The organism is Pseudomonas sp. GW823-FHT02E01, from assembly GCF_058797535.1.
Genome location: NZ_JBXAJS010000006.1, coordinates 113,008 through 343,693 on the forward strand (window position 1 = coordinate 113,008; position 230,686 = coordinate 343,693).

193 protein-coding genes and 1 pseudogene (1 of these 194 cut by a window edge) are annotated in these 230,686 nt (G+C 60.3%); 115 read left to right on the plus strand and 79 right to left on the minus strand.

The window, feature by feature from the left end; genetic code table 11:
• Nucleotides 1-78 precede the first annotated feature (78 nt).
• The 3 genes from der to AC1RDQ_RS16170 all read left to right on the plus strand — a co-directional run bounded on the left by der (nt 79) and on the right by AC1RDQ_RS16170 (nt 3,767).
• Nucleotides 79-1,548, plus strand: coding sequence for a ribosome biogenesis GTPase Der (der, locus tag AC1RDQ_RS16160; RefSeq protein WP_057716294.1), 1,470 nt, complete (start codon nt 79-81; stop codon nt 1,546-1,548).
• A gap of 291 nt (nt 1,549-1,839) precedes the next feature.
• Nucleotides 1,840-2,988, plus strand: a complete 1,149-nt coding sequence (locus AC1RDQ_RS16165; protein ID WP_429520731.1) for a pyridoxal phosphate-dependent aminotransferase — start codon at nt 1,840-1,842, stop codon at nt 2,986-2,988.
• Nucleotides 2,976-3,767 carry an amidohydrolase gene (locus AC1RDQ_RS16170; protein WP_090453243.1) on the plus strand — a complete coding sequence of 264 codons (792 nt, stop codon included), beginning with the start codon at nt 2,976-2,978 and terminating at the stop codon, nt 3,765-3,767. The genes AC1RDQ_RS16165 and AC1RDQ_RS16170 overlap by 13 nt, the downstream gene beginning before the upstream one ends.
• 186 nt (nt 3,768-3,953) lie before the next feature.
• Here AC1RDQ_RS16170 and leuA read toward each other — a convergent pair whose 3' ends face one another.
• Nucleotides 3,954-5,633, minus strand: a complete 1,680-nt coding sequence (leuA, locus tag AC1RDQ_RS16175) for a 2-isopropylmalate synthase (protein WP_057716291.1) — start codon at nt 5,631-5,633, stop codon at nt 3,954-3,956.
• A 166-nt stretch (nt 5,634-5,799) separates the two neighbouring features.
• On the opposite strand from leuA, the gene AC1RDQ_RS16180 reads away from it, so the two are divergent.
• Nucleotides 5,800-5,961: a hypothetical protein gene (locus AC1RDQ_RS16180; RefSeq protein WP_167362849.1), complete on the plus strand. Its 162-nt coding sequence runs from the start codon at nt 5,800-5,802 to the stop codon at nt 5,959-5,961.
• Between the two features lie 124 nt (nt 5,962-6,085).
• Here AC1RDQ_RS16180 and AC1RDQ_RS16185 read toward each other — a convergent pair whose 3' ends face one another.
• Both AC1RDQ_RS16185 and xseA read right to left on the minus strand, forming a co-directional pair.
• A complete protein-coding gene (locus AC1RDQ_RS16185; protein WP_492587716.1) occupies nt 6,086-6,907 on the minus strand; it encodes a peptidoglycan DD-metalloendopeptidase family protein in 822 nt (273 codons plus the stop codon).
• Between the two features lie 3 nt (nt 6,908-6,910).
• Entirely contained in the window at nt 6,911-8,290 is a 1,380-nt protein-coding gene (xseA, locus tag AC1RDQ_RS16190; RefSeq protein WP_090453246.1) for an exodeoxyribonuclease VII large subunit, read from the minus strand.
• A 196-nt stretch (nt 8,291-8,486) separates the two neighbouring features.
• Between xseA and AC1RDQ_RS16195 the strand changes: the two genes are divergently transcribed.
• Entirely contained in the window at nt 8,487-9,254 is a 768-nt protein-coding gene (locus AC1RDQ_RS16195) for a sulfite exporter TauE/SafE family protein (protein ID WP_492587717.1), read from the plus strand.
• Between the two features lie 141 nt (nt 9,255-9,395).
• Here the strand turns inward: AC1RDQ_RS16195 and AC1RDQ_RS16200 are convergent, their stop codons facing one another.
• The 3 genes from AC1RDQ_RS16200 to AC1RDQ_RS16210 are packed head-to-tail and all read right to left on the minus strand — an operon-like array spanning nt 9,396 to nt 11,791.
• Nucleotides 9,396-9,803 (minus strand): hypothetical protein, encoded by a 408-nt coding sequence (locus AC1RDQ_RS16200; RefSeq protein WP_057716287.1) that lies wholly within the window; start codon nt 9,801-9,803, stop codon nt 9,396-9,398.
• Nucleotides 9,804-9,811: 8 nt separating this feature from the next.
• The gene (locus AC1RDQ_RS16205) at nt 9,812-10,240 is read right to left on the minus strand and encodes a DNA polymerase III subunit chi (protein WP_057716286.1); all 429 of its coding nucleotides are present in this window, start codon (nt 10,238-10,240) and stop codon (nt 9,812-9,814) included.
• A gap of 60 nt (nt 10,241-10,300) precedes the next feature.
• Entirely contained in the window at nt 10,301-11,791 is a 1,491-nt protein-coding gene (locus tag AC1RDQ_RS16210) for a leucyl aminopeptidase (protein ID WP_090457748.1), read from the minus strand.
• Between the two features lie 395 nt (nt 11,792-12,186).
• Between AC1RDQ_RS16210 and lptF (AC1RDQ_RS16215) the strand changes: the two genes are divergently transcribed.
• The 8 genes from lptF (AC1RDQ_RS16215) to pdxJ all read left to right on the plus strand — a co-directional run bounded on the left by lptF (AC1RDQ_RS16215) (nt 12,187) and on the right by pdxJ (nt 20,608).
• Nucleotides 12,187-13,305: an LPS export ABC transporter permease LptF gene (gene lptF, locus AC1RDQ_RS16215; protein WP_102670179.1), complete on the plus strand. Its 1,119-nt coding sequence runs from the start codon at nt 12,187-12,189 to the stop codon at nt 13,303-13,305.
• Nucleotides 13,298-14,359 (plus strand): LPS export ABC transporter permease LptG, encoded by a 1,062-nt coding sequence (lptG, locus tag AC1RDQ_RS16220; RefSeq protein WP_057716284.1) that lies wholly within the window; start codon nt 13,298-13,300, stop codon nt 14,357-14,359. The genes lptF (AC1RDQ_RS16215) and lptG overlap by 8 nt, the downstream gene beginning before the upstream one ends.
• A gap of 171 nt (nt 14,360-14,530) precedes the next feature.
• Nucleotides 14,531-16,330: a translation elongation factor 4 gene (lepA, locus tag AC1RDQ_RS16225; RefSeq protein WP_008053223.1), complete on the plus strand. Its 1,800-nt coding sequence runs from the start codon at nt 14,531-14,533 to the stop codon at nt 16,328-16,330.
• A 5-nt stretch (nt 16,331-16,335) separates the two neighbouring features.
• Complete coding sequence (lepB, locus tag AC1RDQ_RS16230) at nt 16,336-17,190, plus strand: signal peptidase I (RefSeq protein ID WP_057716283.1); 855 nt, start codon at nt 16,336-16,338, stop codon at nt 17,188-17,190.
• 184 nt (nt 17,191-17,374) lie between these two features.
• Nucleotides 17,375-18,064 carry a ribonuclease III gene (gene rnc, locus AC1RDQ_RS16235; RefSeq protein WP_008053221.1) on the plus strand — a complete coding sequence of 230 codons (690 nt, stop codon included), beginning with the start codon at nt 17,375-17,377 and terminating at the stop codon, nt 18,062-18,064.
• Complete coding sequence (era, locus tag AC1RDQ_RS16240; protein ID WP_007973959.1) at nt 18,057-18,959, plus strand: GTPase Era; 903 nt, start codon at nt 18,057-18,059, stop codon at nt 18,957-18,959. The genes rnc and era overlap by 8 nt, the downstream gene beginning before the upstream one ends.
• A gap of 172 nt (nt 18,960-19,131) precedes the next feature.
• Nucleotides 19,132-19,815, plus strand: coding sequence for a DNA repair protein RecO (recO, locus tag AC1RDQ_RS16245; protein WP_057716281.1), 684 nt, complete (start codon nt 19,132-19,134; stop codon nt 19,813-19,815).
• Nucleotides 19,816-19,864: 49 nt separating this feature from the next.
• Nucleotides 19,865-20,608, plus strand: a complete 744-nt coding sequence (pdxJ, locus tag AC1RDQ_RS16250; RefSeq protein ID WP_340315358.1) for a pyridoxine 5'-phosphate synthase — start codon at nt 19,865-19,867, stop codon at nt 20,606-20,608.
• 123 nt (nt 20,609-20,731) lie between these two features.
• Here pdxJ and mltF read toward each other — a convergent pair whose 3' ends face one another.
• Nucleotides 20,732-22,192, minus strand: a complete 1,461-nt coding sequence (mltF, locus tag AC1RDQ_RS16255; RefSeq protein WP_079246808.1) for a membrane-bound lytic murein transglycosylase MltF — start codon at nt 22,190-22,192, stop codon at nt 20,732-20,734.
• Between the two features lie 285 nt (nt 22,193-22,477).
• On the opposite strand from mltF, the gene purL reads away from it, so the two are divergent.
• Both purL and AC1RDQ_RS16265 read left to right on the plus strand, forming a co-directional pair.
• The gene (purL, locus tag AC1RDQ_RS16260) at nt 22,478-26,374 is read left to right on the plus strand and encodes a phosphoribosylformylglycinamidine synthase (RefSeq protein ID WP_057716279.1); all 3,897 of its coding nucleotides are present in this window, start codon (nt 22,478-22,480) and stop codon (nt 26,372-26,374) included.
• Between the two features lie 5 nt (nt 26,375-26,379).
• Nucleotides 26,380-26,691 (plus strand): YqfO family protein, encoded by a 312-nt coding sequence (locus AC1RDQ_RS16265; RefSeq protein WP_057716278.1) that lies wholly within the window; start codon nt 26,380-26,382, stop codon nt 26,689-26,691.
• 184 nt (nt 26,692-26,875) lie between these two features.
• On the opposite strand, the gene nagE is transcribed toward AC1RDQ_RS16265, so the two are convergent.
• The 7 genes from nagE to AC1RDQ_RS16300 form a co-directional block, all read right to left on the minus strand.
• Nucleotides 26,876-28,591, minus strand: a complete 1,716-nt coding sequence (gene nagE / locus AC1RDQ_RS16270) for an N-acetylglucosamine-specific PTS transporter subunit IIBC (RefSeq protein WP_407514248.1) — start codon at nt 28,589-28,591, stop codon at nt 26,876-26,878.
• A 29-nt stretch (nt 28,592-28,620) separates the two neighbouring features.
• Nucleotides 28,621-31,137, minus strand: a complete 2,517-nt coding sequence (gene ptsP, locus AC1RDQ_RS16275; protein WP_492587718.1) for a phosphoenolpyruvate--protein phosphotransferase — start codon at nt 31,135-31,137, stop codon at nt 28,621-28,623.
• Between the two features lie 150 nt (nt 31,138-31,287).
• On the minus strand, nt 31,288-32,310 hold the full coding sequence (locus tag AC1RDQ_RS16280) for an SIS domain-containing protein (protein ID WP_150813636.1): 1,023 nt from the start codon (nt 32,308-32,310) through the stop codon (nt 31,288-31,290).
• A complete protein-coding gene (nagA, locus tag AC1RDQ_RS16285; RefSeq protein WP_407514244.1) occupies nt 32,291-33,397 on the minus strand; it encodes an N-acetylglucosamine-6-phosphate deacetylase in 1,107 nt (368 codons plus the stop codon). Before nagA ends, AC1RDQ_RS16280 begins: the two co-directional genes overlap by 20 nt.
• A gap of 39 nt (nt 33,398-33,436) precedes the next feature.
• A complete protein-coding gene (locus AC1RDQ_RS16290) occupies nt 33,437-34,168 on the minus strand; it encodes a GntR family transcriptional regulator (RefSeq protein WP_057716273.1) in 732 nt (243 codons plus the stop codon).
• A gap of 295 nt (nt 34,169-34,463) precedes the next feature.
• The gene (locus AC1RDQ_RS16295; protein ID WP_007982819.1) at nt 34,464-34,967 is read right to left on the minus strand and encodes a L,D-transpeptidase family protein; all 504 of its coding nucleotides are present in this window, start codon (nt 34,965-34,967) and stop codon (nt 34,464-34,466) included.
• A 121-nt stretch (nt 34,968-35,088) separates the two neighbouring features.
• A complete protein-coding gene (locus AC1RDQ_RS16300) occupies nt 35,089-35,640 on the minus strand; it encodes an NUDIX hydrolase (protein WP_057716272.1) in 552 nt (183 codons plus the stop codon).
• 147 nt (nt 35,641-35,787) lie between these two features.
• On the opposite strand from AC1RDQ_RS16300, the gene AC1RDQ_RS16305 reads away from it, so the two are divergent.
• The 8 genes from AC1RDQ_RS16305 to guaA all read left to right on the plus strand — a co-directional run bounded on the left by AC1RDQ_RS16305 (nt 35,788) and on the right by guaA (nt 43,364).
• Complete coding sequence (locus tag AC1RDQ_RS16305) at nt 35,788-36,387, plus strand: CoA pyrophosphatase (protein WP_057716271.1); 600 nt, start codon at nt 35,788-35,790, stop codon at nt 36,385-36,387.
• A 71-nt stretch (nt 36,388-36,458) separates the two neighbouring features.
• Nucleotides 36,459-36,983, plus strand: a complete 525-nt coding sequence (locus AC1RDQ_RS16310; protein ID WP_057716270.1) for a gamma carbonic anhydrase family protein — start codon at nt 36,459-36,461, stop codon at nt 36,981-36,983.
• Entirely contained in the window at nt 36,980-37,195 is a 216-nt protein-coding gene (locus AC1RDQ_RS16315) for a DUF1289 domain-containing protein (protein WP_492587719.1), read from the plus strand. The genes AC1RDQ_RS16310 and AC1RDQ_RS16315 overlap by 4 nt, the downstream gene beginning before the upstream one ends.
• Nucleotides 37,196-37,517: 322 nt before the next feature.
• Nucleotides 37,518-37,985: a preQ0 transporter gene (locus tag AC1RDQ_RS16320; protein WP_492587720.1), complete on the plus strand. Its 468-nt coding sequence runs from the start codon at nt 37,518-37,520 to the stop codon at nt 37,983-37,985.
• A 77-nt stretch (nt 37,986-38,062) separates the two neighbouring features.
• A complete protein-coding gene (gene purT, locus AC1RDQ_RS16325) occupies nt 38,063-39,244 on the plus strand; it encodes a formate-dependent phosphoribosylglycinamide formyltransferase (protein WP_046040988.1) in 1,182 nt (393 codons plus the stop codon).
• Nucleotides 39,245-39,439: 195 nt separating this feature from the next.
• The gene (locus AC1RDQ_RS16330; RefSeq protein ID WP_057716265.1) at nt 39,440-39,988 is read left to right on the plus strand and encodes a hypothetical protein; all 549 of its coding nucleotides are present in this window, start codon (nt 39,440-39,442) and stop codon (nt 39,986-39,988) included.
• Nucleotides 39,989-40,217: 229 nt separating this feature from the next.
• Nucleotides 40,218-41,687 carry an IMP dehydrogenase gene (guaB, locus tag AC1RDQ_RS16335; protein ID WP_008053208.1) on the plus strand — a complete coding sequence of 490 codons (1,470 nt, stop codon included), beginning with the start codon at nt 40,218-40,220 and terminating at the stop codon, nt 41,685-41,687.
• 99 nt (nt 41,688-41,786) lie between these two features.
• Entirely contained in the window at nt 41,787-43,364 is a 1,578-nt protein-coding gene (gene guaA / locus AC1RDQ_RS16340) for a glutamine-hydrolyzing GMP synthase (RefSeq protein WP_008053207.1), read from the plus strand.
• Between the two features lie 190 nt (nt 43,365-43,554).
• Here the strand turns inward: guaA and AC1RDQ_RS16345 are convergent, their stop codons facing one another.
• Nucleotides 43,555-48,246 (minus strand): membrane-targeted effector domain-containing toxin, encoded by a 4,692-nt coding sequence (locus tag AC1RDQ_RS16345; protein ID WP_492587721.1) that lies wholly within the window; start codon nt 48,244-48,246, stop codon nt 43,555-43,557.
• Nucleotides 48,247-48,436: 190 nt separating this feature from the next.
• Here AC1RDQ_RS16345 and AC1RDQ_RS16350 point away from each other — a divergent pair, with 190 nt between their 5' ends.
• Entirely contained in the window at nt 48,437-49,813 is a 1,377-nt protein-coding gene (locus tag AC1RDQ_RS16350; RefSeq protein ID WP_492587722.1) for a multicopper oxidase family protein, read from the plus strand.
• Nucleotides 49,813-50,310, plus strand: a complete 498-nt coding sequence (gene tadA, locus AC1RDQ_RS16355) for a tRNA adenosine(34) deaminase TadA (RefSeq protein ID WP_057716262.1) — start codon at nt 49,813-49,815, stop codon at nt 50,308-50,310. Before AC1RDQ_RS16350 ends, tadA begins: the two co-directional genes overlap by 1 nt.
• 105 nt (nt 50,311-50,415) lie before the next feature.
• Here tadA and cmoB read toward each other — a convergent pair whose 3' ends face one another.
• The 8 genes from cmoB to AC1RDQ_RS16395 all read right to left on the minus strand — a co-directional run bounded on the left by cmoB (nt 50,416) and on the right by AC1RDQ_RS16395 (nt 60,988).
• Nucleotides 50,416-51,372, minus strand: coding sequence for a tRNA 5-methoxyuridine(34)/uridine 5-oxyacetic acid(34) synthase CmoB (gene cmoB / locus AC1RDQ_RS16360; RefSeq protein WP_154861709.1), 957 nt, complete (start codon nt 51,370-51,372; stop codon nt 50,416-50,418).
• Nucleotides 51,369-52,112 carry a carboxy-S-adenosyl-L-methionine synthase CmoA gene (gene cmoA / locus AC1RDQ_RS16365; RefSeq protein WP_008053199.1) on the minus strand — a complete coding sequence of 248 codons (744 nt, stop codon included), beginning with the start codon at nt 52,110-52,112 and terminating at the stop codon, nt 51,369-51,371. Before cmoA ends, cmoB begins: the two co-directional genes overlap by 4 nt.
• A gap of 252 nt (nt 52,113-52,364) precedes the next feature.
• Nucleotides 52,365-53,000, minus strand: a complete 636-nt coding sequence (locus tag AC1RDQ_RS16370; protein ID WP_057716259.1) for a lysoplasmalogenase — start codon at nt 52,998-53,000, stop codon at nt 52,365-52,367.
• A 2-nt stretch (nt 53,001-53,002) separates the two neighbouring features.
• Nucleotides 53,003-53,395 (minus strand): protease inhibitor I42 family protein, encoded by a 393-nt coding sequence (locus AC1RDQ_RS16375; protein WP_150813643.1) that lies wholly within the window; start codon nt 53,393-53,395, stop codon nt 53,003-53,005.
• A 191-nt stretch (nt 53,396-53,586) separates the two neighbouring features.
• Complete coding sequence (locus AC1RDQ_RS16380; RefSeq protein ID WP_492587723.1) at nt 53,587-54,045, minus strand: hypothetical protein; 459 nt, start codon at nt 54,043-54,045, stop codon at nt 53,587-53,589.
• A gap of 186 nt (nt 54,046-54,231) precedes the next feature.
• Complete coding sequence (gene lon, locus AC1RDQ_RS16385) at nt 54,232-56,649, minus strand: endopeptidase La (RefSeq protein WP_340315385.1); 2,418 nt, start codon at nt 56,647-56,649, stop codon at nt 54,232-54,234.
• A gap of 329 nt (nt 56,650-56,978) precedes the next feature.
• Nucleotides 56,979-59,390: a glucose/quinate/shikimate family membrane-bound PQQ-dependent dehydrogenase gene (locus tag AC1RDQ_RS16390; protein ID WP_492587724.1), complete on the minus strand. Its 2,412-nt coding sequence runs from the start codon at nt 59,388-59,390 to the stop codon at nt 56,979-56,981.
• A 215-nt stretch (nt 59,391-59,605) separates the two neighbouring features.
• A complete protein-coding gene (locus AC1RDQ_RS16395) occupies nt 59,606-60,988 on the minus strand; it encodes a carbohydrate porin (RefSeq protein ID WP_492587725.1) in 1,383 nt (460 codons plus the stop codon).
• A 357-nt stretch (nt 60,989-61,345) separates the two neighbouring features.
• On the opposite strand from AC1RDQ_RS16395, the gene AC1RDQ_RS16400 reads away from it, so the two are divergent.
• Both AC1RDQ_RS16400 and AC1RDQ_RS16405 read left to right on the plus strand, forming a co-directional pair.
• Nucleotides 61,346-61,576, plus strand: coding sequence for a VF530 family protein (locus tag AC1RDQ_RS16400; RefSeq protein WP_150813649.1), 231 nt, complete (start codon nt 61,346-61,348; stop codon nt 61,574-61,576).
• 2 nt (nt 61,577-61,578) lie between these two features.
• Nucleotides 61,579-62,223: a Pr6Pr family membrane protein gene (locus AC1RDQ_RS16405; protein WP_150813650.1), complete on the plus strand. Its 645-nt coding sequence runs from the start codon at nt 61,579-61,581 to the stop codon at nt 62,221-62,223.
• 171 nt (nt 62,224-62,394) lie between these two features.
• On the opposite strand, the gene AC1RDQ_RS16410 is transcribed toward AC1RDQ_RS16405, so the two are convergent.
• Together AC1RDQ_RS16410 and AC1RDQ_RS16415 are read right to left on the minus strand one after the other, a co-directional pair.
• Nucleotides 62,395-63,180, minus strand: a complete 786-nt coding sequence (locus tag AC1RDQ_RS16410) for a siderophore-interacting protein (protein ID WP_154861717.1) — start codon at nt 63,178-63,180, stop codon at nt 62,395-62,397.
• Nucleotides 63,177-63,752: a PadR family transcriptional regulator gene (locus AC1RDQ_RS16415; protein ID WP_340315396.1), complete on the minus strand. Its 576-nt coding sequence runs from the start codon at nt 63,750-63,752 to the stop codon at nt 63,177-63,179. The genes AC1RDQ_RS16410 and AC1RDQ_RS16415 overlap by 4 nt, the downstream gene beginning before the upstream one ends.
• Nucleotides 63,753-64,253: 501 nt before the next feature.
• Here AC1RDQ_RS16415 and AC1RDQ_RS16420 point away from each other — a divergent pair.
• The 6 genes from AC1RDQ_RS16420 (at nt 64,254) to AC1RDQ_RS16445 (ending at nt 71,392) form a co-directional block, all read left to right on the plus strand.
• Nucleotides 64,254-64,742 (plus strand): CS1 type fimbrial major subunit, encoded by a 489-nt coding sequence (locus AC1RDQ_RS16420; protein WP_057716250.1) that lies wholly within the window; start codon nt 64,254-64,256, stop codon nt 64,740-64,742.
• Between the two features lie 108 nt (nt 64,743-64,850).
• On the plus strand, nt 64,851-67,373 hold the full coding sequence (locus AC1RDQ_RS16425; RefSeq protein ID WP_492587726.1) for a CS1-pili formation C-terminal domain-containing protein: 2,523 nt from the start codon (nt 64,851-64,853) through the stop codon (nt 67,371-67,373).
• Nucleotides 67,374-67,474: 101 nt separating this feature from the next.
• Nucleotides 67,475-68,665 (plus strand): hypothetical protein, encoded by a 1,191-nt coding sequence (locus AC1RDQ_RS16430; RefSeq protein ID WP_492587727.1) that lies wholly within the window; start codon nt 67,475-67,477, stop codon nt 68,663-68,665.
• Nucleotides 68,666-68,724: 59 nt separating this feature from the next.
• Nucleotides 68,725-69,468: a molecular chaperone gene (locus AC1RDQ_RS16435; protein ID WP_407514222.1), complete on the plus strand. Its 744-nt coding sequence runs from the start codon at nt 68,725-68,727 to the stop codon at nt 69,466-69,468.
• A 63-nt stretch (nt 69,469-69,531) separates the two neighbouring features.
• A complete protein-coding gene (locus tag AC1RDQ_RS16440; RefSeq protein ID WP_407514220.1) occupies nt 69,532-70,020 on the plus strand; it encodes a CS1 type fimbrial major subunit in 489 nt (162 codons plus the stop codon).
• Between the two features lie 169 nt (nt 70,021-70,189).
• Entirely contained in the window at nt 70,190-71,392 is a 1,203-nt protein-coding gene (locus AC1RDQ_RS16445; RefSeq protein WP_492587728.1) for a hypothetical protein, read from the plus strand.
• Nucleotides 71,393-71,537: 145 nt separating this feature from the next.
• Here AC1RDQ_RS16445 and AC1RDQ_RS16450 read toward each other — a convergent pair whose 3' ends face one another.
• The 3 genes from AC1RDQ_RS16450 to AC1RDQ_RS16460 form a co-directional block, all read right to left on the minus strand.
• Complete coding sequence (locus AC1RDQ_RS16450; protein WP_492587729.1) at nt 71,538-76,211, minus strand: NEL-type E3 ubiquitin ligase domain-containing protein; 4,674 nt, start codon at nt 76,209-76,211, stop codon at nt 71,538-71,540.
• A 171-nt stretch (nt 76,212-76,382) separates the two neighbouring features.
• On the minus strand, nt 76,383-79,496 hold the full coding sequence (locus AC1RDQ_RS16455) for a transglycosylase domain-containing protein (protein WP_492587730.1): 3,114 nt from the start codon (nt 79,494-79,496) through the stop codon (nt 76,383-76,385).
• 291 nt (nt 79,497-79,787) lie between these two features.
• Nucleotides 79,788-80,246 (minus strand): REP-associated tyrosine transposase, encoded by a 459-nt coding sequence (locus AC1RDQ_RS16460; protein WP_492587808.1) that lies wholly within the window; start codon nt 80,244-80,246, stop codon nt 79,788-79,790.
• A 530-nt stretch (nt 80,247-80,776) separates the two neighbouring features.
• Here AC1RDQ_RS16460 and AC1RDQ_RS16465 point away from each other — a divergent pair.
• A complete protein-coding gene (locus AC1RDQ_RS16465; RefSeq protein WP_057716242.1) occupies nt 80,777-82,198 on the plus strand; it encodes an amino acid permease in 1,422 nt (473 codons plus the stop codon).
• 240 nt (nt 82,199-82,438) lie between these two features.
• On the opposite strand, the gene AC1RDQ_RS16470 is transcribed toward AC1RDQ_RS16465, so the two are convergent.
• A complete protein-coding gene (locus AC1RDQ_RS16470) occupies nt 82,439-83,563 on the minus strand; it encodes an OpgC family protein (protein WP_492587731.1) in 1,125 nt (374 codons plus the stop codon).
• 244 nt (nt 83,564-83,807) lie between these two features.
• Between AC1RDQ_RS16470 and AC1RDQ_RS16475 the strand changes: the two genes are divergently transcribed.
• Genes AC1RDQ_RS16475 through AC1RDQ_RS16485 form a run of 3 tightly spaced genes read left to right on the plus strand, consistent with a single transcriptional unit; the run spans nt 83,808 to nt 86,630 of the window.
• On the plus strand, nt 83,808-84,182 hold the full coding sequence (locus AC1RDQ_RS16475) for a GtrA family protein (protein WP_057716240.1): 375 nt from the start codon (nt 83,808-83,810) through the stop codon (nt 84,180-84,182).
• Nucleotides 84,179-85,120, plus strand: a complete 942-nt coding sequence (locus tag AC1RDQ_RS16480; RefSeq protein WP_057716239.1) for a glycosyltransferase family 2 protein — start codon at nt 84,179-84,181, stop codon at nt 85,118-85,120. The genes AC1RDQ_RS16475 and AC1RDQ_RS16480 overlap by 4 nt, the downstream gene beginning before the upstream one ends.
• A 1-nt stretch (nt 85,121) precedes the next feature.
• Nucleotides 85,122-86,630 carry a glucosyltransferase domain-containing protein gene (locus AC1RDQ_RS16485; protein ID WP_492587732.1) on the plus strand — a complete coding sequence of 503 codons (1,509 nt, stop codon included), beginning with the start codon at nt 85,122-85,124 and terminating at the stop codon, nt 86,628-86,630.
• A gap of 27 nt (nt 86,631-86,657) precedes the next feature.
• Here AC1RDQ_RS16485 and AC1RDQ_RS16490 read toward each other — a convergent pair whose 3' ends face one another.
• Nucleotides 86,658-88,277 carry an FMN-binding glutamate synthase family protein gene (locus AC1RDQ_RS16490; protein WP_090453300.1) on the minus strand — a complete coding sequence of 540 codons (1,620 nt, stop codon included), beginning with the start codon at nt 88,275-88,277 and terminating at the stop codon, nt 86,658-86,660.
• Nucleotides 88,278-88,441: 164 nt separating this feature from the next.
• Complete coding sequence (locus AC1RDQ_RS16495) at nt 88,442-89,242, minus strand: helix-turn-helix transcriptional regulator (protein ID WP_057716236.1); 801 nt, start codon at nt 89,240-89,242, stop codon at nt 88,442-88,444.
• 124 nt (nt 89,243-89,366) lie between these two features.
• On the opposite strand from AC1RDQ_RS16495, the gene AC1RDQ_RS16500 reads away from it, so the two are divergent.
• From AC1RDQ_RS16500 to AC1RDQ_RS16520, 5 genes are all read left to right on the plus strand, one after another.
• Nucleotides 89,367-90,188: a carbon-nitrogen hydrolase family protein gene (locus AC1RDQ_RS16500; RefSeq protein WP_492587733.1), complete on the plus strand. Its 822-nt coding sequence runs from the start codon at nt 89,367-89,369 to the stop codon at nt 90,186-90,188.
• 242 nt (nt 90,189-90,430) lie between these two features.
• Entirely contained in the window at nt 90,431-91,756 is a 1,326-nt protein-coding gene (locus AC1RDQ_RS16505; protein ID WP_489339867.1) for an APC family permease, read from the plus strand.
• A 155-nt stretch (nt 91,757-91,911) separates the two neighbouring features.
• The gene (locus AC1RDQ_RS16510; RefSeq protein WP_492587734.1) at nt 91,912-92,346 is read left to right on the plus strand and encodes an NUDIX hydrolase; all 435 of its coding nucleotides are present in this window, start codon (nt 91,912-91,914) and stop codon (nt 92,344-92,346) included.
• Between the two features lie 23 nt (nt 92,347-92,369).
• Nucleotides 92,370-93,008 (plus strand): LysE family translocator, encoded by a 639-nt coding sequence (locus AC1RDQ_RS16515; RefSeq protein WP_057716232.1) that lies wholly within the window; start codon nt 92,370-92,372, stop codon nt 93,006-93,008.
• 2 nt (nt 93,009-93,010) lie between these two features.
• A complete protein-coding gene (locus AC1RDQ_RS16520) occupies nt 93,011-93,508 on the plus strand; it encodes a GNAT family N-acetyltransferase (RefSeq protein WP_090453308.1) in 498 nt (165 codons plus the stop codon).
• Nucleotides 93,509-93,685: 177 nt separating this feature from the next.
• Here the strand turns inward: AC1RDQ_RS16520 and metR are convergent, their stop codons facing one another.
• A complete protein-coding gene (gene metR / locus AC1RDQ_RS16525; protein WP_007985733.1) occupies nt 93,686-94,603 on the minus strand; it encodes a transcriptional regulator MetR in 918 nt (305 codons plus the stop codon).
• Nucleotides 94,604-94,720: 117 nt separating this feature from the next.
• Nucleotides 94,721-99,937, minus strand: a complete 5,217-nt coding sequence (locus AC1RDQ_RS16530; RefSeq protein WP_492587735.1) for a dermonecrotic toxin domain-containing protein — start codon at nt 99,935-99,937, stop codon at nt 94,721-94,723.
• A 206-nt stretch (nt 99,938-100,143) separates the two neighbouring features.
• Between AC1RDQ_RS16530 and AC1RDQ_RS16535 the strand changes: the two genes are divergently transcribed.
• Nucleotides 100,144-101,175 carry an alpha/beta fold hydrolase gene (locus AC1RDQ_RS16535; protein WP_492587736.1) on the plus strand — a complete coding sequence of 344 codons (1,032 nt, stop codon included), beginning with the start codon at nt 100,144-100,146 and terminating at the stop codon, nt 101,173-101,175.
• Between the two features lie 130 nt (nt 101,176-101,305).
• On the opposite strand, the gene aauR is transcribed toward AC1RDQ_RS16535, so the two are convergent.
• The 7 genes from aauR to AC1RDQ_RS16570 form a co-directional block, all read right to left on the minus strand.
• A complete protein-coding gene (aauR, locus tag AC1RDQ_RS16540; protein ID WP_150815089.1) occupies nt 101,306-102,634 on the minus strand; it encodes a two-component response regulator AauR in 1,329 nt (442 codons plus the stop codon).
• Nucleotides 102,631-104,532 (minus strand): two-component sensor histidine kinase AauS, encoded by a 1,902-nt coding sequence (gene aauS, locus AC1RDQ_RS16545; protein ID WP_492587737.1) that lies wholly within the window; start codon nt 104,530-104,532, stop codon nt 102,631-102,633. Before aauS ends, aauR begins: the two co-directional genes overlap by 4 nt.
• Nucleotides 104,533-104,755: 223 nt before the next feature.
• Complete coding sequence (locus AC1RDQ_RS16550) at nt 104,756-105,490, minus strand: amino acid ABC transporter ATP-binding protein (RefSeq protein ID WP_057716227.1); 735 nt, start codon at nt 105,488-105,490, stop codon at nt 104,756-104,758.
• Entirely contained in the window at nt 105,487-106,158 is a 672-nt protein-coding gene (locus tag AC1RDQ_RS16555) for an amino acid ABC transporter permease (RefSeq protein WP_057716226.1), read from the minus strand. Before AC1RDQ_RS16555 ends, AC1RDQ_RS16550 begins: the two co-directional genes overlap by 4 nt.
• On the minus strand, nt 106,158-106,904 hold the full coding sequence (locus tag AC1RDQ_RS16560) for an amino acid ABC transporter permease (RefSeq protein WP_057716225.1): 747 nt from the start codon (nt 106,902-106,904) through the stop codon (nt 106,158-106,160). The genes AC1RDQ_RS16555 and AC1RDQ_RS16560 overlap by 1 nt, the downstream gene beginning before the upstream one ends.
• A 194-nt stretch (nt 106,905-107,098) precedes the next feature.
• Entirely contained in the window at nt 107,099-108,013 is a 915-nt protein-coding gene (locus tag AC1RDQ_RS16565; protein ID WP_154909574.1) for a glutamate/aspartate ABC transporter substrate-binding protein, read from the minus strand.
• A gap of 277 nt (nt 108,014-108,290) precedes the next feature.
• Nucleotides 108,291-109,919, minus strand: coding sequence for a glucan biosynthesis protein D (locus AC1RDQ_RS16570; RefSeq protein WP_057716224.1), 1,629 nt, complete (start codon nt 109,917-109,919; stop codon nt 108,291-108,293).
• 416 nt (nt 109,920-110,335) lie between these two features.
• Between AC1RDQ_RS16570 and AC1RDQ_RS16575 the strand changes: the two genes are divergently transcribed.
• On the plus strand, nt 110,336-110,521 hold the full coding sequence (locus AC1RDQ_RS16575; protein WP_046041279.1) for a hypothetical protein: 186 nt from the start codon (nt 110,336-110,338) through the stop codon (nt 110,519-110,521).
• A gap of 150 nt (nt 110,522-110,671) precedes the next feature.
• Here the strand turns inward: AC1RDQ_RS16575 and AC1RDQ_RS16580 are convergent, their stop codons facing one another.
• The 8 genes from AC1RDQ_RS16580 to AC1RDQ_RS16615 all read right to left on the minus strand — a co-directional run bounded on the left by AC1RDQ_RS16580 (nt 110,672) and on the right by AC1RDQ_RS16615 (nt 120,010).
• A complete protein-coding gene (locus AC1RDQ_RS16580) occupies nt 110,672-111,184 on the minus strand; it encodes a BRO-N domain-containing protein (RefSeq protein WP_492587738.1) in 513 nt (170 codons plus the stop codon).
• A gap of 439 nt (nt 111,185-111,623) precedes the next feature.
• Complete coding sequence (locus AC1RDQ_RS16585; RefSeq protein WP_150815320.1) at nt 111,624-113,048, minus strand: gamma-aminobutyraldehyde dehydrogenase; 1,425 nt, start codon at nt 113,046-113,048, stop codon at nt 111,624-111,626.
• Nucleotides 113,049-113,213: 165 nt separating this feature from the next.
• Nucleotides 113,214-114,023, minus strand: coding sequence for an ABC transporter permease (locus AC1RDQ_RS16590; RefSeq protein ID WP_492587739.1), 810 nt, complete (start codon nt 114,021-114,023; stop codon nt 113,214-113,216).
• Complete coding sequence (locus AC1RDQ_RS16595) at nt 114,013-114,960, minus strand: ABC transporter permease (RefSeq protein ID WP_154909578.1); 948 nt, start codon at nt 114,958-114,960, stop codon at nt 114,013-114,015. The genes AC1RDQ_RS16590 and AC1RDQ_RS16595 overlap by 11 nt, the downstream gene beginning before the upstream one ends.
• Nucleotide 114,961: 1 nt before the next feature.
• Nucleotides 114,962-115,999, minus strand: a complete 1,038-nt coding sequence (locus AC1RDQ_RS16600; RefSeq protein WP_057716219.1) for an ABC transporter ATP-binding protein — start codon at nt 115,997-115,999, stop codon at nt 114,962-114,964.
• Nucleotides 116,000-116,255: 256 nt separating this feature from the next.
• On the minus strand, nt 116,256-117,407 hold the full coding sequence (ydcS, locus tag AC1RDQ_RS16605) for a putative ABC transporter substrate-binding protein YdcS (protein ID WP_492587740.1): 1,152 nt from the start codon (nt 117,405-117,407) through the stop codon (nt 116,256-116,258).
• A gap of 83 nt (nt 117,408-117,490) precedes the next feature.
• Entirely contained in the window at nt 117,491-118,948 is a 1,458-nt protein-coding gene (locus AC1RDQ_RS16610) for a gamma-aminobutyraldehyde dehydrogenase (protein WP_492587741.1), read from the minus strand.
• Between the two features lie 147 nt (nt 118,949-119,095).
• Complete coding sequence (locus AC1RDQ_RS16615) at nt 119,096-120,010, minus strand: LysR family transcriptional regulator (RefSeq protein WP_057716216.1); 915 nt, start codon at nt 120,008-120,010, stop codon at nt 119,096-119,098.
• A 195-nt stretch (nt 120,011-120,205) separates the two neighbouring features.
• Between AC1RDQ_RS16615 and AC1RDQ_RS16620 the strand changes: the two genes are divergently transcribed.
• The 15 genes and pseudogenes from AC1RDQ_RS16620 to AC1RDQ_RS16690 all read left to right on the plus strand — a co-directional run bounded on the left by AC1RDQ_RS16620 (nt 120,206) and on the right by AC1RDQ_RS16690 (nt 136,737).
• Entirely contained in the window at nt 120,206-120,898 is a 693-nt protein-coding gene (locus AC1RDQ_RS16620; RefSeq protein ID WP_057716215.1) for a tellurite resistance TerB family protein, read from the plus strand.
• A gap of 177 nt (nt 120,899-121,075) precedes the next feature.
• Nucleotides 121,076-122,698: a methyl-accepting chemotaxis protein gene (locus AC1RDQ_RS16625; RefSeq protein ID WP_492587742.1), complete on the plus strand. Its 1,623-nt coding sequence runs from the start codon at nt 121,076-121,078 to the stop codon at nt 122,696-122,698.
• Nucleotides 122,698-123,234 carry a chemotaxis protein CheW gene (locus AC1RDQ_RS16630; protein ID WP_090453329.1) on the plus strand — a complete coding sequence of 179 codons (537 nt, stop codon included), beginning with the start codon at nt 122,698-122,700 and terminating at the stop codon, nt 123,232-123,234. The genes AC1RDQ_RS16625 and AC1RDQ_RS16630 overlap by 1 nt, the downstream gene beginning before the upstream one ends.
• Nucleotides 123,231-124,508, plus strand: a complete 1,278-nt coding sequence (locus tag AC1RDQ_RS16635) for a CheR family methyltransferase (protein ID WP_154947632.1) — start codon at nt 123,231-123,233, stop codon at nt 124,506-124,508. Before AC1RDQ_RS16630 ends, AC1RDQ_RS16635 begins: the two co-directional genes overlap by 4 nt.
• Nucleotides 124,505-125,185: a chemotaxis protein CheW gene (locus tag AC1RDQ_RS16640; RefSeq protein ID WP_090453333.1), complete on the plus strand. Its 681-nt coding sequence runs from the start codon at nt 124,505-124,507 to the stop codon at nt 125,183-125,185. Before AC1RDQ_RS16635 ends, AC1RDQ_RS16640 begins: the two co-directional genes overlap by 4 nt.
• A complete protein-coding gene (locus AC1RDQ_RS16645; protein ID WP_492587743.1) occupies nt 125,182-127,461 on the plus strand; it encodes a hybrid sensor histidine kinase/response regulator in 2,280 nt (759 codons plus the stop codon). Before AC1RDQ_RS16640 ends, AC1RDQ_RS16645 begins: the two co-directional genes overlap by 4 nt.
• Nucleotides 127,458-128,468, plus strand: coding sequence for a chemotaxis response regulator protein-glutamate methylesterase (locus tag AC1RDQ_RS16650; protein ID WP_057716209.1), 1,011 nt, complete (start codon nt 127,458-127,460; stop codon nt 128,466-128,468). The genes AC1RDQ_RS16645 and AC1RDQ_RS16650 overlap by 4 nt, the downstream gene beginning before the upstream one ends.
• 48 nt (nt 128,469-128,516) lie before the next feature.
• A pseudogene (locus AC1RDQ_RS16655) lies at nt 128,517-129,600 on the plus strand (diguanylate cyclase domain-containing protein).
• A gap of 125 nt (nt 129,601-129,725) precedes the next feature.
• Nucleotides 129,726-130,821, plus strand: a protein-coding gene (gene prfB / locus AC1RDQ_RS16660; RefSeq protein WP_109790603.1) for a peptide chain release factor 2 whose coding sequence is annotated in 2 segments (ribosomal slippage) — nt 129,726-129,797 and nt 129,799-130,821 — 1,095 coding nt in all. Because the reading frame shifts where the segments join, the coding sequence is not laid out codon by codon here.
• A 114-nt stretch (nt 130,822-130,935) separates the two neighbouring features.
• Entirely contained in the window at nt 130,936-132,438 is a 1,503-nt protein-coding gene (gene lysS / locus AC1RDQ_RS16665) for a lysine--tRNA ligase (RefSeq protein ID WP_057716207.1), read from the plus strand.
• Between the two features lie 98 nt (nt 132,439-132,536).
• On the plus strand, nt 132,537-133,253 hold the full coding sequence (locus AC1RDQ_RS16670; protein ID WP_057716206.1) for a TetR/AcrR family transcriptional regulator: 717 nt from the start codon (nt 132,537-132,539) through the stop codon (nt 133,251-133,253).
• A gap of 232 nt (nt 133,254-133,485) precedes the next feature.
• Nucleotides 133,486-134,040: a hypothetical protein gene (locus AC1RDQ_RS16675; RefSeq protein WP_090453338.1), complete on the plus strand. Its 555-nt coding sequence runs from the start codon at nt 133,486-133,488 to the stop codon at nt 134,038-134,040.
• 32 nt (nt 134,041-134,072) lie between these two features.
• Entirely contained in the window at nt 134,073-135,350 is a 1,278-nt protein-coding gene (locus AC1RDQ_RS16680; RefSeq protein WP_057716204.1) for a flavohemoglobin expression-modulating QEGLA motif protein, read from the plus strand.
• A 146-nt stretch (nt 135,351-135,496) separates the two neighbouring features.
• A complete protein-coding gene (locus AC1RDQ_RS16685; RefSeq protein WP_492587744.1) occupies nt 135,497-136,411 on the plus strand; it encodes an alpha/beta hydrolase in 915 nt (304 codons plus the stop codon).
• Nucleotides 136,408-136,737: a PA3694 family proteiin gene (locus AC1RDQ_RS16690; RefSeq protein ID WP_057716202.1), complete on the plus strand. Its 330-nt coding sequence runs from the start codon at nt 136,408-136,410 to the stop codon at nt 136,735-136,737. The genes AC1RDQ_RS16685 and AC1RDQ_RS16690 overlap by 4 nt, the downstream gene beginning before the upstream one ends.
• Before the next feature lie 138 nt (nt 136,738-136,875).
• Here the strand turns inward: AC1RDQ_RS16690 and lptF (AC1RDQ_RS16695) are convergent, their stop codons facing one another.
• The 3 genes from lptF (AC1RDQ_RS16695) to AC1RDQ_RS16705 form a co-directional block, all read right to left on the minus strand.
• A complete protein-coding gene (gene lptF, locus AC1RDQ_RS16695; protein WP_492587745.1) occupies nt 136,876-137,673 on the minus strand; it encodes a lipotoxin F family OmpA-related lipoprotein LptF in 798 nt (265 codons plus the stop codon).
• Nucleotides 137,674-137,718: 45 nt separating this feature from the next.
• The gene (locus AC1RDQ_RS16700) at nt 137,719-138,132 is read right to left on the minus strand and encodes a DUF4398 domain-containing protein (RefSeq protein WP_407514187.1); all 414 of its coding nucleotides are present in this window, start codon (nt 138,130-138,132) and stop codon (nt 137,719-137,721) included.
• Nucleotides 138,133-138,448: 316 nt separating this feature from the next.
• On the minus strand, nt 138,449-138,793 hold the full coding sequence (locus AC1RDQ_RS16705) for a hypothetical protein (protein ID WP_008051389.1): 345 nt from the start codon (nt 138,791-138,793) through the stop codon (nt 138,449-138,451).
• A gap of 202 nt (nt 138,794-138,995) precedes the next feature.
• On the opposite strand from AC1RDQ_RS16705, the gene ppc reads away from it, so the two are divergent.
• The 6 genes from ppc (at nt 138,996) to AC1RDQ_RS16735 (ending at nt 145,655) form a co-directional block, all read left to right on the plus strand.
• Nucleotides 138,996-141,626, plus strand: coding sequence for a phosphoenolpyruvate carboxylase (gene ppc, locus AC1RDQ_RS16710; RefSeq protein WP_492587746.1), 2,631 nt, complete (start codon nt 138,996-138,998; stop codon nt 141,624-141,626).
• 288 nt (nt 141,627-141,914) lie between these two features.
• Nucleotides 141,915-142,562, plus strand: a complete 648-nt coding sequence (adk, locus tag AC1RDQ_RS16715) for an adenylate kinase (protein WP_057716198.1) — start codon at nt 141,915-141,917, stop codon at nt 142,560-142,562.
• 94 nt (nt 142,563-142,656) lie between these two features.
• Nucleotides 142,657-143,331: a tRNA (adenosine(37)-N6)-threonylcarbamoyltransferase complex dimerization subunit type 1 TsaB gene (gene tsaB / locus AC1RDQ_RS16720; RefSeq protein WP_057716197.1), complete on the plus strand. Its 675-nt coding sequence runs from the start codon at nt 142,657-142,659 to the stop codon at nt 143,329-143,331.
• A gap of 284 nt (nt 143,332-143,615) precedes the next feature.
• Nucleotides 143,616-143,921 (plus strand): hypothetical protein, encoded by a 306-nt coding sequence (locus AC1RDQ_RS16725; RefSeq protein ID WP_057716196.1) that lies wholly within the window; start codon nt 143,616-143,618, stop codon nt 143,919-143,921.
• Nucleotides 143,921-144,799, plus strand: a complete 879-nt coding sequence (locus tag AC1RDQ_RS16730; protein WP_492587747.1) for a DUF72 domain-containing protein — start codon at nt 143,921-143,923, stop codon at nt 144,797-144,799. Before AC1RDQ_RS16725 ends, AC1RDQ_RS16730 begins: the two co-directional genes overlap by 1 nt.
• A 34-nt stretch (nt 144,800-144,833) precedes the next feature.
• Nucleotides 144,834-145,655: an isocitrate lyase/PEP mutase family protein gene (locus AC1RDQ_RS16735; protein WP_429520669.1), complete on the plus strand. Its 822-nt coding sequence runs from the start codon at nt 144,834-144,836 to the stop codon at nt 145,653-145,655.
• A 22-nt stretch (nt 145,656-145,677) separates the two neighbouring features.
• Here AC1RDQ_RS16735 and AC1RDQ_RS16740 read toward each other — a convergent pair whose 3' ends face one another.
• Nucleotides 145,678-146,298 (minus strand): energy transducer TonB, encoded by a 621-nt coding sequence (locus AC1RDQ_RS16740; protein WP_349733518.1) that lies wholly within the window; start codon nt 146,296-146,298, stop codon nt 145,678-145,680.
• Nucleotides 146,299-146,391: 93 nt separating this feature from the next.
• Between AC1RDQ_RS16740 and AC1RDQ_RS16745 the strand changes: the two genes are divergently transcribed.
• Nucleotides 146,392-147,174, plus strand: coding sequence for a class I SAM-dependent methyltransferase (locus AC1RDQ_RS16745; protein WP_057716192.1), 783 nt, complete (start codon nt 146,392-146,394; stop codon nt 147,172-147,174).
• 112 nt (nt 147,175-147,286) lie between these two features.
• Here the strand turns inward: AC1RDQ_RS16745 and AC1RDQ_RS16750 are convergent, their stop codons facing one another.
• Entirely contained in the window at nt 147,287-147,925 is a 639-nt protein-coding gene (locus AC1RDQ_RS16750; RefSeq protein ID WP_340315477.1) for a TetR/AcrR family transcriptional regulator, read from the minus strand.
• 93 nt (nt 147,926-148,018) lie between these two features.
• On the opposite strand from AC1RDQ_RS16750, the gene AC1RDQ_RS16755 reads away from it, so the two are divergent.
• The 4 genes from AC1RDQ_RS16755 (at nt 148,019) to AC1RDQ_RS16770 (ending at nt 154,983) form a co-directional block, all read left to right on the plus strand.
• On the plus strand, nt 148,019-149,119 hold the full coding sequence (locus AC1RDQ_RS16755) for an efflux RND transporter periplasmic adaptor subunit (RefSeq protein WP_223504703.1): 1,101 nt from the start codon (nt 148,019-148,021) through the stop codon (nt 149,117-149,119).
• Nucleotides 149,120-149,125: 6 nt separating this feature from the next.
• Complete coding sequence (locus AC1RDQ_RS16760) at nt 149,126-152,191, plus strand: efflux RND transporter permease subunit (protein WP_492587748.1); 3,066 nt, start codon at nt 149,126-149,128, stop codon at nt 152,189-152,191.
• Nucleotides 152,192-153,217: 1,026 nt separating this feature from the next.
• The gene (locus tag AC1RDQ_RS16765) at nt 153,218-153,493 is read left to right on the plus strand and encodes a DUF6124 family protein (protein ID WP_492587749.1); all 276 of its coding nucleotides are present in this window, start codon (nt 153,218-153,220) and stop codon (nt 153,491-153,493) included.
• Between the two features lie 143 nt (nt 153,494-153,636).
• The gene (locus AC1RDQ_RS16770) at nt 153,637-154,983 is read left to right on the plus strand and encodes a Fic family protein (protein ID WP_492587750.1); all 1,347 of its coding nucleotides are present in this window, start codon (nt 153,637-153,639) and stop codon (nt 154,981-154,983) included.
• A gap of 45 nt (nt 154,984-155,028) precedes the next feature.
• Here the strand turns inward: AC1RDQ_RS16770 and AC1RDQ_RS16775 are convergent, their stop codons facing one another.
• From AC1RDQ_RS16775 to plsB, 3 genes are read right to left on the minus strand one after another with little or no spacing between them, the layout of a single operon-like run.
• Nucleotides 155,029-155,718: a DUF4197 domain-containing protein gene (locus AC1RDQ_RS16775; protein ID WP_057716186.1), complete on the minus strand. Its 690-nt coding sequence runs from the start codon at nt 155,716-155,718 to the stop codon at nt 155,029-155,031.
• 27 nt (nt 155,719-155,745) lie between these two features.
• Nucleotides 155,746-156,144 (minus strand): YbaY family lipoprotein, encoded by a 399-nt coding sequence (locus AC1RDQ_RS16780; protein ID WP_057716185.1) that lies wholly within the window; start codon nt 156,142-156,144, stop codon nt 155,746-155,748.
• Nucleotides 156,145-156,204: 60 nt separating this feature from the next.
• Nucleotides 156,205-158,697 carry a glycerol-3-phosphate 1-O-acyltransferase PlsB gene (plsB, locus tag AC1RDQ_RS16785; protein ID WP_492587751.1) on the minus strand — a complete coding sequence of 831 codons (2,493 nt, stop codon included), beginning with the start codon at nt 158,695-158,697 and terminating at the stop codon, nt 156,205-156,207.
• Between the two features lie 503 nt (nt 158,698-159,200).
• Between plsB and AC1RDQ_RS16790 the strand changes: the two genes are divergently transcribed.
• Nucleotides 159,201-159,410, plus strand: coding sequence for a cold shock domain-containing protein (locus AC1RDQ_RS16790; RefSeq protein WP_007954750.1), 210 nt, complete (start codon nt 159,201-159,203; stop codon nt 159,408-159,410).
• A 136-nt stretch (nt 159,411-159,546) separates the two neighbouring features.
• On the opposite strand, the gene AC1RDQ_RS16795 is transcribed toward AC1RDQ_RS16790, so the two are convergent.
• The 4 genes from AC1RDQ_RS16795 to AC1RDQ_RS16810 form a co-directional block, all read right to left on the minus strand.
• Complete coding sequence (locus AC1RDQ_RS16795) at nt 159,547-159,924, minus strand: hypothetical protein (RefSeq protein WP_057716183.1); 378 nt, start codon at nt 159,922-159,924, stop codon at nt 159,547-159,549.
• A gap of 81 nt (nt 159,925-160,005) precedes the next feature.
• A complete protein-coding gene (locus AC1RDQ_RS16800; RefSeq protein WP_492587752.1) occupies nt 160,006-160,815 on the minus strand; it encodes a putative RNA methyltransferase in 810 nt (269 codons plus the stop codon).
• The gene (gene dapE / locus AC1RDQ_RS16805) at nt 160,815-161,966 is read right to left on the minus strand and encodes a succinyl-diaminopimelate desuccinylase (RefSeq protein ID WP_102669819.1); all 1,152 of its coding nucleotides are present in this window, start codon (nt 161,964-161,966) and stop codon (nt 160,815-160,817) included. Before dapE ends, AC1RDQ_RS16800 begins: the two co-directional genes overlap by 1 nt.
• A gap of 237 nt (nt 161,967-162,203) precedes the next feature.
• Entirely contained in the window at nt 162,204-164,795 is a 2,592-nt protein-coding gene (locus tag AC1RDQ_RS16810; RefSeq protein ID WP_057716180.1) for a glycosyltransferase, read from the minus strand.
• A gap of 264 nt (nt 164,796-165,059) precedes the next feature.
• Here AC1RDQ_RS16810 and tcdA point away from each other — a divergent pair, with 264 nt between their 5' ends.
• Complete coding sequence (tcdA, locus tag AC1RDQ_RS16815; RefSeq protein ID WP_154861817.1) at nt 165,060-165,878, plus strand: tRNA cyclic N6-threonylcarbamoyladenosine(37) synthase TcdA; 819 nt, start codon at nt 165,060-165,062, stop codon at nt 165,876-165,878.
• A gap of 117 nt (nt 165,879-165,995) precedes the next feature.
• On the opposite strand, the gene AC1RDQ_RS16820 is transcribed toward tcdA, so the two are convergent.
• From AC1RDQ_RS16820 to AC1RDQ_RS16835, 4 genes are all read right to left on the minus strand, one after another.
• Nucleotides 165,996-166,400 carry a SufE family protein gene (locus AC1RDQ_RS16820; protein ID WP_492587753.1) on the minus strand — a complete coding sequence of 135 codons (405 nt, stop codon included), beginning with the start codon at nt 166,398-166,400 and terminating at the stop codon, nt 165,996-165,998.
• Nucleotides 166,397-167,602 (minus strand): aminotransferase class V-fold PLP-dependent enzyme, encoded by a 1,206-nt coding sequence (locus AC1RDQ_RS16825; RefSeq protein ID WP_057716178.1) that lies wholly within the window; start codon nt 167,600-167,602, stop codon nt 166,397-166,399. Before AC1RDQ_RS16825 ends, AC1RDQ_RS16820 begins: the two co-directional genes overlap by 4 nt.
• Before the next feature lie 147 nt (nt 167,603-167,749).
• Nucleotides 167,750-168,784 (minus strand): 2,3,4,5-tetrahydropyridine-2,6-dicarboxylate N-succinyltransferase, encoded by a 1,035-nt coding sequence (gene dapD / locus AC1RDQ_RS16830; protein ID WP_008019559.1) that lies wholly within the window; start codon nt 168,782-168,784, stop codon nt 167,750-167,752.
• Between the two features lie 32 nt (nt 168,785-168,816).
• Nucleotides 168,817-169,179 (minus strand): ArsC family reductase, encoded by a 363-nt coding sequence (locus tag AC1RDQ_RS16835; RefSeq protein WP_057716177.1) that lies wholly within the window; start codon nt 169,177-169,179, stop codon nt 168,817-168,819.
• A gap of 317 nt (nt 169,180-169,496) precedes the next feature.
• On the opposite strand from AC1RDQ_RS16835, the gene AC1RDQ_RS16840 reads away from it, so the two are divergent.
• The gene (locus tag AC1RDQ_RS16840) at nt 169,497-171,128 is read left to right on the plus strand and encodes a Na+/H+ antiporter (RefSeq protein WP_492587754.1); all 1,632 of its coding nucleotides are present in this window, start codon (nt 169,497-169,499) and stop codon (nt 171,126-171,128) included.
• 21 nt (nt 171,129-171,149) lie between these two features.
• Here AC1RDQ_RS16840 and dapC read toward each other — a convergent pair whose 3' ends face one another.
• The 3 genes from dapC to map all read right to left on the minus strand — a co-directional run bounded on the left by dapC (nt 171,150) and on the right by map (nt 176,034).
• Nucleotides 171,150-172,349 carry a succinyldiaminopimelate transaminase gene (dapC, locus tag AC1RDQ_RS16845; protein WP_223502392.1) on the minus strand — a complete coding sequence of 400 codons (1,200 nt, stop codon included), beginning with the start codon at nt 172,347-172,349 and terminating at the stop codon, nt 171,150-171,152.
• A gap of 158 nt (nt 172,350-172,507) precedes the next feature.
• On the minus strand, nt 172,508-175,210 hold the full coding sequence (locus AC1RDQ_RS16850; RefSeq protein ID WP_057716175.1) for a [protein-PII] uridylyltransferase: 2,703 nt from the start codon (nt 175,208-175,210) through the stop codon (nt 172,508-172,510).
• Between the two features lie 41 nt (nt 175,211-175,251).
• Nucleotides 175,252-176,034: a type I methionyl aminopeptidase gene (map, locus tag AC1RDQ_RS16855; RefSeq protein ID WP_349733422.1), complete on the minus strand. Its 783-nt coding sequence runs from the start codon at nt 176,032-176,034 to the stop codon at nt 175,252-175,254.
• A gap of 371 nt (nt 176,035-176,405) precedes the next feature.
• On the opposite strand from map, the gene rpsB reads away from it, so the two are divergent.
• The 23 genes from rpsB to ispD all read left to right on the plus strand — a co-directional run bounded on the left by rpsB (nt 176,406) and on the right by ispD (nt 202,530).
• Complete coding sequence (gene rpsB / locus AC1RDQ_RS16860; protein ID WP_007978390.1) at nt 176,406-177,143, plus strand: 30S ribosomal protein S2; 738 nt, start codon at nt 176,406-176,408, stop codon at nt 177,141-177,143.
• A gap of 189 nt (nt 177,144-177,332) precedes the next feature.
• The gene (tsf, locus tag AC1RDQ_RS16865) at nt 177,333-178,196 is read left to right on the plus strand and encodes a translation elongation factor Ts (protein ID WP_008052779.1); all 864 of its coding nucleotides are present in this window, start codon (nt 177,333-177,335) and stop codon (nt 178,194-178,196) included.
• Nucleotides 178,197-178,411: 215 nt separating this feature from the next.
• Nucleotides 178,412-179,155: a UMP kinase gene (gene pyrH / locus AC1RDQ_RS16870; RefSeq protein WP_056720982.1), complete on the plus strand. Its 744-nt coding sequence runs from the start codon at nt 178,412-178,414 to the stop codon at nt 179,153-179,155.
• A complete protein-coding gene (gene frr / locus AC1RDQ_RS16875) occupies nt 179,152-179,709 on the plus strand; it encodes a ribosome recycling factor (protein WP_008000041.1) in 558 nt (185 codons plus the stop codon). The genes pyrH and frr overlap by 4 nt, the downstream gene beginning before the upstream one ends.
• 13 nt (nt 179,710-179,722) lie before the next feature.
• Complete coding sequence (gene uppS / locus AC1RDQ_RS16880) at nt 179,723-180,478, plus strand: polyprenyl diphosphate synthase (protein ID WP_057716173.1); 756 nt, start codon at nt 179,723-179,725, stop codon at nt 180,476-180,478.
• A complete protein-coding gene (locus AC1RDQ_RS16885) occupies nt 180,478-181,284 on the plus strand; it encodes a phosphatidate cytidylyltransferase (RefSeq protein WP_057716172.1) in 807 nt (268 codons plus the stop codon). The genes uppS and AC1RDQ_RS16885 overlap by 1 nt, the downstream gene beginning before the upstream one ends.
• Nucleotides 181,281-182,471: a 1-deoxy-D-xylulose-5-phosphate reductoisomerase gene (ispC, locus tag AC1RDQ_RS16890; RefSeq protein WP_492587755.1), complete on the plus strand. Its 1,191-nt coding sequence runs from the start codon at nt 181,281-181,283 to the stop codon at nt 182,469-182,471. Before AC1RDQ_RS16885 ends, ispC begins: the two co-directional genes overlap by 4 nt.
• A 53-nt stretch (nt 182,472-182,524) precedes the next feature.
• Nucleotides 182,525-183,877 carry a sigma E protease regulator RseP gene (gene rseP / locus AC1RDQ_RS16895; RefSeq protein WP_407514168.1) on the plus strand — a complete coding sequence of 451 codons (1,353 nt, stop codon included), beginning with the start codon at nt 182,525-182,527 and terminating at the stop codon, nt 183,875-183,877.
• A gap of 74 nt (nt 183,878-183,951) precedes the next feature.
• Nucleotides 183,952-186,327, plus strand: a complete 2,376-nt coding sequence (gene bamA / locus AC1RDQ_RS16900) for an outer membrane protein assembly factor BamA (protein ID WP_150812907.1) — start codon at nt 183,952-183,954, stop codon at nt 186,325-186,327.
• A gap of 45 nt (nt 186,328-186,372) precedes the next feature.
• On the plus strand, nt 186,373-186,876 hold the full coding sequence (locus AC1RDQ_RS16905) for an OmpH/Skp family outer membrane protein (RefSeq protein ID WP_007990260.1): 504 nt from the start codon (nt 186,373-186,375) through the stop codon (nt 186,874-186,876).
• Nucleotides 186,877-186,878: 2 nt separating this feature from the next.
• On the plus strand, nt 186,879-187,934 hold the full coding sequence (gene lpxD, locus AC1RDQ_RS16910; RefSeq protein ID WP_090453388.1) for a UDP-3-O-(3-hydroxymyristoyl)glucosamine N-acyltransferase: 1,056 nt from the start codon (nt 186,879-186,881) through the stop codon (nt 187,932-187,934).
• Nucleotides 187,935-188,042: 108 nt separating this feature from the next.
• Entirely contained in the window at nt 188,043-188,483 is a 441-nt protein-coding gene (gene fabZ, locus AC1RDQ_RS16915) for a 3-hydroxyacyl-ACP dehydratase FabZ (protein ID WP_007978374.1), read from the plus strand.
• Nucleotides 188,480-189,256 carry an acyl-ACP--UDP-N-acetylglucosamine O-acyltransferase gene (gene lpxA, locus AC1RDQ_RS16920; protein WP_057716167.1) on the plus strand — a complete coding sequence of 259 codons (777 nt, stop codon included), beginning with the start codon at nt 188,480-188,482 and terminating at the stop codon, nt 189,254-189,256. The genes fabZ and lpxA overlap by 4 nt, the downstream gene beginning before the upstream one ends.
• Before the next feature lie 2 nt (nt 189,257-189,258).
• Nucleotides 189,259-190,389 (plus strand): lipid-A-disaccharide synthase, encoded by a 1,131-nt coding sequence (lpxB, locus tag AC1RDQ_RS16925; RefSeq protein WP_492587756.1) that lies wholly within the window; start codon nt 189,259-189,261, stop codon nt 190,387-190,389.
• A gap of 11 nt (nt 190,390-190,400) precedes the next feature.
• The gene (gene rnhB / locus AC1RDQ_RS16930; RefSeq protein WP_150812975.1) at nt 190,401-191,027 is read left to right on the plus strand and encodes a ribonuclease HII; all 627 of its coding nucleotides are present in this window, start codon (nt 190,401-190,403) and stop codon (nt 191,025-191,027) included.
• A 77-nt stretch (nt 191,028-191,104) separates the two neighbouring features.
• Complete coding sequence (dnaE, locus tag AC1RDQ_RS16935) at nt 191,105-194,626, plus strand: DNA polymerase III subunit alpha (protein ID WP_492587757.1); 3,522 nt, start codon at nt 191,105-191,107, stop codon at nt 194,624-194,626.
• Between the two features lie 139 nt (nt 194,627-194,765).
• Nucleotides 194,766-195,713 carry an acetyl-CoA carboxylase carboxyltransferase subunit alpha gene (locus AC1RDQ_RS16940; protein WP_057716163.1) on the plus strand — a complete coding sequence of 316 codons (948 nt, stop codon included), beginning with the start codon at nt 194,766-194,768 and terminating at the stop codon, nt 195,711-195,713.
• Nucleotides 195,714-195,846: 133 nt separating this feature from the next.
• Entirely contained in the window at nt 195,847-197,175 is a 1,329-nt protein-coding gene (gene tilS / locus AC1RDQ_RS16945; RefSeq protein WP_492587758.1) for a tRNA lysidine(34) synthetase TilS, read from the plus strand.
• 274 nt (nt 197,176-197,449) lie between these two features.
• The gene (gene pyrG, locus AC1RDQ_RS16950; RefSeq protein ID WP_057716161.1) at nt 197,450-199,081 is read left to right on the plus strand and encodes a CTP synthase; all 1,632 of its coding nucleotides are present in this window, start codon (nt 197,450-197,452) and stop codon (nt 199,079-199,081) included.
• 5 nt (nt 199,082-199,086) lie between these two features.
• Nucleotides 199,087-199,932, plus strand: a complete 846-nt coding sequence (gene kdsA / locus AC1RDQ_RS16955) for a 3-deoxy-8-phosphooctulonate synthase (RefSeq protein WP_015093773.1) — start codon at nt 199,087-199,089, stop codon at nt 199,930-199,932.
• A gap of 156 nt (nt 199,933-200,088) precedes the next feature.
• Entirely contained in the window at nt 200,089-201,378 is a 1,290-nt protein-coding gene (gene eno, locus AC1RDQ_RS16960; RefSeq protein WP_008019783.1) for a phosphopyruvate hydratase, read from the plus strand.
• 169 nt (nt 201,379-201,547) lie between these two features.
• Nucleotides 201,548-201,826 (plus strand): cell division protein FtsB, encoded by a 279-nt coding sequence (gene ftsB, locus AC1RDQ_RS16965; RefSeq protein ID WP_007970710.1) that lies wholly within the window; start codon nt 201,548-201,550, stop codon nt 201,824-201,826.
• Nucleotides 201,823-202,530, plus strand: coding sequence for a 2-C-methyl-D-erythritol 4-phosphate cytidylyltransferase (ispD, locus tag AC1RDQ_RS16970; protein ID WP_492587759.1), 708 nt, complete (start codon nt 201,823-201,825; stop codon nt 202,528-202,530). The genes ftsB and ispD overlap by 4 nt, the downstream gene beginning before the upstream one ends.
• A gap of 155 nt (nt 202,531-202,685) precedes the next feature.
• Here ispD and AC1RDQ_RS16975 read toward each other — a convergent pair whose 3' ends face one another.
• Complete coding sequence (locus AC1RDQ_RS16975) at nt 202,686-203,582, minus strand: LysR substrate-binding domain-containing protein (RefSeq protein ID WP_057716159.1); 897 nt, start codon at nt 203,580-203,582, stop codon at nt 202,686-202,688.
• 107 nt (nt 203,583-203,689) lie between these two features.
• Here AC1RDQ_RS16975 and AC1RDQ_RS16980 point away from each other — a divergent pair, with 107 nt between their 5' ends.
• The 8 genes from AC1RDQ_RS16980 (at nt 203,690) to rpoS (ending at nt 210,823) form a co-directional block, all read left to right on the plus strand.
• Entirely contained in the window at nt 203,690-204,802 is a 1,113-nt protein-coding gene (locus tag AC1RDQ_RS16980; RefSeq protein ID WP_015093777.1) for an S-(hydroxymethyl)glutathione dehydrogenase/class III alcohol dehydrogenase, read from the plus strand.
• 8 nt (nt 204,803-204,810) lie between these two features.
• Complete coding sequence (gene fghA / locus AC1RDQ_RS16985) at nt 204,811-205,656, plus strand: S-formylglutathione hydrolase (RefSeq protein WP_492587760.1); 846 nt, start codon at nt 204,811-204,813, stop codon at nt 205,654-205,656.
• A 43-nt stretch (nt 205,657-205,699) separates the two neighbouring features.
• Entirely contained in the window at nt 205,700-206,173 is a 474-nt protein-coding gene (gene ispF / locus AC1RDQ_RS16990; protein ID WP_007970721.1) for a 2-C-methyl-D-erythritol 2,4-cyclodiphosphate synthase, read from the plus strand.
• On the plus strand, nt 206,170-207,228 hold the full coding sequence (truD, locus tag AC1RDQ_RS16995; RefSeq protein WP_492587761.1) for a tRNA pseudouridine(13) synthase TruD: 1,059 nt from the start codon (nt 206,170-206,172) through the stop codon (nt 207,226-207,228). Before ispF ends, truD begins: the two co-directional genes overlap by 4 nt.
• Nucleotides 207,216-207,965 carry a 5'/3'-nucleotidase SurE gene (surE, locus tag AC1RDQ_RS17000; RefSeq protein WP_057716156.1) on the plus strand — a complete coding sequence of 250 codons (750 nt, stop codon included), beginning with the start codon at nt 207,216-207,218 and terminating at the stop codon, nt 207,963-207,965. The genes truD and surE overlap by 13 nt, the downstream gene beginning before the upstream one ends.
• Nucleotides 207,966-208,006: 41 nt before the next feature.
• On the plus strand, nt 208,007-208,642 hold the full coding sequence (locus AC1RDQ_RS17005) for a protein-L-isoaspartate(D-aspartate) O-methyltransferase (RefSeq protein WP_492587809.1): 636 nt from the start codon (nt 208,007-208,009) through the stop codon (nt 208,640-208,642).
• A 211-nt stretch (nt 208,643-208,853) separates the two neighbouring features.
• Nucleotides 208,854-209,711, plus strand: a complete 858-nt coding sequence (locus tag AC1RDQ_RS17010; RefSeq protein WP_090453404.1) for a peptidoglycan DD-metalloendopeptidase family protein — start codon at nt 208,854-208,856, stop codon at nt 209,709-209,711.
• Nucleotides 209,712-209,815: 104 nt separating this feature from the next.
• Nucleotides 209,816-210,823 carry an RNA polymerase sigma factor RpoS gene (gene rpoS / locus AC1RDQ_RS17015; RefSeq protein WP_007990225.1) on the plus strand — a complete coding sequence of 336 codons (1,008 nt, stop codon included), beginning with the start codon at nt 209,816-209,818 and terminating at the stop codon, nt 210,821-210,823.
• Between the two features lie 471 nt (nt 210,824-211,294).
• On the opposite strand, the gene fdxA is transcribed toward rpoS, so the two are convergent.
• Both fdxA and mutS read right to left on the minus strand, forming a co-directional pair.
• The gene (gene fdxA, locus AC1RDQ_RS17020; protein ID WP_007970729.1) at nt 211,295-211,618 is read right to left on the minus strand and encodes a ferredoxin FdxA; all 324 of its coding nucleotides are present in this window, start codon (nt 211,616-211,618) and stop codon (nt 211,295-211,297) included.
• 142 nt (nt 211,619-211,760) lie between these two features.
• Nucleotides 211,761-214,340: a DNA mismatch repair protein MutS gene (gene mutS, locus AC1RDQ_RS17025; protein ID WP_057716154.1), complete on the minus strand. Its 2,580-nt coding sequence runs from the start codon at nt 214,338-214,340 to the stop codon at nt 211,761-211,763.
• A 209-nt stretch (nt 214,341-214,549) separates the two neighbouring features.
• Between mutS and AC1RDQ_RS17030 the strand changes: the two genes are divergently transcribed.
• The 5 genes from AC1RDQ_RS17030 to recX all read left to right on the plus strand — a co-directional run bounded on the left by AC1RDQ_RS17030 (nt 214,550) and on the right by recX (nt 218,037).
• On the plus strand, nt 214,550-215,284 hold the full coding sequence (locus AC1RDQ_RS17030; RefSeq protein ID WP_057716660.1) for a LexA family transcriptional regulator: 735 nt from the start codon (nt 214,550-214,552) through the stop codon (nt 215,282-215,284).
• A 174-nt stretch (nt 215,285-215,458) separates the two neighbouring features.
• Complete coding sequence (locus AC1RDQ_RS17035; protein ID WP_492587762.1) at nt 215,459-215,800, plus strand: phage holin family protein; 342 nt, start codon at nt 215,459-215,461, stop codon at nt 215,798-215,800.
• Between the two features lie 118 nt (nt 215,801-215,918).
• A complete protein-coding gene (locus tag AC1RDQ_RS17040; RefSeq protein ID WP_057716659.1) occupies nt 215,919-216,419 on the plus strand; it encodes a CinA family protein in 501 nt (166 codons plus the stop codon).
• An 83-nt stretch (nt 216,420-216,502) separates the two neighbouring features.
• The gene (gene recA, locus AC1RDQ_RS17045) at nt 216,503-217,561 is read left to right on the plus strand and encodes a recombinase RecA (protein WP_007996915.1); all 1,059 of its coding nucleotides are present in this window, start codon (nt 216,503-216,505) and stop codon (nt 217,559-217,561) included.
• An 8-nt stretch (nt 217,562-217,569) separates the two neighbouring features.
• Nucleotides 217,570-218,037 carry a recombination regulator RecX gene (recX, locus tag AC1RDQ_RS17050; protein ID WP_492587763.1) on the plus strand — a complete coding sequence of 156 codons (468 nt, stop codon included), beginning with the start codon at nt 217,570-217,572 and terminating at the stop codon, nt 218,035-218,037.
• Nucleotides 218,038-218,081: 44 nt separating this feature from the next.
• On the opposite strand, the gene AC1RDQ_RS17055 is transcribed toward recX, so the two are convergent.
• Nucleotides 218,082-219,200 (minus strand): LOG family protein, encoded by a 1,119-nt coding sequence (locus tag AC1RDQ_RS17055; protein WP_057716152.1) that lies wholly within the window; start codon nt 219,198-219,200, stop codon nt 218,082-218,084.
• A 480-nt stretch (nt 219,201-219,680) separates the two neighbouring features.
• Here AC1RDQ_RS17055 and AC1RDQ_RS17060 point away from each other — a divergent pair, with 480 nt between their 5' ends.
• On the plus strand, nt 219,681-219,875 hold the full coding sequence (locus AC1RDQ_RS17060) for a hypothetical protein (protein WP_057716151.1): 195 nt from the start codon (nt 219,681-219,683) through the stop codon (nt 219,873-219,875).
• Here AC1RDQ_RS17060 and AC1RDQ_RS17065 read toward each other — a convergent pair whose 3' ends face one another.
• Complete coding sequence (locus tag AC1RDQ_RS17065) at nt 219,876-220,298, minus strand: PA3611 family quorum-sensing-regulated virulence factor (protein ID WP_057716150.1); 423 nt, start codon at nt 220,296-220,298, stop codon at nt 219,876-219,878.
• A gap of 189 nt (nt 220,299-220,487) precedes the next feature.
• On the opposite strand from AC1RDQ_RS17065, the gene AC1RDQ_RS17070 reads away from it, so the two are divergent.
• The 3 genes from AC1RDQ_RS17070 (at nt 220,488) to AC1RDQ_RS17080 (ending at nt 222,554) form a co-directional block, all read left to right on the plus strand.
• Nucleotides 220,488-221,246 carry a tRNA-uridine aminocarboxypropyltransferase gene (locus AC1RDQ_RS17070; RefSeq protein WP_492587764.1) on the plus strand — a complete coding sequence of 253 codons (759 nt, stop codon included), beginning with the start codon at nt 220,488-220,490 and terminating at the stop codon, nt 221,244-221,246.
• A gap of 219 nt (nt 221,247-221,465) precedes the next feature.
• Complete coding sequence (gene erdR, locus AC1RDQ_RS17075; RefSeq protein ID WP_090453499.1) at nt 221,466-222,116, plus strand: response regulator transcription factor ErdR; 651 nt, start codon at nt 221,466-221,468, stop codon at nt 222,114-222,116.
• Nucleotides 222,117-222,191: 75 nt separating this feature from the next.
• Nucleotides 222,192-222,554, plus strand: coding sequence for a diacylglycerol kinase (locus AC1RDQ_RS17080; protein ID WP_057716147.1), 363 nt, complete (start codon nt 222,192-222,194; stop codon nt 222,552-222,554).
• Here AC1RDQ_RS17080 and AC1RDQ_RS17085 read toward each other — a convergent pair.
• Nucleotides 222,551-223,477: a LysR family transcriptional regulator gene (locus tag AC1RDQ_RS17085; protein ID WP_043302480.1), complete on the minus strand. Its 927-nt coding sequence runs from the start codon at nt 223,475-223,477 to the stop codon at nt 222,551-222,553. The two genes, AC1RDQ_RS17080 and AC1RDQ_RS17085, sit on opposite strands and share 4 nt — an antisense overlap.
• Before the next feature lie 148 nt (nt 223,478-223,625).
• On the opposite strand from AC1RDQ_RS17085, the gene fpr reads away from it, so the two are divergent.
• Entirely contained in the window at nt 223,626-224,405 is a 780-nt protein-coding gene (gene fpr / locus AC1RDQ_RS17090; RefSeq protein WP_008054100.1) for a ferredoxin-NADP reductase, read from the plus strand.
• A gap of 182 nt (nt 224,406-224,587) precedes the next feature.
• Here the strand turns inward: fpr and tsaA are convergent, their stop codons facing one another.
• From tsaA to rimO, 6 genes are all read right to left on the minus strand, one after another.
• Nucleotides 224,588-225,286: a tRNA (N6-threonylcarbamoyladenosine(37)-N6)-methyltransferase TrmO gene (tsaA, locus tag AC1RDQ_RS17095; RefSeq protein WP_057716146.1), complete on the minus strand. Its 699-nt coding sequence runs from the start codon at nt 225,284-225,286 to the stop codon at nt 224,588-224,590.
• A 186-nt stretch (nt 225,287-225,472) separates the two neighbouring features.
• Entirely contained in the window at nt 225,473-226,243 is a 771-nt protein-coding gene (locus tag AC1RDQ_RS17100) for an SDR family oxidoreductase (RefSeq protein ID WP_057716145.1), read from the minus strand.
• Between the two features lie 215 nt (nt 226,244-226,458).
• The gene (locus AC1RDQ_RS17105; RefSeq protein ID WP_046041186.1) at nt 226,459-226,929 is read right to left on the minus strand and encodes a YehS family protein; all 471 of its coding nucleotides are present in this window, start codon (nt 226,927-226,929) and stop codon (nt 226,459-226,461) included.
• 75 nt (nt 226,930-227,004) lie between these two features.
• Complete coding sequence (locus AC1RDQ_RS17110) at nt 227,005-227,715, minus strand: rRNA pseudouridine synthase (protein ID WP_154861802.1); 711 nt, start codon at nt 227,713-227,715, stop codon at nt 227,005-227,007.
• Between the two features lie 212 nt (nt 227,716-227,927).
• On the minus strand, nt 227,928-228,401 hold the full coding sequence (locus tag AC1RDQ_RS17115) for a GNAT family N-acetyltransferase (protein ID WP_057716143.1): 474 nt from the start codon (nt 228,399-228,401) through the stop codon (nt 227,928-227,930).
• 112 nt (nt 228,402-228,513) lie between these two features.
• Nucleotides 228,514-229,851: a 30S ribosomal protein S12 methylthiotransferase RimO gene (rimO, locus tag AC1RDQ_RS17120; protein WP_057716142.1), complete on the minus strand. Its 1,338-nt coding sequence runs from the start codon at nt 229,849-229,851 to the stop codon at nt 228,514-228,516.
• A 293-nt stretch (nt 229,852-230,144) separates the two neighbouring features.
• Here rimO and AC1RDQ_RS17125 point away from each other — a divergent pair, with 293 nt between their 5' ends.
• On the plus strand, nt 230,145-230,686 hold the 5' portion of the coding sequence (locus tag AC1RDQ_RS17125; protein WP_090453505.1) for a potassium transporter Kup. The gene runs 1,360 nt beyond the window's last position; 542 of the gene's 1,902 nt are visible here — the first part of the coding sequence; the start codon lies at nt 230,145-230,147; the stop codon falls past the right edge of the window.

Genomic DNA, 230,686 nt, shown 5'->3' on the forward strand with positions numbered 1-230,686 from the left:
CACGGTGATTGCCCCGAGCACCAGCCGCTGCCTCGCAGCGGCTTTTGTATTTTCTGAAATAACGAAGTGGAGAGCCGCATGGTTCCCGTAATCGCCCTGGTGGGCCGACCGAACGTCGGCAAGTCCACCTTGTTCAACCGCCTGACCAGGACTCGTGACGCCATCGTCGGCGACTTGTCCGGTCTGACCCGTGATCGCCAGTACGGTGAGGCCAAGTGGCAAGGGCGTTCCTACATTCTGATCGACACCGGCGGTATCTCCGGTGACGAGCACGGTATGGACGAAAAAATGGCCGAGCAGTCGCTGCTGGCCATTGAAGAAGCGGATGTCGTTCTGTTCCTGGTAGATGCCAAGGCCGGCTTCACCGCCGCCGACCAGATGATCGCCGAGCATTTGCGCAAACGTAACAAGCGTTCCCACGTCGTGGCCAACAAGGTCGACAACATCGACCCGGAAATGGCCCGCGCCGAATTCGCCCCGTTGGGCATGGGCCACGCGATCCCGATCGCCGGTGCCCACGGCCGTGGTATCACCCAGTTGCTGGAAATCGCACTGAGTGACTTCCCGAAAGACGAAGACGAGCTGGAAGAAGGCGAGGAAGAAGATGTAGCCGAAGGCGAGGAAGCCAAGCGCATTCCTGGCCCAAGCGAAAAAGACGGGATCAAGATCGCCATCATCGGCCGTCCGAACGTTGGCAAGTCGACCCTGGTCAACCGCATGCTCGGGGAAGACCGGGTAATCGTCTATGACCAACCCGGCACCACCCGCGACAGTATCTACATCCCGTTCGAGCGTAACGACGAGAAGTACACGCTGATCGACACCGCCGGTGTGCGCAAGCGCGGCAAGATCCACGAAGAAGTCGAAAAGTTCTCCGTGGTCAAAACCCTGCAAGCGATCAAAGACGCCAACGTGGTGATCTTCGTGATGGACGCACGCGAAGGCGTGGTGGATCACGACCTCAACCTGCTGGGCTTTGCCCTTGAGGCCGGTCGTGCATTGGTCATCGCGATCAACAAGTGGGACGGCATGACGCCGAGCGAGCGCGACTTCGTCAAGATCGAGTTGCAGCGTCGTCTGTTTTTCGTCGAGTTTGCCGATATTCACTTTATCTCGGCACTGCACGGCACCGGCGTGGGCAACCTCTACGCGTCGGTACAGAACTCGTTCAAGTCCGCGGTTACCCGTTGGCCGACCAGTCGCCTGACCCAGATCCTGGAAGACGCGGTCAGCGAGCACCAGCCGCCGATGGTCAACAGCCGCCGGATCAAGCTGCGTTATGCCCACCTCGGTGGCGCGAACCCGCCGATCATCGTGATCCACGGCAACCAGATCGAGAAGGTGCCGAAGTCCTACGTGCGTTACCTGGAAAACACCTACCGCCGTGTGCTGAAGCTGGTCGGTACGCCGATCCGCATCGAGTTCAAGGGTGGCGAGAACCCGTACGAAGGCAACAAGAACACGCTCACCGACCGTCAGGTCAACAAGAAGCGTCGTTTGATGTCGCACCACAAGAAGGCCGACAAGAAGCGTCGCGACAAGCGCTGATTCAGCGCTTGCTCACTCTTTTGGGGTGGGCTTGTTGTGGCGAGGGGGCTTGCCCCCGTTGGGTGGCGTAGCCGCCCTGGAACCATCCACTGCGGTCTCTCGAACAAACCGCGGTGCAGGTTTTACGACTGCTTCGCAGCCGAACGGGGGCAAGCCCCCTCACCACAGGGTAATGCGGTGAATGTTCAAGAAGGGCGCTCTGTGTGGCGCCCTTTTTCATGCTTGCCGTTTGGGCTATCCTCGGACTCCCCCGCGCCGCCGTAGAGCCGGGTGTAGAGCAGGGAACCACCGATGATCACCAGCAAGCTGCCGAATGTCGGCATCACTATCTTCACTCAGATGTCTCAGCTCGCGGCTCAGACCGGCGCGCTCAATCTGTCCCAGGGCTTTCCCGATTTCGCGGCCCCGCAGGCCCTGTGCGATGCGGTCGGTCGGCATATCGCCAACGGCCATAACCAGTATTCGCCAATGACCGGGCTGCCGGTGTTGCGTCAGCAGATCGCGGCGAAGATCGCCCGCAGTTATGGCGCGCAGGTGGATGTGGATACTGAAGTGACGGTCACCCCCGGCGCGACCGAGGCGATTTTCTGTGCCATTCAGGCGGTTATCCACAGCGGTGACGAAGTCATTGTGTTTGACCCGGCATACGACAGCTACGAACCTTCGGTGGAGCTGGCAGGCGGCCGTTGCGTGCATGTGCAACTGGGCCTGAACGATTTCAGTATCGACTTCGAAAAGCTTGCTCAGGCACTGAGCCCGCGCACGCGGATGATCATTCTCAACACCCCGCACAACCCTAGCGGTGCGTTGATCAGCCGTGACGAACTCGACCAGTTGGCGACGTTAATCCGTGATCGCGATATCTATGTGATCAGCGACGAAGTCTACGAGCACCTGGTGTATGACGGCGTGCCTCACGTCAGCGTGCTGGCCCATGAAGAGCTGTATCAGCGTGCATTCGTCGTCAGTTCGTTCGGCAAGACCTACCACGTCACCGGCTGGAAAACCGGTTATGTGATCGCACCGCCGGCCCTGACGGCGGAATTGCGCAAGGTGCACCAGTACGTCAATTTCTGTGGTGTGACGCCGCTGCAATATGCCTTGGCCGATTTTATGGCCGAGCATCCCGAGCACGTCGAAGAGCTGCCTGCTTTCTATCAGGCCAAGCGTGATCTGTTCTGCGATCTGCTGGCACCGTCGCGTTTCAGCTTCACCCGGGTGACCGGCACCTATTTCCAGTTGGTCGATTACTCGCAGATCCGCCCGGACCTCAATGACGTCGAGATGGCCCTGTGGATGACTCGCGAGCACGGCGTGGCCAGTATCCCGATCTCGGTGTTCTACCAGACGCCACCGGTTGGCCAACGCCTGGTGCGGCTGTGCTTTGCCAAGCGTGAGGAGACCCTGCGTGAAGCAGCGGAAAAACTATGCGTGATCTGAGTGCATTGCCGAAACTGACCGTTGCGCTGATCCAGACGTCCCTGGCCTGGCACGACCGCCAGGCCAACCTCGAGCATTTCGAACCGTTGCTGGAGCAGGCTCGCGGCGCCGACCTGATCATTCTGCCGGAGATGTTCACCACCGGTTTCTCCATGGAGTCCGAGACCCTCGCCGAAGCGGAAAACGGCCCCACCAGCAAATGGCTGCGGGCTCAGGCTTTGAGGCTTGATGCGGTGATCACCGGTAGCGTGATCGTCCAGGCCGCCGACGGCAGTCATCGCAATCGCCTGTTGTGGGCACGCCCGGATGGCGAGGTGTGGCATTACGACAAGCGTCACCTGTTCCGCATGGCCGGTGAGCATAACCACTACACCCCCGGCGAGCGCCAGGTGCAGTTCGAGCTCAAGGGCTGGCGAGTACGGCCGCTGATTTGCTACGACCTGCGCTTCCCGGTGTGGAGCCGTGACGCCCAGGACACCGACCTGCTGCTGTACACCGCCAACTGGCCTGGTGCGCGGCGCCAGCACTGGAACCGTTTGCTGCCGGCGCGGGCGATCGAGAACCTGTGCTATGTGGCGGCGGTGAACCGTATTGGCACGGATGGCAAAGGTTTTGCGTATACCGGTGACAGCCAGGTCCTGGATTTCCAGGGCGAGACGCTGCTCAGTGCCGGAGAGGCTGATGGGGTGTTCAAGGTGGTGCTGGATGCTGCGGAACTGGCGGCGTATCGCACGCGGTTTCCGGCGAATCTGGATGCCGATACCTTCGAGTTCACCTGAAATCTTTACTGTCTGACAGGGCCTCATCGCGAGCAAGCTCGCTCCCACAGTGACCGCGTTCACACCGATCAAATGTGGGAGCGAGCTTGCTCGCGATGGGGCCGGGACAAGCAACACAAAATCAGGCAGGCAAACAAAAAGGCCCCAAGGTTCGCACCTTGAGGCCTTTTGCATTTCAGCGATGGGTTACGCCGCTTTCGCTTCCGGCTGGCTCAGCGAACGGTTCAGTGCGCTGAACAGGGCCTTGAAGCTGGCGGTGGTGATGTTTTCGTCGATGCCGACGCCATGCACCGCGCGTTCGCCGTTCACTCGCAGTTCAATGTAGGCCGCAGCCTTGGCATTGGTGCCAGCGCCGATGGCGTGCTCGTTGTAATCCATGATTTCCACCGGTACCGGCAAGCCGGCCACCAGCGCCTCCAGGGCGCCGTTGCCCTTGCCGCGCCAGTGCAGGTTAGTCTCGCCCTGGCCTTGGCTGGCCACTTCCACTTCGACGGCGCTATGACCGTTTTCTTCCTGCAGGCGATGGCTGACCAGCGCGTACGGGGTGTTGGCCTGCAAGTACTCGCTGTGCAGCAATGCGTGGATCTGCTGGGCGGTCATTTCCAGGCCCAGGCGGTCGGTTTCACGCTGCACGACCTGGCTGAACTCGATCTGCATGCGACGCGGCAGGCTGATGCCGTATTCCTGTTCCAGCAGGTAGGCGATACCGCCCTTGCCCGACTGGCTGTTGACGCGGATGACCGCCTCGTAGCTGCGGCCGATGTCGGCCGGGTCGATCGGCAGGTACGGTACTTCCCACAGCGCGTCCGGTTTCTGCTGGGCAAAGCCCTTGCGGATCGCATCCTGGTGCGAGCCGGAGAACGCGGTATGCACCAGGTCGCCGACGTACGGGTGACGCGGGTGCACCTGGATCTGGTTGCACTCTTCGACGACTTTGCGCACGCCGTCGATGTCGGAGAAGTCCAACTCAGGGTTCACGCCCTGGGTGTAGAGGTTCAACGCCACGGTCACGAGGTCGACGTTACCGGTACGCTCGCCGTTGCCGAACAGGCAGCCTTCGACACGGTCGGCGCCAGCCATCAGGCCCAGTTCGGTGGCGGCAACGCCGGTGCCACGGTCGTTGTGGGTGTGCAGGCTGATGATCACGCTGTCACGACGGTTGATGTGACGGCCAAACCATTCGATCTGGTCGGCATAGATGTTCGGCGTCGCGCATTCCACCGTGGCCGGCAGGTTGAGGATCATCTTGTGCTCGGGCGTCGGGTTCCAGACTTCGATCACCGCGTCGCAGACTTCCTTGGCGAACTCCATTTCGGTGGCGCTGAAGGTTTCCGGCGAGTATTCGAAGGTCCACTCGGTGTCCGGCTGCATGGCCGCGTATTTGACGAACAGCTTGGCGGCGTTTACGGCGATGGCCTTGACCCCGTCCTTGTCCTGGTTGAAGACAATGCGGCGGAAGGAAGGGGAGGTCGCGTTGTACAGGTGAACGATGGCTTTCTTCGCGCCGCGCAGGGATTCGAAGGTGCGCTCGATCAGGTCTTCACGGCCCTGGGTCAGCACCTGGATGGTGGTGTCGTCCGGGATGTGGTTGCCTTCGATCAGGGTGCGGACGAAGTCGAAGTCGGTTTGCGAGGCGGCCGGGAACGACGCTTCGATTTCCTTCACACCGACCTGCACCAGGGTTTTCCAGAAACGCAGCTTCTTGACGGCGTCCATCGGTTCGATCAGCGACTGGTTGCCGTCGCGCAGGTCGGAGCTGCACCAGATCGGCGCGGCGGTGATGGTTTTCGACGGCCAGGTGCGGTCCGGAATGTCGATGGTCGGGAACGCGCGGTATTTCGAAGACGGGTCTTTGAGCATGCTCATCAGGAAATCCTTATTGTGTTGGCCGAAAAAAGGCGGCCTACCGGTGGATCAAAAGTTCTTGGACTAACGCTTGGGACGAGGCACCACGATTCAGCCCGGCAGTCGTGCACTGACAAGGCACAGACTGCGGTGCTGGCGGAGCTGAATGAGGGTGTGAGAGGTTTTCATGCCTTCAACCCTAACCTTGGGGGGGAAAGATGGCAAGCAGTCGAAAAAAATTGAGAGGAATACTCGTGAACGGGTATTTATCGAGATTTTATTGCTGCGATTGGCAGTGATTGTTTTGTTGTTTGCGCGAGGTTTGAGTGGTGCGCAATTGATGATGTGACACTGCCGGACTGCTTTCGGTGTCTGTGATATTGCCATCGCGAGCAAGCCCGCTCCCACAGGTACAGCGCAATCCCTGTGGGAGCGAGCTTGCTCGCGATGAGGCCATCAGCCTCAACAAAAAGCTAGGGCTGAAACGCACCAATGAAGATAGCCGGATCGACCCGCGCATCGTTCAGGCTGATGTTCCAGTGCATGTGCGGTCCGGTCGCGCGGCCGGTCGCGCCGACTTTACCGACCACGTCACCACGGGCCAGTGGCTGCCCCACCTTCACGTCGACTTTCGACATGTGGCAGAACATGCTGATAAAGCCCTGGCCATGGTCGACGAACACTGTGTTGCCATTGAAGAAGTAGTTGCCGATCAGGATCACTTTGCCGGCGGCCGGGGTCTTGATTGGCGTACCGCCGGGTACGGCGAAGTCCAGGCCTGAGTGGGGGTTGCGCTCTTCACCGTTGAAAAAGCGCCGCACGCCGAACTTGCTCGACAGCGGCCCGTTCACTGGTTTGTCCAGCAGCAGGTTGCTTGGGGTGTTGGGGCTGAACGTGCGGTAGGCAGTAATCTGCTCAGCCAGTTCACGCTCGATGCGCTTGAGATTTTCCGGGTCCGGATTGACCTGTTGGGTGTTCTTCAGGGTGATGCGCTGTTCCGGGTATTTCTTGTTACCAACCGTAAAATTCAGATTACGGCCGCCGCTGCTGACCGATTGAACCCCCGGCTTGACCGTCAGCGGCAGGCCGACAATGGCCAGCCAGTTGTTCTGTTCCTTCACTACCAGCACCGGTTTGCCTTGATAAGTGGCTTTTGGTGCCTGGGCGGACGTGCCCAGGTCCACCACCGCAACGCCTCCCGGCACCGGTTTGTTCAACTGGCGAGTAATGTAGCTGTCGGCATGGGCGTTGAAGGTCAGGAGCAGCAACAGCAACGGAGCAAAGAAACGCGGCATGGATCAATCCAGTAAAGAAAGGGTGACGGGCGTCAGGTGATTGTCTTCGACCCGCACTTGCAGTTCGCCTTCGCCTAGTTTGGCCTTGAGGCGCTGGCCGGTATGGGTTTGCGCGGCGTTGCGGATCGCGTTGCCGCGCTCGTCCAGCAAGATGCTGTAGCCACGGCCGAGGGTCGCCAACGGGCTGACCACATGCAGTGTCTGCATCTGGCTGTGCAACTGCAGGCGACGGCTCTTCAGCCCTTCGCGGATCGCGCGCGGCAGGCGTTCGGCCAGGCTGTCGAGGCGCTGGCGAAGCATTGCCAGTTGCCGGCCCGGATGTTGTGCAGCCAGACGGGTTTCCAGGCGGATCAAGCGTTCGCGGCGGGTGTTGAGGCTGCGCTCGAACGCGCGGCGCATGCGCATGTCCAGGTCATCCAGGCGTTGCGCTTGCTGGCGCAGGCGCTCGCCGGGATGGCGCAGGCGTCGGGAAACGCCTTCCAGGCGCAGGCGGTCGCGCATCAAGCGGTCCCGCATGCGCATCACCAGCCGTCGGTGCAGGCTTTCGACCCGACGTACCAGGTCGCTGGAATCCGGTGCCAGCAATTCGGCGGCAGCGGAGGGGGTGGGCGCGCGTACGTCGGCCACGAAGTCGCTGATCGATACGTCGGTTTCATGGCCGACCGCGCTGACAATCGGCGTCACGCAAGCGTCTACGGCGCGGGCCACGGCTTCTTCGTTGAAGCACCAGAGATCTTCCAGCGAGCCACCGCCCCGGGCCAGGATCAGTGCGTCGAAACCGCGGGCATCGGCCAGTTTCAGGGCGCGGACAATCTGCGCTGTGGCTTCGCGGCCCTGTACGGCGGTAGGGATCAGGGTCAATTGCACCTGCGGTGCACGACGGCGGAACACGCTGATGATGTCGCGGATCACCGCCCCAGTGGGCGAACTGATGATGCCGATGCGTTGCGGATGCGCCGGCAACGGCACCTTGCGCTCGGCACTGAACAGGCCTTCGGCGCTGAGCTTTTCCTTGAGTGCATCGAACGCCAGACGCAAGGCGCCGTCGCCGGCCGGCTCCACGGTGTCGAGGATCAGCTGATAATCACCGCGCCCCTCGAACAGCGAGACCTTGCCACGCACCTTGACCGCTAGGCCGTCTTTCAAGGCCTGGCGAACCCGTGCCGCGTTCTGCCGGAACAACGCGCAACGCACTTGGGCGCCGCTGTCCTTGAGGGTGAAATAGACGTGGCCGGAAGCCGGGCGGGCGAGGTTGGAGATTTCGCCTTCGACCCAGATGTTGCTGAACACGTCTTCAAGCAACACCCGCGCGCGGCCGTTGAGCTGGCTGACGGTCAGGACTTCGCGGTCCAGGCCGAGTCTTGCAAAGGGATCTTTAATCATGGGGCGCAGTTTAAAGGCATTTGCCTGGCAATCTCCACGACTGCTCACAAATCCATTGAGGGCATTTATGTGGGAGCGAGCTTGCTCGCGATGGGGCCAGCAAATTCAGCATTGATGTGCCAGACAGATCGCCATCGCGAGCAAGCTCGCTCCCACAGAGGTAAAGTCACCTCATGTGATCAAGGAAGATGTTCGGATGAATGTGTTTGAACTGTTGAACCAATGGCCATTCGGCCTGCTGGACTGGCTGGTAATCGGTGCGGGCATCGCCCTGGCCTACATCGTGTTCGGCATCGCCGGTTTCGGTACCGCATTGGTCGCCGGGCCGATTCTGATTCTGTTCATGCCACTGTCGAAGATCGTGCCGTTGCTGGTGTTGCTCGATTTTGTCGCGGCATTCGGCAATCTGCTGCCGTCACGGCGAGATGTGGCGAGGCCGGAGCTGTTGCGGTTGCTGCCGTGCATGGCGGTGGGCTGCACACTTGGCGTGATATTCCTGCTGAACCTGAAATCCGACCTGTTGCTGCTGCTGATGGGGCTGTTTATCAGCGCCTATGCAATTTACAGCCTGTGGATAAAGGTCCGTCCGGCGCAGTTGTCCGCCGCGTGGGCGCTGCCGATGGGGACGGTGGGCGGAATGTTTGGCGCGTTGTTTGGCAGCGGCGGCTTTCTCTATGCGATCTATTTGAACAGCCGGTTGCCCAAGGAGGCGGCCCGGGCCACCCAGAGTGCGCTGATCAGTTGCAGTACGGTGGTGCGTTTGAGCCTGTTTGCAATCGCCGGTGTGTATGCCGATTTGCCGTTGCTGGTGCTGGCGGTTTGTCTGTTGCCGGCGATGGTGCTGGGGCTGTGGGTTGGCCGGAGGTTGACCATGCGCTTGTCCCGCGAGGCGTTTGTGCGCCTGGTGACGTGGCTGGTGCTGGCCAGTGGGATCGCGTTGATCGGACGCTATCTCAGTACCTGAAGATTCAACTTGTGGCGAGACGCTTTGTGTGGGAGCGAGCTTGCTCGCGATGGGGTCAGCAAATTCAGCATTGATGTGCCAGACAGATCGTCATCGCGAGCAAGCTCGCTCCCACAGAAGAGCCCCCCCACTGCAAGTTGTTTAGTCGTTGTACTGGTTCAACAAACGCTCCAGTCGCGCACTGAGGCGACGTTTGATTTCGGTCTCGATGTGCGGGGCGAAATCGTCGATCACGTCTTGCATGATCAATTGCGCGGCGGCGCGCAATTCGCTGTCCAGGTGCAGCAAGTCATCCGGGTTCTTGCTGGGGGCGGGCGCCGACGTTGCCGCGGTGACGGGTTCAACGATCGGGGCAGGCGTTGTCGGTACGACGGGTGGCGAAGGTTCGCTCACGGCGTCGAACAACATGGGAATCTGTTCCTGATCACCTTCCTCGACCGTGTCGGTCAGCAGAGGCGGTTGCAGGTTGTCATCGCCGAGCAATTGGCGGATCGACTCAAGGTCGTCCAGCAGGTGCGCGGACTGTTGCAGCGGTTTTGGAGTGTCCATTGGAAGGCTCAGAGTCGCTGTAAACGGTGATCTTGCAGAGGATAGCCCTGTTCGCGGTAGAAACGGAAACTCTCCCGCGCGGCCGCTCTGATCGTCGGATCCTCCACCACCACTTCCGCCACCCGGGCGAACCTGTTGGCGAAGGCCGGGACTTTCAGGTCGAGATTGACCAGCAAATCCTGATGTTGACCGCAGTCATCGCCCAACCCCAGGACAATCAAACCCTCAGGCTCGCTGTCGGCAGGGCCGTGGGGCACGAAGCTTTCGCCCTTGAACGTCCACAGCCGCGCATCGAGATCGTCACGCTGGGCCGCGTCGCTGCAATGCAGGTAGATGCGGTGGCCCATGCGCCAGGCTTTCTCGGTGAGCTTGCAGGCAAAGTCCAGGCGTGCCGAAGGATCGGCGCTGGGCAGGATATAGAAGTCGACTTTGGTCATTGCGGTTCCAGAGCGGCAAGCGGCGCCACCGAAAAGTGACGCCGCGGCCCATCAACGGTTTCAGGCTTTGGCGCGGTCCAGCAGGTATTGGGTCAGCAGGGGAACCGGACGGCCAGTGGCGCCCTTGTCCTTGCCGCCGCTGGTCCAGGCCGTGCCGGCGATGTCCAGGTGCGCCCAGTTCAGGTTCTTGGTGAAGCGCGACAGGAAGCAGGCCGCAGTGATGGTGCCGGCTTTCGGGCCGCCAATGTTGGCGATGTCGGCGAACGGGCTGTCCAGCTGTTCCTGGTACTCATCGAACAGCGGCAGTTGCCAGGCGCGGTCGTCGGCAGCCTTGCCGGCGCTCAGCAGTTGGCCGATCAGTTCGTCATTGTTGCCCAGCAGGCCCGAGGTGTGCGAACCCAGGGCAACCACGCAGGCGCCGGTCAGGGTCGCGATGTCGATGACCGCTTGCGGCTTGAAGCGCTCGGAGTAGGTCAGGGCGTCGCACAGCACCAGACGGCCTTCGGCGTCGGTGTTGAGGATTTCCACGGTCTGGCCGCTCATGGTGGTGACGATGTCGCCCGGGCGCGAAGCGTTGCCGCTCGGCATGTTTTCGGCGCAGGCCAGGATGCACACCAGGTTGATCGGCAGCTTCAGCTCGAGCACGGCACGCAGGGTACCGAACACGCTGGCGGCGCCGCCCATGTCGTACTTCATTTCATCCATGCCGGCACCCGGCTTGAGGCTGATGCCGCCGGTGTCGAAGGTGATGCCTTTGCCGACCAGCGCGTACGGCTTCTCGGATTTCTTGCCACCGTTGTATTGCATGACGATCAGGCGCGGAGGCTGGGCGCTGCCCTGGCCGACGGCGTAGAACGAGCCCATGCCCAGGGCCTTGATCTTCTTCTCGTCGAGGACTTCGACTTTCAGGTCCTTGAATTCTTTGCCCAGGTCTTTGGCCTGCTCACCGAGGAAGGTCGGGTGACAGATGTTCGGCGGCAGGTTACCCAGGTTGCGGGTGAAGGCCATGCCGTTGGCGATGGCGGTGGCGTGGGTCACGGCGCGTTGCACTTCAGCCTGAGCGGCCTTGATGGTCAGCAGGGTGATTTTCTTCAGCGCGCGGGGTTCGGCCTTCTGGCTCTTGAACTGGTCGAAGCTGTACTCGCCGTCCACCAGGGTTTCGGCCAGCAGGCGGGTCTTGCCATAACTGTCGCGGCCTTTGACGACCACTTCATCCAGGGCCAGCACCGCATCGCTGCCGCCCAGGCTTTTGAGGGTATTGAGGATGCCGGCGATGATCTTGCGGAACGGGCGGTCACCCAGTTCGTCGTCCTTGCCAACGCCCACCAGCAGCACACGCTCGGCCTTGAGGTTCGGCAGGCTGTGCAGCAGCAGGCTCTGGCCGACCTTGCCGGCCAGGTCGCCGCGCTTGAGCACAGTGCTGATCGCGCCGCCGCTCAGTTCGTCGAGTTGTCTGGCAACACCGCCGAGCTTGCGGCCTTCGCCGACGGAGACCACGAGAGTGGCGGTCTTCAACGTTTCGGGGTTGACGCTTTTTACAACCAGTTCCATGTCCGGGTCCCTGAATTGATGGTTATCACGCATGCGCCCGACACCTTATGTGCGTCGATTGCTTATAAACAGAAAGGCGCCAGGATCGACCGGCGACAAAGGCCGCAGTTTGAACCTCGCCAGCTGCGCCTGACAACCCTCGGCCGCACGAATGTAGGAGCGAGCCTGCTCGCGAAGAACCCAAGAGTGACGCAGGGTGTCAGGCTCCCCGCGTTATCGTTGACGACCATCGCGAGCAGGCTCGCTCCTACAAGGGGGGGGGATGCATTGCGCAGTGACAGGCGCACCCAATCACAGGATAATGCGCCATCTTTTTTCGGCGGCTCTGCCTTGCGGGCTGTCCGATACGTTTGCTTGTTCGGCCGCCTTAGCCTGACAACCCTGGAGTGTCTGGTTTGATCGTCTTCCGTTATCTATCCCGCGAAGTCCTGTTGACCTTGAGCGCCGTCAGTGCCGTGCTGCTGGTCATCATCATGAGCGGTCGCTTCATCAAATACCTCGCCCAGGCGGCTTCGGGCCTGCTGGATCCGGGGTCGTTGTTCCTGATCATGGGCTATCGCCTGCCGGGCTTCCTCCAGCTGATCCTGCCGCTGGGGCTGTTTCTCGGGATCCTGTTGTCCTACGGTCGCCTGTACCTCGAAAGCGAAATGACCGTGCTCTCGGCCACGGGCATGAGCCAGCAGCGGCTGTTTTGCATGACGCTGTTCCCGGCCACCCTGGTTGCGCTCGTCGTGGCGTGGCTGAGCCTGAGCCTGGCGCCACAGGGGGCCAATCAGTTTCAGTTGCTGCTGAACAAGCAGGATGCCCTGACCGAATTCGATACCCTGGAGCCAGGGCGTTTCCAGGCTTTGCGCGACGGCACCCGGGTCACCTACACCGAGAGCATGTCCGATGACCGCGTCAATCTGGGTGGTGTGTTCATCTCGCAAAAAAACATCAGTTCCAATAACAAGGATCGCGGGATTTCTGTGCTGGTGGCGGAAAAGGGGCGCCAGGAAATTCGTCCGGACGGCAACCGCTACCTGATTCTTGATAACGGCTATCGCTATGACGGTAGTCCGGGGCAGGCCGACTACCGGGCGATCAAGTATGACGAGTACGGTGTGTTGCTGCCAAAACCGGAAGTCAGTGACGAAGTCACCGACCGTGACGCAATGCCGACCCGTACATTGATCGGCAGTGACGACATTCGCATGCGCGCCGAGCTGCAATGGCGCATGTCTCTGCCGTTGCTGGTGTTTATCGTGACCTTGATGGCGGTGCCGCTGTCACGGGTCAACCCGCGTCAGGGCCGATTCCTCAAGTTACTGCCGGCGATTCTTCTTTATATGGCTTACCTGAGCATTCTGATTGCCGCTCGCGGTGCCCTCGACAAAGGCAAGATCCCTGCGGTGTTTGGCTTGTGGTGGGTGCACGGGATTTTCCTGTCCATCGGCCTGGGCTTGCTCTACTGGGAACCCTTGCGCTTGAAGAGGGCGAGTCGCCGCAGCGCGCTGGAGGTGGCCCGTGGTTAAGCTTGATCGCTACATTGGTAGCAGTGTGTTCATGGCGATCCTGGCGGTGCTCGGGATCATTCTTGGTCTGGCGACACTGTTTGCCTTCATCGACGAGATGGGGGAAATCAGCGATACCTACACCCTGGTCGATGTGCTGAGTTACGTGTTGTTGACCGCTCCGCGCCGGATGTACGAAATGCTGCCGATGGCTGCGCTGATCGGCTGTCTGATCGGTCTGGGCAGCCTGGCCAGCAACAGTGAGCTGACCATCATGCGCGCCGCCGGCGTGTCGATCGGCCGGATCGTCTGGGCGGTCATGAAGCCGATGCTGGTATTGATGCTGGCCGGCGTGCTGGTCGGCGAGTACGTCGCTCCGCCCGCTGAAACCGCCGCGCAGGCCAATCGCTCGCTGGCCCAGGGCAGCGGTGATGCACAAAGCGCCAGGCACGGCTTGTGGCACCGCCAGGGTGATGAGTTCATTCACGTCAACTCGGTACAACCCAACGGCATCCTGTATGGCGTGACCCGTTATCGCTTCGACAAAGAGCGGCACATGCTGTCGGCGAGTTTCGCCAAGCGTGCCAACTTCGAAAACGATCACTGGCAGTTGTCGGATGTCACGACCACGCTGTTCCACGAGCGCAGCACCGAAGTGGTTTCGACCCCGCAAGAGCGCTGGGACGTTGCGTTGAGTCCGCAGTTGCTGAACACCGTGATCATGGTGCCCGAGTCGCTGTCGATCAGTGGCCTGTGGAGTTACATCCATTATCTGGCGGACCAGGGGCTGAACAATGGCCGCTACTGGCTGGCATTTTGGGTCAAGGTGTTGCAGCCGCTGGTGACTGCCGCTCTGGTGTTGATGGCGATTTCCTTCATCTTTGGTCCGCTGCGCTCGGTGACCCTGGGTCAACGGGTGTTCACCGGCGTGCTGGTGGGCTTCACCTTCCGCATCGTTCAGGATCTGCTGGGGCCTTCGAGCCAGGTGTTCGGCTTCCCGCCGTTGCTTTCGGTGCTGGTGCCGGCGGGTGTTTGCGCCGTGGCGGGGCTCTGGCTGTTGCGTCGAGCTGGCTGATGGCGGGCATTTTCCGACCGCTTTGACGTTAAAAAACGCCCTTGTCGCAAGACCGGGGCGTTTTTGTAGGCGCCGTCTGACCTGCGAACGTGACGCTTGCGCCGTGGATCAGGTACAATTCCCGGCTATTTTTCGGCGGGCTATGCCTGCAGCCTTTTTGAGTGTTGATCCGTGAGTGATTTGAGTCATATCCGCAATTTCTCCATCATCGCCCACATTGACCATGGCAAGTCGACGCTGGCCGATCGCTTCATCCAGATGTGTGGCGGCCTCGCCGAGCGCGAAATGGAAGCTCAGGTCCTGGACTCCATGGACCTCGAGCGTGAACGCGGGATCACCATCAAGGCGCACAGCGTCACCCTGTATTACAAGGCTCGCGACGGTATCAACTACCAGCTGAACTTCATTGATACCCCCGGCCACGTTGACTTCACCTATGAGGTGAGCCGTTCGCTGGCTGCCTGTGAAGGCGCGCTGCTGGTGGTCGATGCCGGTCAAGGCGTTGAAGCACAGTCGGTTGCCAACTGCTACACGGCCATCGAGCAGGGCCTGGAAGTGATGCCGGTGCTGAACAAGATCGACCTGCCACAGGCCGATCCGGACCGTGTTAAAGAAGAAATCGAAAAAATCATCGGCATCGATGCCACCGATGCGGTCGAGTGTTCGGCCAAGACCGGCCTGGGCGTCGACGAAGTGCTCGAGCGCCTGGTCGCCACCATTCCTGCACCGACCGGCAACTACGAAGATCCGCTGCAAGCGTTGATCATCGACTCCTGGTTCGACAACTACCTGGGTGTTGTTTCCCTGGTACGCGTGCGCCACGGTCGTGTGAAGAAGGGCGACAAGATCCTGGTCAAGTCCACCGGCAAGATCCACCTGGTAGACAGCGTCGGTGTATTCAACCCGAAGCACACCCCTACCGCTGACCTCAAGGCCGGTGAAGTGGGCTTCATCATCGCCAGCATCAAGGACATTCACGGTGCGCCAGTGGGCGACACCCTGACCTTGAGCTCGACGCCGGACGTTGATGTACTGCCAGGCTTCAAACGTATTCAGCCGCAGGTTTACGCCGGTCTGTTCCCGGTCAGCTCCGACGACTTCGAAGATTTCCGCGAAGCGCTGCAAAAGCTCACCCTGAACGACTCGTCGCTGCAATACACGCCGGAAAGCTCTGACGCACTGGGCTTCGGCTTCCGTTGCGGCTTCCTCGGCATGCTGCACATGGAAATCATCCAGGAGCGCCTGGAGCGCGAGTACAACCTGGACCTGATCACCACGGCGCCGACGGTAATCTTCGAGCTGCTGCTCAAGACCGGCGAGACGATCTACGTCGATAACCCGTCGAAGCTCCCGGACCTGTCCTCGATCGAAGACATGCGTGAGCCGATCGTGCGGGCCAATATTCTTGTGCCGCAAGAGCACCTGGGCAACGTCATTACCCTGTGCATCGAAAAACGTGGTGTGCAGGTTGACATGCTGTTCCTCGGCTCCCAGGTACAAGTGACCTACGACCTGCCGATGAACGAAGTGGTGCTGGACTTCTTCGACCGCCTGAAATCCACCAGCCGCGGCTATGCTTCGCTGGACTACCATTTCGATCGTTATCAATCGGCTAGCCTGGTGAAACTGGACGTGCTGATCAACGGTGACAAGGTCGACGCCCTGGCGCTGATCGTGCACCGTGACAACTCGCACTACAAAGGTCGCCAGTTGACCGAGAAGATGAAAGAACTGATTCCGCGGCAGATGTTCGACGTGGCAATCCAGGCCGCCATTGGCGGGCAGATTGTAGCGCGGACAACCGTCAAGGCGCTCAGAAAGAACGTATTGGCCAAATGCTACGGTGGTGACGTCAGCCGTAAGAAGAAACTGCTGGAGAAGCAAAAGGCCGGTAAGAAACGCATGAAGCAGGTCGGCAACGTGGAGATTCCACAGGAAGCCTTCCTTGCAGTGCTCAGGTTGGATAGTTAGGTCCTATGTCGCTAAATTTCCCGCTGTTGCTGGTCATTGCCGTGTTCGTCTGCGGCCTGTTGGCGTTGCTCGATCTGTTGATCCTGGCCCCGCGTCGGCGTGCCGCCATCGCTTCCTATCAGGGCAGCGTCAGCCAGCCTGACATGGTCGTGGTCGAGAAGCTGAACAAAGAGCCGCTGCTGGTTGAATACGGCAAGTCGTTTTTCCCGGTGTTGTTCATCGTGCTGGTGCTGCGTTCGTTCCTGGTGGAACCGTTCCAGATTCCTTCCGGTTCGATGAAGCCAACCCTGGATGTCGGCGACTTCATCCTGGTGAGCAAGTTTTCCTACGGGATCCGCTTGCCGGTGATCGACAAGAAAGTCATCGAAGTCGGTGATCCGCAGCGCGGCGATGTGATGGTGTTCCGCTACCCGAGCGACCCGAACGTCAACTACATCAAGCGTGTGGTTGGTTTGCCGGGCGACACGGTTCGCTACACCGCCGACAAGCGCCTGTTCGTCAACGGTCAATCGATTGCCGAGCAACTGGTCGGCTCCGAGCCGGGCACGCTGGGCAGCGCTGAGCTCTACAAGGAAAAACTCGGTGTGGCCGAGCACATGATCCGCAAGGAAATGAGCCGCTACCGCGCAATGCCGGACCATTCGTGGACCGTGCCGGCCGGGCACTACTTCATGATGGGCGACAACCGCGACAACTCGAACGACAGTCGCTACTGGGATGATCCGAACATTCCCAAGGATCTGCTGGGCATGGTTCCCGACAAGAATATCGTCGGCAAGGCCTTTGCGGTCTGGATGAGCTGGCCGGAACCCAAACTCAGCCACCTGCCGAATTTCTCGCGGGTTGGCCTGATCAAGTAATCAGACACGGCGCTGTTGAACACAGCGCCGAATGCATTTCTGGAGCCGGCACAATGGGCGCCAGAGGCATGAAAACAATGATATTCAGGACGTTATTTTTGAACACAGCTTTAATTGTCCCAAGCCTGCGCCAACTTACGGCGATGGCGGTGGAATCCAGCCACGAACTCAGCGTGGGTAAACCGTGAGCGTCTCCTTAAGCCGTCTAGAGCGTCAGCTCGGCTACACCTTCAAGGATCAGGAACTGATGGTCCTGGCCCTGACTCACCGCAGCTTTGCCGGGCGTAACAACGAACGCCTGGAATTCCTCGGTGACGCCATTCTCAACTTCGTCGCCGGCGAGGCGTTGTTCGAGCGCTTCCCGCTGGCTCGCGAAGGCCAGTTGTCGCGTTTGCGCGCACGTCTGGTCAAAGGTGAGACCCTGGCCGTACTGGCCCGTGGTTTCGATCTGGGCGAATACCTGCGCCTGGGCTCGGGCGAGCTGAAAAGCGGCGGTTTCCGTCGCGAGTCGATTCTGGCCGATGCCCTCGAAGCGCTGATCGGTGCGATCTACCTCGATGCTGGCATGGAAATGGCCCGCGAGCGTGTGCTCGCCTGGCTGGCCGGCGAGTTCGAAGGCCTGACGCTGGTCGACACCAACAAAGATCCAAAGACCCGCCTGCAGGAGTTCCTGCAGTCCCGTGGTTGTGAGCTGCCGCGTTACGAAGTGGTGGATATCCAGGGTGAGCCGCATTGCCGGACGTTCTTCGTCGAATGCGAAATCATCTTACTGAATGAAAAAAGCCGAGGTCAGGGTGTGAGTCGTCGTATTGCCGAACAGGTAGCGGCCGCCGCAGCACTGATTGCCCTGGGTGTGGAGAATGGCAATGACTGATACAAACGCAACTCGCTGTGGCTATGTTGCCATCGTCGGCCGTCCGAACGTGGGCAAGTCCACGTTGCTGAACCACATCCTGGGTCAGAAGCTGGCGATCACCTCGCGCAAACCGCAAACCACCCGTCACAACATGCTCGGTATCAAGACCGAGGGCGATGTGCAGGCGATCTACGTCGATACCCCTGGTATGCACAAGGGCGGCGAAAAGGCCCTGAACCGCTACATGAACAAGACCGCTTCGGCGGCGCTGAAAGACGTCGACGTGGTGATCTTCGTGGTCGACCGGACCAAGTGGACCGAAGAAGACCAGATGGTGCTCGAGCGCGTCCAGTACGTGACCGGCCCGCTGATCGTGGCGTTGAACAAGACCGACCGCATCGAAGACAAGGCCGAGCTGATGCCGCACCTGTCCTGGTTGCAGGAACAGCTGCCGAACGCGCAGATCATCCCGATTTCCGCGCAGCACGGGCATAACCTCGATGCACTGGAACGCGTGATTGCCGAGCACCTGCCGGAAAACGATCACTTCTTCCCGGAAGACCAGATCACCGACCGCAGCAGCCGTTTCCTCGCCGCCGAGCTGGTGCGCGAGAAAATCATGCGCCAGATGGGCGCCGAGCTGCCGTACCAGATCACCGTTGAAATCGAAGAGTTCAAGCAGCAGGGCAAGACCCTGCACATTCATGCCTTGATCCTCGTCGAGCGTGATGGCCAGAAGAAAATCATCATTGGCGACAAGGGCGAGCGCATCAAGCGCATCGGCACCGAAGCGCGCAAGGACATGGAGCTGCTGTTCGACTCCAAGATCATGCTCAACCTGTGGGTCAAGGTTAAGGGTGGCTGGTCCGATGACGAGCGTGCATTGCGTTCATTGGGTTACGGCGACCTGTAATACGTTTTCCGGATCAACAATGATCCCCTGTGGGAGCGAGCTTGCTCGCGATAACGGTCTGTCAGTCAACATTGATGTTGAATATCAGGCCCTCATCGCGAGTAAGCTCGCTCCCACATTGGTTTCAGGTTGTATGTAAAACTGCGCTCCTTCATCGAGAACTGCGATTTCCATGTCCCAAGCGCCCGCCCAACCCGCCTATGTCCTGCACTCCCGCGCCTACCGTGAAAACAGCGCGCTGGTGGACTTCCTCACGCCGCAAGGTCGGCTGCGGGCGGTGTTGCGCAGTGCGCGGGGCAAGGCCGGGACACTGGCGCGGCCGTTCGTGCCATTGGAAGTCGAGTTCCGGGGTAAGGGCGAGCTGAAGAATGTCGGGCGCATGGAGAGTGCTGGCATCTCCACCTGGCTCAATGGCGAGGCGCTGTTCAGCGGTCTTTACCTCAATGAATTGCTGATTCGCCTGTTGCCCGCCGAAGATCCTCATCCCGGCGTATTCGATCACTACGCTGCGACTTTGCTGGCGCTGGCTGAAGGTCGTGCTCTGGAGCCCTTGCTGCGCTCCTTCGAGTGGCGCTTGCTCGATGACCTCGGCTACGGTTTTTCCCTGACGACTGATATTCATGATCAACCCATCGCGCCGGACGGCCTCTACCGTTTGCAAGTGGATGCCGGGCTTGAACGTGTCTACCTGCTGCAACCGGGCCTGTTCAACGGCACCGAATTGCTGGCCATGGCTGAAGCCGACTGGTCTGCCCCCGGCGCTCTGTCTGCCGCCAAGCGCTTGATGCGCCAGGCGTTGGCCGTTCACCTGGGTGGTCGTCCACTTGTCAGTCGCGAGCTGTTTCGCAAGCCCTGATCACACCGTATGCTGTGCACCGAACTTTCTCTTCTTCTGGAGCGCTTCCGTGACCACCAGCACCCGTATTCTTCTTGGCGTGAACATCGACCACGTTGCCACCCTGCGTCAGGCCCGGGGCACCCGTTACCCGGACCCGGTCAAGGCTGCACTGGACGCGGAAGAGGCGGGCGCCGACGGCATCACCGTGCACCTGCGCGAAGACCGTCGGCACATTCAGGAGCGCGACGTTCTGCTGCTCAAGGACGTGCTGCAAACCCGCATGAACTTCGAAATGGGTGTCACCGAGGAAATGATGTTGTTCGCCGAGCGCATCCGCCCGGCGCACATTTGCCTGGTGCCGGAAACCCGTCAGGAGCTGACCACCGAAGGTGGCCTGGATGTGGCGGGGCAGGAGGCGCGGATCAAGGCGGCGGTCGAGCGTCTGTCGAAGATCGGCTCCGAAGTGTCGCTGTTCATTGACGCCGATGAGCGCCAGATCGAAGCCTCCCGTCGTGTCGGCGCGCCAGCCATCGAGTTGCACACCGGGCGTTATGCCGATGCCGAGACGCCGACCGAAGTCGCCGAAGAACTCAAGCGTGTAGCCGATGGCGTGGCCTTCGGTCTGGCCCAGGGCCTGATCGTCAATGCCGGTCATGGCCTGCACTATCACAACGTTGAAGCCGTGGCGGCGATCAAGGGCATCAACGAACTGAACATCGGCCATGCGCTGGTGGCCCATGCGCTGTTCGTTGGCTTCAAGTCGGCTGTTTCGGAGATGAAGGCGCTGATTCTGGCGGCTGCCAAGGCTTAAAACCAACACAAAATCCTGTGGGAGCGAGCTTGCTCGCGATAGCGGTCTGACAGACACAATTGATGTGACTGACAGGGCCTCATCGCGAGCAAGCTCGCTCCCACATTTGATGTTGGGTGGCTGTCAGAGCGGTGCAGGTTCCTGCGACGGCTTGCTCTTGTCGATCCCCGGAACAAGCAGTTTGCCCTCGGCGACCTGGTCGCCTTCAAGCTGCGGCTGCGTGACCCAGGTCAGGATGTCGTAGTAGCGACGGATGTTCGCCACGAAATGCACCGGTTCGCCGCCACGGGCGTAGCCGTAACGGGTTTTGCTGTACCACTTCTTTTCCGACAGGCGCGGCAGGATCTTTTTCACGTCCAGCCATTTGTCCGGGTTCAACCCTTCCTTGGCCGCCAGTTTGCGTGCGTCATCCAGGTGGCCGCTGCCGACGTTGTAGGCCGCCAGGGCAAACCAGGTCCGGTCCGGCTCCTGAATCGAGTCGTCGAGCTGGTCTTTCATGTAGGCCAGGTACTTGGCGCCGCCCATGATGCTCTGCCTGGGGTCCAGGCGGTTGGACACGCCCATGGCCTGCGCGGTGTTCTGGGTCAGCATCATCAGGCCGCGCACGCCGGTCTTGGACGTGACCGTCGGTTGCCACAACGACTCCTGGTACCCGATGGCCGCCAGCAGGCGCCAGTCGACTTTCTCCTTCTTGGCGTAGGCCTTGAAGTGCTGTTCGTACTTGGGCAGGCGTTGCTGCAAGTGTTGGGCAAACGTGGTGGCGCCCATGTAGCCGAGGACGTCGACATGCCCGTAGTAGCGGTCCTTGAGGCGTTGCAGGGTGCCGTTCTTCTTGACCTTGTCGAGGTAATCGTTGATTTCGTTGAGCAGGCTGTTGTCGTCGCCCGGGGCGACGGCCCAGCTCTGGTTGCTGGCGTCGCCGAGGTCGAAGGCGACCCGGATGTTGGTGAAGTACACCTGGTTCATCGCCACTTCGTTGGAGTCGACCAGGGTCAGGTCGATCTGACCTTCATCCACCATGCGCAGGAGATCGACGACCTCGACCGCGTCAGACTCTTCGTATTCGATGCCGGGAAACTTCTGTTTCAGCTGCGCCAGTTGTTCGGCGTGGGTGCTGCCCTTGAGCACCATGATCTTCTTGCCCACCAGATCCTTCGCATCGGTTGGCCGGGACTGGCCGTTGCGATAGATGATCTGCGGGGTGACTTCCAGATAGGAGTGGGAGAAGCGCACCTGCTTCTTGCGCTCTTCGCTGCTGACCAGGCCGGCAGCCGCCAGCACCGGGCCATTGGGCTTGCCGACCTGGTTGAACAGGTCATCGAGGTTGTCGGCGGTCTCGATCTTGAGCTCGACCCCCAGATCGTCGGCGAAGCGCTTCACCAGCTCGTATTCGAAGCCGGTCTCACCGTTGCGATCCTGAAAGTAGGTGGCGGGGCTGTTTCGGGTAACCACCCGCAGTACACCATCCTCCTTTACGCGCTCGAGCGTGTTGGGTTTATCAACACAGCCACCGAGCATCAGGAAGAGTCCGGTTGCGATCAGCCATTTGGCGTACCGCGGACGCAAAGCCGTTGGGAAAAACATCTGCGCAGTATACGCAAAGGACCACGAGCGCCATATCTCGACAGTGAGGGGCTTGTCTGCTAGAGATCACAAAACCGGCCGAAACCCCGCAGGAATGGGCCTTGCCTGCATTTTGTTACAGTAAAAATAAGCTGTTGCTGCACGCCCGGTTAACCTGACTTTCGAGGCAGAAACACAGATCGACGCCCGAGTGCAACCGTGCGTAGCGTTTCGGGTGATGTCGCGGGCTGTTTAGGCTAGAATGCACGGCCTCAAAGCACACCCCTTCCCGAGGCTGTCCCGAAGATGTTGATCCTGCGCGGCGCTCCTGCCCTTTCTGCCTTTCGCCACAGCAAGCTCCTTGAGCAACTGAGCCAGAAGGTTCCGGCTGTCAGCGGCCTGTATGCTGAATTCGCTCACTTCGCCGAAGTTACCGGCGTCCTGACCGGCGACGAACAGCAGGTGCTCGCGCGCCTTCTGAAGTACGGTCCAAGCGTTCCGGTACAGGAACCGACCGGTCGTCTGTTTCTGGTGCTGCCGCGTTTCGGCACCATCTCGCCGTGGTCGAGCAAGGCCAGCGACATCGCCCGTAACTGTGGCCTGGCGAAAATCCAGCGCCTGGAACGCGGCATCGCGTTCTACGTGGCCGGCCAGTTCAGCGACGCTGAAGCCCAGCTGATCGCCGACGGTCTGCACGACCGCATGACCCAGATCGTCCTGGGCAACCTCGAGCAGGCCGCCGGCCTGTTCAGCCACGCCGAACCGAAGCCCCTGACCGCCATCGACGTGTTGGGTGGCGGCCGCGCCGCGCTGGAAAAAGCCAACACCGAGCTGGGCCTGGCCCTGGCCGAAGACGAGATCGACTATCTGGTCAACGCCTTCGTCGGCTTGAAGCGCAACCCGCATGACATCGAACTGATGATGTTCGCCCAGGCGAACTCCGAGCACTGCCGTCACAAGATCTTCAACGCCAGTTGGGACATCGACGGCGAGAGCCAGGAAAAAAGCCTGTTCGGCATGATCAAGAACACCTACGTGATGCATAGCGAAGGCGTTCTGTCGGCTTATAAGGACAACGCTTCGGTGATCGTCGGCTCCGTGGCCGGTCGCTTCTTCCCGGACCCTGAGACCCGCCAGTACGGCGCGGTGCAGGAGCCGGTGCACATCCTGATGAAGGTTGAGACCCACAACCACCCGACCGCGATTGCCCCGTTCCCGGGCGCATCCACCGGTTCCGGTGGCGAGATCCGTGACGAAGGCGCCACCGGTCGCGGTGCCAAGCCGAAGGCTGGCCTGACCGGTTTCACCGTGTCGAACCTGCAGATCCCGGGCTTCGAACAGCCGTGGGAAGTGCCGTACGGCAAGCCCGAGCGCATCGTCACCGCGCTGGACATCATGATCGAAGGCCCGCTGGGCGGCGCTGCGTTCAACAACGAATTCGGTCGTCCGGCACTGACCGGCTACTTCCGTACCTTCGAACAATCGATCACCACCCCGCACGGTGACGAAGTTCGCGGCTACCACAAGCCGATCATGCTGGCTGGCGGCATGGGCAACATCCGTGAAGAACACGTCAAGAAAGGCGAGATCGTCGTCGGCTCCAAGCTGATCGTGCTCGGCGGCCCGGCGATGCTGATCGGCCTGGGCGGCGGCGCGGCTTCCTCCATGGCCACCGGCACCAGCTCGGCAGACCTGGACTTCGCTTCCGTACAGCGCGAAAACCCGGAAATGGAACGTCGCTGCCAGGAAGTCATCGACCGTTGCTGGCAACTGGGCGACAAGAACCCGATCAGCTTCATCCACGACGTGGGTGCGGGCGGTCTGTCCAACGCCTTCCCGGAACTGGTCAACGACGGCGACCGCGGTGGCCGTTTCGAACTGCGCAACATTCCAAACGACGAGCCGGGCATGGCCCCGCACGAAATCTGGTCCAACGAATCCCAGGAACGTTACGTTCTGGCCGTCGGCCCGGCGGATTTCGAGCGCTTCAAGGCGATCTGCGAGCGTGAGCGTTGCCCGTTTGCCGTCGTCGGCGAAGCCACTGCCGAGCCACAACTGACCGTGACCGACAGCCACTTCGGCAACAGCCCGGTGGACATGCCGCTGGAAGTGCTGCTGGGCAAAGCCCCGCGCATGCACCGTTCGGTGGTTCGCGAGAACGAACTGGGCGACGATTTCGATCCGTCGACCCTGAGCATCGCCGACTGCGTCGAGCGCGTTCTGCATCACCCGGCCGTGGCGAGCAAAAGCTTCCTGATCACCATCGGCGACCGCACCATCACCGGCCTCGTGGCCCGTGACCAGATGGTCGGCCCGTGGCAGGTTCCGGTGGCCGACGTTGCCGTCACCGCCACCAGCTTCGACGTCTACACCGGTGAAGCCATGGCCATGGGCGAGCGTACTCCGCTGGCACTGCTGGACGCTCCGGCGTCGGGCCGCATGGCCATCGGCGAAACCCTGACCAACATCGCGGCCTCGCGCATCGGCAAGATCTCCGACATCAAACTGTCGGCGAACTGGATGTCGGCTGCCGGTCACCCGGGTGAAGATGCACGCCTGTACGACACCGTGAAAGCGGTCGGCATGGAGTTGTGCCCTGAGCTGGGCATCACCATTCCTGTGGGCAAGGACTCGATGTCCATGGCCACCCGCTGGAACGATGAAGGCGTGGACAAGTCCGTGACTTCGCCGATGTCCCTGATCGTGACCGGTTTCGCGCCAGTGACTGACATCCGTCAGACCCTGACCCCGCAACTGCGCATGGACAAGGGCACCACCGACCTGATCCTGATCGACCTGGGCCGCGGCCAGAACCGCATGGGCGCCTCGATCCTGGCGCAGGTTCACGGCAAGCTCGGCAAGCAGGCTCCGGACGTCGATGACGCCGAAGACCTCAAAGCCTTCTTCGCGGTGATCCAGGGCCTCAACGCCGACGGCCACCTGCTGGCTTACCACGACCGCTCCGACGGTGGTCTGCTGACCAGCGTTGTCGAGATGGCGTTCGCCGGTCACTGTGGCCTGAGCCTGAACCTCGACGGTCTGGCAGAAACCTCTGCCGACATCGCGGCCATCCTGTTCAACGAAGAACTGGGTGCCGTGATCCAGGTTCGCCAGGACGCGACCCCGGACATCCTTGCGCAGTTCAGCGCTGCCGGCTTGGGTGACTGCGTGTCGGTGATCGGTCAGCCAATCAACAATGGCGAGATCGGCATCACCTTCAACGGTGACACGGTGTTCGAAGGCCAGCGTCGTCTGCTGCAACGCCAGTGGGCCGAGACCAGCTACCAGATCCAGCGTCTGCGTGACAACGCCGACTGCGCCGAGCAAGAGTTCGACGTGCTGCTGGAAGAAGAAAACCCGGGCCTGAGCGTCAAGCTGAGCTACGACATCAACCAGGACATCGCCGCGCCTTACATCAAGAAAGGCATTCGCCCACAGGTTGCCGTACTGCGTGAGCAGGGCGTCAACGGTCAGGTGGAAATGGCTGCTGCGTTCGACCGCGCCGGTTTCAACGCGATCGACGTGCACATGAGCGACATTCTGGCCGGCCGGGTCGACCTGAACGAGTTCAAGGGCATGGTCGCTTGCGGCGGCTTCTCTTACGGCGACGTATTGGGTGCCGGTGAAGGCTGGGCGAAATCCGCGCTGTTCAACAGCCGTGCCCGCGATGCGTTCCAGGGCTTCTTCGAACGCAACGACAGCTTCACCCTCGGCGTGTGCAACGGTTGCCAGATGATGTCCAACCTGCACGAGCTGATCCCGGGCAGCGAGTTCTGGCCGCACTTCGTGCGCAACCGCTCCGAGCAGTTCGAAGCCCGTGTTGCCATGGTGCAGATCCAGGAGTCGAACTCGATCTTCCTGCAAGGCATGGCCGGTTCGCGCATGCCGATCGCCATTGCTCACGGTGAAGGCCATGCCGAGTTCGCCAGCGAAGAAGCACTGCTGGAAGCCGATCTGTCGGGTTGCGTGGCGATGCGTTTCGTCGACAACCACGGCAAGGTCACCGAAAGCTACCCGGCCAACCCGAACGGCTCGCCGCGCGGGATCACCGGTTTGACCAGCCGCGACGGTCGCGTGACCATCATGATGCCGCACCCGGAACGAGTGTTCCGCGCCGTGCAGAACTCGTGGCGTTCGGATGACTGGAACGAAGATGCTCCGTTGATGCGTATGTTCCGTAACGCTCGTGTGTGGGTGAACTAAGCACCGTGTACAAGCTCAGCTTTTTTGTTCCCGACAGTCATGTCGAGGTGGTCAAAAGCGCCGTATTCGCCGCCGGTGGTGGGCGAATCGGTGCTTATGATCACTGTGCATGGCAAGTGTTGGGCACTGGCCAGTTTCGTCCACTGGACGGCAGCCAGCCGTTCATTGGCGAGGCAGGGCAGGTCGAACAGGTCGAGGAATGGAAGGTTGAGCTGGTGGTGGCCGATGAGTTGATTCGCTCGGTAGTGGCAGCTCTGAAACAGAGCCATCCCTATGAGACACCGGCTTATGAAGTGTGGCGGCTGGAGGATTTCTGATTCTCCGGTGCTGAAATGAAAAACCCGCTGAAAGAGATTTCAGCGGGTTTTTTATTGCCCAAACTATTGTGGTGTCAGTGAGGGCCTCATCGCGAGCAAGCTCGCTCCTACATTGGATCTGCATACACCGGACCACTGTGGGAGCGAGCTTGCTCGCGATGGCGGCCTATCAGGCACCGAAGATCTAAACCTTGGCACTGACCTCGCTGCGATTGACCAACACTTCCAGTGCATCACTCAAGCTCGGCGCCTTGTCGCCAATCAACAGATGCCAGATACCGCCATCCAGCTGACTTACACCCTGGCAACCCAACGCTTTCAAATCGAACTCCGACAACGCCTTGCCATCGGCCAGTTGCAGGCGGATGCGGGTCATGGCCACGCAATCGAGTTGCAGCACATTGTCGCCGCCGCCCAGGGCATTGAGCCATTGCTGGGCCTCGGGTGTCGCCATGGCGGCAGGTGGCGGCGCGTCGATTTCTGCAGCCGGTGACGACACCATGGCGCGACCTAGCGCAGGCATCGCCAGGCGAATCTCATCGGCAATCGCGTCGGCCATTGGCCCCACCACCACTTGCAAACTCCCGCCCTTGCCCGGACGCACCACGGCCATGGCACCGAGTGCTTTCAAGTCGGTATCCGAGGCTTTGTTGCGATCCACCATGTCCAGGCGCAAGCGCGTGGTGCAGGCGCCGACGGTGATCAGGTTTTCGGCACCACCCAAGGCCTTGATGTATGCCCCGGCGCGTTCATTGTCGGCGACGGCAACCTGCTCGACGTCAGCGCTGGTTTCGCGGCCCGGTGTCTTCAGGTCGAAGCGGCGGATACAGAAGTCAAACACCACGTAATAGATCACGGCATACGCCAGGCCCACCGGGAACACGAGCCAGCCGTTGGTGGACTTGCCCCAGCCCAGGATCATGTCGATGAAGCCGCCGGAGAAGGTGAACCCCAGGTGGATGTTCAGCGCATTGGTGATGGCCATCGACAGGCCGGTCAGCAACGCATGCAGCACAAACAGCAACGGCGCGAGGAACATGAAGGCGAATTCAATCGGCTCGGTGACGCCGGTCAGGAACGCGGTCAACGCCATCGACAGGAAGATCCCGCCCATCACCTTGCGCCGTGCCGGCAGGGCGTTGCGGTACATCGCCAGGCACGCGGCGGGCAGGCCGAAGATCATCATCGGGAACATGCCGGTCATGAACTGGCCACCCTTCGGATCGCCGGCGAAGTAGCGCGACAGGTCGCCAGTCACCAGCGCCCCGGTGGTGGGGTCGGTGAAGTTGCCGAACACGAACCACGCCATGTTGTTGAGGATGTGGTGCAGGCCGGTGACGATCAGCAGGCGGTTGAACAGGCCGAAGACGAACGCACCGAAGCTGCCGCTTTCCATCATCAGTGTGCCGAAGCTGTTGATGCCGTGCTGGATCGGCGGCCAGATGTAGCCGAACACCACACCCAGCCCCACGGCGGCGAACCCGGTGACAATCGGCACGAACCGTCGGCCACCGAAGAACGCCAGGTATTCCGGCAGCTTGATGTCCTTGAAGCGGTTGTACAGCGCGCCGGCCATCAGGCCGCTGACGATCCCGGCGAGCATGCCCATGTTGATGCTCGGGTCGAGCGCCTTGAGGGTGGAGATCATCACCAGGTAACCGATCACCCCGGCCAGACCCGCCGTACCGTTGTTGTCCCTGGCGAAACCGACCGCGATGCCGATGGCGAAGATCATTGCCAGGTTGGCGAAGATCACCTGGCCGGCGTCGTGGATGATCGCGATGTTCAGCAGATCGGTATCGCCCAGGCGCAGCAGCAGGCCGGCAATCGGCAGGATCGCGATCGGCAGCATCAGCGCGCGGCCGAGGCGTTGCAGGCCTTCGATGAAAAGTTGGTACATGGCGGTTCTCCGTGGATTCTTGTTGTTCTTCAGCTCAGAGGCCAATGCTGGTGACAGGCGTGACGCACGGCGCTGGCGCTGCTCAACTTGAGCAGATCCTGGCTGATGTGCCGGCATTCGCTGGCGTCGAGATGACGCACGCGGTCCTTGATTTCGCCGACCTGTACCGGGCTCACCGACAATTCACTGACCCCCAGGCCGATCAACACCGGCGTGGCCAACGGATCGGACGCCAATGCGCCGCACACGCCCACCCAGCGGTTGTGCTGCGCCGCACCGGCGCAGGTCTGGGCGATCAGTCGCAGCAGTGCCGGGTGCAGCGCATCGACGCGTGCGGCGAGCCCGGCGTGGTCGCGGTCCATGGCCAGGGTGTATTGCGACAGGTCGTTGGTGCCGATGGACAGGAAGTCCGCGTGTTCGGCCAGTTGCTCGGCCAGCAGCGCGGCGGCCGGAACTTCGATCATCACACCCAGTTCCGGGCGTTGCGCCAGGCCGAGTTCACCGCACAAGGCATCGAGGCGCTGGCGGATGTGCAGCAGCTCATCGACTTCCGTGACCATTGGCAGCAGGATCCGGCAGCGTGACAACGGGTGCAGGTGCAGCAGTGCGCGCAATTGCTGGTCGAGCAGTTCAGGGCGCGCCTGGGCCAGGCGAATGCCGCGCAGGCCGAGCACCGGATTGGCCTCGGCGGGCAGTGGCAGGTAGTCCAGTTGCTTGTCGCCGCCGACGTCGATGGTGCGGATGATCACCGACTTGTCGCCCATGGCATCGAGCACCGCTTGATAGGCGTGGTGTTGTTCCTGTTCGTCCGGCGCGGTGTGGCGGTCGACGAAGAGAAACTCGGTGCGCAGCAAGCCGACGCCGTCGGCGCCATTGGCCAACGCGTCTGCCGCTTCCGTGCTGGATGCCACATTGGCGGCGACTTCGATGCGCAGGCCATCGGTGGTCAGTGCGGGGGTGTGCGCCTGGGCCTGTTGTTCGGCCCGGCGTTGTTGCTGTTGCTGTTGCAGCTGGCGCACGTCGGCCAGGCGCTCGGCACTGGGTGTCAGTTCGAGGCGGCCGCCGTCGGCGTCCAGCACCACCGGTTGCCCCTGTTGCTGATCGAGTAGCGTCGAACCCAGCGCCACCATGCACGGCAGGCCTTTGCCCCGGGCCAGAATCGCCACGTGGGAGGTCGCGCCACCTTCGGCCATGCACAGTCCGGCGACGCCTTGCTGGCTCAGTTGCAGTAAATCGGAGGGCGTCAGTTCATGCGCCGCGACGATGGCGCCGGCCGGCACGTCGTAATGCCAGGTGTCGCCGAGCAATGCGCGCAGCACCCGTTGCTTGAGGTCGCGCAGGTCGTTGGCGCGTTCGGCCAGCAGCGTGCTGCCGGTTTGCTGGAGGACTTCGCACTGCACGTCGATGGCCTGGCTCCAGGCGTGGGTCGCGGCCGTGCCCTGGGCGACGGTTTGTATGGCGGCGTCCAGCAGGGCCGGGTCTTCCAGCAGCGCCAGGTGTGCGGCGAAGATCGCCTCTTCAGCGGTGTCCTTGTGTTTTTTCGCCAGGACCAGCGTGCGTTCGATTTCGCTGCGCACCTGGCTCAGTGCCGCGTCCAGCACTTGCTGTTGTTGCTGGGGATCATGATGGCCGGCATCCACCGGCAGGCTGATCGCATTCAGGTGGAACAGCGGCCCGCCGACCAGGCCGGGCGCCGCACAGACGCCGTGCAATACACCGGCTTCGGCGGGGCGATTGCGTTGGGCAATCGTGGTCGGCGCGGCGGCATGGCTGTCTTCGGCCAGGGCTGTGGATAACGCGGTCAGCAAGGCTTGCAGCGCGGCTTCGGCGTCCGGGCCCTGGCAACTGACCTGGACTTCTGCCTGTTCGCCGATGGCCAGCCCCATCAGGCCGATCAGGCTGTCGCAGGTGGCCGACTTGCCGGCGAAATGCAGCTGCGATTTGCTTTTGAATCCTTGCGCGGTCTGACGGATCAACGCGGCCGGCCGTGCGTGCAGACCGCCACGATGGGCGATGCGGATGTGGCCGACCACTTCTTCGCCAGCAAGCTCCACGTCCGCCTGCGCGCCCACGCCCTGGCGGCGAATGATGTGCAGCAGCGGCTCGCCGACCTTTACCGACTTGAGGGTGATGGGCCGTGCCTGAAAGTCCTGGCTGTTGGTGAGGATCAGCAGGCTGACCAGGCTTTTGCACTGTTGCGCGACCTTGTCCAGGTCGTAGCGCAGCAGCGGCTGGCCATTGGAGACGCGCGCGCCTTCCTTGACCAGCATCGAAAAGCCCTGGCCTTGCAGTTCGACGGTATCAAGGCCCAGGTGCAGCAGCAGCTCCGCACCGTTGTCGGCACGCAGGGTCACCGCATGGCCGGTGCGGGCGACATGCACCACCACGCCCGCGCACGGCGCATGAAGGGTATCGTTCAACGGGTCGATGGCGATCCCGTCGCCCATGGCGCCGCTGGCAAACACCGCATCCGGGACTTTGGCGAGCGTGAGCACCGGGCCGCTGAGCGGGGCGCTTAAAGTCAGCTCTTTATTGTTGTTATGCATGGCTCGGTCTCATCAAAAAATACGGTTCGGATCAACACGCCCCCCTCTGTAGGAGCGAGCTCGCGATGGACTAAAGAACGCCGCGTTTATCCAGCAAACGCACGTTTTCGTTGACGACCATCGCGAGCGAGCTCGCTCCTACAAGGGTGGTTAGTGGGTGCGCGTGACTTTGCTCAGGTGCCGTGGCTGGTCCGGGTCCATGCCACGGGCCACGGCCAGGCCGGCGGCCATCACGTAGAAACTCTGGATCGCGAGAATCGGGTCGAGGGCCGGGTGTTCGGCGCGGGTCAGCGTCAGGTCGCGTTCAAGCACGTCATCCGGCGCGGCCAGCAGCACAAGGGCGCCGCGTTGGCGCATGTCGGCGGCCAGGCTCAGCAAACCGGCCTGTTCGGCGCCCCGTGGGGCAAACACCAGCAGCGGGTAGTTGTCGCCAATCAAGGCCATCGGACCGTGACGGACTTCGGCGCTGCTGAAGGCTTCGGCCTGGATCGCCGAGGTCTCCTTGAACTTGAGCGCCGCTTCCTGGGCGATGGCGAAACCGGCGCCACGGCCGATCACCATCAGCCGCTGACAATCGCGCAAGGCGTCGATGGCCCGGCTCCAGTCCTGTTGCGCGGCGTCGCGCAGGCCATCGGGCAAGGCGCGGCAGGCGTCGAGCAGTTCGGTGTCTTCTTTCCAGTGGCCAATCAGCCGGGCGCTGGCGCTGAGGGTGGCGATAAAGCTCTTGGTCGCCGCGACGCTGCTTTCGGTGCCGGCACACAGCGGCAGGCTGAATTCGCAGGCGGCTTCCAACGGCGAGTCTTCGGCATTGACCAGCGAAATGCTCAAGGCGCCGCGCTTGCGCAACAGGCGCAGGCTGTTGACCAGGTCCGGGCTTTGCCCTGATTGCGAAAAGGCGAATGCCACCTGGCCGCTGACCTTCAACGGTGCCTGTTGCATGGTCACCACCGACATCGGCAGCGACGCCACCGGGATGCCCAGCAGTTGCATGGTCAGGTAGGCGAAGTAACTGGCGGCATGGTCGGAGCTGCCGCGCGCCACGGTCATGGCCACTTGCGGCGGCTGACGACGCAGGCGCCCGGCGATCTCGATCATCTGCGGGTCGAGTTGCTGTAATTGGGCTTGCACGGCCTCGAACGAGGACAGCGCCTCTTCAAGCATTTTTGAAGTCAATGTCTTCTCCTTCGACCATGACGGCGGTCAGTTTCAGTGAGCGATCCAGCCGCACGCAGTCGGCCCAGGCCCCCGGTTGCAGGCGCCCGCGTTCGGTGATGCCGAGATAGTCGGCGGGGAATTGCGACAGGCGCTGCGAGGCTTCGGCGATGGGCAGGCCGATTTTCACCAGGTTGCGCAGAGCCTGATCCATGGTCAGGGTGCTGCCGGCCAGCGTGCCGTCGGGCAGGCGCACGCCACCGAGGCATTTGGTCACGGTGTGGCTGCCGAGTTTGTACTCGCCATCGGGCATGCCGGCGGCGGCGGTCGAGTCGGTGACGCAATACAGGCAAGGAATCGAACGCAGGGCCACGCGGATGGCGCCGGGGTGCACGTGCAGCAAATCCGGGATCAGTTCGGCGTACTTGGCGTGGGCCAGGGCAGCGCCGACGATCCCGGGTTCGCGGTGATGCAGTGGGCTCATGGCGTTGTAGAGGTGGGTGAAACTGCTGGCGCCGGCCTCCAGCGCGGCCACGCCTTCCTCATAACTGCCCAGGGTGTGGCCGATCTGCATGCGAATGCCGCGGCTGCTGAGGTCGCGGATCAAGGCATCGTGACCGGCGATTTCCGGGGCAATGGTGATCACCCGGATCGGTGCGAGCGCCAGGTACGCTTCGACTTCGGCCATCAGCGCGGTGTGGGCGAAGTTGGGTTGCGCGCCGAGTTTGCCCGGGTTGATGTAGGGGCCTTCGAGGTGTACGCCAAGCACCCGGGCGCTGCCTTGGGGCCGCTGCTCACAGAATTCGCCGACGGCCTGGAGCACGCTGGATATCTCTTCGCTCGGTGCCGTCATGGTGGTGGCCAGCAACGACGTAGTGCCGAAGCGCACGTGGGTTCGGGTGATGGTTTCGAAGGCCGGCGCGCCTTCCATGATGTCTTTGCCGCCGCCACCGTGAACGTGCAGGTCGATGAAGCCCGGCAGCAGGTACGGCAGATCGTTGTCCGCCGGATCGCAGGGCTGGCCTTCGATCGACACGACTTTGCCGTGCTCATGGACCAGTCGGCCGCGAACCCAGCCGTGGGCGGTGAGGATGTTGTCTTCGGACATGATCGGTTCTCTGGGTGGGCGGTTTCGCGGTGCAGCGTTCTAACGGCGAAGCTCTGCGACAAAGTCGTAGTAGTCGTTACGGCAATAGGTGTCGGTGACTTCGATGGGCGTGTTGTCTTCCAGGTAGCCGACCCGGGTCATCAGCAGCATGGCGGTGCCGGGGGCGATGCCCACCAGGGCTGCGAATTCGTCCGAGGCGTTGATCGCCTGGATGTGCTGCAGGGCGCGGACAACCGGTTTGCCGATGCCGTCGAGGTATTCGTAGAGGGAATCGCCCACCGCCTGCGGCTTGGGAATGATCGAGGCGGGCAGGGTGCTCATCTCGATGGCCATCACCGTGTCGTCGGCCTTGCGCAGGCGTTTGAGGCGCGCGACTTTGTCGTTGGGCGACAGGCCGAGGCGGATCAGTTCTTCGTGGGTCGGCAGGGTGATTTCCCGCTCCAGCCATTGCGATCCGGGCACGAAACCCTTGAGGCGGAGCATTTCACTGAAACCGGAAAGGCGCGACAACGGTTGTTCGAGACGCGGCGTGATGAAGGTGCCGGAGCCCTGGTTGCGGCGGATCAGGCCTTGTTCGAACAACACTTCCAGAGCCTTGCGTGCAGTGACGCGGGAGATGCCCAGCGCCTCGCTCAGATTGCGCTCCGACGGCATGGCCTGTTCGGCTTTCCACTGGCCGGCATGGATCGCCGCTTCCAGATTGCGTGCCAGTTGCAGGTACAACGGCGTGGGTTGGGTGTCGTCGGGGCGCAGGGCTGAAAGGTCGTTCATTTAATTATTGTCCGACGCGTCTGTAGGAAAGTTACTTGTTCGCTGTAGGACAAAAAACTAATACCACTTGAATACCATGTCAATGCAGCTCTCAGGCTGCAGGTGCGGTAAACAGGCCTTATTGGGCGCAGTGGAAAGAGGCTGGATTGAAGTGGTATTAGCGGTGGGAGGATTTAAAGCAAAGATCGCAGCCTTCGGCAGCTTCTGCAGGGGGAAATGGTATTCACCCTGCAGGAGCTGCCGAAGGCTGGAATTTTTTTGATTTTTTTTGCGAGGCGACCAAAGGTCGGGGGATTTACGGGCGGATCTCGATCATCGTGCCGTCCGGCACCAGGTTCCAGACTTCGCGCATGTCCATGTTGCGCATGGCGATGCAGCCGTCGGTCCAGTCCAGGGTGTGGAACAGGTCTTCCGGGGTGTCTTCGCTGTCCGGGGTGCCGTGGATCATGATCATGCCGCCGGGCTCGACGCCTTCACGACGGGCGCGGGCGGAGTCGCTGATGTTCGGGTAGGAAATGTGCATCGCCAGGTTGAAACGGTCGCTGATCTTGCGCCAGTCGACCCAGTAGAAGCCTTCCGGGGTGCGCTTGTCGCCTTCCATCAGCTTCGGCCCCTTGGGACGCTTGCCCAGGGAAATGCGATAGGTTTTGAGCGGCTTGCCGTCATTGATCAATTGCAATTGATGGGAAGACTTGAGAATCAGGATTTTCTCGATGACCTTGCCGTCCAGGGTTTCCACGGCAGAAGCCTGGGACACCGTGACAAACGACAAACAGAACAGGGCAAGCAACCAGCGCATTGAAACGATTCCCCAGGAGGTGTCGCGACTATTTATGTATAGAAGTTTTTGCAGGAGCTGCCGCTGGCTCGGGCCGCATTCGGACAATCTTTCGGCGCCTCCCGGTGATGCCGAGATGACATCAGATAATGGCAGGCTGAGCAAGCGGCGGGATCGATTCAGACCGAACGGGATAGATTTCGGTCCGCCGGTCAGCGAAGAAGCATTCTAAGGTACGGCCCACCGTGCGGAAAGCCAGCTCATCCCATGGAATGTCCGCTTCGTCGAATAGTTGCACTTCCAGGCTCTCGGGGCCGGCGCAAAAGTCCAGGTCCACCAGTTCGGCACGGAAGAACACATGCACCTGGCTGATGTGCGGCACGTCGATCAGGGTATAGATGTTCAGGTTGCGCACCCGGGCGCAGGCTTCCTCGGCCGTCTCGCGAATGGCAGCCTGTTCGATGGTCTCGCCGTTCTCCATGAAACCGGCGGGCAGGGTCCAGTAACCGCGTCGCGGCTCGATGGCCCGTCGGCACAGCAATACCTGGGTGCCCCAGGTCGCCACGCAGCCGGCGACGATGTTGGGGTTCTGGTAGTGAATGGCGTGACAACTGTCGCAGACAAAGCGCAGGCGCGAATCGCCTTCGGGAATGCGCTGGGTCACCGGGTTACCGCACTGGCTGCAAAATTTCATGCTGGGGTTCCTGAATGCTGCGCCTATCTTGGCGTGCGGCAGTGCCGGTCGGCAAGTTGTCGTTTCGCGACATGGGGCGGTTGCGGGGGTTGGGCGACCGCAGCGATTGGTGCATGATGCCGGGTAAGGCACAAATCGAGAACACTCATGCTGGACGAGCTACTGCATCGGGTTAGTAACCACACTCCACGCACACTGGAGACCGATCGTCGTTTTCCCGAGGCAGCGGTGCTGGTGCCCATCACCCGCAGTGACGAGCCCGAGCTGGTGTTGACCCTGCGTGCCAGCGGCCTGTCGACCCATGGCGGCGAAGTTGCCTTCCCCGGCGGGCGCCGTGACCCCGAAGACCCCGACCTGATTTTCACCGCCCTGCGTGAAGCCGAAGAAGAGATCGGCCTGCCGCCGGGGCTGGTCGAGGTGATCGGACCGCTCAGCCCGCTGATCAGCCTGCATGGCATCAAGGTCACGCCCTATGTCGGGGTGATCCCGGATTTTGTCGAATACCGGGCCAACGACGCCGAGATCGCCGCGGTGTTCAGCGTGCCCCTGGAGTTCTTCCGTAAAGACCCTCGCGAACATACCCACCGCATCGACTATCAGGGCCGCAGCTGGTACGTGCCGAGCTATCGCTATGGCGAATACAAGATTTGGGGGCTGACGGCGATCATGATCGTCGAGTTGATCAACCTGCTGTATGACGCCAAAATCAGCCTGCATCAGCCTCCCAAAAGCTTTATCAGTATCTGAAGCCATCGTTCGAATGGCCTGAATCCTGGTTTTGCTGAAAAAAGCCTGCCTGAGTCTTGAGGAATACAACAATGAAATACCGCCTGGGCGACGCCCGCGTCGAAACCCATCCACAGAGCTGGGTCGCACCCAATGCCGTGCTGGTGGGCAAGGTCAAGCTGGAAGAGGGCGCCAACGTCTGGTTCAACGCCGTATTGCGCGGCGACAACGAATTGATCCTGATCGGCAAGAACAGCAACGTCCAGGACGGCACCGTGATGCACACCGACATGGGCTACCCGCTGACCATCGGTACCGGCGTGACCATCGGCCACAACGCCATGCTCCACGGTTGCACCGTCGGCGACTACAGCCTGATCGGCATCAACGCGGTGATTCTCAATGGTGCGAAGATCGGCAAGAACTGCATCATCGGCGCCAACTCGCTGATCGGCGAAGGTAAGGAGATTCCGGACGGATCGCTGGTCATGGGCTCGCCCGGCAAAGTGGTGCGTGAGTTGACCGAGCCGCAAATCAGGATGCTGGAAGCCAGCGCTGCTCACTACGTGCATAACTCGCAGCGCTATGCCCGCGACCTGGCCGAGCAGGAAGAATGACTGCCAGCGAACGCCCGGTTGCATCACCCTGCGTGAATATTTGTGCGCTGGACGACGATGACATCTGCACCGGTTGCCAACGCACGGTGGAGGAGATTACCCGCTGGAGCCGCATGACCAACGACGAGCGCCGCACGGTGTTGGGGTTGTGTCATGAGCGGGCCAAGGCCAGTGGGTTGATCTGGATGTTGCCTTCCAAATCCGAAAACTGAATCGCCCCCAGAAAGTGCTTCGCACTTTATCGCGAGCAGGCTCGCTCCTACATGGGAATGCGTTCAACTGTAGGAGCGAGCTTGCTCGCGATGGACTCAAGAACACCGCGGGGAGCCAGACGTCCCGCGTTCTCGTTAACGACCATCGCGAGCAAGCTCGCTCCCACATGGGAATGCGTTCGACTGTAGGAGCGAGCCTGCTCGCGATGGACTCAAGAGCACCGCGGGGAGCCAGACGTCCCGCGTTATCGTTAACGACCATCGCGATCAGGCTCGCTCCTACAGTATCCTGTGCGGCAAACTTACAGGTACTTCCACGCCCATGCTCTTCCTGATCGCCTACATCAGCAGCGTCGTTCTGATCAACTACGCCTTTTCCACCGCCCCGCACCTGGACATCATCTGGTCGGCCTGGGGCGGGCTGGTGTTTGTGTTGCGCGACATGGTGCAAACCCGATTCGGGCATGGCGCCCTCGCAGCGATGCTGGTGGCGCTGGTGTTGTCCTATGTCACCTCCGATCCGTCCATCGCCCTGGCCAGCGCCACGGCGTTCGCCGTTTCCGAGTGCATCGACTGGCTGGTGTTCAGCATCACCCGGCGCCCTCTGCATGATCGTCTGTGGATAAGTTCGGCCCTGAGCATTCCCCTCGATACCTTTATCTTTTTCGGCATGATCGACGCCCTGACGCCGGGCGTGATCCTCACCGCCCTGGGCTCGAAATTCGCCGGGGTCACCGCCGTGTGGCTGATCATGGCCTGGCGCCTGCGCAAACTGGCTGTCGTCAGCTGAAGTTCATGTAAAATGCCGCGCTTTCTCCCCATGGGAAGCGTGCTTCCCTCGATGATCCGCTCCTTGAGGACCTTCAGATGACCCGTATCGGAACTCCATTGTCGCCGACCGCGACCCGCGTATTGATGTGTGGCTGTGGCGAGTTGGGCAAGGAAGTGGTGATCGAGCTGCAACGCCTGGGCGTTGAAGTGATTGCCGTGGACCGCTACGCCAACGCGCCGGCCATGCAGGTGGCGCACCGCAGCCACGTGATCAACATGCTCGATGGTGCTGCCCTGCGTGCCGTGATCGAAGCCGAAAAGCCGCACTTCATCGTGCCGGAAATCGAAGCCATCGCCACCGCGACCCTGGTGGAACTGGAGGCCGAAGGCTTCACCGTTATCCCGACCGCCCGTGCTGCGCAGCTGACCATGAACCGTGAAGGCATCCGTCGCCTGGCCGCTGAAGAACTGGACCTGCCAACCTCGCCGTACCACTTCGCCGACACCTTCGAGGATTACAGCAAAGCCGTTGAAGACCTCGGGTTCCCGTGCGTGGTCAAGCCGGTCATGAGTTCTTCGGGCAAGGGCCAGAGCCTGCTGCGTAGCGTCGATGACGTGCAGAAGGCCTGGGACTACGCCCAGGAAGGTGGTCGTGCCGGTAAAGGTCGGGTGATCATCGAAGGCTTCATCGATTTCGACTACGAAATCACCCTGCTGACCGTGCGCCACGTCGGCGGCACCACCTTCTGCGCGCCGGTCGGTCACCGTCAGGAGAAGGGCGACTACCAGGAATCCTGGCAGCCGCAAGCCATGAGCCCGGTTGCCCTGGCTGAGTCCGAGCGTGTCGCCAAAGCCGTGACCGAAGCCTTGGGCGGCCGTGGTCTGTTCGGTGTCGAGCTGTTCATCAAGGGTGATCAGGTGTGGTTCAGCGAAGTCTCGCCGCGCCCGCATGACACCGGCCTGGTCACGCTGATTTCCCAGGACCTGTCGCAGTTCGCCTTGCACGCGCGGGCCATTCTCGGTCTGCCGATCCCGTTGATCCGTCAGTTCGGGCCATCGGCCTCGGCGGTGATCCTGGTGGAAGGGCAGTCGACCCAGACCGCTTTCGCCAACCTGGGTGCTGCCCTGAGCGAGCCGGATACCGCGCTGCGCCTGTTCGGCAAGCCTGAAGTCAACGGCCAGCGCCGCATGGGCGTGGCCCTTGCGCGCGACGAATCGATCGAAGCCGCCCGCGCCAAGGCGACCCGTGCTTCGCAGGCGGTTGTTGTCGAGCTGTAAAAACAGCTGCGGCGGGCCTATACCTTCTAAAGGCTCGCCTACTGATCCTTGTAGGAGCGAGCTTGCTCGCGATGGACTAGAGGGCGACGCGTTCAATCAGAAAGTACGCGTTATCGTTAACGACCATCGCGAGCAAGCTCGCTCCCACAGGTAATTCGCGTCCGATCTTTTATCAGCGCTCCAGGCCTGTACCCCATGAATTCCCAAAGCATCATCGTCCCGAAAATCTCCACCCTGCCGGTACACGAACCCCGGGCCCGGGCCGTTGTGCGCTGGCTGGTGCGCAAGAACATCATCCAGGAAGAGCTGACCACGTGCGGCCGCACCGGCAATCGCATGGGCCATGCGATCGCCGAAGGTGCCCGTGAGGTGGTCCTGCACCCGGACGCGCTGCCGTTCGGCGAGTCGATCAATGGCCTGGAGATCATCACCAAGCGCTGCATCTATACGCCGGCCAAGGGTTTTCTTGGCGAAGCGGGCTGCGCCGAGTGCCGCAAGGAAGTGGGTGAAGCCCTGTTCGAAAGCCTGGAAGACTGGATGCCGGGGCGTACCGACAACTTCACCTGTCCCGAATGCGGGCATGAAGACGACATCAACGGCTTCCTGTTCCTGCAGGAGTGCGGCTTCTCCAACCTCGGTTTCATCTTCAATAACTGGGCCGAAGCCGGGTTCAAACAGAGCTTTATCGATGAATTCGCCGATTGGCTGGATCAGCCGGTCAGTTGGGTGAAAGTCGAGTTGTAGGAGCGAGCTTGCTCGCAATGAACTTGAAGGCGACGTTGGTTTCCAGAAAGCACGCGTCATCGCTCACGACCATCGCGAGCAAGCTCGCTCCCACAAAAAAGCAGCAATCCGTAACGCCGTAATCCCCGTATGTCAGTAATGCCAATAATAGACAGAGTTTTACATTGAACCCGAAGGGGTGTCTGACTATAATGGCGCGCTTCCATTTTCCCGCTCGGGAGCCCCCGCGATGCTGCGTATCAGCCAAGAAGCTCTGACATTCGACGACATTCTCCTAGTGCCCGGTTATTCCGAGGTGCTTCCTAACGAAGTCAGTCTCAAGACCCGCCTTACCCGTGGCATCGAGCTGAATATTCCACTGGTTTCCGCTGCCATGGACACCGTCACTGAAGCCCGTCTGGCAATCGCCATGGCTCAGGAAGGTGGTATCGGCATCATCCACAAGAACATGACCATCGAGCAGCAAGCTGCCGAAGTCCGCAAGGTCAAGCGTTACGAAGCTGGTGTGGTCAAAGACCCGATCACCATCGTCGCCGACGCCACCGTGCGCGAGTTGTTCGAATTGACCCGCATGCACAACATCTCCGGCGTTCCGGTGCTGCACAATGGCGACCTGGTCGGCATTGTCACCTCCCGTGACGTGCGTTTCGAGAACCGTCTGGAAGCCACTGTCCGTGAAGTGATGACGCCTAAAGAGCGTCTGGTCACGGTCAAGGAAGGCGCCGACAAGAACGATGTGCGTGAACTGCTGCACAAGCACCGCATCGAACGCGTGCTGATTGTCGACGACAAATTCGCCCTCAAGGGCATGATGACCGTCAACGACATCGAAAAAGCCAAGGCTTACCCGCTGGCCAGCAAGGACGATCAAGGTCGTCTGCGCGTGGGTGCTGCAGTCGGTACCGGTAAAGACACCGGTGATCGCGTTGCCGCACTGGTCGCCGCCGGCGTTGACGTGGTGGTGGTCGACACCGCTCACGGTCACTCCAAGGGCGTGATCGACCGCGTTCGCTGGGTCAAGCAGAACTTCCCTGAAGTGCAGGTCATCGGCGGCAACATCGCCACCGGCGCCGCCGCCAAGGCCCTGGCCGAAGCTGGCGCCGACGCAGTCAAGGTCGGTATCGGCCCTGGCTCGATCTGCACCACCCGTATCGTCGCCGGTGTCGGCGTGCCGCAAATCAGCGCCATCGCCAACGTCGCCGCTGCCCTTGAAGGCACAGGCGTACCGTTGATCGCCGACGGCGGCATCCGTTTCTCCGGTGACCTGTCCAAGGCCATCGTGGCCGGTGCTTCCTGCGTGATGATGGGCTCGATGTTCGCCGGTACCGAAGAAGCGCCGGGCGAGATCGAACTGTTCCAGGGCCGTTCGTACAAGGCTTATCGCGGCATGGGTTCGCTGGGCGCCATGTCCCAGGCCCAGGGTTCCTCCGACCGTTACTTCCAGGACTCCTCGGCAGGCGCCGAGAAGCTGGTTCCGGAAGGCATCGAAGGGCGTGTTCCGTACAAGGGCACCCTGAGCGCGATCATCCACCAGTTGATGGGCGGCCTGCGCTCCTCGATGGGCTACACCGGCAGTGCCGACATCGAAGAGATGCGCACCAAGCCTGAGTTCGTGCGGATCACCGGTGCCGGCATGGCCGAATCCCACGTTCACGACGTGCAGATCACCAAGGAAGCGCCAAACTACCGCGTAGGTTGAGCCTTCAAGCAACAAGCTAAGCAACCGGGGCTGTTTTATTCAGCCCCGAGTTGTTTCTGAATCACGACTGTTTCCGAATTTTTTAGACGAGACTGAATCATGGCCCTCGACATTCACGCTCACCGCATCCTGATCCTCGACTTCGGTTCCCAGTACACCCAGCTGATCGCCCGCCGCGTGCGTGAAATCGGCGTGTACTGCGAACTGCACCCGTTCGACATGGACGAAGATGCGATCCGCGAATTCGCTCCTAAAGGCGTCATCCTCGCCGGCGGCCCAGAGTCGGTTCACGAAGCCAACAGCCCTCGCTGCCCGCAAGCCGTTTTCGACCTGGGCGTGCCGGTCTTCGGTATCTGCTACGGCATGCAGACCATGGCCGAGCAACTGGGCGGCAAGGTTGAAGGTTCCGAGCTGCGTGAGTTCGGCTATGCCCGCGTTGATGTAGTCGGCAAGAGCCGTCTGCTGGACGGCATCGAAGACCACATCGACGCTGACGGCCTGTTCGGCCTCGACGTGTGGATGAGCCACGGTGACAAGGTCACCCGCATGCCGGAAGACTTCCACATCCTGGCCAGCACTCCGAGCTGCCCGATCGCCGGCATGTTCAGCGACGAGCGTCGTTACTACGGCGTGCAGTTCCACCCGGAAGTGACCCACACCAAGCAGGGCGGTCGCATCCTGTCGCGCTTCATCCTCGACATCTGCGAGTGTGAAGCCCTGTGGACCCCGTCGAAAATCGCTGAAGACGCCATCGCCCAGGTTCGCGCCCAGGTCGGCACCGACAACGTCCTGCTCGGCCTGTCCGGCGGTGTGGACTCGTCCGTGGTTGCCGCGCTGCTGCACAAAGCCATCGGCGACCAACTGACCTGCGTGTTCGTCGACAACGGCCTGCTGCGCCTGCACGAAGGCGAGCAAGTGATGGCCATGTTCGCCGAGAACATGGGCGTCAAGGTGATCCGTGCCAACGCCGAAGAGCAGTTCCTCGGTAACCTGGCCGGTGAAGCCGACCCGGAGAAGAAGCGCAAGATCATCGGCCGTACCTTCATCGACGTGTTCGATGCCGAATCCTGCAAGCTGGACAACATCAAGTACCTGGCCCAGGGCACCATCTATCCGGACGTGATCGAGTCGGCTGGCGCGAAAAGCGGCAAGGCCCACGTGATCAAGTCGCACCACAACGTGGGCGGCCTGCCGGAAGAAATGAACCTCAAGCTGGTTGAACCCCTGCGCGAGCTGTTCAAGGACGAAGTTCGTCGTCTGGGTCTGGAACTGGGCCTGCCGTACGACATGGTCTACCGTCACCCGTTCCCGGGCCCGGGCCTGGGCGTGCGCATCCTCGGTGAAGTGAAGAAGGAATACGCCGACCTGCTGCGTCGCGCAGACCACATCTTCATCGAAGAACTGCGCAAGGCCGACTGGTACCACAAGGTCAGCCAGGCGTTCGTAGTGTTCCAGCCGGTGAAATCGGTTGGCGTGGTGGGTGATGGCCGTCGTTACGCCTGGGTCGTGGCCCTGCGTGCCGTGGAAACCATCGACTTCATGACCGCGCGTTGGGCTCATCTGCCTTACGAACTGCTGGAAACCGTCAGCGGCCGTATCATCAATGAAATCGAAGGCATCTCCCGCGTCACCTACGACGTGTCGAGCAAGCCGCCAGCGACCATTGAGTGGGAATGATCGTATGAGCCTATGACACCAGGCTCAAAACGATAGCGGCAAAAAGAAGCCCCGGGTTGTGAGACCCGGGGCTTCTTGCGTTTCAGTTGTGTTCGCCCCAAATCCCCTGTGGGAGCGAGCTTGCTCGCGATGAGGCCAGCACATCCAACATCTCCCGCGCCTGACACGCCGCCATCGCGAGTAGCTTGATTTACACCGGCAAGCGCCCTTCGAGGTTCATGCCCATACGGCTAAGACCCCAGGACAGTTCGTCGATGCTGGCATAAGGCACCTGATTCACGTCGGTCCATGCGGGGCGATTGATCAGGTAGCTGCCGTCAGCTGTGCGCTCGACCATCGTTCGGACCACTTGGCCGAGTCTGTTGCGATGAATCAGTGTCCAGTTTCCGTTTGACTTCTCGAAAGTGAACATGCCTTGCCGATACAGCAGCCGATCGAGTGCTTCCGGTGTCTTTTCAAGCAACGGCAGTGGCATCTGCAAGCTCAAGTCAGCGTGCAGGGTGTCGAAGTTTCCGTCGGTTAATTCGGGTTGGGTGGCAAAGCCGCGGCCTACCTCAATGCCTCGATCCGTTTCAATCAGCAGGCTTTCTTCCGGCAGCACTTCTTCGATGCGCAAACCAATACCGCCCTGCATTTCGCTGATGCCGGGCATTCCACGAAAGGTGTTGATGTTTTCCTGATCCGTCAGCACCACCCATCTGCCCGCTCCGTTGAGCGTTCTGTCGGCCTCCATGATGGTGTGGGTGAGGTAGGTCTTGATGGCTTGCTCATGCATGTCGGGAAGTGATGGGCCGGGGAAACGGTAACTGGCCAGGCAGTCGGTTGCCTGAATCCGAATACCATGTTGTTGAGCCGCCTTGACCACTTCAAGCGGGGTGAATCTGCCGGAGGGATCGCTTTTCAGCTTTTGCAAATACGCCTTGAGATCATCGGGCATTGACCCGGTCTTGAAGAATTGATCGAGTTCCACCTGGTTGAAGTCGTTGAGCAGGCGATGGAAATAGATCGTCTTGACTTCCTGTTGGGCAAGGATCGGCATGTTCTCGATGAGAAACCGCATGCTGGCAATGCGGTCCTGGCTTTCACCGATGACCAGGCCCGGTGCCGCTTCATATATCTTCGGGAGCAGTTCTGCGGCAGTGGTTGATGGCGTCACGACTGGAAGCTGCGGACGAGGGGGTAATGAAGCGAAAAATCCACTGCGGGAAAAGAATTGACGGGCGTCTTGTGACAGCGTGGCGCGCGGGGCCGCGACGTATCGTGCGTAAGTGGACTCTGCGCGAAAGCTTCCGTCTGGCTGACGGACCAGTTTGATATGGGTTTCTCTCTCGCCCATCGCCAGTAGTCTGATACTGAATCGGTTAGTTGCGTCGTATTGCGTGGCCGGGCGGCGCAGGATGGCCTGTGTTGGCTCTTGAGCAGAGGCAGACGCAGAGGCCGGAGCAGATGTAGACGGCGGAACGCGGGACCCGCCCGGATGCCGGTTTCCACCGCCCCTGAGCCCGGCTCGGGGTGTCAGCTCCCATTCGCCCTCGGCATTGAGACGCACAGGGAGTGAACCTGAAAACGCGTTGGGATTTTCAGGGTCGATGATGGCCCAGGTGCCGCTTCCGTTGGGATCGGCTTCGTAGCGCACGTAATAAGCCCTGTCATCGAGCAAGATCGCAGTGGCGGGGTTGGAGTCGAGTTGATAGATGCCCTGGAATTTTCCGGCTTCACTCACGGGTGTCTGCCCCTCGAGCAGTTCATTGGCTTGCCAGTGGTCCGGTATTTCGATGGGTTGAGAGGTTCCTGACAAGGGGGAATCGAGTTCACTTGCCAGCTCGACGGGCCAGCCCATGGGCTTCATGCCCTTTGCAACCAACGCTCGCTTGAGTTCTTCGAGGTTGTCCACTGTCATGGACTCGTAGGCTGGCCGAAGCGGGGTATCCAGATTCAGCCTTCCACCCGGTGTGGATCTGATGACGCTGTCTGCCATCCCGTTGTTGGCATTGCGATAAACCACAAGGACGCTGCTGCGGTAGCGCTGGAAGGTGAACATCCCCGGTTCAGGCAGCAGCGCTCGCAGTTGTTGCGGGGTCCTGTATGCCCATGGGGTTTCCATCTGCACGCGCACGTCGCCTTTGATCAGTGCATGGACGCTGTCGAAGTCCATGCCATCAGATACGTAAAAAACAGGGGAATCCGGATAGTCCGCATGCTCCACAGCCAACCCCGGATCGGAGTTGATGGGTTGCGCTTGCCCCGGCGCTACGTCATCGATACGAATGCTCAGGGCATCGGTCTGTTCGCTAATGCCGCGATAGCCTCTGAATGTCGCCATGTTTTCCTGATTGACCAAGGCAACCCATTTGGCCGGTTCTTTCAATGCTTCGTTGAACCGGATGACCTCGCTGGCAAAAAAACTCCTGGCCATCTGGTAATCGGATTCCCAGTTAATCGCTTCTTTGTTGATGTTGTAGGTCGTCGACATGTCGAGGGCCTGAACCCGGATCTGTTGGGCATTGGCGGCTTTGACCAGCGCCAGCAGATTGAATTGGCCTGTTGGGTCGTTGCCGGCCTTGATGTCGAGTTTTTTCAGGTAGTTTTCCAGCTCGACGGGCATTTCACCTGTGCGCGCGAAGGTGTCCAATTCGAGTTGATTGACGTTGGCCAGCAGCTCCTGCAAGTACAGGGTCTTGACGCCATGTTGCGCGAGCGTTGGCATGTTTTCGATCAGGAACTGTTTGCTGCCGATGCTGCCCCGGCTCTCGCCGACGACCAGCCCCGGTTTTTCTGCGTAGGCCGCTTCAAACAGTTCGCCAGGCGTGGCAAACGCTTGTGCAGAGGGCGCCGGTTGGCTCAGCGTCGGAGGGTGAAGCTCGTACCAGGCCCTGGCGTCGCTGACCAGATTGCGACGAGATTCTTCCTGGGCCATCTCGAATTCGCTGAGGGTGATGACCTCTTGGTCGGCATCGGACATGAGTACGCTGTGGACGTCGATGTCTGCCACTGACCAGATCCGTCTGAACGGGCTGCGTACGTCGGGTCCACCCAGCGCCCATGCCCGCATTTCAGGGTCGTCAAGGCCCGGCACGTGAACGCCTGGCCGTTGTGACCACTCCTCGACGGCGGGGGAGGCGGCGTCCGCTGCTTGCATCCCGCCTCTGAGGCCCAGTTTGGGAACGACTTCCCATTCTCCCGAATCATTCATAAACCGTACTGGAATCGAATCCGTGAAGGAGTCGGGATTGGCCGGGTCGATGATTGCCCAGTACCCACGCCCGTTGAGGCTGTTTTCATAACGCACGTAATAGGCGTTGCCGTTGAGTTTGATGGCGGACGAAGGATTCGAGGCGAGCCGATATGTACCCTGGAACTTGCCTGACTCACGAACCAGGGCGTCATCGCTGAGCACATCATTAATCCTGAAGGTGTCCGGCACTGATGACGCTGGCCTGTCCTCAGTCGAGCCCGTGACAGCCTCTGATTCTCCTTCGATGGTTTCGACCTTCGACCCCGCGGTTTCGGCAGGTGTGGTTGATTCAATCAGGTCGGCCATTTCTTTGGCTTCGGCGGCGTCGATGTCCGGGCCGATTTCCTCCAGCGATCCTGGACCTTTGAGCACCAGGAGGTTGAACAGCAAATCGATACCGCTGAGCACGGCGCCAAGAACGCCGGCCTTGCGTTCCTTGGCGGTTTTGCCATTGACCGCCTGATCGATGTTCAAACCCAGGCTGGCGATACTGGCGCCGACCACCGGCAGGGCAATCGGCCAACCGACCACCGCCATGGGGCCAAATACTTTTAAACCGGCGCTGAGGTAACCGATCCACAGTTTTTTGCGCAGATCGCCATTGGACGTCAGCGAGAGTTCAGCTTCGGCAAACATTGCGTTTTGGGTCGAGTTGCTCAACCAGCTGAATGCGTCGCCGGTGATGATCTGGTTTTTTTGATTGATCAGGTGATGGTCGTACTTACCCCAGGTGCTGACCAGCCGGTTCATGATATCGGTGATGTTCTTGTCGATGGTTTGACGATCGGCCAAGGAAAAATGCGTCATGAAGCCTCGGCGAGCCTCTTCTTCGTTCATCTGCTGCAACATCCAGTAGTGCATGTCCGTCGCGGTTTCCAGCACTTTGAAAGCGACGATTTCACCGGGCAGGTACACGATCTGGCGACCCTTTGGCGCGACAAAACGCAGGATGTTGGTGGCAAGGTACCCGTCGACGTCCAGAGCCCGAACAATGTCGGCGCAAGGGTGCTGAGCCCGCAGCATCTGCAGGTCGACAGGCCAGTTGATCGGACCCATTACGGCGTTAGTGACGAACTGGAAGTCATCGCCGCTCAACTGCCGTTTGTCCCTGGCCTTTACGGCTTGTATCAGAAAATTGCATTTGGCCAGGGTTCGGAAGTCGGTGCCGGACTGCTTCCAGAACGCGGTCAGCTTGTCGGTATAGAACGAGCTGAAATCGATGTTCCAGAACGCCTTCAGCACCTCGTTGCCGTGCAGGCGTACTTCGTTGGTTTCGTTGAACCTCCCGGCGTTCGGGCCGGCGGTATAAAAGCCTGCATAGACGTCAAGCAGGTCGGCGTTGTCCTGATCGCTGGTGCGAAAGCGCTGGATCACCAGCTGTGTCAGGGTCGTGGTTGACGTCGGCGTTGCTTTGACATGCTCCCAACCAGTGAACGTTTTCGAACTGCTTTCGGCTGTGTCGAAACGGTGGAAGTACACCTGATCCGGATCGAGGTCGGTAATGCCGGATTTTTTCAGTAAGTCGCTGGCGACTTCGTGCGCCGTGTCTTGCAGGCTCGGGCAAGTCTGGATCACGGTGGTGGCGATCGCCTTGAGCGCGGCCTTGTCGGCGGCATTGGGCAGCGGGCGTGTTTCGTTCGGGTTCATGCACTCTCTTTCCTTGAGAAAACGGGATGTCGAGGATGGCCGGTTTTTTCAAGGCAAGTGCACTACATAGTTATGCCCACAGCTGATGTGCGGCCACAGGTCACCCTTACCGTTTCGCAGTTGCAGGTGTATCGTATTCGCCTTTTGCAGGCCCCCGGGCCTGTCGCTGATACGTGAGGTAGTTGAGTTCATGTCGTTTACCCGTCGCCAAATCCTCGGTGGCCTGGCCGGTCTTGTTGTCGTTGGTGTCGGTGCTGGGGGCGCGTCGCGCTACTGGCTGGGCAAGATGGCCGACGCCGAGGCGGGCCACGACTACGAGCTGATCGCGGCGCCGTTGGACGTGGAACTGGTAGCCGGGCACAAGACCCAGGCTTGGGCCTTCGGCCCTTCGGCGCCGGGCACCGAGTTGCGGGTGCGCCAGGGTGAATGGCTGCGGGTGCGTTTCATCAACCACCTGCCGGTCGCGACCACCATCCACTGGCACGGCATTCGTCTGCCGCTGGAAATGGACGGTGTGCCTTACGTCTCGCAGTTGCCGGTGCTGCCGGGCGAATACTTCGATTACAAATTCCGCGTGCCTGATGCCGGCAGCTACTGGTATCACCCCCATGTGAGCAGCAGCGAGGAACTCGGTCGCGGCCTGGTCGGCCCGCTGATTGTCGAGGAGCGTGAGCCCACCGGCTTCAAGTACGAAAAAACCTTGAGCCTGAAGAACTGGCACATCGATGAGCAGGGCGCTTTCGTCGACTTCAGTATTCCCCGGGAAGCGGCCCGTGGCGGCACGGCGGGGCGTCTGTCGACCATCAACGGCATCGCGCAAGCGGTGATTGATTTGCCGGCCGGGCAGATCACCCGTGTACGTTTGCTCAACCTCGATAACACCTTGACCTATCGCCTGAATATTCCCGGCGTCGAAGCGCAGATCTATGCTCTGGATGGCAACCCCATCGAACCGCGCCCGCTCGGCAAGGAATACTGGCTCGGCCCCGGCATGCGTATCTGCCTGGCGATCAAGGCTCCGCTGGCCGGTGAAGAGTTGTCCCTGCGCAACGGCCCGGTGCGCCTGGGTACGCTGCGTTCGGTGGCCAACACCGACGCCCCGACCGAGTGGCCGCCCGCGCTGCCCGCCAACCCGGTGGCCGAGCCGGACCTGGCCAATGCCGAGAAACTCAACTTCAATTTCGAATGGGTCGGTTCGGTGTCGGTGAACGTCGATAATGGTAAGCCGCCAAGCCTGTGGCAGATCAATGGCAAGGCCTGGGATATCACCGACAAAACCTGTGCCGACCGCCCGATCGCCAAACTGGAAAAGGGCAAGAGCTACATTTTCGAATTGAAAAACATGACCCAGTATCAGCACCCGATTCACCTGCACGGCATGAGTTTCAAGGTCATCGCCTCGAATCGGCACAAGGTCATTCCGTATTTCACCGACACCTACCTGCTGGGCAAGAACGAGCGCGCGCAGGTAGCGTTGGTGGCGGATAATCCGGGTGTATGGATGTTCCACTGCCATGTGATCGACCACATGGAAACCGGCCTGATGGCCGCTATCGAGGTGGCGTGATGCGTCAGATTCGTCCCGCCGCCATCATCGACCGCAGTCGTGATCGCGAATTCATGCGTGAGGCCCTGGCACTGGCGGCCCAAGGCGCGGCCCTCGGCGAAGTGCCGGTGGGTGCGGTACTGGTCCAGGATGGGGAAATCATCGGTCGCGGCTTCAACTGCCCGATCAGTGGCAACGACCCCAGCGCCCATGCCGAAATGGTCGCGATCCGCGCCGCCGCCCAGGCCGTCAGCAATTACCGACTAACCGGCAGTACGCTTTACGTGACGCTGGAGCCGTGCAGCATGTGCGCGGGCCTGATCGTGCACTCGCGGATTGCCCGTGTGGTGTATGGCGCGCTGGAGCCCAAGGCGGGGATCGTGCAGAGCCAGGGGCAGTTCTTTACCCAGGGCTTCCTGAATCATCGGGTACTGCATGAAGGTGGGGTGTTGGCGGAGGAATGCGGGGCGGTGCTGAGCGAATTCTTTAAGGCCAGGCGCGCAAAACCTTCAGACTGAATACCGCCCCCCTGTAGGAGCGAGCCTGCTCGCGATGGAGTGTCAGGCTAAGTGGTGTCGACTGACACGCCATCGCGAGCAAGCTCGCTCCTACAGGTTCTTGCGTTACTTTCTGGCGACGATTACGGCCCGCATCGGCGCCGGCAGCCCTTCAATGGTCTTGCTGTGATCTTCCGGATCGAGGAAGTCACTGAGCGACTGATACTTCATCCACTCCGTCCCGCGCTGTTCCTCGACCGTGGTGGTGCTCACGTCCACGCACTTCACGTCTGTGAACCCGGCACGTCGCAACCACAACTCCAGCGCCGGCACCGACGGCAGGAACCACACGTTGCGCATCTGCGCGTAGCGGTCCTCCGGCACCAGCACCTGATGTTTGTCGCCTTCGACCACCAGGGTTTCCAGCACCAGCTCACCGCCCTTGACCAGGCAATCCTTCAGCGCCAGCAAATGTTCGATGGGCGAACGGCGGTGGTAGAACACGCCCATGGAAAACACTGTGTCGAACCCTTCGAGGTTCGGCGGCAGGTCTTCGAACGGGAAGGGCAGGTGCCAGGCGTTCGGCTCGGACAGGTAGCGTTGCACCGCCTGGAACTGGCAGAAGAACAGCCAGTTCGGGTCGACACCGATCACGCTGTTCGCGCCGGCGCCAAGCATGCGCCACATGTAATAACCGTTGCCACAGCCGACATCGAGGATGCGCTTGCCCTTCAGGTTCAGGTGCGGGGCGACCCGTGACCACTTCCAGTCCGAGCGCCATTCGGTGTCGACGTGCACGCCGAACAGGTCGAACGGCCCTTTGCGCCATGGCGACAGGCCCATCAGCGCGGTACGCATTTGCGCGCGGGTCTCGTCGCTGCAATCGGTATCGAGCTTCAAGCCATTGAGCAAATCGACTTCGCTCGGCTGGATCTTCGGCAGGGCGTCCAGCGCGCTTTGCCAGCGTTCCAGGTCGCCATGGCCCTTTTCCATTTTCTTGTCGAGTTGTGCTTGCAGGGTGTTGGCCCATTCGGCCAGCGGCGTGCCGGCCAGACGGCGGGCGAGGGGGGACAGATCAATCATGGCAAGGCAATCAACGAGGCAAAGTTAAGACACTGGAACCACGGCACGACTTTCGAGAACCCGGCGGCCAGCAGGCGTTCGCGGTGTTCTTCGAGGCTGTCGGGCTTCATGACGTTTTCGATGGCGCTGCGCTTCTGGGCGATTTCCAGTTCGCTGTAGCCGTTGGCGCGTTTGAAAGCGATATGCAGGTCGGTGAGCAACGCGTGTTCCTGCTCGTCTTCGAAACGCAGTTTTTCCGAGAGGATCAGGGCGCCGCCGGGCAACAGCGACTGACGGATGCGCGACAGCAATGCCGTGCGTTGGTCCGGGGCGATGAACTGCAGGGTGAAGTTCAGCGCCACCACCGAGGCCGGCTGGAACTCCAGGGCGAGGATGTCGCCTTCGATCACCTCCACCGGCAGCAACTCCTGGAACATCGAATCCTGCCCGTTGAGGTACTCGCGGCAGCGTTCGACCATCGCTGCGGAGTTATCCACAGCGATCACCCGGCAGCCATCGGTGCGCACGTGCCGGCGCAAGGCCTGGGTCACGGCACCCAGCGACGAGCCCAGGTCATACAGCACGCTGCCCGGCTGGGCGAACTGCGCGGCGAGCACGCCGAGGTTTTCAACGATGGTCGGATAACCCGGCACCGAGCGCTTGATCATGTCCGGGAACACCCGCACCACGTCCTCGTTGAAGGCGAAGTCAGGCACCTGGGCCAGAGGCTGGGCGAAAAGGCGATCGGGTTCTTTGCTCACGGCGGTTCCAGCGGTGTAGGTGGAAAAGGCCGGCATTTTAGCCAAGTTGGCGCGGGGATGCGCGGGTTGTCTGATAAACCGGCGGGCTGATGCAGTTTGAATGCTGGGAGGGCTCTTGTGGCGAGGGGGCTTGCCCCCGTTGGGCAGCGAAGCAGCCCCAAATCCAGATACCACATTCCTTCATGCTGAATGCATATACCGCACTACGACGGCTTCGCCGCCGAACGGGGGCAAGCCCCCTCGCCACAGAGGTCAGCGCGGTTTCTGAGTGAACGCCGATGCCGTGATGCCCCATTGCCCCAGCCAATAGCTGAGGATGATCACGTAAGGCGCCGCGTCGAACGGCACCACAAACCGGCTGATGCCGATCACGCTGTCGGAGAACACGAATGCCACTGCGCCCGCCGCCGCCAGTAGCGCCGAGCGTTTGGGCACATCGGTCCCGAGTCGGGCCAGGGCGCGCCACAGCATGGCGCTGATCGCCGTGCCATAGACAATCACGGGCACCAACAATGGCCCGAGGCCGTTGGAAATCAGAATCCCCAGCAGGACGGCGCCGACGCCGAGGGCCAGCACCAGTGGCAGCAATGCCAGGCGCCGGCAATCGCTCAAATAGGCTTTCAGATAGGCCAGATGCGCAACCAGAAACGCCCCAAGGCCGAACACGAACAAATCCCCCGGCCATGCCAGCAACACGTCGCCGACCAGGGAGAAAATCAACCCCAGGCTGATCCAGCGCCGATATTCACCTGGTGGTGCGTCATGCAACCAGCCAAGCAGGGCCAGCACCGGCAGCGGCTTGACCAGCAGGCACAGCAGGGACGCATGCACGCTCAGGCCATAAAGGAAGGTCACTGCGCCCATCAGCGCCAGAATCAGCCAGCCCACGGTCAGTTGACCGAGATCGCGCAGTCGAACGAATCCACCGGCAGCACTTCCGGCGCCCATGGCTGTTGCGAGGTCAGGCGCAAACGTCCGGTGCCGGGCGCGAAAGCCTGAAAGCGCCAGGTCGAGACCCCGGCCGCGCCGACAATGCCGGCATCTTCCGGATTTCGATAAACCTCCGGGCCCAGGGCGTGCAATACACCGCCGGCCGAATCCTGGATCGCCCAGCGATAACCCGTGGTCGGATTGCTCGGCAGGGTCAGGATCAGGTTTTGCCCGTTGCTGAGCTGAACCGGACATTCGCTTTGTTTTTCCACTGTCACGTTGTGCGCAGGTTGCGTGGCGCATCCGGCCAGCAGGGCGAGGGCGAGGGGGACAAACAGGCGAATGGGGGACATAAGGTCAGTGGCTCCGGCGTTCACGACGAACGGCGAGCATAACTTAAGATGAGACAAAGTGTGACAGTCGCCCGCAATGGGGGTGCAAGAGTTGACGCTATCGCGAGCGGGCCACACACAGGGGGCAGAGGTAACCTCGTGAGAGCGACCTGCTCGGGATAAAGAAAATATTTACTGGTAGTACTTAACGGTTAACTCACAAGAGAAAAACAGAAATCGCTTTCTGATGTAAATTCGATGCCATTCAGATCTTTGAACTTCATAACGACGTTGCCAGAGTACTGTTGTGTTTCGTTACTCACGGTCAAGTTCATGACACCTTCCAATGCCCAATGGCTGGTGTAGTCAGGGAAGTTTTCGGTATAGGCAATTTCTATCAAATGGTCCGGAGAGTTCAGTGTGTAGATTCCCGTCTCGATATGCTTGGGCATGTAAATGTCAAAGACCCGGTCGCGCGGGGTGTTTTTTTCTCCGGCCTTGAAAATAGCGAGGATTTCCCTGTTTCCGACGCTGGCGAAAAATTCTTCGGACCGGAAGTCTTCACGATTCTGAAGGGTTGCATTCAAGTGGTTGTTTGGGCAGCAACGGCGAAATTTGACTTTGTCATCAATGCGCTTGTCGACAAGATTTCTTCGTTGTTTGATATCCATGGGGTTCTCTCCTTTGTGCTTCTCGCACGAATGATTTGAACCTTGAGGATATAGAGCCGAAGTGCCTGGATGTACTGTCTGTTCTGATAGGATTACAAACCTATTAGTTATGTATTTTGAGTTATTGCTGGCCTCGAAAAAGTGGTCAGGTTACGAGCCTGACCATTTCGAAATCACACTGTTTAATCAGAACAACACCTTCGCCACATCCGCAAAGCGCTTGGCGAAGTGCACGGTAATCCCTTCCTTCAGATACTCCGGCAGCTCCTCGAAATTCCCCCGGTTGGCCTCCGGCAGAATCAGCTCGAAGATCTTCTGCCGCCGCGCTGCGATCACCTTTTCCCGCACCCCGCCAATCGGCAGCACATGCCCGGTCAACGTCAGTTCTCCGGTCATGGCCACGCCTTTTTTCGGTGGCTGATTGCGTGCCAGCGACAGCAGGGCGCTGGCCATGGTCACACCTGCGCTCGGGCCGTCTTTTGGCGTCGCGCCTTCCGGCACGTGCAGATGGACGAAGGCTTCGTCAAAGAATTTCGGATCGCCGCCATAGGACTTCAGGTGCGAGCTGACATAGCTATAGGCGATTTCCGCCGACTCTTTCATCACATCACCCAATTGCCCGGTGAGCTTGAACCCACGGTTGAGGGTGTGGATGCGCGTGGCTTCGATCGGCAGGGTTGCACCGCCCATGCTGGTCCAGGCCAGCCCTGTGATCACGCCGACCCCCGCCAGTACCTGCTCGTTGCGGAACACCGGCTTGCCGAGTGACGCCTCCAGGTCTTTCGGCCCGAGCTTGATCACGGCTTTCGGTTCGTCGAGCAGTTTCATCACCGCTTTGCGCACCAGTTTGCCGAGGTTTTTTTCCAGCTGGCGCACGCCGGCTTCACGGGCATAACCGTCGACCAGCGCCTTGAGCGCGCTGTCGCTGATGCTCAGGCTGCCCTTGGACACACCGGCTTTCTCAAGCTGCTTGGGCCACAAATGACGCTTGGCGATGGCGACTTTTTCTTCGGTGATGTAGCCCGACAGGCGAATCACTTCCATCCGGTCCAGCAGCGGGCCGGGGATCGAATCCAGAGTGTTGGCGGTACAGACGAACAGCACTTTCGACAGGTCCATCCGCAGATCCAGATAGTGGTCGAGGAATTCGACGTTCTGTTCCGGATCGAGGGTTTCCAGCAGCGCCGAGGCCGGGTCGCCCTGGTAGCTCTGGCCCATCTTGTCGATTTCGTCGAGCATGATCACCGGGTTCATCACTTCGACGTCTTTCAACGCCTGCACCAGTTTGCCCGGCTGCGCGCCGATGTAGGTGCGGCGATGGCCCTTGATCTCGGCTTCGTCGCGCATGCCGCCAAGGCTGAAGCGATAGAACGGCCGGCCCAGGGATTCGGCGATGGATTTGCCGACGCTGGTCTTGCCCACGCCCGGCGGGCCCACCAGCAATACGATGGAACCGCTGATCTCGCCTTTGTAGGCGCCGACCGCGAGAAATTCGAGGATACGGTCCTTGATGTCATCGAGGCCGGCGTGGTGTTTGTCCAGCACCTTGCGCGCGTGCTTGAGGTCGAGTTTGTCCTCGCCGTACACGCCCCACGGCACCGAGGTCGCCCAATCGATGTAATTGCGGGTCACCGCATATTCTGGCGAGCCGGTCTCGAGGATCGACAGCTTGTTCATTTCTTCTTCGAGGCGTTTCTGCACCTGCGTCGGCAGGACTTTGCCCACCAGCCGCTGCTCGAACTGTTCGAGGTCGGCGCTGCGGTCGTCCTTGGTCAACCCCAGCTCCTGCTGGATAACCTTGAGTTGTTCCTTGAGGAAAAACTCGCGCTGATGTTCGCCGATCTTTCGGTTAACTTCGGCGGAAATCTCTTTTTGCAGGCGCGCAACTTCGACTTCCTTGCGCAGCATCGGCAGGACTTTTTCCATGCGCTTGAGCATCGGCACGCAGTCGAGCACTTCCTGCAACTCGCTGCCGGTGGCCGAGGTGAGCGCGGCGGCGAAGTCGGTCAGCGGCGACGGATCGTTGGGGCTGAAGCGGTTGAGGTAGTTCTTCAGCTCTTCGCTGTACAGCGGGTTGAGCGGTAGCAGTTCCTTGATCGCATTGATCAGCGCCATGCCGTAGGCCTTGACCTCGTCGGTCGGCTCGGTGGGCTGGTGCGGGTATTCGACTTCCACCAGGTACGGCGGGCGGTGGTGCTTGAGCCAGGTCTTGAGGCGTACGCGGGTCAGGCCTTGGGCGACGAACTGCAGCTTGCCGTTTTCGCGGCTGGCGTGGTGCACCTTGACCAGCGTGCCGTAGAGCGGCAGGGCCGAGGTGTCGAAATGGCGCGGGTCTTCCTGGGGCGTGTCCATGTAGAACAGGGCCAGGGAGTGGTGATCGGATTTGCTGACCAGATCGAGGGTTTCGGCCCACGGTTCTTCGTTGACGATGACCGGCAGCACCTGGGCCGGGAAGAACGGTCGGTTATGGATCGGGATGACGTAGACCTTGTCCGGTAGGTTCTGGCCAGGCAGGGCCAGGCCTTTGCCAGGTTTGTGCTGCTGGGCGTTTTCCGGATCGGCGTATTCACTCGGGTCTTCGGGGAATTCCTGCTGGTCGCTCATGGGGGCACCTGCGCAATGGGTATGGGTCTTAGATGGGGCAGGTTGGCGGTGGTTTCAACGGTCATTTTCTGCGGCGCGGTGTTTCGCAGGTGTGTTCAGCGCAGAGACAGGTTAGCTGGATTTCGCGGCGACACTATCCCCTGTGGGAGCGAGCTTGCTCCGGGCGGCGTTCCGACGATGAGGCAAGGACAGACACCCTTGAAGTGACTGTCAGACCGCTATCGCGAGCAAGCTCGCTCCCACAGGGGGCGGGGGTGATTTGAAATCTGCGATAACAAAAAAGGCGACGTCCTCACGGACGTCGCCTTTGTTTTGACTGCCGCTAAAACTTACTCGGACAGTTTGTAAGCAATCACATAGTCACCCATTTTGGTGCCCAGTGAGCCGTGACCACCGACGACCAACAGCACGTACTGCTTGCCGTCCTTGCCGGTGTAGGTCATCGGTGTAGCCTGACCGCCAGCCGGCAGGCGCGATTTCCACAGCTCGTTGCCGGTGTTGACGTCATAGGCGCGCAAGTACTGGTCCAGCGTACCGCTGAGGAAGCCGACGCCGCCGGCGGTGACCATCGAGCCGCCCATGCTTGGCACGCCGAGTGGCAGGCCGATAGGCAATGGCGAGCTGTCGCGGCTGGTGCCGTTCTTGCGTTTCCACACGACTTTGCTGGTGGTCAGGTCGATACCGGCCACGTAGCCCCAGGCCGGCGCCTGGCACGGTACGCCTAACGGCGACATGAACGGGTGCATGATCACCGCGTAAGGTGCGCCCGTGTTCGGTTGCACACCCGCGGTTTCGCTCTCGCGCTTGCTGTCGGCTGCGACTTCGGCACGAGGCACCATCTTCGAGACGAAGGCCATGTAGTTCGGACTGGTGAACAGCATCTGGCGAACCGGGTCGACCGAAACGCCGCCCCAGTTGAAGACGCCGACGTTACCCGGATAGATCAGGCTGCCCTGTTCCGACGGCGGGGTGTACTGGCCTTCGTAACGCAGTTCCTTGAACTGGATGCGGCACAGCATCTGATCGAACGGGCTGGCGCCCCACATGGCTTTTTCGGTCAGTTCCGGGGCCAGCAGGTTCAGGTCCGAACGAGCCTGGGTCGGCGCGGTGCGGTCACCTTTTACGGCACCTTGCGGAGCCGGAATCTCCTTGATCGGGATGATCGGCGTGCCGTCACGACGGTCGAGGACGTACAGGCTGCCCTGTTTGGTCGGGGCGATCAGCGCAGGTTTCACGCCGTCGGCGGTTTTCATGTCCAGCAGGGTTGGCTGGCTGCCGACGTCCATGTCCCACAGGTCGTGGTGAGTGAACTGGTAGTTCCAGCGCACCTTGCCGGTGGCCAGATCCAACGCGACCAGGCCAGCACTGAACTTCTCGGCGCCTGGAGTGCGGTCTGCACCCCACTGGTCAGGGGTCTGGTTGCCCAGTGGCAGGTAGACCATGCCGAGTTTTTCGTCGACGCTGGCCAGCGACCACATGTTGGCCGAGTTGCGGCTGTAGTGTTCGCCCTCTGGCAGCGGTTCGGTCGCGTCGGGATTGTTGCTGTCCCAGTTCCACACCAGATGACCGTCGTGTACGTCAAAGGCACGGATCACGCCGGATGGCTCGTTGGTCGACTCGTTGTCGGTGACGTGGCCGCCCATGATCACCAGATCACGAGTGATCGCTCCTGGCGAGGTGGAGTAGTAGCCGCCGGCGGTGAACGGGCCGATGCCTTGGGTCAGGTCAACCACACCGTTTTTACCGAAGCCTTCGCAGATCTTGCCGGTGTCGGCGTTGAGTGCGATCAGGCGTGCATCGGCGGTTGGCAGGTACAGACGACGCGGGCAAGCCTGGGCAACGGCTTTGCCAGCCTCGGAAATCACTGCGGAGGCAGCGCTTTCAGACTTGGCGTAGGCCGCTTCGTCGTAGTACGACACGCCACGGCAGGTCATGTGGGCGAAGCCCTTGAAGCCCACCGGGCTCTTGATCTGCGGGTCGAAACGCCACAGTTCCTTGCCGGTGTCCGGGTCCAGCGCCAGCACTTTGCTATGGGCGGTGCAGGCATAGAGCATGCCGTTGGCCTTGAGCGGGGTGTTTTCGTTGGTCAGTTCCACCGGGTCATCGGCGGTTGGCAGATCGCCGGTCTGGATACGCCAGGCTTCTTGCAGCTTGCCGACGTTGGCCGGGGTGATCTGCTTGAGCGGCGAGTAGCGGTCACCGAATTCGCTGCGGCCATAGGCCTGCCAGTCGCCTTCGGGCATCTGCGGCGCGGTGCTGGTCATGTCCGCGTTGTCGCGGCCCAGTTCGCCGAAGGTTTCGCCCGGATGGGTGAACTGGCTGGCCACGGCGGTGGCGCCGGCCAGGACCACGGCCACGCTCAAGGCGCCAGTACCCATAGGGGCAGGGCCGTTGATCAGCAATGGACGACGGAACCACGGCAGCAGCATCACCACACCGAGGGCGAACCACAGCGCCAGGCGCGGCACCAGTTGCCACCAGTCGAGGCCAACTTCCCACAGTGCCCAAACGGTGCTGGCGAACAGCACCAGCGCGTACAGGCCCAGCGCCGCGCGGCGGGCAGCGATCAGCAGGACGCCGCTCAGCGCGATGCCGATACCGGCCAGCAGGTAATACAGCGAGCCGCCAAGCATGCTCAGCTTGATCCCCCCGGCCAGCATGGCCAGGCCCATCAGCAGAAGCAATATGCCGAGCAGGGTCGGCAATAAACGGCTTCGGCTCAAGGCACCATCAGTGCTCATAGTGTGATTCTCCGTGACGTTTCAAGTAGTCCCGCGCAAGTTCACTGTAGATGACGATCTTGTGCGGGCAGGGTTCAGATAAAACGGGTTAGTCCCTTGTAGGAGCGAGCCTGCTCGCGAAGAACCTGAGAGCGCCGTGTGGTGTCAGGCTCGCAGCGTTATCGTTGACGACCATCGCGAGCAGGCTCGCTCCTACAAAGGTTTTGTGTGGTTGGTTAGAACGAGGACTGGACCTTGATCCCGCCGATCAGCGCGTCATCGACCTCGTCCACGCCACCGGGATGGCGGATGTATTGCAGGTTCGGGCGCACGGTCAGCCAGTTGGTCACGTGCACGCCGTAATAGAGTTCAGCGCTGTATTCGGTGTCCTGGGGCGGCAGGTAGGACGGATTGTCGTAGTCGAAAACGACATTGGCCTGGTTGGTCGCCTCGGCATTCTTGCGATAGGCCGGGTTGACGTGGACGCGGGCCATGGCAAAGCCGATGTCGTCCCTGGCGCGCGCATCGAGCAGGCCTTTGTAGACGAGGCCGGCCTGGACGTAGTTGTCGATGGCGTTGGTCTTCTTGTCGTGCATCGTGCCGTTGGCGAACAGGCTCAGGCCGCGGGAGTGGTCGCTGGCGAGGCTGGTGACTTGCTGCTGAAGGCCCAGCCACACACCGTGTTTGCTCGACGCGCTGCGATAGGCTTCGCCACTCAGGGCGGCAGGCTGGCCATTGCTGTCCTTGTAGACGTCGGTAGCGTTGGCGCTGCTGTGGTAGTAACCGGTGCGGTATTCACCCGGCAGGCCGTTGAGTTTCGGCGTCCACACCAGCTCCACCGGCAGGACTGCGCCCTGGGTGCCGCTGCCGCTGAGCTTGAAACCGTTGTCGCGGTCAAGGTTCGACGGGTTCTGCTCATACGCGCCGATCTGCGCGTACAACTCTGGCGTCAGGTGATATTTGACCCGCAGCGCCCACTGGCTGACCGGCCAGTTGTACCAGATGTCGCCCGCCCAGTTGCCGACCTGGGAGCCGCAGAACGCCAGGTTCTGGAAGTCGCAGGGGAAGCTGTTGAAGTCTTCGCCCTCACCGAAACGGCCGACCTTGATGTCGAGGCTCTGATCGAAGAACTTCTGCTGATACCACATCTGCGTCAGGCGCCAGGTCTGGCCGCGGCCCCAGACTTCCTGGGCCGAGGTGAAGCCACCGACACGCGGGTCGTTGATGCGGTCATTGCTGATGTTGTTGCCGCTGCGTTCGGTGATGGTCAGCTGAAATTCAGCATCGTCCCAGCCGAGGATCTTCTGCAAGTCCAGGTGGGTGCCCAGGCCGAACTGGTCGCTGTAGCGCGCGGTGCGGTCGTGGTCGTAGCCGCCGTGAAGGTTGCTGCCCATTTCGCCGGTGTAATCCAGTTTGAAGTCATAGCCTTTTTCCGCCAGCTCCGTACGTGTGCCGTTCCAGTCGCCGAGCATCCACGGTGAGTCGCTATCGAATGCCGGAGCAGCCTGGACACACGTGGCGAGGCCGAACGCGGTGAACCCGCCGATCAGTTTGAGGGCGTTGTGGCAAGAGACAGTCTTAAAGACAGCGCTGTCTTTCGAAAATCGCAAATCAGGCATAGGGAAGAAATTCTTGATCTTTTTCTGGGGGATGAGCGGAAGAAGTGACTGGCAGAAGCGTTTCAGCTAAAGCGTGCGCAAGGATAATGTTCTGTTACAGATAGAGAAAGGGCTTTTGCTGACATGCATCCTTTCAATTTTGGTAACAGTGTTCTCCTGTAGGAACGAGCTCGCTCGCGATGGTCGTGAACGATAACGCGTCAAACCAGATACCCAGCGGCGTCGTTGCGTTTTTCGCGAGCAAGCTCGCTCCTACAGGATCCCAAGATCACCTACATTTGATAGATCGCTTCCACCTGAAGAAGCCCTCGGCTAAGGTGCGCGGCTTTACCATTCCAATATCGCTGAAGGCCCGGCATGACCGAACACAACACTGATGCGCTGCATGGCGTAACGCTGGAACAGATCCTCAACGCGCTGGTTGAACACTACGAGTGGTCGGGGCTGGCCGAGCGCATCGATATCCGCTGCTTCAAGAGCGACCCGAGCATCAAGTCGAGCCTGACATTCCTGCGCAAAACCCCGTGGGCGCGGGAGAAGGTCGAGCGCCTGTATGTGAAGTTGATGCGCACCAAACGACCGCTTTGAACATGGTCAACCCTTCTGCGTTACACCGTCGTTTTGTGGTCGTGGCTGCCATGCTCGGCTGGGCGGGGTTGAGCATCCAGATGTACCTGATTTTCCATTCGCGCTGGACGCTGGGCGCCAGCCTGATCGGCGGGCTGGTGAGTTTTTTCAGCTATTTCACCGTGCTGAGCAACACCCTGGTGGCGACCGTGCTGACCTGTGCAGTGACATCCCGCGAGTCGGCGGCGCGTCGCTGGTTCTTGCAGCCGTGGGTCAGTAGTGGCATTGCCGTGAGCATCGCCGTGGTGAGCCTCGCTTACAACCTGCTGCTGCGCCACTTGTGGCATCCAGAAGGCTGGCAATGGCTGGCCGACGAACTGTTGCACGACGTCATGCCGCTGCTGTTTCTGGTGTATTGGTGGAGTTGCGTGCCCAAGGGCAGGCTGCGGGTGGGACACATCGGGTTGTGGGTGATCTATCCGCTGGTCTACTTCGCCTATTCGCTGCTGCGCGGGCATTTGCTGGCGGTTTATCCCTACCCGTTCATTGATGTCGAGAAACTGGGTTATCCACAGGTGTTCATTAATGCCGGGGGATTGTTGGTGGGGTTTGTGGTGATTGCCTTGCTGGTGATTGGGCTGGATCGGTGGCGTGCCGCCCGGAAGTGAACGCTGATTGTGGCGAGGGGGCTTGCCCCCGTTGCGCTGCGAAGCAGTGCTAAAAGCTGCAATGAGTATTTATCTGAAACACCGCATCAGCAGATTTTACGACTGCTTCGCAGCCGAACGGGGGCAAGCCCCCTCGCCACAAAGTATTCAACCAGCGATTGAGCGAGCAGATCACTCCTCGACACTGTCCCCCAGTTTCCAGTAACCCACCGCCTTGACGAACTGCTCGTCCAGCCCGTGCTCATCCAGCAGCACCCGACGAATCTGCCGCGACACTTTGCTCTCGGTCGCCACCCATGCGTACAGGCTGCCGGTTGGCACCTGGATCTGGCGCACGGTGCTCAACAAATGATCTTTGCCGCCTTCGCGCAGTACCCAGATCACATTGACCTCGGCAGCGCTCTCCAGCACTTGCTGCTCCTTGCCGTTTTCCACTTCGACAATCACCAACGCGCGGCGATTGGCTGCCAAGCCTTCGAGGCGTCGGGCAATGGCGGGCAGGGCGGTTTCGTCGCCGATCAGCAGATAGCTGTCGAACATGTCAGGCACGATCATCGAACCCCGTGGCCCGCCGATGTGCAGGAACTGCCCCGGTTGGGCCTGCGCCGCCCAGGTCGAGGCAGGGCCGTCGCCGTGCAGTACGAAGTCGATGTCCAGTTCCAGGGCGTCCAGATCGTAGCGACGCGGGGTGTAGTCGCGCATCTCAGGCAGCGGACCATTGTCCTTGCCGGCGCCCAGCACCAAGGTTTCCAGTGCCGCGGCCTGTTCGGCATTTTGCGGGAACAACAGTTTGACGTGATCGTCCGTGCCGAGGCTGACAAAACCTGCCAATTCAGGGCCACCCAAGGTAATCCGGCGCATGCGCGGAGTCAGGTCGACCACGCGCAACACTTCCAGGCGACGGCGTTTGATTTCGTGCATGACACGGTGAATGGTTGAGGCGATGACTTCAGTCATTCGGCGTTCTCCTGAACGGGTTGAACGGCGGGGCCGTCGACGATGGCTTTGGCGGTGTCGTTGAGCAGGACAGCGACGCGCTGGATTTCTTCCTTGCTCCAGCGGCCGTGGTGCAGTTGCAGCGCGTGGCGCAGGTTATGCACGGCTTCGTGAATTTCGGGCGGGCGATCATGGCCGCGCAGCGAGCGTTTGCTGACATCGATGCGCACCCGCACACCTTCAAGGGCGATGGCTTGCTCTTTCAGGGACAGACGTCCGGCGTCGGTCACGCTGTAGCGTTTTTTTCCGCCTTCGGCGTCGCCCTGGATCATTTCGCTCTCTTCCAGAAAGGTCAGGGTCGGGTAGATCACACCAGGGCTGGGGCTGTAGGCGCCGTCGAACATGCCTTCAATCTGGCGGATCAGGTCGTAGCCGTGGCAAGGCTGTTCGGCGATCAGTGCCAGCAACAGCAATTTCAGGTCACCGGGGGCAAAGACCCGGGGGCCGCGACCACCGCGCTCACGTCCGGGGCGTTTCTCGAAGCCGTCGCGGCCGTCGCCGTGTTCACGGTGGGGGGAATGATGGTCTCTCATTTCTGCTTTCTCTCGTCGTGTTTAGATACAACTTAAGATATATCTTAACGAGAAAGCAAGCCCCCCTGACCGGTGGCCGTTCCGAGCGTCGAGCCGATGACCCCGCCAAAACCGCAAAAATAGTGGTAATCAGTGCGGGTGAAAAACCTGAAATTAGTGTTAACTCTCTAATGTTGGGTTTTGGCCTGTTAAATGCGGGGTTTGTGGTATTGGTCTTACAGAAGTAACTTCGTTAGTTTCTGCTTGTCATTGCCGTTAGTGTGCGGTTTGTAGTATTTCTCTTACAGTCAGACATTGGTTTTTAAGTTATTTCAGGTTTTTTCTTTCTCGGGTGATAGCACTTTGGCTACGCACTTGCAGGAACGTTCCTGCTTACTTTCCAGATAAATTGATCGATCATCTTTCGGCGTTGAAAGTTCAGCTGAGCAAATAGCTGCTCGTGACGGTTTTGCTCAACTTGAACTTTCTGCGCTTATCCTTTTAAAAGACAGGTACTGAAAGATGTTCAAGAAAATCGCGTTTGCTGCTCCTCTGGCTGTTCTGGCTCTGAGTTCTTCCGCCGTATTTGCCGCGGGTGAAGCCCGTCACTCCATCAACCTTGTCGCGCATGTACCGACCAACGGTTTCTACGTGGTACCGGTCGATCCGGATCTGGTCAACAAGGATCAGAGAATGGATTACATTCCAAGCAAGGGCACCATGGATGAGGTCAACGGTTTCTTCGACGTACGCAACAACAACGGCTCGGTGCATGCCAGCCTTGAAAGCGTGCCGGAGCTGATCAGTGGTGCATCCAAAATTGGCCTGCAAGTGGCACTCAACAATGTAGTGCTCACCACGACTCCGCAAATGGTGGTTGGCGAGACCGAATCGAATGTCAATTACCGTGCCCCACTCAACATCAAGGCACAAGGCACCACCTTTGCACCAGGTGATTACACCGGTGCCGTCACCATGATGTTCGACGCTGTTCCTCCGGTTGCTCTTTGAACTTGATCAAGAGTCATAAGCGCTTACTTGTATAAGTAACGTGACCGACCGGCAATATTAAAAGTTGCCGGTCGGGTTTCAACTTCTTTGATATTAGAGTATTCGTTCATGTTCCCGATGACGCCCATCGCGGCAGCGCTTGCGTTGCTGTTATGTAGCAGTGCATTTGCGGCGCCCGCTTCCGTTGATAATACGCCGCGAAGTTTGCTGGCCCAGGCCAAAGGCTTGCCGGCAGAGTTCGAGGAACATTTTTTCGACGTTCCGTTGGCGGTTCGGGTCGAACTCGATCAGCAACCGTTGGGCGAGGCGATGATTGTATTGTCCCGCGATGACCGGGTGACGTTGCTCGATTTCACCGACACCAGTGAAAGCCGCTTCGGCGCCAGCGAACGCGAGACTTGGGCGGATATCCTCAAACCCGGCGTGGCGCTGGGCGCCTGCAGCGGTCAATGCCCGGAGCAGATGCTGGCGGTGCACTACAACCTGGAAAATTCATTGCTGTCGATCGTCACCGAAAATGCCGAACGCGATAGCGAAGCCAAGCGTTTCTACGATCAGCCTGAAGGCGGCAGCAGCGGCCTGATGGTGCGCAATCAACTCAATCTCAACGGCGGCCAGGATCAAGACCTGGGCGGTCGTTTCGGTCTGGAAGCCAGCGGCAGCCTGGGCAACTGGAGCCAGACCTTCAACATGCAACTGGCGCGTCTGGGTGGACCGGACGACAAGACCTATCACGCCGTGCATGAGCTCTTCACCCAGCGCGAACTGGAGGGCAGTTTTTTCCGGCTGGGGTACTTCACGCCCAACTCCGAAGGCTTGACTCGCCAGCCCCGTTCGTTCGGTACCAGCCCCGACACCGCCGTCGGCGTGATGTACGGCAGTTCCGACAGCCTGGCCATCGACAGCCCGAAACCCAGCGTGTACCCGGTTTATGTCACGGCCAACCGTCAGGGTTCCGTGGAAATCTATCGCGATGGCCTGCTGATCAATACACAGTCAGTGCCAGCCGGGTTGCAGACCCTCGACACACGGCCATTGCCGGGCGGTATTTACGAGGTGGAAGTGCGGTTGATCGAAGATGGTCAAATCACCTCGACCACCCAGGAGCTGATCTATAAGCCGAACAACTGGCGCAACCACGATGAGCGCTGGCGCTACAACCTGTTCGCCGGGCAGGAAAGCAAACTGCTGAGCAACTGGGATCAACAGAGCAGTGGCGATGCCACGGCGGGCGCCTCGATCAATTACCTGCTGCACCCACGGGTGATTCTCGGACTGTCGGCACGCCAGGTGCGCGAAAAACTCCAGTACGGCAGCTCCATTGACTGGACCCTGGGCAACAGCACCAGCGTCTACGCCAATCTTTACCAGACCGAAGACCACGGTACCGGCGCCGATCTGCAAGGCCTGTACAACTACGGCTCTGGCAGTCTGGTGATCAGCCACAACCGTAGCTGGCTCGACACCACCAACACTTATGACATCCTGCCCGACGGCACCCGCGTACGCCAACGCAATGTGTTCACCGGCCAGACCAGCAACTCGTCGCTGGCGCTGAACCACCGCATCAGTCGCAAGAGTTCGCTCAACGCGCGGGTGTCCCACAGTGAGGGCAATGTCGAGGGCGTCGGCGTCGACCTCGGCTGGACCCAACGGACCCAGCTGTTTGGCAGCGATGCCAATTGGCGCCTGTCGTTGTTCGACCGTCCGGGCAGCTACAGCAGCGGCGATGCGCGCAATCGCGGGGTCGACCTGAGCATCAACATGGCGCTCGGCGGTCCGGGCCAGCAGATTTCCGGCAGCATCGGCAGCCGCACCGCCCGTGAGGGCGGTCGCGACAACAACGCCTCGCTCGGTTACCGCAAGGACCTGCAAGACCACGTGTTGCAGAGCGTCTCGGTGACTGCGCTCACCGACACCTATGGCGTCGGCCTGTCGAGCCTGGCGAATTTTCGTACCGACGAAATCAACGGCGACGGTTTCATTCAACGCTCTTCGTTCAACAACAAATTCACCGGTGGCCTGAACCTCGACAGCACCCTGGTGGTCGGCGCGCAGCGCATGGCGTTGACCAGCCAGCATCAAGGGCGCGGTGCCGGGATGATTGTCGACGTCGAGTCCGACATCGACGGTATCGCCTTGCGCGCCGACGACCTCAGTGGTGGCAGCGCGGCGCTGCGGCCGGGGCGCAATTTCATTCCGCTCACGGCCTACAAAAACAGTTCGGTGAGCTTCGACTTCGAAGGCAATCACGTGCCGGCGGCCAGCATCGAACCGGCGCGCACTCGCTATCACCTGAACAAGGGCGGTGTGGAGTACCGCAAGGTGCGGGTGATGAAAACCCTGACCGTGCTCGGGCGCCTGATCGATCCGCAGGGGCGGCCGCTCAAGGGCCACCACGTGATCAACCACGCCAGCCGTGGGGTCAGCGAGGTCGACGGTTTCTTCTCGATGGAAATGAACGCGGGTTCACCGACCCTGCAAGTGCGATATGCCGACCAGTTGCTCTGCCAGTTCCGTCTCGATACCGACAAACACCGCAATGAAAACAACGTGCTGATGATCGGTGATTTGCGCTGTTCGCCGGACACCTTGGCGGACGCCAATCGCACGGCTGAGACGGCGGGATGACGGATATCCGGTTCAAGGGATTTTTGAGGTCATGTCAAATGTTAGATATTTCACAAGTTAAAAGGTCAGCCATATATGCAGCCGCTGTTGTTGGAGTAGTCGTGGCGCTGTTCCCTGCTTCAGCCGCAGCGGTCACCCAACAAATCAGGGCAGTGTTTTACCCTGATGCATCTAACCCTCAATTCAATAAGTTCGAAAATAGAACGCCGTTAAGTGGTTTTTGCTTGGATAACCCACCTCAATGCCACGCTGAAAACCTGTTCAGCTTACGCCTGCCTATTCTCTCTTACTCGAATGCAACCATTGTGGGCGGTCATACCAACAAGCGTTTGGGGGCGATGTTTAACATTCCTTCGCAATGGCAAGACGTGACCGTCAGCCACCCAACGGCGCCCCCTCAAACCGTCAGGTTCCGGGTGGCCGGCATGGGCGTGGCCTACAAATTACCTCTGCCGGCACCCGAACTGACCGGCGGGTTAGGCCATAACTATCTGTTTGAGGGCGGTACCTGGAGTTATGCCGGTCCACCGTGCACCGGTTTAATGGGTGCGGGTAATGACATTGGTTTCAATAGTTTCTGGCGGCACCCGGTTAGCGCCGAGATTTGCGCCAAGAAGGCTGTTTTCGATATTCCACAACCCTTCAAATATGAAACGTTCGACATTACTTATGAGCTTGATACTCCCAATCCCCAAGACATGGTTTCGGGGCAATACACCGGACAGCATATTTTTCGAGTTGGGCCAAGCCAGGATTTTGATTTGGGCGATGTGATGATTCCTCAGGACAACGTCATCGTTCTTGATTTTCTTCTCGACGTTGAACATGTGTTGAAAATCGACATCCCCCCCAGCGGTGAAAAAATTCAGCTGGTCCCGGCTGGCGGCTGGCAGAGGTGGTTGCATGCGGGGCGAAAACCCGTGCGGTTGTTCCGTGACCAGACCTTCAACATCTCGGCCTCATCGCGTTTCAAGATGCACATGGAGTGCGAGTGGAGCACTGCCTACGACTGCATGCTCGATGACCGCGTCTCCAAGCGGGGGGTGGAGCTGCAGGTCTTTGTCACCCTGCCCAATGGCCTGACCGACACGAGCGGGCAACCCGTCAGGCACATGCGTTTGCGAGCGGGCGCGGCCAATGCGTTGAATTTCCAGCCGGGCTTCTACGTCGACAGGGCGCCGGGTGTTCTGCACTTTGAAGTGCCCCAGAGTCAAATGGCATTCATGCTCGAACCGGGTGCCGGTCCTTACTACAAGGGCAAAGTCACCGTGATCTGGGATTCGGAAATCTGATGGGCCGTCTATCGATGGACCGCGCCTGTGTTGTGTTCAATGTCATGAGGTTCAAAGGTATGAAACGTCTGTGGTTGCTGTTGGGTTTGAGCGGGTTTTCTCTGGCGGTTCAGGCCGGTCCGCAGATCAACGTGGGAACGGTGTACGACTATCTGGACGGCGACAAGAGCACCTACCTCAAACGCGTATTCAACAGCGGCGACAGCACCGCGTTCGTCAAGGTCAACATCCTGGAAATCATCTATGACGCCGATGGCAGCCACCGCGAGGTACCCGTCGCAACGCAAGCGGATGGCAGCGGTCGGGATGGCTTGATGGCCAGCCCCGCACGGCTGATCGTGCCGGCCAATGGCATGCAGGGTACGCGTTTGCTGCACTTGGGCGCTCGTGACACCGAACGTTATTTCCGCGTGCGTTTTGTGCCGGTGGTACCGGAAAAGGAAGACGACTTCGCGGTGTCCAGTGAAGAGCGCGAAACCTACAAGGAGAACCTGTCGGCGGGGGTCAACGTGATGACCGGGTTTGGCACGGTGTTTTTTGTCCGTCCCAAGAACAGCCGTTTCGACAGCGTGATCGATGACAGCGCCGGTGTTTATCGACTGCGCAACAACGGCAACACCGTGGTGGTGATCGATGAGTTTCGCAATTGCTCGCTGAAGAATGAAACCGAGTGCGAGCCGACCACCAAGCATCACGTTCTGGCGGGCAAGTCGTTCGAGTTCGAGAAGAAACCCGGTCGCGAATACCGCTTCAACCTGATTGAAGGCGCCGACAAAAAAGCGTTGCGCGTTGCCAGCCAGTAACACCGCCAAAGGCGGGTCGCCCTGGAAGACTCGCCGCTTTTTTTCTCGCAACAGGTAACTGACATGATCAAGCAATCGGCCATCGCCCTCTGTGTGGGCGTGATGACGTGTGCCCAGGTTTTCGCGGCACGGGAAGAGCGCACGTTCGAAGTGTGGGCGGATATTCCGACCCTGGGCTTTTACGTGCTACCGGCCGAGACGAACTGGATTCATCTGGAACAGACCCTGCCGTGGAATCGCAACACGTCGAAGCTCGAAGGGTTGCGCAAGAATTTCGACGTCAAGCACGACACCAGTGCGATCGAAGCGCGGCTGGACGCCGAGCCCTATCTGTTCAACGGGCGGGAGGACCAGAACATCTACTTGCGGGTCACCTTCAATGGCCAGGAGTTGAGCCACGAGGCGACGCCGCGCGAAGTGGTGTCGGCGGCGCAGGCGATGGCAGGCGGGCGCTTTGCTTTGGAAGTCCAGCCGAAAGAGCCGGCCGGTGGTTATAAACCGGGCACTTACTACGGAACGGTTCAGTTGATTTTCAGTGCCGCGGCACCCTGATCTGTTTTTGACAGGGCCCAAAAGTGTGAGAGCACACGGGTGTTGCAGCGTTTGAATGTCGAGTGGATATCGCCACCCAGGGAGCAGGGCGGCTTTTCGGAGATGGATACAGATGAATGTCACAGGTGTTTTGTTTTCAAGACGGCTTTTTTGGTTATGGAGCCTTTTAATGGTGTGGTGGCTGATGCCCCAGGCGTTGGCGCAAGACGTATCAATTACAGCTTTGTTCAAGCCCGATTCAGCATATCCGCACATCAACCAATTCAAGAACACCACGCCGCCCAGTGGCTACTGTCAGCTGTATCCGGAGCAATGTGAGGAAAACAAGACGTTCAGCCTGCAAGTTCCGATTCGATTCGAATCCAGTCGCGCGATTCTGGCCAACCATGCATCACCGCGCCAGGGCGCAACAATCACGGTGCCAGCGCAATGGCGTGAGCTGTCAGTGCGTCATGAATCCGGAGCGGTGGAACAGGTAAGAATGCGGATTACCGGGGTGGGCTCCAAGTATGTGACTGAGGATGTTCGGACGTTGACAGGGGACACCAACGATGACTCCCGGAATGCGCATAACCTGTTGTGGGGGCAGAGTTGGGTGTACGCGCCGTCGCCGTGTGTTTACAGCGGTGTGGGTTACTACCGCCCCACCTCCTATGGTTTTTTCTGGAAAGCACCGGAGCAGGCCGCGTGTAATAAACAGGCGAAGTTCGATGTCCCTTGGTTGCGCTACGACCATCTGGATTTTTCCTATGAACTGGTCACGCCCAATCCATTGGGCATGTTGGCAGGCAATTACACAGGCTCGCTGACCTATACGGTCGGTCCCAACGGCGACTTCGATTTCGGCGATGTCATGCTGCCGAGCAGTCCGGTGTTGACCATGAACTTCAACCTCGACGTTCAACACACCCTCAAGGTCGATATTCCGCCCGGTGGTGAGAAAGTCCAATTGGTACCGGCCGGTGGCTGGCAGAGCTGGTTGCAGGCGGGGCGCAAACCGGTGCGGTTGTTCCGTGACCAGACCTTCAACATCTCGGCCTCATCGCGTTTCAAGATGTACATGGAGTGTGAGTGGAGCACTGCCTACGACTGCATGCTCGATGACCGTGTCTCCAAGCGTGGGGTGGAGCTGCAGGTCTTTGTCACCCTGCCCAATGGCCTGACCGACATGAGCGGGCAACCCGTCAGGCACATGCGAATGCGATCGGGCGCCGCCAATGCGTTGTATTTCCAGCCGGGTTTCTACGTCGACAGGGCGCCGGGTGTTCTGCACTTTGAAGTGCCCCAGAGTCAAATGGCATTCATGCTCGAACCGGGTGCCGGTCCTTTCTACAGGGGCAAGGTCACCGTGATCTGGGATTCCGAGGTCTGAGGCTCGGGGCTGCCGCCATCGCTGGCAGGCCAGCTCCCACAGTGGATGGGTGTCGTACACAGATCTTGTGGCGACCACCGATCCCCTGTGGGAGCGAGCTTGCTCGCGATGAGGCAGGCACATCCAGCATCAATGTTTATGCTTTTTACTGGCCGGCGCGCTTCATGGCTTGACGGGTCAAGCGCCTCGACAGTTCTTTCTCGGCGTCACCGAGGTCGACCAGCAGGCGATCGAAAATTCCATCGCTCAATGGCTCATCGGCAAAGACCACCGTGTCCGGCGCCGGCAGATCGTTCATCAGTTCCCTGAGCCGGCTGCGCAGGGCAGCTCGCTGAGTATCCGACGTCGATTCAGCCCATTCGCGCTGGGTCGTGCGCAAAGTGTCCAGTTGATCCGACAGGCCCTGATAGCGACGTTTATTGGCTTCCATGTCGGTCGCATAGCGCTCGTTCAAATGGTTTTGCCAAAAGTCCTGTTCGAGCATTCGATCGACCAGACCATCGCCTTCGCCCAGGGCCAGCACCGTGTCATAGGCTTGATCGATCATCGCGTCAGTGACGCCGGACACCGGCCGGAACAACATGCCCTTCGATTGCCAGGGCAGGTCGAGGCGCTCTGCCAGTCCGGTCTGATAGGCCAGGTAGACCTCGACTTCGTCCGGGTTGCCGCCACGACTGGCGACATCGGCACGGGCAATGTCGTTGACCTGTTCCAGCCGCGCCGCGCCTTTGGCCAGGGTCACCAGCTTCAGCTCCAGCTGCGCTGGGTCGGTGGAATACGCGTGGGCCTCGTAGGCGAGCACATGGATGCCCATGTGATTGAACAACTGCGCACCGGCGTCGGCGCCATCCACCGGCGCGACGGCCATGGTGAACAGCTTCTCCCGCAGAGGCGTATCGACGTATGCGGCATCGAGCATGCGCCAGACACGTTGCACCAGTTGATCCCGGGCCGGGCCGGGGTTCTGGAAGTCGCGGCTCAGGCGGGTATCAAGCAAAACTTTCAGGAAGCCCTGTGCCTGAGGCTCATCGGCCAGCTCCGACCAGAGATTGGTCCGGTCCATGCCCCAGCTGGGAACATCGCTCCAGTGATTCGCGCTGTAATCCGAGCTGACCACCCACTCGGCCTGGCTGTTGTAGGGCACGATGGGCTCCGGAGGCAGCGCCACCGAGCGGCGAATCGCCTGATAGTGAACCTGGTTTGCTTCCGACAGGTTGCCGACGTCCAGCCGGGTGCGCGCCACAACCCAGGCCTGCGGTGAGCCGGGTACCACCTCGGGGATCACGCTGATCGGGTTATCCCGAAGATCCAGCAGAAAACCGCGGGGCCTGGTTTTGCTCAGCGTACCTTCGGGCCAGGTGGTAATGCCCGTGTTGCGCAGCCCGACGACCTTCAGCCGGGGCATGCGCGAGATATCGACAGGCCTGCCCAGAGGATTTTTGTCCAGACGCAGAATTTCCAGGTAGGTCAGGTGTTTGAGTTTCTCGACGGCGGCGGCGTCCAGCGCGATGTGATTGTCACTCAAACGCAGGCGTTCGAGCCGATGCATGGCGCCGATGTTTTCCGGCAGTTGCGTCAGGTAGCATCGGTTGGCGCTGAGTTCGCGCAGGTTGGGGAAATCTTTCAGCAGGCCATTCGCCTTGGTGGAAAACAGTGTGTTATCGAGTTTCAGGATGGTGACCTTGTCCAGAAACCTTTTCAGTTGCGGTCGTTTCGGCCATTCGGACTCCAGATCTATCGGAAGCAGCTCCCGAGACAGATCCAACGCATAGCCATGGAGTTCGGTACGGCTGCCGAGCTCGGTATTCTTTCGTTCGAAACAGGCGAGTAAACGCTCGGCAATGTGTTGTCGAACACCGCGCAAAGGCATCGGATTATCGGCATCCAGCCCGGCGGACTCCGCCCTCCACAAATCGATGAGATTGCGCAGCTGGTTGAGATCGTTTTCCTGTTCCTCCAGAAGCCTCAGCGGCTCACCCTGGTTGGTCAGGGCAGTGGCGAAATTGTCGACCTCGGCCTCGCAGAAATGTGGATAAAGATCCTGGATGCGTTCGTGCAGTGTCAGGCCTTCCCTGCTGAGCCAGCCTCCACGCACCAACAACATCGTTTCATGCTCGGCCACCGGGCGAACGGGCGGGTCGGCGAGTACGGTCCGGCGTTCGCTGGGCGGGGCCGATTTGACCATGACCCATTGGCGGAACCTGTCGCCGTCACCCGGTTTGTAGCCCAGGTTGTTTTGGCCATTCTCCTGCGTGGCTTGCAGGACGGCTTCGAAAAAGTCATCGGCTTCATGGATCGGCTGATCCTCGCCATCACGCACCTGATACTGCCCGGCATCATCGCGAATCAGCACCCGCACCCGCGTGGCGTCTTCGGGGCCGACGCTGTAACGCAACTCGCCATTGAATGTGCCCTGACGAATCTCGAGACGCAGGTTGCCGAAGGTATCGGTGTTAAAGCGCAAGGTGCCCAGCACCAGGCGCTCGGTGTCGGGAGTGATTGATGCGCTCGGGTACAGACCCTGGGCCGCTCGTACTGTTTGAGTTTCGAATTGCAGCTCTCGGGCCTGGGTCCTCATGCGCAAAGGCAGGCGGTTTTCCTGGGTAATCCGTTGACGTTCCGCGGCGCTGGCACGCGTATGGATTTGTTCCGCAACGGTCGCCGGCAGCTCGGGGAAATCGCTGAACAGCGGCGTGATTTCAGCGGGTAACGTAGCGGGTGCAATGGCTGGTGAAGCCAGGCGTTGCAGGGTATCGGTCAGCAGCGGTGGCGGCGGGGCGCTTTCAACGTGCACCCGGCGCAACTCGGCTTCATCGGTGCCGCTGATCTGGCGAATCTGCTCCAGTTGTTCATCGTTGAAACCATCGGTGCTGTGGCCGAGGCGGCGCATCAGGGGCGAGCCTTCCCACTCCCGTGGGTTTTCCGTTTCGCAGACCCAGGCCCCACGGCCATTGTGGCGCAGGGTCGGTGCATAGGCATCGAAACGCTGCGGGTGGCGGATGCGTTGTTGCCCGGTCACCGGGTCTTCCAGCACTTCGAAGTGTTGATCGTTCAGGCGCACTATGCGCCGGCCCTGATGCTGGTGAATGCCCTGATCATCAGGCCGGGCATCCACGGGTAATTCCGCGTCGGTGCGTTGATAAGGGCTGAGATCAGGGTTCCACAATCGCGTCTCACCGTTTGCCAGTTGCACCGGTTTCAGGCCTTCGAAAAACGGCGAAAGCTTCGCCTGTGCAACATTGCCGACGGCGCCTGCCGCCGCGAATACGCCCAACTGGACCACGCTTTCCAGGACGCCGAGGGTCTGCTCGCCGGCCTCGGCCAAGCGTCCCTCGGCCAGGTCGACAAGGCCTTCGACCACGCCATCGGTCAATTGATAGGCCGTGTACGCCAGCATCAGTGGGCCCAGGACAGGCACAAATGGGGTCGTCGCCAGCAAGGCGATCGTGAGGATGTCCGAGAGCATTTTTTCCAGGTTGTCCCACCAGGCCCAGCGTGCCATGCGGTCGGCGTATTCGGTGGAGATGGCGATCTCCCGGGCATCGTTGAAAATCTTGTTGAGGGTCTGCCGGTAGCGGTAGCCCCACAGGTCATTGTTGAAGGTCGTCGCGCGGTCGGTCTTGATGCTCGACACACTGAAATGCAGATCGGGTTTATCCACAGGCGTTTCGCGCCAGCTCGGCAAATTGGTACCTGCGGCAGCCGGCTGCCATTTCACCGTGCTCAGACGCGCGTTCAATCCGGCAAAAAAATGCCCGCGTTGCTCATGGGGCACGAACTGGCTGAAGAACTGTTGATAGCTTTTAGCCGATGCGCCATCGCGCAACTGGCGTGTCAGTTCCGCCATGAATTCCAGTGACGAAGGGTATTGCTTGAGCGGGTGCTGCGGGTCTTGGGGCACATAGGCAATCACCGGGACCGGGCCGCTGGCACTGGCTGTATCCGCCGCGATCAGGATGATGCCGCTCAGGCGCGTGTCCATCATCGCCAGGTTGTAATAGTCGACGGGTTTGCCGTTCCACTTCAGCCGTGAACGATCCTCGAGCATGCCTTGCACCACGTCATAGGCATCCTGGTCGATGTCGTGCTTCATCAGGGCCATTTGCGCGGCGACATTCAGTGCGCTTTTCTGGCTGAGAACGACTTTTTGGCGCAGGACATTGCTCGCTGCCTTGTCGCTCGGCTTTAAAGTGTCTTGCAGGTGCTGTTGATAGCGGGCGCCGATGTCCAGTTCGCGACACACGGACTTGAACTGCTCGATGCTCAGTTTGTGCTTGAGCTGTTTGACGTTGAAATGCCCACGTGCGTCGGGGCGGGTGATGAATTCGGAATCTTGGGTGAACGCCTCGTCTTGGGAAAAGTTGTGCAGCGCGGCATCCAGCAGCGAGATGGTGCGACTGGTGGTTCCTGCGGAAAAGTCATGGACCCACCAGGCCGTCTTCACCGGGGCATACAGGCGCAGCCAGGTTTCCTCGACATCGTCTTCGACGCCGAAGCGGTCCCTCAGCTTTTGCTGCAGCAGGGGTTTGGCAAAGGCTGAAATATCCAGCAGATCGCGCAGGGCCTGATCCACGGTGTTCTGCGAGGTCCAGTTAAGCTGGTTGGCTTTTTTCAACTTGCGGTGAGCGGTTGTCGACGCGGTCCTGTGCCAGTCGGGCAGCGTCAGCCTGACAGATTTCAGCGCATCGACACGGGATGGGGAGGTGTTCAACAGCCAGGACGGAATCGCCTTTCTGACCTGATGGAAGTGGATGCTTTTATCGAATGGGGCGATGGCGATCGGGTCTGATCCTTGAATCGCCGAGGGGGTAATGGGCATTGTTTGATCGTCCTTTGATCAGTACCGGGGACGACCAGACTAGGTAAGCATGTTGCCTAAAAAAAGCGCAAAGATTGGTTGTTAAAGGTGCCGGGTGCGACTCGATTCTCCAAAAATCAAAGAGTGAAAAATACATATGTACCGCCATCGTTCCATTTCGTTGAGTCGTGCCTAGCGGCTCGCCGCCACCTCGGTTGGCTGGCACATCGTGTGGGTACCCGGTTGCAGGTAAGGCGTGAGGATCGGTGCCATGCCCTTGAGCACCTGCACCGGCAACGCCGAGGTGAAGGTAAAGCTTTCCGCCGAGCGGCCTGGCACGAACGCCGTCAGGGTGCCGAAATGGTGATCGCCTATGTAGAACACGAAGGTCGCCGTGCGGTTGAGCGATTTGGAACTCAAGATTCGCCCACCGGACCCGATGGCCTCGATGCGGTTGTCACCGGTACCGGTCTTGCCTCCCATCGCCAGCGGGCTGCCATCGGGCAGTTTGAAACTGCCGGCCACGCGTTTGGCGGTACCGGCGTCGACCACTTGCGACAGGGCCTCGCGCATGGCGGTGGCTACTTCGGACGGCATCACCCGTTTGCCGACGTCCGGGTCATTGATCAGTTGGGTTTCAAAGGGGGTGTTCGCGGCAAAATGCAGGCTGTCAATGCGCAGGGTCGGCATGCGCACGCCATCGTTGAGGATGGTGCCGATCAATTCGGCCAGGGCTGCGGGACGGTCGCCGGAGCTGCCGATGGCGGTGGCCAGCGACGGTACCAGGTGGTCGAACGGATAGCCGACTTTCTGCCAGCGCTGGTGGATGTCGAGGAACGCTTCGATCTCCAGCATGGTGCGGATGCGACTGTCGCGGGCGCCCTTGTGCCGGCTTTTGAACAGCCAGCTATAGACCTCCTGGCGCTCGAACTGGCTGGCTTTGACGATATCGCTCCACTTGGCGTCGGGGTGATTGAGCAGGTAGCCCATCAGCCACAGGTCCAGGGGGTGGACCTTGGCGATGAACCCCTGGTCCGGCAAGTCGTAGGAGCCTGGGCCGTAGGCCTCGTAGAGCCGCACAAGACGTTCGTCGGTGAGCTTTTCCGTGAGCTTGGCGCCCTTGAGGTGCGAGCGCACAAAGGCGTTGAAGCTTTCCTGGCTGGCCTGCGGCAGCAGGTAGCGGTGCACGGCGGCCATGCGGATCGGGGTCGGGCGCATGCTGTCGAGGAAGGTGTCGAGGCGGTCCTGGGTGTCCTTGTTCTTGTACTTCTTCCAGAACTTGAGCAGGAACGAAGTGCCCTCGCGGTCGGCGAATTCGGCCAGGTACTCCTGACGCCGCGGGTTGCGGTCATCCTTGAGCAGTTCGGCACTGCTGTTCGGGCCGGAGTAGGTGGTGTAGCGCACCAGATCACGCATCAGGCGAATGAACGGCAGGTTGATCGATTCGCGCAAAGCGTCGCGCAGGGGCGGTATCCGGCCGTTGTCTTCCTTGCGGAAGTTGTGGAACGTGTGCAGGCCACCCCCGGTGAAAAACGCCTCGCCGGGGCCGGCGGAGTATTTGCGGTCCAGGGCGGCGCCGAGCATTTTTTGCAGATCGCGGTCCTTGTTCTCGATCAGGTAGTCGACCGCCCAGCGGCTCAGGCGATCCTGGTCCGGCACGTCGACTTTCTTCAGCTCCGCAACGGCCATGCCGGCGTATTTGTCGTGCAACTCGGCGATGATTTGCAGGTAGGTGGTCAGCACACGCATTTTCGCGGTGGAGCCCAGTTCCAGTTTGCTGCCTTCGTTGATGTCGAATGGCTGGTCGGTGCTGTCGGTCTGCACCCGCACCCGCGAGCCGTCCGGGGTCAGTTCGAACAAGGTGAAGCTGTAGCGTACCTGGGTGGTGCTGGTGGTGGTCAGGAGGCGTTCGCCGATCAGGCCGATTTGCGTGGCAAATTCAGGGTCGGCCAGTTTTTTCAGGTACTCGGTGGCCTCGCTTTGCAACTGGCCTTGCAGGGTGCTGGTGGCGGAGAGGTCAAGGCGGTCGAGGTCATACAGCGGGCGATTGAGCATGCCGGCCAGACGGCTGCGCGCGACACTGATGCCCTTGTTGGTTTCAATCGGTTGAATGGTCGGCTGGGTGGCCCAGTCGCGGTAGATCACTTTGCTGGCCAGGGCGGCGGCGGCGAACTCGGCGTCGATCACATGGTTTTGTGCCAGCAGACGTATATGGCTGTCGGTGAGGTCGGCCAGTTCATCGTGACCCTTGGTCAGGTAGTGCGACGGGCGGCGCTGGGCAATCATCAACGACAGCATTTCACGCAGGGCCAGGCCTTTTTCCGCCATGGTTTTTGGATCCGTAGCGGTGCTGGACAGCGCTTCGTTGGCCTGTTTGAAGTCGGAGCCGTACCACACGCGCAACCCTTCAGCCATGCCGTGCACTTCACCGTGGCCCGGTACCGCTGACAACGGCACGCTGTTGAGGTAGTCACGAACCACGTTCTGCCGGATTTCGAGGGTTTGTGGCCCGGCCTGATAGGCGCGTACGGTGGCGGAAACCATCTGGCGAATCTTTTCCGCGCCATTGACCGTCAAGCCATCGGGGGAATGCCGGTACTTCTCCAACTGCGTGGCCAGGGTACTGCCACCGGCGGATTGGCCGGGCACGTGCAACATCTTCGCCAGCTGGGACCACGCCGCCATGCCGAACCGCGGCCAGTCCACCGCCGGGTTGGCCAGCGGTTGCCTGGGGTCGAGCAGGAAGCGGTTTTCGATGAACAGCAGGCTGTTGACCACCACCGGCGGGATCGAGGCAAAGGTTGAATAAAGCTGCTGCGGATAGTGGTACTGGTACAGCGGCGCTGCGCGGCAGTCGGTGATCGACAGCCCGGCCTGGATTTTCTCGGCATAAGGCACGAACAGGCCCTTGTCGCTGTACTTCAGCAACGCTGGAGAAAAGCGGGTTTGCGCCTCAACGATGAAATTGCGCTTGATCAGGCGCGGCAGGAACTCACCCAATGAGCTGTAGCCCAGGCGCCGATCGAATGGACCTTCCCCCGGATAGCGAATCGCATCGCTGGGGCCGGGTTTGAGCTCATAGCTCAGTGACGCGGCGTATTTGCTGACTTCCTGGGCCTGGAACTTCGAGGTGCGCATCTCCCTCATGGCGGCCAGCCCCACGACAATCGCGATAATCAACAGCAATAGCCAGAACGCACCCCATCCGTGTCTGGAACGACGGGGTTTTTCAGGTAACGGCGCTTCATCCTCACTTTCATTCGGAACCACGGTTTTACTCGAATCTGTTTGCCACAAAGCGCCCATAGTCGACTGATCCATTCACGCAGATTGATCGGACTTGACTCAAGCTTAGACGGTGGTTGGCGAGGGTGAAGAAAATGTGAAGGGCAAAATGATGCACGGACGCACCGATAATCAGGCGGATTGAAGCACTCGTGGCGAGGGGGCTTGCCCCCGTTCGGCTGCGAAGCAGTCGCAAATCCGGTATTTGCGGTGTGTCTGATACAACAGGGGTTGCCTGATTGAGGGGCCTGCTTCGCAGTCCAACGGGGGCAAGCCCCCTCGTCACAAAGTGTTTGGCGTAGGGGCGTCCGTTTACAGCCAGCACGCATCCCAGAGAGGGTAGTCGCCAATTTTATTCACAAGTCCTGCCCTGAGTGGATTGGCAACGATGTGGCGAGCGAACGGCAGAAGATCTTCTCCATCGCGAATGGCCCGGTCGTGGTAGCCGGTTTGCCAGAGTGGGCCACGGCGGCCAGTGATTTCGTTCACTTCACGGGTGCAACGTGACTTGATGGCTCCGATGACACGCCCAAGATTGCCTTCCTCCAACTGCATCAGCCAATGAAAGTGATCGGGCATGACCACCCATGCGATGGAGTTCACTACGTTGGTTTCATGAGCTCGACGTAGTTCTGAAACAAGTAAGCGTCCCAAATGCCAATCCGAAAAGATCGGTTGGCGACCATGAACAACGGCGGTGATGAGATATGCCCGACCACTCTCGGAATATCGGCCCAGACGCAAGCGGTGGGAGTTGGGTTGAGTTGGCATTCCATTGCTTTCCTTGAGGATATCAATTGCACATTCAAGGCTAGTACCCGGTTGTCCAGGGTAGATCTGCATGTGTTGAGTGAAAGCTCTGATACCTGTGAAGGAATGACGGCGCGAGAAAGCTGTTGTTGTTTTTGTGGCGAGGGGGCTTGCCCCCGTTGCGCTGCGAAGCGGCGCCAAAAACTTGCGCCTGGTGGTTGTCTGGCACACAGCGTTTTCCTGTTTTGCGACTGCTGCGCAGCCGAACGGGGGCGAGCCCCCTCGCCACAGTTGTGATCGCACCTGGAGAAGGGGGGCGGTCTGTAATGGCTGAAGTAGAGCCTTTTCGAGGGTAAGTACGACTTTGGCAGGGGCATGACGATGCACCATTGTTGTGCAATACTCGGCGCCGTTTTTCCCACTGATCTTGCGGGTTTTTCCTACAAGACGACTCTGCCCACGAAGCAGAACCGGTTCGGGACGCGATGGCTTATCGGTCAGCGCTTCGCCACTCGGTGGTCATATCCAATAACAAGACGAGGTTGTCCCCCATGCCCGTAGGCAATCACCTGCCCCAAGGCGAGACCGCTCAGGGCGGTCCGCTCAAACGTGAACTCGGCGAGCGGCATATTCGCCTGATGGCACTCGGTGCCTGTATCGGCGTCGGCCTGTTCCTGGGCTCGGCCAAGGCCATTGAAATGGCCGGTCCGGCCATCATGCTGTCTTACATCATTGGCGGTCTGGCGATCCTGGTGATCATGCGCGCTCTCGGTGAGATGGCCGTGCACAATCCCGTCGCCGGCTCGTTCAGCCGTTACGCCCAAGACTACCTCGGCCCGCTGGCGGGCTTCCTGACCGGCTGGAACTACTGGTTCCTGTGGCTGGTGACCTGCGTCGCGGAAATCACTGCCGTGGCGGTGTACATGGGTATCTGGTTCCCCGATGTACCACGCTGGATCTGGGCGCTCGCTGCGTTGATCAGCATGGGCTCGATCAACCTGATCGCGGTCAAGGCCTTCGGTGAGTTCGAGTTCTGGTTTGCCTTGATCAAGATCGTCACCATCATTGCGATGGTGCTCGGCGGCATCGGCATCATCGCCTTCGGTTTCGGCAACGACGGCGTGGCCCTGGGTATTTCCAACCTGTGGACCCACGGCGGCTTCATGCCCAACGGTGTACAGGGTGTGTTGATGTCGCTGCAAATGGTGATGTTCGCCTACCTGGGCGTGGAGATGATCGGCCTGACCGCCGGTGAAGCGAAGAACCCGCAGAAGACCATTCCGAACGCGATCGGCTCGGTGTTCTGGCGCATCCTGCTGTTCTATGTCGGTGCGCTGTTCGTGATCCTGTCGATCTACCCTTGGAACGAAATCGGCACCCAGGGCAGCCCGTTCGTGATGACTTTCGAGCGGCTGGGCATCAAGACCGCCGCCGGCATCATCAACTTCGTGGTGATCACCGCGGCGTTGTCGTCCTGCAACGGTGGCATCTTCAGCACCGGGCGCATGCTCTACAGCCTGGCGCAGAACGGCCAGGCTCCGGCGGGCTTTGCCAAGACCTCGAACAACGGCGTGCCGCGTCGTGCATTGCTGCTGTCGATTGGCGCGTTGCTGTTGGGCGTACTGCTGAACTATCTGGTGCCGGAAAAGGTGTTTGTCTGGGTGACGGCAATTGCCACCTTCGGCGCGATCTGGACCTGGGTGATGATCCTGCTGGCCCAGCTGAAGTTCCGCAAAGGCCTGAGCGCCAGCGAAGCGGCCGGCCTGAAATATCGCATGTGGCTGTACCCGGTCAGTTCGTACCTGGCGTTGGCGTTCCTGGTGCTGGTGGTCGGCCTGATGGCGTACTTCCCGGACACCCGCGTGGCGCTGTATGTGGGGCCTGCGTTCCTGGTGCTGCTGACGGTGCTGTTCTACGTGTTCAAGCTGCAACCGACCAATGTTTCGCAAGGTGCGGCGCGTTCGGTTTCGTAAGTTGTAATGCTTGAAAAGCCAAAGCCCCGGTCGATTGGCCGGGGCTTTTTGTTGAAAGTCATTTATCTGCGAACCGGGGCTTTTGTGGCGAGGGGGCTTGCCCCCGTTGGACTGCAAAGCAGTCCCTAGATCAGGCCCTAAAGTTGTGCCAGACACACCGCAAATATCGGATTTGCGACTGCTTCGCAGCCGAACGGGGCGGTGCGGCGATCCGACAAGCCCCCTCGCCACAGGTATCAGTCAAGCGACTACCACCTGCTTTGGACCAGTCAACCGCTTGTTGAACTCAAGCCAGGTCGCCAGCAACGCCATCAACCCGGCACCCACCAACGCCGTGAAGATCTGCATGGCAAAAGCATCGTCGGTCAGCGCATTGACCATGTCCGCCAATGGCGCCAACAGCACGCCCAGACAGAAAATCTCCAGCGAGAAACGGCCCATGCGGCAACTTTGCTGCGCGAGCCAGTTTTGTGTCCATCCGCTGTCGGGAATCAGTTTCGCCGTGACGTAGGCCAGTGCCAGGAAGTGCAGCAGGCGCACGGGGGAAAGGTCGGTCTTGCTGATGGGGTACAGGATGTTTTGCAGGCTCGCCGGCACCACGGCATCGTGTAGCTCCGGCCAACGCCACAGCACGGTCAACACACCCGCGACCACGACATACAGCGCCGCACCGACAAACAACGGCTGGCGAACCAATGGGCGGGTCTGGGGCAGGCGCGGGCGCTGGCTGTGAATCGCAGCGGCACCGCCGAGTACGAACAGCAACTGCCAGGCGACCGGGTTGAAATACCACACGCCGTCCTTGATGGCCGCCAGGTTCCAGCCAGCCAGCGGCACCATCAGGTACAGCGCCAATGACATCGAGACCATCACCCAGGTCTTGCGCACCAGCAGCGGCAGCACCAGGGGCAAGCCCGCCAACAGCACGATGTACAGCGGCAACGGGTCCATCAGGTTCGGCTTGAAGCGCAACAGCAGTTCATCGATCAGGGCCTGCTGCGGGTTGCTGATGAAGTGATGCATGCCCATTTCTTCCACCAGATCCCGTGTTTCCACGTGGCTGTTGGCGAAAAACACAATGCCCATCAGCATCGCCAGCAGGAAGATATGCACCACGTAGAGCACCCACGCCCGGCGCAGGATTTTTACGCAGGCGATCAGAAAGCCTTCGCGCGCCAGGACTTTGCCGTACGCCAATACGGATGCGAAACCTGCCAGAAACACGAAGACCTCGGCTGCATCGCTGAAACCGAAGTTACGCAGGGTGATTTGCCCCAAAGGGTTGTGGGGCACGTGATCCCAAAAGATGAAGATCAGTGCCAGACCACGAAAAAAGTCGATCCGGTGATCGCGCGCTAAGGTCATGACAGCAGGCTCGTAACAGCGGGTAAAAATGGGATTGGTCGCTGGCGCAAAGGCCACGCGCCCAATCGGCGGCGCGCAGGGTGGACTGATTCGCGGGCAATTGCAAAACCGGGATATTACCGGATGTCTCGGGCATTGCCCCAAGGCTCAACCGCTGGTCTGAAAGACCGCTTGACCTGCGATTTATGACAGTAAACAGGCTCAAATATCAATAAGTGCAACGTTCTTGAAACGGGAGCCTCACATGAGACTGTTGTGGAAAGGGCTGTCCAGTTACACGGTGATCGGGGTCGCCAACACCCTGATTCACTGGCAGATCTTTTTCCTGTTGAGCGTGGCAGCCGGCCTCAGTCAGGCGATCAGCAACCTGGCCGCCTTCTGCGTGGCTGCGTCATTTTCCTTCTACATGAACGCGCAATTTACTTTCGCCGCCAGTGCCACGGTCGCGGGTTATCTGCTGTTTCTTTTGGGCATGGGGGCACTGAGCCTGGGTATCGGCCATCTGGGTGACCTCTGGCGATTGCACGGCTTGCTCACGGTGGTCCTGTTTTCGGCGTTGAGCCTGGTGTTCGGTTTTCTATATTCCAAATACGTGGTGTTTCGCGGACGTGATCAATGAAAATCTCGCTCATTGTCCCGGTCTTCAACGAAGAGCAGTCCATCAACCTGTTTTATCAGGCGGTGCGAAGGGAGTTGAGATTAGGCGACACCGAAGTCGAGATCGTATTCATCAACGACGGCAGCTCCGACAACACGGCCGAACAGGCTATGGCACTTGCCCAGGCGGATGATCAGGTCATGCTGATCAATTTCTCGCGCAACTTCGGCAAGGAACCGGCACTGTTTGCCGGCCTGGAGCATGCCAGCGGCGATGCCGTGATTCCCATGGATGTCGACCTGCAGGACCCGATCAACGTCATTCCGTTGTTGATCGAGCAATGGCAAAAGGGTGCCGACGTGGTACTCGCCAAGCGCCGCAACCGGGCCGCCGACGGCTACCTCAGGCGCCACAGCGCATCGATTTTCTACCGTGTGCTCAATCGCATCGCCTACACCCGCATCGAGGAAAACGTCGGGGACTTCCGGCTGATGGATCGCAAGGTGGTCGATGTGATCCGTTCCTTGCCGGAGCACCAGTTATTCATGAAAGGCGTGCTGTCGTGGGCCGGGTTCAACACCGTAGTGGTGGAGTTCGAGCGGCCAGGAAGGGTGGTGGGGAGCAGCAAGTTCAATGTCTGGAAACTGTGGAACCTGGCCCTGGAAGGCGTGACCTCGTTCAGTACCGTGCCGCTGCGCTTGTGGACTTACGTCGGTGGCGGCATTTCGATGTTCGCGGTGCTCTATGCGGTGTACATGGTGCTGGACAAGATTTTCTTCGGCAACAGCGTTCCCGGTTATCCGTCGCTGATGACTGCGATCCTGTTTCTCGGCGGAGTGCAACTGATCGGCATCGGCATCCTCGGCGAGTATATCGGTCGCATCTATATCGAGGCCAAGCACCGGCCGCGTTATGTGATCAAGGACATCGTCGGCGGTAAAGACCGGGGCGGGCGTTAGAATGGGGCGGTTCAGCGACGTCTTCGTTCGCGAGCTCAGCCGGCATCAGGTCTGGCGGTTTTTTCTGGCCGCCACCCTGGTGTATGTCCTGCCGTTGATCCTCGCCGATTATCCCTACATCGATGACAACTGGCGCTCGCTGGCGGCGGGCATGGCCTGGGCCGAACAGGGCCGACTCTTCGCCCAGCTTTTCTACAACGCGCTGACCTTCAGCCATGCCGCGCCGAACATCTTTCCCTTGCCCTTGTTGATCGCCACGCTGGCCATGGCGTCGGCGCTGACAAGCCTGACGTTCCATTACTTCCGTCGGCCCACCGTTGCTTGCTGCCTGGTGCTGTTGCCGCTCTGGTACAACCCGTTCTTTCTGCAGAACCTGTCTTATCAATACGACGGTCCCACCACGACCCTGAGCCTGGTGGCGGTGATCTACGCGATCACCTTTCGCCACCCTTGGCGCGGCGTGCAGTGGCTGGTGCCGTCGTTCCTGATTGCTTTGGCGCTGGGGCTGTATCAAGTCAGCCTGAATGTGTTCCTGGGTCTGTGTTGCCTGGAGTTGCTCAGGGCCGCCAACGATAAAACCACCCCGGTACCATGGCGTGACCTGCTGGGCTGGAAAGCCGCTCAGGTCATCCTCGGCGGGTTGATCTACAGCGTCAGTGCTTATCCATTCATGGGCTCCAATCGCACATTGCTGCTCGATTGGACGGCGCATCCCTCATTGCAGATCCAGATCAACATTGGCCGGGTCCTGGAAAAAGTCGTGCTGCTGTTCCATGGCGGATGGCTCTGGGTGTCCGGCGGGTTGCTGTTGCTCGCGATAGCCGGGGCGGTGCGGTTGGGATTGAACGTAGCGGCGCGCAAGGACAGCGGGGCGAAAAGGCTGTTGATCGGCCTGATGTGTTTGCTGACTTTGCCCGTCGTGACGCTGCTGGTGTCCGGTGTCGCGTTGTTTTTCCGCGACTTCAACGAAGGTGCCCGCACCTTGATGGGCTTCGCCGTGCTGCTGGTGTTGCTGTTCTACCTGGGGCATCTGGCGCTGGCGTCGATCCATGAGCGGTTGCCGCTGCTGTTGATGATTCCCCTGCTGGCCATGTTGTCGTTGTCGTTCGCTTATGGCCGGGTGCTGACGGTGCAGAAAACCTTTGCGTCCACGGCACTGGCCGGTCTTGCGTACGACATCGCCAGCCATCAGTCGCTGCGCGAGGCCAGGCGGATCTACCTCTCGGTGAGTTACTCCGACTATTGGTTGGTGGCGGCGGCAGGCTCATTCAAACAGCTGCCAGTGCTGCACTACTTGCTCAATACCGACTTTTACATGCTGGCCGAAAATCTGCCGAAAGCAGGCATCACCAACGTGGTGGCGGAGCAGGAGCGGCGTAATGCGACGCGGGTCGGCTATCAGGGCTATCCGGCGTTGGTCGAAAGCCGGTTCTACCGGATTTACCTGATCGGCGATTACGGTTTTATCGTGATGAAGGAACCGGCCCCGAGCAAAACACTGCGCTGGTGACGCGCGATTCTGCTCGGGGTGGCGAGGTCATGCCGCCGCTATTTCACTGGGCTCGAAACTATCGGCCCGGGCCATCTGCCACATCCGCGAGTAGAACTCACCGTTCACTTCGCCGGTCAGCAACTCACCCGGTTTGAGGAACACGTGCAACTGCGAGAACAGCTTGATCTCGGTCGCCGACATACGTCGCACCAGATGCTTGGCGGACAACTGCGATGGATGTTCGAGGCCGGCGGCGGCGAGCATTTCCGCCAGGGCCTTGAGGGTGTTGCGGTGGAAGTTGAACACGCGTTGGGCTTTGTCCGGTACCACCAGCGCGCGCTGGCGCAGGGTGTCCTGGGTGGCGACGCCAGTCGGGCATTTGTTGGTGTGGCAGCTCTGCGACTGGATGCAGCCGATGGCGAACATGAAGCCGCGCGCCGAGTTGGCCCAGTCGGCGCCGATGGCCAGCACGCTGGCGATGTCGAAGGCGCTGACGATCTTGCCGCTGGCGCCGAGTTTGATCTTGTCCCGCAGGTTCAGGCCCACGAGGGTGTTGTGCACGAACAGCAGGCCCTCGCGCATCGGCACGCCGATGTGGTCGGTGAACTCCACGGGCGCGGCGCCAGTGCCGCCTTCCTTGCCGTCCACCACGATGAAGTCCGGGAGGATGCCGGTTTCCAGCATGGCCTTGGCGATGCCCATGAACTCCCACGGATGGCCAAGGCAGAACTTGAAGCCCACCGGTTTACCGCCGGACAACTCACGCAGTTGCGCGATGAAATGCATCATTTCGATCGGCGTGGAAAACGCGGTGTGGCGCGACGGTGACACGCAGTCCTCGCCCATCAGGATACCGCGGGTTTCGGCGATTTCTTTGGTGACCTTGTGTTTGGGCAGGATGCCGCCGTGGCCGGGCTTGGCGCCCTGGCTCATCTTGATTTCGATCATCCGTACCTGTGGCGTCCGGGCTTGCGCCGCGAAGCGTTCCGGGTCGAAGCGGCCGTCGCTGGTGCGACAGCCGAAGTAACCGCTGCCCAGTTCCCAGGTCAGGTCGCCGCCGTTTTCCCGGTGATAGGGGCTGATGCTGCCTTCGCCGGTGTCATGGGCGAAATTGCCGAGCTTGGCACCCTGGTTCAAGGCACGGATGGCGTTGGCACTGAGGGAGCCGAAACTCATGGCCGAGATATTGAATACCGACGCCGAATACGGCTGGGTGCATTGCGGGCCGCCGACCGTCACCCGGAAACTGCTCGGGTCGCTCAAGGGCGCGGGGCGCATGGAGTGGCCGATGAATTCGAAACCCGACTGATACACATCAATCAGCGTGCCGAAGGGTTTGTCGGCGGTTTCATTCTTGGCCCGGGAGTAGACCAGCGAGCGCTGAGCCCGGGAGAAGGGCAGGGCGTCGCTGTCGGATTCGAGCAGGTACTGGCGGATTTCCGGGCGGATGCCTTCGACCAGGTAGCGGATATTGCCCAGGATCGGGTAATTGCGGCGCACCGCGTGGGGGCTTTGCAGCAGATCGAACAGGCCGATCAGGCTGAGGACGGCGGTGACGGCGGTAATCGGCCAGAGCCAGTCGTATTCAAGAAACGGCAGGCTGGCGAGGGTGAAGATCACACAGACGGCAAAGAAGGCGTAGCGGCTCAGGAGTGACAGGCTCATACGGTTTCCTTGGGTTCGGACTCAATATTTGGGCAAAACACAAAACACTGTGGGAGCGAGCTTGCTCGCGATGGCGGCGGGTCAGTCAACATCAATGCTGAATATGAAACCGCAATCGCGAGCAAGCTCGCTCCCACATAAAAGCAAAGTGCTCCACAGGGCATTCAGGCATTTTGTGCCTGGAGAAAAATCGAAAACAGCTCGGACTGGGATTTGATCCCCAGCTTGCTGTACATGTGTTTCTTGTGGACTTTCACGGTTTCGACCGAGATTTCCAGCTTGCGGGCGATTTCTTTACTGGAGCAACCGCTGAGCATCAAACGCCCGACATCCAGCTCCCGGGCCGTCAACTGCGCGCCTTTGAGTTGCTGCACCGAGGCTTCCAGTTGTACCCGCCAATCAGCTTGCGGCGGTGCGGGGGCCAGGGCCACGACTTCGTTGATTTCATAGGGTAGACGCTGGCGCAACAGGCCGAGCACCCACGGCTGGATCAACGACAGCAAGGCGATCTGCTGGCCGCTGAAGCGCTGGGTGCTGCCCAGGGACAGGCACAGCGTGCGGTCGCCTTCGAGCTGGCAATTGAACTGGATTTCGTCGGCCACCACATTCAGACGAAAGTAGCGCTGGTAATACTCCGTCAGCTCAAAGTGCTCCGGGGCCACTTCCGACAGGCGATACAGCCCGGTGCGCGACTGCTCGCGACAGGCGATGTAGAAGGGGTCGAGCAGGTACAGGCCGCGCAGGTAATCCTGGAACAACTGGTCAGGGCTGCCGTCTTCGCCGGGGCATTCGGCGAACACCTGGGGGCGCTGATCGGCGCTGAAAAGCAGCGCCACCCAGCTGTCGAAGGGCACGTACTGGTCCAGCAGGCGTACAAGCTGGGTCCAGAAATTGGGCTTGTCCAGGGCGTCGATCAGTTGCCCCACCGAGCGGTGCCAGGCGATGTCGTCCAACGAGAGTGTCATGCATCTACCCCTATCGTGTTACCCCGGCGGCGTAATTCCCCGCCCGGTTGCTTGCTGCGCATACTGGCGCACAGACACCGACCGGGCAATCTTTCTGCCGCCCGGCGCATAACAAGGAATACCCATGAAGGTCGAACTCGCCCAATTGGCAGGCCGTGACAACGACACGGCCTACAACCTCGAACGCACTCTGGCGGCAATGGCTGCATGCGCAGCCGATACGCAGCTGATCCTGTTCCCCGAAGGCCACTTGATGGGCTTCCCTTCGGCCGAGTCCGTGGCCGAGGTGGCCGAGCCGCTGGACGGCCTGTCCGTCAGCGCAGTGATCGCCGCCGCCCGCCAGCACAATATCTCCGTGGCCATCGGCATGGCCGAAAACGACAACGGCCGCTTCTACAACACCACGCTGCTGATCACTCCTGAAGGCATCGCGCTGAAGTACCGCAAGACTCACTTGTGGGCCTCGGATCGCGGTGTCTACGAGGCTGGCGATCGCTACGCCACCTGCCTGTGGAACGGCTTGCGCGTGGGCCTGCTGATTCGCTACGACATCGAATTCCCCGAGAGCGCCCGCGCCCTGGCGCAACTGGGGGCTGAACTGTTGATCGTCACCAACGGCAACATGGACCCCTACGGTCCGACCCATCGCACCGCGATCATGGCCCGCGCCCAGGAAAACCAGGCGTTTGCGCTGATGGTCAATCGGGTGGAAGAGGGCGATGGCGGTTTGTTGTTTGCCGGCGGCAGCGCATTGGTCGATCCGCTGGGCACCTTGTTGTTCGAAGCCGGACGCGAGGAAGGGCAGTTTGCGGTCGAACTGGACCTGAACCAGCTGACGGTGGCGCGCCAGGATTACCGCTATCTGGACGATCAGCGGCTGAGGTTGCCGGGGGAGGTGGTTGAGCAGGCGGGTGGGCTGCGGGAGCTGCTGATTCCTGTGCGCTGATCTGGGCCCTGTGCTGGCTGGGCTGACGCCATCGCGAGCAAGCTCGCTCCCACAGGGGCGGGCTCCAGTGGATTCGGATTTTGTAATCGACACAAATCCTGTGGGAGCGAGCTCGCTCGCGATGAGGCCCTGACAGACGACACACCTGTTTGACCATTCACCCAAGAACAACAACGCAACACCCGTAATTTGCGCCGAACTCGGCTCTGCCATAAATCCAATAAAATCCGGAGTAGTCGCTCATGGCTCGTTTGCAACGCACCCTGTCATTAGGCTCGGTGGTGCTGTTTGGCATCGCCTATATGACACCGATCATTGTGCTCGGCACCTTTGGCATCCTCGCTCAATCCACCGCCGGCATGGTGCCGGCCGCGTACCTCGCGGCGCTGGTGGCGATGTTCTTCACTGCCATGAGCTATGGGCGCATGGCTTCGGCGTTCCCGGTGGCCGGCTCGGCCTACAGCTATGTGCGCAAGGCCATCAGCCCGAAACTCGGGTTCATCGCCGGTTGGGCGGTGCTGCTCGATTATCTGTTCCTGCCCATGGCGATCTGGCTGATCGGCGCGGCCTACCTCAACTCCGCATTCCCGGCGGTGCCGCAGTGGGTCTGGGTACTGGCGTTTATCGGTATCACCAGCGCGATCAACATCGTCGGCCTGAAGCTGGCCAACGGTATCAACGCCCTGTTGATGCTGGTGCAGTTCCTGGTGCTGATTGCCTTCGTCGCGCTGTGCGTGCATTACGTCGGCGGTGATGCAAGCACGCCGTTGTGGTCGACCAAGCCGTTCTTCAATGGCGACATGCAGATGCCGTTGATCATGAGCGGCGCGGCCATCGCCTGTTACTCGTTCCTGGGCTTCGACGCGGTCAGCACCCTGACCGAAGAAACCCGCGATCCACGCCGCACCATTCCCCGGGCGATCATGCTGATCACCCTGATCGGCGGGCTGATTTTCGTCGGCGTGTCGTACTTCGTGCAGATCGCTCATCCGTCGTTCCAGTTCGACAGCGTCGACTCGGCGGCCTATGAAATTGCCCGCAACATCGGTGGTGACCTGTTCGTGTCGATCTTTCTGATTGGCCTGATCGTCGGCCAGTTCGCCTCGGGGCTGTCAGCCCAGGCCAGCGGTTCGCGGCTGCTGTACGCCATGGGCCGTGACGGCGTGTTGCCGAAGTCGTTTTTCGGGACCTTGCACGAACGCTTCGGTACGCCGATCAACAGCATTCTGCTGTGCGCGGTGGTGGCGTTGCTGGCACTGAAACTGGACGTCACCACCTCGACCTCGTTCATCAACTTCGGCGCGTTCCTGGCATTCAGTCTGGTCAACCTGTCGGTGATCTTCCATTACTGGATCGGTGGCGAGAAAAAGGGCCCGCGCGAATTCGTGCTGTTCCTGTTGTTTCCGTTCATCGGCCTGTCAGCGGATTTGTGGTTGATGGTCAGCCTCGATCATCTGGCGGTTTATCTGGGGTTGAGCTGGCTGGCGATTGGCGTGGTGTACCTGGCGGTATTGACCGGTGGTTTCCGTCGGCAGCCGCCGGAGATGGATTTCCAGGAAGCCGCATAAAGGAAACTGTAGGAGCGAGCTTGCTCGCGATAAACCTGAGGGCGCCGATGGGCATCTGGTTTTACGCGTTTTCGTTCACGACCATCGCGAGCAAGCTCGCTCCTACAGGGCGGACATGTGATCCTTAGCGTTTTTGAGTCAAGGGCCTTCTGTTTATGTCGACGTTTTCCATGCCTGCCTCCGGGATTATCCGCATCGCCGCCGCCCTGTTGATCGGCCCTGACGGCCGCACGTTGCTGGTGCGCAAGCGCGGCACCACGGCGTTCATGCAGCCGGGTGGCAAGATCGAGCCCCATGAATTGCCGGTCCACGCCCTGGCCCGGGAGCTGGAAGAAGAGCTGGGTCTGGACATCGACCCGGCGCAGGCCGTTTACCTCGGTCACTTTTCGGCACCGGCCGCCAACGAACCGGGGTTTGTCGTACACGCCGAGCTCTTTCAACTGAATATTCATTGCGACGTCACCCCGGCGGCGGAGATCGAAGAGGTGATCTGGATCGACCCGGCCACCGATGGCGATGTCAGCCTGGCGCCATTGACACGGGACCTGATTCTGCCGTTTTATCGAGCATCGCTGACCGCGATCGCCTGATCATCACGCAAAGGACCTCGCCCATGATCCCGCTTCAAGACCTGCTGATTTTTGCTGCTGCCGCGTTGCTGATGGTAGTGACACCGGGGCCGAACATGATCTACCTGATCTCCCGTTCGATCTGCCAGGGGCGCAAGGCCGGGGTGATCTCGCTGCTTGGGGTGGTCGCCGGATTCTTCGTGCACCTGTTTGCCGCCGCTGCGGGTTTGACTGCAGTGTTCCTGGCGGTGCCGATGGCTTATGAGGTGTTGAAGTGGGCCGGTGCGCTGTACCTGTTGTGGCTGGCCTGGCAGGCGGTCAAACCCGGTGCGCGCTCGCCGTTCGAGGCACAGCAGTTGCCCCCGGATTCGTCGCGCAAGCTGATCACCATGGGCTTTCTGACCAGCGCCCTGAACCCGAAAATCGCGGTGTTCTATCTGTCGGTGTTTCCGCAGTTCATCACGCCGGAGCACGGTTCGGTGTTCACCCAGAGCATCATCCTCGGCCTGACCCAGATCAGCGTCAGTTTCTGCGTCAACCTGCTGATCGCCATGTTTGCCGCGGGCATCGCCTCGTGGTTCGTCAACAATCCGACCTGGCTGGCGATGCAGCGTTACTTCATGGGCTTTGTATTGTCGGGGCTGGCGCTGCGGCTGATGCTTGAGCAAAAACGGATGGCCTGAGGATGTGGATCGAACGACTTGATGCCAGCCATGCCCTGGACTACCGGGCGCTGATGCTCGAAGCCTACGACCTGCACCCGCAGGCCTTTACCTCGAGCGTGCGTGAGCGGGCGGCGATGCCGCTGAGTTGGTGGGAGTCGCGCCTGACCGGCAAGCTGGACGTGGTGCTCGGGGCGTTCGAAGAGGGCCGGTTGGCCGGCATTGTCGGCCTCGCGTTCGAGCCTCGGGAAAAGGCCCGGCACAAGGTGACACTGTTTGGCATGTACGTGACCGCGAAGGTCCGCCAGCGTGGGCTCGGCTATCAACTGGTTCAGGCGGCATTGGCCGAGGCGCAGAACCATGCGGGTTTGCGCCTGATCCAGTTGACCATCACCGCCGGCAACGATGCCGCGTTCAACCTCTACCAGCGCTGCGGCTTCATCCAGTTTGGCCTGGAGCCGATGGCCGTGCGGGTGGGCGAGGATTACTTCGACAAGATCCACATGTGGCGCGAGATCTAACCATCACATAGATCCCCTGTAGGAGCGAGCTTTTGTGGCGAGGGGGCTTGCCCCCGTTGGAGTGCGAAGCGCTCCCCAGCATTTCTTCAGACACATTGCGCTTGCAGTTTTCGCGACTGCTTCGCAGCCGAACGGGGGCAAGCCCCCTCGCCACAAAGACCGCATCGTCTGATTGTTCTAGCGAACGGCGCTGACCCCATCCAGCGTCGAAAACGACGTGTCCTTGGCCGTCAGCAAGAAGTCGCGCATGTACGGCGCATCGAGCATGTCTGCGCGGATCGCCGCATACAGCGTGGCGAACAAGCCTTTCTCACCCAGCCGCTTGGCTTTCACATAGCCTCGCGAGCTGTATTCATGCAGTGCCCAATGGGGCATGCCGCAAACGCCGCGACCGCTGGCCACCAGTTGCATCATCATCACTGTCAGTTCCGAGGTGCGGACCTGGGCCGGTTCGATGTCGGCGGGTTCGAGGAAGCGGGTGAAGATGTCCAGCCGGTCCCGTTCCACCGGGTAGGTGATCAAGGTTTCCGGGAGCAGGTCTTCGGGGACGATATAAGCCTTGCTGGCCAGGCGGTGCTGGTTGGCCACCGCGAGCATCGCTTCATAAGTGAACAGGGGGACATAGGTGATCCCGGCCAGGTCCACCGGATCGGAGGTCACCACCAGGTCCAGGTCGCCACGGGCCAGGGCTGGCAGCGGGGCGAAGGAAAACCCCGAGGCCAGGTCCAGTTCGACTTCCGGCCAGGCGTCGCGGAACTGGTCGATGGTCGGCATCAGCCACTGGAAGCAACTGTGGCATTCGATCGCCATGTGCAGACGACCGGCGGTGCCACCGGCCAGGCGACTGATGTCGCGCTCGGCGGCGCGCAGCAGCGGCAGGGTAGCGTCGGCCAGTTGCAGCAGGCGCAAACCGGCGCTGGTGAAGCGCACCGGTTTGGTCTTGCGCACGAACAGCGGCATGCCCATGCGCTCCTCCAGCTCCTTGAACTGGTGGGACAGGGCTGACTGGGTCAGGTGCAGGCGATCGGCCGCATCCACCAGGCTGTCGGCTTCGCGCAAGGCGTGCAGGGTCTTGAGGTGACGGATTTCAAGCACCGGAGGCTCCATGAGGAAAACTTGTCGATAAATCGAAAAGGTTGAGTTTGTCTCATGTTGATGCCGCTGTCGACCACAAGCACGGCGGAGCACATGGCGTGCTCCGCCGTTGTTGCTTTACAGCGAGGAAAAGTGTTTGTTGCCCAGCGTTTTGCCGATGTCTCCGCGCCAGATCGCCTCGACCGTACCGCCACTGGCGGCCACGTCCTTCTGCCATTGCAGGCCCAGGTTGCGTTGTTCCGGCAGTTTCAGATGGCCTTTGACGAAGTCGCTGAACTGGGGCTTGGCCGAGGTGTAGTGGAAGTGTGCGTACCACAGGGGGTGCGCGGGTTCGCTACGCAGGTCGCGCACCTCGTACTCCTGGAGGAAATCCCTGCGTCCATCCGTGCGTTTACCCAGATCGCGCAGGCCGCCCTCCTTGCGGATGTCCACCACGCGTTGTTCAAGCAGATAGTCCAGATAGCCCTCGGTGGGGGTTTTGCTGTTCAGGGTCTGCTCAATACGCAACGTGCGGCCGGCACGGGTCAATTCATTCGCGCGATTGCGCAATTGCAGCGCGACCGTCTCCGTGGGCGACAGGCGTTCGATGGCCCGGGCTCGCATGTTCAGTTCCTCGGCTTCACTGATCATCATGTGTTCCAGATCGACCGGCAACATGTCCTGACGGGCGTGGCCTTCGACTTTGCTTTTGTAGGCGTCCACGGTGCCGAGCCTTTTCCTGGCCTCCACCAGCAACGGCGTGATATCGGTCACAAGTTCCGTTGGCGCTGCCGCCACGGGCTCACTGAGATGATATTTGCCGCTGGAGGAACGGGGTAGCCAGGTTTCCCTGAACCCATTTGCACCCTCGACGGTGAAGCGCTGTTGGCGGGTTGCGGTATCCGTGCTGGCGATGCCGATGAGCAACTGATTGTCTTCCGTCTCGAACAGCTGCTTTGACGCATTTACCGCTTTCGCACTTTTGGACGGGCGAGTCTTGATGGCATGACGAGCCGCCGCTTCGACTTCTGCCAGATTGTCGAGAAACGCCGTGACCTGCTCCAGATCCAGATGCTGCGGATAACCCAGGGACCAGGCCCCGAGGTTGCGACGAAATTCGGCATAGGTCGCCAGGCAATCTTCGAGCACCTTGTTGCGCTGGGTAAACGTGGCCTGTACTTCAGGCAATTGATGTTGGGTCAGCAGCGCTCGCCCGACCTTGTCGCGGGCCTGTTTCAACTGTACGTGAAAGTAGACCCAGGACTGGTCGGTGATGGCGTTGTAGTGAGTGATGATCTCCAGCTCATTTGCCGTTTTCAGATAGTAGTAGTTGGCATCGCTGAATTTTTCGTTAACCGTGGCCATATCCGGGGCCATCTTTGATTTTTGCACGCGGTTGGTGATCCGTCCGTTCCATCGATTGGCTTCTGCGACCTGAGTGTGAAGCCGGTCGAAGTCCTTGAGAAACTCGATTCGGATTTCCTTGCGTTGCGCCATCAGTTGAATGTGTGCGGTGGTATTGCTGAACGGCGTGGCCTCCGAACGGGCAATCATTTGATCGATGCGGTTGAGGTGTTCCACCAGGCGCTCCTTGACCAAAGCGATCCGCCGTACCCATCGGTCGACGATGACCCAGGCGCAGCGGCTTTGAGCATCTTCGACCAGCATGCGTCTGCGGCCGTGGCTGATCAGCATCAGTTCTTCAAGGTTCAGGTACTGGGCCTGCGCCAGCTCGATGTCGTTCACGCAAAGAATGTCGGCATTGGCTCGAAGCGGTTGGCGCTGCTCCCGGTCAAGGCTGAAGTAATGTTCCAGCACAGTGTTGGAACTGCGGGTCTGGGTCCCGATGCGCCGGGAGTAGGCATCGGCAGTGTTGGTCAGCGTCAACTGGCGTCGCAACGCCCGATCCGTCCACCAGCGTGGCAGCCAGCGGCGAATGGCGGCGGGCCAGAGCGGGTCGAGGCCGTCAGCCATATGACCGAGCACCGCGCCGCCACCGGCACCGCCTCCTGCCGTCACGGTGCCGTACACCGCGTAATGGGTTTTCCAGTGGCCGGTTTCATCCAGGGCGATGGGTTGTTTGTAGGTTCGGGTGCTGGTTGCACTCAAGCGCCATTGCGGTGGGTTGTCGGTCAATTCGATGCGATAGATACGACCCTGGCTGACCATGAAGTCGCCGTCGGCGTGGCGATAAACGTTGCGATAAATCCCTTCGGTGCCCGGTTGCAGGCCGGCGAAGGAAATCTCGTGTTCGTACTCATAGCCCCTGAAGCGTTCGAGGGTGCGTCGGACGTACTGCGGGGTCGAGACCTGCAAGGCGCCCGGTTGTTTGGTCAGGGCGCGCAATTGTCGCCCGCGCGTGGCGGCGCGCGCGGCACTGGAAGTGGCGCCAACAACGGGCAGTACATCCATGGCAGCGTCGATCAACGACAGCAACACGGCTTCCACCTCGGCCAGGCCATGGCCGACATCACCGCGCAGGAAGGCCGCCGCTGCCTGGTTGGCGCTGTTCCAGGCGTCGTACAGGGCAATGGCAGTACCGATGAAAGGCACGACGCCCAGCGCCATTTTCAGGTAATTGAACATGGCCCCGGAGCGCAGCGCGACGTGCTCAAGATACAAGGCATCGTTGGAGCGCGATGTCGACCGATGCGCCTCCAGCAAACGGCCCATGTGCACATTGAGCAGATGCGCTGCCAGGGATGTGCTGGCCGGCCAGGCGGTGCCGACGCCGATCAGGGCATCGAAGTTTTTCACCCGGGCCTGGTTGATCCGGCTGACGTGCGAGGCAAATTCCCCGGTCAGGGCGCGACCGGCCAAGTAGTTGACCATCGTGCTGTTCAGGCATTGGTTGAAGAGGAACGTCCGCGCCTGTTCAAGGCTGTCGAACTGACGCACAAACACCCCATCGGGGCAGTCAGGCCGATAGAGCAGGGTCAGGCCGCTGATCTGCTCGACGATAAAGGTCACCCCGGCCAGGGTGCTCGCCCCCTCGCCCGGCGTGTCCGTGCCGCCAACGGTCAGGTGCGCGGGCAACAACACGATGCGCTTGCCGTCGACCGCAAAGGCTTCACGACTGTTGGCGTCGATGGCGATCTGCAGCACGCGCTGGCCCGAGACGTCGATGTCCTTGGCCAGCACGGCGAATTCGCCGTGCAACTGGAGCATCAGCCGCCACGGTTCGCCCAGGCATTCACGACGAAATTCATTGCTGAAGGCCGAGGCGCTAGGGGCGCCAAGGAAGGTCTCGCGAATCAGCCTTTCGTATTTCCCGGCCAGATCCAGCTCGGTGACCATGTTGCGCAGGTAGTCCTGGGTGATGCCGGTTTTCAGTTTCTGCCGTTGCGCCTCGTCGGCGCCGCTGATCTGGACCCGCATCAACGACACCCGATACCACATCGACTGATCGATATTGCCTTGCGCCAGTTCGGCGAGGGACAACAAGCTGCGCTGCTCGCTGCCGGTCAGTACATTCTTTTGCGGTGTTCCCGGCGCTGCGCCCTCGATCAGCACCTTGCGCCACGTGGTGGTGTCGGGGATGTCCAGCATCACTTCAGCGGTTTGCGTCAGGGCGAAGTCTTTACGCAGGCGGGCGTCGATGGCCTTTTTGCTGAATGACTCGCGCAGTGGCAGTTCCCGTTCAAGCAGTTGATGGGTGCGCTTCATCGCCGCGATGTAGGCGGTGAACAACGCCTTGAGCCGATCGCGTTCGGCCACGGACAGTGCGCTGAGGGAGGACGGCAAGCGTGTTGCCAGCGTGGCGCTGCGGTTTTGCTCGACGATTTGTGCGAAGGCCAGCTCCCGCGCGGAGACAGTGGGGACGGTCAGGCGGGCGAGCGTCTGTTCACGCAGGTTTTCCAGTTCCGCCGCGCGTTGGCCGGCATGGGAGGGCACGGGGTTGGCGGTCATCAGCCGCGTCGCATGCTGTTCACAGCTGTGAAGCTGGGTTTGCAGGGCGTACTCGAACGGGTTGCCGGCCAGCGGCAAAAGCTGCAGCGCTTGCGTGTCCTCGTTGGCCGGCTGCCTGAACATCTTCTGCTCCAGTGCCTGGCGGGAGGCGAACCGTTGCAGGCCGCCGAAATGTCCGGGCCAGTAGAGCAACACGCTGTCACTGGCGGACGGCAGCAATGCCGATGGCCGGGCAAAGAGCAGTACACCGTCGAGCTCCTGGGTCTGCGTGCGGAGGGTGTCGTCTTCGCTGTCAGTCGCGGTCAACACCAGTCGGGCGACCACCACATCGGCCGGTCGAGGTTTTTCGGGTGCGTCGAGCACGGCCGTCAGCCACTGATATTCATCGCTGCTGATCTGATTCAGGTTCAATTGCAGGTCGGCTTCGGCACGCAGGCCGCTCAGGCGCGCCTGGTACAGGGCCTTGTAATGTATGCCCGACGCGTGGCGCAGTTCCAGCAGTTGCGGTGCATCGTCGGCGCTTAACAGGGCACTTGCGGCCTCGCTGCTGGCCTGTTCGGCGGCGCGCAGAGCGTCGAATTGCTGTTGCAGCCTCTGCATGCGCGGGTCGTCGGTGGTGCCTGCAAAGTCCAGCCCCAGAAAGTTTTGCAGTGCCGTTTGCTGTTGCACTAAAGCGCTGTGGCGCAGGCTGAAGGGAACGTCGGGGCTCAGTTGCCCGAACGGGGCGATGTCGTTGCTTGTATCCGGCAGGGGCAGGTCGGCGGGCGAGGCAAAAACACGGTCGTTGCGTTGCCGCTCGGCAGGGGCTGTGGCCAGTCCCGCCAACAGGGACTCGGCACTTTTCGTCAGCTGCGGGGTGTCCAATACGGTGTAATCGACAGTGACGCGGCTGCCCTCGGGTTCGGGTTGCTGCTGGGTCAACCAGCGTTCCAGACTGTTGCGATTTTCAAAGGTCATCCAGGGCGCTTGCCGAGACGGCAGATACAGCAACTGGGTGACCGGTTGGTCGGTGTTGCGGGTAATGACCAGGGCACCCGGCAGTTCGTCAGTCAGACCGCTGTTGCCCCCGAGCGACAGGGTCTCGACGTAAACCAGAATCTCGGGGGAGGTTGTCTGCGCTGCCGGGTTGACGAGATCCAGCAGCACATTGAACTGTTCGGCATTCAAGGTACCCTGGGCAAATGCCAATTGGCACGACGCTTCGAAATGCTGGCGATACAAGCGGATGGCCTGTGCCTTGCGTGAAACGTCGGTACCGCGTGCGCGTGCCTGCCACCAGTTCGTGGTCAAGGGAACTTGCGGGTTCTGTGCCATGAGGGCCAGCCATTGATCGCGGCAGTCGTTCCAGCGCGCCGAGGCGCTCAGGTACAGGTTTTCATCCGTGTCTTGGGCCAATGAGGAGACGAGGCCGAAGTCGGCCAGCGGTGCGGCAGGTGATTCGTGCATGAAGAAGGACTCCGATGGGTGAAAAATCGGGGCCATTAAAGTTCGTTCGAGAAGCGGCATGGTGGTACATAGTTATCGCGTGCCGCTGTCTGGTCTGATGACCGTCCGGCACTCTTCATCAAACTGTCACGTAACTGTGGCAGCGCGCTTGAACAAACTTCATCAGACTCGCGCTCTACTGGGGTTCTGCGTTTCGGTGTTTCTTCATGCGTGTTTTCTTATCAAGATTTGTTTTTTTGGCCGCCTTTTTATTCGGCTTGCCGTCATTGGCGGCGTCTCGTTGCGATGTCAATGTTCCGACCGAACGGGTGGATCTGGCCCAGGTAAGCCTGGCGTACCAGAGCATTGGCCGTGCGTCGGATCCTGCATTGCTGCTGGTGATGGGGCTGGGCGGGCAATTGATTCACTGGCCGGACGAGGTGGTTGTCGCCTTGTGCCAGCAGGGGTTCCGGGTGATCCGCTATGACAATCGCGATGTCGGCCTGTCGACCTGGCGGCAAGCACCGGCCGACGCCAACCTGACCTTCGAAGTGCTGCGCTACAAACTCGGATTGCCGGTGTCGTCACCGTACTCGCTGACCGACATGGCCGACGATGGCCTGGGCTTGATGGACGCCTTGCACATCGATCAATTCCACGTGTTGGGCGCCAGCATGGGCGGCATGATTGCCCAGCACATGGCTGCCATGGCACCGCAACGGGTCGAGAGTCTGACCCTGATCATGACCACCTCCGGCGCCGAAGGCTTGCCGGCACCGAGTGCGGCGCTGGTGCAGTTGTTGGCGCGGCGCGGCGCACCGAACCGCGAAGTGGCCCTGGAGCAACAGGCTGACTTGCTGGCGGCGCTGGGCAGCCCGATAGTGACCGACGATCGCCAGGCGTTGCTGCATCAGGCGGCGCAGTCCTATGACCGGGCGTTCAATCCCGAGGGCGTGAAACGCCAGATCATGGCCATTCTCGCCGAGCCGAGCCGGGTAACCCTGCTCAATCAGTTGCGGGTGCCGGCGCTGGTGGTGCATGGCACGGCCGACCCGCTGTTGCCGGTGATGCACGGGGTGCATCTGGCGGCGCATCTGCACGGCAGTCAGTTGATCCTGATTCCGGGCCTGGCCCATCGTTTCCAGGAGGCGTTCAAGGCGCCGTTGCTGGCGGCGGTGTTGCCGTACTTGCGCGAGCACCGAGAAGACACTTCACATTGGGCGCAGATCGAGCCTGTGGCCGATCACAACCTCCTGTAATCCCCCGATTACCTGTGGGAGCGAGCTTGCTCGCGATTGCGTCTGATCAGTCGGCATCATCGGTGACTGAAACGCCGCCATCGCGAGCAAGCTCGCTCCCACAGGTTCTGGGTCGCTTTGAGCAAGCCCCCTAATGGCTCAGGCCGTACTTTTTCACTTTGTCGAACAGAGTGGTCTTGGCCATGCCCAGTTCCTGGCTGGCCTGGGTCAGGTTGCCGCCGCTGCGTTGCAAGGCGTCGCTGAGCAGATTGCGCTCGAACGCTTCCACCGCTTCGGCAAAGGCCAGACCCTGATTGCCGCCACCGGCACCGGTTTTCTTGAACGCCGGCAGGCCCAGGGCAAAGCGCTCGGCAACGTTGCGCAGTTCACGCACGTTACCCGGCCAATCGTGGCTCATCAGGTTCGAAACGGTCTGGTTGTCCAGCTCCGGCACCGTGCGGTCGAAGCGTAGGGACGACTGCTGCAAAAAGTGTTCGAACAATTGCAGGATGTCTTCGCGGCGCTCGCGCAGCGGCGGCAGTTCCAGGGTCACCACGTTGAGGCGGTAATACAGGTCACTGCGGAACTCGCCGGCCTTGCTCGACTCGACGAGGTCGGATTTGGTCGCTGCGATGACACGGCAATCCACCGCCACGCTCTGGTTCGAGCCGAGGCGTTCGAGGGTGCGCTCCTGTAGTACCCGCAGCAGTTTGATCTGCAAGGGCAGGGGCATGCTTTCCACTTCGTCGAGGAACAGCGTGCCGCCGTCGGCGTGTTCGATCTTGCCGATCCGCCGTTTGCCCGCGCCGGTAAAGGCGTTGGCCTCGTGGCCGAAAATTTCGCTTTCGAACAGGTTTTCCGGCAGGCCGCCGCAGTTCAGTGCGACGAACTGTTTGGTGTGGCGCCGACTGAAATCATGCAGGCAACGAGCGACCAGTTCTTTGCCAGTGCCGGTTTCGCCCTCGATCAGCACGTTGGCCGAGGTGTCGGCGACGTTGGCGATCAGTTCGCGCAAGTTCTGCATGGCTGGCGAACGGCCGATGATCCGCCCTTCGAGGGAGTCGCGCTCGGCCAGTTGCCGACGTAACGACGAGACTTCCCGCGCCAGGCTGCGTTGCTCCAGTGCGCGGCGGGCCACGTCCACCAGGCGCTCCGGGGAGAACGGTTTTTCCATGAAGTCGTAGGCGCCTTTCTGCATCGCGCCGACGGCCATGGAGATGTCGCCGTGTCCGGTGATCAGCACCACCGGCAGGCTGCGGTCGCGCTCCTTGAGCCGGGTCAGCAGTTCCAGGCCATCGATGCCCGGCAGGCGAATGTCGCTGACGACGATGCCGGCGAAGTTGTCGCCGACCCGTTCCAGGGCTTCTTCGGCGCTGCCCACGCCAATGCAGGGAATGTCTTCCAGGGTCAGCGCCTGTTGGCAGCCGAGCAGCACATGGGGGTCGTCTTCGACGATCAATACACTAAGGTCGTTGTTCATATTGGCTCGGCGAGAGTGGGGCTTACCAACGGTAAACTGAGGACGAATGCAGTACCACCGCTGGCCGGGTGCTCGACACCCAGGTGACCGCCGGTGGCGGCGGCGAGGCTGGCGGAAAGGGTCAGGCCCAGGCCCAGGCCCTGTTCGCCGGGTTTGGTGGTGAAAAACGGTTCGAACAGGTGCTTGCGCGCTTCGGCGTCGATGCCGTGGCCGTTGTCACGCACCCGCAGGCGGTATTTGCCATCGAACGCTTCGCCTTCGAGCCACAGCTCGGGTTGCGGCTGCGCTTGCATGGCGTCGAGGGCGTTGCCGATCAGGTTGACCAGAATCTGCTCCAGGCGGGTCTGGTCGATCTGCACCTGCACATCGGTGAAGTCGCGGTGTAATTGCAGCTGAATATTTTCCACCCGGGCGCCTAGCAATTGCAGGGCCGCGTCCACCGCTTTGCCGAGGCAGGCCTGGCCTTTGTCGTCTCCGCGCCGGGCGAACGAGCGCAGGCTGGCGGTGATCCGGCCCATGCGGTCGATCAGTTCGTTGATAGTCTTGAGGTTGGTGCTGGCCACGTCGAGCTGGCCGCGTTCGAGGAAGCGCACGGTATTGCCGGACAAGGTGCGCAACGCCGCCAGCGGCTGGTTCAGTTCGTGGGCGATGCTGGTGGACATCTGGCCGATGGCCGCGAGTTTTCCGGCCTGCACCAGTTCATCCTGGGCACGGCGCAAAGTCTCTTCGGCGAGCCGGCGTTCGCGGATCTGGCCCTTGAGCCGTTCGTTGCTGGCGCGCAGGTCGGTGGTGCGTTCGGTAATCCGACGCTCCAGCTGATTGTTGGCTTCCTGCAAGGCTTCCCGGGCTGCGAGGCGGGTGGCGATCACCTTGCGCCGCTCGTTCCAGGCGATCAAAAGGAACGCCAGGAGGGCAAACGCCACGGCCACCAGGATCCCCTGGTTGATCGCTTCGCGGCGCAAGTCCTGGAGTGGCGTGAGCAGGGTGAAATTCCACGGTGTATCGCTCAACGGCCGGGTTTGCGCCAGATAGCTGATGTTTTCATCGTCGGACACCAGCTCGCTGTTGGCCGGGAACGTGAGTTTTTCCACGCCTTCGGACAGGGTTTCCCGGGCCAGCGGCTGCAGTTCGTTGAGCGGGAACCAGTAGTACTGCAGGCTGCGGGCGAGTTTTTCCTTGGTTTCTTCGCTCAGCGGCACCACCGATTTCAAGCGCCGTGCCGGATCGCTGGAAAGAATGATGATGCCGTTTTCGTCGCTGACGAAGGCTTCCAGGCGAGCCCGTTGCCAGCGTTCTTCCATGGCTTCCAGGCGGACCTTGACCACGGCGACGCCGATGATCTTGCCGTGTTCTTCCAGGCCATGGGCCAAGTAGTAACCGGGTTCGCCGTTGGTGCTGCCAATGCCGTAGAAACGCCCCGGCTGACCGCGCACGGCGTTCTGGAAATAGGCGCGAAAGGATAGGTCTTCACCCAGGTAACTGTCGACATCGCGCCAGTTGCTGGTGGCCATGACGCGACCGGTGGTGTCCATCACGTAGATGGCCCGACTGCGGCTGCGCCGGTTCAGGCCTTCAAGGTAATCGTTGACCGTCTGCCGGTATTCCGGAGTCGGGTCGGCCAGCAACTGCGAAACGCTGGTTTCGAGTTCCAGCAGGCTGGGCAGGTAGGTGTATTTGCTGATTTCGCTTTCGACGGCGCGCGCGTGCAGTTCCAGCTGGCGCTGGCCGTTTTCGCTGAGGCTGCGGATGCCGTAGTGCTCACTGATCCAGAAGCCGATATAGCCCAGGCCGATCATCATGGCGATGATCAGTGGCGGCAGGAACAAATGACGAACCAGACGGGGTTTCACGGCGAGTGATGGCGACGTGGCGCGATAAAGAGTGGGGTCGCATTTCATCACAGATGCCTTGGGTCAACCACAACACAAATCTGCAAGCCACCGCCGGCCCCTGTGGGAGCGAGCTCTGTGGCGAGGGGGCTTGCCCCCGTTCGGCTGCGAAGCAGTCGTAAACCCTACACACGCGGTTCGACTTTGCAATGCAGGGGCCGCTCCGCGACCCAACGGGGGCAAGCCCCCTCGCCACACAAGCCCGCTCCCACATTAGGGGAACGGTGTTTGCTTAGTGCTGCAGAATCTTGTTGAGGAAGTGCTGCGTACGCTCCGCGCGGGCATTGATGTCACCGAAGAACTCTTCTTTCTTGCAGTCTTCGATGATCTTGCCCTGGTCCATGAAAATCACGCGGTCGGCCACTTTACGGGCGAAGCCCATTTCGTGGGTCACGCACATCATGGTCATGCCTTCGTGGGCCAGTTGCACCATCACGTCGAGCACTTCGTTGACCATTTCCGGGTCTAGCGCCGAGGTCGGTTCGTCGAACAGCATGACGATCGGGTCCATCGCCAGCGCACGGGCAATCGCCACACGCTGCTGCTGACCGCCGGACAGTTGGCCAGGATGCTTGTGGGCGTGGGCCGAGAGACCGACGCGTTCGAGCAGTTGCAGGCCTTTCTTGGTGGCCTCTTCCTTGCTGCGGCCCAACACCTTGATCTGCGCGATGGTCAGGTTTTCGGTGATGGTCAGGTGCGGGAACAGCTCGAAGTGCTGGAACACCATGCCCACGCGCGAACGCAGTTTCGGCAGGTTGGTCTTCGGGTCGGCGATGGAGGTGCCATCGACCACGATGTCGCCTTTCTGGAACGGTTCCAGGGCGTTGACGCACTTGATCAGGGTCGACTTGCCGGAACCGGATGGCCCGCACACCACGATCACTTCGCCTTTCTTGACCTCGGTGCTGCAATCAGTCAGTACCTGGAAGTCCCCATACCACTTGTTGATGCTTTTGATAGAGATCATACGGCGAACCTTTTTTGCAGACGCTTGACCAGCTGCGAGGCGGCAAAGCTGATGATGAAGTACACGAGACCCGCGAAAATCAGGAACTCATTGGAGCGGCCAATGATGTCGCCACTGGCGCGCGAAGCATTGAGGAAGTCCACCAGGCCGACGGCGTAGACCAGCGAGGTGTCCTGAAACAGGATGATGCTCTGTTGCAGCAACAGCGGCGTCATCTTGCGGAACGCTTGCGGCAGGATGATCAGGCGCATCATCTGGCCGTAAGACATGCCCAGCGCCTGAGCCGCGCCCATCTGGCCCTTGGGAATCGACTGCACACCGGCGCGGACGATTTCGCAGAAGTACGCCGCTTCGAACATCATGAAGGCCACGATGCACGAGGCGAACGCGCCGATCGGCGTGTCTTCGCCGGTGATCCAGCGCAGCACGAACGGTACCGCCAGGTAGAACCAGGTGATCACCAGCAGCAAGGGGATCGAGCGGAAATAGTTAACGTACGCGCCGGCGATGTTCGACAGCACTTTGTTGTGGGACAGACGCATCAACGCCAGGATGGTGCCGAGGATGATGCCGCCGATCACGCCCATGGCCATCAGCTTGAGGGTCATGATCATGCCGTTCCACAGGCCCGGCAGGGACGGGATGATGCCCGAGAAGTCGAATTCCATCATTTACCCCCTACGGAAATCAGGCCCGGTACGGCGACTTTCTTCTCGACCACGCGCATCAGCAACATCAGGCTCATGTTCAGGGTGAAGTAGATCAGCGTTGCCAGGGTGAAGGCTTCGAACAGGTTGGCGGAGAACTCGGCGGTCTGCTTGGTCTGCGCGAGCAGCTCCATCAAACCGATCAGCGAGGCCACGGAGGTATTCTTGAAGACGTTCAGGAATTCCGAGGTAAGCGGCGGAATGATGATCCGGTAGGCCTGGGGCAGCAGCACGTTCCAGTAGATCTGCGGCAGCTTGAAACCCATGGCGCGAGCCGCGGATTCCTGGCCTTTTGGCAGGGCCTGGATACCGGTGCGCACCTGTTCGCAAACCCGGGCGGTAGTGAACAGGCCCAGGCACACGACGACGCTGAGGAAGGCCGAGGTGGTCGGGTTCAGATCCTGCTTGTACCACTCTTGCAGGTCGGCCGGCAGCAGGTCGGGTACCAGGAAGTACCAGATGAACAGCTGAACCAGCAGCGGCACGTTACGGAAGAGTTCGACGTAGCAGGTGGCGATGCCCGATACGATACGGTTCGGCACGGTACGCATGACGCCCAGGATCGAGCCCAGTGTCAGGGCGATGATCCAGGCCGCGATGGCGATGCCGATGGTCCAGGCCAGACCGGTCACGTACCAGTCGAAATAGGTCTCGCTGCCCACGCCGGTGGACTTGAAGAACACGCCCCAGTCCCAGTTGTAATTCATTAGGGTCTCCCCTCAGTTCAATCGATGTACAAGTGCCCGCTTGGGGGAAGCTCCGTTCCCGCCCGACCTTTACGATCAGGCACACGCTCCCGGCTCGACAGCCACCGGTTCGAGTGTTTCCAAAAAATGCCAGCAGGAAGTGACCACCTCCTGAAAGGGCCAGGGCCCTCTCAGGAGATAAGGTTAGTCAGAAATCAGGACTTCTTGTCGTCAGCCGCTTTATCAGTCGGCTTGGCGATCAGGGCCTTGAGTTCGTCGCTCATCGGGAAGTTCAGGTTCAGGCCTTTTGGCGGGATCGGTTGCATGAACCATTTTTCGTAGATCTTGTTGATCTCGCCCGATGCGTAGGTGGCCTTGATGGCGTCATCCACAGCCTTTTTGAACGGCTCGTCGCCTTTGCGCACCATGCAGCCGTAGATTTCGTAGGACTGTGGAGTGCCGGTAACGGCCCAGTCACTTGCCTTCTTGGCCTTGGCTGCTTCACCGGCCAGCAGGGCGTCGTCCATCATGAAGGCCACTGCGCGGCCGGTTTCCAGCATCTGGAAGGACTCGCCGTGGTCTTTGGCGGAGATGACGTTCATGCCCATCTGCTTGTCGGCGTTCATCGCCTTGAGGATGCGCTCGGACGTGGTGCCGGCGGTGGTCACGACGTTCTTGCCGGCCAGGTCAGGGAAATCCTTGTACTTGGAGTCGGCCTTGGACAGCAGGCGAGTACCGATTTCGAAGATGCCAACGGAGAAGTCAACTTGCTGCTGACGCTCGACGTTGTTGGTGGTGGAGCCGCACTCGAGGTCCACTGTGCCGTTTTGCACCAGAGGGATACGGGTTTGCGAAGTCACCAGGTTGTACTTGACCTGGAGGTTCGGCATGTCGAGGTCTTTTTTCAGCGCTTCGACGACTTTCAGCTGGATGTCGTGGGAGTAGCCGACCGGTTTGCCGGTAGCGTCGGCAATGTAGGAAAACGGAATGGAAGCGTCGCGATGGCCCAGGGTGATGGTGCCGGACTCTTTGATCTTCTTCAGGGTGCCGGTGAGTTCGGCGGCGAAAACTGGCGTGCTGATCAGAGCGGCAGCAATGGCTGCGCCCAGGATATGGGGAACGATGCGCATCAAATTTTCCTCGACTTTGTTTTTTTTATGGAGCCAGTTCACCGGCCCTTTTGTGCTGCAAAACACCTGAGCGCTACGATGAGTCGGCGCAAAGGACATTCGTCGATGAAGTGTAGAGCATGACTCGTGCCAGACCAGTGTGAATTGGTCAAAGCGTTGATTTACAAGGAAATTAAATATTTTTTGCGTTGGGATTTCACTGGGATGATCCGGTTAACCGAACCGACCCGCAGGTCGCGTTCGGAAAACCGAATGGTGGCAGGGTGCTACCCGATCATCAAATGTACTTGCGCTTGTCCGGTGCTGGCGGGAAGTACTGGTACAACCAGGTTTCACTCAGCGTACGGTCGTTGGTGCGGATGAACAGGCGCAGCTCGACAGGCTCGACGCTGTCATTGGTCGGGTACCAGTCAAACAGGATGCGGTAGCCCTTGATGTCATCGAGCTTGAGAACGCTGAAATCCTTGACCTCGCCGTTCGAACAAGTGACTACAGGCTCGATGCCTGTGCCTTCAGGCAAGCGGTCCAGGCCGCCGCCGGTGAAGTCCACGGCAAAACGACGGGCCCAGACTGGCGGATAGTGTTCGCCCGGCGCCCAGCCCTCAGTGAAGCCGCCCATCCCGGAGCGGGTCGCATTGACCCGTGCCAGCGGCGTTCCGACCGGCGGCAATGCGCTCCAGTACAGCTTGTAGCCGTAGTTCAGCGAGTCGCCGGCCGCCACCGGTTTCTTCGGCGTCCAGAAGGCGACGATGTTGTCCATGGTCTCGCCGGTTGTCGGGATCTCCAGCAGGTCGACCGAGCCTTCGCCCCACGCCGTGGTCGGTTCTACCCACAGGCTCGGGCGACGGCTGTACCAGTCGACGGTGTCCTGATAGCTGGCGAACTCGTGGTCGGTCTGCACCAGGCCGAAGCCCTTCGGGTCGGTATCGGCGAAGGCATTGAATTGCAGGGTGGCCGGGTTGTTCAGCGGGCGGCAGATCCACTCGCCGTTACCGCGCCACATGGCCAGGCGGTCGGAGTCGTGGATTTGCGGGTGAATGGTGTCGCACATCCGGCGCTCGTGGGTGCCGCAACTGAACATGCTGGTCATCGGCGCGATGCCCAGCTGGTCGATGGCGGTGCGTGCGTTGACGTGGGCATCGACCTCCATCACTACGCGCTCGGCCTGGCAGTCGATATCGAAGCGGTAGGCGCCGGTGGCGCTCGGCGAGTCGAGCAGGGCGTAGACCACGAAGCGGGTGCTGTCCTTGTTCGGTGTCTCGAACCAGAACTTGGTGAAGTCGGGAAATTCTTCGCGTTTCTTGGCGTAGGTGTCGATCGCCAGGCCGCGGGCCGACAAACCGTACTGGCCGGTGGCGTCTACCGCACGGAAGTAACTGGCGCCGAGGAAGGACACGACATCGTGCTTGTCCAGTTCCGGGGCCTTGAACAACTTGAAGCCGGAGAAACCCAGGTCGCCCTTGAGCTGTGCGGTGTCGACCGTGGTGTTTTCATAGTTGAACAGCGACGGGCGGAAATGCACTTCGCGGGCCATCCGGGTTTTCGGATCGACGCTGTACATGCGCACCGGCTGCTTGAACCCCATGCCGACGTGGAAGAACTGCACGTCCAGCTGCCCCTTGTTTTCTTTCCACAACGAATGATTGCCGTCGTAGCGAATCGCATTGAAGTTCTGCGGGGTCATGGTCGCCAGGGTCGGCGGCAACTGTTGCTTGGTGTCCTGGTAGCGATTGCTGGCGAGCTGTTTGGCCTGGAGCTTCAGCGCCTCGAAATCGAACGCGGTGGCCTCGCCATCAGCGGTGCCACCGCTGGCGGCCCAGGCCTTGGCGGCCAACAGGCCCGTGGCGGACAAACCGGTGTAGGCCGCGATGGCCATGGAGGCTTTGAGCAAGTTCCTGCGGTGCATAAATACAACCTGTCGTGAGCAATCCCGCGCCGTTCCTGGCACGTGCTGGATCAGAAATATCGGTTCGGACATGCCTTCGGCCAAACGCAACGGACTTATAAACAGATGCCCGACAGCTTAAACCGTTCGAATGCGGAGCAAAATTGATTGATGGCACTGCGCTGGCTCTGCAATGAAACAAGACATGTCGGGAAACAATTCCGACAGGGGTTTCTGATTTAGAGGGCATTTCTGCTTTTTTCGACTAATTACTCTAAAAACCGCTTTTCAGCGCCCGGATTATTTCTATTCTGTGCACATGACCGGTTTAAGCCCGAAAGACCGGTGCGGTTCAGTCGGCACGATGCGGCTGCCGAAAAGGGGTAGGGCGATGCGGTTTTTTGCAGTTTTCTTTGACGTTTAGAAGGACATCGTCCATGTCGAAAGTACAAGGCATCACCGAAATGTTGGGAATCTTTCCGTGTCTGGCCCTGGGGCGAAGAAGACGCCGGCTCAACAGCGAGGAAATGAAACTGGTGGAACGCTATCGGGAGCTGTCGGAGAGCGACAGGATTGCGATGAGGTATCTGGTGGACGCGATGAGGAGTGTTTCGCGGTTTTGAGTGGACCTGGAGCAGTAATGTAGGAGCGAGCCTGCTCGCGATGGTCGTTAACGATGACGCGTCCGTTCTGGATGTACGCGGTGTCTTTGAGTCCATCGCGAGCAAGCTCGCTCCTACAGTTTCCCTTTTTGATCGGCTCGATTTATCCCTTCAACGGCAAGTGCCAGCGATTGGGAAGGGGCGCTGCACCTGCATCAACTCAGGCATGTCTCGCCACTTGATCCAGGCGTGGTGCTGGTAATGCAGCAAGGGCACCGAAACTCCGGCCCAATTCAAGGAACTCAGGCTTGGCAGGTTTTCCACAGGCTCTGATTTGGCATCACGCAGCGAGGGTATGACTTCGTTGCTCAACCACTGGCGCAGATTGCGGTTTTCCGGGACGAAGTGGTGAACCAGCAAGGCGTACATGCCTGATTCGCTGACCATCAGGGTTTCGACCGTTTTGCCGTCTTTGCGCAGCCAGACGGTGCGACGTTGGTCTGCGTCGAGTTTCAGGGTGAGCCGTTCATTCAGGGGTTTGCCCATCAGGCGCCCAAGGTCCTGAACACAGAACCAGGCCTGGTTGTCTTGCATGAAGGCGTGGAGGAAGCGGTTGTGGCGGGTGAAGACTTTAGGGATGAAGCAGGAAGGAACTTCAGTCGGATGTGACGTGTGCTTGTGCATTTTTCGACTCCATGTTGAAAAAGGAGCCGCCACTAACCCTTCGACAGATTTGGGTGGCGGACCATGTGGCGTTCGAAGTCGGAACATTCTCGATCAACATGGAAGCCGAGAGGCCCGCGCCACACGGCCCGCCATAACGCGAGACTGAAAGGCAAAAAATGCCCCAGCTCATATGGGGGCGCGGATGCGCCATGTTGATATGTTCCGGCTTCGACTCCGGGCCGCTGATTTGGCAGCGACGGAACAAAGCCTATCGGTCAGGCGCTCGCGGCGCCAAGTCTACTCTGGCGACGCGTGTTGTAGGAATCGAGGGTTTTTCAGGCAGGCTGAATCTGTAGGAATTTACTGTTTGCAGTGTTGCGGTGGCGCCATCGCGAGCAGGCTCGCTCCTACAGGGGAATGTGTTCCAAATGTGGGAGCGAGCCTGCTCGCGATGCTTTTAGTGCTTGAACATCACATGCCGCACAACGGTGTAGTCCTCCAGCCCATACATGGACATGTCCTTGCCATAGCCGGACAGTTTCTGACCGCCGTGGGGCATTTCGCTAACCAGCATGAAGTGCGTATTCACCCAGGTGCAGCCGTACTGCAAACGCGCTGACAGGCGATGGGCGCGGCCGACGTCGGCGGTCCACACGGAGGAGGCCAGGCCGTAGTCCGAATCGTTGGCCCAGCCCAGCACTTGGGCTTCATCGGTGAATTTGGTTACCGACACCACTGGCCCGAACACTTCGCGGCGCACGATTTCGTCGTCCTGTTGTGCGTCGGCCAACACGGTCGGTTCGAAGAAGAAACCATCGCCCTCAACCGCCTTGCCGCCAGTGATCAAACGAATGTGTGGCTGGGCGATGGCGCGCTCGACGAAGCCGGCAACGCGGTCGCGGTGTTGTGCGGTGATCAGCGGGCCGAGTTCGGTCGACGGATCATCCTGCAAGCCGTACTTGATGCTGCTGACGGCGGCGCCGAGCTTCTCCACGAACTTGTCGTAAATGCCTTCCTGGGCATAGATGCGGCAGGCGGCGGTGCAGTCCTGGCCTGCGTTGTAGAAACCGAAGGTGCGGATGCCTTCGACGGCGGCATCGATGTCGGCGTCGTCGAAGATGATCACCGGGGCTTTGCCACCCAGTTCCATGTGCATGCGTTTGACGGTGTCGGCGGTGCTGGAAATGATGTTCGAGCCGGTGGCAATCGAACCGGTCAGCGACACCATGCGCACTTTCGGGTGAGTGACCAATGGGCTGCCGACGGTAGGACCACGGCCGAACACCAGGTTGAGTACGCCGGCCGGGAAGATATCCGACGCCAGTTCAGCCAGGCGCAGGGCTGTCAGCGGAGTCTGTTCCGACGGTTTGAGCACCACGGTATTACCGGCGGCGAGGGCCGGGGCGATTTTCCAGGCGACCATCATCAATGGGTAGTTCCACGGCGCAATGGAGGCGATCACGCCCACCGGATCTCGGCGGATCATCGAGGTGTGACCCGGCAAGTACTCGCCACCGGTTGAACCACTCATGCAGCGGCTGGCGCCGGCGAAGAACCGGAACACGTCGGCAATTGCCGGGATCTCGTCGTTCAGCGCAGCGCTGTAAGGCTTGCCGCAGTTGTCCGATTCCAGTTTGGCCAGTTCTTCGCCGTGGGCTTCGATGGCATCGGCGAGTTTGAGCAGCAGCAGCGAGCGGTCTTTCGGCGGGGTATGCGACCAGCTGTCGAACGCAGCGTCGGCGGCGCGCACGGCGGCATCGACCTGGGCTTCGCTGGCTTCGTTGATTTCCACCAGCACACTACCCAGCGCCGGGTTGAACACAGGTTGGGCGGGGCCTTCGCCGCTTTGCAGTTGGCCGTTGATCAGGAGTTTGGTTTGCATGTTCATGTCCTCTTTGGCGCTTTTATTGTTCTGTCGGAACCCGAACCTGTAGGAGCGAGCTTGCTCGCGAAGGATGCAAGGGCACCGCGTGCATCCAGGCAACCCTTGTCATCGTTTACGTTTTTCGCGAGCAAGCTCGCTCCTACAGGAGATATCGGTTGTTGGTTACTTACCACCGCTGCCAGCCACGCTTTCGCCACCACGGGTCAGGTAATAGGCGCCGAGGATCGGCAGCATGGTCACCAGCATCACCAGCATCGCCACGACGTTGGTCACCGGCACGTCCCGTGGGCGGCTGAGCTGGTTGAGCAGCCACAGCGGCAGGGTGCGTTCATGGCCGGCGGTGAAGGTGGTGACGATGATTTCGTCAAACGACAGGGCAAACGCCAGCATGCCGCCGGCCAGCAATGCCGAGCCGAGGTTCGGCAGGATGATGTAGCGGAAGGTCTGCCAGCCGTCGGCGCCGAGGTCCATCGAGGCCTCGATCAAACTGTGTGAGGTGCGGCGCAAGCGGGCGATGACGTTGTTGTAGACAATCACCACACAGAAGGTCGCGTGGCCGACGATGATGGTGAACATCCCCGGCTCGATTCCCAGTGTCTTGAAGGTCGCCAGCAACGCGATCCCGGTGATGATCCCCGGCAGGGCAATCGGCAGGATCAGCATCAGCGAGATGCCTTGTTTGCCGAAGAAGTCCCGGCGGTACAACGCGGCCGAAGCCAATGTGCCAAGGACCATGGCGATCAGGGTGGCAATCGAGGCGATCTGCAACGACAGCTTGATGGCCTCGAGCACGTCCGGCCGCGCGAACGCCACGCCGATCCACTTCCAGGTGAAACCCTTGGGCGGAAAGCTGAACGCCGCGTCTTCGGTGTTGAAGGCGTACAGGAAGATGATCAGGATCGGGAAGTGCAGGAACACCAACCCGCCCCAGGCGGCGAGGCGCAGGCCCAGGGAAGCTTTGTCAGAGTGCATCGAAGGCCCCCAGTCGTTTGACGATGGACAGGTAAATGGCGATCAGCACGATAGGCACCAGGGTGAAAGCAGCGGCCATCGGCATGTTGCCGATCGCGCCTTGCTGGGCATACACCATGCTGCCGACGAAGTAGCCGGGCGGGCCGACCAGTTGCGGCACGATGAAGTCGCCCAGGGTCAGCGAGAAGGTGAAGATGGAACCGGCGGCAATGCCCGGGATCGATAGCGGCAGAATCACTTGCATGAAGGTCTGGCGCGGCTTGGCGCCGAGGTCGGCGGAGGCTTGCAGCAGCGAAGGCGGCAGGCGTTCCAGCGAGGCCTGGATCGGCAGGATCATGAACGGCAGCCAGATGTAGACGAACACCATGAAACGCCCCAGGTGCGAGGTCGACAAGGTGCTGCCGCCAACTCCCGGAATGCCCAGTACGAACTGCAGGACCGGCTCCAGCCCCAGGTGCTGCACGAACCACTGCGCCACGCCGCCCTTGGCCAGCAGCAGTGTCCAGGCGTAGGCCTTGACGATGTAACTGGCCCACATCGGCATCATCACTGCGATGTAGAAAAACGCCTTGGTCTTGCCGGTGGTGTAGCGCGCCATGTAGTAGGCAATCGGGAACGCGACGATGGCGCTGGCAATCGATACGGCAATCGCCATGCCCAGGGTGCGCAGGATGATGTCGAAGTTCGACGGCTGGAACAGCGCGGTAAAGTTCGCCAGGGTCAGGTCGGGAGTGACCGCCATGGTGAAGTCATCGAAGGTGTAGAAACCTTGCCACAGCAGGACCAGCAATGAACCCAGGTAGATCGCGCCGAACCACAGCAACGGCGGCACCAGCAGCATCGACAGGTACAGGTTCGGCCGGCGATACAGCAGGTTGGAAAACCTGCGCAACGGCGAGCCGCCTGACGAGGTTTGAGAAATAGCCAAGGTGCTCATCTCACACCCCGCCTGCAACGGTGTCGTGCAACGGAATCATTGCCTCGCGCGCCCAACGTGCGCTGATGCGCTGCCCGGTCTGGTGCTGTGCACTGGTGTCCAGCCACTGGTTGTTGGCCTTGCTGATGTTCAGGGTCTGGCCGTTTTCCAGTTTCAGCTCATAGCGAGTCGCACTGCCCTGGTACTGGATGTCATGCAGCAAACCGCTGACTTCAATCTCGTGGCTGGCCAGCGGACCTTCGGCGAATCGCACGTGTTCCGGGCGAATCGAAAACGGCTGTGGATTGCCACTGAGCTGCCAGGCCAGGTCACCGCGAATCACGTTGGAGGTGCCAACGAATTCCGCCACGAAGGTGGTGGCCGGTTTCATGTACAGGTTGCGCGGGCTATCGACTTGTTCGATGCGCCCCTTGTTGAACACCGCCACGCGGTCGGACATCGACAAGGCTTCGGTCTGGTCGTGGGTGACGAAAATGAAGGTGATGCCGAGTTGGCGTTGCAGCTTCTTCAGCTCGCCCTGCATTTGCTCGCGCAACTTCAGGTCGAGGGCGCCGAGGGGTTCGTCGAGCAGCAGCACCCGTGGACGGTTGACCAGGGCCCGGGCCAGGGCCACACGCTGGCGCTGACCGCCGGAGAGTTGCACCGGCTTGCGCTCGCCGTAGCCACCGAGGGCGACCATGTCGAGGGCTTCTTCGGCGCGCTTGAGACGTTCGGCCTTGCCGACGCCTTTGACTTTCAAGCCGTAGGCGACGTTGTCGCGAACGTTCATGTGCGGGAACAACGCGTAATCCTGGAACACAGTGTTCACGTCGCGCTGGTACGGCGGCAGGCCGGCGGCCTCCTCGCCATGAATACGGATGGAGCCCGCGCTCGGTTGTTCAAAACCGGCAATCAGGCGCAAACAGGTGGTCTTGCCCGAGCCGGACGGCCCCAGCATGGAGAAAAACTCGCCGTCCTGGATGTCGATGGAAACCCGGTCTACGGCTTTCACTTCGCCGAATTGACGGGAAACGTTGGTGAACTGGACTGCAAGCGTCATGGTGCGATGCTCCAAAAAGGCGAAGGCCGTCGCAGCGGCCCTGCCTGGACTTCTGAAAAAACTGAATCGTGTTCGCGCATGTGTGGCTGGAATACTGACTGTGGCGAGGGGGCTTGCCCCCGTTGGGCTGCGCAGCAGCCCTGAAAACGGTGGGCGCGGCCTGCCAGACCGCAGTGACGGACTAGGGGAGGGCTTCGCCCTCCAACGGGGGCAAGCCCCCTCGCCACAAAAGCGTTTTTGCCACAGAAGCGGTGTGTTACCTGCCGCCCATGATCGCGATGTAGTCCTGGGTCCAGCGGCTGTACGGCACGAACTTGCCGCCTTCAGCCTGCGGGGTTTTCCAGAAGGCGATCTTGTCGAAATTGTCGAAACCGTTGGTTTTGCAGCCCTCGGCACCGAGCAATTCACTGCCCTTGCACGCTGCCGGCACCGCTGGCAGCGAGCCGAACCAGGCCGCTACGTCACCCTGGACTTTCGGTTGCAGCGACCAGTCCATCCACTTGTAGGCGCAATTGGGGTGCTTGGCTTCGGCATGCAGCATGGTGGTGTCGGCCCACCCGGTGGCGCCTTCTTTCGGGATGGTCGAGGCAATTGGCTGCTTCTCGTTCATCAGGCCGTTGACCTGATATGGCCAGGCACCGGAGGCGACCACGCCTTCGTTCTTGAAATCGCTCATTTGCACAGTGGTGTCGTGCCAGTAGCGGTGGATCAACGGCTGCTGGGCGCGCAGCAGATCGAGCACGGCCTTGTACTGGGCTTCGGTCAGTTCGTACGGGCTCTGGATGCCCAGTTCCGGCTTGGCGGACTTCAGGTACAGCGCCGCGTCGGCGATGTAGATCGGGCCGTCATAGGCCTGCACGCGACCCTTGTTCGGCTTGCCGTCCGGCAGGTTTTCCGCGTTGAACAACACGCCCCAGCTGGTGGGCGCAGTCTTGAACACGTTGGTGTTGTACATCAGCACGTTCGGGCCCCATTGGTACGGGGTGCCGTAGGTCTGCTTGTTGACCACGTACCAGGGTGCATCCTTGAGGCGCGGGTCGAGGTTCTTCCAGTTCGGGATCAACGCTGTGTTGATCGGTTGCACACGCTTGCCAACGATCAGGCGCAGGGAGGCGTCGCCGGACGCCGTGACCAGGTCGTAACCGCCCTTGGCCATCAGGCTGACCATTTCATCGGAGGTGGCGGCGGTCTTGACGTTGACCTTGCAGCCGGTTTCCTTCTCGAAACCGGTCACCCAGTCGTAGGCCTTGTCGCTCTCGCCACGTTCGATGTAGCCGGGCCAGGCCACAATATCCAGTTGGCCTTCGCCCGCCCCGACAGCTTTGAGCGGCTCGGCGGCCTGGACACTGGCGCTGACCAGCAGCGCGGTGGTGATTGCACTGAGCAGTGCGGTCTTGTGCACGAACATGGGAATTCCCTCTTCTTTAAATTATGGTCGGGGCAGTTGTGAACGTGGTGAAGCATGCCGTTGGCGGCTTGTTATTAGCTTAGTCAGAGATGCTCGCCATGGCGGGCCATGATGTGCCGCACCACGCTGTAGTCCTGAAGCGAATCGCTGGACAGGTCCTTGCCGTAGCCCGAACGTTTCAGGCCGCCATGGGGCATTTCGCTGACCAGCATGAAGTGGCTGTTGATCCAGGTGCAGCCGTACTGCAAGCGCGCCGCGACCTGCATGGCCTTGTCGAGGTTCTGGGTCCAGACCGACGAGGCCAGGCCGTATTCCGAGTCGTTGGCCCAGTCCACCGCTTGTTCCAGCTCATCGAAGCGGGTCACGGTGACCACCGGCCCGAACACTTCGCGCTGGACGATCTCGTCACTTTGCTTGCAACCGGCGAGCAGGGTTGGCTGGTAATAGAAGCCGGCGCCGGAGTGCACCGCTGCGCCGGTCACCCGCTCGATGTGCGGCTGGCCCAAGGCACGTTCGACGAAACTGGCTACGCGGTCGCGTTGGCGGGTACTGATCAGCGGGCCGATTTCGTTGTCGGCATCGCGCTTGCCGGCGAAACGCAGGCTACTGACGGCCGCACCGAGCTCGGCCACCAGGCGGTCATGAATCCCGGCCTGGGCGTAAATGCGGCAAGCGGCGGTGCAATCCTGTCCGGCGTTGTAGTAGCCGTAGGTGCGTACGCCTTCGACCACGGCCTGAATGTCGGCATCGTTGCAGACGATCACCGGGGCCTTGCCACCGAGTTCGAGGTGGGTGCGTTTGAGTGTCTTCGACGCGGCCTGGAGAATCTTTTGGCCGGTGACGATATCGCCGGTCAGCGACACCATGCGCACTTTAGGGTGGCTCACCAGGTGGCTGCCGACGCCTTCGCCGCCACCGCAAATAATGTTGATTACACCGCGCGGCAGGATCTCGGCCAGCGCTGGCGCCAGGGCCAGGATCGACAGCGGCGTGTGTTCCGACGGCTTGAACACCAGGGTGTTGCCGGCGGCGAGGGCCGGGGCGATTTTCCACGCGGCCATCATGATCGGGTAGTTCCACGGCGCAATCGACGCCACGACCCCGATAGGATCGCGCCGGACCATGCTGGTGTAGCCCGGCAGGTATTCGCCGCTGAGCTGGCCGGTCTGGCAACGCACGGCACCGGCGAAGAAGCGGAACACGTCGACCGTGGCATTGAGGTCATCCTGACGGGCCAGGTGCAGTGGCTTGCCGCAATTCAGGGCTTCGAGGCGGGCGAGATGGTCGGCGTTTTTTTCGATGGCGTTGGCGATCTCCAACAGCAGGTTTGAGCGCTGTTGTGGCGTGGTCCGCGACCAACCGGCAAAGGCGCGGTGGGCGGCGAGGATGGCTGCTTCGACTTGTTCGGTGCTGGCTTCGGCGATTTGCGTCAGGATTTCGCCGGTGGCCGGATTGATGATGGGTTCGGCAAAGCCTTGCCCTGCGACTATTTCACCATCGATCAACAAGGCGGTGAACAACGGGGTCTGCGCGCCAGCCATTTTTCGGGTTCTCGTTTTTTGTGTGGCTTGTTGTGTAGACATGGCAGCGCTCCCTGTGACTGGGGCCCGGCCGTCTTTATTAGAAGCAACAAGACTAGTTCGCGGACCCGAGGACAACAAATACTAAATACTGAAGGTAGCGTTCGATTAAATAGATGGCTTGCGCCCGCCGTGGGGTTGTTCGCGCGCGACCGTGAGGAAGGGGTCCACCAGCGCCGGCCGCGCGGTGCCGCGACGCCACGCCAGGCCGACATCCAGGGTCTGGCTGAGGTCGGCGATCGGCCGCGCTTCGATGATGTCGCCCTCCAGTGACCACGGGCGATAGGTCATGTCGGGCTGGATCGATACGCCCAGGCCAGCGGCCACAAGGCTTCGCACCGCTTCGGTCGAGGCCGTGCGCAGGGTGATGCGCGGTTGCAAGGAGGCTGCCGACCACATGCGTTGGGCGTTGCGGTCCATTTCATCGACGTTCAGTTGAATCAATGGCTCGCGGGCCACGTCGGCGAGGTTGATGCTGTCGTGTTCCAGCAGCGGGTGCTGGGCCGGCAGCCATAGCCGGTGCGGCGAGCGGGTCAACACTTCGGTCTGCAATGCGTGGCGGTCTTCGAGGTTGGACAGGATCAACACGCCGACATCGATCTCGCCGCTGACCAGCAAATGCTCGATGTACGGGCGCTCATCCTCCATCACGCGGATTTCCACGTTGGGGTAGGCGCGCTGGAAACGGGTGAGTAGATCCGCCAGGTAATAACCGGCCACCAGGCTGGTCACGCCGACGATCAGTTGCCCGGCGACCTGGTCGGTGCTCTGTTGCAGGCTGCGCTTGGCGTTATCCACCGTGGCCAGGATCAAGTGCGCCTGACGCAGGAATTGATGCCCCTGGTGGGTCAGGGTCATACCCTTGGCATGGCGGCTGAACAGGCTGACGCCGATTTCCTCCTCCAGTTGCTGGATTGCCAGGGTCAGGGTCGACTGGGAAATGAACGCGGTTTGCGCGGCGGCCGAGATCGAGCCGGTCTCGGCCACGGCGATGAAGTGACGGATCTGACGCAAGGTCATCATGGGGAAGCACCCGGTGGGCTGTTTTTATCGATTGGCGAGAGTGTATATCGTTTTTTCTGATGGGTCGGCGCAAGCGGCAATGGGCGCATTGAGGGGAGTGCAACATCTGGAAGCACTCTCGCCCACGGGGCGTGGGCACTTTCGTTTTAGGCTGGTGGTCTTGGTTTCAGGTTAAACGTCTTGTGGAGGCGGTAAATGAATACCCGTGGATTGCTCGATCAACTACTCAAGTCCGGCCAGGACCTATTGCAGAACAAGGCCGGCAGCCCGCAGCAAAAGGGTGCGAGCGGTGGCAACGGAGGCCTCGGCAGTTTGCTCTCCGGCGCGAGTGGCGGGGCATTGGCGGCAGGCGCCATGGGCTTGCTGCTCGGCAGCAAAAAGGCCCGTAAAGTCGGGGGCAAGGTCGCGGTCTACGGCGGTCTCGCCGCGTTGGGCGTGCTGGCCTATAAAGCCTACGGAAACTGGCAGGCGCAGCAGGGCGGTGCGGCCGGTGCGCAACCGCAAACCCTGGACCGCGTACCGGACGCGCAAGTCGAGCTGCACAGTCAGGCGATTCTCAAGGCGCTGGTGGCCGCGGCCAAGGCTGACGGTCATGTGGATGAGCGTGAGCGTGCCTTGATCGAAGGCGAATTCACCCGGCTCGACAGCGATCAGGAGCTGCAACACTGGCTGCACGCCGAGCTCAACAAGCCCCTGGACCCGAGCGATGTCGCCCGCGCCGCCCGCTCCCCGGAAATCGCCGCCGAGATGTACATCGCCAGCGTGATGATGGTGGACGAGGAAAACTTCATGGAGAAGGCCTATCTCGATGAGCTGGCGCGGCAGCTCAAGCTGGAGCCGGGGTTGAAGGCCGAGCTTGAGAAGCAGGTTCGCCAGGCTTCCTTGTAAACCTTCAGTCCGCCCCACATCCCCAATGACCATTCTACGGTCCCTTTCTGCCTAATCACCCCAGGCACCCATCCCGCCTTTTTTGGCGGGATGAGAAGTAGCGCGCAACCGTCTTATAAATGAAACACCGCCCTCGGCTATACTCCCCGCATTTCGAATCGGCTCCGAGGAATGACTGTGAAGAACTGGACGTTACGCCAACGCATTTTGGCGAGCTTTGCGGTAATTATCGCCATCATGTTGCTGATGGTGGTTGTCTCGTATTCGCGGCTGTTGAAGATCGAAAAAAGCGAGGCCAGCGTGCGTGAGGACGCTCTGCCAGGGTTGTATTACAGCTCGATGGTTCGTGGCGCGTGGTCCGACAGTTATGTACGCATTCAGGCCATGCTCGGCCTGGAGGAAGGGCAGAGCTTCACTGCCGAGGATGCCGCGAGCTTCAAGGGCTACGCCGAGCGGTTGAAAGAGCAGATGGACCTCTACCGTGGAACGATTGCCGACGAAGAAGACAGGGTCGAGTTCGCCGCGTTCGAAAAGCTTCATGAGGACTACCACCGGATTCTGGCCGCGGTGATCGAGTTGTATAAACGCAACCAGAACGCCGAGGCCGTCAACATGTTCAAGGGTGAACTGACCCCGACCTGGACAGCGGGTCGAATGAAGGTCAATGAAATCCTGCGCCACAACAAGTCTGTGGCGGACGCAGACATCGCGGCCATTGACGATGCAGTGCTCACCGCCAAAGTCATCATGGGTATTTCCCTGGTGATCGCGGTGCTGGCGGCCGCTCTCTGTGGTCTGTTGCTGATGCGCGCCATCATGGCGCCGATGAACCGCATCGTGAGAATCCTCGAAATCATGCGCACCGGCGACCTCAGCAGCCGCCTGAACCTGGAGCGCAAGGACGAATTCGGCGCGGTAGAGACCGGGTTCAACGACATGATGACCGAGCTCACTTCTCTGGTGTCCCAGGCCCAGCGCTCGTCGGTGCAGGTGACCACGTCGGTGACCGAGATCGCCGCGACGTCCAAGCAGCAACAAGCCACCGCCACCGAAACCGCCGCCACCACCACGGAAATCGGCGCGACCTCCCGTGAGATCGCCGCCACTTCCCGGGATCTGGTGCGCACCATGACCGAGGTCTCCACCGCCGCCGATCAGGCTTCCGTGGCAGCCGGTTCCGGTCAGCAAGGCCTGGCGCGCATGGAAGAAACCATGCACTCGGTGATGGGCGCGGCCGATCTGGTCAACGCCAAGCTGGCGATCCTCAACGAGAAGGCCGGCAACATCAATCAGGTGGTGGTGACCATCGTCAAGGTCGCTGACCAGACCAACCTGTTGTCGCTCAACGCCGCCATCGAGGCCGAGAAGGCCGGGGAATACGGGCGCGGCTTTGCCGTGGTCGCCACCGAAGTGCGGCGCCTGGCGGACCAGACCGCTGTCGCCACCTACGACATCGAACAGATGGTGCGCGAGATCCAGTCGGCGGTGTCGGCCGGGGTCATGGGCATGGACAAGTTTTCCGAAGAGGTGCGTCGCGGCATGTCCGAGGTGCAGCAGGTCGGCGAGCAGTTGTCGCAGATCATCCATCAGGTCCAGGCGTTGGCGCCGCGGGTGCTGATGGTCAACGAAGGCATGCAGGCCCAGGCCACCGGTGCCGAGCAGATCAACCATGCACTGGTGCAGTTGGGTGATGCCAGCAGCCAGACGGTCGAGTCTCTGCGCCAGGCCAGTTTCGCCATCGATGAACTGAGCCAGGTGGCCGTCGGGCTGCGCAGCGGCGTTTCGCGATTCAAAGTCTGATGAGCGAAATCACGGCCAAACGCTCTGCCGTGAAGCAGGCGCTGCATGCCTTGTTTCTGGTGTTTCGCGTCGGCAACGAGCGCTATGCCTTGAAGGCTATCGAAGTGGCTGAAGTGCTGCCGCGCCTGCCGTTGAAGCCCATTCCCCATGCCCCCGCCTGGGTCGCCGGGGTGTTCGCCTATCGGGGCACCGTGGTGCCGGTGATCGACTTGAGCGCACTGACCTTTGGCATGCCTGCACAGGCCCGTACCAGCACGCGACTGGTGCTGGTCAACTATCGCCCGGATGAAACCGCCGAGACACAACTGCTCGGGCTGATTCTGGAACAGGCGACTGACACCTTGCGCTGCGATCCGGCGGATTTTCAGCCCTATGGCCTGGACAATCGCCAGACGCCTTACCTCGGGCCGGTGCGCAAGGACGAGCGGGGGTTGCTGCAATGGGTGCGGGTCGGCGATCTGCTGGACGATCAGGTGCGCGCATTGTTGTTTCCCTCGCCGCCAATGGATCCGGCACTGCTGCAGGAGCGGCCATGAACAGCGACCAGCGTTTTTTCGACTTTCTCAAGGAAACCATCGGACTCGACGTGACCTCGGTAGGGCCTGCGATCATCGAGCGAGCGGTGCGCCAGCGCAGCATCGTTTCGCAAGCAGTGTCGGCCGATGAGTATTGGCACACCTTGCAGGGCTCGCGGGACGAGCAGCAGGCCTTGATCGAGGCGGTGATCGTTCCGGAAACCTGGTTCTTCCGCTATCCGGAGTCCTTCGTCACCCTGGCGAAACTGGCGAGCAAGCGTCTGGCCGAGATCAACAACCTGCGCGCACTGCGAATTCTCAGCCTGCCATGTTCCACGGGCGAAGAACCGTACTCGATCGCCATGGCGTTGCTCGATGCCGGGCTCAAGCCGCACCAGTTCAAGGTCGACGGCCTGGACGTCAGCCCGTTGTCAGTGGAAAAAGCCCGTCGGGCGTTGTACGGCAAGAATTCCTTTCGGGGTGACGACATTGCGTTTCGCGACCGTCATTTCATCGCCGAAGGCGAGAGCTATCGCCTCGATCAGCGGGTGCTCGAGCAAGTGCGCCTGCAGGTAGGCAATCTGCTGGATCCGGCCTTGCTGGCCGGTGAACCGCCATTCGATTTCGTGTTTTGTCGCAACCTGCTGATCTACTTCGACCAGCCGACCCAGAAGCTAGTCTTCGAAGTGCTCAAGTGCCTGACCCACGTTGACGGCGTGCTGTTTATCGGCCCGGCCGAAGGCGGTCTGCTGGGGCGTTTGGGGATGCGCTCGATTGGTATCGCGCAGTCCTTCGCGTTCAGTCGACAGGGAACTGCGGACCCTGATCCCTTGCCGACGTTCGTTCCTGCGCCATTGCCAGTGCCGCAACCGTTGCGCAATCCACCGCCTGCGCCAGTGCGCAGCCGTCCGTTTGCCCGGGTTGCGCCGCTGCGGCCTGCGCCTGCGCCTGCAACCTCCGGCTCCGACACTGCCGCGCTGCTGGCCAATATCGCCGTGCTGGCCGATGAAGGCAAAAGCGCCGAGGCGCGAGCAGCGTGTGAAAGCTACTTGCGCAGCCATGAGCCGGTGGCTCAGGTCTTTTATTGGTTGGGGCTGCTCAGCGATGTGGCTGGCAATACCCTTGAAGCACAGGGTTTTTACCGCAAGGCGTTGTACCTGGAACCGCAACATCCTGAAGCGTTGATGCACCTGGCCGGCTTGCTGCAGGCCCAGGGCGACGCGATGGGAGCCAGACGATTGCAGGAGCGTGCCGCCCGCAGCGCACGTTCCGTCGACAGTGAGCGTAAACGATGATCGCCTCCGATACCTTCAGCGTCACCCGGGATGCCCAGGCCATCGACGATTGCTGGAACCGCATTGGTATCCACGGTGACAAGTCCTGCCCGCTGCTCAGCGACCATATTCATTGCCGCAATTGTGCGGTGTATTCGGCGGCTGCCACACGCTTGCTCGATCGTTATGCATTGCAGCAGGAAGATCGCGGGACTGTGTCCGTCGCGGTCGAGAGCGAGGTGAAAACCCGCTCGCTGTTGATGTTCCGTCTGGGTGAAGAGTGGCTGGGGCTTGCGACCCGCAGCCTGGTCGAGGTGGCGCCGTTGCAAGCGATTCACTCGTTGCCGCATCAACGTTCCCGGGCCTTGCTCGGCGTGGCGAATGTACGCGGAGCGCTGGTTGCCTGCCTGTCGCTGGTGGAACTGCTCGGGCTCGACGGCGCCAGCAGCGTGGCCACCGGTGCACGGGTCATGCCACGCATGCTGATCATCGCCGCCGACGGCGGGCCGGTGGTGGTGCCGGTGGACGAAGTCGACGGGATTCACGCCATCGACGAGCACATCCTCGATACCGCATCGCGCTCAGGTGCTCAGGCCAGCGCCAAATACACCCGTGGCGTGTTGCAATTCAAAGGTCGCAGCCTGCGTTGGCTGGATGAAGAACAGCTGTTGTGCGCCGTGACCCGGAGCCTCACATGACCCCCGAGCAAATGCGCGACGCTTCTTTGCTGGAGCTGTTCAGCCTGGAGGCCGAAGCCCAGACCCAAGTCTTGAGTGCCGGCCTGCTGGCGCTTGAGCGCGACCCGACCCAGGCCGATCAACTTGAATCGTGCATGCGTGCCGCGCACTCGCTCAAGGGGGCGGCACGGATCGTCGGTGTCGATGCCGGGGTCAGCGTTGCCCATGTGATGGAAGATTGTCTGGTCAGCGCCCAGGAAGGCCGTCTGTTGCTGCGCCCCGAGCATATCGATGCGTTGCTGCAAGGCACCGATCTGCTGATGCGCATCGCCACACCGAGCAACAACCCGGAAGTCTCGGACATCGAGGCCTATGTGGCGTTGATGGCGCGGTTGCTGGACCCGGCGGCCCCGCTGGTTGCGCCTGCCGCACCGGTGATGGCCGAACTTCAGCTCGAAGCACCCGCGCCGAAGGTCGAGTTGCCGGCGCCTGTCGTCGAACCGCCATCGGCGCCAGCTCCACGCAAGACCAAACGCACCACCGAAAACGGCGAACGTGTGCTGCGTGTCACCGCCGAGCGCCTGAACAGCCTGCTCGATCTGTCGAGCAAATCCCTGGTGGAAACCCTGCGGCTCAAACCGCACCTGGCGACCATGCAGCGACTCAAGCGCATGCAGAGCAACAGCCTGCGCGCACTGGAGAATCTCAATGTGCATCTCAAGGATCACGCCTTGAGCCTGGAGGCCCAGGAAGCCCTTGAGGATGCGCGGCGCTTGCTCGCGCAATCCCAGCAACTGCTCATGGAAAAGAACGCCGAACTCGACGAGTTCGCCTGGCATGCCAGCCAACGGGCGCAGGTGTTGTACGACACGGCGCTGGCCTGTCGCATGCGGCCCTTTGCCGATGTGCTGACCGGGCAAGTGCGGATGGTCCGGGATCTGGGGCGCGATCTGGGCAAACAGGTGCGCCTGGAAATTGAAGGCGAAAAGACCCAGGTCGATCGCGACGTACTGGAAAAGCTCGAAGCGCCGCTGACTCACCTGTTGCGCAACGCGGTCGACCACGGCATCGAAACCCCGGAACAGCGCCTGCTGGCCGGCAAGCCGGCGGAAGGTTTGATTCGCCTGCGCGCGTCCCATCAGGCCGGTCTGCTGGTGCTTGAACTGAGCGACGACGGTAACGGCGTGGACCTGGAAAAGCTCCGTCGCAGCATCGTCGAACGAAATTTGTCCCTTGCGGAAACCGCCGCTCAGTTGAGCGAAGAGGAGTTGCTGACGTTCCTGTTCCTGCCCGGTTTCAGTCTGCGCGACAGGGTCACCGAGGTGTCCGGTCGCGGCGTCGGCCTGGATGCGGTGCAGCACATGGTCCGGCAGCTGCGCGGCGCGGTGGTGCTGGAGCAGACTGCGGGCGAGGGCAGTCGTTTCCACCTTGAGGTGCCGCTGACCCTGTCGGTGGTGCGCAGCCTGGTGGTGGAAGTCGGCGACGAAGCCTATGCCTTCCCGCTGGCGCACATTGAGCGCATGTGCGACCTGGAGCCGGCGGATATCGTGCAGGTCGAAGGCCGCCAGCATTTCTGGCACGAAGGCCGGCATGTCGGCCTGGTGGCGGCCAGCCAATTGCTGCAACGCCCGGCCAGCCAGAACAGCGGGCAAACCCTGAAAGTCGTGGTGATTCGCGAGCGCGATGCGATCTACGGCGTGGCGGTGGAGCGGTTCATCGGTGAGCGGACCTTGGTTGTGCTGCCGCTGGATGAGCGCCTGGGCAAGGTGCAGGACATTTCCGCCGGGGCCCTGCTCGACGACGGTTCGGTGGTGCTGATCGTCGATGTCGAAGACATGCTGCGTTCGGTGGAGAAGCTGCTCAACACCGGGCGTCTGGAGCGCATTGCCCGCCACAGCAATCAGGTGGTCGAGGCGGCCCGCAAACGAATTCTGGTGGTGGATGATTCCCTGACCGTGCGAGAGTTGCAGCGCAAGCTGTTGCTCAATCGCGGCTATGACGTGGCGGTTGCGGTGGACGGCATGGATGGCTGGAACGCGCTGCGTTCGGAGGATTTCGATCTGCTGATCACCGACATTGATATGCCGCGCATGGACGGCATCGAACTGGTCACGCTGCTGCGTCGGGACAATCGCCTGCAATCGCTGCCGGTGATGGTGGTGTCCTACAAGGATCGTGAAGAGGACCGGCGCCGTGGACTGGATGCCGGGGCCGACTATTATCTAGCCAAGGCCAGTTTTCATGACGACGCCTTGCTCGATGCAGTGGTCGAGCTCATCGGAGGAGCGCGGGCATGAGGATCGCAATCGTCAATGACATGCCCATGGCGGTGGAGGCCCTGCGCCGCGCCCTGGCATTCGAGCCGGCCCACGAGGTGGTCTGGGTCGCCGGCAATGGTGCCGAGGCGGTGCGCCAGTGCGCGCTGGACACGCCGGACCTGATTCTGATGGACCTGATCATGCCGGTGATGGATGGCGTCGAGGCCACGCGACGGATCATGGCCGAGACCCCGTGTGCCATCGTCATCGTCACCGTGGATCGCCAGCAGAACGTGCACCGGGTGTTCGAGGCCATGGGTTACGGTGCGCTGGATGTGGTCGACACCCCGGCCCTCGGCGCCGGCAATGCCCAGGAAGCGGCGGCGCCGTTGTTGCGCAAAATCTTGAACATCGTCTGGCTGATCGGCGACAAGGGTAACCGCCCGCGCTCGGCGTCGGCACCCTTGCGCTGTTCGGGCTCACGCCAGGGCCTGATCGCCATTGGCTCATCCGCCGGTGGGCCGGCAGCGCTGGAAGCCTTGCTCAAGGGGCTGCCGCGTGATTTCTCTCCGGCCATCGTGCTGGTGCAACACGTTGACCAGGTGTTTGCCGCCGGCATGGCTGAATGGCTCGGCACTGCCAGCGGCCTTGATGTGCGCCTGGCCCAGGAGGGCGAGCCGCCGCAAAGCGGCACGGTATTGCTGGCCGGCACCAATCACCATATTCGCTTGTTGAAAAACGGCACGCTGGCCTACACCGCCGAACCGGTCAACGAGATCTACCGGCCCTCCATCGATGTGTTCTTCGAGAGCGTGGCCAATAACTGGAGCGGTGATGCCGTGGGGGTTTTGCTCACCGGCATGGGGCGTGATGGCGCCCAAGGGCTTAAACTCATGCGCCAACAGGGCTACCTGACCATCGCACAAGACCAAAACAGCAGTGCGGTGTACGGCATGCCGAAGGCGGCCGCAGCCATCGACGCTGCCGTGGAGATTCGCCCGCTGGACAAGATAGCGCCACGATTGCTGGAGATTTTCGCCAAATGAGCACCTTTTCCCTCATTCCTGGCTCAGGTAGTACTCAGGTGACCGCACATGACTGAATTACAGCTCGACGACTTCAAGACCGACGAAAACGCCGCCATGGTGTTGCTGGTGGACGATCAGGCCATGATCGGCGAAGCCGTGCGTCGCGGCCTGTCGAACGAAGAGAACATTGATTTCCACTTCTGCTCCGACCCGCACCAGGCCATCGCCCACGCTGTGCGCATCAAGCCGACAGTGATCCTGCAGGATCTGGTCATGCCCGGTCTTGACGGTCTGAGCCTGGTGCGCGAATACCGCAATCACCCGGCGACCAAGGACATTCCGATCATCGTTCTGTCGACCAAGGAAGACCCGCTGATCAAGAGCGCGGCCTTTGCGGCCGGGGCCAACGATTATCTGGTCAAGCTGCCGGACAATATCGAACTGGTCGCGCGCATCCGCTATCACTCGCGCTCCTACATGACCCTGCTGCAACGGGATGCGGCGTACCGCGCGTTGCGGGTCAGCCAGCAGCAACTGCTCGACACCAACCTGGTGCTGCAACGCCTGATGAACTCCGATGGCCTGACAGGGTTGTCGAACCGTCGGCACTTCGATGAATACCTGGAACTGGAGTGGCGCCGTTCGCTACGTGAGCAGAGCCAGTTGTCGTTGCTGATGATCGATGTCGACTACTTCAAGGCCTACAACGACAGCTTCGGCCACCTGGAAGGCGATGAAGCCCTGCGCAAGGTCGCCGCGGCGATCAAGGACGCCAGTGCCCGGCCTTCGGACCTGCCGGCCCGCTACGGCGGCGAAGAGTTCGCCCTGGTGCTGCCCAACACCTCCCAAGGCGGTGCACGGCTGGTGGCTGAGAAGCTGCGCCAGACCGTGGCAGCCCTGAAGATCCCGCATAACTCGCCGGCCGAAGGTTCGAGCCTGACCATCAGCATCGGCCTGTCGACTATTACCCCGAAAGCGGGCAGCAACTGCCGCGACCTGATCCTGGCGGCGGACAAGGGGCTGTATTCGGCGAAGAACAATGGGCGTAATCAGGTGGGCATCGGCTGAACAGCCTCCCCCTGTAGGCGCGAGCCTGCTCGCGATGGTCGTCAACGATGACGATGGCTATCTGAATAAACGCGGTGCCTGAGCGTTTTTCGCGAGCGAGCTCGCTCCTACAAGGGGTTGGCTTTTCGGCCAGGCGGACTGCCGTTTTCGGCTGTTTCCCGGTATACTCGCCGGCTTTCAAAAGTTCGCCAACGAGTGCTGCCCGTCATGGAAATCAACCCGATCCTGAACACCATCAAGGACCTGTCCGAGCGCTCCGAAACTATTCGGGGGTATCTTTGACTACGATCAAAAGCATGAGCGTCTGACCGAAGTCAATCGCGAGCTTGAAGATCCGAGTGTCTGGAACAAACCTGAATACGCCCAGGAACTGGGCCGCGAGCGCGCTGCGCTGGCGCAGATCGTCGATACCCTGGACGAATTGAACACGGGTCTGGCCGATTGCCGCGACCTGCTGGACATGGCCGTCGAAGAGAACGACGAAGGCGCAGTGGGCGATGTCGTCGCCGAGCTGGCCCGTCTCGAGGAAAGTCTGGCCAAGCTGGAATTCCGCCGCATGTTCAGCCACGAAATGGACCCGAACAACGCCTACCTGGACATCCAGGCCGGTTCCGGCGGCACCGAAGCCCAGGACTGGGCCAACATTCTGCTGCGCATGTACCTGCGCTGGGCCGACAAGCGCGGCTTCGACGCGACCATCATGGAACTGTCCGCCGGTGAAGTCGCCGGGATCAAGGGCGCGACCGTGCACATCAAGGGCGAATACGCCTTTGGCTGGTTGCGGACCGAAATCGGTGTGCACCGTCTGGTGCGCAAGAGCCCGTTCGACTCCGGCAACCGTCGCCACACCTCTTTCTCGGCGGTGTTCGTTTCCCCCGAGATCGATGACAAGGTGGAAATCGAAATCAACCCGGCAGACCTGCGAATCGACACCTATCGTTCCTCCGGTGCCGGTGGTCAGCACGTAAACACCACCGACTCGGCCGTACGTATCACCCACGTACCGACCAACACCGTGGTCAGCTGCCAGAACGAACGTTCCCAGCACGCCAACAAGGACACCGCCATGAAAATGCTGCGGGCCAAGTTGTACGAGCAGGAAATGCAGAAGCGCAACGCGGCGTCCCAGGCGCTGGAAGACACCAAGTCCGATATCGGCTGGGGTCATCAGATCCGTTCGTACGTGCTCGATGCCTCGCGCATCAAGGATCTGCGCACCAACATCGAGCGCAGCGACTGCGACAAGGTGCTCGACGGCGACATCGACGAATACCTGGAAGCGAGCCTGAAGTCCGGGCTGTAAGCAATGCAATACAGGATCGGCTGACCCGGCGCGATCCTTGTAGGAGCCAGCTTGCTGGCGATCCCCAGGCCGCAGGCCTGGGGGCAACGAACCTGTGATGGAATATTTAAAGACATGAGCGACCTAGAACTCGACCCGCAAGCCCTGCAACAGGAAGAAAACTCCCTGATCGCCCTGCGCAAGGAAAAGCTTGCTGCCGAGCGCGCCAAGGGCAATGCCTTCCCGAACGACTTCCGCCGCGAAAACTACTGCGAACAACTGCAGAAACAGTACGCGGACAAGACCAAGGAAGAGCTGGCAGAGGCTGCGATCCCGGTCAAGGTTGCCGGTCGTATCATGCTCAACCGTGGCTCGTTCATGGTGATCCAGGACATGACCGGTCGTATCCAGGTCTACGTCAACCGCAAAACCCTGTCCGAAGAGACACTGGCCGCGGTGAAAACCTGGGACATGGGCGACATCATTGCCGCCGAAGGCACCCTGGCCCGTTCCGGCAAGGGCGACCTGTACGTCGAAATGACCAGCGTGCGCCTGCTGACCAAATCCCTGCGCCCGCTGCCGGACAAGCACCACGGCCTGACCGACACCGAACAGCGCTACCGCCAGCGTTACGTCGACCTGATCGTCAACGAAGACGTGCGCCAGACGTTCCGCGTGCGTTCGCAAGTCATCGCCCACATCCGCAGCTTCCTGATGAAGCGTGACTTCCTGGAAGTGGAAACGCCGATGCTGCAGACCATTCCTGGCGGCGCGGCAGCCAAGCCGTTCGAAACCCACCACAATGCGCTGGACATGGGCATGTTCCTGCGTATTGCGCCGGAGCTGTACCTCAAGCGCCTGGTTGTTGGCGGGTTCGAGAAAGTGTTCGAGATCAACCGCAACTTCCGTAACGAAGGCGTTTCGACTCGTCACAACCCTGAATTCACCATGTTGGAGTTCTACCAGGCCTACGCCGACTACGAAGACAACATGGACCTGACCGAAGAACTGTTCCGCGAACTGGCGCAGCTGGTTCTGGGCAGCACCGACGTGCCGTACGGCGACAAGGTGTTCCACTTCGGCGAGCCGTTCGTGCGTCTGTCGGTGTTCGACTCGATCCTCAAGTACAACCCTGAGCTGACCGCCGATGATCTGAACGACATCGACAAGGCTCGTGCCATCGCCAAGAAGGCCGGCGCCAAGGTGCTGGGCTTCGAAGGCCTGGGCAAGCTGCAGGTGATGATTTTCGAAGAGCTGGTCGAGCACAAGCTGGAGCAGCCGCACTTCATTACCCAGTACCCGTTCGAAGTGTCGCCGCTGGCCCGTCGTAACGACGACAACCCGAACGTCACCGACCGTTTCGAACTGTTCATCGGTGGTCGTGAAATCGCCAACGCCTACTCCGAGTTGAACGACGCGGAAGACCAGGCCGAGCGCTTCATGGCTCAGGTGGCCGACAAGGACGCCGGCGATGACGAAGCCATGCACTACGACGCCGACTTCGTTCGTGCGCTGGAGTACGGCATGCCGCCAACGGCGGGTGAAGGCATCGGTATCGACCGTCTGGTGATGCTGCTGACCAACTCCCCGTCGATCCGCGACGTGATCCTGTTCCCGCACATGCGGCCGCAAGCGTAAGTGTTTCAAATAAAAAGCCGCCTTTGAGGCGGCTTTTTATTGCCTGTCTGGTACAAACGTATCAACTTGTTAGTTTCATCTGAGAGGAAATACCTGTCGTGATTCGTGCAATGGCTCAAGAAGGTGCAGCGGGTATCGCCACTGCGGTCGCTGAAAGCGTTCAGTACCAGGGCCGCAAGGCCAGCCGACAGGGCAGTGAGCAGCGTCGACAGGACATTCTCGACGCCGCCATGCGCATTGTCGTGCGTGACGGCGTGCGTGCCGTCCGACACCGCGCGGTGGCCGCCGAGGCGCAAGTGCCGTTGTCGGCGACCACTTACTATTTCAAGGATATCGATGACCTGCTCACCGATACCTTCGCCCAATACGTGGAACGCAGTGCGGCGTACATGGGCAAGCTGTGGGTGAACAACGAGGGCCTGCTGCGCGAGATGATCGACAGTGGCGATGGCAGCCCGCAGGCGCGCTCGAAACTGGCGGACGACATTGCGCGGCTGATGACCGATTACGTTCACCGGCAATTGGTCAATCGTCGCGAACATTTGATGGCCGAGCAGGCGTTCCGTCAGGAGGCGTTGCTCAACCCGCGCCTGGCCGAACTGGTGCGCTCGCATCAGCAAATCCTGTTGCAGGGCTCTTGCCAGCTGTTCCAGGTATTGGGCTCGCGCGAGCCGCATCAGGATGCCAAGGTGTTGACGGCGATTATCGGCCGGATGGAATATCAGGGCCTGCTCAACGTAGACGAGCCTGCCGCCGAAGAGGAAATGCTCGGCATCCTGACGCGCTACATGCACCTGGTGCTGGCGTCGGTGTAGTCCGGCTGGCTCTTCACCCTGTGGGAGCGAGCTTTTGTGGCGAGGGGGCTTGCCCCCGTTGGGTGGCAAAGCCACCCCAAAATCTGCGGCCGCGGTGAGATAGTCAGTTCAGATGCGCAGGTTTTACGACTGCTTCGCAGCCGAACGGGGGCAAGCCCCCTCACCACACAAGCTTGCTCCCACAGGGGAAGGTGTCCACTTCAGGGCGGCGTATGTTCATAGGGAGTATTGAATGAAAGCCTGGCGTGTCGTTGTGATCGCCTTGTCGTTCCTGCTGCTCAGTGGCTGTCTGGTGACCTTCAAGGAACCGCTGCCCACGAGCGAGCCCGCGCCCAAAGGGTTGCTCGGCAAGTGGACCAGCACCAGCGCCTGGGGCGAGCCCGTCAATCTGGAGTTGACCCGCATCGCCGACAATCGCTACCAGGCCGTCAGCTACTTCAAGGCCAAACCCAAGGAGCGTGAAGCCTACCCCTTCACCGTGTCGCGCCATGGCAACCGTTGGTACTTGTCGGCGAAGGTGCCGGCGCAGTTCGGCGGGTATTTCATCATCGGCGGCTTCGAGCTGACCGACCAGCGTGAACTGGTGCTGTACAACCTCGACCCCGAACAGATCAACCAGGCGCTGAAGCAAAACGCCCTGAGCGGAGAAGCGTTTCAGACTGACGACGGCGCAGGCGTGCTGATCAACAGCTCCATGGATCAAGTCGCCGCCTACCTCGACGACCCGGCCAATTCCGATGTGTTCGTCGAAGCCGTACGCTACCAGCGTCAGGCCAAAGCCAAGTAAGCAGCACAATCAGGTTTCTACAGGAGTTTCGGGTGGACGATTACCAACAGTCGATACGCATTTTGTCCGATCGCATCGTGCTCGCGCAGACGCCGATCCGCGTCCTCGATGCGGTCAAGTGGGACGACAACATTCGTAAGGGCTTCCTCAAGGCCAAAGGCAAGGAAATGCCGGCGGTGGACCGCGACTACTACCTCAACCGGCCGCTGGCGTTCGATTCCAGCAAAGTGAAGCTGGAGTTCCAGAACATCGAGCGCGACATCACCCGCCAGCTCGGCCAGTTCAACCCGGTCGGCCAGATCATGCGTCGCATGTGCAAGGAATACCGCATGGTGGTGCGCATGCTCGAAGCGCGCGGCACAGAGGATTTCGGCTTGATCTCGCAGGAGTTGTACGGTGCCGCCTCCGACGCGTTCCACGCCGGCGACCCGACGCTGTCCGACCTGGGCATGATGTTGTCCGAATACCTGAACAACATCGACGGCCGTGGCGATCTCAAGGACGAGCCGAAGACGCTGACGGCCAAGGATGCGGTCGACCTGTTGCAGCATCGCTTGAACAAGGTATTTGGCGAAGCCGAGGAAACCATCCGGGTGTTCGAGTCCGACGGCATCGTCGCCGATGCGGCGGCCGGCGCCGACTACATCAAGATCCGCTCCGATGCGATGTTCAATCAGCGCGATGTGCGCGCCCTGGAGGTCCACGAAGGGCTGGTGCATGTCGGCACCACCCTCAACGGTCTGAACCAGCCGATCTGCACCTTCCTCTCCAAGGGGCCGCCCTCGTCGACGGTGACCCAGGAAGGCCTGGCGATCCTGATGGAAATCATCACCTTCGCCTCATACCCCAGTCGCCTGCGCAAACTGACCAACCGCACGCGGGCCATTCATATGGTGGAGGAGGGTGCCGACTTCCTGCAGGTGTTCGAGTTCTTCCGCGAGCAAGGCTTCGAAATGCCCGAGAGCTACAGCAACGCCAGTCGCGTTTTCCGCGGCTCGGTGCCGACAGGTCTGCCTTTTACCAAAGACTTGTCCTACCTCAAGGGCTTCATCATGATTTACAACTACATTCAACTGGCCGTGCGTAAAGGCAAGCTGGAGCAGATACCGCTGTTGTTCTGCGGCAAGACCACCCTGGAAGACATGCGTACCTTGCGCCAGTTGGTGGATGAAGGTCTGGTGGTTCCGCCCAAGTACCTGCCGGAACAGTTCCGCGACATGAACGCGCTGTCGGCGTGGATGTGCTTCTCCAACTTCCTCAACCACCTGAGCCTGGACCGGATCGAGGCGGATTACTCGAACATCTTGTGAACAAAGAATCCCCCTGTGGGAGCGAGCCTGCTCGCGATGACGGCTTTACATTCAACATGGGTGCAAGCTGACAGATCGCAATCGCGAGCAAGCTCGCTCCCACAGGGGATTGTGTTCCAATCCATTATTTCGCGAGGTTTCACCGGATGAGAATCCTCGGCATCGTCTGCCTTCTCCTGGCCCTGAACGGCTGCAGTTCGCTGCTGTTCTACCCCGAACCCGGCCAGTTGTTCACGCCGGAAAAGGCCGGGCTCGAATACCGCACCGTCACCTTGAACACCGCCGATGGCCTCAAGCTGAACGCGTGGTGGCTGCCGGTGAAGCAGGGTGTCGAGGTCAAAGGCACGGTGCTGCACCTGCACGGTAACGGCGGCAATCTGCCAATGCATCTGGGCGGGAGTTGGTGGTTGCCGGAACAGGGCTATCAAGTGCTGCTGGTGGACTATCGCGGTTATGGCTTGTCCGAAGGCAAACCCAGCCTGCCGGCGATCTATCAGGACATCGATGCGGCGTTCAAATGGCTCGACCAGGCCCCCGAGGTCAAGGGCAAGCCGCTGATCCTGCTCGGCCAAAGCCTTGGCGGTTCGATGGCTGTCCACTACCTCGTTCAACACCCCGAGCGGCAGAAACAACTCAAGGCTGTTGTCCTCGACGGCGTGCCCGCCAGTTATCGCAGTGTCGGCCGGTATGCGCTGAGTAATTCATGGGTGTTCTGGACGTTCCAGGTGCCGCTGTCGTGGCTGGTGCCGGACGGCGACAGCGCGATCAACTCCATGACGCAACTCAAGGACGTGCCGAAACTGATCTACCACAGCATCGACGATCCTATCGTGCCTCTTTCCAACGGCATCCGACTGTATCAAGCTGCGCCGCCGCCGCGGGTGCTGCAACTGACCCGTGGCGGTCATGTGCAGACGTTCGCCGACCCGGTCTGGCGCAAGGTCATGCTGCGTTATCTCGATGACCCGCAACATTTCAACGGCCTGCGCCGCCTGGGTGAAATCCCCAATTACCCGGCGCCCCCGAATTCAGAAGATGAACCACCAGAGAGTCCGCAATGAGTGAAGAACGCAACGCCATCCCGCTGATCATCACCGGTATCTGCAGCATCCTCGGCACCGTCGGTGCCCTGTGGTGGTACGGCTACCTGCACTTCGCCAAGCCCGAGGATGCGTTGCTGCTCAGCGACTTCACCATGCTCAAGACCGTGCCGGGCGAGGACTACAAGGTTTCCCTGGCGCCGGCGGCCCAAGTGGCCCAGTGCATCGATGGCGTGCTGGTGCTGTTCGACACCGAACAGAAAGGCCTGACCGGCGTGCTGGTCGACAGCAAGAAAAAAGCCGTGCGCTGCATGGGGCAGGAGACGCCGCAGAAGCTGGAGCAGTAACGCGATTCTGGCTGGCAATAAAGAACCAATGTGGGAGTGAGCTTGCTCGCGATGGCGGTGTAGCAGTCAACATGGATGTTGAATGTTATGGCCTCATCGCGAGCAAGCTCGCTCCCACAGGTTTTGCATTGAGGCAAATTACTGGGTGTAAGAGCTAACCGCCGAACGCGGAATCACCGGTTGGTTATCGTTGGAAATCGTCACCTCCACCCGACGGTTCATCGCCCGGCCCGATGTACTGCTGTTATCCGCCACCGGATATTCCTTGCCGTAACCCTGGGCGACAATACGCGCAGGATCAACACCCATCTTCACCAGTGCCGCACGCACGGAACCCGCGCGACGTTCCGACAGCGACTGGTTGTGCGACGCCGTACCGGTGCTGTCGGTATAGCCCTCGACAATCACTTTGCGCTCGGGGTTTTCCTGTAGGTACTGCGCCAGTTTGTTGATGTTCGCCAGGCCGTTGGATTTCAGCTCGGCCTTGTCGGTGGCGAACAGCACATCACCGAAGGTCACCAGTGTCCCGCGATCGGTCTGCCTTGCGTTGAGGCTGTCCTTCAACTGTTTGATCTGCTGATCACGGGCGTCGAGGCGCGCCTGAGTCCGTTGCGCCGAGGCATCTTTCAGGCTGGCCTCGGCGGTGCGCAGGGCGATGGTCTGCTTGGCTACTTCGACGCGCTGGTTGGTCAAATAGGCAAGCTGGTCGACCGTGGTCACGTCCTCCTTGTCCCTGTAGGCCTTATCGGCCTTGTCCAGATAGTCGCTGGCTTCCTTGGTTTCCAGGGCCGCAACCTTGGCCGCTTGCGGATCGGTTTGCAGGCCGGTGTAGTTGGTGCGGGCCTGTTCGAGGTTGGCGTTCGGTGGTGTGGAGCAGGCTGCCAGGGTTACGGTGACAGCCAGCAGGGCAGGGATCATCAATTGATTGGATTTCATGATTTCGTCCTTTTAGTCGAGTGGGAATGCGTGGTGCCGCGCCGCTTACTGAACGGTGCGCTGGCTTTCCTGACGCAATTCCTGAACGCCTTTCTGCGCGTCCTTCACTGATTGTTCGGCCTTCATCGCCTGGGCCTTGCGCTCGGCCACGCGAGCGTCCCACTCGGCCTGTTCGGCGAGCATCCGGGCCTGGCCGTATTGCTTGTCGTGCATGGCAATTTCGGCTTGCTTGAGCTTGTCCTGGGCCGACTTCATTTCCACGGCGGCGAACTCGGTGCCGCCGGCGCTCACGGCGTCGTTGACGGCCGATTGGGTGACAGCGTACTGCTCGGTCGGCGGGTTACCGGCGCAGCCGGCCAGGACCAGGCTGCTGCCCAGGGCCAACGCCGCCAGTCTGAGGCTACGCGAACAGGTGAATGAGGGACTTCCGATTCGGGTTTTCATGGTCTTCAACTCCATTGGGCCAGTTCCTGAAAAACGTCGAAGTCCACCCTGGGCAGGGCGCTGAAACCATCAATTGCGGGGTATTTTGAAACGCTCGTCCCAGGCGTGGTTACTTGGGTTGACCCGAGGCTTTTTTTGAAAGTTCAGAGAAATTAGTCAGCTATTGAAAAAACCGTGAACGAATCGACAGGGCTCTAAATCGCATACTTGTGGGAGCGAGCCTGCTCGCGATGGACTTCACTACGCCGCGTTTAATCAGTCATCACGCGGTTTCGTTAACGCCCATCGCGAGCAGGCTCGCTCCCACATAGGGAGGAGTGCGGGGAGTAAATCAGTGTTTCTGTTTGTCGTCGGGCACCGACAAATCGTGCAAATGCCGACGGGACAGCGCCAGAAAGCGCGGGGTCGGCCCAATGTCTTCGTACAGGGGATCGCCTTCTTCATCGGTGGCGACCACGGTTGTGCCCTTGACGTACGGGAAGCTTCTTTCCAGCTCTTCCAGTGCGGCGCCGATCAGATCGCCGAGCAGTTCTTCAGGATGCCGTTTGGGATACATCTCGACGAGCGCGGCCAGGCGTGCGGCAGACTCCACGTCCAGATGAATCGAGTAGCCGGTGTCGGTCAGGCGACCCTTGGCGTTTTCTTCCCAGTGGTGGGCAAGCTCGCGGATTTTCATATTGACCTCATTGCGCTCCCGCTCGTGGCAGGCAGAGTGAGTGTCCGGCATTGGCCGGCGACAACCGTTGTACGGCTTACCGTTCAGACTAGCTTCAACAGGCAAGGTTTAAAGGCCCTTCGTCGTCTTGCTTGTAAGAACCTGTCTGGGGCGGCACTCTCTTGTTTCTTAGCCGCCCGGATTTTTTGCTGGAGACCTGCTGATGACCGATATTGATGCACGCTTGCGCGAGGACGTTCACCTGTTGGGTGAGCTGTTGGGCAACACCATTCGTGAACAATATGGCGACGGTTTTCTCGACAAGATCGAGCAGATTCGCAAAGGCGCCAAGGCTGACCGGCGCGGCTCCATGGACGCCGAGCTCAGCGCCAGCCTCAACCAGTTGACCGAAGACGAGTTGCTGCCGGTGGCGCGGGCGTTCAACCAGTTCCTCAACCTGGCCAACATCGCCGAGCAATATCAGTTGATTCACCGTCGCGAGGAATCCCGGGAGGCGCCGTTCGAAGCCCGGGTGCTGCCGGAGTTGCTCGCGCGCCTGCGCGCCGAAGGGCATGGCGCCGACGCGCTGGCCCGGCAACTGGGCCGGCTGGAGATCGAGCTGGTACTCACGGCGCACCCTACCGAAGTTGCACGCCGCACACTGATCCAGAAGTACGACGCCATCGCCGCGCAACTGGCGGCTCAGGATCACCGTGACCTGACCAGTACCGAGCGCGAGCAGATCAAGACCACCTTGCAACGCCTGATCGCCGAAGCCTGGCACACCGAGGAGATCCGCCGCACGCGCCCGACGCCGGTGGACGAAGCCAAGTGGGGTTTCGCGGTGATCGAGCATTCGCTGTGGCAGGCCATTCCCAATTATCTGCGCAAGGCCGATCAGGCCCTGTACGCCGCCACCGGCCTGCGCCTGCCACTGGAGGCGGCACCGATCCGCTTTGCCTCGTGGATGGGCGGCGACCGCGACGGTAACCCGAACGTGACGGCGGCGGTGACCCGAGAGGTTTTACTGTTGGCGCGCTGGATGGCGGCCGATTTGTACCTGCGCGATGTCGATCGCCTGGCCGCTGAGCTGTCGATGCAGCAGGCCAGTGATGAATTGAAGGCCCGGGCGGGAGACAGCGCCGAGCCCTACCGGGCAGTGCTCAAACACCTGCGCGAACGCCTGCGGGCAACGCGTAACTGGGCACATGCCGCCTTGTCGACGCCTGCGCCGGCACCGATCGATGTGCTGCAAGACAACCGCGAACTGCTCGATCCACTGGAGCTTTGCTACCACTCCCTGCACGAGTGCGGCATGGGCGTGATCGCCGATGGGCCGTTGCTCGATTGCCTGCGTCGGGCAGTGACATTCGGTCTGTTCCTGGTTCGTCTGGATGTGCGCCAGGACTCGTCGCGACATACCGCCGCAATGACCGAAATCACCGACTATCTTGGCCTGGGGCGCTACGAAGACTGGAGCGAGGAGGAGCGCATCGCCTTCCTGATGCGCGAATTGAGCAATCGTCGGCCCTTGTTGCCGACGTTCTTCAAACCCTCCGCCGACACTGCCGAAGTGCTGGCGACCTGCCGGGAAATCGCCGCTGCGCCGCCGGCATCCCTCGGTTCCTATGTGATTTCCATGGCCGGTGCGGCTTCCGATGTACTCGCCGTGCAATTGCTGCTCAAAGAGTCCGGCGTGTTGCGGCCGATGCGTGTGGTGCCGCTGTTCGAAACCCTGGCCGACCTCGACAACGCGGGTCCGGTGATCGAGAAGCTGCTGCTGTTGCCGGGCTATCGTGCACGCCTGCAAGGGCCGCAGGAAGTGATGATCGGCTACTCGGATTCGGCCAAGGACGCCGGCACCACCGCGGCGGCCTGGGCGCAGTACCGGGCGCAGGAGCGACTGGTGGATATCTGCCGCTCGCACGACGTCGAGCTGCTGTTGTTCCACGGTCGCGGCGGCACGGTGGGGCGTGGCGGCGGCCCGGCCCACGCGGCGATCCTGTCGCAGCCACCGGGTTCGGTGGCGGGGCGTTTCCGCACCACCGAACAGGGCGAAATGATTCGATTCAAATTCGGCCTGCCGGACATCGCCGAGCAAAACCTCAATCTGTACCTGGCCGCCGTGCTTGAGGCGACCTTGCTGCCTCCGCCGCCACCTACGCCCGAGTGGCGGCATTTGATGGACGAGTTGGCCGCAGACGGTGTCAGCGCCTACCGCGCCGTGGTGCGGGAAAACCCGCAGTTCGTGGAGTACTTCCGCCAGTCCACGCCGGAGCAGGAGCTCGGCCGTTTGCCGCTGGGCAGTCGTCCGGCCAAGCGCCGGGCCGGGGGGATCGAAAGCCTGCGGGCGATCCCGTGGATTTTCGGCTGGACCCAGACGCGCCTGATGCTGCCGGCCTGGCTGGGTTGGGAGGCGGCCCTGAGCAAGGCGCTGGAGCGTGGCGAAGGCGAACTGCTGGGGCAAATGCGCGAGCAGTGGCCGTTCTTCCGCACCCGCATCGACATGCTGGAAATGGTCCTGGCCAAGGCCGATGCCGACATTGCACAGTCCTACGATGAGCGTCTGGTAGAGCCGAATCTGTTGCCATTGGGTGCGCACTTACGCGACCTATTGTCGCAGGCGTGCACCATCGTTCTCGGCCTGACCGGGCAGTCGCAGCTACTGGCACATAGCCCAGCGACCCTTGAGTTCATCCGCTTGCGCAACACCTACCTCGACCCGCTTCATCTATTACAGGCCGAGTTGCTGGCCCGTTCAAGAGTGCAGGACGTGGCGCAGGGCAGCCCGGTAGAACAGGCCTTGCTGGTGTCTGTGGCGGGGATTGCCGCCGGTTTGCGCAACACCGGCTAAGGTCTTTGCCATGGGGGCAGGCGTCCGGCAGGTGAGCCGGATGCCGCCGTTTGACGGGTGCAAAAGTGCTGCCAGGCGACAGTTAATGACGGGGTTGCGACTTGGGAAACTGTGCGCAATGGTCGCAGGAGGCAGCGGTTTCTCCGACTTTTGGCGTCTTGTGTGGGCGCAGCCTGCTGTGTATCTTGATCAGCCTTTGACCGTTTGGGCGGTCACGACCCTATTTTTGAGATTGGCCCCACGAGGCGAATCTGACGTTATCCATATAAAAAATTGAGGAGCACATCGATGCGCGTCATTCTGCTGGGAGCTCCCGGGGCCGGTAAAGGTACTCAGGCACAGTTCATCACCGAAAAATTCGGCATTCCGCAAATCTCCACCGGCGACATGTTGCGTGCAGCGGTCAAGGCCGGCACCGAGCTGGGCATCAAGGCCAAGAGCATCATGGATGCCGGTGGCCTGGTGTCCGATGACCTGATCATTGCACTGGTCAAGGACCGCATCGCCCAGTCCGACTGCGCCAACGGTTTCCTGTTCGATGGCTTCCCGCGCACCATTCCCCAGGCTGAAGCCCTGGTGACTGCAGGCGTCGAGCTCGATGCCGTGGTTGAAATCGCCGTTGAAGACGAAGAAATCGTCCAGCGTATCGCCGGTCGCCGTGTTCACGAGGCCAGCGGCCGCGTGTACCACATCGTCTACAACCCGCCGAAAGTGGCTGGTATTGACGACGTCACCGGTGAAGAGCTGGTACAGCGCAAGGACGACACCGAAGAAACCGTGCGTCATCGCCTGTCGGTCTACCACTCCCAGACCAAGCCGCTGGTGGACTTCTACCAGAAGCTGTCGGCTGCCAATGGCAAGCCGAAGTACAGCCACATCGAAGGCGTCGGCTCGGTTGAAGCGATCACCGCCAAGGTGCTTGCAGCCCTGAGCTGAAAAGTCTGACCCGCTGCATCATCCACGGCCCGCTTGCGGGCCGTAGTTGTTTATACTGACGCACTTTTTTCTGATCTCTCTTGTGGATACATCGATGAGCACCTTGCTGGCCCTGGACACCGCGACTGAAGCTTGCTCCGTTGCCTTGCTGCATGACGGCAAGGTCACGAGCCATTACGAGGTGATCCCGCGCCTGCACGCGCAGAAGCTGTTGCCGATGATCAAGCAATTGCTGGCCGATGCGGGCACCACGCTGCAAGCGGTCGATGCCATTGCGTTCGGCCGTGGCCCGGGCGCCTTCACCGGTGTGCGCATCGCCATCGGCGTGGTGCAAGGCCTGGCGTTTGCCCTGGATCGCCCGGTGCTGCCGGTGTCGAACCTGGCCGTGCTGGCGCAACGTGCGCTGCGCGAACACGGCGCCACGCAGGTCGCCGCCGCCATCGATGCGCGCATGGATGAAGTGTATTGGGGTTGCTACCGCGAAACGGCCGGGGAAATGCGCCTGGTGGGGGCGGAAGCGGTACTGCCGCCGGAGTCCGCTGCATTGCCGGCCGATGCTGGCGGCGAATGGTTCGGCGCAGGCACCGGTTGGGGCTATGGCGAGCGTATCGCCGTCAGCCTGAGCGGGCAGGACGCGGGCATGTTGCCCCACGCGCAAGACTTGCTGACACTGGCGCGATTTGCCTGGGCGCGCGGCGAGGCGATCGTGGCCGATGAGGCGCAGCCGGTGTATCTGCGCGATAAAGTGGCGACGCCCAAGGCGCGGTAAGCGTTGTTCCTGTGGCGAGGGGGCTTGCCCCCGTTCGGCTGCGCAGCAGTCGTAAATCCATTCAAATTGGTACGTCGGATAAAACTCGGGCCTCGGGTTTAGGGGCCGCTTCGCAGCCCAACGGGGGCAAGCCCCCTCGCCACAAGAGCAAATCAAGCCAATCGTCATTTTCTAACCCCGGCTTTTAAACCTTTTGCCTTTTATGTGTTCTAGTTATCACTCGGCGGTTTGCGAAGTGGATTTTGCGCCACTAAACTGCCATCACTGATTCCGAGTATGCACTTATGCGTATAGACGGCGTTTCCTCTCAGTCCTACCCCATCAAGCGCAAACCCCGCAAAGGCCGCGTGGTGGAAGACGACGCCATTGATATCGAAGGCGAGCTGGAATTCCCGACTGAAGAGCAATTGGCTGCCCGCGCCGCCAAAGCCTCTGCGCAAAAACTGAGCAATCTTCCCGCCCGTCAGCAAGACATGATTTACCACCGTGCCATGAGCAAAAGCGTAGCGACAGCCCTGGCCAGCTACCTGAGCACCGCCGGTTTCGTCGATTGGGAAGCGGATGTGCTGGGTCTCGACCTGTACATCTGATGGTGCTGCCGTATTACCTCGGTTGCCCCTCCTGGAGCGAGAACGCCTGGCGCGACTACCTGTATCCGCCCGACGCTAAACCCGCCAACTTTCTTGATCTTTATTGCCAGGTTTTCAATGCCGTGGAAGGCAACACGACCTTCTACGCGAGCCCGGCTGCCAGCACCGTGCAGCGTTGGGCCGAAACCATGCCCGAACATTTTCGCTTCACCGCCAAGTTTCCCGGCGAGATCAGCCACGGTGGCGATCTGCGCGAGCAACTGACCGCCGCCGAAACCTTCCTGCAATTGCTCGGCCCTCTGGGTGAACGGGTGTCGCCACTTTGGTTGCAGTTGTCGAAAAGCTTCACGCCCCAACGTTTGCCTGAGCTGGCCGGGTTTATCGATGCCCTGCAGCGACCACTGGCCGTTGAAGTGCGGCATGACGAGTTTTTCGCCAAGGGTGACAGCGAACGAATGCTCAACCGGCTGCTGCTGGATCGCGGTGTCGAACGCATCTGTCTCGATCCCCGTGCGCTGTTCAGTTGCACCTCGACCGAGCCTTCGGTGCTCCACGCCCAGTCGAAGAAACCCCGTGTGCCACCGCGGCCGGCGGCATTCACGCAATTTCCGCAGGTGCGTTTTATCGGCCATCCGACGCTCGAGGCCAACGATACGTTCCTGGAACCATGGGTCGAGAAGATCGCGCTATGGATCGAAGAAGGTCGTACGCCGTATATCTTCCTGCACACGGCCGACAACCTGCTGGCTGCGAAACTGGCGCAGCGTTTTCACGCCCGGCTGATGCTGCGTTTGCCTGGCTTGCCTGGCTTGCCTGGCTTGCCGGCGCTGCCTGAGCTATACAGAGAACCCGTCGCCGAGCAACTTGGCCTGCTCTGAGGCGGATTCTTTCCCCTCTTCAGGAGCCTGCCCAATGGATGCGCAAACCCTTCGAGCCCAGGCGTTCAAAGCCCTTCACGAACGCCCCGGGGCATTTGTGATTCCCAATCCGTGGGATGCCGGTTCGGCAAAAATGCTTGCCAGCCTCGGCTTCGAGGCGCTGGCGACTACCAGTGCCGGTTATGCCTTTTCCCAGGGGCGTGCCGATGGCGGATTGACCCTCGACGATACCCTGATGAACGTTCAGGCGATTGTCGCCGCCACCGACCTGCCGGTTGCCGTCGACCTGGAAAACGGTTTTGCCGACAACCCGGCTGATTGCGCCAAAAGTATCTTGCGCGCGGCAGAGGCCGGCGCCGTCGGTGGTTCGATCGAAGATGCCACCGGCCGCGAAGAAGGCCCGATCTACTGTTTCGAACATGCCGTGGCGCGCATCGAAGCCGCTGTGGCTGCCGCTCGCAGTCTGCCGTTCGACTTTACGTTGACTGCCCGGGCGGAAAACTTCCTGCACGGCAATCCCGATCTGGCCGACACCATCCGCCGTTTGCAGGCATTCGCCGAGGCCGGTGCCGATGTGCTCTATGCACCGGGCCTGCGCAGCGCTGAGGATGTGCTGGCGGTCGTGCGCGCCGTGGCGCCAAAACCGGTGAATGTGTTGATGTCGGGCGGCTTGAAGCTGACGGTCGCGCAGTTGGGTGAGATGGGCGTCAAACGTATCAGCGTCGGTTCGGCGCTGGCATTGGCGGCCTATGGCGAATTCTTCCGCGCCGCCGAAGAAATCCAGACGTCAGGCACGTTCGGTTTCACATCCCGGTCGATGCCGTATCAGAAGGCGAATCAGTTTTTCAAAGGTTGAGGGAAGAGGGCGCGGCTGAGGATCAGGCGGCGATGCGCAGGTTCTGCAGGATGATCGGGCGCGCCCAGCCATTGTCGAAATCGAGTTGTTTCTGCTGCTCCACCCGTTCTTCTGGCGAGAACGGCGGGAACGGCTTGTCGAGCAGCTCGAGTTCGAACTCGGCGATGGGCAGGTGCAGCGGACGCGGTTGCGGGGCAGGGCCAGCTTCTGGCAGCGGTTGACCGGCGTTCAATACGATCGGGCGAACCCAGCCGCTTTCGAAGTCCTGCTGTTTTTGCTGGGCGACGATTTCGTTCGCCGGGAACGGTGGGAACGGCTTGTCCGCCAGGTCCATTTCGAATTCGGCAATCGGCAGGAACAGCGGCTCGGGCGGGCGGATTACGTTGTCCTTCACGTCGCATTCACGCTGGGACACGATGTGGGCCAGCAGGTCGCTGCCGACCGTGGGTTCAACAGGGCTTTCGAGATCGACCGGTGGAAAATTCAGAGACTCAGGTAGCACTTCACCCGACTGTTCGGCCAGCGCTCGGGCAAAGAAATCCTGCCAGATGTGGCTGACGCCGCTCAGTGCCTGGGTGTTTCGCAGGTTGTAGTCGCCGTAGGGCGAGATAAAACCTGTGATTGTGGGTTGAATGTCTGACATTTCTCTCGGTAGACGCTCAGCTCTGGCAAAATGCTCGATAGTTTTGTTATCGGCAGTTTTTGCCGATCATTAATTTTTTGAGCGTGTTTTCCGATGATTGATCAACCTGCGGCCTGCCGCATCCATGTCCAGGCCCTCGACGCGGCTTTCGAGCCACAAGCCGAGCAATGGGCCGAGCGCCTGGGCTTGCCAATGCAAGTAGCTGACGGCGAATTTGCCTTGCAGGTGGGTGACATGGGCTTGCAGCTGCAACAGCTGGGGCCGGATGCGCCCGGGCCGGTGCGGGTGGACTTCGTCGAGGGTGGTGCGGCCCATCGCCGACTGTACGGCGGCGGCAGCGGGCAGATGATCGCCAAGGCTGTTGGCGTCGCCCAAGGCGTGCGCCCGCGGGTGCTGGATGCCACGGCGGGGTTGGGCAAGGATGCGTTCGTGCTGGCCAGTCTCGGTTGCGAGATGAGCCTGATCGAGCGTCAGCCGCTGATCGGTGCCTTGCTGGAAGACGGCCTGGCCCGTGGCGCGGAAGATTTCGACGTGGCGCCGATCGTGGCGCGCATGCGCTTGCTCAAGGGCAATTCGATCGAGGTCATGCGCAACTGGGAGGGCGAACCACCCCAGGTGATCTACCTCGACCCGATGTTCCCGCACCGCGAGAAAACCGCGCTGGTGAAGAAGGAAATGCGCCTGTTCCGGCCGCTGGTGGGCGATGATCCGGATGCGCCGGCATTGCTCGAGGCCGCGTTGGCCCTGGCCAGCCACAGGGTGGTGGTCAAGCGCCCGCGCAAGGCGCCCTGTATCGAAGGGCCGAAGCCGAGTCATGCGCTGGATGGCAAATCCAGTCGGTATGACATCTATCCGAAGAAGGCGCTCAAGCCGTAGGGCCGAGTCGCCCCAATCGCGAGCTAGCTCGCTCCTACAGGTACGGTGAAATCCTTGTGGGAGCGAGCTTGCTCGCGATGGCGTCAGTCCAGACACCAACAATCCATCAGGCTCACTCAGGCCGATAAGCCCGCATAAACAACCCCACCACCTCCCGCACATGGCTCTCCGCCTCTTCGCCAACCGGCGGCTCGCCGCAGCCATACAGCAAACGGAAATTTCCGGCGCCCTTGAGCAGGCAGAAGAAGTGCTCGGCCGCGTTGTGCGGCTTGTCGATGCGCAGCACACCACTTTCATCGATCTTGCTCAGCAGGCGCTCCATGCCATGCAGCATGCGCTCTGGGCCGGCCTCAAAGAAAATTTGCGCGAGTTTCGGATCCTGGCTGCCCAGGGTCATCATCAGGCGGTGCAGGTTCACTGATTCATCACTGTTGATCAGTTGATGAAAACCGCGCGCGATGTTCAGCAGCACGGTTTCCACGGCCACGCCTTCTGGCAGTTCGAAGAACAGCGGTGGCAACTGTTCCTCGCACTTGGCCATCACGGCGGAGGAGAACAGCGTCTCCTTGTCGTTGAAGTGGCTATAGACCGTCAGCTTCGACACACCGGCCTCGGCCGCGACGGCATCCATGCTGGTATTGGCATAACCCTTACTCAGAAACAGCACTTTCGCTGCATCGAGAATTGCCTGGCGCTTGACCAGGTCCTTGGGTCTGCCTGGGCCATTGGGTGCTGAAAGATTGTTTGGCATATTCGTTTTTATTACTGGACTGGTGAGTTTGCTATTAATAACATACTGCTCAGTATAATTATTCAAAGCACCATTAGCGAAAGGTCCTTCACCATGTTCCGCTATGCCTTGTCCCTCGCGTTGCCAGTCACCCTGGCTTTTTTATTGTCTGCGTGTGGTCATGAGGAGGCGCCGCAAGTCAGCGTGCGCCCGGCCATGGTGGTCCAGCCAGAGCCTTCGGCACAGGCCATGGAAAGCTATCCCGGTGAAGTTCGCGCGCGGTATGAGCCGGATCTGGCGTTCCGCATCGGCGGCAAAGTCAGCCGACGACTGGTCGAGGAGGGGCAGCGGGTCAAGGCCGATCAACCCTTGGCGGAGCTCGATCCCCAGGACGTGCGCCTGCAACTGGAGGCCACTCGCGCCCAGGTCGCAGCCGCCGAAGCCAATCTGAACCTGGTGCGATCCGAGCGTGATCGCTACAAGACCCTGATGGAGCGTCAACTGGTCAGTCGTTCGCAATACGACAACGCCGAAAACCTCTACCGTTCCGGTGAAGCGCGCCTCAAGCAAATCAAAGCCGAATTCAACGTTTCCAATAACCAGGCCAGCTACGCCGTGTTGCGTGCGCCGCAGGACGGCGTCGTGGCCAAGCGCCTGGTGGAAGTCGGGCAAGTCGTGGCAGCCGGGCAAACGGTGTTCACACTGGCCACCGATGGCGAGCGTGAAGTCTTGATCAGCCTGCCGGAGCAGAACTTCGGCCGCTTCAAGGTCGGTGAGCCGGTGTCAGTGGAACTCTGGACCCAGCCCGACCAGCGTCTCGCCGGGCGCATCCGTGAATTGTCGCCGTCAGCCGATCCCAAGTCGCGTACCTTCGCGGCGCGTATCGCCTTCAAGACCGGCACTGTGCCAGTCGAACTGGGCCAGAGCGCCCGAGTGTTCGTGCAGGCCGCCGACGTGGTTCCACTGTCCGTTCCGCTGTCTGCGCTGACGGCGGAAAACGGCGTGACCTATGTCTGGGTCGTCCGCGCCAACAACACCTTGCAAAGGACCCCGGTGCGGGTCGGTGCCTTCGGCGAGAAAACCGTACCGGTGCTTGAAGGGCTCAACGCCAGCGACTGGGTGGTGGCCGCCGGTGTTCATGTGCTTCTCGAAGGGCAGCAGGTGCGCCCGGTGGATCGCTCCAATCGCGTGGTCAATCTGGCGGACAAGGAGTAAGCCCCGATGCGCTTCAACGTTTCCGAATGGGCGCTGCGTAATCGCCAGATCGTCCTGTTCCTGATGCTGTTGCTGGCCATCGTCGGCGCACTTTCCTACACCAAGCTCGGCCAGAGTGAGGACCCGCCGTTCACCTTCAAGGCCATGGTGATTCGCACCAACTGGCCGGGGGCGACCGCCGAGGAAGTCTCGCGTCAGGTCACCGAACGCATCGAAAAGAAACTGATGGAAACCGGCGAATACGAACGCATCGTGTCGTTCTCCCGCCCCGGCGAATCCCAGGTGACCTTCATTGCGCGCGACTCCATGCACTCGGTGGAGATCCCGGAGCTCTGGTATCAGGTGCGCAAGAAGATCAACGACATCCGTCATACCCTGCCGCCGGGGATTCAGGGACCGTTTTTCAACGATGAATTCGGCACCACTTTCGGCAATATTTACGCCCTGAGCGGCGAGGGTTTCGACTACGCCGTGCTCAAGGATTACGCCGACCGCATCCAGATCCAACTGCAACGGGTCAAGGATGTGGGCAAGGTCGAGCTGCTGGGGTTGCAGGACGAGAAAATCTGGATCGAACTCTCCAACGTCAAGCTCGCCACCCTCGGCTTGCCGCTGGCGGTCGTCCAGCAAGCCCTTGAAGAACAGAACGCGGTATCGACGGCAGGTTTCTTCGAAACCAGTAGCGAGCGCTTGCAGCTACGGGTGACGGGGAATTTTCAAACGGTCGACGAGATCAAGAACTTCCCGATCCGGGTCGGTGATCGCACCTTCCGCATCTCCGACGTGGCTGACGTGCGCCGTGGTTTCAACGATCCACCGGCGCCGCGCATGCGCTTCATGGCGCAAGACGCCATCGGCCTGGCGGTGGCAATGAAGAACGGCGGTGACATCCTGGTACTGGGCAAGGCGCTGGAAATCGAGTTCGCCCGCATACAGAAAAACCTCCCGGCCGGCATGGAGTTGCGCAAAGTCTCCGACCAACCGGCGGCGGTGAAGACCGGTGTTGGTGAGTTCGTGCAAGTGTTGGTCGAGGCGCTGGCCATTGTGTTGCTGGTGAGCTTCTTCTCCCTTGGCGTGCGCACCGGCATGGTGGTGGCCCTGGCGATTCCGCTGGTGCTGGCGATGACGTTCGCGTGCATGTATTACCTGGGCATCGGCCTGCACAAGATCTCCCTCGGCGCGCTGGTACTGGCCCTGGGTTTGCTGGTGGACGACGCGATCATCGCCGTGGAAATGATGGCGATCAAAATGGAGCAGGGCTTCGACCGGGTCAAAGCGGCGAGTTATGCCTGGACCAGTACCGCGTTCCCGATGCTCACCGGTACGCTGATCACCGCGGCCGGCTTCCTGCCGATTGCCACGGCGCAATCGGGCACTGGCGAATACACCCGCTCGATCTTCGAGGTGGTCACCATCGCGCTGTTGGCGTCGTGGGTGGCCGCGGTGGTCTTCGTGCCGTACCTCGGGGAAAAACTCCTGCCGGACCTGGCGAAGATTCATGCCGCCAAACACGGTGCCGGCCAGCCCGATCCCTATGCCACGCCGTTTTATCAGCGCGTCCGGCGTCTGGTGGAGTGGTGCGTGCGCTGGCGCAAAACCGTGATCCTGGCGACCGTGCTGCTGTTCATCGCTTCCATCGTGCTGTTCAAGTTTGTGCCGCAGCAGTTCTTCCCGGCATCGGGTCGCCTGGAGCTGATGGTCGATCTGAAACTGGCCGAAGGCGCTTCGCTGAGCAACACCGCCGACGAGGTCAAACGCCTCGAAGCACTGCTCAAGGATAAGGCCGGGATCGACAATTACGTGGCCTATGTCGGTACCGGTTCGCCACGATTCTACCTGCCGCTGGATCAGCAACTGCCGGCTGCGAGCTTCGCCCAGTTTGTCGTCCTGGCAAAAACCATCGAAGAACGGGAAGCCCTGCGCACCTGGTTGATTTCAACCCTTAACGAGCAATTTCCCGCTCTGCGTTCGCGGGTCACGCGCCTGGAAAACGGTCCGCCGGTTGGCTATCCGGTGCAGTTCCGCGTGACCGGGGAGCACATCGAGGAGGTGCGGGCGCTGGCGCGCAAGGTCGCGGCCAAGGTTCGCGAGAATCCGCATGTGGTCAATGTCCACCTGGATTGGGAAGAACCGAGCAAGGTGGTGTACCTGAACATCGATCAGGACCGTGCGCGGGCGCTGGGCGTGAGCACGGCCAACCTGTCGAGGTTCCTGCAAAGCTCCCTGACCGGCTCCAGTGTCAGCCAGTACCGTGAAGACAACGAGTTGATCGAGATCCTGTTGCGCGGCACCGTGCATGAGCGCACCGAGTTGTCATTGCTGTCGAGTCTGGCGGTACCGACCGATAACGGTCGCAGTGTCGCGCTGTCGCAGATCGCGACCCTGGAGTACGGTTTCGAGGAGGGCATCATCTGGCACCGCAACCGCCTGCCCAACGTGACGGTTCGCGCCGACATCTATGGCAAGGAGCAACCGGCGACGCTGGTGCAGCAGATCATGCCGACCCTCGATCCGATTCGCGCTGAACTGCCGGATGGTTACTTGCTGGATGTCGGCGGCACGGTGGAAGACTCGGCGCGCGGACAGAACTCGGTGAAGGCCGGCGTGCCGTTGTTCATCGTGGTGGTGTTGACCTTGCTGATGCTGCAGCTGCGAAGTTTTTCGCGCACGGCGATGGTGTTCCTGACGGCGCCGCTAGGGTTGATCGGGGTGACGCTGTTTCTGTTGGTGTTCCGCCAGCCCTTTGGTTTCGTGGCCATGTTGGGGACTATCGCCTTGTCCGGGATGATCATGCGTAACTCGGTGATTCTGGTGGATCAGATCGAGCAGGATATTGCGGCGGGGCTCAAGCCTTGGCAGGCGATCATCGAGGCGACGGTGCGGCGGTTCCGACCGATTGTGCTGACGGCGCTGGCGGCGGTGTTGGCGATGATTCCTCTGTCGCGCAGTGTGTTCTTTGGGCCGATGGCGGTGGCGATCATGGGGGGGTTGATTGTGGCTACGGCGTTGACGCTGCTGTTTTTGCCTGCCCTTTATGCGGCCTGGTTTCGGGTTCGCAAAGAGTCGGTTTGAGGGGGTGACCTTGGCGGCCTTCGGGCCGACCAGACTTTTGCGGGTGAATGCGATCCCCTGTGGGAGCGAGCTTGCTCGCGATGGCGGCCTGACAGTCGACCTGTATTTTGTTGACTGTGTACATATCCGTTGTTGCGGTAACGGCGGCTGGCGGTTTCGCCCTTACGGCGAGTCACTTTTAACAAGCGCCTTAAAAGTAACCAAAAGCGCTCGCCCCGAACGTCCGGCCCCTCGCCTAGGCTCGGGGTTCCTTCGCTCCGGCATTCATCCGGGGGCATTGCCCTCCGGTCGGCTTCGCTCGACCTACATGCAATGAGTTCGACTGCGTCGAACGGCGCTGCGCGCCCATCCCCGGATGAACACCTCCACTCAGCCTGCCGAGGGGGCGGGTGGATCAAGATCAAAAGCTGCAGGCGAGCTAACGCTCGACCTGATGAGTGGTGAAAATCAGTGGGTGTACGCCGACCCATTGTGGGAGCTGCCTGCTCGCGAAGGCGGCCTGACAGCCGACCTGTTTCTTCCGAATGTACTCGCTCAAATTGTGGGAGCTGGCTTGCCTGCGATGGCGGCCTGCCAGTCGACCTGTTTCTACCGAATGTACTCGGTCAAATTGTGGGAGCTGGCTTGCCTGCGATGGCGGCCTGCCAGCCAACCAAGTCCTCACAGATGTACCCGACTCAATTGTGGGAGCGAGCCTGCTCGCGAAGGCGGCCTGACAGCCGACCTGTTTCTACCGAATGTACTCGGTCAAATTGTGGGAGCTGGCTTGCCTGCGATGGCGGCCTGCCAGCCAACCACAATCCCTCACAGATGTACCCGATCCAATTGTAGGAGCGAGCCTGCTCGCGATGACGGACTTACAGTCGACAATGTTTATCGCCAAAGCCAACCATTCAGACCATTCCCACAAGACTTTCAGCTTGCCCGTCGGAAGCACGATCTCTAGCCTTTGCCTGTCGCTGCCAATTCAGTGATCGGGACTGCAAGCCCGCCAAAATGTTAGGCGCCTACTTTGGGAGCTTCGCAATGATCAAAGACAGTCCAGATCCCTCTGCCTCTGAATCCGAAAAACAAGTGTCACACCGTCCTTGCCCAATTTTCACCATCCGCCAAGGCGTCGATTCCGAAACTCTGCTAGTCCATGCCTACGAAACTCTTGCCTCAGCGAATGTAATGGCAACCGAACTGTCATCCATCCTGACCGGCCCCACCTCCAATCTGGCACTCGGCATTCAGCAGATGATCGTCCTGGCGCAGCTATCAGTGAATCGCGTCCTCGATCAGCTGGATCCGCAGCAATAGCCAAAGGAAGAAGCCCGCTGAACCTGTACCAACCAACGGGCCTTCATTGTTCCTACATCTATCTCGGACCCGTCTGATATTGAGGCTGAAAAACTCAGGTGTTGTACTCAGAACCCCGTTTCACGCATGTTTGAGACAGCGCCATGAAAAATCCACCCACATTGAGGGGCCGGTCCGATCCGGTGTTTGATCGGCTGTTGCGATCGCCCCACAAGGAACGCCTTTCGGAGTACCTCGCCTTGCTCAAGCCCCTGGACGATCAGGGGCGTTACCTGCCGTTCGATTCATTGCGCTATCGCTGGGCGCCCGGGCTGGATTCGAACCTGTGCTGGGCCTTGGTCAAGAAAGCGCGGACTGCACAGTATTCGAGCCTTTTGCCATTGGGTGAACCGGCGTGCTGGCTGAAGTTCATGCTGACGCCGCAGGCGCAAAAAGCGATTTCCGTAGTGGATCGTCAGGCGACAACCGCAGTGCTGGAATACATGACCGGCCAGATTGGCGAGCGCGCTCATTTCAGCTATTTGCTCAATGATCTGATCGAAGACGAGGCCATCAGCAGCAGCCAGCTCGAAGGTGCGGCCACCACGACGCGGGTGGCCAAGGACATGCTCAAGCGCCATCGTTCGCCGCGCACACCGGATGAACGAATGGTCATCGGTAACTTCAAGATGATGAACTTCGCCTGGGAGCAGCGTTACGAGCCACTGAGCGTTGAGCTGATCGCAGCCATGCATCGAGTTGGCGTCGAGGGTATCGACGATTCGCAGTACTCGCCTGGAGCATTCAGGACCAACGATGACGTCGTAGTCCAGGATGGCGAGGGCAACACCGTGCATTCGCCACCGCCTGCAACAGGGCTCGTGTCACGTTTGCAGGGGCTGGCGCAGTGGATCAATCAACCCCACAACAACACTCATCAAGCGGATTACCTTCATCCATTGATCAAAGCAATCGCGCTGCATTTTGTCTTGGGTTACGAGCATCCTTTTCGCGACGGCAACGGTCGGGTAGCGCGTGCGTTGTTTTACTGGTTCATGTTCAAAAATGACTACTCGGCGTTTCGCTACATCGCCATCAGTGTTTTGTTGCGCAATGCGCCGTTGAAGTACGGGCGGTCGTATTTGAATACCGAGGCGGATGAGCTGGATCTGACGTACTTCATCGATTTCCAGTGTTCGGTGGTGTTGCGAGCTGTGGGCAGTTTTACCGGGACGTATCGGAAAAGTCTGGACGATGCTGAGCAATTTGATTGCTGGTTGCGTGAAAGTGGTTTTCTCGACCAGCTCACCGAGAAACAGCGGGCATTGTTTCAGGTAGCCAGGAGCGGAATGGCCAAGGAGTTCACGGCGGTCAATGTGAAGGAAAATCTGGGTTGCTCTTACAACACGGCATCAGCCACGCTAAATGGGCTGGTCGCGTTGAAGTTGTTCGAGAAACGCAAGATGGGGCGCGAGTGGGTGTTCTTTCTAAGACCCGTATCAGCGGCCTGAACCTTTGTGGGAGCAAGACTGCTCCCACAGGTTTTGTGTAGCGGCTCAGAGCGTGCCAAACACTTTCTTCGCCAAACTGGTCGCCGCAGCCGCCGGGTTCTGGCGGATGGTTTCTTCCTGTTTGCCGATCATCTCGAACAAGCCATTCAGCGCCTGCTCGGTGACGTAGTTTTCGACGTTGGCGTTTTTCGCATCCACTACGCCCATTGTCGCCGCTTGTCCGGCGAACGAGTTGTACTGCTGGGCCAGGCCAACCTTGTCGGTGGCTTGCTTGACGATGGGCAGGAATTTGGCGCGGATCTGTTCGCGGCTGGTCTTGTTCAGGTATTGGGTGGCCGAGTCGTTGCCGCCGCTGAGGATGCCCTTGGCATCTTCCACGGTCATTTTCTTCACGGCATCGACGAGGATTGGCTGGGCCTGGGTCACGGCGGTTTCCGCCGCTTTGTTCATGCTGGCTTCCAGCTCATCGACCTGGTCACCCATGCCGAACTGTTTCATCTTGCTCGCGACTTTGCCCAGCTTGCCCGGCAGTTCGATTTTCACATCGGGGTTGTTGCTGAAACCACCCGGGGTGCCGAGTTGTTTGACGGCCAGTTGTGCGCCTTGGGTCAGGGCGTCCTTGAGGCCGCCGGTGGCGTCTTTCTGCGACAGGTCAGTGAGGGACAGCGCCAGGGCGTTGGCACAGATCATCAAGCCTGCGCACAGGCCGGCAAAGCGGAGGGTAGGGCGGAACATGGCAACTTCCTTTTTCGAAAAAGACACTTAGCGGGCCGGGTCGACACGGACCTTCAGCGGTTGTGGATCGGTGCCGTCCAGGCGCACGGCATGATTCTCGGTGGTGATGAACATCAGTTTGCCGTCGACTTCGATGCGCGCGTTCACCGAGTAACGGTGGTTGGGCTCTATCTTCAGCGGGTCGTAGCTGAGATGGAAGGCCAGCGGCACCTGCCCTTTGATCTGGCCGCGCTGTTCGTCGATGACCTTCGCCGGGGCATCGGCGAGTGAAATGTCCTGCAGGCTGACGCTCAGGACCGCCGTCGGTGGCAGGGCGATGCGTTGCAGGTAGAAGACTTCTCCATCAAGGGAAGCCTTGGGCGCCGGTGTCGGGTGCTGGCAGGCTGTCAGCAGGACGGCGGCTGCGATCAGTGGCAGTTTTTTCATCGGTCAATCTCCGTATCGAGGGCGCCAGAACCGACTGGCGCCCTGATCAATCTAGACGGTTTACAAAGGTGGGGCGGCGTCGGCGGCATCTTCACTGCGATGCAGCGCCACCTGACGGATAGACAAACGGATCTCCGCCGGCAATACGCGCTTGGCCGCGCCTTCGGCCAGTTCACCGAGCAGTTCGTGATAGCTCAGCTTGCCCGCTTCATCACGCTTGAGCACGTCAAGGTCGAGCATGGTCTGGATGAAGTGGCGGAACAGGCTCTTGTCGAAGAATTCCGGGGCGTTCAGGCCATGCAGGATCGACAGGCGTTGGGCCATGACCGTGCACAGGTCTTCCAGTTCTTCGGCGCTGATGCTGTTCTGGCCGCTGTTGAGCAGCAGGGACACGGTCATGTAGAAACGCTGCAAGGTCTGGGCGATGCTTTTCGACAGCAAGGTCAGCAGCACGAAATGCCGCGAGCTTGGCGCCGGGCGCAAGTACACGTCGTTCTCGAAGCGCAGCAGGCCTTGCTCGACGAACGCCTCCAGCCATTGATCGATCACCGCATCCAGTTCGTCCAGCGACCAGCGAATGAACAGCTCCGCTTGCAGGTAGGGATACAACGCGCGGGTGTAGCGCAGGATCTGTTCGCGACTCATGCGCGAGGCGCTCTGGAAGAAGCTCGCCAGCAACGCCGGCAGCGCGAAGATGTGCAGTACGTTGTTGCGGTAGTAGGTCATCAGGACGGCGTTTTGTTCGTCCAGATAGAGAATCTTGCCCAGGGCATCGCTTTGCTCGGACAGCAGGTCCATGTCCTTCACATGCTTGATCAACGCCCGGCCATCGCCTTCCGGCAAGGTGGTGTGTGGCGAATAGGGGACCTTGCGTAGCAGCGCCAGGTACAGATCCAGCACACGCGCCATGGCCCGGTCATCCAGCGCCAGTCGGGTGGTCGACAGCAGCGCCAGTGCCACCAGGTTGACCGGGTTGATCGCCGCCGCTTCGTTGAGATGCCGGGCGACTTTCTCGCCGAGGCGGTTGGTGGTTTCGTTGAGCCAGGCGGGTCTGAACTGCGGGCCGAGTTCCTGTTGGCGCCAGTCTGGCTGTTCGCTGTCGAGGAATTCCGCCAGTTTGATCGGCTCACCGAAGTTCACCGCCACCTGGCCGAAGCGCTGCTTGAGTGCGCCAATGACTTTGAAAATATCAAAGATCGACTCTTTCTTCTTGGCCGCACCGCGCAGTTCGCCGAGGTAGGTCCGGCCTTCCAGCACACGCTCATAGCCGATGTACACCGGCACGAAGACGATGGGCATGCGCGATGAGCGCAGGAAACTGCGCAGGGTGATCGCCAGCATCCCTGTTTTCGGCTGCAGCATGCGCCCGGTGCGCGAACGGCCACCCTCGACGAAATACTCCACCGGGAAACCCTTGGTGAACAGGGTATGCAGGTATTCGTTGAACACCGAGGTGTACAGCGGGTTGCCCTTGAAGGTGCGGCGCATGAAGAACGCACCGCCGCGACGCAGCAGGCCGCCGATCACCGGCATGTTCAGGTTGATGCCCGCGGCAATGTGCGGCGGGGTCAGACCGTTGCGGAACAATAGATAGGACAGCAGAAGATAGTCGATGTGGCTGCGATGGCACGGCACGTAGATCACTTCGTGACCCTGGGCGACCTTCTGCACGCCTTCGATGTGGTTGACCTTGATACCGTCGTAGATCTTGTTCCAGAACCAGCTCAGCACCACTTCCATAAAACGGATCGCAGTGTAGGTGTAGTCCGAGGCGATTTCGTTGCCGTAGCGTAGCGCTTGAGCTTTGGCTTTCTCCGGCGAGATGTTCTCGCGCTCGGCTTCGTCGAGGATCGCTTGTTTGACCTGTGGCTGGTTCAGCAGGCCTTTGACCAGGTTGCGGCGGTGGGAAATGTCCGGGCCGATTACCGCAGCCTTCAGGTTGCGAAAGTGAACCCGCAGGATGCGCTGGGCCATGCGCACGGTGCGCTCGTGGCCCTTGTCGTGCTCGATCAGTTCGCGCAGGTGGATCGGCGCGGAGAACTGCACGCGGGTCTTGCGTCCCAGGACAATGACGCTCAGTAACCGACGCAGACGCCCGGTAACGGCCCAGCTGTCGGCGAACAGGAGTTTCCATGGGCTGTTTTCGCTGTCCGGCGACTGCCCCCAGAACACGCTGACCGGGATGATCTGCGCATCTTCGGCGGCGTTCTGGCTCAGGGCGCTGACCAGGCGGGTCAGTGTCGGCGGCGCTCCGCGCTTGTCCTGGCGGCCGAGCCAGTCCGGGTCCGGCGTCAGGTAGAAGAACGCAGCAGGTTCCAGCAGGTTGCCCACCGATACCGGCAGTACCGGGCGTGGCAGGCCGGCCTTGCTGCATTCGGTGTCGACCACGGCGAGGTCGGTCAGCGAAGGGTTTTGCAGGACGTAGAACACCGGACGACTGCGGTCGAGGTTGAGAGTGAACGACGACTGGTTGATCGTCTCGGAGCGAACCCAGAGGTACAACAGTCGGCGCAGGGTGCCAAACACAAGACGGCGGAACGGGGAGCGGGTCATACGGCTTCTGCGTGAGTGAATAAAACCGAGCGTTTGCTCGGGAGGTCGTAGGGGGTCTTCTCAATTAGTTTCCGCGCCGCGTTGTCGCCTTAAAGCGGGCCAGGCAAGGCGCAGGCCGCTGGGAATGGTTGTTCCCTTTCCAAGGCCTGTAACGCAGCCTGGCCCGCTTTAAGGCACGACCCGAAGGGCCGGGCCTGCTGTTTTGCAGGGCTGCGTTGCTCGAAGCTTATTTGGAATGACCAAACCACGCTTCTCGCGCCTTGCCCTGCAAAACAGCAGACCCGGCGCGGCGCGGAAACTAATTGAGAAGACCCCCTAGTGTGCCGGATTCGCTGAAAATCGGCAAAAAAGCGCGAAAGTAAACTCTTGTTGAGAGTTTTAACGTCTGTCATATACTCGGCGCTCTGTCGCCGTTGCCCTCATGGGACCGGTATGCGCAGGCTGACGTTCCCGAGGCTTTCCTGCGAAAAGCCCGACCAATAATAAAAAGGGAGTATGAACAAATGGCAACACGCGAAACCGGCAACGTGAAGTGGTTCAACGACGCCAAGGGCTACGGCTTCATTCAGCGCGAGGACGGGGTGGACGTGTTCGTGCATTACCGCGCGATTCGCGGTGAAGGCCACCGTTCGCTGACCGAAGGCCAGCAGGTTGAATATGCGGTGGTGGAAGGGCAGAAAGGGTTGCAGGCTGAGGATGTTGTAGGTCTGTAACCAGAATCTTCAGAACGCCCAAAAACACTGTGGGAGCGAGCTTGCTCGCGATAGCGGTCTGACATTCAACATGGATGTTGACTGAAAGGGCCTCATCGCGAGCAAGCTCGCTCCCACAGGTTTGGTGTGTAGGTTTTTACGCGGTTTTCCAGGTGATTTCTTCTTCACCATCGGCGCTGATGCGAATCCAGCGGTCCGCCGTCTCTTCACCTTCTTCCTCGACCCAGGTGCCCGGTGCACAACGCACTTCCACGTTGAGCGCGGCAAACGCGGCGCGGGCGCAGGCGATGTCGTCGTCCCACGGGGTCTGGTCGCTTTCCAGATACAAGCTGTTCCATTTGCCGACGGCTTTTGGCAGCCAGGTCACTGGCACGTTGCCAGCCTTGCACTTGTAGGTCTGGCCCTTCTGGACCCAATCGGTGCACGGACCCAATGCCGCACCGAGCCAGGCGGCAATGGCTTTGTGGTCGACGTCGGCGTCTTTCAGGTAAATCTCGATATCGGGTTGGCGCATGGATGTCCTCACTGCGGGTCTGAAAAATCCATTCGCGGATTTAGCCGGTCTTGAGCATTTGCCCGAGACCAAAAATTAAGGTTATTGAAGTACGAAATAATCGTAGCGCATCGACACGGTGACCTCGAACGGCTCGGCCTGCTCGATAACGGCAGCACGGCGCTCGGCACTGGCGCGCCAGCCGTGGGGCGTCATGGCCAGCAGGTTCGCCCGGTCCTGACCGCTTTCCAGCGTCAGTTTGAATTCCAGGGTTTCGCTGTGGGCCAGCGCCATACCTCCCGGCACCAGGGCCAGGTGCTTGTCGTCAGTGTATTCACGGACTTCGTCGTACAGCCGCTCACGCAGTTCCATCAGGTGGCCGCTGGTCGGCCCGACTTTCATCAAGCCCCCGCCGACGCTGAGCAGGCGTTTGGCTTCTTCCCAATCCAGCGGGCTGAAGACGCTCGCCAGGAACTGGCAACTGCCGGAAGCCAATGGCACCCGCGCCATGCTGGCGATCAACCAAGTGAGCTTCGGGTTGCGCTTGCAGGCGCGCTTGACCGCTTCGCGGGAGATGTCCAGCGCGTAGCCGTCAGCATCCGGCAAGGCCTCGGCGATCTTCGCGGTGTAGTAACCCTCGCCACAACCGATATCGACCCAGCGAGCCGGTGCGTAGCCAGCCGCCAGCTCCGCCAGGCGCTTGGCCACCGGGGCGTAGTGCCCGGCATTGAGGAAGTCGCGGCGAGCCTCGACCATGGCCTGGTTATCCCCAGGATCGCGACTGTTCTTGTGCTGCACCGGCAACAGGTTCAAATAACCCTGACGCGCACGGTCGAACCGATGCCCGGCGGGGCAGACCACACCGTTGTCCATCGCATTCAGCGGCTCACTGCAGATCGGACACGCGAGCATCAGGCGAGCAACTTGATCAGGGTCTGGTAGTAGATCTCGGTCAGCACATCGAGGTCGGCTGCCAGCACGCGCTCGTTGACCTGGTGGATGGTCGCGTTGACCGGGCCCAGTTCAACCACCTGGGTGCCCATGGTCGCGATGAAACGACCGTCGGAGGTGCCACCACTGGTGGACGCCTTGGTTTCACGGCCGGTGATGTCCTTGATGCTCGACGACACGGCGTCCAGCAGCGCGCCCGGTTCGGTGAGGAACGGCAGGCCGGACAGCGCCCAGTCGATGTGCCAGTCCAGGCCATGCTTGTCGAGGATGTCGGCGACGCGCTTTTGCAGGCCTTCGACCGTCGATTCGGTGGAGAAACGGAAGTTGAACACCGCCACCAGGTCACCCGGGATCACGTTGGTCGCACCGGTGCCGGAGTTGACGTTGGAGATCTGGAAACTGGTCGGCGGGAAGAAATCGTTACCGTGGTCCCAGTGCTCGGCAGCCAGTTCGGCCAGGGCCGGGGCGGCGAGGTGGATCGGGTTCTTGGCCAGGTGCGGGTAGGCCACGTGGCCTTGCACACCGCGCACGGTCAGCTTGGCGCCGAGGGAGCCGCGACGACCGTTCTTGACCACGTCACCCACCAGGGTGGTGCTCGACGGTTCGCCGACGATGCACCAGTCCAGACGTTCCTTGCGTGCGGCGAGGCGTTCGACCACGGCCTTGGTGCCGTGGTGCGCCGGGCCTTCTTCATCGCTGGTGATCAGGAAGGCGACTTTGCCCTTGTGATTCGGGTAGTCGGTGACAAAACGCTCGGAGGCGACGGTCATGGCGGCGAGGCTGCCTTTCATGTCGGCGGCGCCACGGCCGCAGAGCATGCCGTGTTCGTCGATCAGCGCGTTGAACGGTTCGATCTGCCAGGCCGCCACCGGGCCGGTCGGGACCACGTCGGTGTGGCCGGCGAAGCACAGCACCGGACCGTCGTCCTGGCCGTGGGTGGCCCAGAAGTTATCCACATCTTCGATGCGCATCGGTTCCAGGGTGAAACCGGCATCGCCCAGGCGCTGCATCATCTGCTTCTGGCAATCGGCGTCGATCGGCGTCACGGACGGACGGCGGATCAGGTCGATGGCGAGTTGGAGGGTCGGCGAAAGGTCGGCGTGGGCCGTCATGGAAAACTCCGAAAATCATGAATGTGGGCGCGGGCTAAATGTGGGAGCGAGCTTGCTCGCGATGGCGTTGTGTCAGTCAACATAAACTTTGATTGTTACATCGCAATCGCGAGCAAGCTCGCTCCCACAGGTATCGGGTTCGTTCTGTAAACCCCGACACGCCAGGCCCCGCAAAATGGCGCTTATCTTAAAGCAAAACGGCGACCATTGGCCGCCGTTTAGTGCATCCGCGCAGATTTAGACGACAGGTGCCGTTTCAGGCTCGGCGGCCGGTTTCGGCAGCGACGACAGGAACGCCATGATCAGCGCCGCGACGTACGGCAGCGACTGCACCAGCAGCATGGTGACCCAGAAGCGCATGTCGTTGCTCGGCATGCCGTTCACCAGGTAGATCCCCAGGGCCGCGCTCCACAGCAGCAGCATGATGAACATCTCTTCCCGGGCTTCGGAAATCGCCACCCAGAAGCCGTGGTTGTCGGCATTCTTCGGCGTACGGAAGAACGGAATGCTGCTGGTGAAGAAGCCGTACAGCACCGCTTTGGCGATGGTATGGGACAACGCCAGACCGGCCAGTGCCGCGCAGAAGGCATCCTTCAGATTCACCCCGACCGCACGACGGTAGAGGAAGATGATCTTGGCGACCTTGAACACGAACAGCGCCAATGGCGGGATTGCGAAGATCAGCAGCGGCGGATCGACCCGTTGCGGCACGATGATCATTGCCGCCGACCACAACAGCGCGCCAACGGTGAAGAAGATGTTCATGCCGTCCGCCACCCACGGCAACCAGCCCGCGAGGAAGTGGTAGCGCTGGCCACGGGTCAGCTCGGTGTCCTTGCCGCGCAGCAGGCTGGCGGTGTGGCGCTTGATGATCTGGATCGCTCCGTAGGCCCAGCGGAAACGCTGTTTCTTGAAGTCGATGAAGGTATCGGGCATCAGGCCCTTGCCGTAGCTGGTGTGGTAGTACGCTGCCGACAGGCCTTTTTCGAATACCCGCAGGCCCAGTTCGGCGTCTTCGCAGATGCACCAGTCGGCCCAGCCCAGTTCTTCGAGCACCGAGCGACGGGTCATGGTCATGGTGCCGTGCTGGATGATCGCGTCGCGGTCGTTGCGGGTGACCATGCCGATGTGGAAGAAGCCTTTGTATTCCGCGTAGCAGAGCTTCTTGAAGGTGCTTTCGTTCTGGTCGCGGTAATCCTGCGGCGACTGCACCACGGCGATTTTCGGGTCGGCGAAGTGCGGCACCATGTGCTTGAGCCAGTTCGGGTGCACGCAGTAATCGGAGTCGATCACCGCGATCACTTCGGCGTCCTTGGCGGTGTGCGGGATCAGGTAGTTCAGCGCACCGCCCTTGAAGCCGGCCAGTGGTGCCACGTGGAAGAACTTGAAGCGCGGGCCGAGGGTTTCGCAATAATCGCGCACCGGTTCCCAGACAGCCGGGTCCTTGGTGTTGTTGTCGATGATCAGGACTTCGAAGTCCGGATAGTCGAGGTTGGCCAGGGCGTTGAGGGTCTGTTTGACCATCTCCGGCGGCTCGTTGTAGCAGGGCACGTGAATCGACACTTTCGGGCGGTAGCTGGAGTCGCCTTCCACCGGCAGGAACTCGCGCCGGCGCTTGTGCACCCACACCGCTTCGGCCAGTTCATGGGCTTCGGTCAGCAGCACGATAAACACCCCGAGCGCACCGAGGGCGAGCAAGAAGCCCACCGTCAGGCTGAACCAGGTGCTGTATTGCTGGCTGTAGTCGTAACCGATCCACACCAGCACCGAACCACACAGGAACGCAATGAAGGTCAGGAAGGTACGGCCACGCTGGCGCAGGGCCGAGCCGTCGATCATCAGCAGGGTCAGCGACAACAGCGCCAATACCACCGAACCAATGGCCAACACGCGCCATTGCGGAATCGCCACCACCGGGCCTTCGAAGTTGAACTTCTGCTGGCGCGCGGCGTTGAACACGCCCCAGTAGGCGCCGACGGAACCTTCGTCGCTGGCTTTCCACGGCTGGTCAAACGCTTCGATCACGAAGTAGTTGAAGCCCTGGCGGTTGAGCTTGTTGACCAGGGTTCGCAGATAAATCGCCTGGTCCGCCGGGGAGGCGTCGGCGCCACCACGCATGCGGCCGTTGCTCGGCCAGCCCACCTCGGACAGCAGCAGTGGTTTTTTCGGGAACATCTTTTTCAGGTCGCGGGCGCGGTCGAGGACGAACTGCCCGGCCTTGTCCATCGGGACGAATTCCCAGTAAGGCAGGACGTGCGCGGCAATCAGGTCGACGTGCTTGGCCAGTTCCGGGTGTTCTTCCCACACGTGCCACTGTTCGGACGTAGTCACCGGCACTTTCACGGCGGCACGCACGCGATCGAGCATGACGCTGAGTTCCTGGGCGGTGATTTCCTTGCGGTAAATGGCCTCGTTGCCGACCACCACACGAACCACGCTGCGCGAGGAGTTGGCGATTTCAATGGCACGGGTGATTTCCCGTTCGTTGCGTTCCAGGTCCGGGCTGATCCAGATCCCCAGGGTCACCCGCAAGCCGAACTCTTCCGCCAGTTTCGGGATGTTCTGCAGCGTGCCGTCGACCGAGTAGATGCGGATGTTGTCCGTCAGCTTGCTCATGATCTCCAGGTCGCGACGCATTTGATCGTCGGTCGGGTACTGGTCTTTCTGCGGGAACTGGCCCTGCTGGAATGGCGAGTACGAGAAGCCGGAGATCTGTTCAGGCCAGTTGGGGGCGGTGACCGGGCGGTTGATCAGCGCCCAGAAGCCGGTAAACAAGGCTGCGATGGCGAGCACCACGACCAGGTTGAGTCCAAATTTACGCGATGACATAGTTATTTCGGGTTCCAAAGACTGTGGAACGAAGGAACGGTTGGCGGTCGCCAAGGGGCGCGCATCCTACACCGGGCATTCTCTGGTCGTACAGCGGACAGGGAATTGCCGGACATTGGGCAATCCAAGTCGGTTTAAGTTCTTTCTTTAGAGCGTGTAGGACGAATCTTTGTTCGATGTATTTTTCGTGGATGTTGCCCGTTCATAGCGCAATGATGCTCTTGGGCGCCGACGGCCCTATAATGCGCGCCGGTTTTTGGGGTAATGGTCATGAGTACAGAAGATCCGCGGTTTGCTGGCATCGCCCGCTTGTATGGCATTGAAGGCCTTGAGCGCCTGAAAGCGGCCCATGTGGCGATCGTGGGCGTCGGTGGCGTCGGTTCCTGGGCGGCGGAAGCCATGGCCCGTTGTGGTGTTGGCGAAATTTCGCTGTTCGACCTCGATGACGTCTGCGTCAGCAATGCCAACCGCCAGTTGCACGCGCTGGACAGCACGGTGGGCAAGCCCAAGGTCGAGGTGATGGCCGAGCGTCTGCGCGGGATCAACCCGGATTGCACGGTGCATGCGGTGCCTGACTTCGTGACCCGCGACACCATGGCCGAGTACATCACGCCGAACATCGACTGCGTGATCGACTGCATCGACAGCGTCAATGCCAAGGCCGCGCTGATCGCCTGGTGCAAGCGGCGCAAGATCCAGATAATCACCACCGGCGGCGCGGGCGGGCAGATTGACCCGACGTTGATCCAGGTCTGCGACCTCAATCGCACGTTCAATGATCCATTGGCGTCGAAGGTGCGCTCCACGCTGCGCCGCGACTACGGCTTCTCACGCACCGTGACCCGTCACTACAGCGTGCCGTGCGTGTTTTCCACCGAGCAACTGCGCTACCCGAAACCGGACGGCAGCATTTGCCTGCAGAAGAGTTTTGTCGGTGATGGCGTGAAGCTCGACTGCGCCGGCGGGTTTGGTGCGGTGATGATGGTGACGGCGACGTTTGGCATGGTCGCGGCGACCAAGGCTGTGGACAAGATTGTCGCGGGTGTGCGGCGGCCAGCGGAGCGGGTCAAGTCGCAGGCCTGAGGTTGTTGCTGATGGCCTCATCGCGAGCAAGCTCGCTCCCACATTTGATCTTCAGTGAATACAGTTTTTGTGTACGACCGAAGTCCAATGTGGGAGCGGGCTTGCTCGCGAAGGCGATTAACCGGCCAACTCCCGCATCCGCTGAAGCACCGCATTCAAGCCATTGCTGCGGGATTCAGACAACTGCCGTCCCAACCCCAGCTGATTGAACCAGTCCGGCAAATCCACCTGCTGCAACTCGGCCGCGGACAAGCCGTTGACCCGCGCCAGCAGCAATGCCACCAACCCGCGAATCAACCGTGCATCACTGTTGGCGCTGAACTGCCAATGACCGTCGCGCAACTCGCCCACCAGCCACACCTGGCTTTCACAGCCGTGTACCCGATTGGCGTCGCACATTTGCGTGTCGCTCAACGCGGGCAGGCGCTCGCCCCATTGCATCAGCAGGCGTGCGCGTTGTTCCCAGCCTACCGCTTTCTGAAAGATATCGAGTGCCGTCACGGCATCGGCAGGCAGGTTCATCGCAATAGCTCCAGCGCCTGATCCAGGGCTTCAAAGAACCGCTCCAGGTCTTCGGAATCGTTGTACAGCGCCAACGACACCCGAATCGCTCCGGCCAGTTCGAAGCGTTTGAGCAGCGGCATCGCGCAGTGGTGGCCGGCACGCACCGCGATCCCTTGTTCGGTCAGCAAATGCGCGAGATCGGAGTTATGCACACCCTCGACGGTGAAACTGGCCAGCGCCACTTGCGGCTTGCCCAGCAGGCGAATGCCGTTGCGCGCCTCCAGGCCCTTGAGCAGACAGGCATGCAACGCGGCTTCATGGGCAGACACGGCGTCCTGATCGAGCCCGGCGAGGTAGTCCAGGGTCGCTCCCAGGCCGATCACGCTGGCAATCGGCGGCGTCCCGGCCTCGAAACCCAGCGGTGCCGGGCGAAAGCGTGCGTCGTGATAATTGGCATCGAGCACCATTTCACCACCGAACTGCCAGGGACGCAGTTGTTGCAGTGCTGTGTTGCGCCCGAACAGCACACCCAGGCCATCTGGGCCGTAGAGCTTGTGGCTGGAGAACACATAGAAATCACAGCCCAGCGCCTGCACGTCGTGGCGACCATGGACCACGCCCTGGGCGCCGTCGATCACGGTCAGGGCGTTGTGCGCCTTGGCCAGTGCCAGCAATTCAGACAGCGGCTGCCATGCGCCAATCACGTTGGACAACTGGCTGACCGCCAACAGACGCGTGCGTGGACCGATCAAACCGGCGGCGGCTTCAAGGTCGATCACGCCGTTGGTATCCAGCGGCAGGATCACCAGTTTCAGGTCGCGACGGTGCGCCAGTTGCTGCCAGGGCAGCAGGTTGGCGTGATGCTCCAGGGCGCTGATGACAATTTCGTCGCCCGGATTGAAAAGATGTTCCAGGCCATAGGCCAGGAGATTCAGCGCGGACGTCGCGCCGTGGGTAAAGATGATCTGCCCGCAATCGCCAGTATTGAGCCATTGCGCGACTTTGCGGCGGCTGTCCTCGAACGCCTGGGTGGCGTGGGCGCCGGGCAAATGCTGCGCCCGATGCACGTTGGCCGCGCCGTTGGCGTAGTAGTGCGCCAGGGCATCGAGCAGGGCTTGAGGTTTTTGCGTAGTGGCGGCGTTGTCCAGATAGGTCTGGTCTTGCCGTTGCAGGGCGGCGATGGCCGGAAAATCGGCACGCCAGGGGGAGAGAATCATCATGTTGTTCGCCTGTACGCCTGCCCCCTGTAGGAGCGAGCTTGCTCGCGATGGACGTCAACGATAACGCGGTGCACCAGACAGCACGTGTCGCCTAATCGTCCTTCGCGAGCAAGCTCGCTCCTACAGCGGTGCGGGTGGTCGTGTGGCTTAGTTGTGAGCGTGCAGCGCTTCGTTCAGCTCGATGGCCGATTTGTGGGTTTTGCATTCCACGGCACCGGTCTCCGAATTGCGACGGAACAGCAGGTCCGGCTGGCCGGCCAGTTCACGGGCCTTGACCACTTTGACCAGTTGATTGTTCTCGTCCAGCAGCGCGACTTTGGTACCAGCGGTCACGTACAGGCCCGACTCGACGGTGTTGCGGTCGCCCAACGGGATACCGATACCGGCGTTGGCGCCGATCAGGCAGCCTTCGCCGACCTTGATCACGATGTTGCCGCCGCCCGACAGGGTGCCCATGGTCGAGCAGCCGCCGCCCAGGTCCGAACCCTTGCCGACGAATACGCCAGCGGATACGCGGCCTTCGATCATGCCCGGGCCTTCGGTGCCGGCGTTGAAGTTGATGAAACCTTCGTGCATCACGGTGGTGCCTTCGCCCACGTAGGCACCCAGACGCAGGCGCGCAGCGTCAGCGATACGCACGCCGGCCGGAACCACGTAGTCGGTCATTTTCGGGAACTTGTCCACCGAGAACACTTCCAGCAGCTCGCCGCGCAGGCGGGCTTCGAGTTGCAGTTCGGCCAGTTCGCTCAGGTCGACAGCGCCCTGGCTGGTCCAGGCCACGTTCGGCAGCAGCGGGAAGATCCCGGCCAGGTTCAGGCCGTGTGGCTTGACCAGGCGATGGCTCAGCAGGTGCAGCTTGAGGTAGGCCTCAGGGGTGGACGACAACTGGGCGTCTTCGGCCAGCAAGGTGGCAACCAGCGGCTTGTGGCTCTCGGCCAGGCGGGTCAGCAGTTTGCCTTGTACCGCGTCGATGCCTTTCACGGCTTCAGCCAGTTGCGCGGCCTGCGCGGTGGTGAAGGTGATGGCCTGGTTGCCTTCGCTGTAACCGAGGATCGGCGCAATGGCGGCGACCAGTTCGGCGGACGGGTTGAGCAGTGGCTGGGCGTAGAACACTTCCAGCCATGCGCCTTGACGGTTTTGAGTGCCGACACCAAAGGCCAGGCTGAACAGGGTAGTAGACATGTTGATACCTCTAGCAAATTGAAACGGGCTGCTTACGTGAGCGCGGCCGCGTAGATATCTGGCTTGAAGCCAATCAGGGTTCGGTCACCGAGATCAAGCACCGGGCGCTTGATCATCGAGGGTTGTGCGAGCATCAGTTCGATGGCTTTCGTCTGGTCGAGATCGGCTTTGCGTTCGTCGTCGAGCTTGCGAAAGGTCGTGCCTGCACGGTTCAACACCACTTCCCAGCCGTGCTCGTTGCACCATTGGGTCAGGTGTTCACGGTCGATACCGACCGCCTTGTAATCATGAAAGTCATAGCTGACAGCGTGTTCATCGAGCCAGGTGCGCGCCTTTTTCATGGTGTCGCAGGCTTTGATGCCGAAAAGGTGCAACGTTTTGCTTGAAACGGTCAAGGAATTGCCCCCTTTGCAGGTGCCGTAAATAAAAGGTGACGGATTATGCCATGGCCGGACGGTTTCGCGGCGGCTGTGGTCGGGTTTGTCTCTGAGTCATGGCATAAAACCTTTGTAGGAGCGAGCTCGCTCGCGATGAACCTGAGAACGCCGCGGGGTGTCAGGTATACAGCGTGATCGTTAACGACCATCGCGAGCGAGCTCGCTCCTACAGGGGGTTGTAGTTCTGGCGTGCGACATTGGTGCAAGGGTCAGTAGACAGTCTAAGCGGCTAATATGGCACTTCAATGCTGTTGATCGTCCGGGAACCACGCTTTATGCAAACCGCTTATACCGTCCTGATACTGTTGATGCTGGTTGGCGTTTCGCGCCTGATCGGACGGGTGGTTCCGCTGCCGTTGCCGTTGGTGCAGATTGCCGCTGGGGCTTTGCTCGCCTGGCCGACCCTGGGCCTGCACGTGGCCCTCGACCCCGAACTGTTCCTGTTTCTGTTCCTGCCGCCGCTGTTGTTCTCCGACGGCTGGCGCATGCCCAAGCGCGAATTCTGGCACTTGCGCGGCCCGATCCTGACGCTGGCCGTGGGGCTGGTGCTGTTCACCGTGGTCGGCGCCGGGTATTTCATTCACTGGTTGCTGCCCGGTGTGCCGTTGCCGGTGGCGTTCGCCCTGGCAGCGGTGCTGTCACCGACGGATGCGGTGGCGGTGTCGGCCATTTCCCGCAACAGACTGCCGACGCCCTTGATGCACATATTGCAGGGCGAGGCGCTGATGAACGACGCCTCGGGCCTGGTGACATTCAAGTTTGCCCTGGTGGCGGCGGTGACCGGTGTGTTCTCGCTGGCCAATGCCAGCCTGACGTTCGTGCTGGTCGCTGTCGGTGGCCTGGCGGTCGGGGTGGCCTTGAGTTGGCTGGTCGGCCGTCTGCGGGCGTGGATGATCGAGCGGGGCTGGGATGATCCGGCGACGCATGTGGTGTTCATGTTGCTGCTGCCGTTTGCGGCCTACGTGCTGGCCGAGCGCATGGAAGTGTCGGGCATCCTCTCGGCGGTGGCGGCGGGAATGATGCAGAGCTGGCTCGACCTGTTGCCGCGCCAGACCAACACGCGCTTGCTCAACCGAAGTGTCTGGTCGCTGCTGGAGTTCGCGTTCAACGGTTTGATCTTCCTGCTGTTGGGTTTGCAGTTGCCGGACATCATCAAGGCGGTGGCCAGTCACGAAACTTCGCTATGGCCGACGTTGTTGTATCGCGGGCTCGACGTGGTGGCGATTTTCCTGGTGCTGCTGGCTTTGCGGTTCGTCTGGGTGCAAAGCATCTGGCGATTGTCGGTACTGCTGCGGCGCTTGCGTGGCAAGGGTGACGTGACCCGGGTGCCGACGGCGCGATCCTGTTGGTTGCTGACCGTGGGCGGCGTGCGCGGGGCCGTGACGCTGGCGGGTGTGATGTCGGTGCCGATGCTCATGGGCGGGAGCGCATTTCCCGAGCGCGATCTGCTGATTTTCATCGCCGCCGGGGTGATTCTGCTTTCGTTGATTGCGGCCTGCATCGCGCTGCCACTGTTGTTGCGTGGCATCGAAGCCAGTCCGGACGACAAGCGGCGCAACGAAGTGCGCGACGCTTGGCGCAAGACCGCCGAGGCGGCCATTCATGCGCTTGAGACAGAGGAGGTCAATCCACAGGACGCCGCCCAGTCCGCACTGGCCGTCGAACTCAAGGCGCGGATCATGTCCGAGTACCGACATCAGTTGGAGGTGTTCAACGACTCCGCTGAGGCGCAAGCCCTGGCGTTTCAGATGGACTTGCTGGAACGGCGTTTGCGCTTGAAGGCGCTGCGGGCGCAGCGCCTGGAGTTGTACAGCCTCAGTCGTCATCACCAGATTGGTGATGACGTGTTGCGTGAGGTGTTGGGGGAACTGGATTTGAGTGAGGCCAAACTCGGTCAGGTGAAGTAACACCTGCCCCCCGTGGGGGGGTTATTTGCGGCGCTGGATGAAATCGCGAATCCGCTCGGCTGCTTCAACACACTCTGCCAGCGGCGCAACCAGCGCCATGCGCACACGCCCGGCCCCCGGATTGACGCCATCGACGTCCCGCGACAGGTAAGAGCCTGGCACCACGGTCACGTGCTCCTGCTCGAACAGGTCTCGGCAGAACGCAGCGTCGTCACCGGCGACATTCGGCCACAGGTAGAAACTGCCATCCGGACGCTGTACGTCCAGCACCGGGCTGAGGATTTCCAGCACCGCATCGAACTTCTCGCGATACAGCGCACGGTTGGCGCGTACGTGTACTTCGTCATTCCACGCGGCAACGCTGGCCAGTTGGGTTTGAACCGGCATCGCACAGCCATGGTAGGTGCGATAGAGCAGGAAGCCCTTGAGGACGTCGGCATCACCGGCCACAAAGCCCGAGCGCAGGCCTGGCAGGTTCGAACGCTTGGACAGGCTGTGGAACACCACGCAACGCTTGAAGTCCTTGCGACCCAGTTCCGCGCAAGCGCTGAGCAGGCCTGGTGGCGGCGTTTGTTCGTCGAAGTACAGCTCGCTGTAGCACTCATCGGCGGCAATCACGAAGTCGTATTCGTCGGCCAGGGCGATCAGCTTTTTCAGGGTCTCGACCGGGATCAGGGCGCCGGTCGGATTGCCAGGCGAGCACAGGAACAGGATCTGGCAGCGTTTCCAGATGTCCGGCGATACGGCGTCGAAATCCGGGTTGAAGCCGTTTTCGTCCAGGCATGGCAGGTAATGCGGCTTGGCCCCGGCGAGGAACGCCGCGCCTTCGTAGATCTGGTAGAAGGGGTTCGGGCTGACCACCAGCGCGTCATCGCCACGGTTGACCACGGTCTGGGTGAAGGCGAACAGCGCTTCGCGGGTACCGTTGACCGGCAGCACGTTGCGCGCCGGGTCAATCCAGCCCTTGGGCACATCGAAGCGACGCTCGCACCATGCCGCGATGGCTTCACGCAGCTCCGGGATGCCGAGTGTGGTCGGGTACACGGCCATTTTTTCCAGATTGCTGGCCAGGGCCTCGGCGACAAAGCTTGGCGAACGGTGTTTCGGCTCGCCGATGGACAGCGCGATCGGACGCTTGTCCGGATTGGGCGTCACGCTGCCGAGCAGAGCGCGGAGTTTCTCGAACGGGTAGGGCTGGAGCTGGGACAGAGCGTTGTTCATCGATAAATCTCGTTCGGTGTTGGAGCGGCGCTGGTCCCTGTAGGAGCGAGCTTGCTCGCGATGGTCGTCAACGATAACGCGTTCTTGCCAGAATAACGCGGCGTATTTGAGTTCATCGCGAGCAAGCTCGCTCCTACAAAAGGCGGGCCGTTGTTAAGTCAGATGCTGATGCGCGACAGTTTGATATCAGGTTCCTGGTTGACGCTCAGTTGTTCGACGATCGCATCCTGCAGGCGGCTGCACAGCAACGGGTCGGACAACGGCTGATTGTTGGCGTCGGTGATGAAGAACACGTCTTCCACGCGTTCGCCGAGGGTGGCGATCTTGGCGTTCTGCAACGACAGATCGAACTCCAGGAAGATCGTGCCGATCCGCGCCAGCAGGCCCGGGCGGTCGGGCGCGGTGAGTTCCAGCACCGTCACCGGGCGTTGGGCGTCGTTGTGGATCGTCACTTGTGGTGCAAAGGCGAAATGCTTGAGCTGACGTGGCACCCGGCGCTGGATGATGGTCGGGTAGTTGTCCGGGTTACGCAGGGCTTCGGTCAGACCCTCGCGGATCTGTTTGACCCGCGCCGGATTATCGCCAATCGAGTCGCCGTCGGTGTCGAGCACGATATAGGTGTCGAGGGTGAACTGGCTGCTGGAGGTGATGACCCGGGCGTCGTGAATGTTCAGGTTGAGCTGGTCCATCGTTGCCACGGTCACGGCAAAGAAGTCGTGCTGGTCCGGGGCATAGATGAAGATCTGCGTGCCACCTTCGAACTCGCGCTGGGTGGTTTCCTTGATCAGCACCAGTGGTCCGCCGTCGGCCGGTTGCTGGAGTATCGCGTCGCTGTGCCAGGCCACGTCGCCGGCGGTGTGGCGCAGGAAATAGTCATCACCCAACTGCGCCCACAATTGCTCGACATCGTCCGGGTCGGTGCCGCCGCGCACCAGGATATCCAGGGCGGCGCTCTGGGTCTGGCGGATCTGCTCTTCGCGATCCACCGGGTTCTCCAGGCCACGGCGCAAGGCGCGCTTGGTCTCGGTGTAGAGCTGGCGCAGCAGGCTGGCGCGCCAGGAGTTCCACAGGGTCGGGTTGGTGGCGTTGATGTCGGCGACAGTCAGCACATACAGGTAGTCGAGGCGGGTTTCGTCGCCAACGATCTGGGCGAAATCGTGGATCACCTGCGGGTCGGACAAGTCCTTGCGCTGGGCGGTGGTCGACATCACCAGGTGGTTTTGCACCAGCCACACGATCAGGCGACTGTCCCACGTGGGCAGTTGATGACGCTGGCAAAAGGCCTCGGCATCCACGGCACCGATGTCCGAGTGATCGCCATGCCGGCCTTTGCCGATGTCGTGGTACAGGCCGGCCATGTAGATCAGCTCGGGCTTGGGCAGCTTGCCCATGACTTTGCTGGCCAGCGGGAATTTTTCCGACACCTGGGTGTACTGCAACTTACGCAGGTGTTTGATCAGGTTCAGGGTGTGGGCATCGACCGTATAGATGTGGAACAGGTCGTGTTGCATCTGCCCGACGATAAAGCCGAATTCGGGCAGATAACGCCCAAGGATGCCGTAACGGTTCATTCGCCGCAGGTTGCGGTGGATGCCGATCTTGCATTTGAACAATTCGATAAACAGGCTGGTGTTGCGAATATCGTTGCGGAAGTCGTCGTCGATCAGGTGGCGGTGTTCCCGCAGCAGGCGAATGGTGTCGGCGCGCACACCCTTGATTTCGGGCTGCTGGGCCATCAGCACGAAGATTTCGAGCATGGCGAACGGCGTGCGGCGAAAGACGTTGTCGTTGCGTGCCTCGATGTAGCCGTCATGCAACTGGAAACGCGAGTTGATCGGCTGCGGTGGCGCTTCGTCTTCCGGTGCGAGGATGACTTCCTCGAAGTGCTGGATGATCAGGTCGCTGAGTTGGGCGATGCTCATGACCACCCGATAATACTGTTGCATGAAGTTTTCGATGGCTTGCTTGGCGTCGTCGCCTTTGAAGCCCAACAGCCCGGCAATGGTGCGCTGGTGATCGAACAGCAGGCGGTCTTCGGCGCGGCCGGCCAGCATGTGCAGGGCATAGCGAACCTTCCACAGGAACTCCTGGGAGGAGGCGAGCAGGGCGTTTTCGCTCTCTACCAGGAATCCTTCGCCTGCCAGTGCCCGCAGGTTCAGGGTGCCGTACTCGCGACGGGCCACCCACAGAATCGTCTGGATATCCCGCAGGCCGCCGGGTGAGCCTTTGACGTTGGGTTCCAGGTTGTATTCGGTGTCGTTGTACTTGTGGTGGCGAGCCTTTTGTTCGGCATGCTTGGCCAGGAAGAAGTCCTTGCTCGGCCACATGTGCCCGGTGCTGGTGACGTCCAGCATGCGCTGGCGCAAGCGCTCGGGGCCGGCGATGGTGCGGCTTTCCATCAGGTTGGTGACGACCGTCAGGTCGGCGCGGGCCTCGACGGCGCATTCGTCGACCGAGCGAACGCTCTGGCCGACCTCCAGGCCGATGTCCCACAACAGCGTCAGAAAACGCTCGATGGAATCGCGGAAAACCTCGTGGTCGGCGCTGTCCAGAAGGATCAGCAAGTCGATATCGGAATAAGGGTGCAATTCGCCACGGCCGTAGCCGCCGACCGCGACCAGCGCGATGTCGGCGTCCTCGCTCCAGCTGAACTGCTCCCAGGCCTTTTGCAGGATGTTATCGACGAACCAGGCGCGATCCTCGATCAGCCGGCGAATGTCCCGGCCATTGCGAAAACGCGTGTCGAGCACTTCGCGGGCCTGGCGGATCGCCTTCTTGAAGGCCGCGATCGGGCTTGCCTTCAGGGCCAGTTCAGCCTGGAACTGGCCGCGGTCGAAGAGTTCGGGATCCACCTGCGGCATCGATTGGCTTTCCTTTCTATAGGCGATGTACGGTAGCGGGATCAGGCCGAAACGCGAGGGATGGTGTCATCACTGCGCAGGGTGAAGATCTCGTAACCGGTTTCGGTCACCAGCAGGGTGTGTTCCCACTGTGCCGAGAGCTTGCGGTCCTTGGTGATCGCGGTCCAGCCGTCGCCCAGTACCTTGGTGTCGGCGCGGCCCTGGTTGATCATCGGCTCGATGGTGAAGGTCATGCCGGCCTTCAGTTCCATGCCGGTGCCGGCGCGGCCGTAGTGCAGGATCTGCGGCTCCTCGTGGAACACCTTGCCGATACCATGGCCGCAGAATTCGCGAACCACCGAGAAGCCGTTCTTTTCCGCATGCTTCTGGATAATTTCGCCGATGTCGCCCAGGCGGCAGCCAGGTTTGACGATCTCGATCGCCTTGTACATGCATTCCTGGGTCACCTGGGACAGGCGCTCGGCCCAGACCGGTACGTTGCCGACGTGGAACATCCGGCTGGTATCACCGTGGAAACCGTCCTTGATGACGGTGACGTCGATGTTCAGGGTGTCGCCTTCTTTGAGCGGCTTGTCGTTTGGAATGCCATGGCAGACCACATGGTTGATCGACGTGCAGATCGACTTTGGATAGCCCTTGTAATTGAGCGGGGCAGGGATGGCTTTCTGCTCATTGACGATGTAGTCGTGGCAGATCTGGTTCAGTTGATCGGTGGTAACGCCCGGCTTGACGTATTCGGCAATCATTTCCAGCACATCGGCGGCCAGTTTGCCGGCGATACGCATTTTGGCGATATCCTCGGGGGTTTTGAGGGTGACGGTCATACAGGCTCTCTCTGCGCCAGGCGGCGCTTTCTAGACGGAAGGGGCAATGCGCGATCGAACTTCGCGGCCCTGAAAAATACGATTCTACCAGACGATCAGCGCAAATCTGCGGCTGTGTGCATCGCTTCTCTCTATAGAATGGTGCATTCTTGGCGGATTCCAAGGGGTGGAACAAAACGCTCGCCAGGATTTCAGAATCCGGGTTCCGTTTTGCCCTGTCTTGTGATATAAAATGCGCCGCTTTCCGGGGATGTCCCGGGAAGCCTAAATCCACACACGTGTCGACACGATGACCTGGGTGCCTTCAGCTGATGCTGCTGGTTGGTCATTGGGATACGTGGAGGCCAAACCCGACTTATTAAGGAACTATCATGTCCCAAGTCAACATGCGCGATATGCTGAAGGCCGGTGTGCACTTCGGTCACCAGACCCGTTACTGGAACCCGAAAATGGGCAAGTACATTTTCGGTGCGCGTAACAAGATCCACATCATCAACCTTGAAAAAACCCTGCCAATGTTCAACGAAGCTCTGACTTTCGTAGAGCGTCTGGCCCAGGGCAAAAACAAGATTCTGTTCGTCGGCACCAAGCGTTCCGCTGGCAAGATCGTTGCTGAAGAAGCAGCACGTTGCGGTTCGCCGTACGTCGATCACCGCTGGTTGGGCGGCATGCTGACCAACTTCAAGACCATCCGTGCTTCCATCAAGCGTCTGCGTGACCTTGAAGTACAAGCCGAAGACGGTACTTTCGCCAAGCTGACCAAGAAAGAAGCGCTGATGCGCACTCGTGACCTGGAAAAGCTGGATCGTTCCCTGGGTGGTATCAAGGACATGGGCGGTCTGCCAGACGCTCTGTTCGTTATCGACGTTGATCACGAGCGCATCGCGATCACCGAAGCCAACAAGCTGGGCATCCCGGTTATCGGCGTAGTCGATACCAACAGCAGCCCGGAAGGCGTTGACTACATCATCCCAGGCAACGATGACGCAATCCGCGCTATCCAGCTGTACATGGGTTCGATGGCTGACGCTGTCATCCGCGGTCGCAACAATGTTGCCGGCGGCACCGAAGTTTTCGTTGAAGAAGCTCCGGTAGCAGCAGCTGAGTAATTGACGCCTTGGCGTTGACTCAGTAAGCAAAAAGGGGGCTTGGCCCCCTTTTTGCCACCTCGAAAACCATTTGTCGGCGCCCACTGCTCTATCTGTAACGTGCGGCAGCTAACAAGGGTGGTTCGGGAAGAATTGATCGCCCGTTCGATCGGGTGGAATGGTTGAAAACCTATCCAAGAGGATTTTGAAATGGCAGAGATTACTGCAGCGTTGGTCAAAGAACTGCGCGAGCGTACTGGCGAAGGCATGATGGACTGCAAAAAGGCCTTGACCAAGGCTGGCGGCGACATCGAGAAAGCCATTGATGACATGCGTGCTTCGGGCGCCATCAAGGCTGCCAAGAAAGCCGGCAACGTTGCCGCTGAAGGCGCTATCGCCATCAAGGCTGACGACAAGGCAGCCGTGCTGCTGGAAGTTAACTCGCAGACCGACTTCCTGGCCCTGCAAGACGACTTCAAGAACTTCGTTGCTGCCTGCGTAGAAAAAGCCTTCGACGAAAAACTGACCGACGCAGCTCCGCTGATCGCCGCTCAGGAATCGGCTCGTGAAGCTCTGGTCGCCAAAGTAGGCGAGAACGTCAATATTCGTCGCCTGGTACGCGTAGAGGGCGACGTTGTCGGCACCTACCTGCACGGTAACAAGATCGGTGTTGCTGTTGTTCTCAAGGGCGGCGATGTTCAGCTGGCCAAAGAGATCGCCATGCACGTGGCGGCAAGCAACCCTGAGTTCCTGCTGCCATCGCAGGTTTCGCCAGAAGCCATCGAGCGCGAGAAGGGCGTTTTCCTGACCCTGAACGAAGACAAGATGAAAGGCAAGCCAGCTGAAATCGTCGAGAAGATGATCGCCGGCCGTATCACCAAGTTCCTGGCTGAAGCCAGCCTGGTAGAGCAAGCTTTCGTGATGAACCCGGAAGTCACCGTTGGTGCCCTGGCCAAGAAAGCCGGCGCTGAAATCGTTTCCTTCACTTACTTCAAAGTAGGCGAAGGCATCGAGAAGCCAGTGGACAACTTCGCAGAAGAAGTTGCTGCCCAGCTGGCTGCCGCCAAGCAATAAGACGGTTTTTTAACTGTCGCCCAGAAGAGGCTGCCCGCTCACGCGCGCAGCCTCTTTTCAGATGGGGTATCAATTTTTATTTGGTTTCCCTTTGGAACTGGCTTACAAAGCCATGTTCCGATGGCGCTGAAGCAGTGCCAAGCTAGAGTGAGCGTCAGCTGTAAAACAGCTCGCAAAGAATTTTTTTTTAAAATACGCCGCAGGAGAGATTCGCAATGGCTCAGCAGGGCAGTGGTTATCAGGCTCGCTATAAACGCATTCTACTCAAGCTTAGCGGCGAGGCCCTGATGGGCTCGGAAGAGTTCGGGATCGATCCGAAAGTTCTGGATCGCATGGCATTGGAAGTTGGCCAGCTGGTCGGCATCGGCGTTCAGGTTGGTCTGGTTATCGGTGGTGGCAACCTGTTCCGCGGTGAAGCGCTGAGCAAGGCTGGCATGGACCGGGTCACCGGCGACCACATGGGCATGCTGGCCACTGTGATGAACGCCCTGGCGATGCGCGACGCCCTTGAGCGCGCCAACATCTCGGCCATCGTGATGTCCGCTATTTCCATGGTTGGCGTGACCGATCACTACGATCGTCGCAAGGCCATGCGTCACCTGAATTCCAAGGACGTGGTGATTTTCGCGGCCGGTACCGGCAACCCGTTCTTTACGACGGATTCGGCAGCCTGCCTGCGTGCAATCGAAATCGATGCCGATGTCGTGCTCAAGGCGACCAAGGTCGATGGTGTCTACACCGCTGACCCGTTCAAAGACCCGCATGCCGAGAAGTTCGATCATCTGACTTATGATGAAGTGCTGGATCGCAAGCTGGGTGTGATGGATCTGACGGCCATTTGCCTGTGCCGCGACCACAAGATGCCACTACGCGTATTTAACATGAACAAGCCCGGCGCCCTGCTGAATATCGTACACGGCGGCGCTGAAGGGACCCTGATCGAGGAAGGCGCACAATGATCAACGAAATCAAGAAAGACGCTCAAGAGCGCATGCAGAAGTCCGTGGAGTCGCTCGCGCACAACTTCGGCCGTATTCGTACCGGCCAGGCGCACCCGAGCATCCTGGAAGGTGTGATGGTGCCGTACTACGGCTCCGACACCCCGATCAAGCAAGTGGCCAACATCACCGTCAAGGACGCCCGTACCCTGCAAGTCGTTGCTTTCGAGCGCAACATGCTGGGTGCTGTCGACAAGGCGATCGGTAGCGCAGGTTTGAACCTGAACCCGACCAACCTTGGCGAGTTGCTGTTGATCTCCATGCCTGCCCTGACCGAAGAAACCCGCAAGGGCTTCACCAAGCAGGCTCGTGACGTCGCTGAAGATGCCCGTGTTGCCGTGCGCAACATCCGTCGTGATGCCAACAGCCAGCTCAAGGATCTGGTCAAGGAAAAAGAGATCAGCGAAGACGAAGAGCGTCGTGCGACTGGCGAGATCGACGATCTGACCAAGAAGTTCGTGGCTAAAATCGACGCGGATCTGGCGCAGAAAGAAAAAGACCTGATGGCCGTATAAGGGTCGCGTTTTCATGGAAAAGACTAAGCAGACTGCACCGTCCGCGGTGCCGCGCCATGTCGCGATCATCATGGATGGTAACAATCGCTGGGCGAAAAAACGCTTTATGCCAGGTGTCGCCGGGCATAAAGCGGGCGTGGATGCGGTACGTGCAGTCATTGAAGTCTGCGCCGAGGCCAAGGTCGAAGTGCTGACCCTGTTCGCCTTCTCCAGTGAGAACTGGCAACGTCCGGCCGATGAGGTCAGCGCTTTGATGGATCTGTTCTTCAAGGCGCTGCGTCGTGAGGCCAAGCGCCTCAACGACAACAACATCAGCCTGCGCATCATTGGTGACCGCTCGCGTTTTCATCCAGAGCTGCAGGCTGCCATGCGTGAAGCCGAGGCCATGACGGTTGGTGCCAATCGTTTTGTCCTGCAGATCGCCGCCAATTACGGCGGTCAGTGGGATATCGCGCAAGCTGCGCAACGACTGGCGCGAGAAGTTCAGGCCGGGCACTTGCGTCCGGAAGACATCACGCCTGATCTGCTGCAGACCTGCCTGGTCACGGGCGATCTGCCGTTGCCGGACCTGTGCATCCGCACCGGTGGCGAGCACCGCATCAGCAACTTCCTGCTCTGGCAACTGGCCTATGCCGAGTTGTATTTCTCCGACCTGTTCTGGCCGGACTTCAAACACGATGCCATGCGCAATGCGCTGGCCGATTTCGCTTCCCGCCAGCGCCGCTTCGGTAAAACGAGCGAGCAGGTCGAGGCTGGAGCCCGGGTTTAATGCTTAAACAACGAATCATCACCGCACTGATCCTGCTGCCGATTGCCTTGTGCGGATTCTTTCTGCTTGAAGGTTCCGGTTTTGCACTGTTCATCGGGCTGGTCGTGACCCTTGGTGCCTGGGAATGGGCGCGTCTGGCGGGTTTTGCCGCTCAAGCGTACCGCGTTGGCTATGCCGCTGTGGTCGCTCTGGTGCTGTTCCTCATGTACATCCTGCCCGGCCTCGCGCCTTGGGTATTGGGCGCTTCAGTGCTGTGGTGGGCAGTGGCGACGTATCTGGTGCTGACCTATCCGCGCTCGAGCGAGCAATGGTCCAGTGCGGCGACCAAGTTGGTGATCGGCCTGTTGATTCTGCTGCCGGCCTGGCAAGGTCTGGTGCAGATCAAGCAATATCCGCTGGGTAACTGGCTGATCATGGCGGTGATGGTGTTGGTCTGGGGTGCCGATATTGGCGCCTACTTCTCCGGTCGCGCTTTCGGCAAACGCAAGCTCGCACCACAGGTCAGTCCGGGCAAAAGCTGGGAGGGCGTGTACGGTGGTCTCGCGCTGAGCCTGGTGATTACCACAATCGTTGGTCTGGTACGCGACTGGACGGTGGCCGAGCTGCTCAAAGGGTTGATCGGTGCCGCGCTGATCGTGTTCATTTCGGTGGTGGGTGATCTCACTGAAAGCATGTTCAAGCGTCAGTCCGGGATCAAGGACAGCAGTAATCTGCTTCCGGGTCACGGCGGTGTGCTGGATCGTATCGACAGCCTGACGGCAGCGATTCCGGTGTTTGCGGTGCTGCTGTGGATGGCTGCACCATGAGCCGCCCACAACAGATTACCGTTCTGGGGGCGACCGGCTCGATTGGCCTGAGCACGCTCGACGTCATCGCTCGTCACCCTGATCGATATCAGGTCTTTGCCTTGACTGGCTTCACCCGCTTGAGTGAATTGCTGGCGCTCTGCGTGCGCCATGTCCCGCGATTTGCCGTGGTGCCTGAGATCGCAGCTGCCCGCACCCTGCAAGATGATTTGCGCGCGGCGGGTCTCTCGACCCGTGTTCTGGTGGGTGAGGAAGGTTTGTGTCAGGTCGCTTCCGATCCGGAAGTCGATACGGTCATGGCGGCCATCGTCGGTGCGGCGGGTTTGCGCCCGACACTGGCGGCGGTGGAGGCCGGCAAGAAAATTCTGCTGGCCAATAAAGAGGCGCTGGTCATGTCCGGCGCGCTGTTCATGCAGGCCGTGCGCAAGAGCGGTTCGGTGTTGCTGCCGATCGATAGCGAGCACAACGCCATTTTCCAGTGCATGCCGCTCGATTATGCCCGTGGCCTTGAGGTGGTTGGCGTACGTCGGATTCTGCTGACGGCTTCCGGCGGTCCGTTTCGACAGACGCCCATGGCGGAGCTGGCGAATGTTTCTCCCGATCAGGCGTGTGCTCATCCGAACTGGTCCATGGGGCGAAAAATCTCCGTCGACTCGGCCAGCATGATGAACAAGGGGCTTGAGTTGATCGAAGCCTGCTGGCTGTTCGATGCAAAGCCTTCGCAGGTCGAGGTGGTGATTCACCCGCAAAGTGTGATCCATTCGCTGGTCGACTACGTCGATGGTTCTGTTCTGGCACAGCTGGGTAATCCGGACATGCGCACGCCCATCGCCAATGCCCTGGCCTGGCCGGAGCGGATTGACTCGGGCGTGGCGCCGCTGGACCTGTTTGCCATTGCGCGGCTGGACTTCCAGGCGCCCGATGAAGATCGTTTCCCGTGCCTGCGTCTGGCTCGTCAGGCGGCCGAAGCGGGTAACAGCGCGCCAGCCATGCTCAATGCGGCGAACGAAGTGGCGGTAGCGGCATTTCTCGACGAACGGGTTCGTTACCCGGAAATCGCGAGTATCATCGAGGAAGTACTGAATCTGGAGCCCGTAGTGGCAGTGGATGATCTCGATGCGGTGTTCACGGCAGACGCGAAGGCCCGATTGCTGGCCGGACAATGGTTGAGCCGTCACGGGCGGTAAATGCTGCGGATAGTTGGCCCAGGCAGCAGCGGATAGGAATGCGGAGAAAGTAGATGAGCGCGCTCTATATGATTGTCGGCACCCTGGTCGCTCTGGGTGTGCTGGTTACCTTCCACGAGTTCGGCCATTTTTGGGTCGCGCGTCGCTGTGGGGTCAAAGTGCTGCGTTTCTCCGTAGGCTTCGGCATGCCTTTGCTGCGTTGGCACGACAAGCAGGGCACCGAATTTGTCGTCGCCGCCATCCCGTTGGGCGGCTACGTCAAAATGCTCGACGAGCGCGAAGGTGAAGTACCGCTCGATCAGCTTGATCAATCCTTCAATCGTAAATCCGTTCGTCAGCGCATTGCCATCGTAGCGGCGGGGCCGATTGCCAACTTCCTGCTGGCATTTACGTTCTTCTGGGTATTGGCAATGCTCGGCAGCGAGCAGGTGCGTCCGGTCATCGGCGCTGTCGAGTCCGGGAGTATCGCGGCCAAGGCAGGTTTGAGCCCTGGCCAGGAAATCGTGGCCATTGATGGTGAGGCGACTTCCGGCTGGGCAGCGGTGAACCTGCAACTGGTGCGTCGCCTGGGCGAAAGCGGTTCGTTGCAGATAGTGGTGCGCGAACAGGGTTCCACGGCCGACTCTCCTCGTGAACTTGTGCTGGACAAGTGGCTCAAAGGGGCTGACGAGCCCGACCCTATCCATTCTTTGGGGATTCGTCCATGGCGTCCGGCATTGCCGCCTGTCCTGGCCGAGCTCGATCCAAAGGGGCCGGCCAAGGCTGCCGGCCTGAAGACCGGTGACCGGTTGCTCGCGCTCGATGGTCGTACGCTCGATGACTGGCAGCAGGTTGTCGATACCGTCCGTATGCATCCTGATACCAAAATCATGCTGCGGGTTGAGCGCGACGGTGCTCAGATCGACGTCCCGGTAACACTTGCCGCTCGCGGCGAGAGCAAGTCACCCAGCGGTTATTTGGGGGCAGGGGTGAAAGCGATCGACTGGCCGCCGGAGATGATCCGCGAGGTCAGCTACGGGCCATTGGCAGCAATTGGCGAGGGGGCTCGACGCACCTGGACCATGAGCGTGCTGACCCTCGATTCACTGAAGAAAATGTTGTTCGGCGAGCTCTCGGTAAAAAACTTGAGTGGACCGATAACCATTGCTAAAGTGGCGGGCGCTTCGGCCCAGTCGGGTGTTGCTGATTTCCTGAATTTCCTTGCTTATCTGAGTATTAGCTTGGGCGTTCTGAATTTGTTGCCCATTCCGGTACTGGATGGGGGGCATTTGTTGTTTTATCTGATCGAGTGGGTGCGTGGTCGTCCCTTGTCAGATCGGGTGCAAGGTTGGGGGATACAGATCGGTATCAGTTTGGTGATCGGGGTGATGTTGCTTGCTCTGGTTAATGATCTGGGTCGACTGTAACGCTTCGCTGAATTGCGAATCTGCCGCATTTTGCGGCAGTTTGTTTATTGCCAGTTGGAATAAGAAAGGACTTCATGAAACGTCTGCTGCTAACTGCGGTTCTCACCGTATTGATGATCGCCGAAGTTCACGCCGAGTCCTTCACTATCTCTGATATTCGCGTCAATGGCCTCCAGCGGGTCTCCGCGGGTAGCGTCTTTGGTGCTTTGCCGTTGAACGTCGGTGAACAGGCGGATGATCGTCGCCTGGTGGAATCCACTCGTGCGTTGTTCAAAACCGGTTTCTTTCAAGATATCCAGCTGGGCCGCGATGGCAACGTCCTGGTCATCACGGTAGTCGAGCGCCCGTCGGTCGCCAGTATCGAGATCGAAGGCAACAAGGCGATCTCTACCGAAGACCTGATGAAAGGCCTCAAGCAATCCGGTCTGGCCGAAGGCGAGATCTTCCAGCGTGCCACCCTCGAAGGTGTGCGTAACGAGCTGCAGCGTCAGTACGTCGCCCAGGGTCGCTACTCGGCTACCGTCGACACCGAAGTGGTGCCGCAGCCGCGTAACCGCGTCGGCCTGAAGGTCAACATCAACGAAGGCACCGTTGCGGCTATCCAGCACATCAACGTGGTGGGCAACACGGTCTTCCCTGACGAAGACCTGATCGACCTGTTCGAACTCAAGACCACCAACTGGTTGTCGTTCTTCAAGAACGACGACAAGTACGCCCGTGAAAAGCTGTCCGGTGACCTGGAACGCCTGCGTTCCTACTATCTGGACCGTGGCTACATCAACATGGATATCGCTTCGACTCAGGTCTCCATTACGCCAGACAAGAAGCACGTCTACATCACCGTCAACGTCAACGAAGGCGAGAAGTACACCGTTCGTGACGTCAAGCTCAGCGGTGACCTGAAAGTCCCTGAAGACCAGGTCAAGTCCCTGTTGCTGGTGCAAAAAGGCCAGGTGTTCTCGCGCAAGCTGATGACCACCACCTCCGAACTGATCACCCGTCGCCTGGGTAACGAGGGTTACACCTTCGCCAACGTCAACGGTGTGCCTCAACCGCACGACGAAGATCACACCGTAGACATCCTGTTCGCGGTCGATCCGGGCAAGCGTGCCTACGTGAACCGCATCAACTTCCGTGGCAACACCAAGTCCGAAGACGAAGTGCTGCGTCGTGAAATGCGTCAGATGGAAGGCGGTTGGGCTTCCACTTACCTGATCGACCAATCCAAGACCCGTCTTGAACGTCTGGGCTTCTTCAAGGAAGTCAACGTTGAGACTCCGGCCGTGCCGGGTGTCGATGACCAGGTGGACGTCAACTACAGCGTTGAAGAACAAGCCTCCGGTTCGATTACCGCCAGCGTCGGTTTCGCCCAGAGCGCCGGTCTGATCCTCGGTGGTTCGATCACCCAGAACAACTTCCTGGGTACCGGTAACAAGGTCAGCGTCGGCTTGACCAAAAGCGAATACCAGACCCGCTATAACTTCGGCTTTGTCGACCCCTACTGGACCGCCGATGGCGTGAGCCTGGGTTACAACGCGTTCTACCGCACGACTGACTATGACGAGCTCGATACTGACATCGCCAGCTACGCCGTAGACAGCCTGGGTGCAGGCGTGAGCGTTGGCTACCCGATCAGCGAGACTTCGCGTCTGACCTTTGGCCTGACAGCTCAGCAGGACGAGATCAAGACAGGTGTGTACACCGTTGACGAGATCTTCGACTTCGTTAACAAGGAAGGCGACAAGTACCTGAACTTCAAGGCTTCGGCCGGTTGGTCCGAGTCCACCCTGAACAAGGGTGTGCTCGCTACCCGTGGCCATTCCCAGAGCCTGGTGCTGGAATCCACGATTCCAGGCAGCGACCTGTCGTTCTTCAAGCTCGACTACCGTGGCCAGTTGTTCCAGCCATTGAGCGAGAACTACACCATGCGCCTGCACACCGAGCTGGGTTATGGCGATGGCTACGGGTCGACGGATGGCTTGCCATTCTATGAAAACTACTATGCTGGTGGTTTCAACTCGGTTCGTGGCTTCAAGGACAGCACCCTGGGGCCTCGCAGTACACCAAGTACCGGCAAGAACCCTGGTACAGCGGTCGACCCGGACCAGGATCCGCTGCCGTTCGGTGGTAACGTCCTGATCCAGGGTGGTGTGGAGGTTCTGTTCCCGCTGCCGTTCATCAAGGATCAACGCTCCCTGCGGACCTCGGTATTCTGGGATGTGGGTAACGTGTTCGATTCATCTTGCTCGGATACCACAAACGCGGATGGCTCGAAGTCCAACACCAAGTGCAACGATATCAGTCTGAGCAACATGGCCAGTTCCGTCGGTGTGGGTGTGACCTGGGTCACCGCACTGGGTCCTCTGAGTTTCGCCTTGGCCATGCCAGTCAAGAAACCGGATGACGCTGAAACTCAAGTGTTCCAATTCTCTCTCGGCCAGACGTTCTAAGCGTCTGACCCAAGATAACGACAATGAATTTTGTAGGGGTGCATCGTGCGTAAGTTGACTCAATTGGTTCTCCTGGCCAGCGTACTGGTCGCTGGTCCGGCGTTCGCCGACATGAAAATTGCTGTTCTGAACTATCAGATGGCTCTGCTGGAGTCCGATGCGGCCAAGAAATACGCCGTGGATGCCGAGAAGAAGTTCGGTCCTCAGCTGACCAAGCTCAAGACGCTGGAAAGCAGCGCCAAGGGCATTCAGGACCGCCTGATGGCCGGTGGCGACAAAATGCAGCAGGGCGAGCGCGAGCGTCTGGAGCTTGAATTCAAGCAAAAGGCCCGTGACTTCCAGTTCCAGTCCAAGGAACTGAACGAAGCCAAAGCCGTTGCCGACCGTGAAATGCTGAAGCAGCTCAAGCCGAAACTGGACAGCGCTGTGGAAGAAGTCATCAAGAAAGGTGCTTTTGACCTGGTCTTCGAGCGTGGCGCAGTGATTGATGTCAAGCCTCAGTACGACATCACTCGCCAGGTTATCGAGCGCATGAATCAGCTGAAGTAACTATGACAGCGACTATAAAGCTCGGCCAATTGGCCGAGTTCCTCGGCGCCACGCTACGTGGCGACCCGGAGAAAGAAATTACTGGGCTAGCCACTTTGCAAGAGGCTGGCCCAGCTCAGTTGAGCTTTCTCGCAAACCCTCAATACCGTAAGTACCTGGCAGATAGCCAGGCCGCAGCTCTGTTACTGAAGGCTGCTGATGCTGAAGGTTTTGCCGGTAATGCGCTGATGGTGCCTGATCCGTATCTGGCCTACGCGCGCGTTTCCCACCTGTTCGATCCAAAGCCGAAAGCGGCTGCCGGCATTCACCCGACAGCCGTTGTGGCCGAGGACGCGGTGGTTGACCCGGCTGCGAGTATTGGTGCCTTTGCGGTGATCGAAAGCGCGGCACGTATTGCTGCGGGTGTGACCATCGGTGCGCATTGCTTCATCGGTGCCCGTTGCGAAATTGGCGAAGGCGGCTGGCTGGCCCCGCGGGTCACGCTGTACCACGACGTGCGTATCGGCAAGCGTGTGGTCATTCAATCAGGTGCCGTGCTCGGCGGCGAAGGTTTCGGTTTCGCCAATGAGAAAGGTGTCTGGCAGAAAATCGCCCAGATCGGTGGTGTGTTGGTCGGTGACGATGTGGAGATTGGCGTGAATACCGCTATCGACCGCGGCGCATTGGCCGATACCGTTCTCGGTAATGGTGTGAAGCTCGACAACCAGATCCAGATCGCCCACAACGTTCAGGTCGGTGATCACACCGCCATGGCCGCCTGCGTCGGGATCTCCGGCAGCACCAAAATCGGCAAGCATTGCATGCTCGCTGGCGGTGTAGGGCTGGTGGGGCATATCGAAATTTGCGACAACGTTTTCATCACCGGGATGACCATGGTGACCCACTCGATTACCGAAAAGGGTTCCTATTCTTCCGGAACGGCAATGCAGCCAGCAGCCGAATGGCGCAAAAGCGCGGCTCGCATCCGTCAGCTCGATGACATCGCGCGGCGCCTGCGACAGCTGGAAAAGCGTGTAGGGGAAGTGACCCCTGACGGTAATGCTTCATCAGATGGCTGATACCATTTCCATATCAAGTGTGCACAGCCGTTAGACTGCTTGCTTGATTTGCTAGAGGGGCGTGTGTCAGTCGCGCGCTCCCAATCTTTACATAGGCTTCCCCCCGAAATGATGGACATCAACGAGATTCGCGAATACCTGCCTCACCGTTACCCGTTCCTGCTGGTGGACCGGGTAGTGGAGCTGGATGTTGAAGGCAAGCGCATTCGCGCCTACAAGAATGTCAGCATCAATGAACCGTTCTTCAATGGTCACTTCCCTGCGCATCCAATCATGCCGGGCGTATTGATCATCGAGGCAATGGCTCAGGCTGCCGGGATCCTTGGTTTCAAAATGCTCGACGTGAAACCGGCTGACGGCACGCTCTATTACTTCGTCGGGTCCGACAAGCTGCGCTTCCGCCAGCCGGTTTTGCCGGGCGATCAGCTGATCCTTGAGGCCAAGTTCATCAGCTGCAAGCGTCAGATCTGGAAGTTCGAGTGCCAGGCTTCGGTCGATGGCAAGCCTGTCTGCTCGGCTGAAATCATCTGTGCGGAACGCAAGCTATGAGTTTGATTGACCCTCGTGCAATCATCGATCCGACAGCCGTTCTGGCTGACGGCGTCGAGGTCGGCCCGTGGTCGATCGTCGGCGCAGGTGTGGAAATCGGCGAGGGGACAGTCATCGGGCCGCACGTGATTCTCAAGGGCCCGACCCGAATCGGTAAGCACAATCGCATCTACCAGTTTTCCTCGGTGGGCGAAGACACACCCGACCTGAAGTACAAGGGCGAGGAAACCCGCCTGGTGATCGGTGACCATAACGTCATCCGTGAAGGCGTGACGATTCACCGTGGCACCATCCAGGACCGCTCGGAAACGACCCTGGGCGACCACAATCTGATCATGGCCTATGCCCACATAGGCCACGACAGCGTTATCGGCAACCATTGCATCCTGGTGAACAACACCGCACTGGCGGGCCATGTGCATGTGGAAGACTGGGCGATCCTTTCCGGTTTTACCCTGGTTCACCAGTATTGCCACATTGGCGCCCACAGCTTTTCAGGTATGGGTACAGCGATCGGCAAGGATGTTCCTGCGTATGTCACGGTGTTCGGCAACCCTGCCGAAGCCCGGAGCATGAACTTCGAGGGCATGCGCCGTCGGGGCTTCAGCGAAGATGCGATCCACGCGCTGCGTCGTGCCTACAAGGTGGTGTACCGCCAGGGCCTGACCGTGGAGCAGGCGCTCGCCGAACTGGCGGAGCCTTCTGCGCAGTTCCCGGAAGTAGCGGTGTTCCGTGACTCCATCCAGTCTTCGACCCGCGGCATCACCCGCTAACCATGGCCAATCTGCGTATTGCGCTGGTAGCAGGTGAGGCTTCCGGTGACATTCTGGGTGCGGGTCTCATGCGCGCGCTCAAGGCTCGCCACCCGGCGGTCGAGTTCATCGGTGTCGGTGGTCCGTTGATGCAGGCTGAAGGCCTGACCTCGTATTTCCCGATGGAGCGTCTGTCCGTCATGGGCCTGGTGGAAGTGCTGGGCCGGTTGCGCGAGTTGCTGGCTCGGCGCAAGAAGCTGGTCGCCGACCTGATCGACGCGAAACCCGATGTATTCATCGGTATCGACGCGCCGGACTTCAACCTCAATATCGAACTCAAGCTGCGCCAGGCCGGGATCAAGACGGTGCATTACGTCAGCCCGTCTGTTTGGGCCTGGCGGCAGAAACGCGTGCTGAAGATTCGCGAAGGCTGCGACCTGATGCTCACGCTGTTCCCGTTCGAAGCCAGATTCTACGAAGAGAAAGGCGTGCCGGTGCGTTTCGTCGGCCATACCCTGGCCGATGCCATTCCACTGCAGGCCGATCGCGCTGCTGCGCGGGCCGAACTCGGTTTGCCTGACGGGCCGCTGGTGGCGTTGATGCCAGGCAGCCGTGGCGGTGAAGTTGGCCGGCTCGGTTCATTGTTTCTCGATACGGCGCAACGCCTGCGGGCGTTGCGCCCGGGGGTGCGGTTTGTCATGCCGTGCGCCAGTGCGCAACGTCGCGCACAGCTCGAAGAACTGTTGGCCGGTCGCGATCTGCCGCTGACCCTGCTCGACGGGCAGTCTCATCTGGCCCTGGCAGCGTGTGATGCGGTGTTGATTGCCTCCGGTACCGCGACGCTTGAAGCGTTGCTGTACAAGCGACCGATGGTGGTCGCCTATCGCCTGGCGCCGCTGACGTTCTGGATTCTCAAGCGCATGGTGAAAAGCCCCTACATTTCGTTGCCGAACCTGTTGGCCCAACGTCTGTTGGTGCCCGAGTTGTTGCAGGACGATGCCACGGTCGAAGCGCTGGCCCAGACCTTGTCGCCACTGATCGAGGATGGGGAAGAGCAGACCCGCGGTTTTGACGAGATTCACCGGACCCTGCGTCTGGATGCCTCCAACCAGGCTGCGGACGCAGTGCTGAACCTGGTCGGCCAAGTAAAATGAGTAAAACGAATATGCAGATGGGGCTGGATTTCACCTTGGTCGCTGAAATCGAAGAGTTGGTTGCCGGTGTCGATGAGGTGGGTCGCGGTCCGCTCTGTGGTGCGGTGGTGACAGCGGCGGTGATCCTCGATCCGAACCGCCCGATCCTCGGCCTGAATGACTCGAAGAAACTCACCGAAGCCCGTCGCGAAAAGCTCTACGACGAAATCTGCGAAAAAGCCCTGAGCTGGTGCATCGCTCGCGCCGAAGTCGAAGAAATCGACGAACTGAATATCCTGCACGCCACCATGTTGGCCATGCAGCGCGCGGTCGCCGGGCTGCACGTTCAGCCGAAGCTGGCGATGATCGACGGCAATCGTTGCCCGAAACTGCCGATGCGCTCCGAAGCCGTGGTCAAGGGCGATAGCAAGGTTCCAGCCATCGCCGCCGCATCGATTCTGGCCAAGGTCAGCCGTGATCGTGAAATGGCCGCGTTCGAATTGATCTACCCGGGTTACGGCATCGGCGGGCACAAAGGCTACCCGACCCCCGTTCATCTGGAAGCGCTTGCACGGCTTGGGCCGACCCCGATTCATCGGCGTTCGTTTGCCCCGGTGCGGCTGGCGTATGAGGCGCTAGAGAGCGCCGTAGAGAGTTAGTCGCAAGGCTGATTTTTTTTACCAAGGCCCGGTACAATCCGGGCCTTGTTGTCTTCATGTTTATAGACAGGATCACTATGCCGGCTTCATTCGTTCACCTACGCCTGCACACTGAATACTCCCTGGTCGACGGTCTGGTGCGGATCAAACCGCTGGTCAAGACCCTGGTGGGCATGAACATGCCTGCCGTGGCGGTCACCGACCAGAACAACATGTGTTCCCTGGTCAAATTCTATAAAAACGCCATGGGTGCCGGGATCAAGCCGATCTGCGGCGCCGACCTGTGGCTGTCGAACAAGGATCCGGACAACCCCCTGAGCCGGATCAGCCTGCTGGTGATGAACGCCGAAGGCTATCGCAACCTCACCGAACTGATTTCCCGCGGCTTTATCGATGGTCAGCGCAACGGCGCGATCATCATCGAGCGCGAATGGGTCGCTGAAGCCAACTCGGGCTTGATCATGCTGTCGGCGGCCAAAGAAGGCGAGATCGGCCAGGCCATGCTCAGCGGCAACCCCGCCGAGGCCGAAACCCTGGCCCGCGAATGGATGGACGTGTTTCCGGATCGTTTCTATCTGGAAATCCAGCGCACCAACCGCCCCAACGATGAAGAACAACTGCACGGTGCCGTGGCCCTGGCCGAGAAGCTCGGTGCGCCGCTGGTGGCGACCAACGACGTGCGCTTCATCAAGCAGGAAGACTTCGCTGCCCACGAAACCCGCGTTTGCATCGGTGAGGGCCGCGCCCTCGACGATCCGCGGCGTTCGAAGAATTACAGCGATCAGCAGTATCTCAAAAGCGCCGAGGAAATGGCCGAGCTGTTCAGCGACATTCCCGAAGCGCTGGAAAACACCGTCGAGATCGCCAAGCGCTGCAACATTGAAGTGAAGCTGGGCACGCACTTCCTGCCCAACTTCCCGATCCCTGATGGCATGACCATCGACGAATACTTCCGCAAGGTGTCCTTCGACGGCCTGGAAGAGCGCCTTGCCGTTCTGCTGCCCAAGGACACCACCGAAGACTACGAGGCCAAGCGCCAGGTCTATGTCGACCGGCTGAATTTCGAGCTGGATATCATCATCCAGATGGGGTTCCCCGGTTACTTCCTGATCGTGATGGACTTTATCCAGTGGGCCAAGAACAACGGCGTACCGGTGGGTCCTGGCCGTGGATCGGGTGCCGGGTCGCTGGTGGCCTATGTGCAGAAGATCACCGACCTCGACCCGCTGGAATATGACCTGCTGTTCGAACGATTCCTCAACCCGGAACGGGTGTCGATGCCCGACTTCGACGTCGACTTCTGCATGGACGGTCGCGACCGGGTAATCGACTACGTAGCCGAGAAGTACGGCCGCAACGCCGTGAGCCAGATCATCACCTTCGGTTCCATGGCGGCAAAGGCCGTGGTCCGCGACGTGGCGCGGGTGCAGGGCAAGTCCTATGGCCTGGCGGATCGTCTGTCGAAGATGATTCCGTTCGAAGTCGGCATGACCCTGGAAAAGGCCTATGAGCAGGAAGAGATCCTGCGCGATTTCATCAAGGTCGATGAAGAGGCCGCGGAAATCTGGGAGATGGCCCGCAAGCTTGAAGGCGTTGTGCGTAACGTCGGCAAGCACGCCGGTGGTGTGGTAATCGCCCCGACCAAGCTGACCGACTTCTCGCCGATCTATTGCGACGAAGCCGGTGATGGCTTGGTAACCCAGTTCGACAAGGATGACGTCGAGGCGGCCGGCCTGGTGAAGTTCGACTTCCTCGGCCTGCGGACCCTGACGATCATCGACTGGGCGCTGAAAACCATCAACCGCGACCGTGCCAAGGTCAACGAACCGCCGCTGGATATCGCGTTCATCCCGCTGGATGACAAACCGACCTACACCTTGCTGCAAAAAGCCGAAACCACGGCGGTGTTCCAGCTTGAATCCCGGGGCATGAAGGAGCTGATCAAAAAGCTCAAGCCCGACTGCCTGGAAGACTTGATCGCACTGGTGGCACTGTTCCGTCCGGGCCCGCTGCAATCGGGCATGGTGGACGACTTCATCAACCGTAAACACGGTCGCGCCGAGCTGGCGTATCCGCACTCGGACTACCAGTACGAAGGTCTCAAACCGGTACTGGCACCGACTTACGGCATCATCCTGTACCAGGAACAGGTGATGCAGATTGCCCAGGTCATGGCCGGTTACACCCTCGGTGGTGCGGACATGCTGCGTCGAGCCATGGGTAAGAAAAAACCCGAGGAAATGGCCAAGCAGCGCGGTGGCTTCATTGAAGGTTGCGCCACCAACAACATCGACGCGGACCTCGCCGGTAACATTTTCGATCTGGTGGAAAAATTCGCCGGTTACGGCTTCAACAAATCCCACTCCGCCGCCTATGGCCTGGTGTCGTACCAGACCGCATGGCTGAAGACGCACTACCCGGCGCCGTTCATGGCCGCGGTACTCTCTGCGGATATGCACAACACCGACAAGGTCGTGACCTTGATCGAAGAAGTGCGGACGATGAAGCTGCGTCTCGACGCGCCGGACGTGAACACCTCCGAATTCAAGTTCACGGTGAACGACGAAGGCCGGATCATTTACGGCCTGGGCGCCATCAAGGGCGTGGGTGAAGGCCCGGTCGAGGCGATCACCGAAGCGCGTCTGGCCGGTCCGTTCAAGGATCTGTTCGATTTCTGCGCACGGGTCGACCTCAAGCGCATCAACAAGCGCACCCTCGACGGTTTGATCCGCAGCGGCGCCCTGGATCGCCTCGGGCCGTATTTCCACGACGAGCAGAAAGCCTACCAGGCCAACATCGACCGCAATCGCGCGGTGCTGCTGACGGCCATGGAAGAAGCGATCAAGGCGGCCGAACAGACCGCGCGCACCCAGGACAGCGGTCACTCCGACCTGTTTGGCGGTCTGTTTGTCGAAGAAGACGCCGACGTCTACGCCAATCACCGCAAGGCCAAGGAGCTGACCCTCAAGGAGCGCCTGAAGGGGGAGAAAGATACCCTCGGCCTGTACCTGACCGGTCACCCGATCGACGAATACGAAGGTGAAATCCGTCGCTTCGCCCGCCAGCGCATCATCGACCTGAAACCGGCGCGTGATACCCAGACCGTTGCCGGGATGATCATCGCCTTGCGGGTGATGAAGAACAAAAAGGGCGACAAGATGGGGTTCATCACCCTCGACGACCGCTCCGGACGGATCGAGGCCTCGCTGTTTTCCGAGGCGTTCCATTCCGCGCAGTCACTGTTGCAGACCGACGCGATGGTGGTGGTCGAAGGCGAGGTCAGCAACGACGATTTCTCCGGTGGCCTGAAGTTGCGGGTCAAGCGGGTGATGAGCATGGAGGATGCGCGCACCAATCTGGCCGAAAGCCTGCGCCTGAAGTTGCATACCAAGGACCTCAAGGGCGATCAGCTACGCTGGCTGGGTGAACTGTTGAAGCGTCACCGCGGCGCGTGCCCGATCACCTTGGACTACACCAGCCCCGATGCGAAGGCCTTGTTGCAGTTCGGCGAAGGCTGGCGAATCGATCCGGCGGATGCGTTGATTCAAGCCCTGCGTGACCAGTTCGGGCGAGACAACGTCTTCCTCCAATACCGTTGACGGTCAGTGCTATCAGATTGCCCTGACCTTGACCTGAATTTTTAATCTCGACCTCAACGCGCCCGTCCCTTAAGGTAGGGCGCGAATAGACAACCGGCCGGCCCAAGAACCCTTGGGACTCGACCCAAGACGGACGCCTATGAACCCGAATTTTCTAGATTTCGAACAGCCGATCGCCGACCTGCAAGCCAAGATCGAAGAGTTGCGCTTGGTCGGTAATGACAATTCGCTGAATATCGGCGATGAGATCTCCCGCCTGCAGGACAAGAGCAAAACGCTGACCGAAGACATCTTCGGCAAGCTGACCAGCTGGCAGATCGCACGTCTGGCGCGTCACCCGAAACGTCCGTATACCCTGGACTACATCGAACACATCTTCACCGAGTTCGACGAACTGCACGGTGACCGTCACTTCTCCGACGACGCTGCCATCGTTGGCGGTATTGCCCGTCTGGACGACAAGCCGGTGATGATCATCGGTCACCAGAAAGGCCGTGAAGTGCGCGAGAAAGTTCGCCGCAATTTCGGCATGCCGCGTCCGGAAGGCTACCGCAAGGCTTGCCGCCTGATGGAAATGGCCGAACGTTTCAAAATGCCGATCCTGACCTTCATCGACACTCCGGGCGCTTACCCTGGCATCGACGCTGAAGAGCGCAACCAGAGCGAAGCGATTGCCTGGAACCTGCGAGTGATGGCCCGCCTGAAAACCCCAATCATCGCCACCGTGATCGGTGAGGGTGGTTCCGGTGGTGCGCTGGCGATCGGCGTCTGCGACCAGTTGAACATGCTGCAATACTCCACCTATGCGGTGATTTCGCCGGAAGGTTGCGCTTCGATTCTGTGGAAAACCTCCGAGAAGGCACCGGATGCCGCAGAAGCGATGGGCATCACCGCCGAGCGCCTCAAAGGCCTGGGCATCGTGGACAAGGTGATTGGCGAGCCACTGGGCGGCGCGCACCGCGATCCGGCCGCTGCAGCCGCATCGATCCGCGCCGAGCTGAGCTCGCAACTGGCGATGCTGAAGAAGTTCGATAACGACGCGCTGCTCAAGCGCCGCTACGATCGACTGATGAGCTACGGTCTCTAAGCCGTACACGCAGTGCCCATGTGGGATCGAGCTTGCTCGCGATGAGGGTATGACAGTCGACGAATCTGTTGAATGTCAGGCCGCTATCGCGAGCAAGCTCGCTCCCACATTTGATTTATGCAAGGTGATGGATATGAGTCGGTCCAATATTGATCTGCCCGCCAGACTCTTGTTGAATCTTGCCTCGTGGCGCAATGCTGCGACCTGGCGCATCGCCTTCTCCGGCGGCCTCGACTCCACTGTCCTGCTGCACCTTCTGGCAACACTCTCCAAAACCGAATACCTGCCGACGCTCAACGCCATCCATGTTCATCACGGCCTTCAAGCCGTAGCCGATACGTGGCCGGAACATTGTCGTGCCGTGTGCGCTGCGCTGGGCGTGCCGCTGCAAGTGGTTCGCGTGCAGGTGCAACCGGGTGCCAGCCTTGAACGAGCAGCTCGGGATGCGCGGTATCACGCCTTCACTGAAGCCCTTCAGGCCAACGAAGTGCTGCTGACGGCTCAGCATCGCGACGATCAGGCGGAAACGCTGCTGTTTCGCTTGTTGCGCGGAGCGGGCGTGCGCGGATTGTCCGGGATGCCGCGTCAGCGCCCTTTGGGCAAGGGGCATTTGCTGCGGCCAATGCTTGATGTCACGCGGGCTGAGTTGGAGGCTTATGCCAGTGCGCATGACTTGAGCTGGATCGAAGATCCCTCGAACCAGGATCGGCAGTACTCGCGCAATTACCTTAGGCATCAAGTCTTGCCGGTGCTGATCCAGCGCTGGCCGCAAGCGGTGGCGACCATGGCCCGCAGCGCGACGCATTTGAATGAGGCGCAAGGACTGCTCGAAGAACTGGCGGACATGGATTTGCGTGAGGCCAGCTCTGCCAGTGAGTTTGCCTGGCTGGGCTTGCGGTCGCTTGAGCTGGCGCCGCTTGCGCATTTGTCTGATGCCCGGCAGCGCAATGCCTTGAGTCATTGGCTCGAACCGCTGACCCGCTTGCCGGACACTGACCATTGGTCGGGTTGGGAGGATCTGCGCGATGCCACCGGTGATGCCTGCCCGGTGTGGCGGCTGGCCGATGGCGAACTGCATCGGGCGGGCGGACGGATCTGGTGGCTGTCCGGCCACTGGCTGAGGCCTCTGTCCGGCGCCGGGGTGTGGCTGGACCCGGCTTCACCGCTGGCTATCCCGGGCAACGGCGTGCTTTCGCTGACCGGGCAAATCCCCGATGGCCCGCTGCATATCCGCTATCGTGAAGGGGGAGAGGTCATGGCATTGTCAGGCCGCGGCCATAGGGACCTGAAACGTTTGCTCAATGAAAGCGCTGTACCGTCCTTCGTACGCGGCAGATTGCCGCTGCTCTACAAAGACGGGCAACTGCTGGCGGTAGCGAACCTCAAGGGGCTCGATGGTGGTGCACTCGGCGACTGGCATTTGCATTGGCAGCCACTGAACGAAGATCAAGGTTTGAGCTGAAAGGGGCTTTCCGGTAGACTACGCTCCCTTCTTGATACAACTTCTGTGGATTCGCCTGAATTGCAGGAGTTGCCGATTACCAAGCAGTCTTTGCTGGGCGATTCCAAAAAATGTGTAGCGAGCAACGAACCGGTGTTTCATTTTCCGGTCTGTCCCAACGCGGCGGTTTTTTCGAAAGGTGCACTGTGATTAATGCAGGTGATCGGGGGCTTCGGCCTTCCTTCGCTTTCCCCGGCGGCTCGGACCGCTTTAACGCAGACTTCTAGGGTTTTTCATGACGCGCTACATATTCGTCACGGGCGGTGTTGTTTCTTCATTGGGGAAAGGCATTGCATCGGCATCATTGGCGGCCATCCTGGAGGCGCGGGGACTTAAGGTCACCATGCTGAAGCTGGACCCGTACATCAACGTCGACCCGGGCACGATGAGCCCGTTCCAGCACGGTGAAGTGTTCGTCACTCACGACGGCGCCGAGACCGACCTGGACCTGGGTCACTACGAGCGGTTCATCCGCACGACCATGACCCAGAACAACAACTTCACCACGGGCCGTGTCTACGAACACGTCCTGCGCAAGGAGCGCCGTGGTGACTACCTGGGTGCAACCATCCAGGTGATCCCGCACATCACCGACGAAATCAAGCGCCGCATCATCAAGGGTGCCGGCGACGCTGACGTGGCAATGGTCGAAATCGGTGGCACCGTGGGTGACATCGAGTCGCAACCGTTCCTCGAGGCGATCCGCCAACTGCGCTTCGAAGTCGGCGCCAAGCGCGCGATGCTGATGCACCTGACACTGGTGCCGTACATCGCCACTGCCGGCGAAACCAAGACCAAGCCTACCCAGCACTCGGTGAAGGAACTGCGTTCCATCGGCCTGCAACCAGACGTGCTGGTCTGCCGCTCCGACCACCCGATCGATGTGTCGTCGCGTCGCAAGATCGCGCAGTTCACCAATGTCGAAGAACGTGCGGTGATCGCGCTGGAAGACGCCGATACCATCTACAAGATCCCGGGCATCCTGCACTCCCAGGGCCTGGACGATTTCGTCGTCGAGCGTTTCGGCCTGCAATGCGGCGGTGCCGATCTGTCCGAGTGGGAAGCCGTGGTCGACGCCAAGCTCAACCCTGAGCACGAAGTCACCATTGCCATGGTCGGCAAGTACATGGAGCTGCTGGACGCCTACAAGTCGCTGATCGAAGCGATGAGTCACGCGGGCATCAGCAACCGTACCAAGGTCAACCTGCGCTACATCGATTCCGAAGACATCGAGAACCAGGGCACCGCGCTGCTCGAAGGCGTCGATGCCATCCTGGTACCGGGCGGCTTCGGTCTGCGTGGCGTTGAAGGCAAGATCACTGCCGTTCAATACGCTCGCGAAAACAAGGTTCCGTACCTGGGTATCTGCCTGGGCATGCAAGTGGCCGTTATCGAGTTCGCACGTAACGTGATGGGCTGGAAAGACGCCAACTCCACCGAGTTCGATCGTGCAAGCGGCCACCCGGTCGTGGGCCTGATCACCGAGTGGGAAGATGCCACCGGCGCCGTCGAAACCCGTACCGAAACCTCCGATCTGGGCGGCACCATGCGCCTGGGCGCGCAGGATTGCCTGCTGGAGCCGGGTTCCCTGGTCCACGGTTGCTACGGCAAGGACGTGATTGTCGAACGTCATCGTCATCGCTACGAAGTGAACAACAACCTGCTGCCGCAAATCATGGAAGCCGGTTTGAAAATCTCCGGTCGTTCCGGTGATGGCGCACTGGTTGAAGTGGTTGAAGCTCCGGATCACCCATGGTTCGTCGCTTGCCAGTTCCACCCTGAGTTCACCTCGACGCCACGCGACGGTCACCCGCTGTTCAGCGGTTTCGTCAAGGCCGCGTTGGCTCAACACCAGAAGAAGGCGTAATCCCGATGGCACAGAAGATCATCCGCGTCGGCGACATCGAGATTGCCAACGACAAGCCCATGGTGCTGTTCGGCGGCATGAACGTGCTGGAAAGCCGTGACATGGCCATGCAGGTTTGCGAAGAGTATGTGAAGGTCACCGAAAAGCTCGGTATCCCTTACGTGTTCAAGGCCAGTTTCGACAAGGCCAACCGGTCTTCTGTGACCTCTTATCGTGGTCCTGGCCTGGAAGAAGGCATGCGCATCTTCCAGGACATCAAGCAAGCCTTCGGCGTGCCGATCATCACCGACGTCCACGAGCCTGACCAGGCCGCGGTCGTCGCTGAAGTCTGCGACATCATCCAGTTGCCGGCATTCCTGTCGCGCCAGACCGACCTCGTGGTCGCGATGGCCAAAACGGGCGCCGTGATCAACATCAAGAAAGCCCAGTTCCTCGCCCCCCAGGAAATGAAGCACATCCTGAACAAGTGCGTGGAAGCGGGTAACGATCAGTTGATACTCTGCGAGCGTGGTTCGAGCTTCGGCTACAACAACCTCGTCGTCGACATGCTCGGCTTCGGCATCATGAAGCAGTTCGAGTACCCGGTGTTCTTCGATGTGACCCACGCGCTGCAAATGCCTGGTGGTCGCTCCGATTCCGCCGGCGGTCGTCGCGCCCAGGTCACCGACCTGGCAAAAGCCGGTATGAGTCAGTCGCTGGCCGGCCTGTTCCTGGAAGCCCACCCGGATCCGGACAACGCCAAGTGCGACGGTCCTTGCGCCTTGCGCCTGGACAAACTGGAGCCATTCCTGGCCCAGCTCAAAGCTTTGGACGAACTGGTGAAGAGTTTTCCGACGGTAGAAACCGCGTAATCCTCAATTCTCCGGTAAAGTACCGCACGATTTAACGCTCAGGCCCTCGGGCCTGAGCCTTGTCGTCTGCAAGACTGCCCGCTGCACCTCACTTGCCGACGATCAAAGATTTCCTACAGCTGCGTCGTTTTCGTCAACTTTGGAGTGTTTACAACAATGGCTAAAATCGTCGACATCAAAGGTCGTGAAGTTCTCGACTCCCGTGGCAATCCCACCGTGGAAGCGGACGTGCTTCTCGACAACGGCATCATCGGCAGTGCCTGCGCGCCGTCCGGTGCTTCCACTGGCTCGCGTGAGGCGCTCGAGCTGCGCGATGGCGACAAGAGCCGTTACCTGGGCAAGGGCGTTCTGAAGGCCGTAGCCAACATCAACGGTCCGATCCGCGACCTGTTGAAAGGCATGGACCCAAGCGACCAGAAAGCGCTCGATCTGGCAATGATCAAGCTCGACGGTACTGAAAACAAAGGTTCCCTGGGCGCCAACGCGATCCTCGCCGTTTCCCTGGCCGCGGCCAAGGCAGCAGCACAGGACCAGGACCTGCCGCTGTACGCTCACATCGCCAACCTGAACGGCACCCCGGGTGTCTACTCGATGCCGGTTCCGATGATGAACATCATCAACGGCGGCGAGCACGCCGATAACAACGTCGACATCCAGGAATTCATGGTTCAGCCGGTTGGCGCCAAGTCTTTCTCGGAAGGTCTGCGCATGGGCACCGAGATTTTCCACCACCTCAAAGCCGTGCTGAAGGCCCGTGGCCTGAGCACTGCCGTCGGTGACGAAGGTGGTTTCGCGCCGAACCTGGCCTCCAACGAAGACGCTTTGAAAGTGATCTCCGAAGCCGTGGCCAACGCCGGTTACAAGCTGGGCACTGACGTGACCCTGGCCCTGGACTGCGCAGCCAGCGAGTTCTACGAAGACGGCAAGTACAACCTGTCCGGCGAAGGCCAGGTGTTCACCGCCGAAGGTTTCGCTGACTACCTCAAAGGCCTGACCGAGCGTTACCCGATCATCTCCATCGAAGATGGCCTGGACGAGTCCGACTGGGCTGGCTGGAAGATCCTCACCGACAAGATCGGCGAGAAGACTCAGCTGGTAGGCGACGACCTGTTCGTCACCAACACCAAGATCCTGAAAGAAGGCATCGACAAGAAGATCGCCAACTCGATCCTGATCAAGTTCAACCAGATCGGTACCCTGACCGAAACCCTGGAAGCCATCCAGATGGCCAAGGCCGCCGGTTACACTGCCGTGATCTCGCACCGCTCCGGCGAAACCGAAGATTCGACCATTGCCGACCTGGCCGTGGGCACCTCGGCTGGCCAGATCAAGACCGGCTCCCTGTGCCGTTCCGACCGCGTTTCCAAGTACAACCAACTGCTGCGTATCGAAGAGCAGTTGAACGGCAAAGCCAAGTACAACGGTCGCGGCGAGTTCCGCGGTTAAGCGGTAACTGGTAAAAAGACACCGGATTGTGTCGGAAAAGTCGCTACAGCGACGTTTTTGCCACTAATCTGATGCCTTATATGCACAAGCCTGGTTCTTCCAGGCTTCGTGCTATCAGAAGCTTCACGTTTGGCATGGCTGTCTTTTTTCACTGGATACCTGATATTCGATGCGCAGTCCCAATTGGTTGTTCCTCATCCTGCTTTTGTTGCTGGCTGGCCTGCAGTACCGCCTGTGGGTGGGAAATGGCAGTCTGGCGCAAGTGGCCGAGTTGACTCAGCAGATTGCGGATCAGCAGGCTGAGAACCAGGCATTGCTGGAACGCAACCGGGTGATGGACGCCGAGGTCAGTGAGTTGAAAAAGGGCATGGAGACCGTCGAAGAACGGGCTCGCCATGAGCTGGGTATGGTCAAGGACGGTGAAACCCTTTACCAGTTGGCCCAATGATTAATTCGTTACCGGCCTTCTGGGCCGTGATTCCTGCCGCGGGCGTCGGTGCCCGTATGGCCGCGGACCGTCCCAAGCAGTATCTGCAACTGGGCGGGCGCACTATTCTCGAACACAGCCTTGGCTGTTTCCTTGACCATCCTTGCCTGAAAGGCCTGGTGGTCAGTCTTGCTGTTGATGATCCCTATTGGCCGAATCTGGCGTGTGCCAGTGATCCGCGTATTGCCCGGGTCGAGGGCGGCGCCGAACGTTCCGGGTCGGTGCTCAACGCCTTGCTGCACTTGCATGCGCAGGGCGCTGATGATGAGGATTGGGTACTGGTTCACGATGCCGCACGGCCGAACCTCAGCCGTGACGATCTGGACAAATTGCTGGCTGAGCTGGCTGACGATCCAGTCGGCGGGCTGCTGGCGGTTCCGGCGCGGGATACGCTCAAGCGGGTCGACAAGCACGGTCGTGTGGTCGAAACCGTGGATCGCAGTGTGATCTGGCAGGCCTACACGCCGCAGATGTTCCGCCTTGGGGCGCTGCATCGCGCACTGGCTGACAGCCTGGTGGCCGATGCCGTTGTTACTGACGAAGCTTCGGCGATGGAGTGGGCCGGTTCGGCACCGCGACTGGTCGAAGGGCGAGCCGACAACCTCAAGGTCACGCGTCCCGAGGACCTTGAGTGGTTGCGGCAGCGTTGGGCCAATCGTCACTGATTGATTTGGGTTCAGTGTTGTCCCCAATCGCGAGCAAGCTCGCTCCCACAGGGATTGCTGGCGTTTGCAAGATTTGCGTTCGACCCCATCCACTGTGGGAGCGAGCTTGCTCGCGATAGCGGTAGTTCAAACAACAAATCCGGCACTGATTGACATCAGTTTCGGTATTCCGGCCTTTGCGCCAACCCTTCCTTCAAATAATCCACCAACTTGCGCACCTTCGGCGACAGATGCCGCTGCTGCGGATACAGCGCCCAAACCGCCGTGTTCGGTGGTTGATGCGCCTCCAGCAGCGAAATCAGCGCACCGCTCTTCAGATGCTCCAGCACGTAATAGTCCGGTAACTGACACAGCCCCACGCCTTGTAGCGCCGCGTCCAACACCGCTTGCCCACTGTTGCAGCGCCAGTTTCCCTGCACTCGTTGCGAATATTCCCTCCCGTTCTGTTCCAGTTGCCAGAGGTCCGAGCTGCCGATGAGGCAATTGTGGCGACTCAGCTCCGACAGGCTGTGCGGGCGACCGTAGCGTTCAATGTAGGAGGGTGATGCACAGAGAAACATGCGTCGCGGCGCGAGGCGGGTGGCGACCAGCCGTGAGTCCTGCAAGCGCCCGAGGCGAATCGCCAGGTCGAGGCCTTCGTGCACCAGGTCAAGCTGGCGATTGCTCAGTTCGATGTCGATCCGCAGTTGCGGATACAGCCCCATGAAGCGGGTCACCAGCGGCACGATGAAGCGCTCGCCGTAAGCCACGGCGCAGGTCATGCGCAGCATGCCCTTGGGTTCGCTGGTCAAATCGCCCACCGCGCGCAACGCCTCTTCGCGGCCATCCTGCAAGCGCTGGCAATGTTGCAGGAAGGTTTGCCCGGCCTCGGTCAGCGTGACCCGGCGGGTGCTGCGGTAGAGCAGGCGGGTTTGCAGGCGCTCTTCGAGGCGTACGATTTGTCGACTGATATGGGAGGAAGAAACCCCCAGGCGTTGCGCGGCAGCGGTGAACTGGCTGCATTCGGCAACGGCGACAAACTCGTCGATCCCTTCCCAGCGATTTTCGGACATCAATGATTATCCCTGTGTGGCAATAATATTTTGCATTTGCATCGATTATTCATCGTTGAGCCATGTATTACACTCGTTGTCTCGTTTTAATTCACTGGAGAATCACCATGATCAAGTCGCGCGCCGCCGTTGCCTTCGAGGCCAAGAAGCCCCTCGAAATCGTTGAAGTCGATGTCGCCATGCCCAAGGCCGGCGAAGTCTTGCTGCGCGTGGTGGCCTCCGGTGTTTGCCATACCGATGCCTACACCTTGTCCGGCGCTGATCCGGAAGGCATCTTCCCGTCGATCCTCGGCCATGAAGGTGGTGCGATCGTGGAAGCGATCGGCGAGGGCGTGACCTCCGTTGCAGTCGGTGATCATGTGATCCCGCTGTACACCCCGGAATGCCGTCAGTGCAAATTCTGCCTGTCGGGAAAAACCAACCTCTGCCAGGCGATTCGCGCGACCCAGGGCAAAGGCTTGATGCCGGACGGGACTTCGCGTTTTTCCTACAAGGGCGAAACGATTTTCCACTACATGGGTACTTCCACGTTCTCCGAGTACACCGTGCTTCCGGAGATTTCCGTTGCGAAAATCGCCAAGGAAGCGCCACTGGAAAAAGTCTGCCTGCTGGGCTGCGGTGTCACTACCGGTATCGGTGCAGTGCTCAACACCGCCAAGGTGAAACCGGGTGATACGGTCGCCATTTTCGGTCTTGGCGGCATCGGTCTGTCGGCTGTTATCGGCGCCGTAAAAGCCAAGGCTGCCCGCATCATCGCCATCGACATCAACCCGGCCAAATTCGAGATCGCCAAGCAACTGGGTGCAACCGATTGCGTGAACCCGAAAGACTTCGATCGTCCGATCCAGGAAGTCATCGTCGACATGACCGATGGCGGCGTGGATTTTTCCTTCGAGTGCATCGGTAACGTGCAACTGATGCGCGCCGCACTGGAGTGCTGCCACAAGGGTTGGGGCGAGTCGGTCATCATCGGCGTTGCCGGTGCCGGCCAGGAAATCTCGACCCGTCCGTTCCAGCTAGTCACCGGTCGCGTCTGGCGCGGTTCGGCGTTCGGCGGCGTGCGCGGCCGTACCGAGTTGCCAAGCTATGTGGAAATGGCCGAAACCGGCGAGATTCCGCTGGATACCTTCATCACCCACACCATGGGCCTGGAAGATATCAACAAGGCGTTTGACCTGATGCACGAAGGGAAAAGCATTCGCTCCGTCATCCATTTCTGAGGTCCGCCATGAGCCTGGAAAACATCTCCTGCCAGAAAAGCTTCGGCGGCTGGCACAAACGCTATCGCCATCGCTCGGAAGTGCTCGGCTGCGACATGGTGTTCGCCGTCTACCTGCCGCCGCAAGCGGAGCAGGGCGGCAAGCTGCCGGTGTTGTACTGGTTGTCCGGCCTGACCTGCACCGACGAGAACTTCATGCAGAAGGCCGGCGCCATGCGCATGGCCGCGGAGCTCGGGCTGATCATCGTCGCACCGGACACCAGCCCTCGCGGTCCGGACGTGCCGGGTGATCCGGATGGCGCCTGGGACTTTGGCCTCGGCGCCGGGTTTTACCTGAATGCCACTCAGGAGCCTTGGTCGCGTCACTATCGGATGCATGACTATGTCGTGCAGGAACTGCCGACATTGGTCGAAGCCCATTTCCCGGCGTCGAACAGGCGCGGTATCAGTGGCCATTCCATGGGCGGCCACGGTGCGCTGGTCTGCGCCTTGCGCAATCCGGGGCGCTATCTGTCGGTGTCGGCGTTCTCGCCAATCAACAACCCGATGGATTGCCCGTGGGGGCAGAAAGCCTTTTCCCGCTATCTGGGAGAGGACCGTTCGAAATGGCGCGAATGGGATGCCTGCGCGTTGATTGCCGAGGCCGATGAAAAGCTGCCGCTGTTGGTCGACCAGGGTGATCGCGACGACTTCCTCGCCAACCAGCTCAAGCCGGAAGCCTTGCAGCAGGCGGCCAAACTGGCCGGTCACCCGCTGACGTTGCGCCTGCAACCGGGCTATGACCACAGCTATTTCTTCATTGCCAGTTTCATCGATGAGCACTTGCGGCATCACGCGCATGCTCTGGTTGGCTAATGCAGGTAGAATCACGCCCTGACAAAAATCGGGGCGTTTTTTTATGCGTATTGGCCACGGCTATGATGTGCACCGTTTCGCTGAAGGCGATTTCATCACTCTGGGCGGTGTGCGCATTGCACACAGCTTCGGGCTGCTCGCCCACTCTGACGGTGACGTCCTCTTGCACGCCTTGAGCGATGCCTTGCTCGGCGCCGCGGCGCTGGGCGACATCGGCAAGCATTTCCCGGATACCGACCCGCAATTCAAGGGCGCCGACAGCCGTGCGCTGTTGCGTCACGTCGTCGCACTGGTCCATGCCAAAGGCTGGAAAGTCGGCAACGTCGATAACACCATCGTCGCCCAGGCGCCGAAAATGGCCCCGCATATCGAATCGATGCGCGCGCTGATTGCCGCGGATCTTCAAGTAGAGTTGGATCAAGTGAACGTGAAAGCTACCACCACCGAAAAGCTCGGCTTTGTCGGTCGCGAAGAAGGCATTGCCGTGCACTCCGTTGCCTTGTTGCTGCGCGCATGAACGAACTGCAATTGCTCGGCCCGCGGGCTTACGGTGAGGCCCTCGGCACGGCGGTCCTGAAAGCGATCGCCGAAGATTTCCAGGTCGACGAAGTCCTCGACATTCCCCTCAGTGGCGAAGGCGAACACCTGTGGATCTGGGTGGAAAAGCGTGGTCTGAATACTGAAGAAGCGGCGCGACGGATTGCCAAGGCTGCCGGCGTGCCATTGCGCACCGTCAGTTATGCCGGACTCAAGGACCGTCAGGCGTTAACTCGCCAGTGGTTCAGCGTGCAATTGCCGGGCAAGGCCGACCCTGATCTGTCGGCCGCGGAAAACGATACGCTGAAGATCCTCAAGACCGCCCGCCACAAGCGCAAACTGCAACGCGGTGCCCACTCGGCCAACGGTTTTACGTTGCGCCTGACGCAATTCGCTGGCGACAAGGCTGCGCTTGAAGAGCGTCTGCAACTGATCGCCAAACAAGGCATCCCCAATTATTTCGGGGCCCAGCGTTTCGGCCATGACGGCGGCAACGTCGTCGATGCTCGCGCCTGGGCCGCGCGCAAGGCCTTGCCGGAGCAGCGCAACGTACGTTCGCGTCTGCTCTCGACCGCCCGCAGTTTTCTGTTCAACCAGGTGTTGGCTGCACGCGTCGCCGATGGCACCTGGGAGCGTGCCCAGGTCGGTGACCTGCTGGCGTTCACCGACAGCCGCAGCTTTTTCCCGGCAGGCGAAGCCGAGTGCAGCGACCCGCGCCTGGCGATTCTAGATCTGCACCCGACCGGCCCGCAGTGGGGCGAAGGTGACTCGCCGGCCACGGGCGTTGTCCATGAACTGGAGCAGGCAATCGCCGCGCGCGAAGCAGACCTTCGCGATTGGTTGATTAACGCCGGTATGAGCCACGAACGTCGCATCCTGCGGCTGCCCATTGGCGGGTTGACGTGGCATTATCCCGAGCCTGACATTCTGCAACTGGAATTCGTCCTGCCGGCCGGATGCTTCGCCACCGTATTGGTGCGCGAGCTTGTTGATCTGGTGCCGGTGGGGCAGACGGACAGCCCATGCGTATTCTGATTTCTAACGACGATGGGGTAACAGCACCCGGTCTCGCCGCGCTTTATGCTGCGCTGGCGGATTACACCGAGTGCGTGGTTATCGCCCCGGACCAGGACAAGAGCGGCGCCAGCAGTTCGCTGACGCTCGACCGTCCGTTGCACCCGCAAACCCTGGCCAACGGCTTTATCAGCCTCAACGGCACGCCGACCGATTGTGTGCACCTGGGCCTCAACGGCCTGCTGGAGCGCGAAGCGGACATGGTGGTTTCCGGAATAAACCTGGGTGCGAACCTGGGGGACGATGTCCTGTATTCCGGCACGGTGGCGGCGGCCCTCGAGGGGCGTTTCCTGAATCACCCCTCGTTTGCCTTTTCGCTGGTCTCACGCCAGGTAGAGAACCTTCCCACAGCTGCCCATTTCGCGCGCAAACTGGTTGAAGCCCATGCTGACCTGGATCTGCCACCGCGTACGGTACTGAACGTGAACATTCCCAATTTGCCGCTGGACCGCATCCGCGGTATCCAGCTGACCCGCCTGGGCCATCGCGCCCGAGCCGCGGCACCGATGAAAGTGGTGGATCCGCGGGGCAAGTCCGGTTACTGGATCGCGGCGGCCGGGGATGCCGAAGACGGTGGCCCGGGTACCGATTTCCATGCAGTGATGCAGGGTTATGTTTCGATCACGCCGCTGCAACTGGATCGCACCTTCAATGATGCCTTCAGAAGTCTGGACGGCTGGCTGGAGGGGCTGCGCTGATGGGTCGCGAACAAGACGATATGCTGCGTCGCGGCATCGGCATGACCTCCCAGCGAACCCGGGAGCGGCTGATCCAGCGCCTGTACGAAGAAGGCATCTCCAACGCCAGGGTACTGGAGGTCATTCGCCGGACCCCGCGCCACCTGTTCGTCGACGAAGCGCTGGCGCACCGTGCCTATGAAGACACCGCGCTGCCGATTGGCAACAACCAGACCATCTCCCAGCCTTATATGGTGGCGCGCATGAGCGAGCTGCTGCTGGAGGCCGGTCCGCTCGACAAGGTGCTGGAGATCGGCACCGGGTCGGGCTATCAGACGGCGGTGCTGTCGCAACTGGTCGAGCGTGTGTTCTCGGTCGAGCGCATCAAGGTTCTGCAGGATCGGGCAAAGGAACGCCTGGTCGAACTGAATCTGCGCAACGTGGTGTTCCGCTGGGGCGATGGCTGGGAGGGCTGGCCGGCACTGGCACCATACAACGGGATTATCGTCACCGCAGTGGCAACCGACGTGCCCCAGGCATTGCTTGACCAGTTGGCACCGGGAGGCCGAATGGTGATCCCGGTCGGGGCCGGCGAAGTCCAGCAATTGATGCTGATCATCCGCGAGGAACAAGGTATTTCCAGGCATGTCCTGGGGGCTGTGCGCTTCGTGCCACTGCTCAATGGGCCACTGGCCTGAGCATTTGTTTCGGCACGCTGAATTCTCTTCGATTGCCTTTGTCTTACAGCGGCATCGTTGTGTTAAACGGGATTCATCGTCAGGCAGCAAACGTGTGCGCGGCACCGATTCGCCACATTAAAGGTAAAGCGTGCACAGCCCGTTATACTTGCGACAGTTCATGCCGGACTCCGGCATTTCACATTTTCAGCCACCACAGAGGGAGCGGCGGGTGAGTCTCACAGTCATTGCGCAGCGTATGAGTAAAACGAGCTTTCAGCGCCTGGTGACTGGCCTTGTCTTGAGCACTTTGCTGGTCGGTTGTTCCAGCAACAAGTCCAGCGATGTTCGTGTCGTGGACCGTAACAATGCCGCGGCTCAGCGTCCAGCCGTGACCACCGGGCAATACATTGTTCGGCCCAAGGACACCCTGTTCTCCATCGCCTTCCGTTACGGCTGGGACTACAAGGCCCTGGCGGCACGCAACAACATTCCTGCGCCTTACACCATCCGTCCGGGTCAGACGATTCGCTTTGATGGTCGTACAAATTCAACGTCGACGGCGGTGGTCAGCTCGTCCAGCTCAACACCTTCGTCGTCGAGTAAAACCACGGTCATCCGTCGTTCGGCAAACGGTACGACCACCAGCACAACGACGGTTGTACCGTCCGTCGCGAGCAAGCCAGCCCCTGCTCCTTTGCCACCTCCCGGGCCAGCCCCGACCGGCTGGGGATGGCCATCTAATGGCATTCTGATTGGAAAATTCTCTTCAAACGGTAGTTTGAATAAAGGAATTGATATCGCCGGAGATTTGGGACAGCCTGTTTTAGCTGCGTCTGATGGGACGGTGGTATACGCCGGGAGTGGCTTAAGGGGCTACGGCGAATTAGTGATCATCAAGCACAGTGAAACCTACGTCAGTGCCTACGGACATAACCGCAGGCTGTTGGTTCGGGAGGGGCAGCAGGTCAAGGTCGGACAGACAATTGCCGAAATGGGGTCAACGGGTACAGACCGGGTGAAACTGCATTTTGAGATTCGCCGCCAAGGTAAACCTGTAGATCCGCTGCAATTCCTGCCACGCCGTTGATCGCTACCAGCCTGTTCCGTCGCGTAGAGGGGACAGGCTCCAGCGTTGCCAGGGAGAAAGGCGCCGCTTGAGCTTGAGGTCGAACTCACCAAAGGACTATAACAATGGCTCTCAGTAAAGAAGTGCCGGAGTTTGACATCGACGATGAGGTTCTCCTGATGGAGAGCAGCATCGATACGGATTCGATGTCGAATGATGAAGGGGCGGCTCCACCTTCCGTTCGTGCCAAATCCAAACACTCCGCATCCTTGAAACAGCACAAGTACATTGACTACACGCGGGCACTTGATGCCACGCAGTTGTATCTCAATGAAATTGGTTTCTCTCCCCTGCTATCACCCGAAGAAGAAGTTCATTTTGCGCGCCTGTCGCAAAGTGGCGATCCGGCCGGGCGCAAACGCATGATTGAAAGCAACCTGCGACTGGTGGTGAAAATCGCCCGACGCTACGTCAATCGTGGGCTGTCGCTGCTGGACCTGATCGAAGAGGGCAACCTCGGCTTGATCCGGGCGGTGGAGAAGTTCGATCCGGAACGCGGTTTCCGCTTCTCGACCTACGCGACCTGGTGGATTCGCCAGACCATCGAACGCGCAATCATGAATCAGACCCGGACCATCCGGCTGCCGATCCATGTGGTCAAGGAGCTGAACGTGTACCTGCGGGCCGCGCGGGAGCTGACGCAAAAACTCGACCATGAACCCTCACCCGAAGAAATCGCCAACCTGCTGGAAAAACCGGTGGGAGAGGTCAAGCGTATGCTCGGCCTTAACGAACGGGTTTCTTCGGTCGACGTCTCGCTGGGTCCGGATTCGGATAAAACCCTGCTGGACACCCTGACTGACGACCGTCCAACCGATCCATGCGAATTGTTGCAGGACGACGACCTGTCCCAGAGCATCGATCAATGGCTCTCGGAACTGACCGACAAGCAACGCGAAGTGGTTGTACGCCGCTTCGGCCTGCGCGGCCATGAAAGCAGCACCCTTGAAGACGTCGGCCTGGAAATCGGCCTGACCCGGGAGCGGGTCAGACAGATTCAGGTGGAGGGCTTGAAGCGGCTACGCGAGATCCTGGAAAAAAATGGTCTGTCGAGCGAGTCGCTGTTCCAATAAGGCACTCACTGCGATGGCATGAAAAACCCCGACTGGCTCGGGGTTTTTTATTGCCTGGCCAGGAGACCGAGTCCCCTCGGGATTTTGGTTTCGTGCTGTAAGCCTAGGCTTACTCTTGCGTAAGTGTTCGTTATTTTTACACCCCGGCAGTCGTCCATTCGGAGCGTCGATCGCTTGTATATCTTTGATTTATATTAATATTTTTTAGTATTAATGATGCGTGACACCAGAATCTCGCGCCAAGGGCCGATTGATCCCGGAGGGGAACACTCTAGTATTGAGGTTGTGTCGACGGACAGACACGTCCTTCATGGATGAGGGATATGGATATCGCAGGACGCGATTCATCAGGACGATGAAAAGGAACACAGGGAATAGGGAAAAAATGTGGGCGGGTCAAACCGCCCCTTTTTTTGCCCGCAGAAAAGCAAAAAGGCCCTTGTGGGGCCTTTTTCGCGAACGCGGGGGTAATCAGCGTTCGAGGTCTGCGATCTTGCCTGGCTTGCCGTCCCATTCTGCGGAATCGGGCATTGGATCTTTGCGTTCGGTGATGTTTGGCCAGATATCGGCCAACTCAGCGTTCAGCTCAATGAAGTTTTCCATGCCGGCCGGAACTTCATCTTCAGAGAAGATAGCCACGGCAGGGCATTCAGGTTCGCACAGCGCGCAATCGATGCACTCATCCGGGTGGATCACCAGGAAATTCGGGCCTTCGTAAAAGCAGTCCACCGGACAGACTTCTACGCAGTCGGTGTACTTGCACTTGATGCAGTTGTCGGTGACGACGAAGGTCATTTCTAATTTTCTCCTCAGGCGCGGCTTGCTGCGCCCCTTCTCGTAGGGGTCGCCAGGTTCGGGAGCGATAGTCTGCTGGCCAGGCTATTAGCCAGCAGCATCCCAAACCGCGCGAGATTCTAACAGCTTGCAAGCCGCTGCGTTAGATCCGTGTCTTTAGTGTATAGAGCATTTCGAGAGCACGACGTGGGGTCATGTCGTCCAGGTCGAGCTTGGCCAGGTCATCCAGCACCGGGTGCGGCAGGCTGGCGAACAGGTCGCTTTGTTGCGGCGCGGCCGGTTTGCCTTTGGCCGGTGCCGGTGTTTCGTGGGGCAAGGCGGTGTCTTCCAGGCGGCTCAGATGCTCGCGAGCACGGGTGATGACCTCACTCGGTACGCCGGCCAGCTGCGCAACGGCCAAGCCATAACTCTGGCTGGCCGGCCCGGGCAGCACGTGGTGCAGGAATACGATGCGCTCGTTGTGCTCGGTGGCATTGAGGTGCACGTTGGCCACCAGCGGCTGGGCTTCCGGCAGGACGGTCAGTTCAAAGTAGTGGGTGGCGAACAGCGTGTAGGCACGCAGATGCGCCAGGCGCTCGGCCGCCGCCCATGCCAGGGACAGACCGTCGAAGGTGCTGGTGCCGCGCCCGACTTCGTCCATCAGCACCAGGCTGCGCTCGGTGGCGTTGTGCAGGATGTTCGCGGTTTCGCTCATTTCCACCATGAAGGTCGAACGCCCGCCGGCCAGGTCATCGCTGGAGCCGATCCGGGTGAAGATGCGGTCGACCAGCGACAATTCGCAACTGGCCGCTGGCACGAAGCTGCCGATGTGCGCCAGGAGCACAATCAATGCGGTCTGACGCATGTAGGTGGATTTACCGCCCATGTTCGGACCGGTGATCACCAGCATGCGGGTGTTGTCGTCCAGGCTCAGGTCGTTGGCCACGAACGGCGTGGTCAGCACTTGTTCGACCACCGGGTGACGACCCTGGCTGATGCGCATGCACGGCTCGCTGACGAAGCGCGGGCAGTTCAGATCGAGGTTCAGTGCACGTTCGGCCAGGTTGCTCAAGACGTCCAGCTCGGCCAGGGCGCCGGCGGTGTCCTGCAACGGTGGCAGCTGGCTGATCAGATCTTCGAGCAACGCTTCGTACAGCATCTTCTCGCGGGCCAGGGCGCGACTCTTGGCTGACAGTGCCTTGTCTTCGAATGCCTTGAGTTCCGGCGTAATGAAGCGTTCGGCGCCTTTGAGCGTCTGGCGGCGAATATAGTCGGCCGGTGCCGATTCCGCCTGCTTGCTTGGCAGCTCGATGAAGTAACCGTGGATGCGGTTGTAACCAACCTTCAGATGCGACAGGCCGGTGCGGGCCTTTTCCCGTGCCTCGAGGTCGATCAGGAACTGTCCGGCGTTTTCGCTCAGCGACTGCAATTCGTCGAGTTCGCTGTCGTAGCCGGTTTTTAGCACGCCCCCGTCACGAATGACCGCGGGCGGGTTGTCGATGATGGCTTTTTCCAGCAGTGCCGCCAGTTCCGGGTAGGTGCTGGTGATGGTGGCGAGTTGCTGGAGGTGTGGGGCTTCGAGCTCCGTCATTGCCACTTGCAGTTCGGGCAGTGCGCCGAGGGCGTCACGCAAGCGGGCGAGGTCGCGGGGGCGGGCATTACGCAGGCCGATCCGCGCAAGAATCCGCTCGATGTCGCCGATTTCCTTGAGCTGCGGTTGCAGTCTTTCGAAGCGATAACCGTCGAGCAGGCAGGTGATCGAGCTCTGGCGTGCCAACAGCACCGTCAAGTCGCGCAATGGGCGATTCAGCCAGCGGGTCAGCAGGCGGCTGCCCATGGCGGTCTGGCAACGGTCCACCACCGATTGCAGGGTGTTGTCGCGGCCCCCGGCCAGGTTGGTGTCGAGCTCCAGGTTACGACGGCTGGCGCCATCGAGCACCACGGTGTCGTCCAGGCGTTCATGACGCAAACTGCGCAAGTGGGGCAGGGCAGTGCGCTGGGTTTCCTTGGCGTAGGCCAGCAGGCAACCGGCGGCACCGATCGCCAGGGTCAGGTTTTCGCAGCCAAAGCCCTTGAGATCCTGGGTCGAGAATTGCTGGCACAGGCTTTTGAGCGCCGAATCGCGCTCGAAATCCCACGGCGCACGGCGACGCACGCCGCGGCGTTTTTCCGCCGGCAAGTCCTTGGGCCAGTCATCCGGGATCAGTAATTCCACCGGGTTGACCCGCTCCAGTTCCGCCAGCAGGTTTTCCCAGCCCTTGATTTCCAGCACGCTGAAGTTGCCGCTGGTGATGTCCAGTACCGCCAGGCCGAACAGGCGCTCATCGCCCAGGACAGCGGCGATCAGGTTGTCCCTGCGCTCGTCGAGCAGCGCCTCGTCACTCACCGTCCCCGGCGTGATGATGCGTACCACCTGCCGCTCCACCGGCCCTTTGCTGGTGGCCGGGTCGCCGACCTGCTCGCAGATCACCACCGATTCGCCAAGCTTCACCAGTTTTGCCAGGTAACCCTCGGCGGCGTGGTAAGGAATCCCGCACATCGGAATCGCCTGGCCGGCCGACTGCCCGCGGGCCGTCAGGGTGATGTCCAGCAACTTGGCGGCCTTCTTCGCGTCTTCATAGAAGATCTCGTAGAAGTCGCCCATGCGGTAGAACATCAGCTGGTCCGGGTGCTGGTTTTTCAGGCGCCAGTACTGCTGCATCATCGGGGTGTGGGAGGACAGGTCGGAGACGGCTTTATTCATCGGATTGTCAGGAAGCTCGTTGAAAGAGGTGGGGCAAAAGCAGGGCAACGGCCGGGCTTTTCCGCGATGGGCGCAAGGTTACCATGGGCGGTCTGCCCGACGCAGGCGCCACGGCCGGGTGACATCCTTTACGATGCAAAAATCATGTTATGCATCGATTATGCAAATCGGCATTGTCTTCTTCGAAAAGTGCAAGCACTATGCGCGTTATGCAAAAGCGCAACGTATCTACTGTATTAAGGGCATTGCTCGATCAGCACGGGATCTCCCCCACGGAGCTTCACCGTCGCACCGGCGTGCCTCAATCCACGCTCTCGCGCATTCTCAGCGGGAAGATCGTCGATCCTTCGGATAAACATGTTTCGAAGATTGCCGAGTATTTCGCCTTGAGCACCGACCAGTTGCGTGGCCGCGCGGACGTCTCGTCTGCCGCCAATGCCGGGCGCGCTCCTGTGCATTCGGAACTCAAGGATATAAGTCTGTGGGACGACGATACCCCTGTCGATGACGACGAGGTGTCGGTCCCCTTTCTTCGCGAGGTTGAATTGGCTGCGGGATCGGGAAGATTCGTTATCGAGGAGAGCGAGCGCTCTAGCCTGCGCTTCGGCAAGCGGAGCCTGCGCCATAACGGCGTGCAGTTCGACCAGGCCAAATGCGTGACAGTGCGGGGCAACAGCATGTTGCCGGTGCTACGCGACGGCGCCACGGTCGGGGTCAATGCCGGCAAGTGCGGCATTGGCGATATTGTTGACGGCGACCTTTATGCAATCAATCACAACGGCCAATTGCGGGTGAAGCAACTCTATCGCCTGCCGACCGGCATTCGCTTGCGCAGCTTCAACCGTGACGAGCATCCGGACGAAGATTACACCTTTCAGGAGATCCAGGAGGAGCCGATTGTTATCCTCGGACATGTCTTCTGGTGGGGTATGTACGCCCGCTAACACTCATCCGTTTAGATAAAACCCGCTTCCCGAGCGGGTTTTTTTCGTGTGCCGAAAGCATTGGGCATACTTTTAGTAATGCGTTTGTGCATTGACTGATTATGCATAAGTGCATAATGTTGCTGCCTGACTATTAAATAATGCGCTGTGATCACTCACTCAAGGAGGCATGAAATGACCGCTGAGCAATATGCATTGCTGGACATGCCTTTGTGGCTGGTCATCAGCCTGCCAATCCTTGGTGGCGTTGCCGGTGAAATGTGGCGTGCCGAAAAAGAGGGCATTCGTGGCTGGTCCCTTGTCCGACGCCTGAGCCTGCGGTCTGGATCCAGCATGATCTGCGGCGCTTCGGTCATCATGCTGCTGCACGCTGCCAATGTGTCCATCTGGGCTGCTTGTGCGGGTGGTTGTTTAGCGGCGATGGCCGGGACAGACGTCGTTCTGGGGTTGTATGAGCGTTGGCTGGCCAAGCGCATGGGGATCGGCCATACCCCCTCCGGTGACGTGGAAGATTGATTCTCCGACAGGCCTTTTCCAGAGCCTCCGGTTCTTTACATTTTGATCGTTCCTGTCGCTTGCAAGTGCGGTCTGCTCGTGTACGGTTAACCTCATCCCGCCCGATCAGGAGATGACCGTGAACGAAATCACCCAGCTCGCCGCCGAACTCGGCAGACGCCTGCAGGTTCTCAATGCCCATGTCACCACGGCGGAGTCCTGCACCGGCGGAGGCATCGCCGAGGCAATTACCCGTATCCCCGGGAGTTCGGCCTGGTTCGAAGCCGGTTATGTCACTTACTCCAACCGACAGAAAACCCTGCAACTGAATGTACCGGTGGAGTTGTTCACCACCGTGGGCGCGGTCAGCCGCGAGGTGGTCGAGGCGATGGTCCGGGGGGCGCAGGAGAAAAATAGCGCGTATTTCTCCGTGGCGGTCAGTGGCATCGCCGGGCCGGATGGTGGAACGGCGAACAAGCCGGTTGGCACGGTGTGGCTGGCCTGGGGCGTCGGAGATCAGGTGTTCTGCGAGCGGCAGCACTTCCCGGGTAATCGCGATGACGTCCGCCGACAAACGGTGAAGGCCGCGCTAGAGGGGCTGCTGCGCTATGCCGCGGCAGAAATCTCAAATCAGGGGTAGGCGATCCGGAAACGCTGTGGAATAATACTGGCTACTTATACAGGTGTTGGCCGTCAGGCCTTATTGATTACGTGAGGACTTTAATGGACGACAACAAGAAGAAAGCCTTGGCTGCGGCCCTGGGTCAGATCGAACGTCAATTCGGCAAGGGTGCCGTAATGCGTATGGGCGATCAGGACCGTCAGGCGATCCCGGCCATTTCCACTGGCTCTCTGGGGCTGGACATCGCTCTCGGCATCGGCGGTCTGCCAAAAGGCCGTATTGTTGAAATCTACGGTCCTGAATCTTCCGGTAAAACCACGCTGACCTTGTCCGTGATCGCCCAGGCTCAAAAAGCCGGCGCGACCTGCGCATTCGTCGACGCCGAACACGCCCTCGACCCTGAGTACGCCGGCAAGCTGGGCGTCAACGTCGACGACCTGCTGGTTTCCCAGCCGGATACCGGCGAGCAGGCCCTGGAAATCACCGACATGCTGGTGCGTTCCAACGCGGTTGACGTGATCATCGTCGACTCCGTGGCCGCCCTGGTGCCAAAGGCTGAAATCGAAGGCGAAATGGGTGACATGCACGTGGGCCTGCAAGCCCGTCTGATGTCCCAGGCACTGCGTAAAATCACCGGTAACATCAAGAACGCCAACTGCCTGGTGATCTTCATCAACCAGATCCGTATGAAAATTGGCGTGATGTTCGGTAGCCCGGAAACCACCACCGGTGGTAACGCACTGAAGTTCTACGCATCGGTTCGTCTGGACATCCGTCGTACTGGCGCGGTGAAGGAAGGTGATGAAGTCGTCGGTAGCGAAACCCGCGTCAAGGTTGTGAAGAACAAGGTGGCTTCGCCGTTCCGTCAGGCCGAGTTCCAGATTCTTTACGGCAAGGGCATCTACCTCAACGGTGAGATGATCGACCTGGGTGTTCTGCACGGTTTCGTCGAGAAGTCCGGTGCCTGGTATGCCTATGAAGGCACCAAGATCGGTCAGGGCAAGGCCAACTCGGCCAAGTTCCTGGCAGACAATCCGGAAGTCGCGGCAAAGCTGGAGAAGCAACTGCGTGACAAGCTGCTGTCGCCTGCATCGGTTGCGGACGCCAAAGCTTCTGCGGTCAAAGAGACCGAAGACGACCTGGCTGACGCTGACATCTGATCGAAGCGATGACCGCCGTACTCGATACACTCGTCGCGGTGCGGCGAACCGCAATGGACCTGCTCGCACGACGCGAGCACGGTCGTGTCGAGCTGACGCGTAAACTGCGTCAGCGTGGCGCCCTCCCTGAAATGATCGAAACAGCACTCGACCGGTTGACGGAAGAGGGGCTGTTGTCCGAAACCCGTTACCTGGAAAGTTTCGTTTCCTACCGCGCCCGCTCCGGTTATGGCCCTTTACGCATTCGTGAAGAGTTGGGCCAGCGTGGCCTGCAGCGCACCGATATTGAACTCGCTCTGCGTGAGATCGGTATCGATTGGCAGGAGCAATTGATCGATACCTGGCGACGCAAGTTCTCCGGGCAATTGCCGGCAGACGCCAGGGAGCGAGCCAAACAAGGCAGGTTCCTGGCGTATCGGGGATACTCCATGGAAATGATCAACCGCCTGTTCAGCGGTCGAGGGATGGACGATTGAACTGAAACGGCCCGCTATTTAGATAGCGGGCCGTTTTTTATGCCTCACGAAACCTTTGACGGCTCCCGCGTGCGTTGTTGTACCTGGGGTTTTGATTGTGCCCAGTTTTCCGGCAGGTTGATGTAGTCCACAAGCTCGCGCAGGCGGCCATGATTGCGGGCATTGAAGTTGAAGACCAGCCGCGCCAGATGGCTGAATTCGGCTTCGTTGTGTTCTTCACCGCTGTAAGCGTGCTGATGGAAATGATCGCTCAGGCACAGGTCGGCGAACGCCTCCTGCATGTGTTCGAGTGCGTGGTCGCTGAGTGTGTGATTCATGCGAATCAGGAACTGATGCTTGAGCCAGCGACTGGAGTGGAAGTTGCTGTAGAACTGGTTGATGTGCTCTACCGCTTCTTCGACGTTGTAGACCAGTTTCATCAGCTTCATGTCAGTGGGCAGGATGTAGTGGTTTTCCTCCAGTTGCTGGTGAATGAAGTCCAGTGCGCCTTGCCAGAATTTGCCGTCCGGCGTGTCGAGCAGCACCACGGGTACCAATGGGCTTTTGCCGGTCTGGATCAGCGTCAGCACCTCCAGCGCTTCATCCAGGGTACCGAAGCCACCCGGGCACAGCACGAGGGCATCGGCTTCCTTGACGAAGAACAGCTTGCGGGTGAAGAAGAAGTGGAAGGGCAGCAGGCTGGTCGTGCCGTCGACAGTGGGGTTGGCATGCTGTTCGAAGGGCAGGGTAATGTTGAACCCCAGGCTGTTTGCCAGTCCGGCGCCCTCATGGGCGGCGGCCATGATGCCGCCACCGGCGCCAGTGATGACCATCATGTCCGAGCGCGCCAGCGCGGCACCGAGTTCCCGGGCCATGCTGTAGAGCGGGTGTTCCATGGGGGTACGGGCCGAGCCGAAAACAGTGACCTTGCGCCGCCCCTTGAATTGTTCGAGCACGCGAAAAGCCTGTTCCAGTTCGCGCAGGGCCTGCAGGGTGATTTTGGCATTCCAGCGGTTGTGGTCTTCCTGGGCCATGCGTAGCACGGTCAGGATCATATCGCGGTAGATCGGGATGTTCGGGCTGTTGGGTGAAATCAGCTTGAGCTGTTCTTCGACCTTGCTGATGAGGTCGTGGCCGCTTTCTTCAAAATGACGGCTCAGGAGGTCATTCGGTTGGTAAGGCATTCAACTTCTCCTTCTGCACAGAACCCTCGGCCCGACAACGTACGTCGGTGCCACGACACTTCATGTGTCGCTGTCTGCCCCGGCCCATGCCTGGGCGATCTACTTGACCCGAAAAACACCGGATCATCCAAACAGGTTCTGTTTTCCCTTGGATGAAAGAAACATTCGCACAATACGACAAGCGACGGGCAGCCCCTTTCCAGCCCTGAAAAATGAACGTGGATAACCTGAAATCTAGACCTTCACAGTGATTTGCGCTGCCTTGATCATTGCGCCTCAAAGTCTTTCCTGGCAACCGCTTATTGACGATTTGCAAGGTGCTTTCACCGCTCGTCTGAACGCACGTCGCGTGTGCTGCACTCTGATTTACTAAGTTACAGGTGCGACACGACAACTTTGCGTCAACGGCAAGGCGCGCAATACAAGCGGTTCAAGGATTTTTTGCTCAAACATGAGTGAAGTGCAAGGAGGCGGGAAACCATGGCCAGAGTCGTTCTGGAGATCGATACGCAACTGTATCGATTGCTGAAGTCATCGGCCGAGACCCATCATTTGAGTCTCGAAGAGGAGTGCTGCCGACGTTTGCGCGGTGGCGAGCGTCGTTCGCATTACTTGCAGGCGCTGCTGGCGGAACTGCGCGCCGAAGATGAACAACGGCGCGCCAACTCCAGGTGATTACTTTTTCTTCTTGGCCGGTTGCAGGCAATCCGATTCCTGGAAGCTTGCGGAACCGACCGGGCGGTTGGTTTTCACCTCAGTGAAGTCGTAACGCATGATCGCGCCCTTGGCCATCAGCTTGCGAAACCCTTCGTTTCGGCAGACTGAGGCCCCCAACTGGAAGTAAACCGCTTTTGGATCTGCGCGCATCTTGTCGGCGTGGCTGCTCTGCACGCTCAGATGGTTGATCAGCTGTTTGCCGTCAACGGTGTAGCCTTGATCGAGAATGTCTTCGTTGATCGCTCGAGGAGTGCCGACGCTGCTTTGGGTGGCGACGTTTTGCAGCATTTTGTTCAGTTCCGTGTCTTTCAAGGACGCAGCCTGGGCGTTGAAGGACGACGCCAGCAAAATGGCCGCGGTAGGAACGATAAGGCGCAGCATGAAACTCTCCTGGTTCAGTGATGCGGGGTTTGACCCGTCACGTGACTGTGCGTTCAGTGGCGGCGAATTATAGGGGAGGCTAGCTGGACGGTACAGGCTTGCGCCGGGCGGTCTGGTAAACTGCTGGCACTTTTTACCCTGTCGAGTGTTTTTCGTGTCGATTTCCCTTCTCTGTGGGCGTTGCCCGCGATGAGTCATACCCCCGCGCGCTTTGCCTTGAATGCCGTGGCCCGCTTGCGCGATCAGCGCGAAGAGGAGGGCATCAAGCCGATTCAGGCCCGCGGCTGGCGTGCGCCGCGCTGCCGTGACTGCCGGGTGATCGAGAGTCACTGTCTGTGTGCATGGCGTCCGCAGGTCGCTTCCCGCTCCGGCGTGTGCCTGATCATGACCAACAAGGAGGTGTTCAAGCCGAGCAACACCGGTTGGCTGATTGCCGACGTGGTGCCTGACAACCATGCCTTCATCTGGTCCCGTACTGAGATTGATCCGAAGTTGCTGGCGCTGTTGTCCGACCCGCAATGGCAGCCTTACCTGGTGTTTCCGGGTGAGTACGTCGAACCTGAGCGGGTGACAAACACCGTGGACGTCGATGGCACGAAGCGCCCGCTTTTCATTCTGTTGGATGCGACCTGGACTGAAGCGCGAAAGATCTTTCGCAAGAGCCCCTATTTCGACCGACTGCCGATCCTCAGCCTGTTGCCAGAGAAACTCTCCCGCTACCGGTTGCGCCGCTCGACCCGCAGCGAGCATCTGTGCACGGCGGAAGTGGCGGCGCTATGCCTCGACCTTGCAGGTGATGTCGCGGCGGCATCGGCGCTGGATGCCTACTTCGATGTGTTCAGCCAGCATTACCTCGATGCCAAACATCAGTTGGACATGAACGTTTCGACCCCTGCGCACGCCGAATTGATGCCCTATGTTCAGGTGGCCGCCCAATTGATGGACTGATTGTCGCGCATACTGCAATAAAGTGTACCGGCCATGCTGCTTGACCACCCCGGCTTCGCTGGGCATGCTTGGCGCCGATTAGGGTGCGGCCGGAGTTTTCGGCGCCGTTTTTTTGCGCTGAGCGTGCCTTGTCAGTGCAGCTGCGTGGCTGTGCCTTGAGGTGCTTTGGCGAGGTCCGAATGCATCGGGCGTCCCATGAAAAACAGGATCATTTGAAAAATGGCCACATACGAAATCCTGATTGCCGATGACCACCCACTTTTTCGTAGTGCCTTGCATCAAGCGCTGACCCTGGGCCTTGGCCCGGATGTCCGTCTGGTGGAAGTGGCGAGCATCGCCGAACTGGAAGCCCGCCTGACGGAAAAGTCCGACTGGGATCTGGTGCTGCTGGACCTGAACATGCCGGGGGCCTACGGTTTTTCCGGGCTGGTCCTGCTGCGGGGGCAGTACCCGCAGATTCCGGTGGTCATGGTCTCGGCCCAGGAAGAACCGACCATCATGGTCAAGTCTCGTGAATTCGGCGCCAGTGGCTTCATTCCCAAATCCAGCGACTTGAGTGTGATCCAGAAAGCCGTGCGGGCGGTCCTCGACGGCGACGTGTTCTGGCCGCCACAGGCGTTCGAAGCGGTCAGCGTCTCGGATGAAGCCAAGGCGGCCAGCGAAGGGCTTGCCAGCCTCACCCCGCAACAATTCCGGGTACTGACCATGGTCTGCGAAGGCTTGCTGAACAAGCAGATCGCCTACGAGCTGAGTGTTTCCGAGGCGACTATCAAGGCGCACGTGACCGCGATTTTCCGTAAACTGAATGTGCGGACCCGGACCCAGGCCGCGCTGCTCTTGCAACAACTTGAGTCAATTTCCAGCCATTAAAGGCTGGCAAATTCACGCTTTTTTGACTTTGGTTGAACTAGCTTTCCCACTTCTTTTTTGCCAGTTGCCCACTCTATGTCACCTTTCAAAGGCCAGACCGGCCTGAAACGTATTCTCAATGCTTCCGGTTATTCGTTGGACGGCCTGCGCGCAGCCTTCACCGGTGAAGCTGCCTTTCGGCAATTGGTATTGCTCAACGTCATCCTGATTCCTTTGTCGTTCTTCCTGAATGTCAGCCGGGTCGAACAGGCGTTGTTGATCGCGGTATGCCTGTTGGCGTTGATCGTCGAGTTGCTCAACTCGGCCGTAGAGGCGGCCATCGACCGCATTTCCCTTGAGCGGCACCCGCTGTCCAAGAATGCCAAGGACATGGGCAGTGCCGCCCAGGCCGTGGCATTGAGCATGATTGCCCTGGTGTGGGCGGTGATTCTGCTCTAGGCGATCGTCGGCAGCACGATCTCGTCGCTGCGCTGAACCCCGGCGGTGAAGGCGCGGCACAGATCGAGGAACTCGCGCATCGCCGAGGTCTGATATTTCTGTTTATGCCAGATGAAATAAAACTGTCGCGCCAGATCCAGATCCGGCGTCTCGACAGGCACCAGGCTGCCGCGGCGAAATGCGTCGCGCAAAGCCAGCCTGGAAATGCAGCCAATCCCCAAACCAGACTCCACCGCGCGTTTGATCGCTTCGGTGTGCTCAAGCTCGAGCCGGATGTTTAACGAAGTGCGGTGATGGCGCATGGCTTGATCGAAGGTCAACCGCGTGCCCGAGCCCTGTTCGCGCAGGATCCAGGCTTCGTGGCTCAACTCCTCCATGGTGGCCGTGCCACGCTTGGCCAACGGATGCTGAGGGGCGCAAAACACCACCAGTTCGTCCTCGACCCAGCTTTGCACTTCGATGTCCGGATGACTGCAGTCGCCTTCGATTAGACCCAGATCAATTTCATAGTGGGCCACTTGCTGCACGATATTGGCAGTGTTCTGCACATGCAGCTTCACCTGGCTTTCCGGGTGGCGCTGCATGAAGCTGCCGATCAACAATGTGGCCAGGTAATTGCCGATGGTCAGGGTCGCACCCACGGCCAGCGAGCCGAAACCGGATTTGCCATTGAGCAGGTCCTCGATTTCCTTGGCTTGGTCCAGCAGCGCCACCGCTTGTGGCAACAGCTGTTTGCCCAGGGCGTTCAGGCTCAACCGTTTGCCGGCACGGTCGAACAACTGGCAGCTGCACTGGCGCTCCAGTTCGGTGATCGAGGTGCTCGCCGCCGATTGCGAGAGGTTGAGCAGACCCGCGGCACGGGACACACTTTCCTGCTGGGCGACGGCGACGAATACTTGAAGTTGACGGAGAGTAAATCGCATATCGATATAACCGATAACCCTTATCTTAATAATCCATTTAACAGATATTGTCTCTGCCTTTAGAATGCGATGCAATTGCGCAGAGCTGGCTTTTTTTGCAGAGCAGGCGCCGAACACGCGCAGACAAATCTCCAGGAGTCCCACGTACATGAGCAACATGAACCACGAGCGTGTCCTCAGTGTTCACCACTGGAACGACACTCTGTTCAGCTTCAAGTGCACCCGTGATCCGGGCCTGCGCTTCGAGAACGGTCAGTTCGTGATGATCGGCCTGCAACAGCCCAACGGCCGCCCGCTTATGCGCGCTTACTCGATTGCCAGCCCGAACTGGGAAGAGCATCTCGAGTTCTTCAGCATCAAGGTGCCTGATGGTCCGCTGACTTCGCAGTTGCAGCATCTGAAGGAAGGCGACGAGATCATCATCAGCAAGAAGCCTACCGGCACGCTGGTACTGGATGACCTCAAGCCTGGCAAACATTTGTACCTGCTCAGCACCGGCACCGGTCTGGCGCCGTTCATGAGCGTCATCCAGGACCCGGAAACCTACGAGCGCTTCGAAAAAGTGATCCTGTGCCACGGCGTTCGTTACGTCAACGAAGTCGCTTACCGCGAGTTCATCACCGAGCACCTGCCGCAGAACGAGTTCTTCGGTGACGCGCTGCGTGACAAGTTGATCTACTACCCGACCGTGACCCGTGAGCCGTTCGAGAACGAAGGTCGCCTGACCGACCTGATGCGCAGCGGCAAGCTGTTCAGCGACATCGGTCTGCCACCGATCAACCCGCAGGACGACCGTGCCATGCTGTGCGGCAGCCCGAGCATGCTCGACGAGACCAGTGAAGTGCTGAACAGCTTCGGCCTGAAGGTTTCGCCGCGGATGCGCGAGCCGGGTGATTACCTGATCGAGCGAGCGTTCGTCGAGAAGTGACCGCAGGTCGCCTGTAGGAGCGAGCTGGCTCGCGATGGTCGTTAACGATAACGCGCGTTTTCTGGTTTAACGCGGTGAGTTCGAGCCCATCGCTGGCAAGCCAGCTCCTACAGTAGGTACGCAGCACAAAGAAAAGCCCGCATGGCCTGAAAAGGTCATGCGGGCTTTTTCGTTTCCGGAGTTCAGACCCGCGCGGGAATGACTTCCAGGACGCGGATCAGCTCCGGTGTCGGGTAATGCCAACGCACATCCAGATCCCAGAACTGCGCGCCGTATTCCCGCTCGGGTGCAGGCATTTGATAGGCCGGGCGTGGATCCTGCGCCAGGCATTGCTCGATCAACTCAACCAAAGGCTCCTCAAGGCGCTGAGCGTGTTCGTGAGCCTGTTGCAGCGCTGCGTCCGTCCACTGCACGGGAATCAACAGCGGCGCAGCGCTGGCGATGCTGTTGGTGGCTGTATCGATGATGTCGGCGTAAGGCACGTAGGGTTTTATGTCGAGAATCGGCGTGCCGTCCAGCAAGTCAATACCGGATATCCACAGGCGATTGGCTTCGATCTTGTCCAGCTTGACCACGGATTGACCGATGCCATTGGGGCGGTGGGTGGCGCGGGTGGCGAACACGCCCATGGACTTGTTGCCGCCGAGGCGCGGTGGGCGGACCTTCAAGCGAGGTTTTTCTTCCAGGGCCTGGTGGAACAGGAACAGCAGCCACACGTGGCTGACCTGCTCCAGGCCTTGTACCGCGTCCCCTTGATCGAACGGAGCCACCAGTTCCAGCACGCCACGGGCAGCCGGGGCCAGTTGCGGTTGGCGCGGAATGGCGAATTTCTCCTTGAAGCAGGAGCGCACGAAGCCGATGGGGGAAACGCTGTAGGTCATGGTTTGGGGTCGAGGTGGAATTTAAGGCAGGCATGATAACCCACACGGCCTTTGGCCCGGTGGCGCCTATCGGTCCGTCATCGCGGGCAAGCCACGCTCCCACAGGGTTCTCGAGCGCACACAAGATTTGTGTCCGTCTCAAAACCTGTGGGAGCGTGGCTTGCCCGCGATGGCCGCACCGCCGATCTACAGGCTGAACCCACCATCCAGCGGAATGATATTCCCGGTCATATAAGCCCCGGCAGTACTCGCCAAACTGATCGCCAGCGCCGCCATTTCCTCCTCGCGGCCCCAACGCTTCATCGGGATCAACGCCGTATCCTGCGCCAGCGCCTGTTCATCATTGCCGATGTGCTGGGTCATCTTGCTCGGAAACCGCCCCGGGGCGATCACGTTGACGTTGATGTGCTGGCTCACCAGTTCGCGCGCCAGAATCCTCGACAGTTGGTGCAACGCAGCCTTGCTCGGCCCGTAGGCATACGCCTGCTCGCCGAAGGAGGAAATCCCTGCCACCGATCCTATGTTGATGATCCGCGCCGGATTCGCTTCGGAACCGGCCTTGCGCAGCAGGGGCAGGAACTGCTGGATGCAGTTGAACACCGACGTCACGTTGAGCTGCATGACTTTTTCCCAGCCTTTGATCGGGTAGCTCTCCAACGGTGCGCCCCAGGTGGTGCCGGCATTGTTCACCAGGATGTCCAGATGAGTGATCTGCTCGCCCAGGCGGGTGGCCAGTTGCAGGACGCCCTCTTCGGTGGCGAGGTTCGCCGCGATGGCGCGGCAGCGGCCAAGTGCACCGAGTTCGTCAGCGGTTTGCTGGCAGGCTTCGACGTCGCGGGCGCAGACGTATACGGTGGCGCCCGCCTCGACGTAGGCCTTGGCGATCATCTTGCCGATACCACGGGTGCCGCCGGTCACCAGGGCGGTGCGGCCTTGCAGGGAAAAGTAGGGATGCATGGCGAATCCTGAGAACTGAGGTCTTTACACCCTAGTCGTCAGCCGCCAGAAGCGGAGCCACTATTTTTGCGCGGAATAGGGAGGCATTCGGTCCTGTAGGAGCTGGCTTGCCAGCGAAGGATGAGAGACCGCCGCGTTCATCCAGTCAGCACGCGTTATCGTTTGCGACCATCGCTGGCAAGCCAGCTCCTACAGAAAACAGATGTGTCTTGAGCTTACTGCGGGCGCACTCGCAGGGTCAGGCCCTTGAGGAAATTGCGCAGCAGCTGGTCGCCGCACGGGCGATAGTTGGTGTGACCGAACTTGCGGAACAGTGCGCTCAGCTCAGGCTTGGACACCGGGAACTCGGCAGCCTTGAGGATTGCGTGCATGTCGTCTTCTTTGAGCTCGAACGCCACCCGCAGCTTTTTCAGGATGATGTTATTGGTCACCGGCACTTCGATCGGCTGCGGTGGGCGGCTTTCGTCCTTGCCGCGCTTGAAGATCACCAGGCCGTCGAGGAAGTGCGCCATGACTTCGTCCGGGCAGCGTACGAAACCTTCCTCGTCTTCCTCTTTCTTGTCGAGGTAGGTCAACAGGTCCGGCAGGGTCACGTCCAGGCCGCCGAGCTTGATGATCTCGATGACTTTCTTGTCGCTGATGTCGAGCATGTAGCGCACGCTGCGCAGTACGTCGTTATGAATCATGTGTGCAGTCCTGATATTCAGCTGTGGGCGTCGCGGCCAGGCGCGGCGCCGAAATGGATGGCGGCGAGAAAAGCCTTAGAACTTCTCTTTGCCGGACAGATAGCGCCATTGCCCCACCGGCACTTTGCCGATGGACACGCCACCGATGCGAATACGGCGGATACCGACGACCTTGAGGCCGACCGCCTGGCAGAGCAGGGCGATGATGCCCGGCTGCGGGTTCTTCATGGCAAAGCGCAGACGGTTCTCGTTCTGCCAGCTGGCCTTGACCGCCGGCAACTCCTTGCCCTTGTAGGTCAGGCCGTGGTTCAGGCGGTTCAGGCCGTGGGCCACCATCTCGCCTTCAACCTCGACCACATACTCTTGCTCGATCTTGCTGGAGTCGGCGGTAAGTTTGCGCAGGATTTTCCAGTCCTGGGTGAACACCAGCAGCCCGCTGGCGTTGGCCTGCAGGTCGGTGCTGGCGGTCAGGCGCAGGAAGTGCCCGCGCAACGGGCGCTTGCCGTAGCGGTGCTCTTCGCTCAGGGTCTCGGCGCCGAGGGTGGCCATGGCAGTGTCTGCGTCCATGCCTGCGGGCACATTGAGCAGCAGGGTCACCGGTTCCGGTGCGGTGGCCTTGGCTTCTGGATCAAGCTCGACCTTCTGGGTGTCGACCTTGAATTGCGGCTCGTCGATGACCACACCGTCGACGGTGACCCAGCCGCCCTCGATGAACAGCTCAGCCTCCCGACGGGAACAGCCGACGAGTTCGATGAGGCGTTTGGAGAGACGAATCGGGTCAGTCATGTCAGGGCCGTAACAAAAAGGGGGTGGGCATTGTACCTGCCTGGCGCCGGTTAATCCCGGTTCCATTTACGCGCAGTGCTTTTTGTAGGAGCTGGCTTGCCAGCGATGGATTCAAGAGCACCGCGTTCTTCTGAAATAGCGCGTTATCGTTCACCACCATCGCTGCGATGCGGCGACCCGACAAGCCAGCTCCTACAGATGTCTGTGTTGTATCAGCCATGTTGGGAGTGTTTCTGGGCCCGGCGCAAACGCATGTGCAACAACGGATACGGCTGGCCCATGCCATCGACCTCCGAACGACCGATGACCTCGAAGCCTTGCTTGAAGTAAAAGCCGAGGGCTTGCGGGTTCTGTTCGTTGACGTCCAGTTCGTCGGCGTTCAGGTGTTCCAGGGCATAGTGCAACAATTTCTTGCCCAGGCCCTGGCCGCGATGGTCGGGGTCGATGAAGAGCATTTCGATCTTGCCGGCCGCGACGCCGGCGAACCCGGTGATGCGCTGGTTCGAATCCTTGGTGCAGATCAGCATCACCGCGTCGAGGTAGCGGGTCAGCACCAGGTTCTTCAGCAGTTCGATGTAGCTGTCTGGCAGAAAGTCGTGGGTGGCGCGTACCGAGGCCTCCCAGACCCGGGTCAATTCTTCGTAGTCGCCGAGTTTCGGCGTGTGGATGACCGAATGCTGACGCATGCCCGTCTGCCTCTTATGCAGTGGTTGATAGGAATCCTTCCATGTGCAAACGATAGCCGTAAAAAAGCCCCGCATCTCGTCAAGAGAGCGGGGCTTTGCGTATTTTTTGCGTTTAGATCTGTTCAGCCCACAGATCGTATTCGTCGGCGTCGGTCACTTTGCACCAGACCTTGTCGCCCGGCTTGAGGTTGCTGCCGTTGTCGATGAATACGTTGCCGTCGATTTCCGGGGCATCGAAGAAGCAGCGGCCGACCGCGCCTTGCTCGTCGACTTCATCGACCAGCACTTCGATCTCACGGCCGATGCGCATTTGCAGACGCGCCGAGCTGATGGCCTGCTGGTGCGCCATGAAGCGCTCCCAGCGGTCCTGCTTGATGTCGTCCGGGACGACTTCCAGGTCCAGGTCATTGGCCGGTGCGCCTTCAACCGGCGAGTACTGGAAGCAGCCGACGCGGTCGAGCTGGGCTTCGGTCAGCCAGTTCAGCAGGTACTGGAAGTCTTCTTCGGTCTCGCCCGGGAAGCCGACGATGAAGGTCGAACGGATGATCAGGTCCGGGCAGATTTCGCGCCAGTTCTTGATCCGCGCCAGGGTCTTGTCTTCGAAGGCCGGGCGTTTCATCGACTTGAGCACTTTCGGGCTGGCGTGTTGGAACGGGATGTCCAGGTACGGCAGGATCTTGCCGGCGGCCATCAGCGGGATCAGCTCGTCAACGTGCGGGTACGGGTAAACGTAGTGCAGGCGAACCCAGACGCCGAGGGTGCTCAGGGCTTCGCAGAGTTCGGTCATGCGGGTTTTCACCGGCGCGCCGTTCCAGAAACCGGTGCGGTATTTCACATCGACGCCGTAGGCGCTGGTGTCCTGGGAGATCACCAACAGCTCTTTGACGCCGGACTTGACCAGACGCTGGGCCTCGTCGAGCACATCACCCACCGGGCGGCTGACCAGTTTGCCGCGCATCGACGGGATGATGCAGAAGCTGCAGCTGTGGTTGCAGCCTTCGGAAATCTTCAGGTAGGCGTAGTGGCGCGGGGTCAGCTTGATGCCTTGTGGCGGCACCAGGTCGATCAGCGGGTTGTGGTCCTGGCGCGGCGGCACGACTTCGTGCACGGCATTGACCACTTGCTCGTACTGCTGCGGGCCGGTCACCGCCAGCACGCTCGGGTGTACGTTGCGAATGTTGCCTTCTTCGACGCCCATGCAGCCGGTCACGATGACCTTGCCGTTTTCCTTGATGGCTTCGCCAATCACTTCCAGGGACTCGGCCTTGGCCGAATCGATGAAGCCGCAAGTGTTGACTACCACGACATCGGCGTCCTGGTAGGTGGACACCACGTCATAGCCTTCCATGCGCAGCTGGGTAAGGATGCGCTCGGAGTCGACCAGTGCTTTGGGGCAACCCAGGGATACGAAGCCAACCTTTGGATTGGCCGGCGCAGGAGTGGTGGACATGTCTAACCTCGGTATTTTGTGACGCCGCTTGCCGGGCAGGGCAAAACCGACGGACGGGCGCTTGAACTGCGCCTCTGATCAAAAAGTGCGCAATTCTAGCGATGAGTCGTTCACTTGACCAGCTTTATGCGGGGAAATACGACGAGTGCTGCGCTATGCTTCGCGCCGTTAGGCTTTACAGATTTTTTACTGTCAACAAAACGTCTGTAACGTGAAGTAAAACAGCGCATGCTGCACGACAAAGCATAGTGCTTCTTTCAAAGAAGCCCGGGTCTGAGAAGTAGGAGTGGTGGATGGGTCAGGCAAGTAGTCAGGCTACCGATGCCGAGCATTCGGCGGTGAAGCCGATCGGCATGCTGGTCGCGGCAGTCGGGGTGGTTTATGGCGATATCGGCACCAGTCCGTTGTACACCCTGAAGGAAGTATTTTCCGGAGGCTATGGCGTGCCGGTCAACCATGACGGGGTGCTGGGGATTCTTGCGCTCATTTTCTGGTCGCTGATCTGGGTCGTGTCGATCAAGTACATGATGTTCGTGCTGCGCGCCGACAACCAGGGCGAAGGCGGGATCATGGCCTTGACCGCACTGGCCCGGCGGGCGGCGGCGGGGCATGCCAAATTGCGCATGTTGCTGGTGGTCTGCGGACTGATCGGCGCGGCATTGTTCTATGGCGACAGCATGATCACTCCGGCGATCTCCGTACTGTCGGCGATCGAAGGCCTGGGGCTGGCGTTCGAAGGTATCGACCATTGGGTCGTGCCGCTGTCGCTGGTGGTGCTGGTTGCGCTGTTTCTGATCCAGCGTCACGGCACGGCGCGCATCGGCATTCTGTTCGG

Excerpts from the sequence above, each read along its gene's own strand:
- der (WP_057716294.1), top strand. The coding sequence starts at position 79 with ATGGTTCCCGTAATCGCCCTGGTGGGCCGACCGAACGTCGGCAAGTCC.
- AC1RDQ_RS16165 (WP_429520731.1), top strand. The coding sequence starts at position 1,840 with ATGATCACCAGCAAGCTGCCGAATGTCGGCATCACTATCTTCACTCAG.
- AC1RDQ_RS16170 (WP_090453243.1), top strand. The coding sequence starts at position 2,976 with ATGCGTGATCTGAGTGCATTGCCGAAACTGACCGTTGCGCTGATCCAG.
- leuA (WP_057716291.1), bottom strand. The coding sequence starts at position 5,633 with ATGAGCATGCTCAAAGACCCGTCTTCGAAATACCGCGCGTTCCCGACC.
- AC1RDQ_RS16180 (WP_167362849.1), top strand. The coding sequence starts at position 5,800 with ATGCCTTCAACCCTAACCTTGGGGGGGAAAGATGGCAAGCAGTCGAAA.
- AC1RDQ_RS16185 (WP_492587716.1), bottom strand. The coding sequence starts at position 6,907 with ATGCCGCGTTTCTTTGCTCCGTTGCTGTTGCTGCTCCTGACCTTCAAC.
- xseA (WP_090453246.1), bottom strand. The coding sequence starts at position 8,290 with ATGATTAAAGATCCCTTTGCAAGACTCGGCCTGGACCGCGAAGTCCTG.
- AC1RDQ_RS16195 (WP_492587717.1), top strand. The coding sequence starts at position 8,487 with ATGAATGTGTTTGAACTGTTGAACCAATGGCCATTCGGCCTGCTGGAC.
- AC1RDQ_RS16200 (WP_057716287.1), bottom strand. The coding sequence starts at position 9,803 with ATGGACACTCCAAAACCGCTGCAACAGTCCGCGCACCTGCTGGACGAC.
- AC1RDQ_RS16205 (WP_057716286.1), bottom strand. The coding sequence starts at position 10,240 with ATGACCAAAGTCGACTTCTATATCCTGCCCAGCGCCGATCCTTCGGCA.
- AC1RDQ_RS16210 (WP_090457748.1), bottom strand. The coding sequence starts at position 11,791 with ATGGAACTGGTTGTAAAAAGCGTCAACCCCGAAACGTTGAAGACCGCC.
- lepB (WP_057716283.1), top strand. The coding sequence starts at position 16,336 with ATGTCGCTAAATTTCCCGCTGTTGCTGGTCATTGCCGTGTTCGTCTGC.
- era (WP_007973959.1), top strand. The coding sequence starts at position 18,057 with ATGACTGATACAAACGCAACTCGCTGTGGCTATGTTGCCATCGTCGGC.
- recO (WP_057716281.1), top strand. The coding sequence starts at position 19,132 with ATGTCCCAAGCGCCCGCCCAACCCGCCTATGTCCTGCACTCCCGCGCC.
- mltF (WP_079246808.1), bottom strand. The coding sequence starts at position 22,192 with ATGTTTTTCCCAACGGCTTTGCGTCCGCGGTACGCCAAATGGCTGATC.
- purL (WP_057716279.1), top strand. The coding sequence starts at position 22,478 with ATGTTGATCCTGCGCGGCGCTCCTGCCCTTTCTGCCTTTCGCCACAGC.
- nagE (WP_407514248.1), bottom strand. The coding sequence starts at position 28,591 with ATGTACCAACTTTTCATCGAAGGCCTGCAACGCCTCGGCCGCGCGCTG.
- ptsP (WP_492587718.1), bottom strand. The coding sequence starts at position 31,137 with ATGCATAACAACAATAAAGAGCTGACTTTAAGCGCCCCGCTCAGCGGC.
- nagA (WP_407514244.1), bottom strand. The coding sequence starts at position 33,397 with ATGTCCGAAGACAACATCCTCACCGCCCACGGCTGGGTTCGCGGCCGA.
- AC1RDQ_RS16290 (WP_057716273.1), bottom strand. The coding sequence starts at position 34,168 with ATGAACGACCTTTCAGCCCTGCGCCCCGACGACACCCAACCCACGCCG.
- AC1RDQ_RS16295 (WP_007982819.1), bottom strand. The coding sequence starts at position 34,967 with ATGCGCTGGTTGCTTGCCCTGTTCTGTTTGTCGTTTGTCACGGTGTCC.
- AC1RDQ_RS16300 (WP_057716272.1), bottom strand. The coding sequence starts at position 35,640 with ATGAAATTTTGCAGCCAGTGCGGTAACCCGGTGACCCAGCGCATTCCC.
- AC1RDQ_RS16305 (WP_057716271.1), top strand. The coding sequence starts at position 35,788 with ATGCTGGACGAGCTACTGCATCGGGTTAGTAACCACACTCCACGCACA.
- AC1RDQ_RS16310 (WP_057716270.1), top strand. The coding sequence starts at position 36,459 with ATGAAATACCGCCTGGGCGACGCCCGCGTCGAAACCCATCCACAGAGC.
- AC1RDQ_RS16315 (WP_492587719.1), top strand. The coding sequence starts at position 36,980 with ATGACTGCCAGCGAACGCCCGGTTGCATCACCCTGCGTGAATATTTGT.
- AC1RDQ_RS16320 (WP_492587720.1), top strand. The coding sequence starts at position 37,518 with ATGCTCTTCCTGATCGCCTACATCAGCAGCGTCGTTCTGATCAACTAC.
- purT (WP_046040988.1), top strand. The coding sequence starts at position 38,063 with ATGACCCGTATCGGAACTCCATTGTCGCCGACCGCGACCCGCGTATTG.
- AC1RDQ_RS16330 (WP_057716265.1), top strand. The coding sequence starts at position 39,440 with ATGAATTCCCAAAGCATCATCGTCCCGAAAATCTCCACCCTGCCGGTA.
- guaB (WP_008053208.1), top strand. The coding sequence starts at position 40,218 with ATGCTGCGTATCAGCCAAGAAGCTCTGACATTCGACGACATTCTCCTA.
- guaA (WP_008053207.1), top strand. The coding sequence starts at position 41,787 with ATGGCCCTCGACATTCACGCTCACCGCATCCTGATCCTCGACTTCGGT.
- AC1RDQ_RS16345 (WP_492587721.1), bottom strand. The coding sequence starts at position 48,246 with ATGAACCCGAACGAAACACGCCCGCTGCCCAATGCCGCCGACAAGGCC.
- AC1RDQ_RS16350 (WP_492587722.1), top strand. The coding sequence starts at position 48,437 with ATGTCGTTTACCCGTCGCCAAATCCTCGGTGGCCTGGCCGGTCTTGTT.
- tadA (WP_057716262.1), top strand. The coding sequence starts at position 49,813 with ATGCGTCAGATTCGTCCCGCCGCCATCATCGACCGCAGTCGTGATCGC.
- cmoB (WP_154861709.1), bottom strand. The coding sequence starts at position 51,372 with ATGATTGATCTGTCCCCCCTCGCCCGCCGTCTGGCCGGCACGCCGCTG.
- AC1RDQ_RS16375 (WP_150813643.1), bottom strand. The coding sequence starts at position 53,395 with ATGTCCCCCATTCGCCTGTTTGTCCCCCTCGCCCTCGCCCTGCTGGCC.
- AC1RDQ_RS16380 (WP_492587723.1), bottom strand. The coding sequence starts at position 54,045 with ATGGATATCAAACAACGAAGAAATCTTGTCGACAAGCGCATTGATGAC.
- lon (WP_340315385.1), bottom strand. The coding sequence starts at position 56,649 with ATGAGCGACCAGCAGGAATTCCCCGAAGACCCGAGTGAATACGCCGAT.
- AC1RDQ_RS16390 (WP_492587724.1), bottom strand. The coding sequence starts at position 59,390 with ATGAGCACTGATGGTGCCTTGAGCCGAAGCCGTTTATTGCCGACCCTG.
- AC1RDQ_RS16395 (WP_492587725.1), bottom strand. The coding sequence starts at position 60,988 with ATGCCTGATTTGCGATTTTCGAAAGACAGCGCTGTCTTTAAGACTGTC.
- AC1RDQ_RS16400 (WP_150813649.1), top strand. The coding sequence starts at position 61,346 with ATGACCGAACACAACACTGATGCGCTGCATGGCGTAACGCTGGAACAG.
- AC1RDQ_RS16405 (WP_150813650.1), top strand. The coding sequence starts at position 61,579 with ATGGTCAACCCTTCTGCGTTACACCGTCGTTTTGTGGTCGTGGCTGCC.
- AC1RDQ_RS16410 (WP_154861717.1), bottom strand. The coding sequence starts at position 63,180 with ATGACTGAAGTCATCGCCTCAACCATTCACCGTGTCATGCACGAAATC.
- AC1RDQ_RS16415 (WP_340315396.1), bottom strand. The coding sequence starts at position 63,752 with ATGAGAGACCATCATTCCCCCCACCGTGAACACGGCGACGGCCGCGAC.
- AC1RDQ_RS16420 (WP_057716250.1), top strand. The coding sequence starts at position 64,254 with ATGTTCAAGAAAATCGCGTTTGCTGCTCCTCTGGCTGTTCTGGCTCTG.
- AC1RDQ_RS16425 (WP_492587726.1), top strand. The coding sequence starts at position 64,851 with ATGTTCCCGATGACGCCCATCGCGGCAGCGCTTGCGTTGCTGTTATGT.
- AC1RDQ_RS16435 (WP_407514222.1), top strand. The coding sequence starts at position 68,725 with ATGAAACGTCTGTGGTTGCTGTTGGGTTTGAGCGGGTTTTCTCTGGCG.
- AC1RDQ_RS16440 (WP_407514220.1), top strand. The coding sequence starts at position 69,532 with ATGATCAAGCAATCGGCCATCGCCCTCTGTGTGGGCGTGATGACGTGT.
- AC1RDQ_RS16445 (WP_492587728.1), top strand. The coding sequence starts at position 70,190 with ATGGTGTGGTGGCTGATGCCCCAGGCGTTGGCGCAAGACGTATCAATT.
- AC1RDQ_RS16450 (WP_492587729.1), bottom strand. The coding sequence starts at position 76,211 with ATGCCCATTACCCCCTCGGCGATTCAAGGATCAGACCCGATCGCCATC.
- AC1RDQ_RS16455 (WP_492587730.1), bottom strand. The coding sequence starts at position 79,496 with ATGGGCGCTTTGTGGCAAACAGATTCGAGTAAAACCGTGGTTCCGAAT.
- AC1RDQ_RS16460 (WP_492587808.1), bottom strand. The coding sequence starts at position 80,246 with ATGCCAACTCAACCCAACTCCCACCGCTTGCGTCTGGGCCGATATTCC.
- AC1RDQ_RS16465 (WP_057716242.1), top strand. The coding sequence starts at position 80,777 with ATGCCCGTAGGCAATCACCTGCCCCAAGGCGAGACCGCTCAGGGCGGT.
- AC1RDQ_RS16470 (WP_492587731.1), bottom strand. The coding sequence starts at position 83,563 with ATGACCTTAGCGCGCGATCACCGGATCGACTTTTTTCGTGGTCTGGCA.
- AC1RDQ_RS16475 (WP_057716240.1), top strand. The coding sequence starts at position 83,808 with ATGAGACTGTTGTGGAAAGGGCTGTCCAGTTACACGGTGATCGGGGTC.
- AC1RDQ_RS16480 (WP_057716239.1), top strand. The coding sequence starts at position 84,179 with ATGAAAATCTCGCTCATTGTCCCGGTCTTCAACGAAGAGCAGTCCATC.
- AC1RDQ_RS16485 (WP_492587732.1), top strand. The coding sequence starts at position 85,122 with ATGGGGCGGTTCAGCGACGTCTTCGTTCGCGAGCTCAGCCGGCATCAG.
- AC1RDQ_RS16490 (WP_090453300.1), bottom strand. The coding sequence starts at position 88,277 with ATGAGCCTGTCACTCCTGAGCCGCTACGCCTTCTTTGCCGTCTGTGTG.
- AC1RDQ_RS16495 (WP_057716236.1), bottom strand. The coding sequence starts at position 89,242 with ATGACACTCTCGTTGGACGACATCGCCTGGCACCGCTCGGTGGGGCAA.
- AC1RDQ_RS16500 (WP_492587733.1), top strand. The coding sequence starts at position 89,367 with ATGAAGGTCGAACTCGCCCAATTGGCAGGCCGTGACAACGACACGGCC.
- AC1RDQ_RS16505 (WP_489339867.1), top strand. The coding sequence starts at position 90,431 with ATGGCTCGTTTGCAACGCACCCTGTCATTAGGCTCGGTGGTGCTGTTT.
- AC1RDQ_RS16510 (WP_492587734.1), top strand. The coding sequence starts at position 91,912 with ATGTCGACGTTTTCCATGCCTGCCTCCGGGATTATCCGCATCGCCGCC.
- AC1RDQ_RS16515 (WP_057716232.1), top strand. The coding sequence starts at position 92,370 with ATGATCCCGCTTCAAGACCTGCTGATTTTTGCTGCTGCCGCGTTGCTG.
- AC1RDQ_RS16520 (WP_090453308.1), top strand. The coding sequence starts at position 93,011 with ATGTGGATCGAACGACTTGATGCCAGCCATGCCCTGGACTACCGGGCG.
- AC1RDQ_RS16530 (WP_492587735.1), bottom strand. The coding sequence starts at position 99,937 with ATGCACGAATCACCTGCCGCACCGCTGGCCGACTTCGGCCTCGTCTCC.
- AC1RDQ_RS16535 (WP_492587736.1), top strand. The coding sequence starts at position 100,144 with ATGCGTGTTTTCTTATCAAGATTTGTTTTTTTGGCCGCCTTTTTATTC.
- aauR (WP_150815089.1), bottom strand. The coding sequence starts at position 102,634 with ATGAACAACGACCTTAGTGTATTGATCGTCGAAGACGACCCCCATGTG.
- aauS (WP_492587737.1), bottom strand. The coding sequence starts at position 104,532 with ATGAAATGCGACCCCACTCTTTATCGCGCCACGTCGCCATCACTCGCC.
- AC1RDQ_RS16550 (WP_057716227.1), bottom strand. The coding sequence starts at position 105,490 with ATGATCTCTATCAAAAGCATCAACAAGTGGTATGGGGACTTCCAGGTA.
- AC1RDQ_RS16555 (WP_057716226.1), bottom strand. The coding sequence starts at position 106,158 with ATGGAATTCGACTTCTCGGGCATCATCCCGTCCCTGCCGGGCCTGTGG.
- AC1RDQ_RS16560 (WP_057716225.1), bottom strand. The coding sequence starts at position 106,904 with ATGAATTACAACTGGGACTGGGGCGTGTTCTTCAAGTCCACCGGCGTG.
- AC1RDQ_RS16565 (WP_154909574.1), bottom strand. The coding sequence starts at position 108,013 with ATGCGCATCGTTCCCCATATCCTGGGCGCAGCCATTGCTGCCGCTCTG.
- AC1RDQ_RS16570 (WP_057716224.1), bottom strand. The coding sequence starts at position 109,919 with ATGCACCGCAGGAACTTGCTCAAAGCCTCCATGGCCATCGCGGCCTAC.
- AC1RDQ_RS16575 (WP_046041279.1), top strand. The coding sequence starts at position 110,336 with ATGTCGAAAGTACAAGGCATCACCGAAATGTTGGGAATCTTTCCGTGT.
- AC1RDQ_RS16580 (WP_492587738.1), bottom strand. The coding sequence starts at position 111,184 with ATGCACAAGCACACGTCACATCCGACTGAAGTTCCTTCCTGCTTCATC.
- AC1RDQ_RS16585 (WP_150815320.1), bottom strand. The coding sequence starts at position 113,048 with ATGCAAACCAAACTCCTGATCAACGGCCAACTGCAAAGCGGCGAAGGC.
- AC1RDQ_RS16590 (WP_492587739.1), bottom strand. The coding sequence starts at position 114,023 with ATGCACTCTGACAAAGCTTCCCTGGGCCTGCGCCTCGCCGCCTGGGGC.
- AC1RDQ_RS16595 (WP_154909578.1), bottom strand. The coding sequence starts at position 114,960 with ATGAGCACCTTGGCTATTTCTCAAACCTCGTCAGGCGGCTCGCCGTTG.
- AC1RDQ_RS16600 (WP_057716219.1), bottom strand. The coding sequence starts at position 115,999 with ATGACGCTTGCAGTCCAGTTCACCAACGTTTCCCGTCAATTCGGCGAA.
- ydcS (WP_492587740.1), bottom strand. The coding sequence starts at position 117,407 with ATGTTCGTGCACAAGACCGCACTGCTCAGTGCAATCACCACCGCGCTG.
- AC1RDQ_RS16610 (WP_492587741.1), bottom strand. The coding sequence starts at position 118,948 with ATGGCTGGCGCGCAGACCCCGTTGTTCACCGCCTTGTTGATCGATGGT.
- AC1RDQ_RS16615 (WP_057716216.1), bottom strand. The coding sequence starts at position 120,010 with ATGATGACCTTGCGTCAGATCCGTCACTTCATCGCCGTGGCCGAGACC.
- AC1RDQ_RS16620 (WP_057716215.1), top strand. The coding sequence starts at position 120,206 with ATGAATACCCGTGGATTGCTCGATCAACTACTCAAGTCCGGCCAGGAC.
- AC1RDQ_RS16630 (WP_090453329.1), top strand. The coding sequence starts at position 122,698 with ATGAGCGAAATCACGGCCAAACGCTCTGCCGTGAAGCAGGCGCTGCAT.
- AC1RDQ_RS16635 (WP_154947632.1), top strand. The coding sequence starts at position 123,231 with ATGAACAGCGACCAGCGTTTTTTCGACTTTCTCAAGGAAACCATCGGA.
- AC1RDQ_RS16640 (WP_090453333.1), top strand. The coding sequence starts at position 124,505 with ATGATCGCCTCCGATACCTTCAGCGTCACCCGGGATGCCCAGGCCATC.
- AC1RDQ_RS16645 (WP_492587743.1), top strand. The coding sequence starts at position 125,182 with ATGACCCCCGAGCAAATGCGCGACGCTTCTTTGCTGGAGCTGTTCAGC.
- AC1RDQ_RS16650 (WP_057716209.1), top strand. The coding sequence starts at position 127,458 with ATGAGGATCGCAATCGTCAATGACATGCCCATGGCGGTGGAGGCCCTG.
- lysS (WP_057716207.1), top strand. The coding sequence starts at position 130,936 with ATGAGCGACCTAGAACTCGACCCGCAAGCCCTGCAACAGGAAGAAAAC.
- AC1RDQ_RS16675 (WP_090453338.1), top strand. The coding sequence starts at position 133,486 with ATGAAAGCCTGGCGTGTCGTTGTGATCGCCTTGTCGTTCCTGCTGCTC.
- AC1RDQ_RS16685 (WP_492587744.1), top strand. The coding sequence starts at position 135,497 with ATGAGAATCCTCGGCATCGTCTGCCTTCTCCTGGCCCTGAACGGCTGC.
- AC1RDQ_RS16690 (WP_057716202.1), top strand. The coding sequence starts at position 136,408 with ATGAGTGAAGAACGCAACGCCATCCCGCTGATCATCACCGGTATCTGC.
- lptF (WP_492587745.1), bottom strand. The coding sequence starts at position 137,673 with ATGAAATCCAATCAATTGATGATCCCTGCCCTGCTGGCTGTCACCGTA.
- AC1RDQ_RS16700 (WP_407514187.1), bottom strand. The coding sequence starts at position 138,132 with ATGGAGTTGAAGACCATGAAAACCCGAATCGGAAGTCCCTCATTCACC.
- AC1RDQ_RS16705 (WP_008051389.1), bottom strand. The coding sequence starts at position 138,793 with ATGAAAATCCGCGAGCTTGCCCACCACTGGGAAGAAAACGCCAAGGGT.
- ppc (WP_492587746.1), top strand. The coding sequence starts at position 138,996 with ATGACCGATATTGATGCACGCTTGCGCGAGGACGTTCACCTGTTGGGT.
- adk (WP_057716198.1), top strand. The coding sequence starts at position 141,915 with ATGCGCGTCATTCTGCTGGGAGCTCCCGGGGCCGGTAAAGGTACTCAG.
- tsaB (WP_057716197.1), top strand. The coding sequence starts at position 142,657 with ATGAGCACCTTGCTGGCCCTGGACACCGCGACTGAAGCTTGCTCCGTT.
- AC1RDQ_RS16725 (WP_057716196.1), top strand. The coding sequence starts at position 143,616 with ATGCGTATAGACGGCGTTTCCTCTCAGTCCTACCCCATCAAGCGCAAA.
- AC1RDQ_RS16730 (WP_492587747.1), top strand. The coding sequence starts at position 143,921 with ATGGTGCTGCCGTATTACCTCGGTTGCCCCTCCTGGAGCGAGAACGCC.
- AC1RDQ_RS16735 (WP_429520669.1), top strand. The coding sequence starts at position 144,834 with ATGGATGCGCAAACCCTTCGAGCCCAGGCGTTCAAAGCCCTTCACGAA.
- AC1RDQ_RS16740 (WP_349733518.1), bottom strand. The coding sequence starts at position 146,298 with ATGTCAGACATTCAACCCACAATCACAGGTTTTATCTCGCCCTACGGC.
- AC1RDQ_RS16745 (WP_057716192.1), top strand. The coding sequence starts at position 146,392 with ATGATTGATCAACCTGCGGCCTGCCGCATCCATGTCCAGGCCCTCGAC.
- AC1RDQ_RS16750 (WP_340315477.1), bottom strand. The coding sequence starts at position 147,925 with ATGCCAAACAATCTTTCAGCACCCAATGGCCCAGGCAGACCCAAGGAC.
- AC1RDQ_RS16755 (WP_223504703.1), top strand. The coding sequence starts at position 148,019 with ATGTTCCGCTATGCCTTGTCCCTCGCGTTGCCAGTCACCCTGGCTTTT.
- AC1RDQ_RS16760 (WP_492587748.1), top strand. The coding sequence starts at position 149,126 with ATGCGCTTCAACGTTTCCGAATGGGCGCTGCGTAATCGCCAGATCGTC.
- AC1RDQ_RS16765 (WP_492587749.1), top strand. The coding sequence starts at position 153,218 with ATGATCAAAGACAGTCCAGATCCCTCTGCCTCTGAATCCGAAAAACAA.
- AC1RDQ_RS16770 (WP_492587750.1), top strand. The coding sequence starts at position 153,637 with ATGAAAAATCCACCCACATTGAGGGGCCGGTCCGATCCGGTGTTTGAT.
- AC1RDQ_RS16775 (WP_057716186.1), bottom strand. The coding sequence starts at position 155,718 with ATGTTCCGCCCTACCCTCCGCTTTGCCGGCCTGTGCGCAGGCTTGATG.
- AC1RDQ_RS16780 (WP_057716185.1), bottom strand. The coding sequence starts at position 156,144 with ATGAAAAAACTGCCACTGATCGCAGCCGCCGTCCTGCTGACAGCCTGC.
- plsB (WP_492587751.1), bottom strand. The coding sequence starts at position 158,697 with ATGACCCGCTCCCCGTTCCGCCGTCTTGTGTTTGGCACCCTGCGCCGA.
- AC1RDQ_RS16790 (WP_007954750.1), top strand. The coding sequence starts at position 159,201 with ATGGCAACACGCGAAACCGGCAACGTGAAGTGGTTCAACGACGCCAAG.
- AC1RDQ_RS16795 (WP_057716183.1), bottom strand. The coding sequence starts at position 159,924 with ATGCGCCAACCCGATATCGAGATTTACCTGAAAGACGCCGACGTCGAC.
- AC1RDQ_RS16800 (WP_492587752.1), bottom strand. The coding sequence starts at position 160,815 with ATGCTCGCGTGTCCGATCTGCAGTGAGCCGCTGAATGCGATGGACAAC.
- dapE (WP_102669819.1), bottom strand. The coding sequence starts at position 161,966 with ATGACGGCCCACGCCGACCTTTCGCCGACCCTCCAACTCGCCATCGAC.
- AC1RDQ_RS16810 (WP_057716180.1), bottom strand. The coding sequence starts at position 164,795 with ATGTCATCGCGTAAATTTGGACTCAACCTGGTCGTGGTGCTCGCCATC.
- tcdA (WP_154861817.1), top strand. The coding sequence starts at position 165,060 with ATGGTCATGAGTACAGAAGATCCGCGGTTTGCTGGCATCGCCCGCTTG.
- AC1RDQ_RS16820 (WP_492587753.1), bottom strand. The coding sequence starts at position 166,400 with ATGAACCTGCCTGCCGATGCCGTGACGGCACTCGATATCTTTCAGAAA.
- AC1RDQ_RS16825 (WP_057716178.1), bottom strand. The coding sequence starts at position 167,602 with ATGATGATTCTCTCCCCCTGGCGTGCCGATTTTCCGGCCATCGCCGCC.
- dapD (WP_008019559.1), bottom strand. The coding sequence starts at position 168,784 with ATGTCTACTACCCTGTTCAGCCTGGCCTTTGGTGTCGGCACTCAAAAC.
- AC1RDQ_RS16840 (WP_492587754.1), top strand. The coding sequence starts at position 169,497 with ATGCAAACCGCTTATACCGTCCTGATACTGTTGATGCTGGTTGGCGTT.
- dapC (WP_223502392.1), bottom strand. The coding sequence starts at position 172,349 with ATGAACAACGCTCTGTCCCAGCTCCAGCCCTACCCGTTCGAGAAACTC.
- AC1RDQ_RS16850 (WP_057716175.1), bottom strand. The coding sequence starts at position 175,210 with ATGCCGCAGGTGGATCCCGAACTCTTCGACCGCGGCCAGTTCCAGGCT.
- map (WP_349733422.1), bottom strand. The coding sequence starts at position 176,034 with ATGACCGTCACCCTCAAAACCCCCGAGGATATCGCCAAAATGCGTATC.
- rpsB (WP_007978390.1), top strand. The coding sequence starts at position 176,406 with ATGTCCCAAGTCAACATGCGCGATATGCTGAAGGCCGGTGTGCACTTC.
- tsf (WP_008052779.1), top strand. The coding sequence starts at position 177,333 with ATGGCAGAGATTACTGCAGCGTTGGTCAAAGAACTGCGCGAGCGTACT.
- pyrH (WP_056720982.1), top strand. The coding sequence starts at position 178,412 with ATGGCTCAGCAGGGCAGTGGTTATCAGGCTCGCTATAAACGCATTCTA.
- frr (WP_008000041.1), top strand. The coding sequence starts at position 179,152 with ATGATCAACGAAATCAAGAAAGACGCTCAAGAGCGCATGCAGAAGTCC.
- uppS (WP_057716173.1), top strand. The coding sequence starts at position 179,723 with ATGGAAAAGACTAAGCAGACTGCACCGTCCGCGGTGCCGCGCCATGTC.
- AC1RDQ_RS16885 (WP_057716172.1), top strand. The coding sequence starts at position 180,478 with ATGCTTAAACAACGAATCATCACCGCACTGATCCTGCTGCCGATTGCC.
- ispC (WP_492587755.1), top strand. The coding sequence starts at position 181,281 with ATGAGCCGCCCACAACAGATTACCGTTCTGGGGGCGACCGGCTCGATT.
- rseP (WP_407514168.1), top strand. The coding sequence starts at position 182,525 with ATGAGCGCGCTCTATATGATTGTCGGCACCCTGGTCGCTCTGGGTGTG.
- bamA (WP_150812907.1), top strand. The coding sequence starts at position 183,952 with ATGAAACGTCTGCTGCTAACTGCGGTTCTCACCGTATTGATGATCGCC.
- lpxD (WP_090453388.1), top strand. The coding sequence starts at position 186,879 with ATGACAGCGACTATAAAGCTCGGCCAATTGGCCGAGTTCCTCGGCGCC.
- fabZ (WP_007978374.1), top strand. The coding sequence starts at position 188,043 with ATGATGGACATCAACGAGATTCGCGAATACCTGCCTCACCGTTACCCG.
- lpxA (WP_057716167.1), top strand. The coding sequence starts at position 188,480 with ATGAGTTTGATTGACCCTCGTGCAATCATCGATCCGACAGCCGTTCTG.
- lpxB (WP_492587756.1), top strand. The coding sequence starts at position 189,259 with ATGGCCAATCTGCGTATTGCGCTGGTAGCAGGTGAGGCTTCCGGTGAC.
- rnhB (WP_150812975.1), top strand. The coding sequence starts at position 190,401 with ATGCAGATGGGGCTGGATTTCACCTTGGTCGCTGAAATCGAAGAGTTG.
- dnaE (WP_492587757.1), top strand. The coding sequence starts at position 191,105 with ATGCCGGCTTCATTCGTTCACCTACGCCTGCACACTGAATACTCCCTG.
- AC1RDQ_RS16940 (WP_057716163.1), top strand. The coding sequence starts at position 194,766 with ATGAACCCGAATTTTCTAGATTTCGAACAGCCGATCGCCGACCTGCAA.
- tilS (WP_492587758.1), top strand. The coding sequence starts at position 195,847 with ATGAGTCGGTCCAATATTGATCTGCCCGCCAGACTCTTGTTGAATCTT.
- pyrG (WP_057716161.1), top strand. The coding sequence starts at position 197,450 with ATGACGCGCTACATATTCGTCACGGGCGGTGTTGTTTCTTCATTGGGG.
- kdsA (WP_015093773.1), top strand. The coding sequence starts at position 199,087 with ATGGCACAGAAGATCATCCGCGTCGGCGACATCGAGATTGCCAACGAC.
- eno (WP_008019783.1), top strand. The coding sequence starts at position 200,089 with ATGGCTAAAATCGTCGACATCAAAGGTCGTGAAGTTCTCGACTCCCGT.
- ftsB (WP_007970710.1), top strand. The coding sequence starts at position 201,548 with ATGCGCAGTCCCAATTGGTTGTTCCTCATCCTGCTTTTGTTGCTGGCT.
- ispD (WP_492587759.1), top strand. The coding sequence starts at position 201,823 with ATGATTAATTCGTTACCGGCCTTCTGGGCCGTGATTCCTGCCGCGGGC.
- AC1RDQ_RS16975 (WP_057716159.1), bottom strand. The coding sequence starts at position 203,582 with ATGTCCGAAAATCGCTGGGAAGGGATCGACGAGTTTGTCGCCGTTGCC.
- AC1RDQ_RS16980 (WP_015093777.1), top strand. The coding sequence starts at position 203,690 with ATGATCAAGTCGCGCGCCGCCGTTGCCTTCGAGGCCAAGAAGCCCCTC.
- fghA (WP_492587760.1), top strand. The coding sequence starts at position 204,811 with ATGAGCCTGGAAAACATCTCCTGCCAGAAAAGCTTCGGCGGCTGGCAC.
- ispF (WP_007970721.1), top strand. The coding sequence starts at position 205,700 with ATGCGTATTGGCCACGGCTATGATGTGCACCGTTTCGCTGAAGGCGAT.
- truD (WP_492587761.1), top strand. The coding sequence starts at position 206,170 with ATGAACGAACTGCAATTGCTCGGCCCGCGGGCTTACGGTGAGGCCCTC.
- surE (WP_057716156.1), top strand. The coding sequence starts at position 207,216 with ATGCGTATTCTGATTTCTAACGACGATGGGGTAACAGCACCCGGTCTC.
- AC1RDQ_RS17005 (WP_492587809.1), top strand. The coding sequence starts at position 208,007 with ATGACCTCCCAGCGAACCCGGGAGCGGCTGATCCAGCGCCTGTACGAA.
- rpoS (WP_007990225.1), top strand. The coding sequence starts at position 209,816 with ATGGCTCTCAGTAAAGAAGTGCCGGAGTTTGACATCGACGATGAGGTT.
- fdxA (WP_007970729.1), bottom strand. The coding sequence starts at position 211,618 with ATGACCTTCGTCGTCACCGACAACTGCATCAAGTGCAAGTACACCGAC.
- mutS (WP_057716154.1), bottom strand. The coding sequence starts at position 214,340 with ATGAATAAAGCCGTCTCCGACCTGTCCTCCCACACCCCGATGATGCAG.
- AC1RDQ_RS17030 (WP_057716660.1), top strand. The coding sequence starts at position 214,550 with ATGCAAAAGCGCAACGTATCTACTGTATTAAGGGCATTGCTCGATCAG.
- AC1RDQ_RS17035 (WP_492587762.1), top strand. The coding sequence starts at position 215,459 with ATGACCGCTGAGCAATATGCATTGCTGGACATGCCTTTGTGGCTGGTC.
- recA (WP_007996915.1), top strand. The coding sequence starts at position 216,503 with ATGGACGACAACAAGAAGAAAGCCTTGGCTGCGGCCCTGGGTCAGATC.
- recX (WP_492587763.1), top strand. The coding sequence starts at position 217,570 with ATGACCGCCGTACTCGATACACTCGTCGCGGTGCGGCGAACCGCAATG.
- AC1RDQ_RS17055 (WP_057716152.1), bottom strand. The coding sequence starts at position 219,200 with ATGCCTTACCAACCGAATGACCTCCTGAGCCGTCATTTTGAAGAAAGC.
- AC1RDQ_RS17060 (WP_057716151.1), top strand. The coding sequence starts at position 219,681 with ATGGCCAGAGTCGTTCTGGAGATCGATACGCAACTGTATCGATTGCTG.
- AC1RDQ_RS17065 (WP_057716150.1), bottom strand. The coding sequence starts at position 220,298 with ATGCTGCGCCTTATCGTTCCTACCGCGGCCATTTTGCTGGCGTCGTCC.
- AC1RDQ_RS17070 (WP_492587764.1), top strand. The coding sequence starts at position 220,488 with ATGAGTCATACCCCCGCGCGCTTTGCCTTGAATGCCGTGGCCCGCTTG.
- erdR (WP_090453499.1), top strand. The coding sequence starts at position 221,466 with ATGGCCACATACGAAATCCTGATTGCCGATGACCACCCACTTTTTCGT.
- AC1RDQ_RS17080 (WP_057716147.1), top strand. The coding sequence starts at position 222,192 with ATGTCACCTTTCAAAGGCCAGACCGGCCTGAAACGTATTCTCAATGCT.
- AC1RDQ_RS17085 (WP_043302480.1), bottom strand. The coding sequence starts at position 223,477 with ATGCGATTTACTCTCCGTCAACTTCAAGTATTCGTCGCCGTCGCCCAG.
- fpr (WP_008054100.1), top strand. The coding sequence starts at position 223,626 with ATGAGCAACATGAACCACGAGCGTGTCCTCAGTGTTCACCACTGGAAC.
- tsaA (WP_057716146.1), bottom strand. The coding sequence starts at position 225,286 with ATGACCTACAGCGTTTCCCCCATCGGCTTCGTGCGCTCCTGCTTCAAG.
- AC1RDQ_RS17100 (WP_057716145.1), bottom strand. The coding sequence starts at position 226,243 with ATGCATCCCTACTTTTCCCTGCAAGGCCGCACCGCCCTGGTGACCGGC.
- AC1RDQ_RS17105 (WP_046041186.1), bottom strand. The coding sequence starts at position 226,929 with ATGATTCATAACGACGTACTGCGCAGCGTGCGCTACATGCTCGACATC.
- AC1RDQ_RS17110 (WP_154861802.1), bottom strand. The coding sequence starts at position 227,715 with ATGACTGACCCGATTCGTCTCTCCAAACGCCTCATCGAACTCGTCGGC.
- AC1RDQ_RS17115 (WP_057716143.1), bottom strand. The coding sequence starts at position 228,401 with ATGCGTCAGCATTCGGTCATCCACACGCCGAAACTCGGCGACTACGAA.
- rimO (WP_057716142.1), bottom strand. The coding sequence starts at position 229,851 with ATGTCCACCACTCCTGCGCCGGCCAATCCAAAGGTTGGCTTCGTATCC.